This is a genomic window from Lentzea fradiae (genome assembly GCF_900100955.1).
Classification (GTDB): domain Bacteria; phylum Actinomycetota; class Actinomycetes; order Mycobacteriales; family Pseudonocardiaceae; genus Lentzea; species Lentzea fradiae.
This window is the reverse complement of the sequence record NZ_FNCC01000004.1, coordinates 1-221,917: the sequence shown is the minus strand read 5'-3', so window position 1 is coordinate 221,917 and position 221,917 is coordinate 1. Positions and strand designations below refer to the sequence as shown.

The 221,917-nt window shown below is 70.0% G+C and carries 240 protein-coding genes, 1 tRNA gene and 1 pseudogene (1 of these 242 cut by a window edge); 116 read left to right on the top strand and 126 right to left on the bottom strand.

The window, feature by feature from the left end; all coding sequences use genetic code 11:
- The 3 genes from BLT23_RS10870 to BLT23_RS10860 form a co-directional block, all read right to left on the bottom strand.
- Positions 1 to 58, bottom strand: the beginning of a protein-coding gene (locus BLT23_RS10870) for an SAM-dependent methyltransferase (RefSeq protein WP_245743888.1). The gene continues 767 nt to the left of window position 1, outside the view; 58 of the gene's 825 nt are visible here — the first part of the coding sequence; it begins with the start codon at positions 56 to 58; the stop codon falls past the left edge of the window.
- 155 nt (positions 59 to 213) lie between these two features.
- Positions 214 to 924, bottom strand: a complete 711-nt coding sequence (locus BLT23_RS10865; RefSeq protein ID WP_090048165.1) for a S1 family peptidase — start codon at positions 922 to 924, stop codon at positions 214 to 216.
- A gap of 95 nt (positions 925 to 1,019) precedes the next feature.
- Complete coding sequence (locus tag BLT23_RS10860) at positions 1,020 to 1,421, bottom strand: hypothetical protein (RefSeq protein ID WP_090048164.1); 402 nt, start codon at positions 1,419 to 1,421, stop codon at positions 1,020 to 1,022.
- A gap of 253 nt (positions 1,422 to 1,674) precedes the next feature.
- Here BLT23_RS10860 and BLT23_RS10855 point away from each other — a divergent pair, with 253 nt between their 5' ends.
- The gene (locus BLT23_RS10855; RefSeq protein WP_090048163.1) at positions 1,675 to 2,613 is read left to right on the top strand and encodes a diacylglycerol/lipid kinase family protein; all 939 of its coding nucleotides are present in this window, start codon (positions 1,675 to 1,677) and stop codon (positions 2,611 to 2,613) included.
- Positions 2,614 to 2,858: 245 nt separating this feature from the next.
- Positions 2,859 to 3,113 carry a WhiB family transcriptional regulator gene (locus BLT23_RS10850; protein WP_015104912.1) on the top strand — a complete coding sequence of 85 codons (255 nt, stop codon included), beginning with the start codon at positions 2,859 to 2,861 and terminating at the stop codon, positions 3,111 to 3,113.
- 142 nt (positions 3,114 to 3,255) lie between these two features.
- On the opposite strand, the gene BLT23_RS10845 is transcribed toward BLT23_RS10850, so the two are convergent.
- Positions 3,256 to 4,734 carry a PAS domain-containing sensor histidine kinase gene (locus BLT23_RS10845; RefSeq protein WP_090048573.1) on the bottom strand — a complete coding sequence of 493 codons (1,479 nt, stop codon included), beginning with the start codon at positions 4,732 to 4,734 and terminating at the stop codon, positions 3,256 to 3,258.
- A 54-nt stretch (positions 4,735 to 4,788) separates the two neighbouring features.
- Between BLT23_RS10845 and BLT23_RS42250 the strand changes: the two genes are divergently transcribed.
- On the top strand, positions 4,789 to 4,863 hold the full coding sequence (locus BLT23_RS42250; RefSeq protein WP_369809028.1) for a 50S ribosomal protein bL37: 75 nt from the start codon (positions 4,789 to 4,791) through the stop codon (positions 4,861 to 4,863).
- 64 nt (positions 4,864 to 4,927) lie between these two features.
- Here BLT23_RS42250 and rsrA read toward each other — a convergent pair whose 3' ends face one another.
- Together rsrA and BLT23_RS10835 are read right to left on the bottom strand one after the other, a co-directional pair.
- Positions 4,928 to 5,188: a mycothiol system anti-sigma-R factor gene (gene rsrA / locus BLT23_RS10840; RefSeq protein WP_090048162.1), complete on the bottom strand. Its 261-nt coding sequence runs from the start codon at positions 5,186 to 5,188 to the stop codon at positions 4,928 to 4,930.
- Positions 5,185 to 5,850, bottom strand: coding sequence for a sigma-70 family RNA polymerase sigma factor (locus tag BLT23_RS10835; protein ID WP_245743887.1), 666 nt, complete (start codon positions 5,848 to 5,850; stop codon positions 5,185 to 5,187). The genes rsrA and BLT23_RS10835 overlap by 4 nt, the downstream gene beginning before the upstream one ends.
- A gap of 49 nt (positions 5,851 to 5,899) precedes the next feature.
- Between BLT23_RS10835 and ybaK the strand changes: the two genes are divergently transcribed.
- On the top strand, positions 5,900 to 6,379 hold the full coding sequence (ybaK, locus tag BLT23_RS10830) for a Cys-tRNA(Pro) deacylase (protein WP_090048160.1): 480 nt from the start codon (positions 5,900 to 5,902) through the stop codon (positions 6,377 to 6,379).
- Here the strand turns inward: ybaK and BLT23_RS10825 are convergent.
- The 4 genes from BLT23_RS10825 to BLT23_RS10810 form a co-directional block, all read right to left on the bottom strand.
- Positions 6,372 to 6,872 (bottom strand): hypothetical protein, encoded by a 501-nt coding sequence (locus BLT23_RS10825; protein WP_143035891.1) that lies wholly within the window; start codon positions 6,870 to 6,872, stop codon positions 6,372 to 6,374. The genes ybaK and BLT23_RS10825 overlap by 8 nt on opposite strands.
- Before the next feature lie 136 nt (positions 6,873 to 7,008).
- Positions 7,009 to 7,551: a DinB family protein gene (locus BLT23_RS10820; protein ID WP_090048158.1), complete on the bottom strand. Its 543-nt coding sequence runs from the start codon at positions 7,549 to 7,551 to the stop codon at positions 7,009 to 7,011.
- A gap of 66 nt (positions 7,552 to 7,617) precedes the next feature.
- Entirely contained in the window at positions 7,618 to 8,229 is a 612-nt protein-coding gene (locus BLT23_RS10815) for an alpha/beta hydrolase family protein (protein WP_090048157.1), read from the bottom strand.
- Positions 8,226 to 8,954, bottom strand: coding sequence for an SOS response-associated peptidase (locus BLT23_RS10810; RefSeq protein ID WP_090048156.1), 729 nt, complete (start codon positions 8,952 to 8,954; stop codon positions 8,226 to 8,228). The genes BLT23_RS10815 and BLT23_RS10810 overlap by 4 nt, the downstream gene beginning before the upstream one ends.
- A gap of 86 nt (positions 8,955 to 9,040) precedes the next feature.
- On the opposite strand from BLT23_RS10810, the gene aroA reads away from it, so the two are divergent.
- Genes aroA through BLT23_RS10785 form a run of 5 tightly spaced genes read left to right on the top strand, consistent with a single transcriptional unit; the run spans position 9,041 to position 13,053 of the window.
- Complete coding sequence (gene aroA / locus BLT23_RS10805) at positions 9,041 to 10,309, top strand: 3-phosphoshikimate 1-carboxyvinyltransferase (protein ID WP_090048155.1); 1,269 nt, start codon at positions 9,041 to 9,043, stop codon at positions 10,307 to 10,309.
- Between the two features lies 1 nt (position 10,310).
- Positions 10,311 to 11,327 (top strand): ribosome small subunit-dependent GTPase A, encoded by a 1,017-nt coding sequence (rsgA, locus tag BLT23_RS10800; protein ID WP_090048154.1) that lies wholly within the window; start codon positions 10,311 to 10,313, stop codon positions 11,325 to 11,327.
- A 10-nt stretch (positions 11,328 to 11,337) separates the two neighbouring features.
- A complete protein-coding gene (locus BLT23_RS10795) occupies positions 11,338 to 11,835 on the top strand; it encodes a hypothetical protein (protein ID WP_090048153.1) in 498 nt (165 codons plus the stop codon).
- Complete coding sequence (locus tag BLT23_RS10790; protein ID WP_090048152.1) at positions 11,835 to 12,302, top strand: hypothetical protein; 468 nt, start codon at positions 11,835 to 11,837, stop codon at positions 12,300 to 12,302. Before BLT23_RS10795 ends, BLT23_RS10790 begins: the two co-directional genes overlap by 1 nt.
- A 22-nt stretch (positions 12,303 to 12,324) precedes the next feature.
- Positions 12,325 to 13,053 (top strand): NAD-dependent epimerase/dehydratase family protein, encoded by a 729-nt coding sequence (locus BLT23_RS10785; RefSeq protein WP_090048151.1) that lies wholly within the window; start codon positions 12,325 to 12,327, stop codon positions 13,051 to 13,053.
- Here BLT23_RS10785 and pruA read toward each other — a convergent pair.
- Positions 13,050 to 14,678, bottom strand: a complete 1,629-nt coding sequence (gene pruA, locus BLT23_RS10780; RefSeq protein WP_090048150.1) for an L-glutamate gamma-semialdehyde dehydrogenase — start codon at positions 14,676 to 14,678, stop codon at positions 13,050 to 13,052. The genes BLT23_RS10785 and pruA overlap by 4 nt on opposite strands.
- Positions 14,679 to 14,714: 36 nt before the next feature.
- On the opposite strand from pruA, the gene BLT23_RS10775 reads away from it, so the two are divergent.
- Positions 14,715 to 15,101: a VOC family protein gene (locus tag BLT23_RS10775; RefSeq protein ID WP_176946685.1), complete on the top strand. Its 387-nt coding sequence runs from the start codon at positions 14,715 to 14,717 to the stop codon at positions 15,099 to 15,101.
- 22 nt (positions 15,102 to 15,123) lie between these two features.
- On the opposite strand, the gene BLT23_RS10770 is transcribed toward BLT23_RS10775, so the two are convergent.
- From BLT23_RS10770 to BLT23_RS10760, 3 genes are read right to left on the bottom strand one after another with little or no spacing between them, the layout of a single operon-like run.
- The gene (locus BLT23_RS10770; RefSeq protein ID WP_090048149.1) at positions 15,124 to 15,615 is read right to left on the bottom strand and encodes a DUF6912 family protein; all 492 of its coding nucleotides are present in this window, start codon (positions 15,613 to 15,615) and stop codon (positions 15,124 to 15,126) included.
- Positions 15,612 to 17,003: a WS/DGAT/MGAT family O-acyltransferase gene (locus BLT23_RS10765; RefSeq protein WP_090048148.1), complete on the bottom strand. Its 1,392-nt coding sequence runs from the start codon at positions 17,001 to 17,003 to the stop codon at positions 15,612 to 15,614. The genes BLT23_RS10770 and BLT23_RS10765 overlap by 4 nt, the downstream gene beginning before the upstream one ends.
- A gap of 10 nt (positions 17,004 to 17,013) precedes the next feature.
- Positions 17,014 to 17,679, bottom strand: coding sequence for a phosphotransferase (locus tag BLT23_RS10760; protein WP_090048147.1), 666 nt, complete (start codon positions 17,677 to 17,679; stop codon positions 17,014 to 17,016).
- Positions 17,680 to 17,784: 105 nt separating this feature from the next.
- Between BLT23_RS10760 and BLT23_RS10755 the strand changes: the two genes are divergently transcribed.
- Positions 17,785 to 18,543, top strand: coding sequence for a TrmH family RNA methyltransferase (locus BLT23_RS10755; RefSeq protein ID WP_090048146.1), 759 nt, complete (start codon positions 17,785 to 17,787; stop codon positions 18,541 to 18,543).
- Here the strand turns inward: BLT23_RS10755 and BLT23_RS10750 are convergent.
- Entirely contained in the window at positions 18,525 to 18,821 is a 297-nt protein-coding gene (locus tag BLT23_RS10750; protein WP_143035890.1) for a hypothetical protein, read from the bottom strand. The two genes, BLT23_RS10755 and BLT23_RS10750, sit on opposite strands and share 19 nt — an antisense overlap.
- Positions 18,822 to 18,905: 84 nt before the next feature.
- The gene (locus BLT23_RS10745) at positions 18,906 to 19,316 is read right to left on the bottom strand and encodes an HAD-IA family hydrolase (RefSeq protein WP_090048144.1); all 411 of its coding nucleotides are present in this window, start codon (positions 19,314 to 19,316) and stop codon (positions 18,906 to 18,908) included.
- A gap of 66 nt (positions 19,317 to 19,382) precedes the next feature.
- On the opposite strand from BLT23_RS10745, the gene BLT23_RS10740 reads away from it, so the two are divergent.
- Positions 19,383 to 19,787, top strand: a complete 405-nt coding sequence (locus tag BLT23_RS10740; protein WP_143035889.1) for an Rv3235 family protein — start codon at positions 19,383 to 19,385, stop codon at positions 19,785 to 19,787.
- 58 nt (positions 19,788 to 19,845) lie between these two features.
- Here the strand turns inward: BLT23_RS10740 and secA are convergent, their stop codons facing one another.
- Together secA and hpf are read right to left on the bottom strand one after the other, a co-directional pair.
- Entirely contained in the window at positions 19,846 to 22,794 is a 2,949-nt protein-coding gene (gene secA / locus BLT23_RS10735; protein ID WP_090048142.1) for a preprotein translocase subunit SecA, read from the bottom strand.
- Positions 22,795 to 23,153: 359 nt separating this feature from the next.
- A complete protein-coding gene (gene hpf / locus BLT23_RS10730; RefSeq protein WP_090048141.1) occupies positions 23,154 to 23,834 on the bottom strand; it encodes a ribosome hibernation-promoting factor, HPF/YfiA family in 681 nt (226 codons plus the stop codon).
- A 980-nt stretch (positions 23,835 to 24,814) separates the two neighbouring features.
- Between hpf and BLT23_RS10725 the strand changes: the two genes are divergently transcribed.
- Complete coding sequence (locus BLT23_RS10725; protein WP_090048140.1) at positions 24,815 to 25,432, top strand: ComF family protein; 618 nt, start codon at positions 24,815 to 24,817, stop codon at positions 25,430 to 25,432.
- A 338-nt stretch (positions 25,433 to 25,770) separates the two neighbouring features.
- On the opposite strand, the gene BLT23_RS10720 is transcribed toward BLT23_RS10725, so the two are convergent.
- From BLT23_RS10720 to BLT23_RS10705, 4 genes are all read right to left on the bottom strand, one after another.
- Positions 25,771 to 27,513, bottom strand: coding sequence for an LpqB family beta-propeller domain-containing protein (locus BLT23_RS10720; protein ID WP_090048139.1), 1,743 nt, complete (start codon positions 27,511 to 27,513; stop codon positions 25,771 to 25,773).
- On the bottom strand, positions 27,510 to 29,315 hold the full coding sequence (mtrB, locus tag BLT23_RS10715) for an MtrAB system histidine kinase MtrB (RefSeq protein WP_090048138.1): 1,806 nt from the start codon (positions 29,313 to 29,315) through the stop codon (positions 27,510 to 27,512). Before mtrB ends, BLT23_RS10720 begins: the two co-directional genes overlap by 4 nt.
- Positions 29,316 to 29,325: 10 nt before the next feature.
- A complete protein-coding gene (gene mtrA / locus BLT23_RS10710) occupies positions 29,326 to 30,003 on the bottom strand; it encodes an MtrAB system response regulator MtrA (RefSeq protein WP_030471262.1) in 678 nt (225 codons plus the stop codon).
- Positions 30,004 to 30,189: 186 nt separating this feature from the next.
- Positions 30,190 to 30,834 (bottom strand): dTMP kinase, encoded by a 645-nt coding sequence (locus BLT23_RS10705; RefSeq protein ID WP_090048137.1) that lies wholly within the window; start codon positions 30,832 to 30,834, stop codon positions 30,190 to 30,192.
- Positions 30,835 to 30,979: 145 nt separating this feature from the next.
- On the opposite strand from BLT23_RS10705, the gene BLT23_RS10700 reads away from it, so the two are divergent.
- A complete protein-coding gene (locus BLT23_RS10700) occupies positions 30,980 to 31,951 on the top strand; it encodes a helix-turn-helix domain-containing protein (protein WP_090048136.1) in 972 nt (323 codons plus the stop codon).
- Positions 31,952 to 32,321: 370 nt separating this feature from the next.
- On the opposite strand, the gene BLT23_RS10695 is transcribed toward BLT23_RS10700, so the two are convergent.
- The gene (locus tag BLT23_RS10695) at positions 32,322 to 34,364 is read right to left on the bottom strand and encodes a TerD family protein (protein ID WP_090048135.1); all 2,043 of its coding nucleotides are present in this window, start codon (positions 34,362 to 34,364) and stop codon (positions 32,322 to 32,324) included.
- A 63-nt stretch (positions 34,365 to 34,427) separates the two neighbouring features.
- Between BLT23_RS10695 and BLT23_RS10690 the strand changes: the two genes are divergently transcribed.
- The 3 genes from BLT23_RS10690 to BLT23_RS10680 are packed head-to-tail and all read left to right on the top strand — an operon-like array spanning position 34,428 to position 36,310.
- Positions 34,428 to 35,249, top strand: a complete 822-nt coding sequence (locus tag BLT23_RS10690) for a class I SAM-dependent methyltransferase (RefSeq protein ID WP_090048134.1) — start codon at positions 34,428 to 34,430, stop codon at positions 35,247 to 35,249.
- A gap of 55 nt (positions 35,250 to 35,304) precedes the next feature.
- On the top strand, positions 35,305 to 36,159 hold the full coding sequence (locus tag BLT23_RS10685) for a DUF5753 domain-containing protein (RefSeq protein ID WP_090048133.1): 855 nt from the start codon (positions 35,305 to 35,307) through the stop codon (positions 36,157 to 36,159).
- Positions 36,134 to 36,310 carry a DUF397 domain-containing protein gene (locus BLT23_RS10680; protein WP_090048132.1) on the top strand — a complete coding sequence of 59 codons (177 nt, stop codon included), beginning with the start codon at positions 36,134 to 36,136 and terminating at the stop codon, positions 36,308 to 36,310. The genes BLT23_RS10685 and BLT23_RS10680 overlap by 26 nt, the downstream gene beginning before the upstream one ends.
- Here BLT23_RS10680 and BLT23_RS10675 read toward each other — a convergent pair.
- The 3 genes from BLT23_RS10675 to ahcY all read right to left on the bottom strand — a co-directional run bounded on the left by BLT23_RS10675 (position 36,304) and on the right by ahcY (position 38,729).
- Positions 36,304 to 36,726, bottom strand: coding sequence for an Imm1 family immunity protein (locus BLT23_RS10675; RefSeq protein ID WP_176946684.1), 423 nt, complete (start codon positions 36,724 to 36,726; stop codon positions 36,304 to 36,306). The two genes, BLT23_RS10680 and BLT23_RS10675, sit on opposite strands and share 7 nt — an antisense overlap.
- A 7-nt stretch (positions 36,727 to 36,733) precedes the next feature.
- Positions 36,734 to 37,198, bottom strand: a complete 465-nt coding sequence (locus tag BLT23_RS40650; RefSeq protein WP_176946683.1) for a hypothetical protein — start codon at positions 37,196 to 37,198, stop codon at positions 36,734 to 36,736.
- Between the two features lie 67 nt (positions 37,199 to 37,265).
- Positions 37,266 to 38,729 (bottom strand): adenosylhomocysteinase, encoded by a 1,464-nt coding sequence (gene ahcY / locus BLT23_RS10670; protein WP_090048130.1) that lies wholly within the window; start codon positions 38,727 to 38,729, stop codon positions 37,266 to 37,268.
- 99 nt (positions 38,730 to 38,828) lie between these two features.
- Between ahcY and BLT23_RS10665 the strand changes: the two genes are divergently transcribed.
- Together BLT23_RS10665 and BLT23_RS10660 are read left to right on the top strand one after the other, a co-directional pair.
- A complete protein-coding gene (locus tag BLT23_RS10665; RefSeq protein WP_090048129.1) occupies positions 38,829 to 41,234 on the top strand; it encodes a hypothetical protein in 2,406 nt (801 codons plus the stop codon).
- 9 nt (positions 41,235 to 41,243) lie between these two features.
- A complete protein-coding gene (locus BLT23_RS10660; RefSeq protein WP_090048128.1) occupies positions 41,244 to 41,765 on the top strand; it encodes a GNAT family N-acetyltransferase in 522 nt (173 codons plus the stop codon).
- Here BLT23_RS10660 and BLT23_RS10655 read toward each other — a convergent pair.
- A complete protein-coding gene (locus tag BLT23_RS10655; protein ID WP_090048127.1) occupies positions 41,758 to 42,336 on the bottom strand; it encodes a TetR/AcrR family transcriptional regulator in 579 nt (192 codons plus the stop codon). The two genes, BLT23_RS10660 and BLT23_RS10655, sit on opposite strands and share 8 nt — an antisense overlap.
- 76 nt (positions 42,337 to 42,412) lie before the next feature.
- Between BLT23_RS10655 and BLT23_RS10650 the strand changes: the two genes are divergently transcribed.
- Entirely contained in the window at positions 42,413 to 42,892 is a 480-nt protein-coding gene (locus tag BLT23_RS10650; protein ID WP_090048126.1) for a DUF2975 domain-containing protein, read from the top strand.
- Position 42,893: 1 nt separating this feature from the next.
- The gene (locus BLT23_RS10645; RefSeq protein ID WP_090048125.1) at positions 42,894 to 43,121 is read left to right on the top strand and encodes a helix-turn-helix domain-containing protein; all 228 of its coding nucleotides are present in this window, start codon (positions 42,894 to 42,896) and stop codon (positions 43,119 to 43,121) included.
- Between the two features lie 219 nt (positions 43,122 to 43,340).
- Here the strand turns inward: BLT23_RS10645 and BLT23_RS10640 are convergent, their stop codons facing one another.
- Positions 43,341 to 44,576 (bottom strand): glutamate mutase L, encoded by a 1,236-nt coding sequence (locus tag BLT23_RS10640; RefSeq protein ID WP_090048124.1) that lies wholly within the window; start codon positions 44,574 to 44,576, stop codon positions 43,341 to 43,343.
- 17 nt (positions 44,577 to 44,593) lie between these two features.
- On the opposite strand from BLT23_RS10640, the gene BLT23_RS10635 reads away from it, so the two are divergent.
- A complete protein-coding gene (locus tag BLT23_RS10635; protein ID WP_090048123.1) occupies positions 44,594 to 45,199 on the top strand; it encodes a hypothetical protein in 606 nt (201 codons plus the stop codon).
- Positions 45,200 to 45,334: 135 nt separating this feature from the next.
- Here the strand turns inward: BLT23_RS10635 and BLT23_RS10630 are convergent, their stop codons facing one another.
- The 8 genes from BLT23_RS10630 to BLT23_RS10595 all read right to left on the bottom strand — a co-directional run bounded on the left by BLT23_RS10630 (position 45,335) and on the right by BLT23_RS10595 (position 52,851).
- Positions 45,335 to 45,790, bottom strand: a complete 456-nt coding sequence (locus BLT23_RS10630) for a MarR family winged helix-turn-helix transcriptional regulator (protein ID WP_090048122.1) — start codon at positions 45,788 to 45,790, stop codon at positions 45,335 to 45,337.
- A gap of 23 nt (positions 45,791 to 45,813) precedes the next feature.
- A complete protein-coding gene (locus BLT23_RS10625; RefSeq protein ID WP_090048121.1) occupies positions 45,814 to 47,349 on the bottom strand; it encodes an amino acid permease in 1,536 nt (511 codons plus the stop codon).
- Positions 47,350 to 47,565: 216 nt separating this feature from the next.
- On the bottom strand, positions 47,566 to 48,489 hold the full coding sequence (locus BLT23_RS10620) for a cation diffusion facilitator family transporter (RefSeq protein ID WP_090048120.1): 924 nt from the start codon (positions 48,487 to 48,489) through the stop codon (positions 47,566 to 47,568).
- 44 nt (positions 48,490 to 48,533) lie between these two features.
- The gene (manA, locus tag BLT23_RS10615; RefSeq protein WP_090048119.1) at positions 48,534 to 49,748 is read right to left on the bottom strand and encodes a mannose-6-phosphate isomerase, class I; all 1,215 of its coding nucleotides are present in this window, start codon (positions 49,746 to 49,748) and stop codon (positions 48,534 to 48,536) included.
- Positions 49,749 to 49,768: 20 nt separating this feature from the next.
- Positions 49,769 to 50,833 (bottom strand): SIS domain-containing protein, encoded by a 1,065-nt coding sequence (locus BLT23_RS10610; RefSeq protein ID WP_090048570.1) that lies wholly within the window; start codon positions 50,831 to 50,833, stop codon positions 49,769 to 49,771.
- A gap of 5 nt (positions 50,834 to 50,838) precedes the next feature.
- A complete protein-coding gene (locus BLT23_RS10605) occupies positions 50,839 to 51,039 on the bottom strand; it encodes a Trm112 family protein (protein ID WP_090048118.1) in 201 nt (66 codons plus the stop codon).
- Between the two features lie 12 nt (positions 51,040 to 51,051).
- Positions 51,052 to 52,404, bottom strand: coding sequence for a phosphomannomutase/phosphoglucomutase (locus tag BLT23_RS10600; protein ID WP_090048569.1), 1,353 nt, complete (start codon positions 52,402 to 52,404; stop codon positions 51,052 to 51,054).
- An 87-nt stretch (positions 52,405 to 52,491) separates the two neighbouring features.
- On the bottom strand, positions 52,492 to 52,851 hold the full coding sequence (locus BLT23_RS10595; RefSeq protein ID WP_218133712.1) for a DUF3499 domain-containing protein: 360 nt from the start codon (positions 52,849 to 52,851) through the stop codon (positions 52,492 to 52,494).
- Between the two features lie 93 nt (positions 52,852 to 52,944).
- On the opposite strand from BLT23_RS10595, the gene BLT23_RS10590 reads away from it, so the two are divergent.
- Positions 52,945 to 53,388, top strand: coding sequence for a metallopeptidase family protein (locus BLT23_RS10590; RefSeq protein WP_090048565.1), 444 nt, complete (start codon positions 52,945 to 52,947; stop codon positions 53,386 to 53,388).
- An 85-nt stretch (positions 53,389 to 53,473) separates the two neighbouring features.
- Here the strand turns inward: BLT23_RS10590 and BLT23_RS10585 are convergent, their stop codons facing one another.
- The gene (locus BLT23_RS10585) at positions 53,474 to 56,650 is read right to left on the bottom strand and encodes a glycosyltransferase family 2 protein (RefSeq protein WP_090048117.1); all 3,177 of its coding nucleotides are present in this window, start codon (positions 56,648 to 56,650) and stop codon (positions 53,474 to 53,476) included.
- Between the two features lie 30 nt (positions 56,651 to 56,680).
- The gene (locus BLT23_RS10580) at positions 56,681 to 56,986 is read right to left on the bottom strand and encodes a WhiB family transcriptional regulator (RefSeq protein WP_245743886.1); all 306 of its coding nucleotides are present in this window, start codon (positions 56,984 to 56,986) and stop codon (positions 56,681 to 56,683) included.
- 245 nt (positions 56,987 to 57,231) lie between these two features.
- Between BLT23_RS10580 and BLT23_RS10575 the strand changes: the two genes are divergently transcribed.
- Genes BLT23_RS10575 through BLT23_RS10560 form a run of 4 tightly spaced genes read left to right on the top strand, consistent with a single transcriptional unit; the run spans position 57,232 to position 60,813 of the window.
- Positions 57,232 to 57,987: a site-2 protease family protein gene (locus tag BLT23_RS10575; RefSeq protein ID WP_090048115.1), complete on the top strand. Its 756-nt coding sequence runs from the start codon at positions 57,232 to 57,234 to the stop codon at positions 57,985 to 57,987.
- 33 nt (positions 57,988 to 58,020) lie between these two features.
- Positions 58,021 to 58,974 carry a 2-phospho-L-lactate transferase gene (gene cofD, locus BLT23_RS10570; RefSeq protein ID WP_090048114.1) on the top strand — a complete coding sequence of 318 codons (954 nt, stop codon included), beginning with the start codon at positions 58,021 to 58,023 and terminating at the stop codon, positions 58,972 to 58,974.
- On the top strand, positions 58,967 to 60,289 hold the full coding sequence (locus BLT23_RS10565; protein ID WP_090048563.1) for a coenzyme F420-0:L-glutamate ligase: 1,323 nt from the start codon (positions 58,967 to 58,969) through the stop codon (positions 60,287 to 60,289). Before cofD ends, BLT23_RS10565 begins: the two co-directional genes overlap by 8 nt.
- Positions 60,286 to 60,813 (top strand): NUDIX hydrolase, encoded by a 528-nt coding sequence (locus BLT23_RS10560; RefSeq protein WP_090048113.1) that lies wholly within the window; start codon positions 60,286 to 60,288, stop codon positions 60,811 to 60,813. The genes BLT23_RS10565 and BLT23_RS10560 overlap by 4 nt, the downstream gene beginning before the upstream one ends.
- 105 nt (positions 60,814 to 60,918) lie before the next feature.
- Here the strand turns inward: BLT23_RS10560 and BLT23_RS10555 are convergent, their stop codons facing one another.
- Positions 60,919 to 61,797, bottom strand: coding sequence for a DNA-3-methyladenine glycosylase family protein (locus tag BLT23_RS10555; RefSeq protein ID WP_090048112.1), 879 nt, complete (start codon positions 61,795 to 61,797; stop codon positions 60,919 to 60,921).
- Positions 61,790 to 62,857, bottom strand: coding sequence for a mannose-1-phosphate guanylyltransferase (manB, locus tag BLT23_RS10550; protein ID WP_245743885.1), 1,068 nt, complete (start codon positions 62,855 to 62,857; stop codon positions 61,790 to 61,792). Before manB ends, BLT23_RS10555 begins: the two co-directional genes overlap by 8 nt.
- Before the next feature lie 101 nt (positions 62,858 to 62,958).
- Here manB and BLT23_RS10545 point away from each other — a divergent pair, with 101 nt between their 5' ends.
- Positions 62,959 to 63,348 (top strand): hypothetical protein, encoded by a 390-nt coding sequence (locus BLT23_RS10545; protein ID WP_090048110.1) that lies wholly within the window; start codon positions 62,959 to 62,961, stop codon positions 63,346 to 63,348.
- A gap of 425 nt (positions 63,349 to 63,773) precedes the next feature.
- Here the strand turns inward: BLT23_RS10545 and BLT23_RS10540 are convergent, their stop codons facing one another.
- The 3 genes from BLT23_RS10540 to BLT23_RS10530 all read right to left on the bottom strand — a co-directional run bounded on the left by BLT23_RS10540 (position 63,774) and on the right by BLT23_RS10530 (position 66,827).
- Entirely contained in the window at positions 63,774 to 64,622 is an 849-nt protein-coding gene (locus tag BLT23_RS10540) for a glycosyltransferase family 2 protein (RefSeq protein ID WP_176946681.1), read from the bottom strand.
- Positions 64,623 to 64,647: 25 nt separating this feature from the next.
- Entirely contained in the window at positions 64,648 to 65,775 is a 1,128-nt protein-coding gene (locus BLT23_RS10535; protein ID WP_090048562.1) for a glycosyltransferase family 4 protein, read from the bottom strand.
- Positions 65,776 to 65,855: 80 nt separating this feature from the next.
- Positions 65,856 to 66,827, bottom strand: coding sequence for a glycosyltransferase family 4 protein (locus BLT23_RS10530; RefSeq protein WP_090048108.1), 972 nt, complete (start codon positions 66,825 to 66,827; stop codon positions 65,856 to 65,858).
- A 20-nt stretch (positions 66,828 to 66,847) separates the two neighbouring features.
- On the opposite strand from BLT23_RS10530, the gene BLT23_RS10525 reads away from it, so the two are divergent.
- The 5 genes from BLT23_RS10525 to BLT23_RS10505 are packed head-to-tail and all read left to right on the top strand — an operon-like array spanning position 66,848 to position 72,407.
- Positions 66,848 to 67,750 carry a glycosyltransferase family 2 protein gene (locus BLT23_RS10525; RefSeq protein WP_245743884.1) on the top strand — a complete coding sequence of 301 codons (903 nt, stop codon included), beginning with the start codon at positions 66,848 to 66,850 and terminating at the stop codon, positions 67,748 to 67,750.
- Positions 67,750 to 68,268: a hypothetical protein gene (locus BLT23_RS10520; protein ID WP_090048107.1), complete on the top strand. Its 519-nt coding sequence runs from the start codon at positions 67,750 to 67,752 to the stop codon at positions 68,266 to 68,268. Before BLT23_RS10525 ends, BLT23_RS10520 begins: the two co-directional genes overlap by 1 nt.
- Positions 68,265 to 68,816 carry a hypothetical protein gene (locus BLT23_RS10515; RefSeq protein ID WP_090048106.1) on the top strand — a complete coding sequence of 184 codons (552 nt, stop codon included), beginning with the start codon at positions 68,265 to 68,267 and terminating at the stop codon, positions 68,814 to 68,816. Before BLT23_RS10520 ends, BLT23_RS10515 begins: the two co-directional genes overlap by 4 nt.
- A gap of 3 nt (positions 68,817 to 68,819) precedes the next feature.
- Positions 68,820 to 71,315: a glycosyltransferase gene (locus tag BLT23_RS10510; RefSeq protein WP_090048105.1), complete on the top strand. Its 2,496-nt coding sequence runs from the start codon at positions 68,820 to 68,822 to the stop codon at positions 71,313 to 71,315.
- Complete coding sequence (locus tag BLT23_RS10505; protein WP_176946680.1) at positions 71,316 to 72,407, top strand: glycosyltransferase family 4 protein; 1,092 nt, start codon at positions 71,316 to 71,318, stop codon at positions 72,405 to 72,407.
- Between the two features lie 51 nt (positions 72,408 to 72,458).
- Here BLT23_RS10505 and BLT23_RS40645 read toward each other — a convergent pair whose 3' ends face one another.
- From BLT23_RS40645 to rfbB, 3 genes are read right to left on the bottom strand one after another with little or no spacing between them, the layout of a single operon-like run.
- Positions 72,459 to 72,608: a hypothetical protein gene (locus BLT23_RS40645; protein WP_176946679.1), complete on the bottom strand. Its 150-nt coding sequence runs from the start codon at positions 72,606 to 72,608 to the stop codon at positions 72,459 to 72,461.
- A gap of 42 nt (positions 72,609 to 72,650) precedes the next feature.
- Entirely contained in the window at positions 72,651 to 73,499 is an 849-nt protein-coding gene (gene rfbD / locus BLT23_RS10500; protein WP_090048104.1) for a dTDP-4-dehydrorhamnose reductase, read from the bottom strand.
- Between the two features lie 4 nt (positions 73,500 to 73,503).
- A complete protein-coding gene (gene rfbB, locus BLT23_RS10495) occupies positions 73,504 to 74,490 on the bottom strand; it encodes a dTDP-glucose 4,6-dehydratase (protein WP_090048103.1) in 987 nt (328 codons plus the stop codon).
- A 126-nt stretch (positions 74,491 to 74,616) separates the two neighbouring features.
- Between rfbB and BLT23_RS10490 the strand changes: the two genes are divergently transcribed.
- The 3 genes from BLT23_RS10490 to BLT23_RS10480 all read left to right on the top strand — a co-directional run bounded on the left by BLT23_RS10490 (position 74,617) and on the right by BLT23_RS10480 (position 78,107).
- A complete protein-coding gene (locus tag BLT23_RS10490) occupies positions 74,617 to 76,155 on the top strand; it encodes an LCP family protein (protein ID WP_245743883.1) in 1,539 nt (512 codons plus the stop codon).
- 66 nt (positions 76,156 to 76,221) lie between these two features.
- Entirely contained in the window at positions 76,222 to 77,409 is a 1,188-nt protein-coding gene (locus tag BLT23_RS10485) for an LCP family protein (protein ID WP_090048102.1), read from the top strand.
- An 11-nt stretch (positions 77,410 to 77,420) separates the two neighbouring features.
- Entirely contained in the window at positions 77,421 to 78,107 is a 687-nt protein-coding gene (locus BLT23_RS10480) for a TIGR03089 family protein (RefSeq protein ID WP_090048555.1), read from the top strand.
- Here BLT23_RS10480 and BLT23_RS10475 read toward each other — a convergent pair.
- Both BLT23_RS10475 and BLT23_RS10470 read right to left on the bottom strand, forming a co-directional pair.
- Positions 78,088 to 78,510, bottom strand: coding sequence for a DoxX family protein (locus BLT23_RS10475; RefSeq protein ID WP_090048101.1), 423 nt, complete (start codon positions 78,508 to 78,510; stop codon positions 78,088 to 78,090). The two genes, BLT23_RS10480 and BLT23_RS10475, sit on opposite strands and share 20 nt — an antisense overlap.
- Before the next feature lie 115 nt (positions 78,511 to 78,625).
- Positions 78,626 to 79,369, bottom strand: a complete 744-nt coding sequence (locus tag BLT23_RS10470; protein WP_090048100.1) for an META domain-containing protein — start codon at positions 79,367 to 79,369, stop codon at positions 78,626 to 78,628.
- Between the two features lie 89 nt (positions 79,370 to 79,458).
- Here BLT23_RS10470 and BLT23_RS10465 point away from each other — a divergent pair, with 89 nt between their 5' ends.
- From BLT23_RS10465 to BLT23_RS10435, 7 genes are all read left to right on the top strand, one after another.
- Positions 79,459 to 79,800, top strand: coding sequence for an ArsR/SmtB family transcription factor (locus BLT23_RS10465; RefSeq protein ID WP_218133711.1), 342 nt, complete (start codon positions 79,459 to 79,461; stop codon positions 79,798 to 79,800).
- A complete protein-coding gene (locus tag BLT23_RS10460; RefSeq protein WP_090048098.1) occupies positions 79,797 to 80,279 on the top strand; it encodes an SRPBCC family protein in 483 nt (160 codons plus the stop codon). Before BLT23_RS10465 ends, BLT23_RS10460 begins: the two co-directional genes overlap by 4 nt.
- A 73-nt stretch (positions 80,280 to 80,352) precedes the next feature.
- Positions 80,353 to 80,709 carry a hypothetical protein gene (locus BLT23_RS10455; RefSeq protein ID WP_143035888.1) on the top strand — a complete coding sequence of 119 codons (357 nt, stop codon included), beginning with the start codon at positions 80,353 to 80,355 and terminating at the stop codon, positions 80,707 to 80,709.
- Between the two features lie 58 nt (positions 80,710 to 80,767).
- Positions 80,768 to 81,532 (top strand): GntR family transcriptional regulator, encoded by a 765-nt coding sequence (locus BLT23_RS10450; protein ID WP_090048096.1) that lies wholly within the window; start codon positions 80,768 to 80,770, stop codon positions 81,530 to 81,532.
- A gap of 64 nt (positions 81,533 to 81,596) precedes the next feature.
- Complete coding sequence (locus BLT23_RS10445) at positions 81,597 to 82,208, top strand: hypothetical protein (protein ID WP_090048095.1); 612 nt, start codon at positions 81,597 to 81,599, stop codon at positions 82,206 to 82,208.
- A 49-nt stretch (positions 82,209 to 82,257) separates the two neighbouring features.
- Positions 82,258 to 82,686 carry a macro domain-containing protein gene (locus BLT23_RS10440; RefSeq protein ID WP_218133710.1) on the top strand — a complete coding sequence of 143 codons (429 nt, stop codon included), beginning with the start codon at positions 82,258 to 82,260 and terminating at the stop codon, positions 82,684 to 82,686.
- Positions 82,687 to 82,798: 112 nt separating this feature from the next.
- A complete protein-coding gene (locus tag BLT23_RS10435) occupies positions 82,799 to 83,932 on the top strand; it encodes a TIR domain-containing protein (RefSeq protein WP_090048093.1) in 1,134 nt (377 codons plus the stop codon).
- Positions 83,933 to 84,002: 70 nt separating this feature from the next.
- Here the strand turns inward: BLT23_RS10435 and BLT23_RS10430 are convergent, their stop codons facing one another.
- The 7 genes from BLT23_RS10430 to BLT23_RS10400 all read right to left on the bottom strand — a co-directional run bounded on the left by BLT23_RS10430 (position 84,003) and on the right by BLT23_RS10400 (position 90,119).
- On the bottom strand, positions 84,003 to 85,166 hold the full coding sequence (locus BLT23_RS10430; protein WP_090048092.1) for an acyl-CoA dehydrogenase: 1,164 nt from the start codon (positions 85,164 to 85,166) through the stop codon (positions 84,003 to 84,005).
- A gap of 88 nt (positions 85,167 to 85,254) precedes the next feature.
- The gene (gene purE, locus BLT23_RS10425; RefSeq protein WP_281248829.1) at positions 85,255 to 85,743 is read right to left on the bottom strand and encodes a 5-(carboxyamino)imidazole ribonucleotide mutase; all 489 of its coding nucleotides are present in this window, start codon (positions 85,741 to 85,743) and stop codon (positions 85,255 to 85,257) included.
- Entirely contained in the window at positions 85,740 to 86,927 is a 1,188-nt protein-coding gene (locus BLT23_RS10420; protein ID WP_090048091.1) for a 5-(carboxyamino)imidazole ribonucleotide synthase, read from the bottom strand. The genes purE and BLT23_RS10420 overlap by 4 nt, the downstream gene beginning before the upstream one ends.
- Before the next feature lie 132 nt (positions 86,928 to 87,059).
- On the bottom strand, positions 87,060 to 88,073 hold the full coding sequence (locus BLT23_RS10415; RefSeq protein WP_090048090.1) for a hypothetical protein: 1,014 nt from the start codon (positions 88,071 to 88,073) through the stop codon (positions 87,060 to 87,062).
- Positions 88,070 to 88,864 (bottom strand): ATP-binding cassette domain-containing protein, encoded by a 795-nt coding sequence (locus BLT23_RS10410; RefSeq protein ID WP_090048089.1) that lies wholly within the window; start codon positions 88,862 to 88,864, stop codon positions 88,070 to 88,072. Before BLT23_RS10410 ends, BLT23_RS10415 begins: the two co-directional genes overlap by 4 nt.
- A complete protein-coding gene (locus tag BLT23_RS10405) occupies positions 88,861 to 89,241 on the bottom strand; it encodes a GntR family transcriptional regulator (RefSeq protein ID WP_090048088.1) in 381 nt (126 codons plus the stop codon). Before BLT23_RS10405 ends, BLT23_RS10410 begins: the two co-directional genes overlap by 4 nt.
- A gap of 110 nt (positions 89,242 to 89,351) precedes the next feature.
- Positions 89,352 to 90,119: a GGDEF domain-containing protein gene (locus BLT23_RS10400; protein ID WP_245743882.1), complete on the bottom strand. Its 768-nt coding sequence runs from the start codon at positions 90,117 to 90,119 to the stop codon at positions 89,352 to 89,354.
- Between the two features lie 210 nt (positions 90,120 to 90,329).
- Between BLT23_RS10400 and BLT23_RS10395 the strand changes: the two genes are divergently transcribed.
- From BLT23_RS10395 to BLT23_RS10385, 3 genes are all read left to right on the top strand, one after another.
- On the top strand, positions 90,330 to 92,528 hold the full coding sequence (locus BLT23_RS10395; protein ID WP_245743881.1) for a sigma-70 family RNA polymerase sigma factor: 2,199 nt from the start codon (positions 90,330 to 90,332) through the stop codon (positions 92,526 to 92,528).
- A 117-nt stretch (positions 92,529 to 92,645) separates the two neighbouring features.
- Positions 92,646 to 93,245 (top strand): GtrA family protein, encoded by a 600-nt coding sequence (locus BLT23_RS10390; protein ID WP_245743907.1) that lies wholly within the window; start codon positions 92,646 to 92,648, stop codon positions 93,243 to 93,245.
- On the top strand, positions 93,175 to 93,711 hold the full coding sequence (locus BLT23_RS10385) for a GtrA family protein (protein ID WP_090048085.1): 537 nt from the start codon (positions 93,175 to 93,177) through the stop codon (positions 93,709 to 93,711). The genes BLT23_RS10390 and BLT23_RS10385 overlap by 71 nt, the downstream gene beginning before the upstream one ends.
- A 20-nt stretch (positions 93,712 to 93,731) precedes the next feature.
- Here the strand turns inward: BLT23_RS10385 and BLT23_RS10380 are convergent, their stop codons facing one another.
- Positions 93,732 to 95,006, bottom strand: coding sequence for an ATP-binding protein (locus BLT23_RS10380; RefSeq protein ID WP_090048084.1), 1,275 nt, complete (start codon positions 95,004 to 95,006; stop codon positions 93,732 to 93,734).
- Positions 95,006 to 95,680 (bottom strand): response regulator transcription factor, encoded by a 675-nt coding sequence (locus tag BLT23_RS10375; RefSeq protein WP_090048083.1) that lies wholly within the window; start codon positions 95,678 to 95,680, stop codon positions 95,006 to 95,008. The genes BLT23_RS10380 and BLT23_RS10375 overlap by 1 nt, the downstream gene beginning before the upstream one ends.
- Before the next feature lie 31 nt (positions 95,681 to 95,711).
- Between BLT23_RS10375 and hisN the strand changes: the two genes are divergently transcribed.
- Positions 95,712 to 96,491 carry a histidinol-phosphatase gene (gene hisN, locus BLT23_RS10370; RefSeq protein WP_245743880.1) on the top strand — a complete coding sequence of 260 codons (780 nt, stop codon included), beginning with the start codon at positions 95,712 to 95,714 and terminating at the stop codon, positions 96,489 to 96,491.
- On the opposite strand, the gene BLT23_RS10365 is transcribed toward hisN, so the two are convergent.
- From BLT23_RS10365 to BLT23_RS10350, 4 genes are read right to left on the bottom strand one after another with little or no spacing between them, the layout of a single operon-like run.
- Positions 96,472 to 96,726 (bottom strand): hypothetical protein, encoded by a 255-nt coding sequence (locus BLT23_RS10365; RefSeq protein WP_090048081.1) that lies wholly within the window; start codon positions 96,724 to 96,726, stop codon positions 96,472 to 96,474. The two genes, hisN and BLT23_RS10365, sit on opposite strands and share 20 nt — an antisense overlap.
- Positions 96,723 to 99,254, bottom strand: a complete 2,532-nt coding sequence (locus BLT23_RS10360; protein ID WP_090048080.1) for a TNT domain-containing protein — start codon at positions 99,252 to 99,254, stop codon at positions 96,723 to 96,725. Before BLT23_RS10360 ends, BLT23_RS10365 begins: the two co-directional genes overlap by 4 nt.
- Before the next feature lie 3 nt (positions 99,255 to 99,257).
- The gene (locus BLT23_RS10355) at positions 99,258 to 99,572 is read right to left on the bottom strand and encodes a WXG100 family type VII secretion target (protein WP_090048079.1); all 315 of its coding nucleotides are present in this window, start codon (positions 99,570 to 99,572) and stop codon (positions 99,258 to 99,260) included.
- Complete coding sequence (locus tag BLT23_RS10350; protein ID WP_245743879.1) at positions 99,569 to 100,036, bottom strand: YbaB/EbfC family nucleoid-associated protein; 468 nt, start codon at positions 100,034 to 100,036, stop codon at positions 99,569 to 99,571. The genes BLT23_RS10355 and BLT23_RS10350 overlap by 4 nt, the downstream gene beginning before the upstream one ends.
- A gap of 96 nt (positions 100,037 to 100,132) precedes the next feature.
- Between BLT23_RS10350 and BLT23_RS10345 the strand changes: the two genes are divergently transcribed.
- Positions 100,133 to 100,570 (top strand): MaoC family dehydratase, encoded by a 438-nt coding sequence (locus BLT23_RS10345; RefSeq protein WP_245743878.1) that lies wholly within the window; start codon positions 100,133 to 100,135, stop codon positions 100,568 to 100,570.
- An 81-nt stretch (positions 100,571 to 100,651) separates the two neighbouring features.
- Here BLT23_RS10345 and BLT23_RS10340 read toward each other — a convergent pair whose 3' ends face one another.
- The 3 genes from BLT23_RS10340 to BLT23_RS10330 are packed head-to-tail and all read right to left on the bottom strand — an operon-like array spanning position 100,652 to position 102,914.
- Positions 100,652 to 101,581 carry a hydroxymethylglutaryl-CoA lyase gene (locus BLT23_RS10340; protein WP_090048549.1) on the bottom strand — a complete coding sequence of 310 codons (930 nt, stop codon included), beginning with the start codon at positions 101,579 to 101,581 and terminating at the stop codon, positions 100,652 to 100,654.
- Complete coding sequence (locus BLT23_RS10335) at positions 101,581 to 102,093, bottom strand: PH domain-containing protein (RefSeq protein ID WP_090048077.1); 513 nt, start codon at positions 102,091 to 102,093, stop codon at positions 101,581 to 101,583. The genes BLT23_RS10340 and BLT23_RS10335 overlap by 1 nt, the downstream gene beginning before the upstream one ends.
- 14 nt (positions 102,094 to 102,107) lie before the next feature.
- Positions 102,108 to 102,914, bottom strand: coding sequence for a biotin--[acetyl-CoA-carboxylase] ligase (locus tag BLT23_RS10330; RefSeq protein ID WP_090048076.1), 807 nt, complete (start codon positions 102,912 to 102,914; stop codon positions 102,108 to 102,110).
- 116 nt (positions 102,915 to 103,030) lie between these two features.
- Between BLT23_RS10330 and BLT23_RS10325 the strand changes: the two genes are divergently transcribed.
- The 5 genes from BLT23_RS10325 to BLT23_RS10305 all read left to right on the top strand — a co-directional run bounded on the left by BLT23_RS10325 (position 103,031) and on the right by BLT23_RS10305 (position 108,384).
- Positions 103,031 to 104,680 (top strand): acyl-CoA carboxylase subunit beta, encoded by a 1,650-nt coding sequence (locus BLT23_RS10325; protein WP_090048075.1) that lies wholly within the window; start codon positions 103,031 to 103,033, stop codon positions 104,678 to 104,680.
- Positions 104,677 to 104,922: an acyl-CoA carboxylase subunit epsilon gene (locus tag BLT23_RS10320; RefSeq protein WP_090048074.1), complete on the top strand. Its 246-nt coding sequence runs from the start codon at positions 104,677 to 104,679 to the stop codon at positions 104,920 to 104,922. The genes BLT23_RS10325 and BLT23_RS10320 overlap by 4 nt, the downstream gene beginning before the upstream one ends.
- Positions 104,923 to 105,046: 124 nt before the next feature.
- A complete protein-coding gene (locus tag BLT23_RS10315) occupies positions 105,047 to 105,841 on the top strand; it encodes an SDR family NAD(P)-dependent oxidoreductase (RefSeq protein WP_090048073.1) in 795 nt (264 codons plus the stop codon).
- A gap of 90 nt (positions 105,842 to 105,931) precedes the next feature.
- Positions 105,932 to 106,528, top strand: a complete 597-nt coding sequence (locus tag BLT23_RS10310; protein WP_090048072.1) for a TetR/AcrR family transcriptional regulator — start codon at positions 105,932 to 105,934, stop codon at positions 106,526 to 106,528.
- A gap of 173 nt (positions 106,529 to 106,701) precedes the next feature.
- On the top strand, positions 106,702 to 108,384 hold the full coding sequence (locus BLT23_RS10305; protein WP_176946678.1) for a tannase/feruloyl esterase family alpha/beta hydrolase: 1,683 nt from the start codon (positions 106,702 to 106,704) through the stop codon (positions 108,382 to 108,384).
- A gap of 18 nt (positions 108,385 to 108,402) precedes the next feature.
- On the opposite strand, the gene BLT23_RS10300 is transcribed toward BLT23_RS10305, so the two are convergent.
- Positions 108,403 to 108,792: a hypothetical protein gene (locus tag BLT23_RS10300; protein ID WP_090048070.1), complete on the bottom strand. Its 390-nt coding sequence runs from the start codon at positions 108,790 to 108,792 to the stop codon at positions 108,403 to 108,405.
- A gap of 77 nt (positions 108,793 to 108,869) precedes the next feature.
- Between BLT23_RS10300 and BLT23_RS10295 the strand changes: the two genes are divergently transcribed.
- From BLT23_RS10295 to BLT23_RS10285, 3 genes are all read left to right on the top strand, one after another.
- Complete coding sequence (locus BLT23_RS10295; RefSeq protein ID WP_245743877.1) at positions 108,870 to 110,282, top strand: MFS transporter; 1,413 nt, start codon at positions 108,870 to 108,872, stop codon at positions 110,280 to 110,282.
- Positions 110,242 to 110,841 carry a Maf family protein gene (locus BLT23_RS10290; protein ID WP_090048069.1) on the top strand — a complete coding sequence of 200 codons (600 nt, stop codon included), beginning with the start codon at positions 110,242 to 110,244 and terminating at the stop codon, positions 110,839 to 110,841. The genes BLT23_RS10295 and BLT23_RS10290 overlap by 41 nt, the downstream gene beginning before the upstream one ends.
- Before the next feature lie 180 nt (positions 110,842 to 111,021).
- Positions 111,022 to 112,308: a dicarboxylate/amino acid:cation symporter gene (locus BLT23_RS10285; RefSeq protein WP_090048068.1), complete on the top strand. Its 1,287-nt coding sequence runs from the start codon at positions 111,022 to 111,024 to the stop codon at positions 112,306 to 112,308.
- 219 nt (positions 112,309 to 112,527) lie between these two features.
- Here BLT23_RS10285 and BLT23_RS10280 read toward each other — a convergent pair whose 3' ends face one another.
- Positions 112,528 to 113,049, bottom strand: coding sequence for a hypothetical protein (locus BLT23_RS10280; protein ID WP_143035887.1), 522 nt, complete (start codon positions 113,047 to 113,049; stop codon positions 112,528 to 112,530).
- 263 nt (positions 113,050 to 113,312) lie between these two features.
- On the opposite strand from BLT23_RS10280, the gene BLT23_RS10275 reads away from it, so the two are divergent.
- From BLT23_RS10275 to BLT23_RS10240, 8 genes are all read left to right on the top strand, one after another.
- A complete protein-coding gene (locus BLT23_RS10275) occupies positions 113,313 to 115,079 on the top strand; it encodes an acetyl/propionyl/methylcrotonyl-CoA carboxylase subunit alpha (protein ID WP_090048066.1) in 1,767 nt (588 codons plus the stop codon).
- A 79-nt stretch (positions 115,080 to 115,158) separates the two neighbouring features.
- Positions 115,159 to 115,545: a DUF1707 SHOCT-like domain-containing protein gene (locus tag BLT23_RS10270; protein WP_090048065.1), complete on the top strand. Its 387-nt coding sequence runs from the start codon at positions 115,159 to 115,161 to the stop codon at positions 115,543 to 115,545.
- Positions 115,546 to 115,550: 5 nt separating this feature from the next.
- Complete coding sequence (locus BLT23_RS41600; RefSeq protein WP_143035886.1) at positions 115,551 to 116,321, top strand: HAD-IA family hydrolase; 771 nt, start codon at positions 115,551 to 115,553, stop codon at positions 116,319 to 116,321.
- 10 nt (positions 116,322 to 116,331) lie between these two features.
- Positions 116,332 to 116,877 (top strand): GNAT family N-acetyltransferase, encoded by a 546-nt coding sequence (locus BLT23_RS10260; protein ID WP_090048063.1) that lies wholly within the window; start codon positions 116,332 to 116,334, stop codon positions 116,875 to 116,877.
- A 6-nt stretch (positions 116,878 to 116,883) separates the two neighbouring features.
- Positions 116,884 to 117,474 (top strand): DUF3558 domain-containing protein, encoded by a 591-nt coding sequence (locus tag BLT23_RS10255; protein WP_090048062.1) that lies wholly within the window; start codon positions 116,884 to 116,886, stop codon positions 117,472 to 117,474.
- Between the two features lie 97 nt (positions 117,475 to 117,571).
- A complete protein-coding gene (locus tag BLT23_RS10250) occupies positions 117,572 to 117,937 on the top strand; it encodes a transcriptional regulator (protein WP_090048061.1) in 366 nt (121 codons plus the stop codon).
- Between the two features lie 2 nt (positions 117,938 to 117,939).
- Positions 117,940 to 119,148 (top strand): PPE domain-containing protein, encoded by a 1,209-nt coding sequence (locus BLT23_RS10245; protein ID WP_090048545.1) that lies wholly within the window; start codon positions 117,940 to 117,942, stop codon positions 119,146 to 119,148.
- A 26-nt stretch (positions 119,149 to 119,174) separates the two neighbouring features.
- A complete protein-coding gene (locus BLT23_RS10240) occupies positions 119,175 to 119,954 on the top strand; it encodes an ESX secretion-associated protein EspG (protein ID WP_245743876.1) in 780 nt (259 codons plus the stop codon).
- A gap of 22 nt (positions 119,955 to 119,976) precedes the next feature.
- Here BLT23_RS10240 and BLT23_RS10235 read toward each other — a convergent pair whose 3' ends face one another.
- Positions 119,977 to 120,426: a gamma-glutamylcyclotransferase family protein gene (locus BLT23_RS10235; RefSeq protein ID WP_090048059.1), complete on the bottom strand. Its 450-nt coding sequence runs from the start codon at positions 120,424 to 120,426 to the stop codon at positions 119,977 to 119,979.
- Positions 120,427 to 120,535: 109 nt separating this feature from the next.
- Between BLT23_RS10235 and BLT23_RS10230 the strand changes: the two genes are divergently transcribed.
- From BLT23_RS10230 to BLT23_RS10225, 3 genes are all read left to right on the top strand, one after another.
- A complete protein-coding gene (locus BLT23_RS10230; RefSeq protein ID WP_090048058.1) occupies positions 120,536 to 121,939 on the top strand; it encodes an NAD(P)H-quinone dehydrogenase in 1,404 nt (467 codons plus the stop codon).
- Positions 121,940 to 122,205: 266 nt separating this feature from the next.
- Positions 122,206 to 122,358, top strand: a complete 153-nt coding sequence (locus tag BLT23_RS40640) for a hypothetical protein (RefSeq protein ID WP_176946672.1) — start codon at positions 122,206 to 122,208, stop codon at positions 122,356 to 122,358.
- A gap of 109 nt (positions 122,359 to 122,467) precedes the next feature.
- Positions 122,468 to 122,971, top strand: a complete 504-nt coding sequence (locus BLT23_RS10225; protein WP_143035885.1) for a sortase domain-containing protein — start codon at positions 122,468 to 122,470, stop codon at positions 122,969 to 122,971.
- Between the two features lie 253 nt (positions 122,972 to 123,224).
- Here BLT23_RS10225 and glpK read toward each other — a convergent pair whose 3' ends face one another.
- Both glpK and BLT23_RS10215 read right to left on the bottom strand, forming a co-directional pair.
- Entirely contained in the window at positions 123,225 to 124,736 is a 1,512-nt protein-coding gene (glpK, locus tag BLT23_RS10220; RefSeq protein ID WP_090048056.1) for a glycerol kinase GlpK, read from the bottom strand.
- Between the two features lie 13 nt (positions 124,737 to 124,749).
- Positions 124,750 to 125,493: an MIP/aquaporin family protein gene (locus BLT23_RS10215; protein WP_090048055.1), complete on the bottom strand. Its 744-nt coding sequence runs from the start codon at positions 125,491 to 125,493 to the stop codon at positions 124,750 to 124,752.
- Between the two features lie 310 nt (positions 125,494 to 125,803).
- Here BLT23_RS10215 and glpD point away from each other — a divergent pair, with 310 nt between their 5' ends.
- Positions 125,804 to 127,465 (top strand): glycerol-3-phosphate dehydrogenase, encoded by a 1,662-nt coding sequence (glpD, locus tag BLT23_RS10210; RefSeq protein ID WP_245743906.1) that lies wholly within the window; start codon positions 125,804 to 125,806, stop codon positions 127,463 to 127,465.
- Between the two features lie 59 nt (positions 127,466 to 127,524).
- Here glpD and BLT23_RS10205 read toward each other — a convergent pair whose 3' ends face one another.
- The 6 genes from BLT23_RS10205 to BLT23_RS10180 all read right to left on the bottom strand — a co-directional run bounded on the left by BLT23_RS10205 (position 127,525) and on the right by BLT23_RS10180 (position 135,556).
- Positions 127,525 to 128,802, bottom strand: a complete 1,278-nt coding sequence (locus BLT23_RS10205; protein ID WP_090048053.1) for a M20 family metallopeptidase — start codon at positions 128,800 to 128,802, stop codon at positions 127,525 to 127,527.
- On the bottom strand, positions 128,799 to 129,971 hold the full coding sequence (locus BLT23_RS10200) for a M20 family metallopeptidase (protein ID WP_090048052.1): 1,173 nt from the start codon (positions 129,969 to 129,971) through the stop codon (positions 128,799 to 128,801). The genes BLT23_RS10205 and BLT23_RS10200 overlap by 4 nt, the downstream gene beginning before the upstream one ends.
- Positions 129,972 to 130,154: 183 nt before the next feature.
- On the bottom strand, positions 130,155 to 130,448 hold the full coding sequence (locus BLT23_RS10195; protein WP_090048051.1) for a hypothetical protein: 294 nt from the start codon (positions 130,446 to 130,448) through the stop codon (positions 130,155 to 130,157).
- Between the two features lie 56 nt (positions 130,449 to 130,504).
- Positions 130,505 to 131,497: a methylmalonyl Co-A mutase-associated GTPase MeaB gene (gene meaB, locus BLT23_RS10190; RefSeq protein WP_090048050.1), complete on the bottom strand. Its 993-nt coding sequence runs from the start codon at positions 131,495 to 131,497 to the stop codon at positions 130,505 to 130,507.
- A complete protein-coding gene (gene scpA / locus BLT23_RS10185; RefSeq protein ID WP_090048049.1) occupies positions 131,490 to 133,625 on the bottom strand; it encodes a methylmalonyl-CoA mutase in 2,136 nt (711 codons plus the stop codon). The genes meaB and scpA overlap by 8 nt, the downstream gene beginning before the upstream one ends.
- The gene (locus BLT23_RS10180) at positions 133,622 to 135,556 is read right to left on the bottom strand and encodes a methylmalonyl-CoA mutase family protein (protein ID WP_090048048.1); all 1,935 of its coding nucleotides are present in this window, start codon (positions 135,554 to 135,556) and stop codon (positions 133,622 to 133,624) included. The genes scpA and BLT23_RS10180 overlap by 4 nt, the downstream gene beginning before the upstream one ends.
- A gap of 101 nt (positions 135,557 to 135,657) precedes the next feature.
- On the opposite strand from BLT23_RS10180, the gene BLT23_RS10175 reads away from it, so the two are divergent.
- The 3 genes from BLT23_RS10175 (at position 135,658) to BLT23_RS10165 (ending at position 139,775) form a co-directional block, all read left to right on the top strand.
- A complete protein-coding gene (locus tag BLT23_RS10175; RefSeq protein WP_245743875.1) occupies positions 135,658 to 137,292 on the top strand; it encodes a serine/threonine-protein kinase in 1,635 nt (544 codons plus the stop codon).
- A 75-nt stretch (positions 137,293 to 137,367) separates the two neighbouring features.
- Entirely contained in the window at positions 137,368 to 138,159 is a 792-nt protein-coding gene (locus tag BLT23_RS10170; RefSeq protein WP_090048047.1) for a purine-nucleoside phosphorylase, read from the top strand.
- A complete protein-coding gene (locus BLT23_RS10165) occupies positions 138,156 to 139,775 on the top strand; it encodes a phospho-sugar mutase (protein ID WP_090048046.1) in 1,620 nt (539 codons plus the stop codon). The genes BLT23_RS10170 and BLT23_RS10165 overlap by 4 nt, the downstream gene beginning before the upstream one ends.
- A gap of 72 nt (positions 139,776 to 139,847) precedes the next feature.
- On the opposite strand, the gene BLT23_RS10160 is transcribed toward BLT23_RS10165, so the two are convergent.
- Genes BLT23_RS10160 through BLT23_RS10150 form a run of 3 tightly spaced genes read right to left on the bottom strand, consistent with a single transcriptional unit; the run spans position 139,848 to position 141,057 of the window.
- Complete coding sequence (locus BLT23_RS10160) at positions 139,848 to 140,165, bottom strand: hypothetical protein (protein ID WP_090048045.1); 318 nt, start codon at positions 140,163 to 140,165, stop codon at positions 139,848 to 139,850.
- 51 nt (positions 140,166 to 140,216) lie between these two features.
- Complete coding sequence (locus tag BLT23_RS10155) at positions 140,217 to 140,831, bottom strand: class I SAM-dependent methyltransferase (RefSeq protein ID WP_245743874.1); 615 nt, start codon at positions 140,829 to 140,831, stop codon at positions 140,217 to 140,219.
- A 19-nt stretch (positions 140,832 to 140,850) separates the two neighbouring features.
- A complete protein-coding gene (locus tag BLT23_RS10150; protein ID WP_090048043.1) occupies positions 140,851 to 141,057 on the bottom strand; it encodes a hypothetical protein in 207 nt (68 codons plus the stop codon).
- A 260-nt stretch (positions 141,058 to 141,317) separates the two neighbouring features.
- On the opposite strand from BLT23_RS10150, the gene BLT23_RS10145 reads away from it, so the two are divergent.
- On the top strand, positions 141,318 to 141,770 hold the full coding sequence (locus BLT23_RS10145) for a flavodoxin family protein (protein ID WP_090048042.1): 453 nt from the start codon (positions 141,318 to 141,320) through the stop codon (positions 141,768 to 141,770).
- A gap of 71 nt (positions 141,771 to 141,841) precedes the next feature.
- Here BLT23_RS10145 and BLT23_RS10140 read toward each other — a convergent pair whose 3' ends face one another.
- The 4 genes from BLT23_RS10140 to BLT23_RS10125 all read right to left on the bottom strand — a co-directional run bounded on the left by BLT23_RS10140 (position 141,842) and on the right by BLT23_RS10125 (position 143,901).
- Positions 141,842 to 142,759 carry an aldo/keto reductase gene (locus tag BLT23_RS10140; RefSeq protein ID WP_090048542.1) on the bottom strand — a complete coding sequence of 306 codons (918 nt, stop codon included), beginning with the start codon at positions 142,757 to 142,759 and terminating at the stop codon, positions 141,842 to 141,844.
- Positions 142,760 to 142,864: 105 nt separating this feature from the next.
- On the bottom strand, positions 142,865 to 143,242 hold the full coding sequence (locus BLT23_RS10135) for a MerR family transcriptional regulator (protein WP_090048041.1): 378 nt from the start codon (positions 143,240 to 143,242) through the stop codon (positions 142,865 to 142,867).
- A gap of 33 nt (positions 143,243 to 143,275) precedes the next feature.
- Positions 143,276 to 143,662 carry a type II toxin-antitoxin system death-on-curing family toxin gene (locus BLT23_RS10130; protein WP_090048040.1) on the bottom strand — a complete coding sequence of 129 codons (387 nt, stop codon included), beginning with the start codon at positions 143,660 to 143,662 and terminating at the stop codon, positions 143,276 to 143,278.
- A gap of 32 nt (positions 143,663 to 143,694) precedes the next feature.
- On the bottom strand, positions 143,695 to 143,901 hold the full coding sequence (locus BLT23_RS10125; protein ID WP_090048039.1) for a type II toxin-antitoxin system VapB family antitoxin: 207 nt from the start codon (positions 143,899 to 143,901) through the stop codon (positions 143,695 to 143,697).
- 56 nt (positions 143,902 to 143,957) lie between these two features.
- Between BLT23_RS10125 and BLT23_RS10120 the strand changes: the two genes are divergently transcribed.
- A complete protein-coding gene (locus BLT23_RS10120; RefSeq protein WP_090048038.1) occupies positions 143,958 to 144,590 on the top strand; it encodes a TetR/AcrR family transcriptional regulator in 633 nt (210 codons plus the stop codon).
- A gap of 53 nt (positions 144,591 to 144,643) precedes the next feature.
- Here the strand turns inward: BLT23_RS10120 and BLT23_RS10115 are convergent, their stop codons facing one another.
- Together BLT23_RS10115 and upp are read right to left on the bottom strand one after the other, a co-directional pair.
- Positions 144,644 to 145,936: a glycoside hydrolase family 18 protein gene (locus BLT23_RS10115; protein ID WP_090048037.1), complete on the bottom strand. Its 1,293-nt coding sequence runs from the start codon at positions 145,934 to 145,936 to the stop codon at positions 144,644 to 144,646.
- A gap of 94 nt (positions 145,937 to 146,030) precedes the next feature.
- A complete protein-coding gene (upp, locus tag BLT23_RS10110) occupies positions 146,031 to 146,654 on the bottom strand; it encodes a uracil phosphoribosyltransferase (protein WP_090048036.1) in 624 nt (207 codons plus the stop codon).
- A 128-nt stretch (positions 146,655 to 146,782) separates the two neighbouring features.
- Here upp and BLT23_RS10105 point away from each other — a divergent pair, with 128 nt between their 5' ends.
- The 6 genes from BLT23_RS10105 (at position 146,783) to BLT23_RS10085 (ending at position 152,092) form a co-directional block, all read left to right on the top strand.
- Positions 146,783 to 147,775 (top strand): Gfo/Idh/MocA family protein, encoded by a 993-nt coding sequence (locus BLT23_RS10105; RefSeq protein ID WP_090048035.1) that lies wholly within the window; start codon positions 146,783 to 146,785, stop codon positions 147,773 to 147,775.
- Between the two features lie 149 nt (positions 147,776 to 147,924).
- Entirely contained in the window at positions 147,925 to 148,089 is a 165-nt protein-coding gene (locus tag BLT23_RS40635; RefSeq protein ID WP_176946677.1) for a hypothetical protein, read from the top strand.
- Positions 148,090 to 148,108: 19 nt separating this feature from the next.
- A complete protein-coding gene (locus BLT23_RS10100) occupies positions 148,109 to 148,762 on the top strand; it encodes a DUF1707 SHOCT-like domain-containing protein (protein ID WP_090048034.1) in 654 nt (217 codons plus the stop codon).
- An 85-nt stretch (positions 148,763 to 148,847) separates the two neighbouring features.
- Complete coding sequence (gene deoC, locus BLT23_RS10095; RefSeq protein WP_090048033.1) at positions 148,848 to 149,804, top strand: deoxyribose-phosphate aldolase; 957 nt, start codon at positions 148,848 to 148,850, stop codon at positions 149,802 to 149,804.
- A gap of 4 nt (positions 149,805 to 149,808) precedes the next feature.
- Positions 149,809 to 151,236 carry an aldehyde dehydrogenase family protein gene (locus BLT23_RS10090; RefSeq protein ID WP_090048032.1) on the top strand — a complete coding sequence of 476 codons (1,428 nt, stop codon included), beginning with the start codon at positions 149,809 to 149,811 and terminating at the stop codon, positions 151,234 to 151,236.
- Positions 151,229 to 152,092, top strand: a complete 864-nt coding sequence (locus BLT23_RS10085; RefSeq protein ID WP_090048031.1) for an aldehyde dehydrogenase family protein — start codon at positions 151,229 to 151,231, stop codon at positions 152,090 to 152,092. The genes BLT23_RS10090 and BLT23_RS10085 overlap by 8 nt, the downstream gene beginning before the upstream one ends.
- Before the next feature lie 6 nt (positions 152,093 to 152,098).
- Here BLT23_RS10085 and BLT23_RS10080 read toward each other — a convergent pair whose 3' ends face one another.
- Genes BLT23_RS10080 through BLT23_RS10070 form a run of 3 tightly spaced genes read right to left on the bottom strand, consistent with a single transcriptional unit; the run spans position 152,099 to position 154,043 of the window.
- Complete coding sequence (locus BLT23_RS10080) at positions 152,099 to 152,293, bottom strand: helix-hairpin-helix domain-containing protein (protein ID WP_090048030.1); 195 nt, start codon at positions 152,291 to 152,293, stop codon at positions 152,099 to 152,101.
- Entirely contained in the window at positions 152,290 to 152,916 is a 627-nt protein-coding gene (locus tag BLT23_RS10075) for a response regulator (RefSeq protein WP_090048029.1), read from the bottom strand. The genes BLT23_RS10080 and BLT23_RS10075 overlap by 4 nt, the downstream gene beginning before the upstream one ends.
- Complete coding sequence (locus BLT23_RS10070) at positions 152,913 to 154,043, bottom strand: sensor histidine kinase (RefSeq protein WP_176946676.1); 1,131 nt, start codon at positions 154,041 to 154,043, stop codon at positions 152,913 to 152,915. The genes BLT23_RS10075 and BLT23_RS10070 overlap by 4 nt, the downstream gene beginning before the upstream one ends.
- A 109-nt stretch (positions 154,044 to 154,152) precedes the next feature.
- Here BLT23_RS10070 and BLT23_RS10065 point away from each other — a divergent pair, with 109 nt between their 5' ends.
- From BLT23_RS10065 to BLT23_RS10055, 3 genes are all read left to right on the top strand, one after another.
- Complete coding sequence (locus tag BLT23_RS10065) at positions 154,153 to 154,827, top strand: ABC transporter ATP-binding protein (RefSeq protein ID WP_245743873.1); 675 nt, start codon at positions 154,153 to 154,155, stop codon at positions 154,825 to 154,827.
- Positions 154,824 to 156,989 (top strand): FtsX-like permease family protein, encoded by a 2,166-nt coding sequence (locus tag BLT23_RS10060; protein ID WP_143035884.1) that lies wholly within the window; start codon positions 154,824 to 154,826, stop codon positions 156,987 to 156,989. Before BLT23_RS10065 ends, BLT23_RS10060 begins: the two co-directional genes overlap by 4 nt.
- 78 nt (positions 156,990 to 157,067) lie before the next feature.
- Entirely contained in the window at positions 157,068 to 157,586 is a 519-nt protein-coding gene (locus BLT23_RS10055; RefSeq protein WP_090048026.1) for a VanZ family protein, read from the top strand.
- Between the two features lie 4 nt (positions 157,587 to 157,590).
- On the opposite strand, the gene BLT23_RS10050 is transcribed toward BLT23_RS10055, so the two are convergent.
- Positions 157,591 to 158,127 carry an SMI1/KNR4 family protein gene (locus BLT23_RS10050; RefSeq protein ID WP_090048025.1) on the bottom strand — a complete coding sequence of 179 codons (537 nt, stop codon included), beginning with the start codon at positions 158,125 to 158,127 and terminating at the stop codon, positions 157,591 to 157,593.
- 91 nt (positions 158,128 to 158,218) lie between these two features.
- Between BLT23_RS10050 and BLT23_RS10045 the strand changes: the two genes are divergently transcribed.
- Entirely contained in the window at positions 158,219 to 158,545 is a 327-nt protein-coding gene (locus BLT23_RS10045) for a hypothetical protein (protein WP_090048024.1), read from the top strand.
- Positions 158,542 to 159,726, top strand: a complete 1,185-nt coding sequence (locus BLT23_RS10040) for a C40 family peptidase (protein ID WP_090048023.1) — start codon at positions 158,542 to 158,544, stop codon at positions 159,724 to 159,726. Before BLT23_RS10045 ends, BLT23_RS10040 begins: the two co-directional genes overlap by 4 nt.
- On the opposite strand, the gene BLT23_RS10035 is transcribed toward BLT23_RS10040, so the two are convergent.
- Positions 159,708 to 160,139 carry a limonene-1,2-epoxide hydrolase family protein gene (locus BLT23_RS10035; protein ID WP_176946675.1) on the bottom strand — a complete coding sequence of 144 codons (432 nt, stop codon included), beginning with the start codon at positions 160,137 to 160,139 and terminating at the stop codon, positions 159,708 to 159,710. The genes BLT23_RS10040 and BLT23_RS10035 overlap by 19 nt on opposite strands.
- A gap of 71 nt (positions 160,140 to 160,210) precedes the next feature.
- On the opposite strand from BLT23_RS10035, the gene BLT23_RS10030 reads away from it, so the two are divergent.
- From BLT23_RS10030 to BLT23_RS10020, 3 genes are read left to right on the top strand one after another with little or no spacing between them, the layout of a single operon-like run.
- On the top strand, positions 160,211 to 160,564 hold the full coding sequence (locus tag BLT23_RS10030) for a hypothetical protein (RefSeq protein WP_245743872.1): 354 nt from the start codon (positions 160,211 to 160,213) through the stop codon (positions 160,562 to 160,564).
- On the top strand, positions 160,561 to 160,998 hold the full coding sequence (locus BLT23_RS10025) for a YbaB/EbfC family nucleoid-associated protein (RefSeq protein WP_143035883.1): 438 nt from the start codon (positions 160,561 to 160,563) through the stop codon (positions 160,996 to 160,998). Before BLT23_RS10030 ends, BLT23_RS10025 begins: the two co-directional genes overlap by 4 nt.
- A gap of 54 nt (positions 160,999 to 161,052) precedes the next feature.
- Entirely contained in the window at positions 161,053 to 162,276 is a 1,224-nt protein-coding gene (locus BLT23_RS10020) for a primosomal protein (protein ID WP_090048020.1), read from the top strand.
- A 78-nt stretch (positions 162,277 to 162,354) separates the two neighbouring features.
- On the opposite strand, the gene BLT23_RS10015 is transcribed toward BLT23_RS10020, so the two are convergent.
- Positions 162,355 to 162,687: a hypothetical protein gene (locus BLT23_RS10015; protein WP_090048019.1), complete on the bottom strand. Its 333-nt coding sequence runs from the start codon at positions 162,685 to 162,687 to the stop codon at positions 162,355 to 162,357.
- A 93-nt stretch (positions 162,688 to 162,780) separates the two neighbouring features.
- Positions 162,781 to 163,872 (bottom strand): adenosine deaminase, encoded by a 1,092-nt coding sequence (locus tag BLT23_RS10010; RefSeq protein ID WP_090048018.1) that lies wholly within the window; start codon positions 163,870 to 163,872, stop codon positions 162,781 to 162,783.
- Between the two features lie 359 nt (positions 163,873 to 164,231).
- Between BLT23_RS10010 and BLT23_RS10005 the strand changes: the two genes are divergently transcribed.
- Together BLT23_RS10005 and BLT23_RS10000 are read left to right on the top strand one after the other, a co-directional pair.
- On the top strand, positions 164,232 to 165,611 hold the full coding sequence (locus BLT23_RS10005; protein ID WP_342713652.1) for a hypothetical protein: 1,380 nt from the start codon (positions 164,232 to 164,234) through the stop codon (positions 165,609 to 165,611).
- Between the two features lie 252 nt (positions 165,612 to 165,863).
- Positions 165,864 to 167,351, top strand: a complete 1,488-nt coding sequence (locus tag BLT23_RS10000; protein ID WP_245743871.1) for a serine/threonine-protein kinase — start codon at positions 165,864 to 165,866, stop codon at positions 167,349 to 167,351.
- Between the two features lie 259 nt (positions 167,352 to 167,610).
- Here BLT23_RS10000 and BLT23_RS09995 read toward each other — a convergent pair whose 3' ends face one another.
- The 7 genes from BLT23_RS09995 to BLT23_RS39950 form a co-directional block, all read right to left on the bottom strand.
- Positions 167,611 to 168,897: a thymidine phosphorylase gene (locus BLT23_RS09995; RefSeq protein WP_090048016.1), complete on the bottom strand. Its 1,287-nt coding sequence runs from the start codon at positions 168,895 to 168,897 to the stop codon at positions 167,611 to 167,613.
- A complete protein-coding gene (locus BLT23_RS09990; RefSeq protein WP_090048015.1) occupies positions 168,894 to 169,283 on the bottom strand; it encodes a cytidine deaminase in 390 nt (129 codons plus the stop codon). Before BLT23_RS09990 ends, BLT23_RS09995 begins: the two co-directional genes overlap by 4 nt.
- A complete protein-coding gene (locus BLT23_RS09985) occupies positions 169,276 to 170,529 on the bottom strand; it encodes an ABC transporter permease (protein WP_245743870.1) in 1,254 nt (417 codons plus the stop codon). Before BLT23_RS09985 ends, BLT23_RS09990 begins: the two co-directional genes overlap by 8 nt.
- Positions 170,526 to 171,599 (bottom strand): ABC transporter permease, encoded by a 1,074-nt coding sequence (locus tag BLT23_RS09980; RefSeq protein WP_090048014.1) that lies wholly within the window; start codon positions 171,597 to 171,599, stop codon positions 170,526 to 170,528. Before BLT23_RS09980 ends, BLT23_RS09985 begins: the two co-directional genes overlap by 4 nt.
- Entirely contained in the window at positions 171,599 to 173,179 is a 1,581-nt protein-coding gene (locus tag BLT23_RS09975) for an ABC transporter ATP-binding protein (RefSeq protein ID WP_090048013.1), read from the bottom strand. The genes BLT23_RS09980 and BLT23_RS09975 overlap by 1 nt, the downstream gene beginning before the upstream one ends.
- Positions 173,180 to 173,260: 81 nt before the next feature.
- Positions 173,261 to 174,394: a BMP family lipoprotein gene (locus BLT23_RS09970; protein WP_090048012.1), complete on the bottom strand. Its 1,134-nt coding sequence runs from the start codon at positions 174,392 to 174,394 to the stop codon at positions 173,261 to 173,263.
- A 148-nt stretch (positions 174,395 to 174,542) separates the two neighbouring features.
- On the bottom strand, positions 174,543 to 174,776 hold the full coding sequence (locus BLT23_RS39950; protein ID WP_143035882.1) for a hypothetical protein: 234 nt from the start codon (positions 174,774 to 174,776) through the stop codon (positions 174,543 to 174,545).
- Between the two features lie 353 nt (positions 174,777 to 175,129).
- On the opposite strand from BLT23_RS39950, the gene sdhC reads away from it, so the two are divergent.
- Genes sdhC through BLT23_RS09950 form a run of 4 tightly spaced genes read left to right on the top strand, consistent with a single transcriptional unit; the run spans position 175,130 to position 178,524 of the window.
- On the top strand, positions 175,130 to 175,555 hold the full coding sequence (sdhC, locus tag BLT23_RS09965) for a succinate dehydrogenase, cytochrome b556 subunit (protein ID WP_090048011.1): 426 nt from the start codon (positions 175,130 to 175,132) through the stop codon (positions 175,553 to 175,555).
- Positions 175,556 to 175,557: 2 nt separating this feature from the next.
- Entirely contained in the window at positions 175,558 to 175,965 is a 408-nt protein-coding gene (locus tag BLT23_RS09960) for a succinate dehydrogenase hydrophobic membrane anchor subunit (protein ID WP_425434367.1), read from the top strand.
- Between the two features lie 22 nt (positions 175,966 to 175,987).
- Entirely contained in the window at positions 175,988 to 177,742 is a 1,755-nt protein-coding gene (sdhA, locus tag BLT23_RS09955; protein ID WP_090048009.1) for a succinate dehydrogenase flavoprotein subunit, read from the top strand.
- The gene (locus BLT23_RS09950) at positions 177,742 to 178,524 is read left to right on the top strand and encodes a succinate dehydrogenase iron-sulfur subunit (RefSeq protein WP_089949242.1); all 783 of its coding nucleotides are present in this window, start codon (positions 177,742 to 177,744) and stop codon (positions 178,522 to 178,524) included. The genes sdhA and BLT23_RS09950 overlap by 1 nt, the downstream gene beginning before the upstream one ends.
- Positions 178,525 to 178,725: 201 nt before the next feature.
- On the opposite strand, the gene BLT23_RS09945 is transcribed toward BLT23_RS09950, so the two are convergent.
- The gene (locus BLT23_RS09945) at positions 178,726 to 179,082 is read right to left on the bottom strand and encodes a hypothetical protein (protein ID WP_090048008.1); all 357 of its coding nucleotides are present in this window, start codon (positions 179,080 to 179,082) and stop codon (positions 178,726 to 178,728) included.
- A gap of 39 nt (positions 179,083 to 179,121) precedes the next feature.
- Entirely contained in the window at positions 179,122 to 179,307 is a 186-nt protein-coding gene (locus BLT23_RS09940; RefSeq protein WP_090048007.1) for a hypothetical protein, read from the bottom strand.
- On the opposite strand from BLT23_RS09940, the gene BLT23_RS40630 reads away from it, so the two are divergent.
- Positions 179,300 to 179,716, top strand: coding sequence for a hypothetical protein (locus BLT23_RS40630; protein WP_176946674.1), 417 nt, complete (start codon positions 179,300 to 179,302; stop codon positions 179,714 to 179,716). The two genes, BLT23_RS09940 and BLT23_RS40630, sit on opposite strands and share 8 nt — an antisense overlap.
- 96 nt (positions 179,717 to 179,812) lie before the next feature.
- On the opposite strand, the gene BLT23_RS09930 is transcribed toward BLT23_RS40630, so the two are convergent.
- Complete coding sequence (locus BLT23_RS09930) at positions 179,813 to 180,163, bottom strand: hypothetical protein (RefSeq protein ID WP_090048005.1); 351 nt, start codon at positions 180,161 to 180,163, stop codon at positions 179,813 to 179,815.
- Positions 180,164 to 180,171: 8 nt separating this feature from the next.
- The gene (locus tag BLT23_RS09925) at positions 180,172 to 180,399 is read right to left on the bottom strand and encodes an SCO4848 family membrane protein (RefSeq protein ID WP_090048004.1); all 228 of its coding nucleotides are present in this window, start codon (positions 180,397 to 180,399) and stop codon (positions 180,172 to 180,174) included.
- Between the two features lie 61 nt (positions 180,400 to 180,460).
- Between BLT23_RS09925 and BLT23_RS09920 the strand changes: the two genes are divergently transcribed.
- Positions 180,461 to 181,750, top strand: a complete 1,290-nt coding sequence (locus BLT23_RS09920; protein WP_245743869.1) for a D-alanyl-D-alanine carboxypeptidase family protein — start codon at positions 180,461 to 180,463, stop codon at positions 181,748 to 181,750.
- 268 nt (positions 181,751 to 182,018) lie between these two features.
- Here BLT23_RS09920 and yhjD read toward each other — a convergent pair whose 3' ends face one another.
- The 12 genes from yhjD to BLT23_RS09865 all read right to left on the bottom strand — a co-directional run bounded on the left by yhjD (position 182,019) and on the right by BLT23_RS09865 (position 193,134).
- Positions 182,019 to 183,005 (bottom strand): inner membrane protein YhjD, encoded by a 987-nt coding sequence (gene yhjD / locus BLT23_RS09915; RefSeq protein WP_342713651.1) that lies wholly within the window; start codon positions 183,003 to 183,005, stop codon positions 182,019 to 182,021.
- Between the two features lie 24 nt (positions 183,006 to 183,029).
- Positions 183,030 to 184,091: a tryptophan--tRNA ligase gene (trpS, locus tag BLT23_RS09910; RefSeq protein WP_090048003.1), complete on the bottom strand. Its 1,062-nt coding sequence runs from the start codon at positions 184,089 to 184,091 to the stop codon at positions 183,030 to 183,032.
- 26 nt (positions 184,092 to 184,117) lie between these two features.
- Entirely contained in the window at positions 184,118 to 184,309 is a 192-nt protein-coding gene (locus BLT23_RS39945) for a hypothetical protein (protein WP_143035881.1), read from the bottom strand.
- 110 nt (positions 184,310 to 184,419) lie between these two features.
- Positions 184,420 to 186,954 carry a bifunctional FO biosynthesis protein CofGH gene (locus tag BLT23_RS09905; RefSeq protein WP_090048001.1) on the bottom strand — a complete coding sequence of 845 codons (2,535 nt, stop codon included), beginning with the start codon at positions 186,952 to 186,954 and terminating at the stop codon, positions 184,420 to 184,422.
- Positions 186,955 to 187,015: 61 nt separating this feature from the next.
- A complete protein-coding gene (locus BLT23_RS09900) occupies positions 187,016 to 188,674 on the bottom strand; it encodes a TIGR03767 family metallophosphoesterase (RefSeq protein ID WP_090047999.1) in 1,659 nt (552 codons plus the stop codon).
- A 110-nt stretch (positions 188,675 to 188,784) separates the two neighbouring features.
- Entirely contained in the window at positions 188,785 to 189,129 is a 345-nt protein-coding gene (locus BLT23_RS09895) for a HepT-like ribonuclease domain-containing protein (protein WP_090047995.1), read from the bottom strand.
- Positions 189,119 to 189,433: a nucleotidyltransferase family protein gene (locus BLT23_RS09890; protein WP_245743868.1), complete on the bottom strand. Its 315-nt coding sequence runs from the start codon at positions 189,431 to 189,433 to the stop codon at positions 189,119 to 189,121. The genes BLT23_RS09895 and BLT23_RS09890 overlap by 11 nt, the downstream gene beginning before the upstream one ends.
- 38 nt (positions 189,434 to 189,471) lie before the next feature.
- A complete protein-coding gene (locus BLT23_RS09885) occupies positions 189,472 to 190,266 on the bottom strand; it encodes an exodeoxyribonuclease III (protein ID WP_090047992.1) in 795 nt (264 codons plus the stop codon).
- 11 nt (positions 190,267 to 190,277) lie between these two features.
- Positions 190,278 to 190,496 carry a hypothetical protein gene (locus BLT23_RS09880; protein ID WP_090047989.1) on the bottom strand — a complete coding sequence of 73 codons (219 nt, stop codon included), beginning with the start codon at positions 190,494 to 190,496 and terminating at the stop codon, positions 190,278 to 190,280.
- Between the two features lie 9 nt (positions 190,497 to 190,505).
- Positions 190,506 to 190,817, bottom strand: a complete 312-nt coding sequence (locus tag BLT23_RS09875) for an SH3 domain-containing protein (protein ID WP_090047986.1) — start codon at positions 190,815 to 190,817, stop codon at positions 190,506 to 190,508.
- Positions 190,818 to 190,988: 171 nt separating this feature from the next.
- A complete protein-coding gene (locus tag BLT23_RS09870) occupies positions 190,989 to 192,212 on the bottom strand; it encodes an NADP-dependent isocitrate dehydrogenase (protein WP_090047982.1) in 1,224 nt (407 codons plus the stop codon).
- Positions 192,213 to 192,291: 79 nt separating this feature from the next.
- Entirely contained in the window at positions 192,292 to 193,134 is an 843-nt protein-coding gene (locus BLT23_RS09865; RefSeq protein WP_090047979.1) for an SDR family NAD(P)-dependent oxidoreductase, read from the bottom strand.
- Between the two features lie 116 nt (positions 193,135 to 193,250).
- On the opposite strand from BLT23_RS09865, the gene BLT23_RS09860 reads away from it, so the two are divergent.
- The 4 genes from BLT23_RS09860 to BLT23_RS09845 all read left to right on the top strand — a co-directional run bounded on the left by BLT23_RS09860 (position 193,251) and on the right by BLT23_RS09845 (position 196,477).
- Entirely contained in the window at positions 193,251 to 194,057 is an 807-nt protein-coding gene (locus BLT23_RS09860) for a metal-dependent hydrolase (protein ID WP_090047976.1), read from the top strand.
- A gap of 254 nt (positions 194,058 to 194,311) precedes the next feature.
- On the top strand, positions 194,312 to 194,794 hold the full coding sequence (locus tag BLT23_RS09855) for a hypothetical protein (RefSeq protein ID WP_245743866.1): 483 nt from the start codon (positions 194,312 to 194,314) through the stop codon (positions 194,792 to 194,794).
- 10 nt (positions 194,795 to 194,804) lie between these two features.
- Positions 194,805 to 195,749 carry a ribose-phosphate diphosphokinase gene (locus BLT23_RS09850; RefSeq protein WP_090047973.1) on the top strand — a complete coding sequence of 315 codons (945 nt, stop codon included), beginning with the start codon at positions 194,805 to 194,807 and terminating at the stop codon, positions 195,747 to 195,749.
- Positions 195,750 to 195,886: 137 nt separating this feature from the next.
- Positions 195,887 to 196,477 carry a hypothetical protein gene (locus tag BLT23_RS09845; protein ID WP_090047971.1) on the top strand — a complete coding sequence of 197 codons (591 nt, stop codon included), beginning with the start codon at positions 195,887 to 195,889 and terminating at the stop codon, positions 196,475 to 196,477.
- Between the two features lie 7 nt (positions 196,478 to 196,484).
- Here the strand turns inward: BLT23_RS09845 and BLT23_RS09840 are convergent, their stop codons facing one another.
- Positions 196,485 to 197,111: a TetR/AcrR family transcriptional regulator gene (locus tag BLT23_RS09840; RefSeq protein WP_218133709.1), complete on the bottom strand. Its 627-nt coding sequence runs from the start codon at positions 197,109 to 197,111 to the stop codon at positions 196,485 to 196,487.
- A 109-nt stretch (positions 197,112 to 197,220) separates the two neighbouring features.
- On the opposite strand from BLT23_RS09840, the gene BLT23_RS09835 reads away from it, so the two are divergent.
- The gene (locus BLT23_RS09835; protein WP_090047965.1) at positions 197,221 to 198,252 is read left to right on the top strand and encodes a medium chain dehydrogenase/reductase family protein; all 1,032 of its coding nucleotides are present in this window, start codon (positions 197,221 to 197,223) and stop codon (positions 198,250 to 198,252) included.
- Position 198,253: 1 nt separating this feature from the next.
- Here BLT23_RS09835 and BLT23_RS09830 read toward each other — a convergent pair whose 3' ends face one another.
- From BLT23_RS09830 to BLT23_RS09820, 3 genes are all read right to left on the bottom strand, one after another.
- Positions 198,254 to 198,589, bottom strand: coding sequence for a nitroreductase/quinone reductase family protein (locus BLT23_RS09830; protein WP_090047962.1), 336 nt, complete (start codon positions 198,587 to 198,589; stop codon positions 198,254 to 198,256).
- A gap of 65 nt (positions 198,590 to 198,654) precedes the next feature.
- Complete coding sequence (locus BLT23_RS09825; RefSeq protein WP_090047959.1) at positions 198,655 to 198,915, bottom strand: Prokaryotic metallothionein; 261 nt, start codon at positions 198,913 to 198,915, stop codon at positions 198,655 to 198,657.
- A 117-nt stretch (positions 198,916 to 199,032) separates the two neighbouring features.
- A tRNA-Arg gene (locus BLT23_RS09820) sits at positions 199,033 to 199,106 on the bottom strand.
- 106 nt (positions 199,107 to 199,212) lie between these two features.
- On the opposite strand from BLT23_RS09820, the gene BLT23_RS09815 reads away from it, so the two are divergent.
- Positions 199,213 to 200,319 carry a J domain-containing protein gene (locus tag BLT23_RS09815; RefSeq protein ID WP_090047955.1) on the top strand — a complete coding sequence of 369 codons (1,107 nt, stop codon included), beginning with the start codon at positions 199,213 to 199,215 and terminating at the stop codon, positions 200,317 to 200,319.
- 115 nt (positions 200,320 to 200,434) lie between these two features.
- On the opposite strand, the pseudogene BLT23_RS09810 reads toward BLT23_RS09815, so the two are convergent.
- Positions 200,435 to 200,656 (bottom strand): annotated as a pseudogene (locus BLT23_RS09810) (sigma factor-like helix-turn-helix DNA-binding protein); the annotation flags it as partial.
- Positions 200,657 to 201,135: 479 nt separating this feature from the next.
- Between BLT23_RS09810 and BLT23_RS09805 the strand changes: the two are divergent.
- Complete coding sequence (locus BLT23_RS09805; protein WP_090047950.1) at positions 201,136 to 201,978, top strand: type IV toxin-antitoxin system AbiEi family antitoxin domain-containing protein; 843 nt, start codon at positions 201,136 to 201,138, stop codon at positions 201,976 to 201,978.
- Complete coding sequence (locus tag BLT23_RS09800) at positions 201,975 to 202,919, top strand: nucleotidyl transferase AbiEii/AbiGii toxin family protein (RefSeq protein ID WP_090047947.1); 945 nt, start codon at positions 201,975 to 201,977, stop codon at positions 202,917 to 202,919. Before BLT23_RS09805 ends, BLT23_RS09800 begins: the two co-directional genes overlap by 4 nt.
- Before the next feature lie 127 nt (positions 202,920 to 203,046).
- On the opposite strand, the gene BLT23_RS09795 is transcribed toward BLT23_RS09800, so the two are convergent.
- Together BLT23_RS09795 and BLT23_RS09790 are read right to left on the bottom strand one after the other, a co-directional pair.
- A complete protein-coding gene (locus BLT23_RS09795) occupies positions 203,047 to 203,805 on the bottom strand; it encodes a hypothetical protein (RefSeq protein WP_218133708.1) in 759 nt (252 codons plus the stop codon).
- Positions 203,805 to 204,068: a hypothetical protein gene (locus tag BLT23_RS09790; RefSeq protein ID WP_090047941.1), complete on the bottom strand. Its 264-nt coding sequence runs from the start codon at positions 204,066 to 204,068 to the stop codon at positions 203,805 to 203,807. Before BLT23_RS09790 ends, BLT23_RS09795 begins: the two co-directional genes overlap by 1 nt.
- 261 nt (positions 204,069 to 204,329) lie before the next feature.
- On the opposite strand from BLT23_RS09790, the gene BLT23_RS09785 reads away from it, so the two are divergent.
- Both BLT23_RS09785 and BLT23_RS09780 read left to right on the top strand, forming a co-directional pair.
- Positions 204,330 to 205,922 carry a recombinase family protein gene (locus BLT23_RS09785; RefSeq protein WP_245743865.1) on the top strand — a complete coding sequence of 531 codons (1,593 nt, stop codon included), beginning with the start codon at positions 204,330 to 204,332 and terminating at the stop codon, positions 205,920 to 205,922.
- A 352-nt stretch (positions 205,923 to 206,274) separates the two neighbouring features.
- Complete coding sequence (locus BLT23_RS09780) at positions 206,275 to 206,832, top strand: NUDIX hydrolase (protein WP_090047935.1); 558 nt, start codon at positions 206,275 to 206,277, stop codon at positions 206,830 to 206,832.
- On the opposite strand, the gene BLT23_RS09775 is transcribed toward BLT23_RS09780, so the two are convergent.
- The gene (locus tag BLT23_RS09775; RefSeq protein ID WP_245743864.1) at positions 206,806 to 208,044 is read right to left on the bottom strand and encodes a helix-turn-helix domain-containing protein; all 1,239 of its coding nucleotides are present in this window, start codon (positions 208,042 to 208,044) and stop codon (positions 206,806 to 206,808) included. The two genes, BLT23_RS09780 and BLT23_RS09775, sit on opposite strands and share 27 nt — an antisense overlap.
- Before the next feature lie 310 nt (positions 208,045 to 208,354).
- Between BLT23_RS09775 and BLT23_RS09770 the strand changes: the two genes are divergently transcribed.
- From BLT23_RS09770 to BLT23_RS09765, 3 genes are all read left to right on the top strand, one after another.
- Positions 208,355 to 208,663 (top strand): hypothetical protein, encoded by a 309-nt coding sequence (locus BLT23_RS09770; RefSeq protein ID WP_090047933.1) that lies wholly within the window; start codon positions 208,355 to 208,357, stop codon positions 208,661 to 208,663.
- 607 nt (positions 208,664 to 209,270) lie between these two features.
- On the top strand, positions 209,271 to 209,426 hold the full coding sequence (locus BLT23_RS40625) for a hypothetical protein (protein WP_176946673.1): 156 nt from the start codon (positions 209,271 to 209,273) through the stop codon (positions 209,424 to 209,426).
- Positions 209,426 to 210,811 (top strand): replication initiator, encoded by a 1,386-nt coding sequence (locus BLT23_RS09765; RefSeq protein ID WP_090048527.1) that lies wholly within the window; start codon positions 209,426 to 209,428, stop codon positions 210,809 to 210,811. The genes BLT23_RS40625 and BLT23_RS09765 overlap by 1 nt, the downstream gene beginning before the upstream one ends.
- A gap of 488 nt (positions 210,812 to 211,299) precedes the next feature.
- Here the strand turns inward: BLT23_RS09765 and BLT23_RS39930 are convergent, their stop codons facing one another.
- Complete coding sequence (locus BLT23_RS39930; protein WP_143035880.1) at positions 211,300 to 212,034, bottom strand: hypothetical protein; 735 nt, start codon at positions 212,032 to 212,034, stop codon at positions 211,300 to 211,302.
- Between the two features lie 529 nt (positions 212,035 to 212,563).
- Between BLT23_RS39930 and BLT23_RS09755 the strand changes: the two genes are divergently transcribed.
- From BLT23_RS09755 to BLT23_RS09725, 7 genes are all read left to right on the top strand, one after another.
- Entirely contained in the window at positions 212,564 to 213,094 is a 531-nt protein-coding gene (locus tag BLT23_RS09755; RefSeq protein WP_425434373.1) for an HhH-GPD-type base excision DNA repair protein, read from the top strand.
- A 42-nt stretch (positions 213,095 to 213,136) separates the two neighbouring features.
- Positions 213,137 to 214,522: a serine/threonine-protein kinase gene (locus tag BLT23_RS09750; protein ID WP_218133659.1), complete on the top strand. Its 1,386-nt coding sequence runs from the start codon at positions 213,137 to 213,139 to the stop codon at positions 214,520 to 214,522.
- 109 nt (positions 214,523 to 214,631) lie between these two features.
- Positions 214,632 to 215,342 carry an ABC transporter permease gene (locus BLT23_RS09745; protein WP_245743738.1) on the top strand — a complete coding sequence of 237 codons (711 nt, stop codon included), beginning with the start codon at positions 214,632 to 214,634 and terminating at the stop codon, positions 215,340 to 215,342.
- Positions 215,335 to 216,132 carry an ABC transporter permease gene (locus tag BLT23_RS09740; RefSeq protein WP_090046779.1) on the top strand — a complete coding sequence of 266 codons (798 nt, stop codon included), beginning with the start codon at positions 215,335 to 215,337 and terminating at the stop codon, positions 216,130 to 216,132. The genes BLT23_RS09745 and BLT23_RS09740 overlap by 8 nt, the downstream gene beginning before the upstream one ends.
- Positions 216,129 to 217,109, top strand: a complete 981-nt coding sequence (locus tag BLT23_RS09735; RefSeq protein ID WP_090046777.1) for an ABC transporter ATP-binding protein — start codon at positions 216,129 to 216,131, stop codon at positions 217,107 to 217,109. Before BLT23_RS09740 ends, BLT23_RS09735 begins: the two co-directional genes overlap by 4 nt.
- Before the next feature lie 41 nt (positions 217,110 to 217,150).
- Positions 217,151 to 217,498 (top strand): hypothetical protein, encoded by a 348-nt coding sequence (locus BLT23_RS09730; protein WP_090046776.1) that lies wholly within the window; start codon positions 217,151 to 217,153, stop codon positions 217,496 to 217,498.
- 98 nt (positions 217,499 to 217,596) lie between these two features.
- Positions 217,597 to 217,788: a DUF1918 domain-containing protein gene (locus BLT23_RS09725; protein ID WP_090046774.1), complete on the top strand. Its 192-nt coding sequence runs from the start codon at positions 217,597 to 217,599 to the stop codon at positions 217,786 to 217,788.
- On the opposite strand, the gene BLT23_RS09720 is transcribed toward BLT23_RS09725, so the two are convergent.
- Complete coding sequence (locus BLT23_RS09720; RefSeq protein ID WP_090046951.1) at positions 217,785 to 218,600, bottom strand: inositol monophosphatase family protein; 816 nt, start codon at positions 218,598 to 218,600, stop codon at positions 217,785 to 217,787. The genes BLT23_RS09725 and BLT23_RS09720 overlap by 4 nt on opposite strands.
- Before the next feature lie 44 nt (positions 218,601 to 218,644).
- Entirely contained in the window at positions 218,645 to 219,625 is a 981-nt protein-coding gene (locus tag BLT23_RS09715; protein ID WP_090046772.1) for a malate dehydrogenase, read from the bottom strand.
- Between the two features lie 92 nt (positions 219,626 to 219,717).
- Here BLT23_RS09715 and BLT23_RS09710 point away from each other — a divergent pair, with 92 nt between their 5' ends.
- Entirely contained in the window at positions 219,718 to 220,317 is a 600-nt protein-coding gene (locus tag BLT23_RS09710; protein ID WP_425434357.1) for a pentapeptide repeat-containing protein, read from the top strand.
- Positions 220,318 to 220,353: 36 nt separating this feature from the next.
- Here BLT23_RS09710 and BLT23_RS09705 read toward each other — a convergent pair.
- Positions 220,354 to 221,917: TNT domain-containing protein (locus tag BLT23_RS09705; protein ID WP_143035879.1), on the bottom strand; the 1,564-nt coding region annotated here is incomplete at its 5' end.

Sequence of the window (221,917 nt, the reverse complement as noted above, 5' to 3'; positions counted from 1 at the left end):
CCTGGTTGGGGCGTTCCGAGTCGCCGTGTGCCGTCACCCGCCGCAAGCCGTCCTGCACTGCGCACCTCACCCTGCTCCCGAGCGGCGCGAACGCTGGAGGCACGGTAGCTGGCTACTCCGTTCGTGTCCATCCACCATTCGTGAACACGCAGGGTGATGGCCCCCGGCCGGAGCCGAGGGCCATCGCAGGGTTACCGCTGACCTGACGGGGTGTCACACACCCGCGTACTGCTGGATCCAGCTGCGGTAGCTGGAGTTGTTGAGGCTCGTGTAGTTCGAGACGCTCGAACGGTCCGAGGTCGAGGCGACACCGATCTGGCGGCCGTTGGCGAACATCGGGCCGCCGGAGTCACCACCCGCGGCGATGCCGTTGATCCGGCGGACGCTGATGGCGACGCCACCGCGGTAGTCACGGCCGTTGGTGGTCGAGACCCGCGTGTCCGCGACCTTCAGGTAGCGGGACTGGCAGTTGATCTCCGGCTGGCCGGTGCAGGTGGCGCCCCAGCCGTAGATCTGCACGGTCTGACCGGCCGAGACGCTCTGGCCGAGCGGCGCGAACGGCGAGGACATCGTCGAGCCGACCCGCACGAGCGCCAGGTCCGCCGACGGGTGCTTGATGATCTGGGTGCCCGTGACGAGCTGGCCACCCGAGGTCTGGTCCAGGCTGCCCGCGCGGAACGTGTACGTGCCCGAGGAGGACACGCAGTGCTCCGCGGTCAGGATCCAGGTCGGGGCGATCTTCGTGGCGGAGCAGTTCTCCCGCCCGTTCACGAAGAGCCGCGCCGCGTACGGGAAGTTGGACGCGTAGCCGCCGCCGATGATCATCGGCGACATGTTCGGGTCGTCCGGAGCGGCCGAGGCCGTCACCGGTGCGAGGGAGAGCGCCGCCAGGAGGGCGCCCGCGATCGCGGTGATAACACGCATGGTTGGTCACCTCTTGAGTGCAGGGAGTGGTTAAGCAACCACGCACAGCTTCACCCGTAGGTATGAGGCTGACCACCCTCCGTTCGTCGGCTGTCTCAGTTCGCGGAATCGATCCCGAGCGCCCAGCGACGACCCTCGTTGGTGAACAGCAGCACGAGCACGATGACGCAGTAGAAGCCGCCCAGCGCGCCGAGGAGCTGCTGTTCGGAGGGGCCGTACGCGTACCAGGCGCAGCCCAGGAGCAGCAGCTGCGTGACGATGACGGGCGAGCGCGCGCCGTGCTTGCCCTGGAACAGCAGCACCGCCGCGAAGATCGCCGCACCGAACCAGAGCGTCAGGACACCGGCGGCGCCGAGCACCTGGCCGGCGGGCTGCGCGCCCTGGACGACCCGCACGACGAGGGCGACCGCGAGCGCGATGCCGCCCAGCCCCTCCAGGAAGGTGAGGGCGGCGGCGATGCGGACCGGGCGCGGCGGTGCCGGGGTGGCAGTGGTCACGGGGGCCTTTCCTCACGTTCTGTACCTGGTCACGGATCGTAGGCCACCCGGTTGGACGGCTCGCCCGGCACGTCCCGCGGGGGAAGATCAAGGGGCCTCCTCAGCGAGCCGGCGGTCGTCCGGGGTGCACTCGGCTGCGAGGTGAACGCGACACCGACAGAAGGGAGATTTGCGCCACTTTCGTGAGGCTGAGGCCACCCTGAGGGAGGACATGCGCGAGGCCGACGGTCACGCACTGTCTTACTCTCAAGTAGTGCGCGCTCTTCTCGTGGTGAACCCGCAGGCGACGACTACGACGCCGGCGGGCCGTGACGTGTTGGCGCACGCCCTCGCCAGCGACGTGAAGCTGGAGATCGTCCAGACCTCCTACCGGGGCCACGCCGCCGACGCCGCGAGCCAGGCCGCGGCGGACGGCTTCGACCTCGTCATCGCCCACGGCGGCGACGGCACGGTCAACGAGGTGGTCAACGGCGTGCTGCGCGGCGGCCCGCGCCCCGACGGCCCGATGGTGGGCGTCGTTCCCGGCGGTTCGGCCAACGTCTTCGCGGGCGCCCTGGGCATCCCGCGCGACCCGGTCGAGGCCACGCACGTCCTGCTCCAGTCGATCGAGCACGGCACCCGGCGGCGGATCGGGCTCGGCCAGGTCTTCGCCGACGTCCTCGACGGCGACGGCCGCTGGTTCACCTTCAACGCGGGCATGGGCCTCGACGCGGACGTGGTCGCGGGCGTCGAGCACAAGCGGGCCAAGGGCCACCACGCGAGCCCCGCGCTCTACCTGAGCGTCGCGCTCAAGGCGTATGCGCAGAACCTCCGCAAGCCGCAGCACTTCACCGTCGAGATCCCGGACGAACCGCCGTTCGACGACGTCGGCATGGTGTTCGTGTCGAACACCGACCCGTGGACGTACTTCGGCGACAAAGCGATCCGGCTCAACCCCAGCACGTCGTTCGACGGCGGCCTCGGCCTGAGCGCGCTCAAGACGCTGCGGGTGCCGACTGCGGGGCGTTTCGTGGCCCAGGTGCTGGCCACGGGCAACCCGAAGAGCGGGAAACTCGTTCGGCGCGACGACGTCGGTTATGTCAGAGTGAAGTGCGAGGAACCCGCCAACCTCCAGGTCGACGGTGACTTCCTCGGCACGACGACTGCGGTGGAGTTCCGAGCGGTCCCCGACGCGTTGACTGTTGCCGTATAAGCAACTTGACACTCCGTGATCGGTTCGTGACCGTCCTGGTACTCACCCGGGATGTACTGCAGTCGAGTGACAGCACAGCGTGAAACCCCAGGTGAACGCTGTCGATCTTTTGGGTGAGTTCACTCACCGGGTCAGTGCTTACCCCTTGACATCCCAGAAGTTCGTGAAAGCATTCACAAGCACCCCAAAAACGACCGCTGACAACCGGCGTGCCTTTGTGCGCGCCTAGCTGAGGAGTAGTTCCAATGGACTGGCGCCACCGCGCGATCTGCCGCGACGAGGACCCCGAGCTGTTCTTCCCCGTTGGGAACAGTGGTCCCGCGCTGCTTCAGATCGCCGAGGCGAAGACCGTCTGCCGTCGCTGCCCCGTCGTCTCCGACTGCCTCGCGTGGGCGCTGGAGAGCGGCCAGGACGCCGGCGTCTGGGGCGGGATGAGCGAAGACGAGCGCCGCGCCCTCAAGCGCCGCAACGCTCGCACGCGTGCCCGCAGCAACGCCTGAGCAGGCTGTTCGCCGCTAGTAGGCATTAGAGAAGAAGCCCGACACCGTGCCAGGTGTCGGGCTTCTTCCTTTGTTTGCACACCCTCCCGCATGACCACGTGAGACCGCTGAGGATGGCCGTCACGTGTGCACGGAGGTCAGTTTAGCGTCGCCCCCTGAGCGGTACGCGCAGGACCGCCTCTGTACCGCCTCGGGGCCTGCGCCGCAAGCTCAAAGAGCCCCTCAGCTCGGAGTCCACGAGGGTCCTCACGATCTGCAGACCGAGGCGGTCGGTGCGCTCCAGCGAGAAGCCCTGCGGCAGCCCCTTGCCGTCGTCGGTGATCGTCACGTCGAGGTACTTCGCGGACCGCTCGGAGTGCACGACGACCTCTCCGCGCTGGCCAGGGGCGTAGGCGTGCTCGAACGCGTTCTGCACGAGCTCGGTCAGCACCATCACCAGCGGGGTGGCGATCTCGGCGGGCACGATCCCGAACCCGCCCTCGCGGCGCACGCTCACCTGGGTCTCGGTGACGGCCACGTCGCTCATCATCGGGATCACCTTGTCGACGACGTCGTCGAGGTCGACCCGTTCGTCGACCGACATCGACAGGGTCTCGTGGACGAGCGCGATGGACGTGACCCGCCGGACCGACTCGGCGAGGGCCTCCTTGGCCTCCGGGTTGGTCAGCCGGCGGCTCTGCAGCCGCAGCAGCGCGGCCACTGTCTGCAGGTTGTTCTTCACCCGGTGGTGGATCTCGCGGATCGTCGCGTCCTTCGACATCAGCGCCCGGTCACGCCGGCGCACCTCCGTCACGTCGCGGCACAGCACGATCGCGCCCGCCGCCTGCCCGCGGGGACGCAGCGGCAGCGCCCGGAACAGCACGGCGGCGCCCCTGCGCGACTCGGCCTCCATGCGCATCGACGTCTGGCCGTCGAGGGCCTGCCGGATGCGCTGGGCCACCTCGGTCGCGTCGAACGGGTCGCCGATGAGGCTGCGGGTGAGCGGGGCGAGGTGCACGCCGACGAGGTCGGACGCGTGCCCCATGCGGTGGTAGGCCGACAGGGCGTTCGGCGAGGCGAACACGACCGCGCCGGACGGGTCGAGCCGGATCAGGCCGTCACCGACGCGCGGGCTGGTGTGCACGTCCGGCGACGGCTCCGGCGCCGGGAACGTGCCGTCCGCGACCATCTGGCACAGGTCGGCGGCGCTGCCGAGGTAGGAGATCTCCAGCGGCGACGGCACGCGCGGCACCGCCAGGTTCGTGCTGCGGCTCAGCACCGCGACGACCTCGTTGCCCAGCCGCACCGGGATGGTCTCCCTGCGCACCGGCACGCCCAGGTGCCAGCGCGGGTCCTCCTCGCGGCAGATCCTCGACTCGTCCCTGGCGCGGCGCAGCTGCGGGTGCTCCTCGGAGTCGACCTCACTGCCCACGACGTCCTCCGGGTGGGCGGTGGGCGCCGTCGTGGGACGGGCCTGGGCCACGCAGAGGAACCGGTTGTCGTCGAGCGGCACCCACATGAGGAAGTCCGCGAACGAGAGGTCGGAGAGGAGCTGCCACTCGGCGACGACCAGTTGCAGGTGGTCGACGGCGGCGCCGGAGAGCTTGGTGTGCTCGGCCAGCAGGTCCGTGAGCGTAGACAGAACTCCTCCATGAGAAACTGGTCGGTGAAGCAGTTCTGATCCTAGGAGACACCCATGTCGAAGCGTGCTCGCAAGCGCCGCGACCGCAAAAAGGGCGGCGCCAACCGAGGCAAGCGCCCCAACGCCTGAGTGCTGCGGAAGGGCCTGGCCACCGACACGGTGACCAGGCCCTTCTGTGTGTCTCGCGAGGTTCTCAGTCCTCCGCGCGGATCTCCACGATCGTCGCCCTGATGCGCGCCTTGAGGTCGGCGGGGGCGTAGTCACCGCCGCACTTGCGGGCGAGCAGGGCCTTGAGGTGCTCCTCCAGCCCGAACTGCTCCAGGCAGGGGTGGCACTCGTCGAGGTGCGTCTGCAGCGCCGCGCGCCGGTCCTTGTCGCACTCCCGGTCCAGGAACAGCCAGACCTCGCTCAGCACCTCTGAGCAGTCGGTGTCGTGGGGTTCGCCGCAGTTCATGACGCGTCTCCGTTGCTGCCTCGCAGGAAACCACGGTCTCGGGCGACGTCCGCGAGCATGTCGCGGAGCTGGCGACGGCCCCGGTGCAACCGGGACATCACCGTGCCGATCGGGGTGCCCATGATGTCAGCGATCTCCTTGTACGCGAAGCCCTCCACGTCGGCGAGGTAGACCGCGATCCGGAACTCCTCCGGCAGCCGCTGCAGGGCTTCCTTCACGTCGCTGTCCGGGAGGTTGTCGAGTGCCTCGACCTCGGCGCTGCGCAGCCCGGACGAGGTGTGGCTCTCCGCCTTGGCCAGCTGCCAGTCCGTGATCTCGTCGGTCGGCTGCTGGAGCGGCTGCCGCTGCTTCTTGCGGTAGCCGTTGATGTAGGTGTTCGTCAGGATCCGGTACAGCCACGCCTTCAGGTTCGTGCCCTCCGAGAAGGACGCGAACGCCGAATAGGCTTTGAGGTACGTCTCCTGGACCAGGTCCTCCGCGTCCGCGGGGTTGCGCGTCATGCGCAAGGCCGCCGAGTAGAGCTGGTCGAGCATGGGCATAGCGTCGCGCTCGAAACGCGCAGCGCGCTCCGCCGTCGTCTCTGTCGTGCCGGTGGCGGGCACCGCGCTCCCTTCCCACTGGTGCTGGGTCGGGACTGACTTTACGCGTGACCGCTCAAGCATGTCGGTTGCCACGTACGTCCCAACAAGGACGTGCTGGTAGTAATTCCGCATGGCCGGACGTGGGACCCCTGCCACAGCGCTGCTGGACAAGCAGCGGGTGGCGCACACCTTGCACTCGTACGAGCACGATCCCCGCCACGAGTCCTACGGGCTCGAGGCGGCCGAGGCGCTCGGCCTGGTGCCGGAGCGCGTGTTCAAGACGCTCGTCGCCGAGGTGGACGGCAAGCTCGCGGTCGGCGTCGTGCCGGTGACGGCGCAGCTCGACCTGAAGGGCCTCGCCGCCGCGCTGAAGGGCAAGAAGGCGAAGATGGCCGCGGTCGCCGACGCCGAGCGCGCCACGGGTTACGTGGCGGGCGGCATTTCTCCGCTCGGCCAGAAAAAGCGCCTCCCGGTCGTCCTGGACGAGTCCGCCGGGAATTTCGACACCATTTTCTGCAGCGCCGGCAGGCGTGGTCTCGAAGTCGAGATCACGCCTGCCGACCTGACCCGCCTCACCGGCGCGGTCGTCGCCCCGATCAGCGCTAGCTGACCGGCCACATGATGTTGGTCATCTGCACCGGCCCGCCGATCGACGACGGCCACGCGGTGGTGACCCGGTCACCGAGACTGCCCTGACCGGGCAGGTCGAACCGGACGAACGCGGGCGTCACCTGCGGGCCGGCCTTCGGCGAGCCCACGTACATGACGGCGCTGAAGATCCCGTGGACGGTCGCCTCGTGGTACTCGCCCTGGCCACCGGTCAGGGCGACGTTCATGTCCTGGCCGGTGGCGTCGAGGAACCGCACGTTGCTCACCGTGCCGCCGATCGTGCAGGTGACGCCCTCGGCGGCGGCGAACCTGATCACGTGCCCCTTGCTCGGGCTCGTCGTCGGGCGCATGTCGTGGGCGCTGATCACCAGGTCGCTGCCGGTGCACCACGGCGCACTGGACGACGTCCCGGCGGCCTGCGCCGTGGCCGTTCCCCCGAGAACGAGAGCGGCGGTGGCGGCGAGTGCGCCGATGTTCGCGGACTTGCGGAGCATGTTCAAGCGTTCTCCCGAATACGTTTCGAACAGCGTTGCCTTACACCTGAGTGACGCAGCCGATTCGAATTCGGTTGTCCGCGGAATGATTTGCCGTACTTCCGGCCGATGTCCGTCTCAATTGGATCGGGCGGTCTCACTCGCCCGTCTGACCGTCGATCGCTTCCCGCAGCAGGTCGGCGTGGCCGTTGTGCCGGGAGTACTCCTCGACCATGTGGGTCAGGATCCAGCGCAGGCTCACCGTGCGGCCGTCCCGCCACGGCGGGCGCTTCGCCTGCTGCCCCAGGTCGCCGTCGGCGAGCGCCTCCTCGACGGCCTTGCGGGCCCTGGCGACCTCGTCCTGCCACAGCGCGACGAGCTGTTCCGGCGTGTCCTGCGCCGCCGAGTGCCAGTCCCAGTCGTTGTCGGCCTTCCAGTCGACGCTCGCCCACGGCTCCAGCGGCTCGCGGGCGTGCAGGACGACGTGGAACCACTGCTGCTCGACGTAGGCGATGTGCTTGACCAGGCCACCGAGGGTCATCGACGACTTCGCGGTGGTCTGGCGGAGCTGGTCGGCGGTGAGACCGGCGATCTTCCACGCGAGGGTGGCCCGGTGGAACTCCAGGAACCCGGTCAGGGTGGCGAGCTCGTCCCCGTCGAGCGGTGGTTCGGGGCGGCCCTGCTCGTCGAAATCAGTCATGGCCGGGATCACACTGCACGGCGCAGAGTGCCACCATTTGGTTTAGACCATTCTGGACAGGGCCCGTCAGTCGAGCGGGCGCAGCACCCGGTCCAGCCACTCACCGACGTACCGGGCGACGTCCGCGACCGACGCCTTCAGCGAGTGGTCGCCCTCCAGCAGCACGACCTCGCGGTGCGGGCCCCTCGGCGGCAGGCCGAACGGGTCGTTCTCGCCCTGCACGACCAGCGTCGCGACCTCGACGCCGTCCAGCTCGGCCATCCGGGACTTCTCCGGCTTGCCCGGCGGGTGCACGGGGAACGCGAGGCACAGCACGGCGACGGCCTGGCCCTCGACCGAGGTCCGGCAGGCCACCCGCGCCCCGGACGACCGGCCCCCGAACACCAGGGGCAGGCCGTCGAACCAGCGTTCGCCCACGTCGTCGACCACCGCCAGCCAGGCGGTGTCGAGGTGCGTCGCGGGGGCCGGGGCACGGCGGCCCGCGACGCGGTAGGGCTGTTCGACCAGCGCCACGTGCACGCCCACCTTGTTGGCGGCGTGGCACGCGGCGACCAGGTCGGGGGCCTCGATGCCGCCACCGGCGCCGTGGCCCAGGATCAGCGCGGCACGCGGTTCGTGGGCACAGTGCAGCGAGGCCCTCGCGGGCCCGTGCGGCGTGTCCACCACCAGCGTGTTCACGACAGCTCGAACAGGGTGGGCGCGGGCTTCTCGTCCTCGGTCAGCGAGACGCGCTCCATCAGCGACGGGCCGTTGTTCTTGACGCTGTTGACCGCCGTCGACACGGGCCGCAGCTCCAGCGCCTCGACGATCGACGGGTCCGGACTGAGCAGCTCGCTCGGGTCGAGCGAGGCCGGGTCCAGCCACGCCGACCAGCGGTCGTGCGGCAGCAGCAACGGCATCCGGTGGTGCACCTCGGTCATCGCGCCGATCGCGTCCGTGGTGAGCACCGCGCACGTGACCGTCGGGACGTCGTCCTTCCACCACACGGACCAGATGCCCGCCATCGCGAGCGACGTGTCGTCCCCGAGCGTGATGAAGTACGGCTGCTTGCGGCCCTCGCCCGGCTGCCACTCGTACCAGCCCGCGGCCGGGATGATGCACCGGCGCTTGGTCGCGGACTGCTTGTACGCGGGCTTGCTCAGCACGCTCTCCGCGCGGGCGTTGATCATCTTCGCCGCGCCGGAGAGGTCCTTGGCCCAGTGCGGGACGAGGCCCCAGCGCATCACGCGGACGCTGCGCTCCAGCTCCTCGTCCTCTGGCTTGCGCTCGACCACCGCCATCACGTGCTTGGTCGGAGCGATGTTGTAGTCGGGGCCGGGCGCCTCGCCGCCGGTCCCGTCCACCGCGTCGAACTCGGCCGCCAGCAGCGCCGGGTCCTTGGTGGAGGCGTACCTACCGCACAAATCCGATCACCTCCGAAGTCGCCATGATCCCACGCCCGGAACACCTGTGCGAGCTGCCCCGATGCCCGTGCGAGAAGATTGCGGGCATGACTCAGCACTGGTCAGCCCCCAGCGCGTCCGGCCCAGTCCACTCGACCGTGCCGGTGCCCGGCTCGAAGTCGATCACCAACCGCGTCCTGGTGCTCGCGGCGCTCGCCGACGGGCCGTCCACCGTGCACGCGCCGCTGCGCAGCCGCGACACGGTGCTGATGGCCGCCGCGCTGTCCTCGCTCGGCGTCGGCGTGGCCGACCGCGAGGACGGCGGCTGGGACATCACCCCCGGCGTGCTGCGCGGTCCCGCCGACGTCGACTGCGGCCTCGCGGGCACGGTCATGCGGTTCCTGCCGCCCGCCGCGGCGCTGGCCGAGGGCGAGATCCGGTTCGACGGCGACCCGCACGCCCGCGTGCGGCCGATGACGACCGTGCTGGACGCGCTGCGCGGGCTGGGCGCCGACGTCGAGGGCGGCTCGCTGCCGTTCACGCTGCGCGGCACGGGGTCGCTGCCGGGCGGCGAGGTGACGATCGACGCGTCGGGCTCGTCGCAGTTCGTCTCCGGGCTGCTGCTGTCCGCCGCCCGGTACGAGAAGGGCGTGACGATCCGGCACGACGGCAAGCCCGTGCCGTCGTTGCCGCACATCGACATGACGGTCCAGACGCTGCGCTCGGTCGGCGTGGAGGTCGACACGGGCGTCGCCGACGTCTGGCGCGTCGAGCCCGGCCCGATCGCGGCGCGGACGTGGCACGTGGAGCCGGACCTGTCGAACGCGACGGTGTTCCTGGCGGCGGCCGCGGTGACCGGCGGCGAGGTGACGATCCCCGGCTGGCCCGCCACGACGACGCAGCCCGGTGACGCGGTGCGCGGCATCCTGGAGCGGATGGGCTGCACGGTCACGCTGACCGGCGAGGGCCTGACGGTGCGGGGCCCGGAGAAGCTGTCCGGGCTCGACATCGACCTGCGCGACGAGAGCGAGCTGACGCCCACGGTCGCCGCGCTGGCCGCGCTGGCGGAGGGCAGGACGGTCATCCGCGGCGTCGCGCACATCCGCGGCCACGAGACCGACCGGATCGCCGCACTGGTGAACGAGGTCAACGGGCTCGGCGGCAAGGCGTCCGAGACCGAGGACGGCCTGGTCATCGAACCCGTGCCGCTGCACGGCGGGACGTGGAAGGCGTACGCCGACCACCGGATGGCGACCGCGGGCGCGATCATCGGCCTGGTCGTGCCCGGTGTGTCGGTCGACGACATCGGTTCGACGACCAAGACGATCCCGGACTTCCCCGGCATGTGGGACGCGATGCTCGCGGGGGCTCGGTGACGTGAGCAAGCGGGACTGGCGCAAGCTCGACGAGTCCGACGTGCGCGTGCGCCCCGGCAAGGGGACGCGGCCGCGCAGCAAGAGACGTCCGGAGCACGCGGACGCCGAGACCGCGATGGTCATCGGCGTGGACCGCGGCCGGTGGACGTGCGCGATGGAGTCCGGCGCCGTCGTCACGGCGATGCGTGCGCGCGAACTGGGCCGCACGCCCGTGGTGGTCGGCGACCAGGTCGGCATCGTCGGTGACACGTCGGGCCAGCCGGACACGCTGGCCCGCATCGTGCGCGTCGAGGAGCGCACGTCGGTCCTGCGCCGCACCGCGGACGACACGGACCCGTTCGAACGCGTCGTCGTCGCGAACGCCTCCCAGCTCGTCATCGTGTGCGCGCTCGCCGATCCCCCGCCCCGCACGGGTTTCATCGACCGGTGCCTGGTCGCCGCGTACGCGGGCGGGCTGGAACCGGTGCTGTGCCTGACGAAGTCGGACCTCGGCTCGGCGGAGAAGCTGCTCGCGCTCTACACCGAGCTCGACGTGCCGGTGGTCGTGACGCGGTTCGACGAGGAGCCGGACGTGCTGCGCGCCCGGCTCGCGGACACCGTGTCGTGCCTGATCGGGCACTCGGGCGTCGGCAAGTCCACGCTGGTCAACAAGCTGGTGCCGGACGCGAACCGCGCGGTGGGCGTGGTGTCCGGCGTCGGCAAGGGCAGGCACACCTCGACGCAGGCGGTGGCGTTGCGCCTGCCCGAGGGCGGCTGGGTGGTCGACACGCCGGGCATCCGCTCGTTCGGCCTCGCGCACATCACGCCGGACGACATCGTGAAGGCGTTCCCGGACTTCGCGGAGGCGGCGGAGGAGTGCCCGCCCGGCTGCGGCCACCTCGGCGCGCCGGAGGACCCCGGCTGCCGGATCGACGAGCTGGTGCCCGACGCGCCGGGCAGGCTCGAGTCGCTGCGCAGGTTGCTCGCGTCACGTGCCGGGCTGGAGGAACACGCGGACAGGACGGACACCGATCGGTGAGACTGCCATCGTGATCAAGCGACTCGTGCCCCTCGCCGCGCTGGTGGCCCTGCTCGCCGGATGCGGCGGCAACTCCCTCACGTCCCCGCCGCCCGCGACCGCGGCCCCCGTGGGCGGTGACCTCGGCTCGATCGACGCCTGCTCGTTGCTGGAGGCCGCCGACCTCCCCGACGAGAAGCTCGTGGAGCCCGGCAAGCCGCTCTCCGAGCCGCGGTCGTGCGAGTGGAAGCTCGAGACCGCGACCGTGCGCGTGGTGGTCCTTCAGAGCGCGTTCGACGACGTCGAACGGTACGAGCGCAGGACTGAAGAATTGACGCTCGAAGGCCGCAGGGCGTGGCGTGGCGTCGAGACGCGCGGCAACACGTCCACGGCCATCTACGTCACCGAGCTGTCCCCGGACTACACGCTGGACGTCCGTGCCGAACGCACGCCGGCGGGGTACAGCATCGACAAGGTCGCCCGTCCGGCGGTCACCGCGGTGTTGAAACGGCTCGACCGGAGGTCTTGATGCGCTGTCGCCCGCTCGTCCCGCTCGCCCTGCTGGGCGCTCTCGCGGCGTGTTCGTCCCCGGAGCCCCCGCCTCCCCCCGCGTACCTCGACACCGACGTGTGCACCCTGTTGCAGGACGGTGACGCAGGCCGTCTCTCCGGCTCCCCCACCGCGGCGGAGCGGGCGTGCGAGTTCAAGTTCGAGTCCGTGACGGTCCGGCTGACGTTGCGGGAGGGGAAGTTCGCGGACGCCTCCGCCCCGCTGCTCGCCGACGGCGGCTACGGCGCGGTGATCGAGGAGCGCCCGATGACGCGTCGCTGCGAGAGCTCCTCGGGCGAGGTGACGTGCGAGGCCGTCGTCGAGGTGAGCGACGGGAAGCTCATCGAGCTGCGGGTCGTCCAGCGCGGCCAGGACCCGAACCACGTCGGGCAGGTCGCGCAGGGCCTCGCCGGCAAGGCCCTGGAACGGCTGCCTGTCACATCCTGAGGCGCCGTCCCGTCCACTGGTCATGAAGGTTTTCGTGATCGGTGCGACGGGTGTCATCGGACGGGAAGCGGTGCCGCGGCTCAGGGCCGCCGGGCACGAGGTCGGGGTGCTGGACAGGCACACCACCTCGATGTTCGACGTGCCGCGGCTGGCGGAGCAGCTGACGGGCCACGACGCGGTGGTCAACCTGGCCACCCGCATCCCGCTCAGCTCCAAGGCCGTGTTCGCGAGCGCGTGGGCGGAGAACAACCGCATCCGCACGGAAGGCAGTGCCGCCGTGGTGGAGGCGGCACGGCTGGCCGGTGTGGGGCGGATCGTGCAGGAGGGCATCTCGTTCGTCTACGCCGACGGCGGTGACCGCGAGCTGGACGAGAGCGCGCCCATCGCGCCCGTCGGCCACATCGCCAGTTCCGTGCAGGCCCAGGAGAACGTGCTCGCCCACCCCGGCGGTGTCTTCCTGCGCATCGGGATGCTGATCGGTGGCGAGGCCCAGTCGCCGCCGGTGCTCGTCGGCGGCGGCTGGATGTCGGTCGTGCACCCCGGTGACGCCGCGGCCGCCGCCGTCGCCGTGCTGGACGCGCCCTCCGGCGTCTACAACGTCGGCTCGCCGGTGCTGAAGCGGGACACGGGCATCACGCGGCTGCCCGCCTTCACGGGCAAGCTCGCGGCGTCCCTCGGGGTGTTCGCGCGGTCGCAACGGGTCGTGAGCACCAAGCTGACCGAGACGACCGGGTGGCGTCCGCGCCGCTAACCCATGTGCGGGTACCTGTGGTCCGTCGGCGGCACCAGGGTCTCCTTGACGGCACGCGGGCTCGTCCACCGTTGCAGGTTGTAGATCGAGCCCGCCTTGTCGTTCGTCCCGGACCCGCGCGACCCGCCGAACGGCTGCTGCCCGACGACCGCGCCGGTCGGCTTGTCGTTGACGTAGAAGTTGCCCGCCGCGAACCGCAACGCGCGATGCGCCTGTTCGACGGCCATCCGGTCGCGCGCGAAGATCGCGCCCGTCAGCGCGTACGGGGTCGAGGTGTCGATGATCTCCATCATCCGCGGGAAGTCCGCGTCCTCGTAGACGTGCACGGCGAGGATCGGCCCGAAGTACTCCGTGGTGAAGATGTCGTGGTGCGGGTCCGTGCCCAGCAGGACGGTCGGGTCGACGAAGTAGCCCACCGAGTCGTCGCACGTGCCGCCGGCCAGCACCTCGACCGACGTGGACGCCGACGCCATCAGCAGGGCTTCCTTCTGCTTCGTGAACGCCCGCCGGTCGATCACGGCCCCGCCGAACACCGACAGGTCCGTGACATCGCCGTACGACAACGACTTCGTGACGTCGAGCAACTGCTCGCGCACACCGCCTTCCCACAGCGACCGCGGCACGTACGCCCGTGACGCCGCGCTGCACTTCTGGCCCTGGTACTCGAAAGCACCCCGGACGAGCCCCGTGACGAGCGCCTTCGGGTCGGCGGAGGCGTGTGCCAGCACGAAGTCCTTGCCACCGGTCTCCCCGACCACCCGCGGGTAGGCGCGGTAGTTGTCCAGGTTGGCGGCCATCGTCCGCCACAACGCCTTGAACGTGCGGGTGGACCCGGTGAAGTGCAGCCCGGCGAAGAACCTGTCCCGCAACGCCACCTCGCTCACCGCCTGCCCGTCGCCGGTGACGAGGTTGACCACGCCCGGCGGCAGACCGGCCTCCTCCAGCAGCCGCATCGTGTAGTGCGCGGCCAGCTGCTGCGTCGGCGACGGCTTCCACACCACCGTGTTGCCCATCAGCGCGGGCGCCAGCGGCAGGTTGCCCGCGATGGCCGTGAAGTTGAACGGCGTGATCGCCACGACGAACCCGTCCAGCGGCCGGTGGTCCATCCTGTTCCACACGCCGGGGCTGCTCACCGGCTGCTCCTCCAGGACCCGGCGCCCGAAGTGGACGTTGAACCGCAGGAAGTCGACCAGCTCGCAGGCTGCGTCGATCTCGGCCTGCTGCACCGACTTCGACTGCCCGAGGATCGTGGCGGCGTTGAGCGTGTCGCGCCACGGCCCGGCGAGCAGGTCGGCCGCCCTGAGGAAGACGGCGGCGCGTTCGTCGAACGGCAGCTCCTGCCAGCCCGGTGCCGCGTGCTGCGCGGCCCGCATGGAATCCGCGACGTCGGAGTTCGTCGCCTGCGCCGTCACGCCGAGCACGTGCCTGTGGTCGTGCGGCTGAACGACGTCGATCCGGTCGCCACCCCCCATCCGCCGCTGACCGCCGATGGTCATCGTCAGCTCGTGGGTCTCGCTCTCCAGCTCCGCGATCCGAGCCTGCAAACTGCTGCGTTCGGGGCTGTCGGGCGCATAAGCGCGCACGGGCTCGTTGCCCGGTTCGGGTGCAGACGTGACTGCGTCCATTCCCCCATCGTGGCACGCGGTAGTAGGGTCCGTCGGGTGGCGCGGGTGACTGGCATCGGCGGGGTTTTCCTGCGTTCAAGAGATCCCGCGCGTTTAGCGGCCTGGTACCGCGACAACCTCGGCGTGCCGATGAGCGAGAAGGGCGCCGTCACCTTCCACTGGCTCGACACCGCCACGACCGACCATCCCGGCACGACGACGATGGCGCTGTTCGCCCAGGACACCGACTACATCGGCGAACCGCACCAGCGCACCATGCTGAACCTGCGCGTCGACGACCTGGTGACCCTGATGGCGAAGCTGCGGGCGCGCGGGGTCGAGGTGCTGCCCGAGACGGAGGACTCCGAGTTCGGGCGGTTCGGGTGGTGCGTGGACCCGGAGGGGAACCGGATCGAGCTGTGGGAGCCGGCCGAGGGCATGTGAGCCCCCGGCCTCGCCGCGGCGGCTACATGAGCTCCAGCACGAAAGGCAGCTCCTGGAGCGCGTACCAGGCCAGCTCGTGGTCCTCGGCGCTGCCGAGCGCGAACTCCGCGTCCGGGTCCCCGAGGTCCGCGGCGTCCACCACGTCGGCCGCGGCCCGCACGTCCGCCTCGGCCTCGGCCGTGTCCATGTGCACCGCCGCGACCATCTTCGCCGTCACGGCGCCGGACACCTTCACGACCGAGAAGTCGAGGTCCGGCCGCAGCGTCACGTCGTCGACGTCCACCGCGAGGACCGCGCGGCGCGGTTCGGCCTTCTCGTCGGCCGCCAGCAGGCGCAGCGAGGCGCGGGCCGCGTCCAGCATCGCGGCGTACTCCAGCTCCTCGGTGTCACCGGCCGCGTAGGACTCGCGCAGGGCCGGTGTCAGTGCGAACGCCGTACCGCCGAGCGGGGCCAGTTCGCCGCTGTCGACGAACGTGCGCAGCATCGGCACCGTGACCGGGATGTAGACCCTCATGCGCTCGCCGTCCCCATCAGTTCCTCCACCGACTCCTCGACCATTGTCGCGAGAACGTCCACATCGGACATGGCGTCGCGGTCGCCGTTCAGCCCGAAGTACACACCGCCGTCGTACGACGTCACCCCGATGGCCAGCGCCTGGCCCCTGGCGAGCGGGACGACCGGGAAGATCTCGGTCATTCTCGCGCCCGCCGCGTACAACGGCACCTGCGGGCCGGGGACGTTCGTGACGATCACGTTGAACAGTCTGCGCGAGAACGACGACGCGGCACGGGCGCCCAGGGCGTGCAGCGTCGGGGGCGCGAAACCGCCGACCTTCACCAACGCGTCGGCGGCGACGGACTGGCCGGACTCCTTGTGCGCGCGCATCGCGTGCGAGACGTGGTGCAGGCGCACGACCGGGTTCGGTTCGCCGACGGGCAGGTCGACCAGGTAGGCGCTGACGTTGTTGCCCGAGTCCGGATCGGCTTCGCGCACCGAGAGAGGCGCCATCGCACGGATCGTGGTGCTGCCCGTGACGTTCTCGCCACGGCTGAGCAGCCAGTTGCGCAACGCACCGGACAACGCCGCGAGCACCACGTCGTTGACCGTGCCGCCATGCGCCTTGCGGATCGCACGCAGGTCGTCGAGCTGGGCGCGCGCGACGGAGAAGCGGCGCTGCGGTGACGAGATGCGGACGTTCAGCGGAGAGCCGGGCGCCGGAGTGGCGGCGGTGCGGACAGCGGACGCGAGCACACCGAACGCGTGGAAGACCTTCTCGACCGTGTTGACCGTGTCGAGGGCGGCGCTGCGGACGTTCTCGGCGAGTTCGCCCGGCCGCTGCACGATGTCGGTGACCGCATCCGCCACCAGCTGCAACGAGCTGGGTTCCGGCTGCGGCATCCACAGGTTCTCGACGTTCGTCCGCGGCGACGGCGACACGTCCAGCATGACCTGGCCGATCTCCAGCGACGCGATGCCGTCGACCATGGCCTGGTGGGTCTTCGTGATGACCGCCGTCTGGTTCTTCGCGAGCCCCTCGACCAGGTAGATCTCCCACAACGGCCGCGAGTGGTCGAGCGGGCGCGACATCAGCCGCGCCACCAGGTCGTGCAGCTGCGCGTCGGTGCCCGGCTTGGGCAGCGCCGACCGCCGCACGTGGTAGGTGACGTCGAAGTCCGGGTCGTCGACCCAGACCGGGCGCGCGATGCGTCCGGGGACGTGCACGACCTTCTGCCGGTAGCGCGGCACGAGGCTCAGCCGCTGCTCGATGAGGTCGACGAGCTTGTCGTAGTCGAAACCCGCCTTGGGACGGCGGAACACGGCGACGCCGCCGACGTGCATCGGCGTCGTGGAACCCTCCATGTACAGGAACGAGGCGTCCAGCGCTGACAGTCGGTCGGGCATACCACCCAGCCTAGTGCGATTCGCGGTCCATCAACTTCTCCAGAGCCGCGCGTTCGGCCGGGTCGCGGTCGTGACGCTGCAACCGGATGCGCGCGGCCTCCGGGATCGCGTCGACCGCCTTCGGGTCGACGTTGGCCATGAACGACCGGAGGAACCGCCACCGGGTGAGCTTGCGGACCGGCGCGAGGCGGGCGACGGCGAGCGACACCCAGCTCAGCGCGACGTCGAGCCTGCGGTCGCCCTTCGTGGCGGACGCCCAGTCGAGCACCACGGGGCCCTCCGGGCCGAGCACGACGTTGCCGGGATGCAGGTCGAGGTGCAGCAGGTGGCCCTCGCCGCTCAGGAAGTCCGGCGCCGGGACCACGTCGAGGCGGTGGTGCAGATCGGCCAGCTCGCGGCCGAGGCAGCCGGCGAGCCACGGCTTGCGGCCGATCTCCTCCGACATCCGCGGGCCGGGCACGTACTGCATGACGAGCTCGTCCGCCGTCACCTCGTGCACCCGCGGGACGGGGATGCCGCACCCGCTGAGGTACGTCATCATCCGCGCCTCGCTCCGCATGTCACGACCTGTGCGCGTGCGTTTGACGAGCAGCCCGTCGGACCGGATGAACACGTCCGAGTCCTGACCGCTCGCGAGGTGCTGGCGTTGCGCGACGCTGCGCATACCTGCCGTCATGTGACGATCATCATCAATATGATCCGAAACACAAGGGCCGAACGGGTCTAGTCGGGCTCTTCACCCCTTCGAGCCCGGTGTGCGGGGCTCTGTCACCCTCTTGCTGTGGAAATCTCGCCCAAGGACCGCTTCGTCACCGTCTACGGCCGCAAGCCAGTGCTGGAGGCGCTGGACGACCCCGCGCTGTCGGTGGACAAGGTCGTTCTCGCCGACACCGCCAGGGGCCCCGCGGCGCGGGAGATCCTCGACGCGGCCCGGTCGCGGGGCGTGCAGGTGCAGCGGGCCACCGCCCAGCGCGTGAAGGTGCTCGCGGGCAACGGCAAGCAGGACCAGGGCGTGCTCGCCGACGTGGTGGCGCCCAGGATGAAGCCGCTGGCCCTGGCGCTGGAGGAGGGCTCGCCGCGGTCGGTGCTGGTGCTCGACGGCATCACGACGCCCGCGAACGTCGGCATGATCCTGCGGACGGCGACGGCCGCGGGCATCGACGGCATCGTGGTGCCGCGCCGTGGCGTCGCGTCGATCGACCCGCTCGTGGTCAAGGCGTCCGCCGGGGTGGCGTTCCGCGCGCCCGTGCTGCGGTGCGGGACGGCGGCGGAAGCGGCGGCGTTGCTGCGCGCCTCCGGCTATCCGCTCTTCGCGTTGGATTCGCACGCCTCCGACACGATTTATTCCGCCTCGTTCGGCAAACGCGCCGCTTTCGTGCTCGGCAGCGAGACCGCGGGAATCACCGACGACGTGCGTCCGCACATCACGTCGTGGCTTTCGATCCCGATGGCGGCCGGGGTGGAGTCGCTCAACGTGGCGTCGGCCGCGGCGGTGCTCTGCTTCGAGCTCGTCCGGCGCGCTCAGGCCCAGCTGACGTAGTGACCGTCGATGCGGGGCTGCCCGGTCGATGACGTGCACCTGGCGACGAACGTCTGCGACAGGACCCGGCCCAGGGTGCCTGGCTGCTGCCAGGTCCTCGTCCCGTCCGAGCAGTGCGCGACAGCCCGGAAGTACGGCGACTGGCCCGCGCTGCAGAAGACCTCGACGGTGCGTCCGTCGCCGTGGTAGCTCGCCCCGCACCGGTTCTCCGCCCGTGCGGGCGCGGCGGCCGCCACGACCGCGATGACGGCTGCGAGACAAGCACCGATTCCTCGCATCTTCACTCCCGCGCGTTCGGCCAACGAGTGAATCGAACGTAGCGACGAGAAGAATGCCGGGCAATTACGCTGCCGTGTGACACGTCAGTGGCGGAGCGCGATCTCCAGCAGAATCTCCAGCTCTTCGAGAGTGGATCGAACGGTCCGGTGGTGGACTCCGACCATCCCGGCCTCGACCGCGCCGCGGATGTTCACGGCGAGGTCGTCGACGAAGACGCACTCGCCCGGCTCCAGGTCCAGCTTCGCCGCCACCAGCCGGTAGATCGCGACGTCCGGCTTCGCGAGCCCGACCTCGCCGGACATCACGGCGGCGTCGAAGAGGCCCGCGAACGCGGCCGGCGGGTTCCACCACCCGTCGGCGTTGGACAGCAGCGCGGTCTTGAAGCCCTTCCGCTTCACCTCGCGCAGCGCGGTGAGCAGCGGCGGTTCCGGCGGGTTGTCCTCGCCGGGATCGGTCAGCACGCCGCCGTAGTCGAGCACCAGGGCCTTGAGCACGGGAGGAAGGTACCCACTTTCGGGTGCTCCTCGTCCTGATCCCGGCCCCGGCGCGCCTGGTTGAACATGCCGCCTGTCGTTCGCCGCCTCACCGCCTACGAGCCCCCAGCCGGGGGCGGGCTCATCCCACGTCCGCGCCCGCGGCCGGTGTGGGTGCCGGAGCCGGAGCCGCCGTCACCCGCTCTGGACGCTGAACGGCTGCTCGCGGTGATCCTGGAGATCCTGGACGGGCGCCGCACCGCGCGGCTGCTGCGCCAGGTCGCCGTCCCCGGCCTCGCCGGACGGCTGGCTTCACTGGTCCGGCCGCGCAGCACGCGGATGGTGCGGCCACCCCGGGTCTGCCACCCGTCCCCGCTGGTCGCGGAACTTTCGGTGACCGTGCGGCGGGAAGCGCGAGCGTTGGCCGTGGCGGCACGGGCGGAACACCGGGGCGGGCGGTGGTGGTTCACCGCGTTCGAGGTACTGGGGTGAACCCGGAAAGCCGCATGGGCCGCGTTCCCGGAGGAACGCGGCCCACGTGATGCCTTGGTCAGCGACCGCGGCGCTGGTTCTTCGCCGCCTGACGGGCCGCCTCACGACGCTCCCTGCGGGTGCCGCCCTGCTGCTGGCCGCCGCCACCGCCGGACTCGCCGTGCTGCTCCACGCCGCCGTCCTCGGCCGGGCCGCTGTAGCTCAGCGACTGCTGGCCGGGGCCACCGAGGCCCTTGCCGCGCAGGGCGGGCGGGATGGCGTTGCCGCTCGACAGCTGCGCCATGGCCGGACCCGACGGGGCCTGGGCCTGCTGCTGCGCCTGCTGCTGGGCCGCTGCCGCCGCACGGGCCCTGGCACGGGCGCCGCCCTGCTGGCCGTTGCCCACCTGCGGCAGGGCCTGCGGGGACGCGCCCACGGTCACCGGCACCTCCGGCTGGGCGGGGGGCTCCGGCTCGGCCGCCTCGACCTGCAGGTTGAACAGGAAGCCGACGATCTCCTCCTTCAACGCGTCGAGCATCGCGTTGAACATGTCGAAGCCCTCGCGCTGGTACTCGATGAGGGGGTCGCGCTGCGCCATGGCGCGCAGGCCGATGCCCTCCTTCAAGTAGTCCATCTCGTAGAGGTGCTCGCGCCACTTGCGGTCGAGGACCGACAGCAGCACGCGGCGCTCCAGCTCGCGGGTCGCGCCCTCGCCCACCCGGCCGTCGATGTCGGCCTCGCGCTCGCGGTACGCCTTCAGGGCGTCCTCGACGAGCAGCTCCCGCAGGTACTCGCGGGTGACGTCCTCGTCGGACTCGAGGATCTCCTTCGCGTCCAGCGAGATCGGGTAGAGGGTCTTGAGGGCCGTCCAGAGCTTGTCGAAGTCCCAGTCCTCGGCGTAGCCCTCGGCCGTGGCGCCGTTGACGTACTCCTCGACGACGCTGACGATCATGTGCTCGACCTGGTCCTTCAGGTCTTCGCCTTCGAGCACCCGGCGGCGCTCGGCGTAGATCACCGTGCGCTGGCGGTTCATGACCTCGTCGTACTTGAGGACGTTCTTGCGGATCTCGAAGTTCTGCTGCTCGACCTGGGTCTGCGCGCTGCGGATCGCACGGGTGACCATCTTGTGCTCGATCGGCACGTCGTCCGGCACGTTCAGGCGCGTCATGACCATCTCGACCATGGACGCGTTGAACCGGCGCATCAGCTCGTCCTGCAACGACAGGTAGAAGCGCGACTCACCGGGGTCGCCCTGACGGCCGGTGCGGCCGCGGAGCTGGTTGTCGATGCGGCGCGACTCGTGGCGCTCGGTGCCGAGGACGTAGAGACCACCGGCCTCGCGGACCTCGTCGGCCTCCGCCTTGCCCTGGATCGTGAGCTCCTCGATGAGCTTCGCCCACGCCGCCTCGTACTCCTCCGGCGTCGTCACCGGGTCGAGGCCGCGCTCGCGCAGCTCGTGGTCGGCGATGATGTCCGGGTTGCCGCCCAGCACGATGTCGGTACCGCGACCGGCCATGTTCGTGGCGACCGTGACGGCGCCCTTGCGGCCCGCCTTCGCGATGATCAGCGCCTCGCGGTCGTGGTGCTTCGCGTTCAGCACCTCGTGCGGGATGCCCCGGCGCAGCAGCAGCTTCGACAGGTACTCGGAGCGCTCGACGCTGGTGGTGCCGATCAGGACCGGCTGGCCCTTCTCGTGCTTCTCGGCGATGTCGTCGGCGACCGCGTTGAACTTCGCCTCCTCGGTCTTGTAGACGAGGTCGGGCATGTCCTTGCGCTGCGGCGTGCGGTTCGTCGGGATCGGGACGACGCCGAGCTTGTAGGTCTGGTGGAACTCGGCCGCCTCGGTCTCGGCGGTACCGGTCATGCCGCCGAGCTTCTCGTAGAGGCGGAAGTAGTTCTGCAGCGTGATCGTGGCGAGAGTCTGGTTCTCCGCCTTGATCTCGACGCCTTCCTTGGCCTCGATGGCCTGGTGCATGCCCTCGTTGTAGCGGCGGCCCGCGAGCACGCGGCCCGTGAACTCGTCGACGATCATGACTTCACCGTTGCGGACGATGTAGTCCTTGTCGCGGTGGTAGAGCTCCTTCGCCTTGAGGGCGTTGTTCAGGTAGCCCACCAGCGGGGTGTTCGCCGCCTCGTACAGGTTGTCGATGCCGAGCTGGTCCTCGATGAACTCCACACCGAGCTCGGTGACCGCGATCGTGCGCTTCTTCTCGTCGTACTGGTAGTGGAACGACTTCGACTTCTCCTCGACGACCTCGAGGCGCTCCTTCTGCGAGAGCGTGGTGACGTCGATGCCGCGCATCCGCGGGGCCAGCCGTGCGAACTCCGTGTACCAGCGCGCCGACTGCTCGGCGGGACCGGAGATGATCAGCGGCGTGCGGGCCTCGTCGATGAGGATCGAGTCGACCTCGTCGACGATCGCGTAGTAGTGGCCGCGCTGCACGCACTCGTCCAGGCTCCACGCCATGTTGTCGCGCAGGTAGTCGAAGCCGAACTCGTTGTTCGTGCCGTAGGTGATGTCCGAGTTGTACGAGACGCGACGCTGCTCGGGCGTCATCTCGGAGAGGATCGCGCCGACGGAGAGGCCGAGGAAGCGGTGGACGCGGCCCATCCAGTCCGAGTCGCGCTTGGCCAGGTAGTCGTTGGTGGTGATGACGTGGACGCCCTTGCCGGCGAGCGCGTTCAGGTAGACGGGCATGACCGAGGTCAGCGTCTTGCCCTCACCGGTGCGCATCTCGGAGATCTGGCCGAGGTGCAGCGCCGCGCCACCCATCATCTGGACGTCGTACGGGCGCTGACCCAGGGTCCGCTTCGCGGCCTCGCGGGCGACGGCGAACGCCTCCGGCAGCAGTTCGTCGAGCGACTCGCCGCCGGCGTGCCGCTTCTTGAACTCGTCGGTCTTCGCGCGCAGCTCGGCGTCGGAGAGGTCGACGACGTCATCTTCGAGCTCGTTGATGGCGTTCGCGATGTTGCGGAGGCGCTTGAGCATCTTGCCCTCGCCGGAGCGGAGCAGTCGGGACAGCACCATCTGGATAGACCTCATCACCTGTATCGCGGTGCGCCCTCGTCGGACGCCTTTCCCCTGCCCATCGTAGGCAAGTCGCCAAGATGTGTGCACGGACACAGGCGGATTCGTGCACCCGACCTGGTATGCGCAGGTCAGGTACCACTTCTGCGAAGTTTCCGCTTCTCGCCTGTCGCCGTGCCCTGCTCGGCCACTGCCCAGGTGAACGCACGGGCACCGCGAGAAGGTTCCTGACCGGCCCGAGTTCCCTTGACGGTGTGAACGTCCCGGCCGGGGATGGGTCCGGGTGGCGGTAGACGCGGGCCGCCGCCCCGCACGCGAGGGGTGCGGGGCGGCGGCTGTCGGAGGAACGGGGCAGCGGGTCAGGCCAGCCTGATCACGCCGTAGTCGAATCCCTTCCGGCGGTAGACGACGCTCGGGCGTCCGCTCTCGCTGTCGGCGAACAGGTAGAAGTCGTGTCCGACCAGTTCCATCTCGTAGAGGGCCTGGTCGACGGTCATGGGCTTGGCGGCGTGCTCCTTCTCGCGTACGACGCGTCCGGGCAACTTGTCTTCGAGGCCCTCTTCCCATCGCTGCGCGGGCACTTCCGCCATGCCCTCGTAGTCGTCGGCGTAGTCGGGCTCGGGTGCGTCGAGCACCGCGGTCTTCGCGCGGCGCGACGTCATGGTTTCGCCTGCGGACGAGCCATCGGCCAGTCCGCTTGTCGCTTCCGCCACCGAGATCGGGGCGCGGGCCCCGTGGTGGACGCGCCTGCGGTCGTGTGACCGGCGCAGGCGGTTCTCGAGCTTTGCGACCGCGGAATCGAGCGCGGCGTAGAAGTCACCCGCGCAGGCTTCGGAACGGACCACTGGTCCACGTCCCTTGCCGGTGATTTCGACCCGCTGGCAGTTCTTCGACTGACGGCGGTTCGGCTCGTGGAAAAGCTCCACGTCGAAGCGGATGACCTTGCGGTCGTAGCGCTCAAGCCGGGCCAGCTTTTCGGCGACGTGCACCCTGTAGTGATCGGGCACCTCGACGTTGCGGCCCTTAACGACGATGTCCATACACGACCTCCCTCGCTTTGCTGCGAGCTTTGGCTGGACTGATTCAGAGCGCCGTGGCGATCACGGATCGCGGATTGTGTCGCAGAGGGTCGTCCTCCGCAGCTCTCACGGCGCCAGGGTCATGGGCTGTTCGCCTCCTCCCCGCGTGCCGGGAACGCTGATAGCGGTGCACGTTAGCTTGGGATTCTCCGTCGCGTAAGCCCCCTTGCCGGGGGAACGACGAGAATTTTCGGTGACTACGCACTGCGACCGCAGCGCGTCGCCGACCATGTCCCGAGCGTGCCACGAACGCAGCGCACCGGCAGGCTGCTCACCCGAACGGCCCAGCCTGTTTCCGGCACTCGACCGCAGCTCCGCTGCGTCGAACGGGTCCAGGTTCGGCCTCATACCCAGCCAACGGACGACCCCCGCGTCATGTTCCCGAAACCTGGAAGAGATCGATTCCGATCCACTCCGCGGGATCCCGCGACACTTCTTGCAAGGGAAGTGATCGGTGCAGACGCCCGATCACGACCCTGTCACGCCCGTCCGAACGGCCGATTTCGACCATTGCCGGACAAGGCCGCCGATCACTCGCTGTACTCTGTTCGCCCGCATTTTCTTGAATAACCGCTGGTCAGCAAGAGATGTGAATAATCGTTAACTGATGCGGGGTGTGACGACCGCTCCGCGGGGTCATCCCAGGGGACAGTGCCGCGCGAGCACGGCTCCGCCCGGCGGCCGGACCGGGCGGACGCGGCGGTTCCGGAACCCGGCCTCGACACGCGTTGGGACGAACGGGTCGAAACGAGTTACACGGTTTCGCGACATCACCACCCTCCCGGCCCCCCGACAGCGCCTCCCACCAGCACTGAAGATCGCCAAAGCAACAGGAACTTCACTCGTGTGGGCGGGGCCGAAAGACCCCAACCGCGGCCGATCCCGCCCGGTTCCGGCCCCGACCGCGATTTTCTGTCGGACCCCGTCGCCATCCTGGCCACATGACAGCACTCGACCTGCTCCTGCCGTCCACATGCGCCGGTTGCGGCCGCCGCGGCACCGCCTGCTGCACCACCTGCCTGGCGGCCTTCGGCCCACCCGCACCGCTCCAGGTCCCCGGCGTCAGCCCGCCGGTGTGGACGCTGGCCCCCTACCAGGGCGCCGCACGCGAACTGGTGCTCGCCTTCAAGGAGCGAGGCGCACGGGCCCTCTCAGCCTGGTTCGGCGCTCTGGTGGCATGCGCACTCATCGCGGTCGGCCCACCCCCGTGGACCCTCATCCCCGCCCCCTCCCGCCGCGCAGCCGCCCGCGAACGAGGCGGCGACCACATGCACCGCATCGCCGAGGCCACCCAGATCGCCACCGTCGCCCCCGTCCTGCACCTGGCCCCCGGCGTCACCGACTCGGTGGGCCTGACCGCGGGCGCCCGCCGCCGCAACCTGGCAGGCCGCGTCCAGGTCCGCGGCAGCCCACCGCCAGGTACCACCGTCCTGCTGGACGACGTGATCACAACCGGCGCGACAGCCTCAGCCTGCGTCCGCGCCCTGCGCGCCGCCGGCGTGCGCACGCACGGCGTGGTGGCCCTGACGTCGGCCCGCCCCCACCAACCGGGCCAGTGAAAGCCAGCGGTCCGGGGCGATCCGCCACGGCTCTGTCCGACCCCGTGAGCTGAGGGCGACCCGCCGCACCCTCCCGCGGCCCGGCCGACCGCCAGCCGACCCGGTCCACCACCAGACCAGCCATGCCGAGCGTCAGCCGAGACCACCGCAGCCGCCCCCACACCGCAACCAGCCGACCCGTCAGCCAACCTCGACCCCATCGGCCAAACCCGGCCCGACGCCCAGCCCAGCCGGACGCCCAGCCCGACACAGCCCAACGCCCAGCCCGGCCCGACGCCCGGCCCTGACGCCACACCCCCGGCGTCAGCCGTCCCACGCCCCGACGACCCTGAGGAGGCTCAGCCCGGGTAGAAGACCAGCGCCCCCGACGACACCCGGATCCCGCTGGACCGCCACACGTCGGTGATGTCCGAAGCCGACCACAGCCCGGAGGGGTCGATCACCTGCACCTGACGTGCGGGCGCCGCCGCCACCGAGCCGACCGGCACGGTCAGGTTCGACTGGCTGTAGCGGTCGAGCTTGTAGCCGTCCGCGTAGACCTTGGTGACCGGCAGCGCCGGCAGGGAGGAGGAGACCACCAGCACGTCCTGCGAGAGCCAGTCGATCGACTGCACGGTCGCGCCCAGTGTCGAGGGCTGGACCTGGCGGGGTGAGCGCAGGGCCACGTCCTGGTTGTTGCGCACGACGGACGCGACGTAGAGCTTGCCCGCGATCACCAGGGCCGCTCGCGTGCCGTCGCGGGACAGGCGCAGCTCGCTGATCGGGCCGAACGGCGTGATGTCGGTGATGTTGACGCCCTTGGCGGTCCAGCCGCTGTCCGAGCGGGTCACGCGGGTGACCGAGCCGCCGTCGACGGCTGTCCACACCTCGGCGCCCGGTTCCTTCGGGCCGCTGGAGAGCAGCCACGTCGGGCGCGACAGGGTGTTGGCCTTCAGGTCCACTTCGGACAGGTCCTGTTCCAGCTCGCCGACGCGCAGGCGCAGGCCGCCGCCCTCCCTGGTCACCACGGCCAGGCGGGAGCCGTCGAGCGACTGGGCCGCGCTCACCACGTTGTACGTGCCGTTGCCCGCCGGTCCCTTGATCGGGTTGCCGTCGGCCAGGGAGCGGACGACGCCGTCCACCACGAGCATTCCCTGGAGGTTCGCGTTCAGCGCCAGCAAGGACTCACCCGCGGTCGCCGACACGTCGGACGGCCGGTAGTCGCGCTGGTCGGGCAGGATCTGCCGTCCTTCGACGAGGACCCGCACGCGCGACGAGGTCACGCCGGAGTACGACTTCACGACCTGCGCGACGATCTGCTTGCTCTTCTCGGGCGTCAGGTCCTTGCCGACCTTGGTGAGGTTGACCTCCAGCGCGCCGTCGTCGGACTCCTTGGTCTCCGAGAAGATGTCGGTGTCCGGGCCGAGGGCGCTCACCAGCGAGTCGCGCACCGCGTCGCCGGGGCCCTTGATCAGCAGCTCCGTCACGCGGGTCGGGATGCTCGTGGCGGGCGGGATCACGACGTAGCGCGGGTCCGGCACCAGCACGGTGAACTCGGGGTTGTAGAAGTAGAGCGTGACGCGGCGGTAGTTGTTGTTGAACTGGTTCTGCGGCATGTAGACGCCGGGCGGCGGCTCGGAGATGCGCCACTGGTTCTCGTTGTTGCGTTCCAGCTTCACGATCTGCGACATGTCGCCGAGCCGGGGCACCAGCGAGTTGTCGTTGCCCAGCCGGCCGACGTACTTGCCCTGCAGCAGCACGGTCTGCGTCTTGTCCTGGGGCGTCTGCGGGGCCTGCGAGGTCGGCACGGTGGCGAACGTCGTCTCGATGATCGTGGGGTTCTTGGTGTCCCACTTCTCGTTGGCTTCCGGCGTCAGGTAGGCGCGGGCGGCCGCGAAGTCGCTGTCCGGGTTCGAGGTCGCGTCGATGAAGTCGCGCACGAGCATGAACGGGTCGATGTTCTGCCGCGGCTCCGGCGCCTTGACGGTGTTCGTCGACTTGCCGTCCTTGGTGCCGATCGGCTTCGGCTGGGTGTTCGTCGGGATCGCGGCGCACCCCGCCAGGGTCACGAGGACGAGCACCGCCACAGCCAGCCGTTTCACCGCACTTCCTCCGAAACATCTCGCGACGCCGGCGAAGGCGCCTGCCGGGAGTCGCCCGAGTCGGCGGGGTCGCCCTCGGACGTGCCGTCCACCGGCTGGGCGGGCTGCCAGGTGATCTCCTCCGGCCTCAGCTCGACCTCCCCCGGTTCCTCCGCCTCCGGGGGCTCCTCCGCGGCGGGGGCGGCCGTGGGCACGCCCTCGATCGCGGGCGCGAGCGGCAGCGGGCTCTCGCGGAGCTCCTCGCCGTGGCGGCGGGGCAGGGTCAGGCGGAACACGGCGCCGTGGCCGGGTTCGCCCCACGCCTCCAGCCAGCCGCCGTGCAGGCGGGCGTCCTCCAGCGAGATCGACAGGCCGAGGCCGGTGCCGCCGGTGCGGCGGTTGCGGGACGGGTCGGCGCGCCAGAAGCGGCTGAACACCAGCTCCGCCTCGCCCTTGCGCAGGCCGACGCCGTGGTCCCGCACGGTGATGGCGACGGCGTTGTCGTTGCCGCGCATGGTCAGCTCGACGGGCTGGCCCTCGCCGTGGTCGATGGCGTTCGCGAGCAGGTTGCGCAGGATGCGTTCGACGCGGCGGGAGTCGAGCTCCGCGGTCAGCTCGGAGTCGGGCAGGTCGAGCACGACGGGCGAGTTCGCGCTCGTGGAGATCGCGCGCACCGAGTCGTGGGCGCGGCGGGCCAGCACGCGGATGTCGACCTGTTCGGCGGTCAGCTCCTCGACGCCCGCGTCCAGGCGGGAGATCTCCAGCAGGTCGCCGAGCAGCGACTCGAACCGGTCGAGCTCGTCGACGAGCAGCTCGGTGGAGCGGGCGAGCCCCGCCGGGAACTGCTCGCGGGAGGCGTGCAGGACGTCCGCGGCCATACGCACCGTCGTGAGCGGGGTGCGCAGCTCGTGCGAGACGTCGGAGGTGAACCGGCGTTGCAGCTGGCCGAACTCCTCCAGCTGCTTGAACTGGGCCTGGATCGACTCGGCCATCTCGTTGAACGACTCGGCCAGGCGTGCGACGTCGTCCTCGCCGACGACGTGCATGCGTTCGTGCAGGGTGCCGTCCGCGAACCGCTCCGCGACCTCGGCTGCCTGCCGCACCGGCCGCACGACCTGCCGCGTCACCAGGTTCGCGATCATCGCGAGCAGGACCAGCAGCACGATGCCGCCGACCGCGAGCGTCGACTGCACGACCTCGGCGGTGCGCTGCTCCGCGGTCAGCGGGAAGATCAGGTACAGCTGCATCGAACGCGCGGACGTGCTCATCGGCAGGCCCACGACGAACAGCGTGGTGGCCGTGCCCTCGCGCTGCACCGTGTGGATCTGGGTGCCCTCGTCGCCGTTCTCGACCATCTCGCGCAACGCGCGGGGGACGTCCTCCAGCGGCCCGACGGACGGCACGCGCCCGGCGCCGCTCGTCGCCAGGCCGTCGGCCAGCACCGGTTCGAACGCGCCGGCTCCCGCCGTGGTGGCGTCCGTGCCGGCGCCGCCCACGGCGAGCTTGTTGATCGCGCTGGTGAACCGCGTCTGCACGCTGTCCGGACCGGGGTTCAGGCCCACCAGGTCGGACTGGATGAGGTTGCGCGAGGCCATCGCCTGGCGCACCGCGGCCTCCTCCTTGGTGTTCAGCAGCTGGTTGGTGATCTGCATCTGCAGCACCATGCCCAGCACGAACACCACGGCGGACGACAGCGCGAGCGTCGAGACGACGACGCGCAACTGCAGCGAGCGACGCCACAGGTCACCGAACGCGGCCCACCGCTTCCGCGCCTCCTCGGCGAGGAGCTGCGCTTTCGCGGCGACCGGCCGTACGAACTTCATATGCCACCTGTCACGGAGGGCCGGCCTTGTACCCGACGCCGCGGACAGTCAACACCACCTCGGGGTGCTCGGGGTCCCGTTCGACCTTCGACCGCAGCCGCTGCACGTGGACGTTCACCAGGCGCGTGTCGGCGGCGTGGCGGTAACCCCACACCTGCTCGAGCAGCACCTCGCGGGTGAACACCTGGCGCGGCTTGCGGGCGAGCGCGACGAGGAGGTCGAACTCCAGCGGCGTGAGCTGGATCGGCCTGCCCTCGCGCAGCACCTCGTGGCCGGGGACGTCGATCGTCAGGTCGCCGATCTGCAGCACCTCGGAGGGCTCCGCCTCCGTGCGGCGCAGGCGCGCCCGGATGCGGGCCACCAGCTCCTTGGGCTTGAACGGCTTGACGACGTAGTCGTCCGCACCGGACTCGAGGCCCAGCACCACGTCGACCGTGTCGCTCTTCGCGGTGAGCATCACGATCGGCACGCCCGACTCGGACCTGATCGCCTTGCAGACGTCGATGCCGTTCATGCCGGGCAGCATCAGGTCGAGCAGCACGAGGTCGGGCTTGAGCTCGCGCAACGCGGGCAGGGCACGGGCACCGTCGGCGACCACCGCGGTGTCGAAGCCTTCCCCGCGCAACACGATCGTCAGCATCTCCGCCAGGGCGGGGTCGTCATCGACGACGAGCACGCGTGCCTTCATGCTCAACATCGTCGCACTCCCGGTCGCGCGTTCGCGCACCGCCCACGTTCCGTTGCCGCTGGTGGCGGTGTGCGCTCGTTCGGTAACCGGCCGGAACTGTCCATCCACGTGCCCCACCTCGCGCGAATCGGCCCTGTTCGTCGGGGGAGTAAACGCGCGGCGAACACGTTTCGTTACGCAGCCGGTTCAGGGCGTGAAGAGAGGCGCCAGAAGCTTCGAGAAGTCCACGTCCGTCCGGCCGTCCACGACCTGCCACGGCGCCAGCCAGCCGGTTCTCGCCAGGCCGTCGTAGACGATGCCGCACCGCGACTGCAGCGAGCCGTCGGACTCGTAGAGGTCGCGGGTGCGCGTGTCGTCGTCCTGCTCGCGCTTGGCCGCACGCTCCGCCGCGACCTCGACGGGCACGCGCAGCAGCAGGTGCAGGTCCGGGACGGGCAGCCCGAAGCGGTCGATCTCCAGGGCACGCACCCACTCGACGAACTCGCCGTTCTCGTCCTGGTGCAGCCGCGCGGCGTTGTAGGCGGCGTTGGACGCCACATAGCGGTCGAGCAGCACGACGTCGTGCTCCTCCAGGTCCTTGCGGATCTCGTCGGCCGCGCCACGCCGGTCGAGCGCGTAGAGCACGGCCATCCCGTAGACGGAGTCGCTGAGGTCGCCGACCTTGCCGTAAAGAGCGTCGCGGACCAGGTCGGCGTGCACACTGATGCCGTACCGCGGGAACGCGTGGGAGGCCACGGACCTGCCCTCGGCGTTGAGCGCCGCGGTCAACCCGGTGGCGAGGGTGCGCTTGCCGGCGCCGTCCAGACCTTCGATCACTACGAGCTTGCCCACGCGCGCACAGTAGACGTACCCGGTTCCGGCCACTCACACGGCCGCAGCGGGTCCCCCACACGGAGGAAATCCGATCTTTCGATCACTAGAACGAGTGACTACGGTGAACAGTCACACGGCGCGTGTGTGAAGGGTAGGTGCCGCGGTGGCCGCGGATTCCGGGCACGCCGAATCGGTCGACGAACCGGTCGGTGCCCCGATCGGGGGTTTACCGACCCCTCTCGCCGAGACGCTGCGCTACGGGCCGTTTCACCGGGCTTTGCGCGAGGCGATAGCCCACCGGGGCCTCTCGCTCGCCCGGCTGCGCGCTCATCTGGAGCAGCTCGGTGTCCAAGTTGGCCAGTCGACGCTGTCGTACTGGCAACGCGGCCTGCGCCACCCCGAGGTGCCGCGCGCGATCAGCACCGTGCGCGCGTTGGAGTCCGTGCTCCGCCTGCCGCCATCGTCCTTGTTGGACCTCATCGGCCCGCGCTCCGGCAACGCCTACGCAGCCCCTCGTCCCGTCGCGACCTGGCCGGACCCCGCGCCGCTGCTCGCGTCGTTCGACTCCGTACCAGAAGCGGCACGCGGCAACGCCGACCTCGAAGTGCTGTCCGTGCACGACAGCGTCCAGATCGGCATGCACCGCGAACAGCGCTCCATCACCACACGGATGGTCGTGCGCGCGGTGCGCCAGGGTCCGGACCGATACCTGGCCGTGCACCGCGGCGACGACGGCTCGTTGATCGACCACGCCCTGGTCCGGGCCGGTGAGGGTTGCCGGCAGGGGCGGCTGCGCAGGGAAAGCGCTTCCCGGAACCTGGCCGTGGAGATGCTGTTCGACCGGCGGCTCGCGGCGGGCGAGGAGCACGTCTTCAGCTTCACGATCATCGACGACTCCGGCGGCCCCACGGTCGGCAGCCACCGGACGTTCCGCGACGTCTGCGGCTCGTACCTGGTGCAGCTCTCGTTCCATCGGCGGGCGATGCCGGCGCGCTGCATGAAGCAGTTCCGCGCGTCGGCCGACGCCACGCCGGTCGACGTCGAGGAGCTGGTGTGCGGGCTCGGCGGCGTCGTCAGCGCCTACTTCGGCGACGTCGGCCCCGGCATAGCGGGCATCGCCGTCGAGTGGAACTGATCCTGCTTCCAGAAGTGCCCTCCGTGACGCCCCGCCCCGGTTTGCAACTCTCTTTCGTGTTTCCCGTGCCGCACGCGGGGCCCTTTCGTACTGTCACACAGTACGAAAGGGCCCCGCGTACTAAAGCCACGTCACGCTGGGGAGGCGGGGCGCGCTGGACGGAGTGACACACGGGCGAGTGTGTGACGAGTGCAGGCGGGACAGGACGTCTGGCACAGCGCTCGGCACCGGCACCGGCGCCCGTGCCGGGAAGTTGGGTGCGAGGAGAGCGAGAGGGCTGAAACCGGCGGTCCGAAGACCCGACCCGGGCCCGGAATTAGCAGGAAGCCCCCTCATGGCCTCGCGACGCCCACGGTAGCAGCGCGACGGCTCAGTCCGACAGCAGTTTCCCGAGCTGGCCGACCTGGGTGACGGTCCCGGTCTCGTCCTGCGCCAGCCCGATGCGGAGCACCGGAGCGTCCGCACGAGTTCCCTTGCGGGCGAACAGGTCCCGCAACCGCCGCACGGTGAAGTACCTGCGCCGCAACGCCGCCGAGGCGACGAGCTTGACGATGTCGCGGTTGGCCTCGACGCGGTTGCCCCACGCCGTGCCGCGCAGGTAGAGGTGCAGCCACGTGCCGTACCAGGTGTCACCCTCCCGTTCGAACATCACCGGCAACGCGACCTTCCCCTTGCCGCGCAACGAAGACCGGGCCCGGACCGTGCTCGGCTCGAAGGGCTTGCCCATCTGCTTTCGATCACGGCTCATGAACCCGAACATCGACTCGGCGACGTCGTCGAACCCCTCCCCCGCATAAACGTTCACCTGCGGCACCACGTACCTGGCCGTCATCGCCTTGCGGTGCAGGTCGATGAACTCCGTGGCGCCGTCCACCGCGTCCGTGACGTCACCCGAGTAGAACGCGCCCGCCTGCTTGAGCTGCGTCCACGAGACGTGCCCCTGGAACTCGAAGTCGTCGCCGAGCAGCACGGCCGACAGGTCGTAGTCGGTCCGCAGGACGTTCTGCCGCCAATGCACGAAGAACCGCAGCACGTCACCGTCGAGCGTCAGCTTCGACCCGCGTGGCAGCACGCCGAAGCCCTCCTCGGTGCCCGTGACCGGCACGACGACGTCCAGCACCTCGTCGTCGACCACGAGCTCCGAGCACTCCGGCAGCCTGCGGACCAGCTCGTCCTCGACGACCTCCACGATCGCCGCGACGGCCTCCCGGTCGAGCGGCGCGCGGTCGTCGTCCGCGATCCACACCTTTCGGCTCCGCGTGGCGAACACGCGCGCCACGTCCGGCGTCGTCCGGTTCTCCAGGTGCTCCAGCAACGACACGAGGACCCGGCTCGACACCTCGGGCACCGCGGCCTTGACGTGCCGCGCGAGGTCGACGGCCCCGTTGCGCAGCAACCGGTCGACCTGCCGCACCAGGATTCCCGGCGCGTCGGCCAGAATCCGCACGGCCCGCTCGACGTCGCCCTCCGCGAACGCCACCTCGACCCGCCCGGCGAACGTCCGCGCGGTCTTCTCCCCGCGCGCCACCGCGAACACGTCCCGCGCCTGCTCGAACGGGTGCTCGTGCGGGTGCAGCCGCTCCCCGAGCCGCTTCCACCTCTCCCGGTGCCGGTGCACGTCACCGAGCTTGCTCGCCGCCACCCCGTCCAGCGCCGCCAGCAGCACCCGCCGCTCGGCCCGCCGGAACGACCGGAACCGCGTCGGCTCGACGAGCGTGACATCGCCCCCGGACGCCTCCGCGGCGAGCCGCAGCACGTCCGTGACGGTGTCGACGTCCTCGATCGGCCGCTGCGCGACGAGCCGCGCGGCGTTGAGGATCGCGCGGTTCTCCCGGACCGGCACCTCGACCTTCACGTCCAGGCAGAGCACAGCCAGCTCACCGAGCAACGCCCTGTCGCTCTCCGCCAGTGGAATCGGGCTCGACGCGAGCTCTTCGAACAAACGCCGCACTTCTTCTTCGACCGTGCCACCGAGGTGCACGACCGTGATGCGGTCCTTGAGGGACGGAATCAGCTCTTCGTGCGCGCGCAGCATCTCCTCGTACGTGTGCTGCACACGGCCGTACTTCGGCAAGGCGAGCAAGTTGAGCGTCGGCTCCACACCCTGCTCGACCGCGTCCCGCAGACACTCACGCCAAAACTCCAACGTGTCCGGCACGTTGTGCGGAAAGTCCTTGAAGTAGGGGTTGTGCTGCGCCCGAGCCCCGACCAGGGCTTTGACGGCCCTGACGACCTCGGCCGCCAGCCCCTCGGCGTCCGCGAGGCCACCGACGTGCTCCAACAGCTCCCGCGACGCCTTGAACCCCGAGCTGAGCAGAGCGGCGTCCAACTGACGAGCGACCACCGCCCCGTCACCCGGCGCACCGTCCGAAGTGGGCACACGCAAGGTCTTCTTGATGATGGTCGTCCGCACTGTGCCAGTAAAACCGCCACGTCAACCGTGATTTCCCCTGGCCAGGCTCACTACTGTGAGGACATGATCGACGTAGCCGCAGTCGCGCGCGCCATGGCCACCGGTGTCACACACCCGGACGTCCAACTCGTGCAGACCCGCTTCCGCGCCGGGCTCGTCGAGACCTGGGACGTCCAGCCGGGCGACCGCGTGCTGGAGATCGGTTGCGGCCAAGGCGACATGACCGCGGTGCTGGCCGCCGCCGTCGGCGAACACGGCCACGTCACCGGCGTGGACATCGCCGACCCCTCCTACGGCGCCCCGGTCACCCTCGCCGACTCCGCCGAGTTCCTGCGCGCCACCCCGTTCGGCGAACGCATCGACATGCGCTTCGGCTTCGACGTGCTCACCGAGACGTTCCCGGACGACGCGTTCGACCACGTCGTGCTGTCGCAGTGCTCGTGGTACTTCGCCTCACTCGACCAACTCCGCACCACGCTGGCGCGAGTCCGCCCCTGGGCACACCGGCTGTGCTTCGCCGAGTGGGACCTGCGCCCCACGTCCCACGACCAGCTCGCGCACCTCCTCGCCGTCCAGATCCAGGGCATGATCGAGGCAACCGGCGAACGCGGCGACGGGAACGTCCGCACCCCGTTCTCCTCCCAACGCCTGCTCGCCGTCCTGGACGAGACCGGCTGGCACGCGTCCGCCCCGCGCACCATCGACACCACGGACATGCACGACGCGGCGTGGGAGATCGACGCCTGCCACTACGTGGTCGAAGAACGCCTCCACACCGTCCCGGCCCCGTTGCGCGACCTCATCCAGAGCCACGTCGACGTCCTGGACACGCTCACGTCGGACAACAAGGCACTACCGGTCTACTCGGTGACCGCCACCCGCTGATTCCACCCGTTCGAGCGGGATGTTGAAGCTCCTCCAACACCTACCGTCGAATCCCATGAACGGCGATCCGTCGACTCCCTACAGCCGCGACCTGGGCGACGAGCTGCGGCAGGTGCGGGAGCGCTTCACGACCTTCCGCGGGCGCAAGATCGCCCGGATGCTCGGCTGGGACCCCGGGAAGGTGTCGAACATCGAGAACGGGAAGGTGCGGGCCACCGAGATCGACCTGGTCCAGTACCTGGGGAGGTGCGGACGCAGCCAGGCGTTCATCGAGGACTTCCTCGACAGGTACCGCTCCGCGTTCGACCACTACTTCGTCCAGGTACCGGACAACCTGCGCACGATGGCGATGGCCGAGTCCGTTGCCGACACGATCACCAGTTACAACCTGACGTACATCCCCGGATTGGTGCAAACCGAGGACTACGCGAGGGCGCTGTACGAAGCACGCGCAGTTCTCGCACCGGAGCTGATCGACGCCGCCGTGCGCTTCCGGATGGAACGGCAGGCGATCATGCGTCGGCACGATCGTCCTGACTGCACCTTCTTCGTCCACGAGAACGCGCTGCGGTTGCAAGTCGGCGGAGCCGAGGTGATGGAAGCCCAGTTCAAGAGACTGCTCTTCCGGACACATTCCCTCCGGGTCGTACCAGCGGCGAGCGGTCCAGCTGGAGTCCTGCTCGCCAACTACGTTCTGTGGGAGTTCGAGAAGCGCGACAACGTCGCATACACACACTCCGACCTCGCGAAGGTGTTCGTACAGGACCAGGTAGGTGTTCAGCGCTGCAAATCGATTTTCACGCGCCTGGATGCCCTCGCCCTCAGTGAGGAACAATCGCGGCATACGGTGGCGGACCTCGCCAAGCGACCGCGGGAGGACCTCAATGGCCGGAGACTGCACCTGGCGTAAGAGCAGCTACAGCGGCGGCGACGACGTCGACGACAACTGCGTCGAGGTGGCGTTCGCGCAGGTTGTGCACGTCCGCGACTCCAAGAACACCACCGGCCCCCAACTGAGCTTCAGCGTTGAAGCCTGGCAGGGGTTCGTCACCGCTCAGTAGGCGGCCGGCTGCCACGACAGGCACGCGGGCCGCTTGCCTTCGCGCGCGAGCAACTCGATCAGGGCATGGCGGACCTGGTCGAGCGGCACCTCCGAGTCTGCCGGGAACCCGTGTGCCGTGCCGTAGTACAGGTAGCGCACACCATCGGGGTTGACCCGGTCGCCTTTGCTGAACCACTCGCCGTCGTCACCGGCATAGCGGACGGCGCCGAGCGCGGCGGCTTGGTCGACACCGACCACCACCTCGTGCGCCGGGTCCTCGTCAGCGGTCTCGTCCACCACGTAGATCGTCGCCGACTGGTAGTCCGGCCCAGCGTTGGCCAACTCGGTCAGGAAGTCCGCGATCTCGTCGTCAGTGCGCAGGAGGGCGGTGTCGACACCATGCTTGTACGACGCCTCCAGGACGAACCTGCCCACGGCTGCCTCAGCGCAGCTCGTTCGGCAGCGGCAGTCCCAGCGCCGCGAGGAACCGGGCCGTCTTGACCTCCACGAACACCTCGGCGTCGTCGATGTCGTCGATGTCCTCGGACTCGTCCCACTCGAAGGTGTCCGGGTCCTCGTCCTCCGCCAGGAACCCGAGGATCTCCGCCTGCTTCGCCACGACGTCACCCGCGCCGGGGTGCGTCAACGCCCACCACGCCGCGAGACCGGACGCCTCGCGGAGCACGTCGGTCGGGTCGGAGGCGTTCGGGTTCTCGAAGTACGTGCGCGGGGTCATGCCCAGGTAGGCGACGCCGCTGCCGGGGCCGGGAGGCGCGTAGACGACCGAGGTGATGTCGCTGTCGTGGACGTCGATCCACAGCGACGGCTCCGCGAGTGGCGGTAGCTCGCCCTCGGACAGCGTCTTCCACTCGCCGTGCTCGAACGCGAAGGTGCCGAAGAATCCCACGACGACATGAAACAGGGGCCTCCCGCGACGTGCGCGGGAGGCCCCTGAAAACAACCTGTGAAAGCACTCAGTAGCGGTAGTGGTCCGCCTTGAACGGGCCCTCGACGTCGACGTCGATGTACTCGGCCTGGTCCTTGGTCAGCTTGGTGAGCTTGCCGCCGAGCGCCTCCAGGTGGATGCGGGCGACCTTCTCGTCGAGGACCTTGGGCAGGCGGTAGACCTCGTTGTCGTACTCCTCGTGCTTGGTGAACAGCTCGATCTGGGCGATCACCTGGTTGGAGAACGAGTTCGACATGACGAACGACGGGTGGCCGGTCGCGTTGCCGAGGTTGAGCAGGCGACCCTCGGACAGCACGATGATCGAGCGGCCGTTGGGGAACACCCACTCGTCGACCTGCGGCTTGATGTTGTTGCGGCGGATGCCGGGGTAGCGGGCGAGGCCGGCCATGTCGATCTCGTTGTCGAAGTGGCCGATGTTGCCCACGATCGCCTGGTGCTTCATGTTCGCCATGTGCTCGGCCATCACGACGTCCTTGTTGCCCGTCGTGGTGATGATGATGTCCGCGCGGTCGAGCACGTCCTCCAGGCGCTGCACGTCGTAGCCGTCCATCGCGGCCTGCAGGGCGCAGATCGGGTCGATCTCCGTGACGATCACGCGGGCGCCCTGGCCGCGCAGCGACTCCGCCGCGCCCTTGCCGACGTCGCCGTAGCCGCAGACCACGGCGACCTTGCCGCCGATGAGGACGTCGGTGCCGCGGTTGATGCCGTCGATGAGCGAGTGGCGGATGCCGTAGCGGTTGTCGAACTTCGACTTCGTGACCGCGTCGTTGACGTTGATCGCCGGGAACAGCAGCTCACCGGCGGCGGCCAGCTGGTACAGCCGCATGACGCCGGTGGTGGTCTCCTCCGTCACGCCGCGGATGCCGGCGGCGATGTTCGTCCACTTCTTGCTGTCCGCGGCCAGCGACGCGCGCAGCGTCTCCAGGACGATCTTCCACTCTTCCGAGTCGTTCTCGTCGGTGTTCGGGACGACACCGGCCGCCTCGTACTGGACGCCCTTGTGGACGAGCAGGGTGGCGTCACCGCCGTCGTCGAGGATCATGTTCGGACCCTTGCCGTCCGGCCAGGTCAGCATCTGCTCGGCGGTCCACCAGTACTCCTCCAGCGTCTCGCCCTTCCAGGCGAAGCAGGAGATGCCCTTGGGCTCCTCCTCGGTGCCGTGGGGGCCGACGACGACCGCCGCGGCGGCGTGGTCCTGGGTGGAGAAGATGTTGCACGAGGCCCAGCGGACCTCGGCGCCCAGGTCGACGAGGGTCTCGATGAGCACGGCGGTCTGGATCGTCATGTGCAGCGACCCGGAGATGCGCGCGCCCTTGAGCGGGAACACCCCGGAGTACTCGCGGCGGAACGCCATCAAGCCGGGCATCTCGTGCTCGGCCAGACGGATCTCCTTGCGACCGAACTCGTGGAGCGACAGGTCGGCCACTGCGAAGTCGATGCCGTTGCGGGTCTGCAACCGGTCCGCGGTCATGTGCGAAGTCCTCCAAGGCACTTCAGAGCGGGTGTCGTCCGACCATACCGCCGATTCATGCAGCACTATGACCCCTACTCTGGGTGAGGGAGGTCTCGGGTGTTGATAGCCGGCCCGGACACACGTGTCGTCGAACTGCGAGTTCACGGCGTCCAGGGGACGACGCCGCAGACGCTGGTCGACGCCGTCGCCGCCGTGGACGTCGCAGGCGACGGACTCGGCCGCATCGTGCGACCGGCGGACAGGCTCCGCAGACCGGCTCCCGGCCCCGTCCTGCAGACCGACGGCCGCCCCATCCCCCGCACGGTCGAGGGGTACCTCTGGGGCGGGATGACCTCCGGTGGTGTGGCGAAGGCCACGTGGGCGCTGCTGTTCCCGTTCAGCATCGCGAACGTCGCGCACTGGATGCTGCCGCCCGTCCCCGACCGGAACCTGCCCGCCCACCTGCTCGGCATCGGGCTGCGGTCGCTGCTGCGGGTGTTCGCGCTGCTGCTGACGGCGTTGCTGGTCGCGCAGATCTCGGTGGTCAGCCTCGACCTGCTCGCCGCGCAGTGCCTGCGGCCCGGCACCGCCTGCCTGACCAGCGTCCCCGACGACGTGCGCACCCTGCCGTGGCTCCGCACGTTCCTGGGGCTGCTGCCGATCGTCGTGGTGGTCGCGGTGATGCGGCGGGTGTCGCACGTCGACTGGCGGATCGAACGCCGGGAGATCGCCGACGCCGAGAAGAAGGAGCAGCAGCCGCCGTCCGGACTGCCCGGCGCGCACGTCGCGACCGACCCGGACACCCCGGCGCTGCGGTCGCTGCACGTCGTCGCGGCGCTGGCGGTGGCCGCGCTGATCGCGCTCGGCGGGCCGTTGAAGCAGCTCACCGCGAGCGGCGGCATGGGCGTGGCGGTCACGGTGGCGTGGACCGTCGCGATGGCGCTCATCACCGCGTCGGTGCTCGGGGTGCTGCTGCTCGACGACCCGACGGGCGGCGCACCCCACCGCGGCGGGCGGTGGTTGCGGGCGGCGCTCGGGCGCAGGCCACGCCGGTTGTTGCTGGTGGTGTCGGTGCTGCTGGTGGTCGCGACGCTCGCGTTGCAGCGGCAGCTGCCCGTGCGGGTGCCCGGCGCCGACGTGACCGTGCAGGTCGTGGCGTTGCTGATGGCGTTCGTGCTGGTGCTCTTCGGACTGCTGCTCGTCCCCGCCGCACTGCTGGCGCGCGGGGGCTGGAAGTCGTTGCCGCGCGAGCTGCGGCCGTGGGCGGGCGGCTGGTTCGCCGCGCCGGTGCTGGCGATCGCGGGACTGCTCGGCGGCGGGTTCGGCGCCGGGGTCGCGCTGCCGGTGCGCAAGCTGCTGAGCGACGAGCTGCACCTGCCCATCGGGTACGACTACATCACCCTGCTGTGGGGTGTGGCGGGCGCGTTGGGGCTGGCCAGCACGCTGGTCGTGGCGTCGTTCACCAGCGCGGTGCGGTGGCGGGCGTTCCGCAAGGGCAAGGAGTGGGCGCGTGAGGCGTCACTGCTGCACTCCGGCCGGATGCGCGACCTCCGTGCCGCGCGGCGGGCGTGGTGGTGGGCCCGCTGGGAACGCAACCACGGCCACCACCTGATCCTCATCATCGCGTCGGTGCTGGTCGTCGGCGCTGTGGTGGCGACGGTCCTGCGGGTGCGCAACGTGCCGCCCGCGACGTGGATCGCGCCGTTCTCGGCCGTCGGCGTCGGCGTGCTGGGCCTGCTGGCGGTGGCGCTGCTGCGCGCCGTGTACCTCGCGGCCCGGCAGCCGGAGTCCGGGCGCAGGCTCGGGATCATCGCGGACATCGCCCAGTTCTGGCCGCGCGAGGCGCACCCGATCGTGCCGCCCTGCTACGCGCTGAAGGTGGTGCCGGAACTGGTCTCGCGCGTCCAGGACCACCTGCGCGACCACGGCACCAGGGTCGTCCTCTGCGGGCACTCGCAGGGCTCGCTGCTGGTCGCCGTCGCGGCGGCCAGGCTGCTGGAGGAGCTGCCGCCGCACGACCGCGAGCGGATCGGCCTGGTCACCGCCGGGTCGCAGCTGCAGTGGGCCTACCCGCGGGCGTTCCCGGCCGTGGTGCCGCACGCGTCACTGGCCAAGCTCGCCGGCGGCCTCGACGGACGGTGGCGGGCGCTGTGCCGCGGCACGGACCCGCTGGGCGGCGCGGTGACGACGTGGCGGCGGCAGGTGTTCGACGGGATGCTGCTCGGCGCGGGCTTCCGGGCGGACGGCACCGAAGGCGCGCTGGCACCGGCGTTGCGCGGGCCGACGGGGGCGCTGGTCCTCGGCGGCGACCACTGGCTGCCGGACCCGCAGCGCGGGCCGTTCCCCGGCCGGCGGTGGCGGTCCGGGGTGTCGGCGCACTCCGACTACACGTCGGACCCCGAGTGGGACCGGGCGGTGGCGATCGCGGCGGGCCTGATGGAGGTGGACGCGCCGGAGTCGACGCCGCTGCCGTTCGCCAGGAGGCCGGAAACGCGCTCGCGCGACGTGCTCGGCGGCTCCTAGTCTGCGGCCATGCTGACCGGGGATCTCGTCCGACTGCGTCCCGTCGAACCGGAGGACGCCGACACCTTCTACCGCTGGCACAACGACGAAGAGGTGATGCGCTGGTTGCAGGCGTACTTCCACACCTCGCTCGCCGCGGTGCGCAAGAGGTTCGCCGAGCGCCAGGAGAACTCGCACGAGCGGGTCACCTTCAGCATCGAGACGCTGGAGGGCAAGCTCATCGGCGTCGTCGCGTTGCGGGACGTGCACCCGGTCAACGCCCGCGCGGAGGTCGACATCTACATCGGCGAGAAGGACCACTGGGGCGGCGGTTACGGGACGGACGCGTTGCGCACGGTCTGCCGGTACGGGTTCGACACCATGCGGCTGGAGTCGATCCAGCTCGGTGTCGTCGAGGCGAACGAGCGGGCGGTCAGGTCCTACCAGAAGGTCGGGTTCCAGGTCGACGGCCGGTACCGGCGGTCGTTCTTCCGCGACGGCGTCTGGCACGACTCGCTGCTGATGTGCGTGCTGCGGGACGAGCTCACCTGAGAGCGGGCGCGAGGTGACCGATCGCCTCGCGCAGGTGCTCCTCGACAGAGGCGGCCGGCACGACGACGAGGCCGGACGGGCGGACGTCCACCCACCGCTGCACGGCGATCCGCGCGGCGGCGGACACCGCCGCGGCCAGGACGGACGCGCCCAGCTCGGAGACGCCGAGGCGGTCGGCGATCACCTCGGCGATCGGGGGTTCCATCGACGTCACCGAGTCGACGTAGACCTCGCGCAGCGCCGGGGTCGAGGTGATCAGGGCCAGCGCCTCCGACGGCGGTTCGCGGTACTGCTCGGCGAACGCGGCGACGATCGAGTCGGCCAGCGGCTCGCCGGGCGGGCGGGACCGCAGCTCGTCCGCCACGCGCTGGGCCCGGGAGGCCGTGATGCCCGCGACGATCGCGTGTTCGCGGCTCGGGAAGTAGTTGTTGTAGGTGCGCGGCGAGACGTTGGCCGCCTCGGCGATCTCGTCGACCCGCACGTCCTCGACGCCCTTCTCCAGGGCGAGGCGCAGTGCGGCGGCTGCCAGTGCCGCTCGGGTCTCGGCCTTCTTGCGTTCGCGCAGTCCCACGCGATCACTCTAGAGACCTGTTGCGACACGATCACTACCGATTGACTTTCGATAGATGACTACCGATACTCGATGCATGATTGCTGAGCGTTGGGCCGTGACGGCCCTGCGGGTCTTCCTGGTGGTCCTGTTCGGGATCCTCGTCGTGTTCGAGACCATGTCGCTGCCGGGGCAGTTCGCGCACATGGCGCAGGAGAACCCGAACGACGCGCCGCTGCGCTGGCCCGCGACGATCATCTCGGTGTTCTGGGTGGTCTGCGTGCAGGTCGTGGTCGTGGCCACCTGGAAGCTGCTCACGCTGGTGCGCAAGGACCTGATCTTCACCGAGGGCGCGCTGAAGTGGGTCGACGTGATGGTGTGGGCGATCGCGGCGGGATGGGTCGTGCTCGTCGGCGTGTTCCTGTGGGTCGGTTTCAACGCCGACGACCCCGGCCTGCCGATGCTGCTGTTCCTGCTCACCACCGGGGTCACCGTGGTGGGACTGGTGATGATCGTGATGCGGGCGCTGCTGCAGCGCGCGACTACGCTTCGCTCCGACATGGAAGCGGTGATCTGAGATGGCCATCGTCGTGCGCATCGACGTCGAGCTGGCCAAGCGCAAGATGAGCGTCGGCGAGTTCGCGGAGAAGGTCGGGCTGACACCGGCCAACGTCGCGGTGCTGAAGAACGGCCGGGCGAAGGCCGTGCGGTTCAGCACGCTGGAGGCCATGTGCCGGGTGCTGCGGTGCCAGCCCGGCGACCTGCTGGAGTTCGTCGACGAGGACGAGGAAGAAGCAGCCTCCTAGCCATGCTTCCAGCAGTGCTGTCCGTAAACGCCTCGCCCCGCTAACAACTCTCTTTCGTGTTTCCCGCCGGGAACGCGGGGGCCCTACGTTCCGTCCACGAGTACGCGGGGCCCCCGCGTACTAAAGCCACGTCACGCAGAGGAGGCGGCGACCGCTGGGTGGGTGACACACGGTGGGTGGGCAGGGAGCGGCGGGACAGGACCTCTGGCGGAGCAGTCCTCAGGCGAGCCGTTTCGCGAGCCGGTCGGCGGCCTCGACCCGTCCCGACTCGGCGAGCAGGCCCACCGGTGCCAGCACGTAGTCGCGGTCCACCGTGATCTCCGCGGTCCGCAGCACGGGACGCAGCACCGGGTCGGCGCGCAGTGCGTCCACGGCGGGGGTGATGTCGGGCGTGTGGCGGAAGACCCCGCCCGACAGCACGAGCAGCCCCGCGCCGTGCGGCCCGAGCTGGCCGTCGACCTGCCGCAGGTGCCTGCGCACGGCCAGGATCGCCGCGAACGACGCCAGCTTCACGTCCACGGCCGGGTCGTCCGGCAGCCAGCCGACGTTCTCGGCACGCAGCCTGGCCTCCTCCGTGAGGTCGTCGGTGGTCAGCCGTTCCGCCAGCGCCTCCTGGACGACGCCCGGCGCCGACCAGCGCATCCCGAGGTCGCCCTCGACGGTGCGGCGGTCCGGCGGCAGCGCGACCGTCCTCTCCAGACCTTCACTGTCCGCAGTGGACACGGCCGAGTAGACGTCCGTCGTGGCGCCGCCGACGTCCACCACGAGCACCGCGCCCTCACGGTCCTGCGCCGCCAGCCGCGACACCCCGGCCAGCACGGCGTCCGGCGTCACGGCCCGCACGAGGCGGCGGAACCGCGGGCCGCGCGACAGGCCCTTGCCCCCGATCACGTGCTGCAGGAACGCTTCCCGGATCGCCTTGCGCGCCGGTTCCGGCGCGAGCTCGCCGACGTCCGGCAGCACGTTCGGGCACGCCACCACGGTCCGTCCCGCCAGCAGCGCCAACGCTTCCGGCTGCGCCTCGGCGTTGCCCGCCAGCACGATCGGCACGGCCACACGGGCGAGCTTCGCGGCGTTGTGCAACAGCACGGACCGGTCGCCGCCGTCCGTTCCGCCGACCAGCAGCACGAGATCGGGCGCCGACGCGCGCAACGCCCGCACGTCGACCGGACCGGCCGACACGTGCACGACCTTCGCGCCGGCCGACAGCGCGACCCGATAACCGGCCTCCGCACTGACCACGCGTTCCTGCCCGACGACCGCGAGCCGCAGCCCGCCTCCGGCCGACGAGCACGCCAGCACCTCGCCGTCGCCCACCTCGGCACGCAGCGCGTCGATGCCGCGCAGCACCTCGGGAGGCGTGGTCGGGTGCTGCCCGGTGCGGACCAGCTCGCCCTCGGGGGTGACGAGAGCGGCCTTCGTCCAGGTGGAACCGACGTCGAGACACAGGATCACGAGGCAAGCTAACCACCATGAAGCTCACGCCCAAGGTGATCCTCGAAGGCACCCGCCTGACCGGCAAGACGGACCTCGCGTTCGCACTCAACGAGCACCCGCGCCTCGTCGGCCACCGCCGGTACCGCTACCACTCGCCGCTGGTCTCCGCCGAGTGGTGCGGGTTCACCAACGAGCCGTGGGGCCGCGGGCTGATCAACTTCGCGCCGGAGGAGACCGCGCAGGCGATCGAGACCTACGAGACGTGGGTGCGCATGTTCGAGCTCCAGCGCTACTACTCGTGGATCGTCGACCGGTTCCACCTGTCCACGATGGCCTACCAGGCCAGGCAGGGCCGCGACCTCGACTTCGGCTGGCTGGAGGAACGGCTCAAGCCGCTGAACTTCGCGATCGTGCTGTGCACGCGCCCCGAGGACACGTTCGAACAGGCGCGGGAGGAACGCCTGAAGATCAGCGCGAAGCCGGAGCAGTACGCCTCGCTGGAGCCGTTCATCGAGGAACAGCGCCAGCTCCGCGCCCTCGCGGCCCGGTCGATCCTGCCCGTCATGGAGCTGGACGTGTCCAGCCAGACCGCCGACGACGTGGCGGACTGGCTGGACGAACAAGACCTGCTGACCCTCTGAGCGCTCCCCCACAACCGCTGCCCACCCCTTCAGCACTCTCTCCAGAGGTAACGCGGGAGCCCTACGTTTCCCTGTGGGGAACGCCGGGGCCCCACGTTCCCCACAGGAAGCAGGGGTGGGGCTTGCGGTCAGCGTTCAGTCGTCGGCTTTCTCGTGCACGATCCGCATGAAGTCGCCGAGCTGCGCGAGCTGTTCCGGCGTGAAGAGGTCGATCAGGTACTCGCGGACGGTGAGGACGTGACCGGGCGCGGTGGTGCGCAACAACGTCCTGCCCACGTCCGTCAGCACGGCGAGGATGCCGCGCTCGTCGGACTCGTGCGGTTCACGCCGCACCAGCCCGGCTTTCTCCATCTTGCCGATCTGGTAGGTCAGAGAGCTCTTCGACACGACGACGCGCCGCGCCAGCTCCGTCATCCTCATGCGGTTGCCGGGCTGTTCCGACAGCACGACCAGCACGTTGTACTGCGCGTGCGACAGTCCCGCGTCACGCTGCAACTGCTGTTCGATCTGCCTCTCGAGGAGGTGGTACGCCTGCACGAAGTGGTGCCAGGCGTACCCCTCCTCCTCGGAGAGCCACCGCGCGTTTCCCATGCTCGGCAGGTTAGTTGCTGGAACTAGTGCCCTGGTTCCTCACCGCGTTTCACCACCGGATCGGACTCCACCGGCCTGTCCCCGGCCTTCGCCAGCACCGAGTTCCGGCGGCTGTAGACGAAGTAGACGACCACGCCGAGCGCCATCCAGATCAGGAAGCGGACCCAGGTGAGCGCCGTCAGGTTCAGCATCAGCCACAGGCAGGCGAGGATCGCGAGGATCGGCACCAGCGGTACGAGCGGCACGCGGAACCCGCGCGACAGGTCGGGCCGCGTCCTGCGCAGCACCAGCACACCCGCCGAGACGAGGATGAACGCGAACAACGTGCCGACGTTCACCATCTCCTCCAGCTTGCCCGCCGGGAAGAAGCCGGCCGCGACCGCGACCAGTACACCGATGATGATCGTGATCCGCGTGGGCGTGCCCCGATGTCCGGTCTTCGCGAGACCACGCGGCAGCAACCCGTCCCGCGACATCGCGAACAACACCCGGCTCTGCCCCAGCATCAGCACCATGACGACGGTCGTCAGACCGGCGAGCGCCCCGACCGAGATCACCGTGGCGGCCCAGTCGACCCCGTTGTCCGAGAACGCACTCGCGAGCGTCGCACGAGTGCCGTCCGGCTGGGTCGCGAGCTTCTGGTAGGGCACCATGCCGGTGATCACGAGCGTGACGGCCACGTACAGCACCGTGACGATCGCCAGCGACCCGAGGATGCCCCTCGGCACGGCCTTCTGCGGGTTCTTGGTCTCCTCGGCCGTGGTGGCCACGACGTCGAACCCGATGAACGCGAAGAACACGATGCTGGCCGCGGCCAACATCCCCAGCACGCCGTACGTGCTCCCCGAGTACCCGGTGATCAGCGAGAACAACGACTGCTCGATCCCGGTGTGCGCGGCAGGCCCGCCCTCGGCGGCGGGCGGGATGAACGGGCTGTAGTTCTCGGCCTTGATGTAGGAGATGCCGAGCACGATCACCAGCAGCACCACAGCGACCTTGACCGCCGTGATCACCGCACTGACCCGCGAACTCAACTTCGTCCCCAACGCCAGCAACACCGTGAGCACCGCGACGAGCAGCACCGCACCCCAGTCGAACTTGACCCCGTCGCCCACCTCGGTCTTGACGTCGAACCCGAGCAACCCGAGCGTCGTCTGCAGATAGGCGGACCACCCCTTGGCCACGGCGGCAGACCCGACCGCGAACTCCAGCACCAGGTCCCACCCGATGATCCACGCGGCGAACTCACCGAACGTGGCGTAGGAGAACGTGTACGCGCTACCAGCGACCGGCACCGTCGAGGCGAACTCGGCGTAGCACAACGCCGCCAGCGCACAAGCGACAGCGGCGAGCACGAAGCTCAACGAGACCGACGGCCCGGCGATGTTGCCCGCGGTGCTGGCGGTGAGCGTGAAGATGCCGGCCCCGATGACCACGGCGACACCGAAGACCGTGAGGTCCCACGCCGTGAGGTCCTTGCGGAGCTTCGTACCCGGCTCGTCGGTGTCCGCGATGGACTGCTCGATCGTCTTGGTGCGCCACAACCCATTCCCCGGCACGGTGCATACCTCCTTGATGGAACCCCGATCCGGCCCACCCTATGAGGTATCCAGCGCGACTACCGGTTATAGCGACTGGCCGGGTCTGTCCTGCGTTTTGTCTCGCAGAACGCCCCGCCCCCCGCCCCGCCCCGCCCCCGCCTCCGCCGAATCGCACGCGGGGCTCCTTCGTACTGTGTGACAGTACGAAGGAGCCCCGCGTGCGGAGAAAAGCCGTCAGCTGTGGGTGACCGTGGAGCGGTCGAGGTCCGGCTCCAGGTAGATCAGCCGGGCGTGCGGCACCTTCGCCCGCACCCGCGTCTCGGCGTCGTTGATCGCCTGGGCGACCTCGTCGAGCGGGAGGCGCGGCTCCAGGGCGATCTTCGCCGCCACCAGCAGCTCGTCCGGGCCGATGTACTGCGTCTTGATGTGGATGACCTTCTGGACCTTGCCCGTGGCCAGCTCGCCGCAGATGACGTCGAGGTCGGCGTCCGAAGCGCCCTCGCCGATCAGCAGCGACTTCATCTCGATGATCAGGATGATCGCGATGACGCCCAGCAGCAGACCGATGGCGACGGTGCCGAGCGCGTCGAAGACCGGGTTGCCGGTGACCGTCGACAGGCCGACGCCGAGCAGCGCCAGCACCAGGCCGATGAGCGCGCCCGCGTCCTCCAGCAGCACGACCGGGAGCTCCGGGGTGCGCGAGTTGCGGATGAACTCCCACCAGGTGGCGTTGCCCTTGATGAGCTTCGACTCCTTGATGGCCGTCAGGAAGCTGTAGGTCTCCAGGCCGATCGCGACGACGAGGATGCCGACCGCGACGAGCGGGCTGGAGAGGTCCTCCGGGTGCTGGAGCTTGTGGATGCCCTCGTACAGCGCGAAGACCGAGCCGAGGGTGAAGAGCATGAGCGCCACCACGAACGACCAGAAGTACCGGTCGCGGCCGTAGCCGAACGGGTGAAGCCTGGTCGCCTTGCGCTGGGCCGTCTTCTGGCCGAGCAGCAGCAGGCCCTGGTTCGACGTGTCGGCCACCGAGTGCACCGACTCGGCGAGCATCGACGACGAGCCGGTGATCAAGAATCCGACGAACTTGGCCACCGCGATACCGGCGTTCGCCACCAGTGCCGCGATGATCGCCTTGGTTCCGCCCCCTGCTGACACGCCTGTCTCCTCGCTGCGCCAGTCCGCTTTGTCCGGACGGGACCTTAGTCGGTTCCTGCCGTCGCGCGGAAAAGTTGAGCGGATTCAACACCATCCGGCCGGACGAGCACCGCCGGGTCCGACGCGGGCAGCCAGACGGCCTGGCCGCGGGCCAGCCGCAGCTCGTCGCCGCGGGCGTTGGTGAGCACCACCGCGCCCTCGGAGCACATCATGATCTGCGGTCCGTCGTCGTGGACGCGGGTCTCGCGGGTCAGGTCCAGGCGGGACAGCTCGAACTCGGGCGCGGGCGTGCGGTAGACGCGCACGCCGGGCTGGACCTCCTCGCCGAGCAGCACCTCCATGTCGCCGCAGGTGAAGTCGAGCACGCGCAGCAGCTCGGGCACGTCGACGTGCTTGGGGGTGAGGCCGCAGCGCAGGACGTTGTCCGAGTTGGCGAGGATCTCGATGCCTGTGCCGCGCAGGTAGGCGTGCAGGTTGCCGGCTGGCAGGTGGATCGCCTCGCCGGGCTGCAGCACGAGGCGGTTGAGCAGCAGCGCCGCGAGCACTCCCGCGTCGCCGGGGTAGGACTCGCCCAGCTCCAGGATCGTGCGGCATTCCAGGTCGAACTCGCCGTGCTCCTTCACGTGCAGCACGCACGCGTCGAGGACCTGCGGCAGCAGCACCGCGAGCGACGTCTGCGGCAGCGTGATCAGCATCGTGAACAGCGCGCGCAGGCCCGACGAGTCCGGCTGCGCGACCAGCATCTCGGTGTACGGGGCGAGCGCGGGCGCGTCGAGCGAACGCAGCAGGGAGATGGTGCGGTCGGGCGACCGGAAGCCCGCCAGGGCGTGGAACTCGGTGAGCGCGCAGACCAGCTCCGGCTTGGCCGCCGGGTCCTTGTAGTTGCGCACCGGCGAGTCGAGCGGGACGCCGCGGGCCTCCTCGGCGGCGAACCCCTCCGCCGCCTGGGCCGCCGACGGGTGCGCCTGCAGGCTGAGCGGCTCGTCGGCGGCGAGCACCTTGAGCAGGAACGGGAGCCTGCTGCCCCACCGCTTCGTCACGCGCGGGCCGAGCTGGCGGTCCGGGTCCTCGGTCAGCAGGTCGAGCAGCGAGCGCTGGACGCCGTCCACGCCGTCGACGCGGGACGGGTCGCCGGGGTGGGCGCCCATCCACAGCTCTGCCTCGGGATGGGGTGCGGGCACCTCCTTGCCGAGCAGCTCTGCGATGGCCGTGCGCGATCCCCACGCGTACGGCCTCACCGCGTTGTGAAGCAGGTCCACTTCTCTTCTCAGCTCCCAAGTCAGTACGGGTTGCCGCCGAGCGTCCCGGCGGCGAGCCCGAGGTACAGCGCGGCCAGTTCGAAGCGCAGCGCGAGCAGCGCGGCGCTCACCGCGTCGCCTCCCGCCACCTCGACGGCCGGCTCCAGCACGTCGGCGCCCGGCAGGGCGTCCTCGGCGGCGTGTCTCATCGCCTCGGCCACCGGGCCCTGCCGCACGGCCAGCAGCAGGACGCGCACGAGACCGCTGCCCGGCTCGTCGTCGGGGTCGGCGAAGAGGTCCGCACCGGAGGTGCCCTGCACCGCGCGGCGGTGCAGGACCGGGCGGGCGAGTGCCTGCGGGTACCCGGCGACGTCGCTGGCGACCCCGGCGAACGCGGCCAGCACGTTCGCGCCGTGCACCCCGACCGACGTGGCGACCTCGTCGAGGCCCCACAGCAGCGGCGTGCGGTCGGCGACGCGCAACGCGAGCGACTTGGCCGGGTTCACGAACGACTCGTGCACGGGGTGGTCGCGCTCGGCCTCGCGGTCGAGCTCGTCCGCGAGCACCTCCACGTCGGTCTTGAGCAGCCCCAGCGCGTTCAGCACGGTGATCCACGCGGTGAGCGCGCGGTGAAAGCTGAAGCCCGGCGGCACGTCGACGCGCGGCGGCAGCAGCACGGCGCGGCCCGCCGCGGCCGAGGCGATCGGACCGGAGTCCGGCGCCGTCAGCAACGTCCTGGCGCCCCTGCGCACCGCGCGGTCGATCGACTCCGCGAGCACCCGGTCACCGGGGTCCTCGGTGTGGGCGAGCACCACGTCGAGCGCACCCACCCACGGCGGCACCTCGTCGGCCACCACGACCGGCACCGGGCAGCCGGGTCCGAGCAACGCCACGACGACGCCCGCCACCGACACCGCGTGACCGGGCCGGGTGACCAGCACGACCGCGCGGGGGCGTTCGTTGAAGATCCGGTCCACCCCCGCCTCGGCGGCTGCCTCTGCGGTGGCGCGGACCTGGGCACCCGCCCGCGCGGCGGCGCGCAGCCAGGCACCCGTGTCCGCGTCGGCGAGGCGGTTCGCGTCGTCGAGCAGCGTGTCGTCGAGCACCGGTGTCACCCAGCCGCAGGCGGCTCGACCGCCTCGTCCAGCAGCAGCACCGGGATGCCGTCGCGCACCGGGAACGAACGCCCGCACGCGGTGCACGTGAGGAAGTCCGCCTCCGGGTCGGCGGCGGTCCCGACCTGCAACGGCGCGTGCTCGGGGCACGGGCAGGCGAGGATGTCGAGCAACTGCTGTTCGAGCTTGACGGCCACGGCGTTCTCTCCTCAGGCCCGGACGATCGCGAGGACCTCGTCGCTGAGCGCGGCGACGGCCTCGGGGGTGGCGGCTTCGACGTTCAGGCGCAGCAACGGCTCGGTGTTCGACGCGCGCAGGTTGAACCACGACCCGTCGGCGAGCTGCACGGTCAGGCCGTCGAGCTCGTCGATCGTGACGCCGTCCTTCGAGCCGTAGGCGTCCTTGATCGCGGCGATCCGGCCGACCTGGTCGGCGACCGTCGAGTTGATCTCACCGGACGCGGCGTAGCGGTTGTAGGCCGAGGTCAGCGCGGACAGCGGGCCGTCCTGCTCACCCAGCGCGGCCAGCACGTGCAGTGCGGCCAGCATGCCGGTGTCGGCCCGCCAGAAGTCGCGGAAGTAGTAGTGCGCGGAGTGCTCGCCACCGAAGATGGCGCCGGTCTTGGCCATCTCCTCCTTGATGAACGAGTGGCCGACGCGCGTGCGCACCGGCTTGCCGCCGTGCTCCCGCACGATCTCCGGCACCGCGTGCGACGTGATCAGGTTGTGGATGATCGTGCCGCCGGGGTCCTTGGCCAGCTCGCGCACGGCGACCAGCGCGGTGATCGCGGACGGGCTGACCGGGTCGCCGTTCTCGTCGACGACGAAGCAGCGGTCGGCGTCGCCGTCGAACGCGACACCGGCGTCCGCACCCTCGGCGCGGGTGCGTTCCTGCAGGTCGACGATGTTCTTCGGGTCGAGCGGGTTGGCCTCGTGGTTCGGGAAGCTGCCGTCGAGCTCGAAGTACATCGGGACGACCTCGATGGGCAGGCCCTCGAAGACCTGCGGCACGGTGTAGCCGCCCATGCCGTTGCCCGCGTCCACCACGATCTTGAGCGGGCGGATGTTCCTGAGGTCGACCAGCTCGTTCAGGTACGCCGCGTAGTCGACGAGCATGTTCCGCTCCTCGAAGGTGCCCGGCTCGACGCCCTCGACGTCCGGCACCTGGTTCTCGGCGTCCTGGCGGATCTGCGCGAGCCCGGAGTCCTGCCCGACCGGCGACGCGCCCGCGCGGCAGAGCTTGATGCCGTTGTACTTGGCGGGGTTGTGGCTCGCGGTGAACATGGCGCCCGGCAGGTCGAGCTTGCCGGAGGCGAAGTAGAGCATGTCCGTGCTGGCCAGGCCGATGCTGATCACGTTCACGCCCTGCGCCTGCGCCCCCTCGGCGAAGGCACGCGACAGCGCGGGCGACGAGTCGCGCATGTCGTGACCGATCACGATCGCGGGCCCGCCGACGAGCCGCGCGAAGGCCGCGCCGAAGTCCCGGACCACGGCGGCGTCCAGCTGCTCGCCGACCACCCCACGGATGTCGTACGCCTTGACGATGCCGGACAGGTCACGCACGCCGCACACTCCCAGGAACTCGCTCTTGACGGCCACTGGTCAGGCAGCCTACCGGCGAGCGGATCAGAGGTGCGTGTGGTGGTGCGGTCAGTCCTCGTGCGGATCGGGCAATACGCGCAGGTGACCGCGCCGATGAGTGCCCGCGGGCACGTCGGGCAGCTTCGGGCTCACATCGGCACGCCCGGCCTCCCTCACCGCCTCGGCCAACGCCGTCAGGTCGTCCACTGTCGGCTCGGGCGCCGCGAACTCACCCTGGTGCCTCACGACCTCCCAGCCACGCGGCGCCGTGAGCCGCAGGGCGTGCTCCTCGCACAGGTCGTAGCTGTGCGGTTCGGAGTACGTGGCGAGCGGTCCGACGACTGCGGTGGAGTCCGCATAGGCGTAGGTGAGCGTGGCGACAGCCGGGTTAGCACACCCGGTTCGCGAGCACCGTCTCACGCTCCGCACGATCGGGGACGATAGCGCGTCCACGCGAGGCTGTGTGTGAGGCACGCTGTGTTTGCTCTTCGGGGGGAGCAACTAGGCTGCTCTGTTGTGGTGATGGCACGAGGTTCACGGCGACAGGACTCGCCGCGTCGACGCAACCGCGACCGGCACGGCCGCGGCCTGCGCGGTCCCCTCTACCCGGCCACCCTCCCCGCCGCCCGCTCCAGGGCAGAACGCTTCGACGCCCTGGTGATCGAAGCCCTGGAACCCATCGAAGCCCGCTGGCGAACCGAGCTGACCCAGCTCGACGTGGCCGTGGACGACGTCCCGGAAGTACAGGTGGAAGGCGAGGACGGCGTGGTGGAGGACGGCAACGTCCCCCTGGCCCGCCTGCTCCCGGCAGGCAGCGAGAACAGAGCCAGGATCGTCCTCTACCGCCGCCCCCTGGAAGCCAGGGCGAAAGACGGCGCGGACCTGGCCGACCTGGTCCACGACGTCCTGGTGGAACAGGTCGCGAACTACCTCGGCCTCGACCCCGACGTGATCGACGAGGGCTAGCAGCCCTCGCTGAGACGCCTCTCACACCCCCGGCGCGCACCACGCGACGGCGAAGCCGGGGGGTTCCGGGGTGGAGTTCTTCGCCCTAAACAGCGCTCCTCCGCCTCCCGGGCACAGCGGTCAGCAGCGTGAACAAAACAGCCGCCCCCTGCCCCAGCACCAGGAAATCCCGCCAGACAGACGACATCGAAACCCGGACCTCAGCCCGGTCGGACGGCAACGGCACCCCCACCAAATGCCCCCAGACCCGGACCACAGGCACCTCGACGGAGTCCACGAACACCCGCCACCCCGGCTCGTCCTCGGCGGCGAGGACGAGCACCCGCCCCTCCCCACCAGGAGAAACCCGAACAGCCACCTCGGGCAACGAAACGTTGACCGGAGAAATCCCCTCAGCAGCCAAAACCTCAGGCGGGTCCCCACCGGTGCGAGCCCGCCGAGCCAACTCGGGCGCCAGCAGAACCCCGGTGTCCCCAGCCAACCGGACCCGCAGAACCGGTCGCCCGTCAGAAGCCGGAGGAGCGGTGGAAACCAGCTCCCCGGCGGCAGAAGCGACCCGAGCAGCAGCCTCCGAAGACGGCAACACCACGAACACCACCCCGGAAGCGGCGGCCTGAGCCAACGCGGTCTTCACCGCGTCAGGCGTCCCGTCCAGCAAAGCCGAGTTCCACCGCCGCAACCGAGCAGGCGACGACGACACCGGCACCAGGTCGTCGTCCCCGAAGGCAGGCATCCGCCCGGCGACCTGCCGCACCGGCGACCCGAGCACCAGCACAGACCGCCCGGTCCGCTCCAGCTCGGCGGTCAGGCTCGACGACAACGACACCCCGCCACCGCTGCGCAACGGCCCAGACCGGAGATCCAGGAACCCGGCCACGGTCAGACTGGCCAGTACCACGACCCCGACCAGGTACACAGCCCGCCGCACCCGGACAGACCCGGCGACCCCTGGCGCCACCCCACGCCGACAAGCGGCCAGCACGACCCAGACGAGCCCCCACGCCAGCACCACCAACGGCGCCCCGGGCCAGGCACCGACCGCGAGGACAGCGGCAAGAGCCCCCACGGCCAGCACGATCACCAGCACCCCGGGCAGCATCGCCGCGTTGGGCCGCAACACGGCAGCGGCAAACGCGCCGACGGCGAACACCGAGCACACGACCAGGTTCGGCGGCGGAGACGAGAACGCGGCCCCGAGCCCGTTCAACACCATCTCCGGGTTCTGCACCAGCACCGCAGGCCAAGGCAGCAGCAACGCCATCGGCAGCAGCACGATCGCGAACAGCGCCGCGATCCGGCGGGCCCCACCCGTCACCGCGACGAACCCGACCAACGCCCCCGCGATCACGAGCGTGTGGGTGAGCGGCGAGAACGCCCCGATCACCGCGACCCCGAGCGAGGTCCCGGAAGCCATCGGCAACCAGGCGTGGGTCGACGACGCCCGCAGCACCGCGTACACACCGGCGAAGACGACGGGCGTCACGACGTGCACGACGACGACGTCGAGCCGCCCTTCGGAAACCGCTGTCGTGGCAACGGGCAGCAGTCCGTAGAACGCCGCCACCACCGCCCGCACCGACCTGCGCACCCGCAACCCGCGCGAAGCGATGTAGGCGGACAACGCGGCGAACGGGATGTCGCCGAGCAACAACATCGCCACGGCGAACGACGGACCGCCGGGCATCAAGCCGAGCACGGCGAGCGCCGCCGGAGCCGGTGCCGAGGTGCCGCCGGACACCGGATGCCACGACTCCAGGTACGTCGACCACACCGAGCCCAGCGACCCGACAGGCAGCAGCCGGCCACCGGCGAGGTCCAGCCCGAGACGCGACCAGTTCGCGACGATCGCGACCACCGACAGCGAAAGCAACAGCAGCACCGGCGGTGACAGCAGCAGCGACCGCAGCACCCGCGTCCGGTCGACCTCGACGAAGACGACCTCGGCACCGGCGCGCGGTCCCGGTGACGGACGTGGCCGCGGTGCCGGCTTCGCCTCGTCCGGCGCCGCCTCCACGGACACGACGACGGCCGGACGGCGCAGCCCGGCCACGCGCGGACGGCCGCGGGAGGCGCCCGCGGGCAACGCGGCGGGGCCGACCGGCGGCGAGTCCACTTCGGACGGATCGAGCCAGGTCGCGCCGGAGTCGGTCACGGGCAGCCTGCCCAGTGCGGCGTCGGCCTGCACCCGGCGACGGACCAGGAACGCGGCGCCGGCGCGCAGCGCGTTGCGGAACCGGGTGAGCCTGCTGGTGAAGAGTCCGGGAACGACCCGTGAGCCGCGGCGGGTGCGGCGCCCCTCCCGCAGCCGGGCCCGTGTCAGCAGGTAGCGGGCCGCTCCGGCTTCGGCGTGGGCGTCGGCGAACCGCCGCAGGAGCAGGAAGCCGAGCGCGCGCAGCAGCGACAGGACCAGCAGCCGCGGCAGTCCGATCAGGAACGAGAAACCTGAACAATTGACCAAGAATGTGCGCATGCCGTGCGCGCGGTCGACCCCCCGAAATGAGGGACCGGGGCGTGCCATCGCCGCGTCCAAACGGCGGTCGCCTTTAGTCGCGGCCCGCGCATGTCTCATGCGTGCGACCGGTACGCACAGGACCAAATGACCTGAGCGATTAGCGCGCCACCCGAAGTCGAGATCATCGCGCAGCAGCGGCATCGCTTCGTCGTAACCGCCGAGCGCGTGCCAAACCTCACGTTTGATCAACGAACCGGCGGACGAGACGGCGAGCACCTCGGTGCTTTGCCGGAACGTCGCCGAGTGCTCCGCGGAGGAAAGCCCGAGCTGTCGATGTCCTGAAGAATCCGTCGACAGTCCCGCTTCGACGACGAGCCGGGAATCCACCCAATCGAGGCACAGCGGACCGAGCACGGCGGCCGACGGCGACACCTCGGCCGCGGTCAGCAGGGCCGTCAGGCAGTCCGGTTCGGGCGCGCAGTCGTCGTGCAGCAGCCACAGCCACTTGCCGGGATCGCCCCACCTGTCGACGGCGTGCTCCACGGCGACGCGCACGGCGGTGGCGAATCCCGTGCCACGAGGCAGGGTCAGCACACCGTCCAGCAGGTCACCCGCCTCCGCCAGCAGCGCCTTCTTCAGCAGCGCCGGAGTGCGGTCGCCCGATCCGGTGTCGACCGCGATGACGTGCCTCGGACGAATTTTCTGGCGCCGCAAAGCGGACAGCGCCGTGCTGAGCCACCGGTCTCCGTCGTGGCAGACCAGGACGCACAGCACCGGCGCTGTCCGGAGCCTCGGGTGAGGACTTGTCACATCCTCAAGTTAAGGCACGAAGATCACGCTTCAGACGGCCCGCTTCTTCAGCTTGCGGCGCTCCCTCTCCGAGAGACCGCCCCAGATGCCGAACCGTTCGTCGTGCTGGAGTGCGTACTCCAGGCACTCCGAACGGACCTCGCAGCCCAGGCAGATGCGCTTGGCCTCCCGCGTCGACCCTCCCTTTTCCGGGAAGAACGCCTCGGGATCGGTCTGCGCGCAAAGCGCACGCTCCTGCCAGTCCTGCTCGTCGGCAGGGTCGTACAGGTACGACAGCTCGCCCTGCACGACCGGCTGGCTGACGTGATCTTCTTCGAGCTCTTCGAATTCCTGCATTTCGTCCGCCTCCTCGCCTTCCGCTCTCCCCGGTTGGCGGACGCCAGACGCCGCTCCCACAACGACGAATGACACCGATGTGATTACACCTGCGTCACAGCAGGGGGTCAAGTGGAGTCCACACGTCGGGGGATATTCGCGCAGATGGCCGCAAAAACCTTGACGCGCTGCACAGACGGTGATCCACGTTTCGGAACCTGTCCCCGAACGGCCCACCACGCCTGCCGACACGCCACACTGGTGGGGTGAAGCGATCAGCGGTTCGCCCCAGCCCTCTGTTCCTCGGTCTGCTCGCGGTGACCGCCGCCGGAGCGGCTCTCACCCTCCTCGACGGTGACGTCGCCATCATCTCGGGCACCATCCTGTTCGTGCTCGCCGGGTGGGCGGTGACGCTGTGCCTGCACGAGTTCGGGCACGCCGCCGTGGCGTACAGGGGCGGCGACTTCTCGGTACGCGACAAGGGTTATCTCACCCTCGACATCCGCCGTTACACCCACCCCGTGCTGAGCATCGTGCTGCCGCTCGTGCTGCTGGTGTTCGGCGGCCTCCCGCTGCCGGGCGGCGCGGTGTGGATCAACCACTACGCCCTGCGGTCGAAGAAGGTCGAGTCGCTCGTCTCCCTCGCGGGGCCTGTCGCGAACCTCCTGATCGGCATCCTGCTCGCGTTGGTCGTGACGGTCTTCTCGCCCCCGCTCGCGCTGGCGGCGGCGATCTCCTTCCTCGCCATGCTCCAGGTGATCGCGTTCGTGCTGAACATCCTGCCGATCCCCGGACTCGACGGCTGGGGTGTGATCGAGCCCTACCTGTCGCCCAAGGCACAGCACGTCGGCGCGCAGGCCCGGCCGTGGGCGCCGCTGGTCCTGTTCGCCGTGCTGATCAGCTTCCGCGAGGTCAACTACCTGTTCTTCGAGGCCGCCGGCTTCGCGTTCGAGGCGGTCGGCGGTGACCCGCGCCTCGCGGACTTCGGCCGCGCCGCGTTCATGTTCTGGCTCTACCTGTAGGCCGTCCGGACCGCTGTGGAAGCATGGCACGGCGTGAAGGTCGTAGCACTGGTCGGCGGGGTCGGCGGCGCGAGGTTCCTGCAGGGACTCAAGGCTCTGGGAGCCGAGGTCACCGCGGTGGTCAATACCGGCGATGACGTCTGGATGCACGGGCTGCGCATCTGCCCCGACCTCGACACCTGCATGTACACGCTGGGCGGCGGGATCGACACCGAGCGCGGCTGGGGCCGCGAGGGCGAGTCGTGGACCGTCAAGGAGGAGCTGGCCGCCTACGGGGCCGAACCGACGTGGTTCGGGCTCGGCGACCGGGACATCGCCACCCACCTCATCCGCACCCGCATGTGGCGCGCCGGCTACCCGCTGTCGGCCATCACGGAGGCGTTGTGCGACAGGTGGCAGCCGGGCGTGCGGCTGCTGCCGATGACCGACGACCGGGTGGAGACCCACGTCGTCGTCGAGCTCGACGGTGAGACGAAGGCCATCCACTTCCAGGAGTGGTGGGTGAAGCACCGCGCCGGTGTGCCCGCGAAGTCGTTCGCGTTCGTGGGCGCCGAGAACGCCACCGCCGGGCCCGGCGTGCTGGAGGCCATCGCCGAGGCCGACGCCGTGGTGCTCGCCCCGTCCAACCCGGTTGTGAGCATCGGCACGATCCTGAACGTGCCCGGCGTGCGCGACGCGTTGCGCAAGACCGACGCCGGTGTCGTGGGCCTGTCGCCGATCATCGGCGGGAAACCGTTGCGCGGCATGGCCGACGCCTGCCTCGACGCGATCGGCGTGGAGACCACGGCCGAGGCGGTCGGGCAGCACTACGGCTCCCGCAAGTGCTCGGAGGACGGCATCCTCGACGCGTGGCTGGTGCACACCGGCGACCGCGCCGACGTCCCCGGTGTCGCGGTGCGCGCGGTTCCGCTGCTGATGTCCGATGTGGACGCGACGGCGCGGATGGCCCGTGCCGCGCTGGAGCTCGCCGGGGTCGACGTTGGCTGACCACGCCGCGCCCGCGCTGGAGCTGCTGCCGGTCACCGGGCTCCCGGAGTTCCGCCCCGGCGACGACCTGGCCGGCGCCATCGCCCGGGCCGCGCCCTGGCTGCGCGACGGCGACGTGCTCGTCGTCACGTCCAAGGTGCTGTCCAAAGTAGAGGGACGCCTCGTCGCCGTTCCCGCCGACCCGGAGGAACGCGACAGGATCCGGCGCGAGCACGTCGCCGCGGAGTCCGTCCGCGTGATCGCCCGCAAGATGCGCACGCTGATCACCGAGAACAAGCTCGGCATCGTGCAGGCGGCGTCCGGTGTGGACGCTTCGAACGTGGCGGGCGACGAGATCGCGCTGCTGCCGGTGGACCCGGACGGGTCGGCGGCGGCGTTGCGCGGTGCGCTGCGGGGCCTGCTCGGCGTCGAGGTCGCCGTCGTGGTGACGGACACGATGGGCCGCGCGTGGCGGGTCGGCCAGACCGACGCCGCGATCGGCTCGTCCGGCATCCGCGTGCTGCACGACTACGCGGGCACGGTCGACCGGCACGGCAACCAGCTCGCCGTGACGCTGGTCGCCGTCGCCGACGAGATCGCGGCGGCGGCGGACCTCGTGAAGGGCAAGCTCGGCTCGGTGCCGGTGGCGGTGCTGCGCGGGTTCGAGGTCGTCGACGACGGCTCCACGGCCCGCGACCTCGTCCGCCCGACCGAGTACGACCTGTTCCGGCTCGGCACCGAGGAGGCGCTCGCCCAGGGCCGCGCCGAAGCCGTGCTGATGCGCCGGTCCGTGCGGTTCTACTCGCCCGAGCCCGTAGACCTCGACGTGCTGAAGCGCGCCGTCGGTGCGGCACTGACCGCGCCCGCCCCGCACCACACGAAGCCGGTGCGGTTCGTCCTGGTGCGGGAGAAGCGCGCCGAGCTGCTGCGCGCGATGCGCGAGCAGTGGGAGAGCGACCTGCGCGGCGACGGGTTCACCGACGAGCAGGTCGCGCGCCGCGTGCGCCGCGGCGACCTGCTGGTGGAGGCCCCGGAGATCGTCGTGCCGTTCCTGGTGCGCGACGGTGCTCACACCTACCCCGACGACCGCAGGGCCGATGCCGAGAAGACGATGTTCACCATCGCCGGTGGCGCCGCCGTGCAGGGACTGCTGGTGGCGCTCGCCGCCGAGGGCCTCGGCTCGTGCTGGGTGTCGTCGACGATCTTCTGCGCGGACCTGGTGCGGTCCGTGCTGGGCGTCCCCGGCGACTGGGAACCGCTCGGCGCGGTCGCGGTCGGCCACCCGGCCGAACCACTCGTCCCGCGCGAGCCGCTGGAAGGGCTGATCGAGCTGTGACACTGCACGACGACGCGGTCTCCACGCTGAGCCGCTTCACCGGCCAGGACGCGCTGAGGGAGGCGTACCTCGGTTTCCTCGCCGCCCGCGAGGACGCCTGCCGGCGCTCCTGCGAACCCGGCCACCTCACCGCGTCCGCGCTCGTCCTCGACGCCACCGCGGAACACGCCCTGCTGACGCTGCACCCGCGCGTCGGCCGGTGGCTCCAGCTCGGCGGCCACTGCGAACCGGAGGACGCCACGCTGGCCGCGGCGGCGCTGCGCGAGGCGACCGAGGAGTCCGGCATCCCCGGCCTGCGCATCGAGCCCACGCCGATCCACCTGGACGTGCACCCGATCACGTGCTCGCTCGGCAAGCCGACCCGGCACTTCGACGTCCGCTTCCTGGTCCGCGCCCCGGTCGGCGCGCGCCCGGTCCGCTCGGCCGAGTCGGTCGACCTGCAGTGGTGGCCGCTGGACCAGCTGCCGGACAACGTGGACGACCTGCACCCGCTGATCGAGAGCGCTCTCGCCCGCCTGCGCTGACCCCCGCCTGCCACGGAAACGCGGGGGCCCCACGTGTCGCCGGAGGGAACGCGGGGGCCCTACGTTTCCTCCGGGAGAGCGCGAGGCGGCAGTCAGAAGCGGCAGTCAGAAGCGGCGGTAGTCGCGGGGTGAGAAGCGGGGAGCGCGGCGGGGGCGGTGCAGGCCCGCCGACTGCAGGTACGCGACCGCGCGGTGCCGCTGCGGCGTGTAGGGCTCCAGCAGCTCCATCATCCCGTCGTCGTCGCCCGGTGTGCCGGTCAACGCCCACGTGACGTTCTTCGCCACGTGGTAGTCGCCGACGCTCACGGCGTCCGGGTCACCCCACGACCGTTGCGCCACCTCGGCGGACGTCCACACGCCGATGCCGGGCACCTTCTCCAGCAGCTCGCGGCTGCGCATCTCCGCGGCTTTCTCCAGCCGGTGCGCGACCTGCGCGGCGTTGACCAGCGTCCGACGGCGCGCGCCGTCGAGCCCGCACTGGTGCCACTCCCAGTCGCGCAACGCCAGCAACCGTTGCGGCGTCGGCGGAACCTTCAACGGCATCGGCCCCGGCGCTGGCTCGCCGAACCGCCGCCCGAGCTCGCGCCACGTGCGGAACGCCTCGACGCCGGTGACCTTCTGCTCCAGGATCGAGGCGAACAGCAGGTCCCACACCCGGTTCGCCGACCCGAGCCGCAACCCGGGCCGCCGTCTCCTGGCCTCGGCGACGATCGGGTGGTGCGGCACGAACTCGTCCACCGGGTCGTCGGCGCCGAGCAGCGCGGGCACGCCGTCGAGCAGCCACAGCGCCCCGTCACCCCACGCCTGCGCCTCCACCACGTCCGTCCGCCGGATGTGGATCGTGCCGGGCCCGCACGGCGTGTTCGCCGCGAACCAGATGCCGCCCTCCGTGCTGAAGGACGGGTCACCCGGCCCGCGGCGCAACGGCAGGAGCACCGCTCCCAGGTCGAGCGGGAACGGTGGTGTCCAGGTCCTGCTAGGCATCCGTCGAGAAGCGCACGCCCGCCTCCGGCAGCACGACCCCCGGCCACACGCGCGCCCCGCCGATCAGCTCACACCGCGCGCCGATCACCGCCGAGTCGCCCACCACGGCGTCGCGCAGCACCGCACCGGCCTGCACCAGCGCACCCGCTCCCACGATCGACCGCTCCACCACGGCGTTCTCCCCGACGACGGCCCCGTCGAACAGGATCGCCCCGTCCAGCACAGCGCCCTCGGCGACCGTGCAGTTCGCCCCGACCGTGCTGCCGCCCCTGACCGTCGCACCCTCGTGCACGGCGGCCCCGTCGAGCACCAGGAAGTCACCGGCCTGCGCGACCGCCGCCGACGGCGCCACCCCGCGCACCAGGTCCGCGGACCCCTGCACGAACGCCTCCGGCTTGCCGAGGTCCAGCCAGTACGTGGCGTCCACGTGCCCCTGCAACCTCTTGCCGGCCTCCAGCAGCCCGGGGAACGTCTCCCGCTCCACCGACACCGGCCGCCCGGCGGGAATCGACTCGATCACCTCACGCCGGAACACATAGCACCCGGCGTTGATCTGGTCCGTCGGCGGGTTCTCGGTCTTCTCCAGGAACGCCTCGACCCGCCCCTCCGCGTCCGTCGGCACACACCCGAACGCCCGCGGGTCCGCCACCTTGACCAGGTGCAACGTCACGTCCGCCGAGTGCTTGCGGTGCGTCTCGACGATCCCGGTCAGGTCGACACCGGACAGGATGTCCCCGTTGAACACCATCACATCCGGCTCACGCAGCTTGTCCGCGACGTTCCGGATGGCACCCGCCGTGTCCAGCGGCACCTCCTCGACCACGTACTCGAGCTCCAGCCCGAGCCGCGACCCGTCCCCGAAGTACTCCTCGAACACCTCTGCCTTGTAGCTGGTGCCGAGCACCACGTGCGTGATCCCGGCCTCCTTGATCCGCGACAGGAGATGCGTCAGGAACGGCACCCCCGCGGTCGGCAACATGGGCTTGGGGGCGGACAGGGTGAGCGGGCGAAGACGAGTGCCCTTGCCCCCGACCAGCACCACAGCTTCGACGCCGTGCACCTTTTTCCTCCTCCGCGTTACTTCAAGCCGTTCGACGGAATACTCTGACACGAAGCAGATCGTCATACGGGATCTGGTCCCGGCAAGGAGCAAAATCCGACATGGACCCCCGCGACCGGGCCGACGCCATGCTCGCCCGCGCCCGCGCACGTGGGCGGAACATCGTGACGCCGGACAACATGACGTCCCCCATGGACGCCTCCGACACCCAGCAGATCCCGAGAACGCTGGTCAACGCCGTGGACCCCCGCCGGGACCCGGACAAGACCATGATCATGTCCCCGGCTCAGATGGGCCAGCAGACCCCCCAGCGCCAGGACCGGCAACGCCAGGGCCAGCACCCGATGCCGACCCAGCCGATGCCCCAACCGGCAACGGCACCGGACGACGCGGAGATCACCCAGGTGGTCCAGCCCGGCGTGATCCCCACGGTCCAGAACCTGAAGCAGAACCGCAGCTCGCTCTCGCAGCGCCTCAGCGGCGACATGTGACCCTCACCGCACCCTCTGCCGCGCGTCTTGCGCTGCCTGGTCGGGTGCCGGTCGAGACGGTGCCAGGTGGGCCTGGGCCGCGGCGCGAGCCACTGGACGAGATGACGTGAGCCGCGGTCAACCGCGCCGTGCGACGGCCGCTGGGCAGGCTCGCGCAGGGGTCCCCTCGGGTTTTGGCTCCCCCGCGGCCCAACGTACAGACGGGGTCTGACATTTCGGCGGCTCAAGATCCGCCCGCAGATCGCGGTCCGGCCCGCAGGGTCGAGCCACGCCTACGCGCCGACAAGGCCGAACCGCGACGGCGAAGCCGAGCCGCAAGACCGAAGCCGAGCCACGAAGCCGAAGGCAAGCTCCTGAACAAGGCTTTGGCCTTTCCGGCGAAGCCGGATGCGGTGGCGCCAGGCGGAGCCCCGCGCTCCGCAACCTCACCCCCGAGTCAGCAACCAGGCCCGAACCCCGAGCCCTGCCCGCAGAACCCCCCGAAAAGGAGCCCACAGCACCCCTCTATGCCGATCAGCCAGGTACCGGTAGGCACTGCGATGATGCTCCCGAAGCATCCGGGAAGAGGCACGAGCAGTCGAGTGCCCCCCAATGTGCACGACCTCAGCCTCAGGCACGTAGACGTTCAAGTACCCGGCCCGGCCAACCCGGTCCCCGAGGTCGACGTCCTCGAAGTACATGAAGTACCTCTCGTCGAACCCCCCGACAGCGTCAAAAGCCTCACGCCGCATCAGAAAGCAGGACCCGGACAGCCACTCGGCCACCCGCTCCACCGGCTCCTGCTCCTGCCGGTAAGCGCGGGTCCAGGGGTTCGACTTCCACACGACGGCGAACAACGCGTGCCCGACCCCCCGCCCGATGGACGGCAGCAACCGGGCGGACGGGTACACCTCCCCGGAAGGCTCCCGGATCAGCGGCCCGAACATCCCGCCGGTGGGCCACCGGGCGGCGGCGTCGAGCAGGACGTCGACGCTGCCCGGCAGGAACTCGATGTCGGGGTTGGCGATCAGCACCCACCCGACGTCGGGTCCGAGGGCGGCCACGCCGCGGTTGGCGCCGCCGCCGTAGCCGAGGTTGCCGCCGGTGGGCAGGAAGGTGACGCCTTCGCGGGACGCCGCGACGGCTTCCGGTACGCCGTCGGTCGAGCCGTTGTCGGCGAGGATGACCTGCACCGGGCGGGTTGTCGCCTTCGCGAGGGTGTCCACGAACGGTGCCAGCGTCTCGCCCGGCGAGTACGTGACCGTCACGACACCAAGTCCGTCGCCGTAGTTCACGGCCGACACACTAGTGGTGCCCGGTTCACCGCCTGCGACGCACCAGAGCCGCGCGGTCGTAGGCGAGGCGGTGGCGTTCGGCGCTGACGGCCCAGGAGAAGTCCTTGGCTCGTTGCTGGCCTGACGCGGCCAGTGCGGCGCGGCGGGCCGGGTCGTCCAGGAGGTCGGCGATCGCCGCTGCTATGTCGCCCGCTCCCACGCCGCAGTAGGCGACCGCCTCGCCGCCCACCTCGGGCAGGGAGAGTCTCCGGGTGGTGAGGACGCACGCGCCGCACGCCATCGCCTCCAGCACGGGCAGGCCGAAGCCCTCGCCGAGCGACGGGTAGGCGACGAGCCGGGCGCCGCCGAGGAAGCCCGCCAGCTGCTCGAACGGCAGGTAGCCGGCCCTGATCACGCGGATGCGGTGCGGCACCGAGTCGAGGGCGCGCTCCACCTGGCTGTCCCAGCCGGGCTGGCCCGCGAGGACGAGGGCGGGCGGGTTCTCGCGGCCCGCCACGGCCTGGGCGAAGCCGCGGATGAGCGCCGGCACGTTCTTGCGCGGTTCGAGGGCGCCGAGGAACGCCACGTACGGCATGTCCCCCAACGACAAGGAGCGCCGCACGGACATGATCTCGTCGGGTGACGGCGGGTGGAAGCGCTCGGTGTCGACGCCGTGCTGCGCGATGTGCAGGGAGCGGCGGTCGGCTCCGGCGACGCGCACGAGCTCGTCGGCGGTCGCTTGGGACGGTACGACGCAGAGTTGTGCGCGCTTGAGCGAGGTGCGGGTCCAGGCGCGGAAGAAGCGAGCCTTGACCGACGAGTGCAGCGCGGCGTCGGTGAAGAACGTGGCGTCGTGCAACGTCACGACGGAGGCGGCCTTGCTGGCGACCGGGAGCGTGTAGTGCGGGGAGTGGACCACGTCGACGTTGAGCGACCGGACGAGCCTGGGCAGCGTCGTCTGCTCCCACGCCAGGCGTGACGGCCTGGTGGCGACGGCCTCGGTGGCGCGCACGATCCTGGCGTTCGGGGCGATCTTGGTGAACAGCTCCTCGTCCCGCGGCTGGCACACGACCGACAGTCTCGACCCGTCGGCGTCCAGGGCCGCGACCAGCGAATCCACGTACCTGCCGACGCCGCCTCGGTCAGCGGGCACGGCTGTGGCGTCGATCAGCACGGTGGGTTCGTCGGTCGACACGATCAGCTAGCGTAATGTCCTTCGCGAAAGCGATACGAGGGAATGGGCTAAACAGCTCGTCAAGCGTGTGCTTCCCAGACACCCTGCGCAGTCTTTTCCCAGGTGAACTCGCTCGCTCGGGCGATGCCGGCCTCGACCGTGTGATGTGGGTCGGCCAGCACGGCCCTCAGCCCTTCCGTCAAGGACCCCAGGTCGCCCCTGCGCACGACGGTGCCCGCACCGCCCGCGACCTCGACCAACGCGGGGTCGTCGGAGTGCACGACGGGCACGCCTGCGGCCATCGCCTCCAGCACCGGCAGCCCGAACCCCTCGGCGAGGCTCGGCGCGGCCAGCGCGGTGGCTCCCGCCAGCACCGATGCCAGCCGTTCGTCGGAGGTCCGGCCGAGCAGCGTCACGTGCGGAGCGGTCAGGTCGACCCCGCCCCACCCCTGCGGCCCGACGACGACGAGCGGCACGCGCAGCCGTTCGGTGGCCCGCACCAGCAGCCCGAAGCCCTTGCGCGGCTCGATCGTGCCGATCGCGAGCACGTATCGAGACGGAAGATCCGTAGCGGGTGGACCGGTCAGCTTCGTCACGCCGTTCGGCACCACGTGCACGGGCACCTCGACGCGGACGCACTCCTCCAGCTGAGACGCGACGGCCTTCGTCGGCACCACCAACGCCCGCGCCTCCCGCGCCGCACGGGAGATCACCTTGCGGTGCCACGCGACACCTCGCGGCGTCAACGTCTCCGGGTGCGTCCACGGCACGACGTCGTGCACCGTCACGACGGCACCGGGCAGCGGCGCGAGCGGTGTCGGCGCGTGGACGTGCGGTCCGAGGCGCGGCGGCAGGCCGCGCTCCCACAACGCGACGAGCGCCCGGCGGGGCAGCCTGATCACGCGGTCGGCGTTCGCCGTGGCGGCGGAGGTCACCGACCAGCCAGGCGGCGTCGTCCTCGCCAGCGCGTCGACCAGCTCGGCGGTGTAGCGGCCGGTACCGCCGGGGACCGGTGCGTTGAGTTGCTCGGTCAGCACTACTAGCTCGGGCACGTCGCGTACCGTCTCACGCCGTGTCGGCACTCAGCACCGTGGTGGTCGTGACGTGGCGGGGCCGTGAGCACATCACGGCGTGCCTGGACGCGTTGAGAGCCCAGAAGAGTCCACACAGGATGATCGTCGTGGACAACGCGTCCGACGACGGCACAGCCGCGCTGATCAGCGGGCACGAGGTCGTGCGGCTGCCGCGCAACCGCGGGTACGCGGGCGGGCTCGCGGCCGTGCTGGACCGGGTCGAGACCCCTTACGTGGCGTGGCTGAACGATGACGCGGTGCCGGACCCGTCGTGGCTGGCCGAGCTGGAGAGCGCTCTCGAAGCGGACACCGGCGCGGCGGCCGCGACGTCGTCGATCCTGCTGACGGACGGCTCCACGCAGTCGGTCGGCGTGGCGCTCACCGCGGACGGGCACGGCAAGGACGTCGTGCTGTCGGGCCGTGAGGTGTTCGGGTTCTGCGGCGGCGCGGCGTTGCTCAGGACGGCCGAGCTGAAGGCCGCGGGCGGTGTCCCGGCGAGCTTCTTCTGCTACTACGAGGACACCGACACGGCCTGGCGGCTGCGGCTGGCCGGGCACCGGGTGATCTCGGTCGGGCCGGCGCGGGTGCGGCACCGGCACGGCGCGAGCACGCGGCCCGGCTCCCGGCTCTTCCACCGCTGGAACGAGCGCAACCGGTTGCTGATGCTGCTGCGCTGCGCCCCCGCGTCCGTCGCGCTGACGCAGCTCGCCCGCTTCGCCGCGCTCACCGCCGTGCTGCCGTTGCGCAAGGACGTCCCGGACGCCGCCAACTTCCGGATCGGCCTGCGCGCCCAGGTGCTCGCGGAAGTGTTGCTGCGGTTACCCAGCACGCTCGTGCAGCGGCTCTCCGTCACCACCAGGACCTCGCGCGCACAGGTCTGGCGGGACTGGGCGGGCCGCTGATGTACCCGGTCTGGCAGCTGATCCTGGGTGGCTTCGCCATGCTGGCGGGCGGTGTCGGGCTGGGTGTCACGCTGACCTACGGACTGGTGTTCGTCGCCATGCTCGGCGGTCTCGCGTACGCGGTGGGCGTCACCGCGCTGGCGGAACGCAAGTGGATCGCGCTGCCCGCGTTCGTGCTCGGCATCGCGGCGCCGTTCCTGCTCACGTCCGGGACGCACAGCGTGGTCATGCAGCGGGTCGGCCACGTCGAGACGTGCGCGGTCGTCAGCGCGGACGAGAACCCGTTCGTCAAGCACCCGTCGGTCGAGTACGTGCTGGCCTGCCCCAGCGGCGAGGTCGAGCTGGAACGGGACTGGAACACCCGGCTGCGGGGCCGGGAGGCCGAGGTGCTCATCGGCCCGGCGGTGCGGCCGATGTTCGCGGACAGCACCCGGTGGAACCTCCTGGCCGTCACGAGCGTCCTCGGAGCGATGATTCTTCTGGTTCCCGTCGCCCGGCTCGTCAGGAAGCGACAGTGAGACGCCCGTCGGTGCTGGTCGTGACAGGTCTGGTCGCCATCGTCGCCGCGGTCCTGCTGGGCGCCGTCGTGCCCCTGCGGTACCAGCTCGCGGTCCTGCTCCCCTGCGGCCTCGGCTCGATCGCGTTCGCGTGGGGCATCGGCAAGATCGGCCCGGCGTGGCTGGTGCTGCCCGCGTTCATGGTCGTGATCCCCGGCACCGCCGTGCTGGTGAGCGACGGTCACCGCGCGTTGATGGACGTGCTCGCGACCCGCGAGACGTGCGTCGTCACCAGCGTCGAGAACATCCCGGGACCGGACAACCCGGCGTTCGCGCACCACCTCGTCTGCGCCGACGGCGCGCGGCTGCGGATCGTCGTGCCGGGCGAGCAGGAGAAGCGGATGGCGCCTGGTCCGGCGACCGTGCTGCGGCACCCGGTGATGCGCCCGCTGCTCGCCGACCGCAACGACTGGTCGGCGGAGTGGGTCTTCGGCGTGCCGATCGCCGTCGTGTCGCTGTTGGTGTGTGCGACCGCACTGCGGGCGCGCAGAGTGATGAGGCAGGCTTAGCGCGTGGAACGAGCATCCCTGCCCGCCGTCTCCGTCATCGTCGTCAACTACCGCGGCGCCGAGGACACCGTCACCTGCGTGCGCGGACTGGCCGAGGTCGACTACCCGGCGGAGCTGCTCCAGGTCGTCGTCGTCGACAACGAGGCCCACGACACCGCCCGGCTGAAGCAAGAGCTCGCGGGGCAGCCCGGGGTCAAGATCGTCAGCGACGACCGGAACCTGGGCTTCGCGGGCGGCTGCAACCTCGGCGTCGAGCACGCCACGGGCGACGTGCTCGCGTTCCTCAACAACGACGCGCGCGCGGACCGCGACTGGATCAAGGCCGCCATCCGGGTCTTCCACGCCGAGCCGTCCGTCGGCGCCGTCGCGAGCAAGGTCCTGGACTGGGACGGCAAGAAGATCGACTTCGTCGACGGCGGCCTGACCTGGTTCGGCATGGGCTACAAGCGCCACGTCGGCCAGACCGACGACGGCAGCCACGACGCCCCGCGCGACGTGCTGTTCGGCACCGGCTCCGCGCTGTTCGTGCGCGCCGCGCTGTACCGGGAGCTCGGCGGGTTCGACGAGCGGTTCTTCATGTTCTACGAGGACGTCGACCTCGGCTGGCGGCTCAACCTGCGCGGCTGGCGGGTCCGCTACGAGCCGAAGTCGCTCACGTTCCACCGCCACCACGCGTCGATGAGCACGATCGACCACAGCCGCGAGCTGTACCTGCTGGAGCGCAACGCGCTGGCGACGCTCTACAAGAACTTCTCCGACGAGACGCTGGCGCGCGTGCTGCCCGCCGCGCTGGGCCTGGTCGTGCGCAGGGCGACCGCGCGCGGCGACATCGACGCCAAGCAGCTGGAGATCACCCGCAGGCCCGCCGACCCCGCCGACGACCGCAAGCCCGCCGAGATCCCGCGCGGCTCGCTCGCCGGGTTCCTCGCGATCGACCAGTTCGTCGAGATGATGCCGAAGCTCGCCGAGTCGCGGCGGGTCGAGCAGGCGTCGCGGCGGATGTCGGACACCGACCTGGTCCCGTTGATGCGCAAGGCGCTGGAGCCCGCGTACGACCTGCCGCGCTACCTGGTGGCGCACGACATCCTCGTCGAGGCGCTCGGCATCGACGAGGTGTTCGGCAAGCCCCGCAAGATCCTCGTCATCACCGGCGACGCGATCTCGGAGCGCATGGCGGGCCCGGCGATCCGCGCCTGGCACATGGCGGACGTGCTGTCCGGCGAGCACGAGGTCCGGCTGATCACGACGAACCCGTTGTGCGACCCGCCGGACGCGCCGTTCACCATCGAGGGCGTCAAGCTCAAGCAGCTGCCGGAGAACGTCCGGTGGGCCGACGTGATCGTGTTGCAGGGCCACGGCCTGGAGATGGCGGCCGAGCTGAAGCAGCCGGGCTCCACCAAGATCGTGGTCTGCGACATCTACGACCCGATGCACCTGGAGCTGCTGGAGCAGGGCAAGGACGACAGCGACGAGAAGCGCGCCGCCGACCTCAAGAGCGTCACGCGGGTGCTGACGAACCAGCTGGAGCGCGGCGACTTCTTCCTGTGCGCGTCCGAACGCCAGCGGCACTTCTGGCTGGGCCACCTGGCCGCGCTGGGCCGCCTGACGCCCGCGCTGTACGACAACGACCCGACGACCCAGTCGCTGCTCGGGATCGTCCCCTTCGGACTGTCGGGCAAGCCGCCGCAGCGCACCGGTCCGGCCATCAAGGGCGTGGTGCCCGGCGTCGGCGACTCCGACAAGGTCGTGATCTGGGCGGGCGGCGTCTACTCGTGGTTCGACCCGCTGTCGCTGATCAAGGCGATGGACCACCTGCGGCGGCGGCAGCCGACCGCGAAGCTGTACTTCCTCGGCATGAAGCACCCGAACCCCGAGGTCCCGGACATGGACATCGCCGGCCAGACGCGGTCGCTCGCCGCGTCGTTGGGGCTGACCGGTGAGAACGTGTTCTTCAACGACGGGTGGGTGCCCTACACCGAGCGGCAGAACTGGCTGCTCGACGCGAGCTGCGGCGTCACCACGCACTACGAGCACGTGGAGACGACGTTCGCGTTCCGCACGCGGGTGCTCGACTACCTGTGGGCCGGGCTGCCGATCGTCACCACGTCCGGCGACTCGTTCGCGGACCTGGTGGAGAGGGAAGGACTGGGCGTCGTCGTGCCGCCGGAGGACCCGCAGGCACTCGCCGACGCCCTGGAGAAGGTGCTCTACGACGAGGAGTTCGCGGAGTCGTGCCGCGAACGCATCGCCGTCGTCCGCGAGCGGTTCACCTGGGAGACGGCGCTCGCGCCGCTGGTGGAGTTCTGCCGGAACCCCAGGCCCGCCGCGGACCGGCTGTCCGGCTCCGCCCCCATGGTGCGCACACCGGGGCTGAGCACGACGGACAAGGTGAAGCGGGACCTGCGGCTGGTGCGCGAGTACCTCGACGCGGGCGGCCCGACCGAGTTGGCCAAGCGGGCGTCGGGGCGCCTGCGCAAGATCGCGCGTGGTGGCAGGTAGATGGCGAGATCCCCGAAACCCCTCAAGGTGCTGCTCGACGGCACCCCCCTCCTCGGACACCGGACCGGAATCGGCCGCTACACAGCGGCGCTGGCGGAAGAGCTGGCCTCCATGCCGGAGGAGGTCGACGTGCGGGCGGTGGCGTTCACGCTGCGTGGCTGGCGCGCGTTGCGGACGGTGCTGCCGCACGACGTGACGGCACGCGGTCTGCCCGTCTCCGCACGGGCACTGCGCGAGTTGTGGCTGCGCGCCCCGTTCCCGCCCGTCGAGCTCCTGACGGGCTTCTCCAACGTCATGCACGGCACGAACTTCGTGCTGCCGCCGACGTTGCGGGCCGGCAAGGTCGTCACGATCCACGACCTGGCGTTCCTCGACTCCCCCGGCGACCTGCCGCCGTCCGACCGCAGGCTCCCCGAGCTCGTGAAGCTGTCGGCGCAGCGGGCGGACGTGATCTGCACGCCGACCGCGGCCGTCGCGACCGTGGTGGCGGACCGGTTCTCGGTGCCGCTGGAGAAGATCGTCGTGACGCCGCTGGGCGTCGACCCCGCGTGGTTCGCGTCACGACCGCCGTCGCCGACGTTGCGCGGCCGGCTGGGCCTGCCCTCGGAGTACCTGCTGTTCGTCGGAGCGGACGGGCCGCGCAAGGGACTCGAGTACCTGATCAAGGCGCACGCCTCCGACCCGTCGCTGCCCCCGCTGGTGCTCGTGGGGCCCGGACGGTCCGGTGTGGACGGACGGGTGATGCGGACCGGGTACCTGCCGGACGTGCACCTGAAGTCGGTCGTCGCCGGCGCCACGGCGCTGGTGCTGCCCTCGCGGGACGAGGGTTTCGGGCTGCCCGTGCTGGAAGCGTTGGCGTGCAACGTCCCCGTGGTGTGCTCGGACGTGCCCGCGCTGCGCGAGGTCGCCGGTGGGCACGCGTTGCACGTGCCCGTCGGGGACGTCGAGGCGCTGGCCGCCGGGCTCGCTCAGGCCGCCGCCGCGCCCGGCACCCCCGAGGCCCAGTCCGAACGCCGTGCCCACGCCGCCGGGTTCACGTGGCGGCGGTGCGCGGAGAAGACGGTCGAGGCGTACCGGAGGAGCAGGGCCTGACGGCGCGGTCGTCGTGGCAGGGCGTCGGGGAGACCTGACGCCCCGGCTTCCTCACCGGGCGCGGGGCCTCGGCGAGCGCTGGTCGAGCTGGCTCAGCGACACCTGCCGCGAGCCCGTGACAACGGCGACGGACCTCAGGAAGCGGTGCCGGTCGGAAGTCGTTGCCGCGGGTCGCTGGTCGTCGCGCCCGGAGTCAGACATGACGAAGAGGTTCTCGCACCGGAGACGACCGTGCCAGACCGGTCACTCAGATGGCCCAGCACTCGTATGGGGCGCAACGATTCCCGCCTTGAACGCCGCAGACAGGGCGTCGCGCCACGGAGGCAGCGGACGCAGTCCCGCCGCCGCCCACGCCGCACCCGACAGCACGGAGTAGGCGGGCCGCGGTGCGGGGCGCGGGAAGTCGGCCGTGGCGCAGGGCCGCACCCGGTCCGGGTCCGCGCCCAGCTCCTCGAAGATCGCCCTGGCGAAGCCGAACCACGTCGTCTCACCGGCGCCCGACGCGTGCAGCAACCGCTGCCGCGGCAGCACCTCGACCAGTTCGAGCAGACCGGCGGCCAGGTCGCGCGCCCACGTGGGCGAACCCGTCTGGTCGTCCACAACGGACAGAGTCGGACGCGAGGACTCCAGTGCCGCCATGGTCTTCACGAAGTTCGAGCCGTGCTCGCCGTACACCCACGAGGTGCGCACGACGTAGCCACCCGCCTCCAGGACGCGGCGTTCGCCTTCGAGCTTCGTGCGGCCGTACGCGGTCTTCGGGCCCACCGGGTCGGACGGCTCGTACGGCCGCGTCCCGTCGCCGGAGAACACGTAGTCCGTCGAGATGTGGACCAACGGGATTCCGGCGGAGGCGCAGGCTTCGGCGAGCAGTCCGGGACCGACGGCGTTGACCGCGAACGCGCGGTCCTCGTCGGTCTCGGCGGCGTCCACCGCGGTGTAGGCGGCGCAGTTGACCACCGCGGTCGCCCCGGCGAGGTCCGCCGGGGTCACGGCCGTCACGTCCAGCTCGGCGGACGACACCGCGCGGACGTCGGACGACAGGTGAGCGAGGTCGTGGCCCAGCTGGCCGCGACCTCCCGGGACGAGGATCACCCGCTCAGCCCTTCGCCAGCTGGGCGCGCTCCTTGAGCGGCTCCCACCAGTCCCGGTTGTCGCGGTACCACTTGACGGTGGCGGCCAGCCCGGACTCGAAGTCCACCTGCGGCTGGTAGCCCAGCTCCCCGGCGATCTTGGAGATGTCGACCGAGTACCGGCGGTCGTGTCCCTTGCGGTCCTGCACCGGCTCGACGTACGACCAGTCACGGTCCGTGGCGGCCAGCAGGCGTTCGGTCAGCTCGCGGTTGGTGAGCTCGGTCCCGCCGCCGATGTTGTAGATCTCGCCGGGCTTGCCGCCCTCGGCGACGAGCTGGATGCCGCGGCAGTGGTCGTCGACGTGCAGCCAGTCGCGCACGTTGAGGCCGTCGCCGTACAGCGGCACCTTCTTGCCGTCGATGAGGTTCGTGACGAACAGCGGGATGACCTTCTCCGGGAACTGGTACGGCCCGTAGTTGTTCGAACACCGTGTGATGCTGACGGGAAGTCCGTGGGTGCGGTGGAACGCGCGCGCCAGCAGGTCGGACGACGCCTTCGACGCCGAGTACGGCGAGTTCGGCTCCAGAACGTGGTCCTCCGACCACGATCCGTCCTCGATCGAGCCGTAGACCTCGTCCGTCGAGACGTGGACGAACCGGCCGACACCGGCGTTCAGCGCGCCCTGCAACAGGGTCTGGGTGCCGAGGACGTTCGTCAGCACGAAGTCGGCCGAGCCCGTGATGGAGCGGTCGACGTGCGACTCGGCGGCGAAGTGCACGACGACGTCGGTGCCGCGCATCTGCTCCGCGACGACCGCGGGGTCGCAGATGTCGCCGCGCACGAACTCAAACCTCCCGGCGACCGGTGCGAGGTTCGTCTCACTGCCCGCGTACGTGAGCTTGTCCAGCACCACCACGTCGGCACCGGCGAACGCCGGGTACGACCCGCTCACCAGCTCTCGCACGTAGTGCGAGCCGATGAAACCGGCCCCACCCGTCACCAGTACACGCATGCCTTTTCCTCCCGCGCAGTTCCCCACCGAAGTCTGTCACGTAAGTCATCGCTGCAACCCACAGCAACGTCACGTCGTCTGCCTTATAAACGAACTACACTCGAAAAGGTGGGGGAGGAAACGGCTGTGGAAGGCAGAAGCCTGCCGGTCGGAGTGGTCGTCACCCGGCCGAACGGGGCTTTCCGCGCGTTCCTGGTGACCGGCAAGGTCTTAGTCTCGCTCGTCTCCGCCGCTGTGCTCCTCGTCACCTCGTACGGGTGGAGCAAACTGCGGTCGGCCGACGAGGGCATCGTGAAGACCGAGGTCATCTCGGAGGAGCTCACCAAGCAGGGCCCGAAGCCGCTCGACGGCGCCGTCGACATCCTCCTGGTCGGCATCGACAGCAGGACCGACGCGCAGGGCAACCCGCTGTCGGAGGAAGCGCTCGCACTGCTGAACGGCGGCTACTCCGACGGCGAGCAGAACACCGACACGATGATCCTCGTGCACATCCCGGTGGACGGCACGCGCGCGGTCGCCATCTCGTTCCCCCGCGACTCCTACGTCGAGATCGCCGACGGGTTCGGCAAGCACAAGCTCAACTCGGCGTTCGCCCGCCAGCGCAACACCGTCGACCAGGAGCTGCGCGCACAGGGCGTGACCGACGAGCAGCAGCTCCGCACCGAGTCGATGGCCGCCGGCCGCAAGACGCTGATCAAGACCATCGAGAACCTGTCCGGCGGCAAGGTGCGCATCGACCGCTACGCCGAGGTCAACCTGGCGAGCTTCTACGAGGTCACGAAGGCCGTCGGCGGCGTCGAGGTGTGCGTGAAGGAGGCCACCTCCGACTGGGCCTCCGGCGCGAACTTCCAGGCCGGCCCGCAGACCATCGAGGGCGCGGCGGCGCTGTCGTTCGTGCGCCAGCGCAACAACCTCCCCGGCGGCGACCTCGACCGCATCGTGCGGCAGCAGGTGTTCATCGGGGCGCTGGCGAAGAAGGTCCTCTCGACCGGCACCCTGACCGACCCGGCCAAGCTCAACGACCTCGTCGGGGCCGTGCAGAAGTCCGTGATCCTCAGCTCCGGCTGGGACATCACGACGTTCGCCGAGCAGATGCAGGGCCTGGTGGGCGGCAACATCGAGTTCAAGACGATTCCGGTAGGTCCCCCGACGGACACCTACGGCGACGGCAACGTGCTGCCGGTGAACCCCGCCGAGGTCAAGAAGTTCCTCACCACCCTCGCCGCGGACACCCCGACGTCGAGCAGCGTGACGACCACCACCACGACACTGCCCGCTCCCCCGGCCTCGGCGATCACCGTGCAGGTCTACAACGCGGCGAACAAGCAGGGTCTCGCGGCCACCCTGATGAACGAGCTGTCCGCCAAGGGTTTCCAGCGCGGCCTCGTGGGCTCCGCTCAGCAGACCAGTGACGTCACGGTCATCCGCCACGCCCCCGGCGAGGAGGGCTCCGCGCGCAAGGTCGCGGCGGAGCTCGGGCTGGAGGCGGAGGTCGAGGAGAGCGCGTCCGTCCAAAAGGGACAGGTGCAGGTGTTCGCCGGAACGGACTACGCCGCGCTGGACGACTCGGAGGACGTGAACGCGCAGAACGCGCCCGGCTCGTCTTCAACCGTGACGAGCAGCACCCCGCCCATCACCGCTGGTGGGCTGGTCTGCGTGAACTGAATCTCCGGCGTAACGGCCCGCCGATAGTTAGGCTGAGGAAGCAGATCAGCCACTGGAGGACCGACGTTGAGCGCCGCCGCACGCGCGAAGAAGACCGCACTGGTCGCCGGCCGCACGGCCGTCGCGCTCGTCGCCGTGGCAACGTTGGCGATCTCCGGTTACTTCTGGACGGCGCTGCGGCTGGTGAAGCAGAACACCAACACCACGCAGATCCTCCAGGTGCTGGAGGACGTCCCGAACTCGCCGCCCGCGGAGGACGGCGCGATCGACATCCTGCTGGTGGGCAGCGACAGCCGCACGGACGCGCAGGGCAGGCCACTTCCCCCGGACGTGCTGCGCAAGCTGCGCACCGAGGGCACGGACACCGTGAACACGGACACCATCATCGTGATGCGGGTGCCGCGCAACGGCGGCACGGCGAGCGCCATCTCCATCCCGCGCGACACGTACGTCCCGATCGCCGGCTACCGCGAAGACAAGATCAACTCGGCCTACGGCGCCGTGAAGTACCTCACGGCGGAACGGCTGCAGGCGGAAGGCGTGCGCGACCAGGCCGAGCGGGAGCGCAAGTCCGACGAGGCGGGCCGCAAGGCACTCGTGCAGGCCGTGCAGGACCTCACGGGCATGCGCGTCGACCACTACGCGGAGATCAACCTCTACGGCTTCTACCTGCTGACCCAGGTGATCGGCGGCGTGAAGGTGTGCCTCAAGGCGGGCACGTCCGACCCCAACTCCGGGGCGAACTTCCGCGCGGGCGAACAGGTGATCTCGGGCGGCGACGCGCTGTCGTTCGTGCGGCAGCGGAACATGGAGGGCGGTGACCTGGCCCGCATCACCCGTCAGCAGGTGTTCATGTCGCAGGCCATGAAGCAGCTGCTGTCCGCCGGCACGTTCACCGACCCCGGGAAGATGAACGGCCTGCTGGACGCGGTGTCGAAGTCCGTCGTCGTGGACGAGAACCTCGACCTCACGACCCTGGCGGCGCAGGCGCAGGGACTCGCGTCGGGCAACGTGGAGTTCGCCACGATCCCGGTCACGAGCATCGACACCCTCAACGAACGCGGCCAGAGCGTCGTCACGGTCGACCGCGACGCCGTGCGGGCCTGGGTGGCCCAGCTGATCGGCGAGACGCCCGCTCCCGTCACTCCCGAGACCCCCGCGTCGCCGTCGCGGTTCGGTCCTGGGAAGCTGCTCTCACTGGACGGCTTCCCCGCCGCCCAGGTGGCCCAGCCGGAAGTGCCCTGCGTCGACTAGGAGTGACCCGCGTGAGCGTGACCGAGATCCTCTTCACGCCCCTGCTGAAGGCCGACTCCGGCCGTCCGCTGATCACGCACTACGACGACGCGACGGGCTCGCGGATCGAGCTGTCCCGCGCGACGGTGAAGAACTGGGCGGCGAAGACGGCCAACTGGCTGCGTGACGAACACGACGTCGAGCCGGGCGACACCGTGGCCGTGCTGCTGCCCTCGCACTGGCAGACCGTCGGCGTGCTGCTGGGCGCCTGGTGGTGCGGCGCCCGCGTGGTCATCGGCCCTGCCGAGGACGCGAAGGTGGCGGTCGTGGCACCGGGCGGCACGGCGGACGCGGACGTCGTGGCCGTGGCCTCGCTGCACCCGTTCGGCGTCGGCTCCGGCGCCCCCGTCGACTACACCGACGACGCGCGGGCCCACGGCGACGACTTCTTCCCGTGGGAACCGCTTGCCGGCTCCGCCCCCGCCCTCGGCGACTCCACTGTGGACGAGGTGGTCGCGGCGGCCCGCGAGCTCGGCGCGAAGCTGGGCGACGAGCCGCGCGTGCTGTCCATTGTGGAGTGGGACTCGTCCTCCGCCGTCCTGGAAGGCTTCCTCGCCGTGCTCGCCGCCGGCGGCTCACTGGTCCAGGTCAGCAATCCCGACGCGGGTCAGCTGACCGCGCGCCGGGAGACCGAGAAGGTCACGCTGCAACTGGGTTGAGCACCTTGTTGTTCTTGAACAGCACGCGGTCCAGCGAGTAGGCGCCGCCGTTGAACCCGAGCGCGAGCGCGGCCGCACCGAGCGCGATCACCAGCTCGGAACCGCCCTCCCCGGTCAGGCCGTTCGACAGGTGCACGAGCAGCCAGGCCCCGGCCATGTTGAAGGCCAGCAGCACACCGACGACCGGCAGCGCCACCCCGGCGATCAGCGCGACACCACCGGCCAACTCGACGGAGGCGGCGAACCACGCGGACAGCGTCGGCAGCGGAATTCCCATCTTCTCGAACGACCCGGCCGTGCCGTCCATGCCGAACTCGGCGAACTTCTGCCAGCCGTGCGCGATGAAGATGACGCCGAGCGCGATCCGTCCGATGAGCGCCGTTACGTCCTTGAGCGTGTTCACAGTTCCCCGATCCTGTCGTTCGTTCTGCTCCGAACCGAAGCTAGTGCAGGTTCGGGCGTCCTCATGATTTCGACAGGAATCGCACAGCAAGACCACATGTTCGCAGGTCGGCCCCCTACTTCCGCAGCCCCACCCCCGACCCGGACGCCGCGGTCAGCCTCAGCCGCTGTCCGTCCACTTTGAACTCCGAACGACCCTGAAGTGCTTCCGTGACAGCCTTTTCGACCGCCATCTCGTCCGGCCCGCACGCCTTGTCCGTCAAAACCAGCTCCTCGAACGTGATCGCGGACCCGTCCGTCCGATAACGCGCGGACCCGGAGTTGCACCCAGCCGACACCTCAACGCCACCGTCCCGGAACTCCAGCGTCGCAACGACTCCACCCGGCACCGACCCTGCGGTGTCACCGGAGATCAGCGTGTCGGCGGTCCACTTCCCGCCTTCGAGCGAGGCCGGAACCTCCGGCGCGAGCACGATCTCCGTGCTGTCGTCAGCGACGACGAGGTTCGCCCCGTCCTTGCGCCACGACGGCGAGGCCCCCAAGAACTTCGACAACCACTCGTCCTGCTCGTGCAACCGCGGGTCCGGACACCCGATCATGGTCATGCTCAGCTCACCGGCCTCGATCTTGCCGCCTCCCAACGAAACCGGCGCCTGCATCTGGTTGCACCCTGCCCGAGCGATCACCCTGCCGTCGTCGGTGAACGACAGCTCCACCCTGGTCCCGTCGACCAACGCCCGCGGCGCACCCCTCTCGGTGACGGACGTGGAGTGGAACACCCCGCCGACCACACCGGCACCCGCCCCGCCCCCACACCCGGCGACCAGCAGCGCGACGACCACGAGAACCCGATAGCCCATGCCGTGATGACGGAACCCGACCCCCACCAGGTTGCCCTTGACATCGAAGCCCAGAAGGCGCTTACTTAACCCACAGGTTATTTAACCCGATGGTTAGGCACAAGATGGACCAGCTGAGCGCCACCTTCGCCGCCCTGGCCGACCCGACCCGCCGAGCGATCCTCGCGCGGCTGACGGAAGGTCCGGCGACGGTCAAGGAGCTCTCCGAGCCGTTCGACATCAGCGGCCCGGCGATCTCCAAGCACCTGCGCGTGCTGGAGAAAGCCGGCCTGATCACCAGGGGCAGGGAAGCCCAGTGGCGCCCCTGCCAGCTCGACGCGACACCCCTGAAGGAGGTCGCCGTGTGGGCCGAGAACTACCGCCGCTTCTGGGACGCGAGCTACACGCGCCTCGACGCACTGCTGACCGAGTTGAAGGAGACAGAACAATGAGCACCACCACCAAGTTCGGCACGACCGTGACCCTCCCGTCCGACACCGAGATCGCCATGACCCGCACCTTCGACGCCCCCGCGGCCCTGGTCTGGAAGGCGTTCACCGACCCGGCCCTGCTGCGCCGCTGGCTGCTCGGCCCGGACGGCTGGGAGATGCCGATCTGCGAAGTCGACCTGCGCGTGGGCGGCAAGTGGCGCTACGGCTGGGCGCAACCGGACGGCTCAGGCGCGTTCGAGATGCACGGCGAATACACCGAGGTCACGCCGTACACGCGGATCTGCAACACCGAACACTTCGAGGACAACCCACCTGCTCTGACGACCGTGGAGTTCGTCGAGACCGACGGCCGCACCACGATGACGTCGACGATGAAGCTCGTGTCGCAGGAGGCCCGCGACGCCGTGCTGGCGACGGGCATGGCGGATGGCGCGGGCCGCAGCTACGAGCGCTTGGGCGAGATCCTCGCCGACCTGTAACCAGAACGTAGTCCCCGGCCGTGGGACTCGTTTCCCCCGGTCGGGGCATTGTGACGGGGCTACGTTCGAACGCATGGGACGTTTCCTCGTGGCTCTGGCCCTGACAGTCGGTTTCGCCGTCTACGCCCCCGCCCTCGCGCAGGCGGCGGAGGACACGCGTTGGCAGATCGAGCCGTGTGCCGAGGGCACGAGGGCGTTGTGGTTGCCGCGCGTCGACAGAGCGGGCACGGACATCAGCTGCACCACCGAGGACGCGCGTGCGGTGGCGGTGGCGGAGGCGATCGGCAGTGGCAGCCTGATGCGGATGGCGAACGTGGCGGTCGCCGGGGCGCAGCAGGTGTCGGACCAGTCGTTGACGCCGGAGTCGCCCTGTGTGCTGGGGGCGAAGGGGGCCATCGGGAACGACATCGGGACCTGCGTGGCCGCGTGAGCCGGGCCCGGTAGCTTGGTCGCTCTACAGAACCGCGACCTGGCTGAGGAGATGGCTCATGACCGACAACGCCCACCAGGGGCGCGTTGGCTATCGGGACATCGCGAACGACCTCCGGCGGCAGATCGAGTCCGGCGAGCTGCCGCCGGGCGGCAAAGTTCCCGGCGAGAACGTCCTCACCAGCCGGTATGGCGTGGAGCAGCCCACTGCCCGGCGGGCGCTGGACGTGCTGAAGAACGAAGGGCTCATCGTCGCCAAGCGCGGGTCCGGGACGTTCGTCCGCGAGTTCCGACCGATCAGGCGCGTGTCTCCGGACCGTCTGCTGGCCGGCACGTCCTGGGGTGCCGGGCGGCCCATCTGGTCCACCGACGTCGGCACGCGTCCGCGGACCGAAGGTGTGACGGTCGGCGTGGAGGTGCCGCCTGCGGCGATCGCGACCGTGCTGGGTCTCGGTGAAGACGCTCAAGTGGTCGTGCGGCGGCGTCGGTATGTGGTCGACGACAAGCCCGTCCAGCTCTCCACCTCGTACTACCCGGAGGCGCTCGTCGCCGGGTCTGCGATCGCCGAGGTCGACACGGGTGAGGGCGGTGCGTACGCGCGGCTCAAGGAGTTGGGCTACGAACCCGTTCGGTTCCGCGAGGAGCTGCGGAGCCGCATGCCCGGAGAGAGTGAAAGTGCGGCGCTCGACCTGGCCCAGGGCACACCGGTCGTCCTGATCGTGCGGACGGCTTACACCGCTGATGACCTGCCGGTTGAGGTCAACGAGATGGTTCTCGACGCGGCGGCGTACGTGCTCGAGTACAAGTTCGGCTCCCTGAACTGAAGTTGCAGATCTGTACCGAACAGCGCTTTACTCCGCGAAAAGTTCTGTACAGGGAATGGTGTCAATGGTTGTTGCGCCGTATGTCACAGCGTGGAGTGCTGAGCAGGATCTGCAGTGCACGCTCGTTGAGCGGCCTGACGGCAGCATCGGGTATGCCAAGGAGTTGCTGAGCGACCGCGACTCGCACGGCGTGCTGTGGCGGCAGACCGGATTGCGTCACCAGGTCGGGCGGCCGGAGTTCGCCAGGGTGCATCCGCTGCGGCAGCGCCGGGCCATGGAACTGTCGCTGTGTCAGGTTTGTGGCGGGCCGGCTGATATCAACGACGACGGCGTTCTGTGGCTGCTGCGGGACTTTCGTGGTGACTGGCCGGGTTGGCCGGAGGGGATGGCCTCGACGGAACCGCCAGTGTGCTTGGCATGTGTTCCGGTGGCGCTGCGGTCGTGTCCGGCGTTGCAACGCGGCGCGGTCACGGTTCGCGTGCGGCACTGCCCGATCGTGGGTGTGCGCGGCGTGATCTACCGGCGAGGCACGCTCACGCCAACAGCCGTGACCGCGGACAACTTCGGCTATGACGACCCACTGGTCGGCCGGGTGCTCGCGTCCGCCCTGGTGCGCGAGCTGCGTGGCTGCCGTGACGCGGTTTTGTCGGGGGTGCCGGGCATCATGAGGGCCTGACGCCACTTCCGGGGGGATTGCTGTGATCGTGCAGGGTGCCGGTGACCTGTTGGACGCCGAGACCGACGCGTTGGTGAACGCGGTGAACTGCGTCGGTGTGATGGGGAAAGGATTGGCGTTGCAGTTCAAGCAGCGCTTCCCCGCGTACTTCGATGCCTACGCTTCCGCTTGCGCCGCAGGGGAAGTACGGCTGGGACGCGTGCACGTGACCAGGCTAGACCGGTGGTTCGTCAGCTTTCCGACCAAGCGGCACTTCCGGTCGCGGTCGAAGCTGTCCGACATCGCGTCCGGACTGGACGACCTGGCGCGCGTGGTCGGAGAGCTGGGCTTGCGGTCGGTGGCGGTGCCACCGCTCGGGGCCGGGCTCGGCGGTCTCGCGTGGGCCGAGGTGGAGCCTCTGATCGAGGAGAAGCTGGGGCGGCTCGACGCCGCGGTGGCGGTGTTCAGCCCTGGCAATGCCGCGCGGCTCGGCTTGTGACACACGGAAGTGTCCGATCGGCCGTCGGTTTCGGCTGATCGTGAGGACACGACGTGCGTACTGTCGACGCGAAACGATATGCAGCCACTGAAGGGTGAGGCACGATCACCCAATGACGGAGAGGATTCCCGAACTGCTCATCGCCCTCGCGCAACGCCTGTCGACCCTGTCGGACGACATAGAGGCTGACAGACGAAGACTCGGCCGTTTGAGAGATACCGCGAACTCGTTCGCGGAGAGCTGGTCCGGCTCCAACTCAGGGTTTCGGTCGACAACCTACTACCGCGACTTCAGCAAACCGACGTTCGGCGAACGCTTCGGCAAAGGACGCACGCTCCTCCGAGTGATGGTCGACAGCATGGGCCCGTGGACGGCACATAGTCGTGATTACGTCCATTCCAGGATCAGGTCAGAAGCCGGCGATCCGGACCTGACCACGGTGGTCTCCTTGTCCGACGAGGCCCGCGGCCAGCTCGCGGCAGCGAAGGACGAAGCCGAGAGTCTGCTGACTGCGTATCTCTCCTTCAACCACAACGACTACCTCCTCAGCCTGAAGACGCGGATCTCCCAGGTCGACGCGATCACCTATGAGAACGCGCTCGCCGCACTTCTCGAAGCCAGTGCGGCGCAGGAGAAGACCGCGAAGCAGAAGCTCTCTCCGGCTCCGCACCAAGAGGTGCTCGCTCGGGTGAGCGCGATCATCGATCCGTTCGAGAAGTGCAAGGAGCTCGCGCGACTCGTGCAGGTGGCCGCCGAACACATCGACTCGCTGACCACCCGGTCCGGCCAGGTGGAGTCACCCGGCACCACCCCACCGGCCCGGCGTGGCACGCACGTCTTCATCGGCCATGGACGATCCCCGCAGTGGCGGGAGCTGAAGGACTTCCTCCAGGACCGTCTCGGGCTCTCCTGGGACGAGTTCAACAGGGTTCCGGTGGCGGGCGTGTCCAACGTCGAGCGCCTTGCCTCGATGCTGGACGAAGCGGCGATGGCGTTTCTCGTGCTCACAGCGGAAGACGAACGTGCCGACGGCGCGGTGACCGCACGGCAGAACGTCGTTCACGAGGTCGGCCTCTTCCAAGGCCGTCTCGGGTTCTCCCGCGCGATCGTCATGCTGGAGGAAGGATGCGCGGACTTCTCGAACATCCACGGGCTCGGCCAGATCCACTACCCGGCAGGCCGGATCGCCGCGAGCTTCGAAGACGTTCGCCGCGTGCTGGAACGCGAAGGGCTTCTGGGCTCGTAAAGCGCACGGCCTGGAGGCGGCCTGATCATGGAATCAGGAGCCTCCAGGCCGTGACCCGAAGTGGTGAAACTCAGCCGTTCAGGACGGCGCGCGACATCACGACGCGCTGGATCTGGTTGGTGCCCTCGTAGATCTGCGTGATCTTCGCGTCGCGCATCATGCGCTCCACCGGGAAGTCGCGGGTGTACCCGGCACCACCGAAGAGCTGGACGGCGTCGGTCGTGACCTCCATCGCCACGTCCGAGGCGAAGCACTTGGCGGCGGCGGTGATGAAGCCGATGTTCGGCTCACCACGCTCGGCCTTGGCGGCTGCCACGTAGACCATGTGCCGCGCGGCCTCGATCTTCATGGCCATGTCGGCGAGCATGAACTGGACGCCCTGGAAGTCCGAAATGGACTTGCCGAACTGCTTGCGGTCCTTGACGTACGCGACCGCGGCTTCCAGTGCGCCCTGCGCGATGCCGACTGCCTGGGCGCCGATCGTCGGACGGGTGTGGTCCAGCGTCTTCAAAGCCGTCTTCAGGCCGGTGCCGGGCTCGCCGATGATGCGGTTGGCCGGGATGGTGCAGTTCTCGAAGTAGATCTCGCGGGTCGGCGAGCCCTTGATGCCGAGCTTGCGCTCCTTGGGGCCCACCGAGAAGCCGGGGTCGTCCTTGTGCACGACGAACGCCGAGATGCCCTGCGACTTCTTGGCGGCGTTGGGGTCCGTCACGGCCATGACGGTGTACCAGGTCGACTCGCCGGCGTTGGTGATCCAGCACTTCGTGCCGTTCAGCACCCAGTTGTCGCCATCGAGCTGAGCGCGGGTGCGCATGGACGCCGTGTCGGAGCCCGCCTCGCGCTCGGAGAGGGCGTAGGAGGCCATCGCCTCGCCGGAGGCGATGGACGGCATGACGAGCTGCTTCAGCTCCTCGGACGCCGAGAGCAGGATCGGCATGGTGCCGAGCTTGTTCACGGCGGGGATGAGCGAGGAGGAGGCGCAGACGCGGGCCACCTCCTCGATGACGATGCAGGTGGCGACGGAGTCGGCGCCCTGGCCGTCGTAGGTCTCGGGGACGTGGACCGCCGCGAAGCCCGCCTTCACGAGGGCGTCGTGGGCCTCGACCGGGAAGCGCTCGTTCTCGTCGACCTCGGCCGCGTGCGGCTTGATCTCCTTCTCGGCGAGCGAGCGGACGGCCTCTCGCAGCGCCTCGTGCTCCTCGGCGAGCTGGTAGGTGCCGAAGCTCGGGTTCACCGTGTTACCTCCCGGTAGCGAGTACTCGACACGATGTTAGCGCCCGTTCACCGGGCGCGCCGCTGTGCTGTTGAGCACTTGAAACGACTCAGAGCGACTTCTGCAGAGCCGCGTCCTTGTCTAGTACGAGCTGCTCGAGCTCCGCCTGGAAACGTGCCATGCGCTCCTGCAGCGCCGGGTCGCCGGAGGCGAGCATCCGGACGGCCAGCAGGCCCGCGTTGCGGGCTCCTCCCACCGACACCGTGGCGACCGGGACGCCCGCCGGCATCTGCACGATCGAGAGCAGCGAGTCCATGCCGTCGAGGTACTTCAGCGGCACGGGGACGCCGATCACCGGGAGCACGGTGGCCGAGGCGACCATGCCGGGCAGGTGGGCGGCTCCGCCGGCGCCCGCGATGATCACGCGCAGGCCGCGGGAGGCGGCCGTGGTGGCGTAGTCGAGCATGCGCTGCGGGGTGCGGTGGGCGGAGACGACGCTCACCTCGAACGGGACGTCGAACTCGGCGAGCGCCTCGGTGGCGGCCTTCATCACCGGCCAGTCCGAGTCGCTGCCCATGATCACGCCGACCTGTGTCACTCCGAGCTCCCGTGGATGTCGTAGCCGTCTGTCCAGACGCCGGTGGACAGGAAGTCCGCCGCGAGGCGGGCGCGCTCGCGGACCGTCGTCATGTCGTTGCCGAGGAACGTCACGTGCCCGACCTTGCGGCCCGGCCGTTCCTCCTTGCCGTACAGGTGCACGTGCGCGTCCGGGAACCGGGCGAACAGGTGGTGCACGCGCTCGTCGGGACCCATCGCCGGGGTGTCGGCGGCGCCCAGGACGTTCGCCATCACCACGGCCGGTGCCATCAGGTCCGTGCGGCCGAGCGGGTAGTCGAGGACGGCGCGCAGGTGCTGCTCGAACTGGGACGTGCGGGCGCCCTCGATCGACCAGTGGCCGGAGTTGTGGGGGCGCATCGCGAGCTCGTTCACCACGACGCCGTCCGCGGTCTCGAACAGCTCCACGGCCAGCACGCCGACCACGCCCAGCGCCTCGGCGACCTTCAGGGCCAGCTCCTGGGCGGCGTCGCCGTCCAGGGACGGGGCCGGGGCGAGCACCTCGACGCAGATGCCCTCGGACTGCACGGTCTCGACGACGGGCCACGCCGCGCCCTGCCCGAACGGGGACCGCGCCACGACGGCGGCCAGCTCGCGGCGCATCGGCACGCACTGCTCGACCATCAGCGGCGTCCCGGACTCCAGCAGCTCGGGGACGGCGCGCTCGGCGCTCTGCGGGGTGTTCAGCATCCACACGCCGCGGCCGTCGTAGCCGCCGCGGACCGCCTTCAGCACGGTCGGCCAGCCGTGCTCGGCGCCGAACCTCAGCACGTCGGCGACGGAGTGGACCTCGGCGAACGGCGGCACGGGCAGGCCCAGCTCGGCGAGTTTCACCCGCATCTTCAGCTTGTCCTGCGCGTACTGGAGGGCGTCCGGACCGGGGTGCACCTTCACACCCTCGGCGACCAGCGCGCGCAGGTGCTCCTGCGGCACGTGCTCGTGGTCGAACGTGACGACCTCGCAGCCCTTCGCGAACGCGCGCAACGCGTCCAGGTCGGTGTGCGTGCCGAGCACGACGTCGCGCGCCACCAGTGCGGCGGGGTCGTTGTCGGAGACGGCGAGCACGCGCAGGGACTGGCCGAGCGGGATGGCGGCCTGGTGCGTCATGCGGGCGAGCTGCCCGCCGCCGATCATGCCGACGACTGGGAGACGGGTACGGGAGTCCACGGTTCAGGCAGCCTACCTGCAGCTTCTGCGGACCTCACCAGCAGAGCCAGCCGCCGCCGGAGACGGCCCGGTCACGGCCCCGGAGCCGCACCGGTGAACGGCCCCACCCCCAGTGAGGCCGTTCACCCGGACTCAGGACCGCGACACGGGATCGTCGGCACCGTCCACGCCTGGCGCGGGCTGCGCCTCCCCCGCGCCCCCCGCCTCGACAGCGGACTCGGCGGCGGGCTCGGCGGCGGCCGTCTCCGCGACGGCCGGGACCGGGAGGCGGCGGTGGGACCGCGTCGGCTTCCACCCGCCGCCGCGGCTCAGCGCCCGGAACGTCAGCACGACCAGGGCCACCGTGAGCAGCGCGTAGAGGCTGAACTCGACGAACTGGAACGCCCCGACCCGGCTCGGCGGCTGGTAGTCGACGTACGTGCCGGACGCGGCACGCGCGCTGCGCATGCAGCTGGCCACGTTGGACTGCGCGGCGCACACGTCCGGCACCCCGACTGGTTTCAGGTCCTCGCCGACGAACCCGCTGCCCATCTCGAGCGAGCCCGGTGCCACCTTCGGCGACTCCTCCCAGCGGGCGATGTCCCGCTCCGCCGGCCAGTAGTAGTCGCGCAGGAACGAGATCACGGTCCTGACCAGCGTGTAGGCGATCACCGTCGCCGCCATCGCGGTGGCCACGTGCCGGGTCAGCAGGCCGATCGCCACGCCGAGCGCGAACCCGAACGCCGCGTACCCGGCTTGCACGAACGAGTTCGCCTCGAACGCGCGCCACGTGGACGACTGGCCACCGGTGAAGCCGCTGCCCGCTCCCACGGCGGCGCCGAGCAGCACGACCAGCAGGCCGAGGGCGATCATCTTGCCGCGCAACCACTCCAGGGCGGTGACGTCCTGGCCCCACGCCACGAAGTACGTGCGCTCCTCCAGCTCGCGGGCCACCAGCGGGGCTCCGAGGACCACACCGGCGACGCCACCGAACGCGAGCTGCACCGCGACCGCGTAGAAGCCCGCCATCTGCAGCGAGCCGGCGGGCCCGTCCCCCGCCTCGCCGGCGAACAGGGCGTAGACGGTGCCCAGGGCGAGGACGGCGAGGCCGATGACCGGCCCCCGGTGCTGGCGCCAGGTCAGCCAGACGATCGACTCCAGGTTCACGCCGCACGCTCCAGGTGTGCCACGACCAGCTCCTCCAGCGTCACGAACCGGGCGGTCCACGGTTCGCCGGCCGCGGCGCCACCGGACCGCACCAGGTACGACGAGTGCGACACACCGTGCTTCGCCTGCACCACAGGTCCTTTCACAGGTGACTTCGAGGCGTGCGGCCCCGTGTAGAGAACGTGCTCTTCCAGCAGGTCGTCGGTCTCGCCGTCGAGCAGCAGCCGCCCGGCGGACAGCAGCAGCAACCGGTCCGCCACACCACCGACCTCCGCGACGACGTGGGTCGAGTAGACGAGCGTCATGCCGCGGTCGGCGACCTCGGTCAGCAGTTCGCTCATGACCTTCCTGCGCGCCAACGGGTCCAGTTCGGACAGTGGCTCGTCGAGCAGCAGCACGTCCGGGCGCGCGCCCAGTGCCAGCGCGAGGGTCAGGTGCGTGCGCTGGCCTCCTGACAGGTCCTCTGCCTGCAGCTTGCGCGGCACCTTGAACCTCTTGAGCCACTCGTCGGCCCGTTCGCCGTCCCAGGTCTTGTTCATGTGCTTGCCGAACGCGAGCACGTCGGCCACGCGGAAGCTCTTGTACATCGGCTTGTGCTGCGGGACGTACGCGACGCGGCCCGCGATCGCGCCATGTCCCGACTCCGGTGGCAGGTGTCCCGCCAGCACGTTCAGCAGCGTGGACTTCCCGGAGCCGTTGGCTCCCACCACCGCCGTCACGCTGCCCGGTGGCAGTTCGAAGGAGACGTCCCGCACCGCCCACTTCGACACTCCGGCCGCAACCACGCTCATCGCTCTCCCCCACTCAGCACCTCGCGCAGCAGCGCGTACACGTCCTCGTCCTCCAGCCCGGCGGAGCGCGCCTCCGCGACCCACGCGGCGAGCTTGGCGCGCAACGGGTCCAGGTCCTCGGGGGTGGCGGACCCCAAGGAGCTCTTGACGAAGGTGCCGGAGCCCTGGCGGGCCTCGACGAGGCCCGCCAGCTCCAGCTCGCGGTAGGCCTTGAGCACCGTGTTCGCGTTGACGCCGCTCGTGGCGACGACGTCGCGGACCGTCGGCAGGCGGTCGCCCGGCCGCAACCAGCCGAGTCTCAGCGCCTCCCGGACCTGCTGCCCCAGCTGCAGGTACGCCGGCAGGCCGCTGCCGCGGTCGACGTGGAACTCGACCACACGCACTCCCCAGATTGTTCTAGTTAACTAAGACAATAGAACACTTCTGGAGGCGCGCGGAAGAGGCCCGGTGGGGACGCGGGGACCCACGGGCGCGGGACAGGGGGAGATCAGCGCCCGAGCGAGTTCAGCAGCGCGCGGGCCTCGACGGCGGTGTCCGGCAGCTCCTCGACCCAGACCTTCGCGGGTCCGGCGGGGCGGACGTTCGGGTCGTCGGCGAGCCGGTCCGCCGTGAGCACCCTCAGGTTCGAAACTCGGCGCGAGAGCTGCTCGTCGCGCCTCACCAGCACGGCGGCCACGCACGGACCGAGGGTCGCCAGCGTCTCTCCGCCGTCGAAGACCGTGCGCAACGCGTCCGCGGCGAGGGTCATGGCCACGACCCGAGACCAGCCCTTCGCGCGGTGGATCTCCAGACGCAGCAGCACGAGCGCGTAGTCGAGCGACACGACGGGCGACTCCCGGTACACCTCGCCCAGCCGCGTGCGCAGGTAGGCGGCGGTCGCCAGCCCGGTCAGCGGGTCCTCCGCCGTGCGGTCACCCGCCTGCTTGGTGACCACGTCCGCCCACCCCAGCGAGGTCAGGCGCAGCATCCACGACGGGAGCGCGTCCACGCACGGCGACACGATCCGGGACCCGTCGGCCAGCACCGCGTGCAGCGCGGCGAGGTCCATCAACGTCTCGGCGAGGCCGGCACCGGCCTCCGCTCTGGCGCGGCCCAGCCGGACCAGGGCCTCGGCGGGGTCGGCGTCCTCCAGCATCGCCGCGCACACGTCGTCGACCTCGGCGAGCGGCCAATCCGCGGGGAACGCCCAGCCGGCGGCCAGGGAGGCGGTCCGCCACCTCGACTTCAGCAGGCGTTCCGCTTGTGCGACACCCACCCGGTCTCCTTCCACTCGCCAACGTCACCCGATCGATTCCAGCTGGGAGACGTTCACGTCGCCGGATCGTGACGCAACCCGCGCGGGGGATTGAGGTGACTCCCGGTGAGGCCGTAAGTCACACTGAGCGCCGCGAGGAGGGAAACGAAGACTGTGGCGACCGTTCCTGCAGATGTACAGGGGCCTGGCGACGCGGAACTGATCCAGTCCGTGCGCGGTGGAACCATCGACGCCTACGGCCAGCTGTACGAACGCCACGTCTCGGCGGCCTACAACCTCGCCCGCCAACTGGCCCGTTCTCCCGCCGAAGCCGACGACCTCGTCTCCGAGGCGTTCGCGAAGGTGCTCGACACGCTGCGCGCCGGCCGCGGTCCCGACTCGGCGTTCCGCGCCTACCTACTCACCGCGCTGCGCCACACCGCCTACGACAAGACCCGCCGCGAGAAGAGGGTCGACCTCACCGAGGACATGAACGAGGTCGCGCCGCCCGTGGCGTTCAGCGACACCGCCGTGGCCGGGCTCGAACGGTCGCTCGCCGCCCGCGCGTTCGCCGCGCTGCCGGAGCGCTGGCAGATGGTCCTCTGGCACACCGAGATCGAGGGCCAGTCGCCCGCCGAGGTCGCCCCGCTGCTCGGGCTGACGGCCAACGGCGTGTCCGCGCTCGCCTACCGCGCCCGCGAGGGCCTCAAGCAGCAGTACCTGCAGATGCACCTGGCCGAGACCGCGGCGGAGCGCTGCAAGGCGACCGTCGACCGGCTGGGCGCCTGGACCCGCGGCGGCCTGTCGCGGCGCGAGTCGACGCAGGTCGAGACGCACCTCGACGAGTGCGGCCGGTGCCGTGCGCTCGCCGCCGAGCTGGCGGACGTCAACGGGTCGCTGCGGCTCTTCGTCGCCCCGCTGGTCCTCGGCGTCGGCGCCACGTCCTACCTGCTCACGGCCGGTGCGGCGACGACCGTCGCCGGTGCGGGCGCGGCGGCGGGCGGCGCGGGCGCGATCGGTGCCTCGATCCCCCGCCAGCTCGTCACGGTCGGCGGGTCCGCCGCGGCCGTGGCCGCCGCCGTGGTGATCGCGCTGGCCAGCGGCGGCGGCGAGCAGCAGCAGCCGCAGGTGCAGGCCGAGCCGCCGCCCCCCGCCGTGACGCGGGTGCAGCCGCCCGCACCGCAGCCCCCCGTCCCCTCTCCCGAGACGCCGTCACCGGAGCCACCGGCCCCGACCCAGGCGCCGGCACCCGAGCCGGAACCGGAACCGGAACCGCCCGCACCCGAGCCCCCCGCGGCCGAAGAACCGGCGCCCGAACCGCAGCCCGAACCGGAACCGGAGCCGCCCGCACCGCCGTCGTTCACGCCGACCACGCCGAGCGGGTACACGCTGACGCCCGGCGAGGAGGCGAAGGACTTCCCGATCACCGTCCGCAACACCGGTGGCACCGCGGCACCGCCCGCGAGCATGGTGCTGACGCTGCCACCGGGCGTGCTGTCGACCGGCGGCCCGTCGTCGTTCGCGGCACGGGCGTTGCAGCTCGACGGCGCGCAAGAGCAGTCCGTCGACTGCCCGGCGGGCAGCGGCACGATCACCTGCGTCACGCCCCAGGGCATCGCGCCCGGCGGCGAGGCGACGTTCCTGTTCCGGCTGAAGGCGACGCACGAGGCCCTGCCCGGCCGCATCACCGGCACGATCAGCGCGGGCGCGGCGGTCTCGGTGAACGTCGACATCGCGGTCAACGTCCCGCCGGTGCACGACGACCTGGAGCTCACCGTGTCGACGTGGCACGAGATCTTCTGGGACCCGCGGGTGGACGTGAAGGTCCGCAACACCGGCCCGCGCGCGGGCACGCTGAAGCTGGAGGTGTCGTCGTCGGACAACATCGCCATCTTCACGCCGTACCGGGAGTGCACGCCGACAGGTCCGCGCTCGTTCCGGTGCGTCGCCGACCTGGAGAAGGACGGCACCTACCGGATGTCGCTGTGGGCTCTCGGGCTGCCGTACCGGGGCGGGTCGATCACCGTCAAGGCGTCCCTCGGCAACGCGGCGAAGTCCGTGACCGTGCCGGTGCGGACGCACCCGGACCTCCCGCCGGTCGAGGAGCCGAAGCCGCCGACGACGACGCCCGTGCCACCGACGACCACCACCCCCAGGCCGACCACGACGTCCGTCCCGGCCAAGCCGACGGAGCCGACCCGCACCGAGAACCCGCTGCCGACGACGACGGTGCCGAGCTCGCCGGTGGAGTCCCCGGCGACGACGACCACCACGCCGCCGTCCTCGGTGCCAACCACCACCGCGCCGCCGTCCTCGACGCAGTCCACCGCGCCGCCGCGGGCGTCGGAGCCGTGCGAGCGGTGGCCGGGCCTGCTGGGGTCGCTGCTGCCGGACCTGCTCGGTTCGTCCTGCCCGCCGGAGACGTTCTGAGCCCGTTCAGGACTTGACCATCGGTCGTGACGGAACGTGCAGGTCACACCGCGCTGCGTGGTTTCGGCGGCACCCGCGGACGGGTGCCGCCGCCATGATCCGTAAGCTGTCGCGGTGCTGCCAGTCGTCCGCCGGGCCCTGAGCCGGTTGCCAGAACCACTCCAGTTCCTGCTGCACAAGCACCGCGAGATGATCCGGTTCGCCGTGGTCGGCGGCACGACGTTCCTCATCGACAACGGCGTCTGGTACGCGCTCAAGCTCACCGTCCTGACCGACAAGGTCGTCACGGCCAAGGTCATCGGCGTCCTGGTGGCGATCATCGCCTCGTACGTCCTGTCCCGCGAGTGGTCCTTCCACACCCGCGGCGGCCGCGAGCGCCACCACGAGGCGGCGCTGTTCTTCCTGGTCAGCGGCCTCGGCGTGGGCATCAACATCGTGCCGCTGTGGCTGTCGCGGCACCTGTTCGGCCTGCAGGCCCCGTTCGTGACGAAGATGACCGAGGAGATCGCGGACTTCGTGTCCGGCTCCGTGATCGGCATGCTGCTCGCGACGGGCTTCAAGTTCTGGGCCATGCGGCACTGGGTGTTCCCGGACGCGGGCGCGCGACCTGACCGGCACGTTCACCCGATCTCCGTAGACTCTTCTCGTGTCCCTAGCCGAAACAATGGTCTCCCGGTTTCCGGAGCCGATCCGGTCGATCGCGCTGAAGCATCGTGAACTGGTGAAGTTCGCCCTGGTCGGGGGCACGTGCTTCATCATCGACACCGCGCTGTTCTTCGGGATCAAGATCCTCGTCCTGCCGAACAACCCGGTGACGGCGAAGATCATCGCAACGCTGGTCGCCACGATCGTGTCGTACATCCTCAACAGGGAGTGGTCGTTCCGCACCCGCGGCGGCCGGGAACGCCACCACGAGGCACTGCTGTTCTTCCTGGTGAACGGCATCGGCATCGTGCTGAACTCGGCACCGCTCTACCTCGCGCGGTACGCGTTCCACCTCCAGGAGCCGCACGTCTCGCGGCTGACCGAGGAGGTCTCCGACTTCGTCAGCGCGCAGATCATCGGCACGCTCGTCGGCATGGCCTTCCGCTGGTACGGCTACAAGAAGTGGGTCTTCCCCGAGGAGAACGCGCGCGGCTCCAAGCGGCCGATCGAGGAGGAGAAGGAGCTCGGCCACTCCTGAAGCGCCGGCCTCTCGGGGCGCTACCGGGGAGTGCTCGGCTTCCTCCACGAGATCCCCACCACGTCCTGAGCCTTGGGCACCGGCAGGAACACCGCGAACGTCGCCGGTCGCGCCGTCGACAGCTCCAGCCGCCCGCCGTCCGCGTCGACCAGCGCCCGTGCGAGCGCGAGCCCCACACCCGTCGAGCCGCCACCGGACACACCGCGCTCGAAGATGTGCGCCGCCAGCTCGTCCGGCACGCCGGAGCCGGCGTCGCTGACCTCGACGACCACCGTGCCGTCCTCGCCGCGCGCCGACACGACGACGTTGCCCTCGCCGTGCCGCAGCGCGTTGTCGAGCAGCACGCCGATGGCCTCGCGGAGCCGGGCGGGCGTGGCGCGGGCCAGCAGCCCGTCCGGGACGCGGACCCGCAACGACCGGCCCTGGCTCTTGACCTGCTCGCGCCACTCCTCGGCGATGGCGTTCAGCGCGGGACGCAGCTCCAGCGGCTCCGCGCCCACCGCCCGTGCCGCGCGGGCCGCCGCCAGCAGCTCGTCCAGCACGGCGGCCAGGCGTTCGGCCTGTTCCAGCGCGGCGCGTGCCTCGGACGCCGTGTCCGGTTCCGGGTGCTCCGCCAGCGCTTCGAGGCGCAGCTGCAACGCGGTCAGCCGGCTGCGCAGCTGGTGCGAGACGTCGCCGACCAGGTCGCGTTCGCGCTGGACCAGCCGGGCCAGCGCGGTGGCCGAGGCGTCGAGGGCGGAGGAGACGGCGTCCAGCTCCTCGATCTGGTGGCGCTGCTCGTCGGCGCGGAAGTCACCGGCGCCCAGCCGGGACGCGCGGGCCGCCACGTACCCCAACGGCCGGGCAAGCGTTTGCGCCGTCACCAGCGCGACGACGGTCCCGGTGCCCACCGACAGCGCGAGCAGGAGCAGCACCAGGCCCGCGACCTGCGCCTGGCTCGTGTGCATGGGCCCGGACGGGATCTCCAGCCGGACGGTGCCCTGCTGGGCGATCGGCAGCTCGGCGGTCAGCGGGTCGGCCCCCGGCGAGGGACCGACGACGCTCGTGGCGCCGCCGGAGAAGACGGTGAGCCTGCCGTCGGCGGGAACGGCGATCCGGACGGCCTCGATGTCGATCTCGCGGCGGGTCGCCAGCTGGTCGTCGAGCGTCGTCGCGATCCGCTGCGCGCGTTCGGTGAGGGCACCGCGGGCGGTGTCCTCGACCAGCTGCAACGCCGTGTAGCCCAGCGGGATGCCGAGCACGAAGCCCGTCACGGCGACGGCGAGCAGGATCGCCCGCAGGATGCGGCGACGCATCAGTCGGCGTTGAAGCGGAACCCGCGGCCGCGGACGGTCGCGATGCGGCGCTCCGCGGAGTTGGGCGTGCCGTCACCGAGCTTCCGGCGCAGCCACGACATGTGCATGTCGAGCGTCTTGCTGCCCTTCAGGTCCGGGTCGTTCCACACCTCGGAGAGGATCTCGTCGCGGCTCACCACCTGGCCCGCGCGCTGGATCAGCACCTTGAGCAGCTCGAACTCCTTGTTCGCCAGCTGGATCTCGCCGCCGTCGACCGTGACGCGCCGGGCGGCCAGGTCGACGCGCACGCCGTTGACCTCCAGCGTGCCCGGTGCCCGGCGGCGCAGCAGCGCCCGGATGCGCGCCATCAGCTCGGCGAGCCGGAACGGCTTGGCGACGTAGTCGTCCGCGCCCGCGTCGAGCCCGACGACGAAGTCCACCTCGTCGGCACGGGCCGTGAGCATCAGCACGGGGATGCCCCTGCCGCTCTGGCGGAGCCTGCGGCAGACCTCCAGCCCGTCCATGCCCGGCAGCCCCAGGTCCAGCACCAGCAGGTCGACCCCGCCGGTGACGGCGACGTCGAAGGCGCTCGGACCGTCCCCCACGACCTGCACCGAATAGCCCTCCCGCGTCAACGCGCGGGAGAGCGGTTCCGCGATGGCCGGGTCGTCCTCGGCCAGCAACACCACGCTCACGGGCCCAGCGTATTCGTGCGACGATCGCCGCGTGTCACGCCACGATGCTGATCTCGAACTGGCCCTCCGCCTGGCCGACGCCGCCGACGCCATCACCGCGACCCGGTTCCGCGCCCACGACCTCGCGGTGGACCGCAAGCCGGACCGCACGCCCGTCACCGACGCCGACATCGCGGTGGAGGACGCCATCCGCTCGGTGCTGTCCGCCGAACGCCCCGATGACGTGATCATGGGCGAGGAACGCGGCGGCACCCTGGACGCGGCGCGCGTGTGGGTGCTCGACCCGATCGACGGCACCAAGAACTTCCTGCGCGGCGTGCCGGTCTGGGCGACCCTGATCGCCCTGGTCGCCGACGGCGAGCCGGTCGTCGGCGTCGTGTCGGCCCCCGCGCTGGGCCGCCGCTGGTGGGCGGCGTCCGGTGGGGGCGCCTTCTCGTCCGACGCCTCCGGCGAACGCGCGATCTCCGTGTCCGGTGTCCGCGAGCTCGAAGACGCCTACGTGTCCACGACCGACATCAAGACGTGGGTCGAGTACCACTCCCGCGAGGCGTACCTGCGGCTCGTGGACGCGACCTGGGAGAGCCGCGCGTTCGGCGACTTCTACCAGCACTGCCTCGTCGCGGAAGGCGCGATCGACCTCGCGCCCGAGTGCATCGCGAACCCGTGGGACATCGCCCCGTTCCAGGTGCTCGTCACCGAGGCCGGTGGCCGGTTCACCTCGCTGGACGGCGAGGAGCGCTACGACGGCGGCAGCGTGCTGACGTCGAACGGCCACCTGCACGAGGCGGCGCTCACGCTGTTGGCACGCTGAGGCTTCCGCGCGCGACCTGGGCCCAGGCCAGCCGGCCGAAGAGGTAGTGGCACGCCACGCCCTCGTCGTCGAACCGGGCCCAGTCGTAACGGTTGCCCTGCTCCTGCCAGAACACCTCGTAGCCCTTGTCGTCGGCGAGGAGGCACCAGCGTCCCTCCGCCTCCTCGCCGAGGCTGACGACGTCGTCCGGCACGCCGATCCTGGTCAGCCACTCGGGCAGCGACTCGACGTTCATGCGGTGACCTCCGTGAGGTAGCCGAGCGCGACGAGGTCCGCGACCGGATGGGTGGTGCGGTACCGGCTGCCGCCACCGGGCTGGCCGAACCACGGCGCGCTGATCGTGCGGTGGACGGGCAGGTCCTTCTCGACCCGGTAGCGCCGGTAGCCCTCGTCGAGCGCCCGCGGCGGCAACGACCGCTGCGCGAACGGCGTGCCCGCCGTGCTCAGCACCCGCCCCTCCGGCGTGCCGAACCGGTCGAGCTCGGCACCGGCCGGGAGCACCTCCGGCAGGCTGTCCTCGTAGCCGCCCTCCCGTTCGACGGGCCAGCGCGGCGTGCCGTCCCCGGCGAGGAACAGGCTCTCCCAGTCGTGCTCGTGCATGCCGCCGAGCGGGTCGTACCCGTCGAGCAGCTCCCGCACGACCGGGTGATCTTTGCCGAGCCCGTCCGCCGGCACCGACGCCCGCGACTCCACGACCGAGACCAGACCGGCCCGCGGGTGGTCACCCGGCGCGAACCGCGGCGTGACCCGCTCCTGCTCCTGTGGAGGCGGCGGCAGCTGCCGCGCGGGCTTGGGCGCGAGCCGCGGAGCCTGCCCGGCGGACAGGAACACCGCCATGAACCAGCTCCCGGCCGCCAGCGCCGTGTAGGTGTGCCGCAGCACGTCCCCGGCGACACCGGGATCGACCAGCGCCAGGTTCTCCCGGCCGTGGTTGTCGAGGCGGTCGGTCAGCGACCCGGAAACCTGACGTTCCCCGAGGTCCACCGCCGCACCGGGCGCCGAGGGCGCCGTCACGGTGTCACCGGCCTGCGCGGCGGGCCGGTCGTCCTCGGCCGAGTCGTCCAGCCCGGCCGCCGCCGAGACGTCCTTGGCCAGGTCCTTGGCGGCACCGTCCTTGAGCCCGGAACCCGGCTGCCCGGACGCCTGCCCACCAGCCGACGCCTGCCCGGAGGCACCACCGCTCTGTCCGGTCGCGGACGACTGCCCGACAGCGGTCGCCTGCCCGCCGGACACCGCCCCGCCGCCCGCACCGCTCTTGCCAGCAGCACCGGAACCGGACCCGGACGCACCGCTCTTGCCCTCACCACCGGTCTTGGTATCGGCGGCCTTGGCGTCGGCGGCCTTGGCGTCGACACCCTTCGCCTCGGCACCCTTCGCGGCCTGCTGAGCAGCCTGCGCTTGCTGCCCGGCGGCCTGCGAAGCGGCCTGGGCGGCACCCGGCTGCCCCGCGACGGCGCCACCCTGCGCGGGCACCGCCGCGGCCGGAGCCCCACCGGGCCCACCGGCGACGGGCCCGCCACCCACGGCGGGCCCGGCAGGCCCGGCAGGCGCGGCGGACGCCGCCTGCCCCGCCGCGGGAGCAGCAGCGGCAGGAGCCTGACCAGGCACTTCACCACCACGAACCAACGGCTGCTCCAGCACGGCGGCACCAGCCGTCTGCGTAGCGCCGTCGGCGATCGGCCCGATCTGCCCGTGCACGCTCGGGATGACGTCCGCGACCTGCGCCGCGACCGGCGCGACGACCTGGTTGACGACGTGCGGCAGCCCCTGCGGCCGTCCCTCGCCCTGCCCCGGCCCGTGTCCCTGCCCGGGGTTCGGCCCGTGCCCTGGCCCGTCCCCACGTCCGTGCTCGCCGGGCCCGTCCAGCACCGGCCCGACCGTCTCCCGCGCACCGGGCACGGCGTCGACCACCGGCCGCACCGCCGCGGCCGCGGGCTCGGTCACCGGCGCGGCGGCCTCCAGCACCGGCTCGACGGCCTCGGTCACCGTCTCCACCACCGGCGCGAGCGGCGCGGCGACAGCCCCCACGACCGGCGCGACGGGCGCGGTCACCGCACCGACAACAGGCGCCACCGCCTCCGTCACCGGCGCGACCACAGCGGCAACCGGCTCCACGACAGGCGCGACGGCCTCGGCCACAGGCGCCACAACCCCGCCGACCACGTCGACAACGGGCCCGAGCAGCCCCAGCCCGGCACCGGGCGTGCCGGGCCCGTGGGCTCCGGGCGCGGTGTTGACGGGCTGCGACCCGTGCGTCATGTCCACACCGCTGTCCAGCCGGATCGCCGAGGACAACGTGTTCTGGAGGTTCGCGACGTTGGCCGCGACCCCCTTCGTCAGCGTGTCGAGGCCCAGCAACGCGTTGGGGTTGCCGGCGTTCGCGGACGTGTGCGCGGCGTCGGTGTTCTTCGCGAGCGTCACCAGCTCGCGCACGATCTCGACCTTCGCGGCCCCGACCTGCTTCGCGGCGTGGTCCAGCCGGTCAGCGGCGGCATGACAGCCGCGGGCCGCGCGTTGCAGCTCCCCGTCCGGCGCCACGACCTTGGACCACCGGCCCCGGGCCGCGTCCCCAGCGGCACCCCGCACACCGCCGAGCGCCCGGTTGGCGGCACCGTCGCACGACGTGCCCAGCCCCTTGATCTTGTCTCCGGCGTCACGCCACGCGGCGGCACTGGCCCGCATGGCGTCCTCGTCGGCCTTGGGCCACACGACACCGGCCTTGGCCGCGACGTCGGCGAGTTCGGCGGGGAGCTCGATGCCCATGTGTCAGCCTTCCAGCCTTCTCATCGCCGAAGCGTTGCTCTGCTCGACGTGCCGGTACGTCTCGGCGGTGGCGGCGAGCTTCTCGCCGACATCCCCCAACGTGGCGGCGAGCGCCCCCACGGCCCCAGCCGCATCGCCGGCGGGCTTCACGTGCGAGTCGGCGAAACTCCGCCCGATCGCGTCATCCCCCCAGCACGCCCCGAACGAGGCGAGCGCGGTCTCCAGCGCCCCCTTGATCTCCACGGCCTGCCCGGCGAAGCCCTGCAACTCGCGCGCCCCGGCGTCCAGCCGCTCCAGGTCGGCCTCGTACCCGGTCACCGCACCCTCCTGTCGATGAGCTCGGAGTCGAGCCAGCTCTCCCGCTGCTCGTTGTCCTCGTCGTCGTCCACCAGCCCGCGAGCGGGCCGCCGGGCCGGTTCGGGCTCGTACTCGGCAGGCGCGAGGTCAGCGGTCCCCGCCACCAGCGCGGCAGGATCGGTGGCAGCGGGCAACACCGCGCTCAACGTCCGATAGCTGTCCTCGGCGGCGGCACCGGCCGCCTCACCGACCGTCCGCACGATCAACTCGGCCAGCTGCTCAGGCCGATGCCGCCGGTAAGCGAGCTCGGACAGCTCCAGCCCCACCAGCTTCCCCCCTGGCCCGACCACGGCCGAGACAGACCCGTCAGGACTGGAAGCCTCCCCCGACACGGCGGCGAGCTCCCGCTGAACAGCGGCAAGCTGCTCACGGCTGCGCCGGTAGTCGGCAAGCAACTCCTCGACCTGCGCACGGTGGTCGTCCACCGAGTCCCCTCTCACACGCATAGCCCGGGCTCGGGCTCTAGGACGCCTTTGCCCTTGGATCGGTTCCCAGCGGTTTCGGTTACGTAGGATCGACCCGTGATCGCCTTCGAGGACCTGCCCGCAGGCAAAATCATCCCGCTGGGCGACCTGGTCGTCGACCGGGAGGACATGCTGGACTTCGCCAGGAAGTTCGACCCCCAGCCCTTCCACCTCGACGACGAGGCAGCGAAGAACTCGATCTTCGGCAGCGTCGCGGCCTCCGGCTGGTACACGGCAAGCCTGTGGATGCGCCGCTGGGTCGACACAGTCCTCTCCGACTCGACCTCCCAAGGCTCACCGGGAGGTCGCGAACTCTCCTGGCTGGCCCCGGTCTACCCCGGCGACAAGCTGACCTTCGAAGCAGAGGTCCTCAACGCCCGCCGCTCGAAGAGCCGCCCCACCCTCGGCCTGGTCGAGTTCGAAGGCAGGGCAAAACGAGACGACCAGGTCGTCTACCGCTTCATCGCCACCGGAATGTTCAGCACGAGAAGCTGACTCGGCAACGGCGAGCCACGACGCCGAAGGCGAGCACCCCCAGTCCTGGCCTTTCCTGCGAAGCCGGGTGGGGTGGTCCCGTCACCCACCCAACGCCCGGACAACCCGGGAAGGGCTGGGCCGACCCAACCGCTCAGCCATCCACACGGAGGTGGCGACCAGCTTGTCCAGGTCCACCCCGGTCTCCACCCCCAGCCCGTCCAGCATCCACACCAGGTCCTCGGTGGCCAGGTTCCCGGTGGCCGACTCGGCGTAGGGACATCCTCCGAGCCCTCCGGCCGAAGAATCCACAGTGGTCACCCCGCACCGCAGGGCCGCCAACGTGTTCGCCAGCGCCTGCCCGTAGGTGTCGTGAAAATGAACGGCCAGCGAGGAGACGTCCCCGAACCGGGCCAGGAGCCCTTCGACCTGCCCTGGCGTGGCGACTCCGATCGTGTCCCCCAGGGACAGCTGCGAACAGCCCATCTCCAGCAGCCGCTCCCCGACCTCGACCACCTGGGAAGCGGCAACGGGCCCCTCCCAAGGGTCGCCGAAACACATCGAGACATATCCCCGCACGCTGAGCCCGGCGTCCAACGCCCGAGCCACGGTGGGCGCGAACATCTCGAACTGCCCGGCCAGCGTCCGGTTCAGATTCTTACCGGCGAACGTCTCGGTGGCGGAAGCAAAGATCGCGATGTGCGAAACCCCTGCCTCCAACGCCCGGTCCAACCCCCGCTCGTTGGGCACGAGAACGGGATAGACGACCCCGTCCCGCCGCTCCAGCCCACCCAGCAGCTCAGCGGCATCAGCCAGCTGAGGAACCCACTTGGGGTGAACGAACGAGGTGGCCTCCAGCACCGTCAACCCGGCGTCGGCCAGCCGATCGAGGAACTCCAGCTTCACCGAGACCGGAACCACCGCGGACTCGTTCTGCAACCCGTCCCGGGCCCCGACCTCCCAGATGGTCACCCTGGACGGCAACCCGGACGCACCCACGACGTCCGGCAGCCCGGCCTCGCGAGCCCCCATCACACGCCCCGCGGCTGGAAGTCGTCGGAGGGGTTGTCGTTGACCTCGCGGTACAGCATGGTGTGCACCTTCTCCACGGACGGGATGTCGTCGAACTCGAGCGGCTCGTCGGAGGCCGACTCGATCACCAGGGTGCCGCAGCCCAGCATCCTGTCGAGCAGGGAGTGCTCGAACCGCACGCTGTTGACCCGGCCCAGGGGGATGTCGAGCCCGGTGCGCTTGAACACGCCCTCCCGGTACATCACCCGGTCCGACGTGAGGATGAAGTGGGTGGTGCGCCAGCGCAGGACCGGCGCCACCGTGAGCCACACGACCAGCACCAGCGCGACGACCGCGAGCACGATCAGCGCGACGGGGGCCCACGACAGGCTCGCGACGAGCCCTGCCAGGTAGATGCCGAGCACGACCACCACCACCAGCCAGAACACCGGGAAGATCAGCATCTTCCAGTGGGGGTGCTTGTGGATCACGACGTGCTCGCCTGAGCTCAGCAGGTCGTCGGGGTAGGCCATGAGCGCAACCCTAACTACGCGGATCGCAGGTGCACCACGTCACCTGCGGACACGCCGTGCTCGACGCCGTCTGTGCCGCGCACGACGAGGGTGCCGTCCGCCTCGACGCGCTGGGCCACCCCGATGACCTCCAGGCCGCCCGCGAGCTCGACGCGCACCTGCGCGCCGACTGTCGCCGAGTGCTCCAGGTACTCCTCCAGCAGACCGGACTCGACGGCGTCGCCGCCGTTCTTGCGCCACACGCCTTCCAGGCCCGCCAGCTCGACGAGCAGCCGGAACGCGAGCTCCTCGCGGTCCAGCCCGTCGGCGCCCGCGTCCTCCAGCGACGTCGGCACGAGGCCGCCCGGCGCGGGCTGGACGTCGGCGGGCAGCTTGGCCACGTTCAGGCCCATGCCCACCACGACCGACCCGTCGGCGGTGATCTCGGACAGGATTCCGGCGCCCTTGCCGCTTTCGGCGCCCAGCAGCAGGTCGTTGGGCCACTTCAGCGACGCCTCGACCCCCACCGACTGCGCGACGCGCACCAGTGCCAGCCCGGCGATCAGGTTGAGCCACGGCAACCGGTCGGGCCGCACGCCGGCCGGCTTGAACAGCACGCTCACGTAGAGGCCGCCGACCGGCGACGACCAGCCACGACCGCGCCTGCCCTGGCCCGCGGTCTGCTCCAGCGCGATCAGCACGGTGCGGTCGGCGGCGTCGGTGGCCGCGGCGAGGTCCGCGTTCGTGGACGGCGTGGACTCCACGACGTCGAGGGCGGCGTACGGGCCGTTGGGGGCGACGAGCCGGGCGCGCAGCGCCTCTGCGTCGAGTGCGGTTGCCATCGCGCCAGGTTATTGGACGGCGTGCGAGCGTGCGGGCCCTGAACCGGTCAACAGCCAGCGTGACCTGGACAACTGCACGGAGCGGTTCAGCAATGGTCTCGTTAGGCTGCGGCCTCATGAGCAGTGCGACCGAGCCGATCGGGCACGTCCCGGCAGACGCCTCTTCCGGCGCCCCGGACGTCCACACCACCGCGGGCAAGCTCGTTGACCTCTACCGGCGCGACGACGAGGCGGTCCACGCCGGGTCCGCACGCGCGGTCGAGAAGCAGCACGCGAAGGGCAAGAAGACCGCCCGCGAGCGCATCGAGCTGCTGCTCGACCCCGGTTCGTTCGTCGAGCTGGACGAGCTGGCGCGGCACCGCTCCACGAACTTCGGGCAGGAGCGCAACCGCCCGTACGGCGACGGCGTGGTGACCGGCTACGGCACCGTCGACGGCCGTCCGGTGTGCGTGTTCTCCCAGGACGTCACGGTGTTCGGCGGCTCGCTCGGCGAGGTCTACGGCGAGAAGATCGTCAAGGTCATGGACCTGGCGATCAAGACCGGCCGCCCGATCATCGGCATCAACGAGGGCGGCGGCGCGCGCATCCAGGAGGGTGTCGTCTCGCTCGGCCTGTACGGCGAGATCTTCTCCCGCAACGTGAAGGCGTCCGGCGTGATCCCGCAGATCTCGCTGATCATGGGCTCCAACGCGGGCGGGCACGTCTACTCCCCCGCGCTGACCGACTTCGTGGTGATGGTCGACCAGACCTCGCACATGTTCATCACCGGCCCGGACGTCATCAAGACGGTCACCGGCGAGGACGTCACGATGGAGGAGCTGGGCGGCGGTCGCACGCACAACACCAAGTCCGGCAACGCGCACTACCTCGGCAGCGACGAGGAGGACGCGATCGCGTACGTCAAGGAGCTGCTGAGCTACCTGCCGTCGAACAACCTCTCCGACGCGCCCGCGTTCGAGGGCACGCTCGCCGAGGGGTCGATCGCGGACTCGATCACCGACTCCGACCGCGAGCTCGACACCCTGATCCCGGACTCCGCGAACCAGCCGTACGACATGCACGAGGTCGTCAACCGCGTGCTCGACGACGGCGACTTCCTGGAGGTCCAGCCGCTGTTCGCGCCGAACATCCTGGTCGGCTTCGGCCGGGTGGACGGCCACAGCGTCGGCGTCGTCGCGAACCAGCCCACCCAGTTCGCCGGCTGCCTCGACATCGACGCCTCGGAGAAGGCGGCGCGGTTCGTGCGGACCTGCGACGCGTTCAACATCCCGGTGCTGACGTTCGTGGACGTGCCCGGCTTCCTGCCCGGCACCGACCAGGAGTGGAACGGCATCATCCGGCGCGGCGCGAAGCTGATCTACGCCTACGCCGAGGCGACCGTCCCGCTCGTCACCGTGATCACGCGCAAGGCGTACGGCGGCGCGTACGACGTCATGGGGTCCAAGCACCTCGGCGCGGACATCAACCTGGCGTGGCCGACCGCGCAGATCGCCGTCATGGGCGCGTCGGGTGCGGCGAACATCGTGCACCGCAAGACCCTCGCGGCCGCGGCGCAGAACGGCGAGGACGTCGACGCTCTGCGCGCGAAGCTTCAGCAGGAGTACGAGGACACCCTGTGCAACCCGTACGTGGCCGCCGAACGCGGGTACGTCGACTCGGTGATCCCGCCGTCCTACACCCGCGGGCACGTGGCGCGGGCGCTGTCGATGCTGCGGGACAAGCGCGAGACGCTGCCGCCCAAGAAGCACGGGAACATCCCGCTGTGACCGCCCCCGACGAGAAGCCCCAAGAAAAGCCACAGGAAAAGCCGCTGCTGCGGGTCGTCAAGGGCACGCCCGACGACCACGAGCTGGCGGCGCTGACGGCCGTCATCGCCGGTCTGGCCTCGGCCGCGCCGGTCGAGGAGGCGCCGAAGCGGCGTTCGGAGTGGGCCAACCCGGCCCGCCGCGTCCGCCGCCCGCTCCGGCACGGCCCCGGTGCCTGGCGCGCGTCCGGTTTCCCCGGCTAGCCCCGGCACCCGTCCCAGGACCGAAGACCCGGCTCGCTCCCGCGAGCCGGGTTTTTTCGTCGCCACCAACCTGACACAAGACGACCGGTAGACAGTCACTGCCAGGTTGTCCTACTGTGTCGTCATGGACTACAGCAGGCAGACAGTGCTGGTCACCGGCGCGAGCGCGGGCATCGGCGCCGAGTTCGCCCGGCGGCTGGCCCAGCGCGGAGCCGATCTGGTGCTGGTCGCCCGTCGCGAAGACCGCTTGGAAGAGCTGGCGGCACAGCTGCGCACGGCACACGGCGTGCGGGTGCACGTGATCGCCGCCGACCTCAGCCAGCCGGGCATCGGGGCACGGCTGGTCGACGAGGCAGGCCGGCTCGGCGCCACGGTCACCAGCGTCATCAACAACGCGGGCTTCGCCACGTACGGCCCGTTCCACGAGGAGGACGCCGAGCGCCTCCAGCAGGAGATCGCGGTCGACGTCGCCGCGGTCGTGGACATCAGCCGCGCGTTCATCGGGCAGCTGCGCGCCCGCGGGGACGGCTTCCTGATCAACGTCGCGAGCATGGCCGGGTTCTCGCCCACGCCCGTGATGTCGGTCTACGGCGCGACCAAGGCGTTCGTGCTGAGCTTCACCGAGGCGCTGTGGGTGGAGTCGCTCGGCACCGGGCTGCGCGTGATGACCTTGTCGCCGGGTGCGACCCGCACCGAGTTCTTCGACGTCACCGGCACCGAGAAGGCCGCGGGCGGCACCCGCATGGGGACCCCGGAGGAGGTCGTGACGACCGCGTTGAAGGCGCTCGAGCGCAAGACCACCCCGGCGAGCGTGATCGTGGGCAGGGGCAACAGGGTGACGGCCTTCGTGAGCCGCCGCCTCCTGCCCCGCACCCTCGTGGCGAAGATGATCTCGCGCATGGTGGCACCCGCCACCTGACCACGCGTTCGACTTCACCGGTCGATCGGGACATCATGTACCTGATCCAGGTGAGCCAGACGGGGCTGCCGCCGACCGCGATTGAGGGTCATGGACACATCGCGCCAGCCGGCCACGCTGTGGGACAGGTCGCGACAGGCCGTCGTCGCGGAGATCGTCGAGGTCGCGCTGGCGCTGTTCGCCGAGCACGGCTACGAGAACGTGACCGTCGGGCAGATCGCCAAGCAGGCCGGGGTGTCGCAGCGGTCGCTCTTCCGCTACTTCGGCACCAAGGAGGACCTGGTCTGCGGCGACCAGGACGGCTTCGGCCGGCTGCTGGTCAGCACCGTCGAGGCCCAGCCGCCGGACGTCTCGCCGTGGGACGCGCTGCTCGCCGGGTTCGCCGCCATCTCCTCGGCGAAGCACACACCGGCCCAGATACTGGAGATCAACACGCTGATCTTCGACAACCCGCCGCTGCGGTCGCGGTACTACGAGAAGCGGCTGAGGTGGCAGGCCGCGCTGGTGCCCGTCATCGAGGCCCGGATGGGCATCGAGCCGGGCCCGACCCCCGATCCGCGCGCGGTGGCCGTCATCGCCACGGTGTTCGCGTGCGTCGACGCCGCGTCGGAGCTGTGGGTGCGCCAGGGCGGTAAGACGGACCCGTTCGCGCTGTACGCGGAAATGCTCGCCACCGTCCGAGGCTGAGGCCACTCGGGGCTGGCACCGCTCAGCCCCACCACCGTTCGAACCTGACACCGGCACGGACCCGCGGAGGTCGTGCCGCACACCCATGCCCTGCCTGTCATCAACTGCCAACCAGACAGCAAATGCCAACCGCGTCCGCGGACCGGCACAAACCGAGCTTGAAGAGGAAGAACATGTCTTCAACGCGCAAGAAATCGCAGATCGCCCTGACCGCGGCGTTAATGGTCACGGCCCTCGCGATCCCCCTGGCCGGGTCCTTCGGCGGCGAGGTGAACGCCGCCCCCGGGAAGAGGTGCTCCGACCTGGCCAGGGTCAAGATCCCGGCCCACGCCATCGGCCTGCCCACGGGCGGTGCCACCGTCGCCTCGGCGATCTCCGCGGACGCCGGTGGCACCGGGAACCAGGCGTACGGCCGCCATTGCCTGGTGTCCGGCACCATCAAGCCGGTCGACCCGGCCGCGCCGGACATCAGGTTCCAGCTGGCTCTCCCGGAGAAGTGGAACGGCAAGGCCGCGATGCTCGGCGGCGCCGGTCTGAACGGGACCATCCCTCCGCTCACGAACGCGTCGAACCTCTGGGGCTCCCAGAAGCAGCCGCTCCCGCTCAGCCGGGGCTACGCGGTGTTCTCCAGCGACTCGGGCCACCAGAACGCGGAAGGGGAACACCCCGCCGCCTTCGGCGCCAACCAGGAGGCGCTCAGGAACTACGCCGGTGACGCGTTGAAGAAGACCCGCGACGTCGCGATGAAGCTGATCGACTCCCACTACGGCCGCACGCCTCACAAGTCGTACTTCATCGGCTACTCGAAGGGCGGCGGCGAGGCGCTGGCCGTCGCGCAGCGCTGGCCGTCCGACTGGAACGGCGTGGTCGCGGGCGCACCGGGCTGGAACGTGACAGCGGTGGCCCTCGAAGGTCTCAAGGCCGCCCAGGCGACGGCCGTGCCGGGAGCCTGGCTGAACGAGGCGGAACGCCACACCCTCTACCAGGGCGTGCTGGGAGCGTGTGACGCGCTCGACGGCGTGCGGGACGGCGTGATCAGCGACGGCCGCGGCTGCGAGGCCCGGTTCGACCCCGCCACCCTGAGGTGCCCGGGAGGAGCGGACACGGGCGACTCCTGCCTGTCCGACGTGCAGCTCACCGCCCTGAAGAAGATCAACGACCCGCTGTCCCTGTCGTACGCGGTCGGCACCGGCGAGTCGAGCATCCCCGGCCAGCCGGTCTACCTCGCCGACCACGGCGGTGGCGTGCCCGGCTCCGTCCACAAGGACATGTTGTTCCAGCTCAGCGCGTACGGCGCGACGCCACCCGCCTTCCCGCCGACCCCGCGGATGGGCATGTTCCTGGCCGACGGCGTCCTGCGCCACATGATCGCGGGAGACCCCGGCTTCAACACCCTCACGATGGACCTCGCGAGCGGCAGCGGGCTCGCGTCCCGCATCGAAGCTCATTCGAGCCTCTTCTCCAACATCACCGACCTGTCGCCGTTCCGGAAGAACGGCGGGAAGCTCCTGCTCTGGACGGGCGGTGCCGAACCGGCGGCCAGGACGACCGCGCAGTACCACTCGCGCGTGCAGGCGACGATGGGACCGGCGCGGGTCAGCTCGTTCCTCCGCTACTACGAGGTCCCCGGCGCCCAGCACGGCTTCTCGTCGGCCTTCCACCCCGAGTGGGACCAGCTGGCGACGATCGAGAACTGGGTGGAGAAGGGCATCGACCCGAAGAACGACGTCGTGGTGACCGACGACGCCGGGGTCCCCGGCCGCACCAGGCCGCTGTGCCTGTACCCCAGCTGGCCGAAGTACACCGGATCGGGTGACATCGGCAGCGCGAGGTCCTTCACCTGCGCCTCGCGGTGACGGAGGTCGTGCGGCCGGTCAGGAGCACTGGACCCGGCGGCTGGTGACGCGGAGACCGACGGCGACCTCGCGGCAGCGGGTCTCGCCGTCGACCTCCAGCTTCAGGGTCCAGAACGCGCTGCCGTAGGCGGTCGTCCTGCGCAGCACCTGCACGTCGGCCCGCTCGATCGGCAGGTTGCCGCGCACGGCGGGCACGACCTCGGTGAGGAGCGCGTTCTCCGCCCGGTCGGCGGTGTCGGCGAACGGCCAGATGGGCACTCCATAGCCGATCGGGTCGCTCGCGAGCACGGTTCCAACGCCCCACGATCCAATGAGACCGCCGAGCACGACGAGCAGGGCCGCGATCCGTCTGCGCTTGCCTTCGCGACCGGAACCGCGTTCGGAGAGGACAAGCACCCAGCGCTTCACTTGAACGAGAGTGCCGACCGGAGAGGTGATCGCGCATCAGTAGTACTACTCGGACGGACCGGGTGCGGTGGCGGGCGGTGTACGCGCTGTGCGTCGGCTTCTTCATGACGTTGCTCGACACGACCATCGTCAACGTCGCCCTGCCGTCGATGATCACCGACCTGGGCGCGTCGCTGAACGACGTGATCTGGGTGGTCAGCGCGTACCTGCTGGCGTTCGCCGTGCCGTTGCTGCTGACCGGGCGGCTGGGCGACCGGTTCGGGCCGAAGCGGCTCTACGGCTTCGGCCTCGTGCTGTTCCTGCTCGCCTCCCTCGCGTGCGGCCTGTCGACCACCGCGGAGGCGCTGATCGCGTCCCGCGTCTTCCAGGGGCTGGGCGCCGCGGCCATGACGCCGCAGACGATGGCGTTCATCACCCAGCTGTTCCCGCCGGACAAGCGCGGCGCGGCGCTCGGGCTGTGGGGGTCGGTGGCCGGGCTCGCGACGGTCTCCGGGCCGCTGCTCGGCGGGGTGCTGGTCACGCACCTGGGCTGGGAGTGGATCTTCTTCGTGAACCTCCCGATCGGTGTGCTCGCGGTGACGCTGCTGGTCGTGTGGGTGCCCGACCTGCGGCCGAACCGGGTGCCGAGGTTCGACGTCCTCGGCGTGGTGCTGTGCTGCGCGGGCCTCGCGCTGGTGGTGTTCGGCGTCCAGAACGGCGAGCACTACCGGTGGGGACAGGTCGCGGGGCCCATCACCGTCAGCGAGGTCATCGCGGCCGGGGTGCTCGTGCTCGCGGGGTTCGTGCTGTGGCAGGCGTCCCCGCGCAACCCGGAGCCGCTGATGCCGTTGCGGATCTTCCGCAACCGCAACTTCTCGCTCGGCAACGTCGCCAACATCTCCATCGGCATCGCGGTGACCGGCGTGTTCGTGCCGCTGGCGCTGTTCCTGCAGACCGTGCCGAAGCTGTCACCGCTGATGACGGGCCTGGTCACGGCACCGGCGTCGCTGATGTCCGGCGTGGTGGCGGTCTTCGCGGGGCGGTGGTCGAACCGGGCGGACGCCAAGTACCTGCCGATCACCGGGTTCGCGCTGATGGCGCTCGGCATCGCGGCGATGGCGTTCCTGCTCGGCGACGGCTCCCAGTGGCCGCTGCTGCCGTCGATGATCGCGCTCGGCGTCGGCATGGGGCTCGTGTTCTCACCGCTGACGAACATCGCGACGCGCACGCTCGACCGGTCGCTGCTGGGCGCGGGCGCCGGCATCTACAACACGTCCCGCCAGTTCGGGAACGTGCTGGGCAGCGCGGGCACCGGCGCGGTGCTGCAGATCGTGCTGGCCTCGACCGGCGACTTCACCACGGCCGTGCGGGCGACGTTCCTCCTGCTGATCGCGGTGCTGCTGGTCGGCATCGCCGCGGCGGTCGCGTTCAGGCGGGTGGCCGCTCCCGGCGGCGTGACAGACTCCGGGCGTGCGTCTGATCCTGGCCTCCCAGTCTCCCGCCCGTCTTAGCGTCCTGCGTGCCGCCGGCGTCGAGCCCGTCGTCCGCGTCTCCGGCGTCGACGAGGACGCACTCGTCGCGTCGCTCGGCGACCCGACGCCCGAACAGACCGTCGTCGCGCTGTCCGAGGCGAAGGCCGAGGCCGTCGAGCACGACGACGAGTGCGTCGTCGTCGGCTGCGACTCGATGCTGCTGTTCGAGGGCGAGCTGCTGGGCAAGCCCGGCACGACCGAGGTCGCGCGGGAGCGGTGGCGGCGGATCGCGGGCAAGAGCGGCGAGCTGATCACCGGCCACACCGTGCTGAAGGTGTCCGGCGGGGTCGTCGTGGACCGCGCGTCGGCCGCCGAGTCGACCACCGTGCGGTTCGGCACGCCGTCGGACGAGGAGCTGGAGGCGTACCTCGCGACCGGGGAGCCGCTGCACGTCGCGGGCGCCTTCACCATCGACGGGCTGGGCGGCTGGTTCATCGACGGCATCGACGGCGACCACACGTCCGTGATCGGCATCAGCCTGCCGCTCACCCGGAAGCTGCTCGGCCGACTGGGTGTTCCGGTGTCCACACTCTGGTAGCCCTGGTCACACTTCACCTGATCAGGGAAGACTGCCCTCACCGCGAGCGTTGGGGGCGAGTGGTGAACGAGTACTTGACGAAGCGCAGGCACATCGACCTGGCGCGCAGGACCAGCGCGAGCTGTCGGAGCTGACTGCTCCGACGGCCCTTTTCGCTCACCCCTGTTGCAGGAGATCCCTGTGTCCTTCGTCCAGACGTACCGCAAACCCAAGGTGTTCGGCTTCACCGTGCTCGGCGCCCTAGTGCTCGGAGCCCTCGCCGGCTGGCTCGGCAAGGGCACGTGGCTCGCGCCCGTGCTCGCCAAGATCGGCTCCACCTTCACGGCGCTGCTGCAGCTCACCGTCATCCCGCTGGTGTTCACGGCGATCGTCGTCGGCATCGCGTCGCTGCGGAACCTCGGCGGCGGGCGGACCGCGGCCAGGCTCGGCGGCAAGACGTTCCTGTGGTTCGCCATCACGTCGTTCATCGCGGTCCTGATCGGGCTCGCGGTCGCGACGGTCCTCAAGCCCGGCACCGGCCTGCAGATCGAGCCCGCCGCCGGAGCCGTCGACAAGCTCGCCAAACGCGCGTCCGGCTCGTGGCAGGCGCTGCTCGACAACCTGGTGCCCACGAACATCTTCAGCGCCTTCACCGAGGGCGAGGTGCTCCAGGTCGTCTTCATCGCCGTCCTGGTCGGCTTCGCCGCGTACGCGCTGGGCGACAAGGCCGCGCCGTTCACCAACCTCGTCCGGTCGTTCTTCGACATCGTGCAGAAGGTCGTCGGCTGGATCATCCTGCTCGCGCCCATCGGCATCTTCGGCCTGATCGGCAACGCGGTCGCGTCCTACGGCAACTCGTTCGTACGACCGCTGTTCTCGCTGATCCTCGCCGTCTACCTGGGCACGGCGCTGGTGCTGTTCGTCGTCTACCCGGTGCTGCTGAAGTTCGTCGGCAAGACCTCGCCGGTCGAGTTCTTCCGCAAGGCAGGCACCGCGCTGCAGTTCGCGTTCGTGTCCCGCTCGTCGGGCGCCACGCTTCCGTTGTCCCGCAAGGCCGCGACGGACCTCGGCGTCTCGCAGGAGTACGCGAACTTCGCCGTGCCGCTCGGCACCACGACCAAGATGGACGGGTGCGCCGCGGTCTACCCGGCCGTCGCGACGATCTTCATCGCCAACATGTTCGGCATCCAGCTCTCGGTCTGGCAGTACGCCGGCATCGTCCTCGTCGCCGTGTTCGGCGCGCTGGCCACCGCCGGAACCACCGGCTGGTACACGATGCTCACGCTGACCCTGAGCGTCGTCGGCCTGCCGCCGCAGGTGATCGCGACCGGTGTGGCCGTGGTCTACGCGATCGACCCGATCCTCGACATGATGCGCACCGCGACCAACGTGGCGGGCCAGATCACCGTCCCGGTGCTGGTGGCCCGCAGCGAGAACCTCATCTCCGAGCCGGAGACCCCGGCCGAGAAGGACCTAGTGACCGCCTGAGCACGCTCCCAGGGAGCACTGTTCGTAACCCCCCACCCCATCCGCACCTCATCTTCCGTGTTTCCCCTTCCGCACGCGGGGACCTTCCGTCCGCGTGGTTGGTACGCGGGGTCCCCGCGTACTAAAGCCACGTCACGCAGCGGAGGCGGGGGAAGCTGGGTGGGTGACACACGGGCGGGGTGTGTGGCGGGAGAAGGGGCAGAACGTCTCGCGCAGCGTTCAGTCAGCGCACGGGCGCAGCTGCGACAACGACGGCACCGGTGCGGGCCAGCCAGGGAGCTGGTCCCGCGCCGGTGCCGCCGCCGTACAGCCCAGATCCGGTCCCAGCACCGAAAAAACCTGCACGAACGCGTTGGCGCACTGGCCGTCGCACGCGAGCTGCACGGCGACGACGTCCGCCGTGCCGTCCTCGTCCACGTCGTGCAGCCCGAGGTACCCGCCCGTGGCGAGGTACGCCTGCGCACGCGACCACGTGCCGTCCTTGCGCACCAGCACCTCGCCCAGCAGCTCACTGCCGCGGGCGCCGTGCACGAGGCAGACGCTGACCTCCGCCTCCACGCACTGCAACGACTTGTCGGTCACCGCGGCACCGGACTCGGCGATGATCATCTCGAAGGCGAACGGGCCCGACTCGCCGGTGACCCTGATGCGCCCGCCGCCCGTCCCGGCGAGCAGCTCGACGAGGTCCCGCCCCACCGACTTGCCGATCACGACCTGACACGCGGTGGTTCCGCAGCGCATTCCCGAGTCGGCTCCGTATTGACCTGAATCGGTGTTGTCGGGCCTCTGAAAATAGGCGTACACCAGCCCCGCGATGACGATCACGGCAGCGGCGACGGCGGTCACCTGCACAGACCTGGTTCCACCCACATCGCGCATTGTCGCCGATCGCGCCACCATGGTGGCGGAGTGAGCCGTCTCTCCCTCTCCGGGTTCGCTGATTTCCGTAGACTGCGGCACCAGCCAGAGCCGTAATTATCGGTCCCAGCAGGAGGTACGACGCCGTGTCGCTGCGCAAGGTCCTCATCGCCAACCGCGGTGAGATCGCCGTCCGGGTCATCCGCGCCTGCCGTGACGCCGGTCTCACGAGCGTCGCCGTCTACGCCGACCCCGACCGCGACGCGCCGTTCGTCCGGCTCGCCGACGAGGCGTTCGCCCTCGGCGGCAGCACCCCCGGCGAGAGCTACCTGTCGATCGAGAAGGTCCTCGGCGCCGCCGCGCAGTCCGGAGCGGACGCCGTGCACCCCGGCTACGGCTTCCTGTCCGAGAACGCCGACTTCGCGCAGGCCGTGCTCGACGCGGGCCTGGTGTGGATCGGCCCGACCCCGCAGGCGATCCGCGACCTCGGCGACAAGGTGACCGCACGGCACATCGCCACCCGCGCCGGCGCACCGCTGGTGCCCGGCACCAAGGACCCCGTGTCCGGCCCGGACGAGGTCGTCGCGTTCGCGCGGGAGCACGGTCTCCCCGTCGCGATCAAGGCGGCGTTCGGCGGTGGCGGTCGCGGCCTGAAGGTCGCGCGGACGATCGAGGAGATCCCCGAGCTGTTCGACTCGGCCGTGCGCGAGGCCGTCACGGCGTTCGGCCGCGGCGAGTGCTTCGTCGAGCGCTACCTCGACAAGCCGCGCCACGTCGAGGCCCAGGTCCTCGCCGACACCCACGGCAACGTCATCGTCGTCGGCACCCGCGACTGCTCCCTCCAGCGCCGCCACCAGAAGCTCGTCGAGGAGGCCCCCGCGCCGTTCCTGACCGACGAGCAGCGCGCCACGATCCACTCCTCCGCCCGCGCCATCTGCCTGGAGGCCGGCTACCACGGCGCCGGCACCGTCGAGTACCTCGTGGGCCTCGACGGGTCGATCTCGTTCCTGGAGGTCAACACCCGCCTGCAGGTCGAACACCCGGTCTCGGAGGAGACGACGGGCATCGACCTGGTGCGCGAGCAGTTCCGCATCGCGGCCGGCGAGAAGCTGCGCTTCACCGAGGACCCGGCCCCGCGCGCGCACTCGATCGAGTTCCGCATCAACGGCGAGGACGCGGGCCGCGGCTTCCTGCCCGCGCCCGGCACGGTCACGTCGTTCGTGGCGCCGTCCGGCCCCGGTGTCCGCGTGGACGCGGGCGTCGAGTCCGGCTCGGTCATCGGCGGCCAGTTCGACTCGCTGCTCGCCAAGCTGATCGTCACCGGCGAGACCCGCGACGAGGCCCTGGCCCGCGCCCGCCGCGCCCTGGACGAGATGGTCGTCGACGGCATGGCGACGGTGCTGCCGTTCCACCGCGCGATCGTGCGCGACGCGGCCTTCACCGCCGAGAAGCCCGAGGGCTTCACCGTCCACACGCGCTGGATCGAGACGGAGTTCGACAACCGGATCCCGCCCTTCACCGGTTCCGGCGAGGTCGCGGAGGACGCGCCGCGCCAGACCGTCGTCGTCGAGGTCGGTGGACGGCGGCTGGAGGTGTCGCTGCCCGGTGACCTGGCCGTCGGCACCCGTCCGGCCGCCGGTGCCGCCGCGAAGAAGCCGAAGGCCAAGCGCGCCGGTGGCGGTGGCGCCGCCGTGTCCGGTGACGCGGTGGCCGCGCCGATGCAGGGCACGATCGTGAAGGTGGCCGTCGAGGACGGGCAGACCGTCGAGGCGGGTGACCTGATCGTGGTGCTGGAGGCCATGAAGATGGAGAACCCGGTGACCGCGCACAAGGCGGGCACCGTGACGGGGCTGGCCGCCGCGGCCGGGGACCCGATCACGCAGGGCACCGTGATCTGCGAGCTGAAGGACTGAGCCGCGCGGGCCGGGGTGAACGCTGTGATCCGCCGCCGCGCACCCCGGCCTCCCCGGCCGCTCGCCTACGATTGACGACGTGAGCGACCCGTCGAGGGACATCCGCGTCGGCGACGCCGAACGGCAGCAGGCGTTGCAGGTGCTCGGTGAGCACATGAGCGCGGGCCGCATCGACGTCGAGGAGTACGGCGAGCGGTCCGCGAAGATCACCACCGCCAAGACGCGGGGCGAGCTGATGGCGTTGTTCCACGACCTGCCCGACCCGCGGCCTCAGTTCGCCGCGCCGATGGCGATGTTCCCCGAGCCGCCGCGGGCACCTGCTCGCCGCTGGGAGAGCACGTTCGTGCCCGTCGTCGGGGTGCTGGTGATCGTCGCGTTCTTCACGCTGGTGAAGAACCCGCTGATCCTGTTGCTGATCCCCGCCGTGGCGATCCTGTGGGGGCAGTGGAACGGGCGGCGGCGGTGAAACCGTTGCTGTTGCTCGATCTCGACGGTGTGCTGCGCGCGTACCCGCCCACACCGGCGCGGATCGCGGAGGTCGCGTTCGAGGCTTCGTTGCTGCATCGTGCGGTCACTGGTGAGATCAGCGACGAGCAGTGGCGGGCCGAGATCGCCGAGGTCGTGCCGCGGGACGAGGTCGACGCGTGGGCGGTTGTCGGGTCGGTGGTTCCCGAGGCGCTGGCGTTGGTGCGGACGGCGCGGCGGCAGTGTTTCGTGGCGTTGCTGTCCAACGCGACGACGCGGCTCGAAGACGACCTGAAGGTGCTCGGGCTGGACGGCGAGTTCGACGCGGTCTTCAACTCGGCGCGGCTGGGGCTCGCCAAGCCTGATCCGGCGATCTACCGGCGCGTGCTCGACGAGCTCGGGTACGAGACCGGGGTGTTCTGCGACGACTCCGCGGAGAACGCCGCCGCCGCGCGCGAGGCGGGCTTGGACGGGGTGCACGTGCCGGACACGGCGGCGTTGCGCGAGGCGCTGGCGTTGCGCGGGCTGATCCCGCCGACGGTGCTGGTGATCCTGCCGGACCGCGGTGACGCGGAGGGGCTCGCCGAGGAGCTGCTGCGGGACGGCTGGGGGCCGTGCGCGGTGCACCGGGACATGCTCGCGGGTGAGGACGACGCCGAGGACGTCGACTGGGTGGTCGAGCTGACGACCGCACCGGACGGCACGCCCGCGTCCGCGCACCGGGCCGAGCTCGACGGGCTGGCCGAACGGTACGACGGGTTCACCGGCGAGAGCTAACCTCTGCCGCGTGGAGCCAGTCGAGATCAACGCGGGTGAGCACTACCTGCGCGCTTTCCGCACCGACGACCGGATCGACGACGTGCCGGTGCTCGCCGCCGTCTTCGCGGACCCGGTGACCGCGCGGTACGCCCGCATCGACGGCGTGACCGGCGCCGAGGGGTTCGTCGAGATGACGACCACCGGCTGGGAGGAAGACCGCAGCTGGTCGTGGGCGGTGTGCGACGCGGTGAGCGCGGAGGTCGTCGCCGGGATCGTCCTCCACGACATCGACGCACAGGCGGGGTCGGCACGGGTGACGTGCTGGACCCATCCCGCCCGTCCGGACGAGGACGCGCTGCCGACGTCGCTCGACGCGGTGCTGGGCTGGGCGTTCGGCGCCGCGGACCTGCGGCGGGTCGTCTTCCGGCACCCGGCGTCCGACGAGGCCGCGCGGCGGCTCGCGCAGCGGTGCGGCTTCACCCCTCAGGGTCGTCTTCCCGGCGGCGAGACCGCCGATGACCAGGGCGTCGACGAACTGGTGTGGTCACGAACCGCCGAAGACCGGCTACCGTGACCCGCCATGCGGACCACGGCGCTCCTGATCGTCGTCGCGGCGGTGCTGGCCGGATGCACGGCCGCGCCGCGGCAGAGCTCGCTGACCTCGTCGCCGCCCGAGCCTCCGGCGCCGGTCACCACGACGGTCTCGCAGCTGGACTTCCCGCCGCGGCCGCGTGAGGTGCCGCTCGACGGGGTGGAGCCGTGCGAGCTGCTGACGCCGGACCAGCGCGTGTCGCTGAGCCTGGACAACCCGCCGAGCGCGTACGTCGAGACGAGCTTCGGCGGCGCCAAGGCGTGCACGATCCGGAGCACGACGAGCGGGAACGTGGCGAGGATCGCACTCGTGCTCGTGTCGGGGGCGGACGTCTGGCTCTCGGAGAACGCACAGGTCGATCACACCGTCGGAGTGATCGAGGGGTTCACGGCGATTACCGTCCGCACACCCGACGTGCACGACGTCTGCACTGTGGAGATAGACGTGGCGGATGGGCAGTTCGTGGACGTGATGTTCCGCGACGGCGGCAATTCCACTGCCGTACAACAAGATCATCTTTGTCTCGGCGCCCAGCGGGTGGCAGAGGCCGTGATGGCCAGTTTGCTCCAGAAGCGCTGACCCACACGGGGGGATGTCACTGAACGCACTCCACAGCGTTACCTTCGGTGGATAGAGTGACGGCGCGCTTGTACGCACGATCGCCGGAGGTTGCGCGATGCCGCCAGGAGGACGCAGCGGGGCTGACGCCTCGCCACCCGTCCAGCACCACCTGAACGTGGAACCGGAGGCCATCCCGGCGTTGCGGAACACGTTCTCGGCGGCGCTCACGAAGCTCGACAAGCAGATCGAGATGGCGATCACCGAGTTCCGCGTGCGGCCATGGGCGGGCGACCCGGTGAGCCAGGAGGCCGCCGAGAAGTTCAACGACAGGTCGATCTCCGACGGTGACTCGGCGCTGCAGGCGCTGCTCAACTACCAGCGGCAGCTCAAGACCGCGATGGACAACCTCAACCAGATCGAGCGCCAGTACGCCGTGGTCGAGGGCGACAACACCGGCATGATGAACAAGAGCGGGTGCTGACCATGGCAGAACACCGCTGGCAGGGGTACAGCCACAAGGAGCTGTACGAGCGCATCCACTCGGGCCCCGGCCCCGCGGCGTCGTTCGCGTCGATGGAGCGCTGGCAGGGCGTGTCGGCCGCGCTCACCGAGATCAACGACGACCTGCACAAGGGCATCACGCTGTCGGGCGCCAAGTGGTCGGGCAAGGCCGCCGAGATGGCGCAGTCCGGCCTGAACCCGATCGCCGCGTGGGCGGACGGCGCGCGCACCGGCGCCGACGTCATGCGCTACTCGGCGGAGCTGCAGGCCGGGTACGTCTCGAAGGCCCGTGCGGACATGCCGGCGCCGGTCACCGTGACCGCGGAGCAGCCGGGTGCGCTGGTCACCGGCCTCACCCACCTCTTCGGCGGCCAGACCGACTTCGAGAAGCAGGAGGCGGCCCAGGACTCCGCCGAGCGCCGCGCCCGCGAGGTCATGAGCACCTACGCGTCGTCCACGACGGCGAACACCGCGACGCTCGGCCAGTTCAGCCAGCCGCCGCAGCTGCAGATCAGCAGCAGCGGTGTCGCGCACGGCGGTGGCGTGAACATCGGCACGGCCGCGGTCTGGGGCGGCGGCCCGCACGGCACGGGGCCCGGCGGCACCCGCGGCCGCACGACCACGACGCGCGGAGGCAGCACGGTTCCCCCGCCGCGCACCACGGCCTCGCCCGGTTCGACGACGAGCACCTCCAGCACGACGGCGGCGCCCGCCGCCGCGAAGCACACCTCCACCACCGTCAACCCGAACGGCACCGGTCCGGGTGGCACGGGTCCCGGCGGTACCGGCACCGCGGGCGCGGGCGTGCCCGGCCAGCGCTCCGGCCGGTCCGGCTCCGGCTCGTCCGGCGGCGTGGACGGGCCGAAGGAGATGCAGGAGGGCGCGACCATGGCGTCCGGTGCCGCGATGGGCACCGTGATGAACCAGGGCCACCACGTGGCGGGTGTCGCGAACTCCGGTTCCGCGATGGGTCCGATGGGCACGGTCGGCGCGCAGGGCCAGGACCAGGTGCACCGCAGGGCCGTGCCGATGCCGCAGGCGTTCGACCCCTTCGGCGGCATGGGGCCGCGCAAGGGTGAGGACGAGGACGACCTGGAGCACAAGGCCGCCGACTACCTGCGCGAACACGACGACATCTACGGCGTGGGCGGGTACTCGCCGCCCGTGATCGGGGAGAGCACGACCGACTGATGACCCTGTTCGGCTTGGACGTCGGGATGAACGACACACGGGATCCGGTGGTCATCTCGGCGCTGGAGTTCGACGTTCTCTGGGAGCACCTGGGGCTGGAGACCATGCCCCTGGTGCTGAAGGTGCCGTCGCCGGGAAAGACGCGCGAGGAGCGCCGAGAGATCGAGGACCGCGTCTGGGGCCAGCTCGGCGCGCGCGGCCTCGGCGGCCCGCGTTCGCTGGACCCGACCCTCGAAGACCTGCTGCACGTGCTGAACCGCCCGCAGCAGGAGGTGGACGGCCGCCTGTGGCTCGACGAGCGCAGCGTCCGCGTCCTCGCGGCGGGCAAGGGCCAGGCGGGCGTGCTCGCCGTGCTCGACGGCGGGCAGCTGACGCTGCGTCCCGCGGAGGCCGGTGGGCTGCCGCGCGAGGCCCTGACGGCCTTACCGTCCGCTCCGGCGGGCGAGGGCCATTCGATCACCCTGCCCTCGGCGGACCTCGACGCGGCGGCCGCCTCGGCGTCCACTCCGGAGCAGCTCGAAGAGGCGCTGCGCGGTCACCTGCGCGCCGACGACGCCCACACGCTCGCCGAGATGGTCCGCGACGCCACGAACCGCGGCCAGTTCGGCGCCGCCGCGCGCGACAAGTGGGGCAAGCGGATCAGGCCCGAGCGGGTCGTCGCGTTCTACGACACGCCGAAGGGCCGCTACCTGCAGATGAGGCGCGCGGCCGAGGGACAGCCGCCGTGGTCGACCATCACGCCGGTCGACTACCGCCGCCTGCACCACCACCTGGTGGAGCTGCTCGCGGAGGCGGCCGGTTCCTGACCGCCTCCCGCGCTTCAGCCGCTCACGGCCCGATGCCCTGGCACGGACGTGTCCGCAGGTCGTTCACGTAGTCGTCCGGCGCACCGGCCGCCTCCGCCGCGTCGGCGACCACGCCGATGTAGCGCGCGGACGGCAGGCCGCCCTCGTAGGCGTCCAGCACGTAGAGCCACGCGACCACAGACCCCTCCAGGGTCTGCACGCGCAGCCGGATCTTCTTGTAGAGCCCGAGCGCACCCTCCCAGCGGTCCAGCCGCGACTCGTCGCGGGGTGAGACGTCGTAGAGGACGCAGAACGTCTGGTGGTCGGGCTCCTCGACGATCGTCGCGAGGGCGCCTTCCCAGCCGAGGTCCTCGCCACCGAACGTCAGACGCCAACCGACGAGCCAGCCGGTCCCCGCGAGCGGGGAGTACGGGGCTCGCTCCATCATCTGGTTCGGATCCATGTTCGACCCGTACGCGGCATAGAGCGGCACGTCCGACAGCGTAGCGACCTATCGATCAGCTTTAGGTACTGACGACACGCGCGATTCGGGCAACGCGTACGGTTGTGCCGGCCAGCAAGCACGCAGAAGGGAACTGATCGTGACCCGCATCGTCATCATGGGCGGCGGACCCGCAGGTTACGAGGCAGCCCTGGTCGCGGCCCAGCACGGCGCCGACGTGACCGTGGTGGAGAACGACGGGGCAGGTGGCGCGTGCGTGTTGTACGACTGCGTGCCGTCGAAGACCTTCATCGCGTCGGCGGGTGCCCGCAGCGCCTTCCGCAACGCCGGTGAGCTGGGCATTCAGACCAACAACCAGCACGCTGCCGTGGACCTCCCGGTCGTGCACGGCCGGGTGAAGGGCCTCGCGCTGGCGCAGTCCGCCGACGTGCGGGCGCGGTTGCAGCGCGAGGGCGTGCGGCTGATCAACGGCCGCGCGAAGTTCGCCGACGACTCGCGCGGGCTCGCCCAGCACGAGGTCGTCGCCATCGCCGCGGACGGCAGCGAAGAGGTCCTCGAAGCCGATGTGGTGCTGATCGCAACGGGCGCGACCCCGCGCGTGTTGCAGGGCGCCGAGCCGGACGGCAAGCGCGTCCTCACCTGGCGGCAGATCTACGACCTGCCCGAGCTGCCGGAGCACCTCGCCGTCATCGGCTCCGGTGTCACCGGTGTCGAGTTCGCCAGCGCCTACACCGAGATGGGCGTGAAGGTCACCATGGTCTCCAGCCGGGACCGGGTGCTCCCCCACGAGGACGCCGACGCGGCCGCGGTGCTGGAGGACGTGTTCGCCGAGCGCGGCACGGCCGTCGTGAAGCACGCCCGCGCCGACAAGGTCGAGAACACCGGCGACGGCGTCCTGATCCACCTGGAAGACGGTCGCACGATCGAGGCGTCGCACGCCCTGATGACCGTCGGCTCGGTGCCCAACACGACCGACATCGGCCTGGAGAAGATCGGCATCGAGCTCGGCCGCGGCGGCTACATCCCCGTGGACAGGGTGAGCCGGACGAACGTCAGCGGCGTCTACGCGGCGGGCGACTGCACCGGCGTGCTGCTGCTCGCGTCCGTCGCCGCCATGCAGGGCCGCATCGCGATGTGGCACGCGCTGGGCGAGGGCGTCAGCCCGATCAAGCTCAAGACCGTCGCCGCGAACGTCTTCACCAACCCGGAGATCGCGAGCGTCGGCATCAGCCAGCAGGCGATCGACTCCGGCGAGGTCCCGGCCCGCACGATCATGCTCCCGCTCGCCACGAACCCCCGCTCCAAGATGGAGGGGCTGCGCCGCGGTTTCGTGAAGCTGTTCTGCCGCCCGGCCACCGGTGTGGTCATCGGCGGCGTGGTCGTGGCCCCGAACGCGAGCGAGCTGATCCTGCCGATCGCGCTGGCCGTGCAGAACCAGCTCACCGTGGAGCACCTCGCGACGACGTTCTCGGTGTACCCGTCGCTGTCGGGCTCCATCACCGAGGCCGGCCGCCAGCTGATGCGGCACGACGATCTCGACTAGGTAACAACGGCAACCATGCCCCGGACACCCACGTGTCCGGGGCATGCGTTCGTTCTGGGGACTTCTCGCCGCACTGGCCGTGCTGGCCGGGTGCGCGGTCGCGCCTGACGTCTCGCCGCCACCGTCTTCAGCCACGACGTCCACGACGTCCACGGTGTCCGAAGTGGACAGCGGATGCCGCCCTCCGAACCTGGTCGAGGTCCCGCCGGTCGGGCAGCCGATGCAGGCCGGGTGGTACCGGCACGCCCGGCGAGCCGGGTCCTGCGGTGCTGCTGGGCCACGCCTACAGCGGCCGCACGTCGTTCGAGATCCGCACCGGCCCCGCGACGAGCCCGTGGGTGACGCACGCGCCGCGCCCCAAGGCACCCGTCGTGGTGCCGGTGGGGGCTCCGGAGACCGGAGGCGGCGGCACCGCCTGACCGGGACGGGGACCGGGAAGTTGATCAGTCGGGAGTGGATGCGCAACCGGGCCACCGGATGTGCGTCAATAGGTCCGTGGGGACTCGTGTCTTGATAGCGGTGCTGAGCGTGGCACTGGTGAGCGCCTGTGCGCAGAGCCCGGCACCGAAGCCGTCGGCGGCGACGAGCGAGGCCGCTCCGCCGCCGGTGGTCTCGCCGCTCGGCGACTCCGATCCGATGGAGCTGCGGATCGATCGGATCGGTGTGCGGTCGTCGCTGGTGGCGCTGGGGCTCGACCCGCAGGGCGTCGTGGAGATGCCGCCCGCCAGCGAGGGCATGCAGGCGGGCTGGCACCAGCTGCACGACGAGCAGTGGATCCTCGTGGGCCGGATCGAGAGCAACAACACCAGAGGCGTGTTCTACCGGCTGAACGACCTGGTGCAGGGCGACGTCGTCGAAGTGTCCAAGAAGGACGGTTCGGTCGCGCTGTTCACCGTGACCCGCACCGAGAGGATCATCCGCGACGACTTCTTCGCGGAGGCCGTCGAGCGCGGGCGGCAGGAGAAGGGGCTGCGGCTGATCACCTGCGGCACCCGCGACAACGTGATCGTGCACGCCACCCCGTCCACCTGAACGCCAGAGACCCTGCCCCACCGTTTACCCCTCACACCCGCCCGCGTGTCACCCGCCCAACGGACACCGCCTCCCCCGCGTGACGTGCCTTTAGTACGCGGGGACCCCGCGTACTAGTGGGCCGCACGCGGGGTCCCCGCGTGCGGCAGGCGAAACACGGAAGAGAAGTGTTAGCGGGGCGGGTCGTCACGGACAGTGCTTCGGGGAGCAAGCCGTTGGCGGGGACGCACCGGCGGCGCGTCCCCGCGCGGCCTCACTCGTCCTCGACCCAGTCGAAGGTCTTCGAGACGGCCTTCTTCCAGTTCTTGTACTCGGACTCGCGGCGGGCGTCGTCCATCTGCGGCTCCCACTTCTTGTCCTCGGCCCAGTTCTGGCGGATGTCGTCCTCGGACTTCCAGAACCCGACCGCGAGACCGGCGGCGTAGGCGGCGCCCAGCGCGGTGGTCTCGTTGACGACCGGCCTGATCACCGGCACGCCGAGGATGTCGGCCTGGAACTGCATCAGCAGCTCGTTCACGACCATGCCGCCGTCGACCTTCAACGCCTTCAGGTCGACGCCCGAGTCGGCGTTCATCGCGTCGAGGACCTCGCGGGTCTGGAACGCCGTCGCCTCCAGCACGGCGCGCGCGAGGTGGCCCTTGTTGACGAACCGGGTGAGGCCGACGATCGCGCCGCGGGCGTCGGAACGCCAGTACGGAGCGAAGAGGCCGGAGAACGCGGGCACGAAGTACGCGCCGCCGTTGTCCTCGACGGAACGGGCGTGCCGCTCGATCTCCGCGGCCGAGGAGATCATGCCGAGGTTGTCGCGCAGCCACTGCACCAGCGAGCCGGTGACGGCGATCGACCCCTCCAGCGCGTAGACGGGCGCCGACTCGCCGATCTTGTAGCAGATCGTGGTGAGCAGGCCGTTCTCGCTCATCACCTTCTCGGTGCCGGTGTTGAGCAGCATGAAGTTGCCGGTGCCGTAGGTGTTCTTGGCCTCGCCCGGCGACAGGCACGCCTGGCCGAACGTGGCCGCCTGCTGGTCGCCGAGGATGCCGGCGATCGGCACCCCGGCCAGCGCGCCGCGTTCGCGCACCTGGCCGTACACCTCGGACGACGACCGGATCTCGGGCAGCATCGACATCGGGATGCCCATGTCCGCCGCGATCTCCTCGTCCCACTGCAGGGTGTCGAGGTCCATCAGCATGGTGCGGGAGGCGTTGGTCGGGTCGGTGACGTGGACGCCGCCGTTCACGCCGCCGGTCATGTTCCACAGCACCCAGGTGTCCATGTTGCCGAACATCAGGTCGCCCGCCTCGGCCTTCTCCCGCGCGCCCTCGACGTTGTCGAGGATCCAGCGGACCTTGGGGCCGGAGAAGTAGGTGGCGAGCGGCAGGCCGACCTTGTCGCGGTAGCGCTCCTGGCCGCCGCCCCTGTTGCCGAGCTCGGTGACGATCCGGTCGGTGCGGGTGTCCTGCCAGACGATGGCGTTGTAGACGGGCTCACCGGTGGTGCGGTCCCACACCAGCGCGGTCTCGCGCTGGTTGGTGATGCCGACGGCGACGATGTCCGAGTTGGACAGGTCGGCCCTGGCGAGCGCTCCGGCGGCGACCTGGCGGGCGTTCTGCCAGATCTCCTTCGCGTCGTGCTCGACCCACCCGGCCTTCGGGAAGATCTGCTCGTGCTCCTTCTGGTCGACCGCCACCACCCGGCCGGAGTGGTCGAAGATCATGCAACGCGTCGACGTGGTGCCCTGGTCGATCGCGGCCACGTACTGGGTCATGCGGGAAGTCCTTTCAGACCGGGAGAACCAGGAAGAGCAGCGCGGCGAGCGCGCCACCGATGAGCGGGCCCGCGACGGGGACCCACGAGTAGCTCCAGTTGGCGTTGCCCTTGTTGCGGATGGGCATGAGGAAGGCGTAGGCGAGGCGAGGACCGAGGTCGCGCGCCGGGTTGATGGCGTAGCCCGTCGGGCCGCCGAGCGAGGTGCCGATCACCAGGACGACGAACGCGACACCGGCGTAACCGAGCGCCGAGTTGCCGAACTGCGGCACACCGTCGAGCGACTCCTTCGCGCCCGGCGAGAGCAGGATCCAGAAGACCAGCACGAACGTGCCGATGATCTCGGACACCAGGTTCCACGGGGCGTTCGGCACCGTCGGCCCGGTGGCGAAGATGCCGAGGGTGTTCTGCGGTTCGTCGTGCGTGTCGAACTGGAGCTTGTAGGTCGCCCAGCAGAGCATCGCGCCGATGACCGCGCCGACCATCTGGGCGAGGAGGTAGACGGGCACGTCGCCCCACGGCGTCTTGTCCGCGATGGCGAGTCCGAGGGTGACGGCGGGGTTGAGGTGCGCCCCGGTCGGGTGGGCGATGCTCGCGCCGGTGAAGACGGCGAAGGCCCAGCCGAAGTTGACGAACAGGAATCCGGTGCTGTTGCCGAGCGTGTTCTTGAGCACCTGGTTCGCCACGACACCGGTGCCCAGGAGGATGAGGACGGCGGTCCCCAGCATCTCCCATACGAAGATCGAGCCTGCACTCATTGCCGGCCTCCCGTGCTTGCGGCCTGTGGAGGGCGCGCAAGCCTGAGGTCGGGGCCGCGCCGCCCGCCTACAACGTCGTCGGACGCTATTACCCCTCGGAGGGCTTGTCCATGCGACGGCGACGGCCCCCGCCGCAGCTCGCCCGGCGGCGGACCGCCGTTGCTGCAGGTAACGTGATCCGCGAGTCGTCACCAGGGAGGCGTCTGTCGTGGCCACGGGCAACAACGCAGCTGCAGCACCGCACACCCCGGCCGCTCCGCCGGTCACCGGGAAGCTCGGTCCCGCCGAACGCGAGGAGTCGTGGCGGCGGCTGGGCGAGGAGACGTTCGACCTCGTCGTGATCGGCGGTGGTGTCGTCGGCGTCGGCGCGGCGCTGGACGCCGCCACCCGCGGCCTGCGGGTCGCGCTGGTCGAGGCGCGCGACCTGGCGTCCGGCACGTCGAGCCGGTCCTCCAAGCTCTTCCACGGCGGCCTGCGCTACCTGGAGCAGCTGGAGTTCGGCCTGGTCCGCGAGGCACTGCGCGAACGCGAGCTGATGCTGACGCGCATCGCGCCGCACCTGGTGAAGCCGGTCGCGTTCCTCTACCCGCTCTCGAACCGGGTCTGGGAACGCCCGTACACGGCGGCGGGCCTGTTCCTCTACGACACGATGGGCGGCGCGCGGTCCGTGCCCGGCCAGAAGCACCTGACCCGCGCGGGCGCGCTGCGGCTGGTGCCCGCGCTGAAGCGGGACGCGCTGATCGGCGGCATCCGCTACTACGACGCCCAGGCTGACGACGCCAGGCACACGATGATGGTCGGCCGCACGGCCGCGCACTACGGCGCCGTCGTGCGCACGTCGACGCAGGTGATCAGCTTCCTGCGGGAGGCGGACCGGGTGTCGGGCGTGCGGGTGCGCGACGTCGAGGACGGCCGCGAGGTCGACGTGCGGGCGCACGCGGTGATCAACGCGACGGGCGTCTGGACCGACGAGCTGCAACGGCTCTCCGGCTCGCGCGGCCGGTTCCGGGTGCGGGCGTCGAAGGGCGTGCACATCGTCGTCCCGCGCGACCGGATCGTCGCCGAGGCCGGGATGATCCTGCGCACCGAGAAGTCGGTGCTGTTCGTGATCCCGTGGCGCAACCACTGGATCGTCGGCACCACCGACACCGACTGGAACCTCGACCTGGCGCACCCCGCCGCGACCAAGCACGACATCGACTACATCCTCGAACACGTCAACTCCGTGCTCGCGACACCGTTGACGCACGACGACATCGAGGGCGTCTACGCGGGTCTGCGGCCGTTGCTGGCGGGCGAGTCCGACTCGACGTCGAAGCTGTCGCGCGAGCACGCCGTGGCGCGCGTGGCGCCGGGTCTGGTGGCGATCGCGGGCGGCAAGTACACGACGTACCGGGTGATGGGCGCGGACGCGGTCAACGCGGCGCACGTCGACCTGCCCGGCCGCATCCAGCCGTCGATCACCGACAAGGTGCCGCTGGTCGGCGCCGACGGCTACCACGCGCTGGTCAACCAGGCCGACCAGCTGGCGGCCAGGCACGGCCTGCACCCGTACCGGGTGCGGCACCTGCTCGACCGCTACGGCTCGCTGGTGCACGAGGTCCTCGCGCTCGCGGCCGACGACCACGAGCTGCTCAAGCCCATCCCGGCCTCCCCCGACTACCTTCAGGTCGAGGCCGTCTACGCGGCGTCGCACGAGGGCGCGATGCACCTGGAGGACGTGCTGACCAGGCGCACCCGCATCTCCATCGAGTACGCCCACCGCGGCGTCGACTCGGCGGACGCGGTCGCCCGGCTCATCGCGCCCGTGCTGGGCTGGGACGAGGACACCATCAAGCGCGAGGTCGAGGTCTACAACGCCCGCGTGGAGGCCGAACGGGACTCGCAGACCCACCCGGACGACCAGGCGGCGGACGCCGTGCGCGCGTCGGCACCGGAGGCGCGTCCGCAGCTGACCGAGCCGGTGAGCTGACGTTCTTCACGACGAAGGGGCTTCTCCGCCGCGGAGGAGCCCCTTCGTCGTACTGCGGGTCAGGCCAGTGCGGCCAGAGCCGTGTGGACCATCACGCGGACGCCGACGAGCAGTGCGCGCTCGTCCAGGTCGAACGTGGGCTGGTGCAGGTCGCGCTGCTTCTCCTGGCCGTTCCACACGCCGAGGCGCGCGAACGAGCCGGGCACGTGCTCCAGGTACCAGCCGAAGTCCTCGCCGCCGGAGGACTGCTCGGTGCCCGCCAGCGCGTCGTCGCCCAGTGCGGCCTCGATGCCGGCGCGCAGGATCTGGGTGGACTCCCGCTCGTTGACCACCGGCGGCACGCCGCGGCGGTGGTGCAGGTCGAAGCCGACGCCGGTGGGCGCGAGCAGGCCGGTGACCAGGTCCTTGACCAGCGGCTCCAGGCCCGCCCAGATGTCGCGGTCGCCGGTGCGCAGCGTGCCGCGCAGCAGGCCCTCCTGCGGGACGGCGTTGGGCGCCTCGCCCGCGTGGACCGCGCCCCACACCAGGACGGTGCCGGAGCGGGGGTCGACGCGCCGGGACAGCATCGTCGGCAGGCCGGTGATGACCGTGCCGAGCGCGTGCACCAGGTCCGCGGTCAGGTGCGGGCGGGAGGTGTGGCCGCCCGGCGAGGACAGCCGCAGCTCCAGCAGGTCGGAGGCCGACGTGATGGCGCCGATGCGGGTGCCGACGCGGCCGACCTGCAGGCGCGGGTCGCAGTGCAGGCCGAAGATCCGCTCCACACCGTCGAGACCGCCCGCCGCCAGCACGTCGAGCGCGCCACCGGGCATGACCTCCTCGGCCGGCTGGAACACCAGCCGGACGCGGCCGGGCAGCTCGGTGGCCGAGGCCAGTGCCAGCGCCGCGCCGATCAGGACCGTCGTGTGGGCGTCGTGGCCGCACGCGTGCGACACGCCGTCCACACCGGAGCCGAACGGCAGGCCGGTGTTCTCGTGCAGCGGCAGCGCGTCCATGTCGGCGCGCAGCGCCACGCAGCGGGGGCCGCTGCCGACGTCGCAGATCAGGCCGGTGCCGCCGGGCAAGATGCGCGGCTTGAGGCCGACCTCGCGCAGCAGCTTCGCCACCAGCTCGGTGGTGTTGTACTCGCGGCGGGACAGCTCGGGGTTGGCGTGGATGTGGCGACGCCAGGCGACGACGTCGCCCGCGTGCACCTTCAGCCAGTCGTCGAGCCACGCGGGGCCGCGGCCGTCTCCGAGATCATCCACACCTGACATGCTCACCCCGGTGGGGTCCACGAGCATCTCAGGGGACGTCTTCACAGTTGAGGAGCCCGAAGGCCGGGAGTCCAGGACCGTCATGCCGCTCCTCCGCGGGCCAGCAGGCGTGCGCGCTGCTGGGAATCGGTGGCTGTCGCGATCGTCGTCCAAGCCATGGCAAGTGCTCCGTCGAGGAGCGCACGGTCGGCCGACGCCGAGGCACAGGCGGTCGCGAACTCTTGTTGGTGGTTCACCGCGTCTCCGCAGTCGATGGCGATGGTCGGGTGGATTGCGGGCAACACTCGTGTCACGTTGCCCATGTCGGTGCTTCCGATCTTCTCCCGCTGCTCGAGCTCCGGCGGGAGAGGGCGTCGTCCCAGCTCGGTGGCCGCGCGCCGGTAGGCGTCCGCCAGCCACGGATCGGGGGTCAGCTCCGCGTAGACCGGGGAGACCTGCTCGACCTCATGGGTGCAGCCGGTCGCGAGCGCGCCGGCTCTGAAACAGTCCCGGATCCGGTTCTCCAGGCGCTGCAACGATTCCAGGTTCTCCGCCCGCACGTCGAACATCGCGGAGGCTCGGGCGGGGATCACGTTCGGCACGGTGCCGCCGTGGGTGACGATGCCGCTCACCATCTGGCCGGGCTCCAGGTGCTGGCGCAGCAGGCCGATCGCGACCTGCGCGACGGTCACCGCGTCCCCTGCGTTGACGCCCAGGTGGGGAGCCGCGGCCGCGTGCGACCGCTTGCCCGTGTAGTGCACCTTCAGGTCGGTGATGGCCAGCGACCTCGCGGCGCACGACTCGTACGGCGCGGGGTGCACCATCATCGAGAACGAGACGTCGTCGAACACGCCCCGCTCCAGCATGAGCACCTTGCCGCCGCCGACCTCCTCCGCCGGAGTCCCGATCACCCGCACGGTGACACCCAGCTGATCGGCGACGTCACGCAGTGCGAGGGCCGCACCGACCGAGGCGGCGGCGATGACGTTGTGCCCGCACGCGTGCCCCACCTCGGGCAGGGCGTCGTACTCGGCACACAGCCCCAGCACCAGCTCCCCGTCGCCGTAGCTCGCGACGAAGGCCGTGTCGAGGTCCGCGACCCCGCTGTCGACCTTGAAACCCTCGCGGGCCAGCAACGACGTGATCTTCTCCGCGCTGCGGTGCTCCTCGAAGGCCAGCTCGGGTTCGGCGTGGATCGAGTGCGAGAGGTCCAGCAGCGCGTCGGAGTACCGCTCGAGGGACGAGCGTGTGCTGATCTTCAAGTCGGTACCCATTTGCCACCATCCTGCATCACCACGTGCGGGACGCGTCGCGCTGGTGATGATCAACCGGTCGGCCGGTCGCAGCGCTGCGCCGAGCGGCGAGCGAGTTTCGGTCTCACCGATCAACGATGACGCACACGGCGGGGAGGCACGTTCGACTTTGACTATTGCGTCCCACCTGATGGGACGCCGCGCTCAGCCCTTCTTGGCCTTGCGCTCCTTGCGCCACACCGCCCACCGCTTCTTGTTGCGGTAGTAGACCAGCACGAACAGCACCACCGCGATGCCGCCCATCCACAGCTTCTTCTTCGTCTCGGCCCGTTCCTCGGGAGACAGCTCCTGCGGCGCGTTCACGCTCGGACCCGGCTCCACGGCCGTCGTCTGCTGCGCGGCCACCGGCGTGTCCGCGATCTCCCGCGCGGACGCCACACCGGCGATCCCGACAACGCTCATCAGCGCGAACACGCAGGCCAGCAGCAACCTCGACATGGCCTGAACTCTACCTCGAATACCACGGTCGATGGTCACCCAAACTAGTTAAGCGCCTACTGAGCGTCCGATTGGAACGCCTGCAGAATCCGCTCGGCGGCGAGGGTCGCGGTGAGCTCGCCCGAGCGCACCTGAGCCTCCAGCGAGGGCGTCAGGGACCGCACCGCGGCGTTGTCGCGCACCTGCCGCCACAGTTCGTCGTGGACCATCGACCAGGTCCACTCGACCTGCTGACGGCGCCGCCGTTCGTCCAGCTCCCCCGCCTCCCGCAGGGTGGACCGGTGTTCCAGCACGCGGGACCACAGGTCTTCCAGCCCCGCCCCGGTGAGACCGGAGCAGGTGAGCACGGGCGGGTGCCACAACGCGTCCGGCGGGCGCAGCAGCTTGAGCGCCCCGGCCAGCTCGCGGGCGGCCTTGCGGGCGTCCAGCTCGTGGTCGCCGTCGGCCTTGTTGACCGCGATGACGTCGGCCAGCTCCAGCACGCCCTTCTTGATGCCCTGCAGCTGGTCACCGGTGCGCGCGAGGGTCAGGAACAGCGAGCAGTCGGTCATGTTCGCGACGGCGACCTCGGACTGCCCGACCCCGACGGTCTCGACCAGCACGACGTCGAACCCGGCCGCCTCGACCAGCACGATCGTCTCGCGGGTGGCCCTCGCGACGCCGCCGAGCGTCCCGGAGGTCGGCGACGGCCGGATGAACGCGTTCTGGTCCACCGACAGCCGCTGCATCCGCGTCTTGTCGCCCAGGATGCTGCCGCCGCTGCGGGTCGAGGACGGGTCGACGGCCAGCACCGCGACCCGGTGGCCCTGCTCCGTCAGCGAGGTGCCGAGCGCGTCGATGAACGTGGACTTGCCCACGCCCGGCACGCCGGTGATGCCGACCCTGATCGCACCGCCGGAGCGGGGCAGCAGCTCGACCAGCAGCTCCTGCGCCTTCGCCCGGTGGTCGGCGCGCGTCGACTCGACCAGCGTGATGGCCCGCGCGAGCATCCCCCGGTTGCCGCCGAGCACGCCCTTGGCGTACTCGGCGACGTCGATCTGCCTAGGCATCGTGCCCGAGCTGCTCGGCCAGCTTGACCAGCAGGTCCTTCGCGGCGTCCGCGATGACCGTGCCGGGCGGGAAGATCGCCGAGGCGCCCGCCGCGTACAGCTCGTCGAAGTCCTGCGGCGGGATGACACCGCCGACGACGATCATGACGTCCTCGCGGCCGAGCTTGGTCAGCTCCTCCTTGAGCGCGGGCACCAGCGTGAGGTGCCCCGCGGCCAGGGAGGAGACGCCGACGATGTGCACGTCGGCCTCGGTGGCCTGGCGGGCCACCTCCTCCGGCGTCTGGAACAGCGGGCCGACGTCGACGTCGAAGCCGAGGTCGGCGAACGCCGTCGCGATGACCTTCTGGCCGCGGTCGTGGCCGTCCTGGCCCATCTTCGCGACGAGGATGCGCGGACGGCGCCCCTCCTCCTCGGCGAACTTCTCGACGACCTCGCGGCAGGCGTCCACGTTGGACACTTCGCCGACCTCCTGCCGGTAGACACCGGTGATGGTGCGGATCTGCGCGGAGTGGCGGCCCCAGACCTTGCCGAGCGCCTCGGAGATCTCCCCGACCGTCGCCTTGGCGCGGGCCGCGTCGATCGCCAGCTCCAGCAGGTTGCCGCCACCGCCCGCCGCGTTCGTGAGCGCGGTGAGCGCACCGTCCACAGCGGACTGGTCGCGTTCCTCCCTGAGGCGGCGCAGCTTCTCCAGCTGCTGGGCGCGCACTCCGGCGTTGTCGACCTTGAGGACCTCGATCTGCTCGTCGGCGTCCACCAGGTACTTGTTGACGCCGATGACGGGCTGGCGACCGGAGTCGATGCGCGCCTGCGTGCGGGCGGCGGCCTCCTCGATGCGCAGCTTCGGGATGCCCTCGTCGATCGCACGGGCCATGCCGCCCGCCTTCTCGACCTCGGTGATGTGCTCCCACGCCTTGGCGGCGAGCTCGGCGGTCAGCCGTTCGACGTAGGCGCTGCCGCCCCACGGGTCGATCACCCGCGTCGTGCCGGACTCCTGTTGCAGCAACAGCTGCGTGTTCCTGGCGATGCGCGCGGAGAAGTCCGTCGGCAGGGCGAGTGCCTCGTCGAGTGCGTTGGTGTGCAACGACTGCGTGTGCCCCTGCGTCGCCGCCATCGCCTCGACACAGGTGCGCGCGACGTTGTTGAACACGTCCTGCGCCGTCAGCGACCAGCCCGAGGTCTGGCAGTGCGTGCGCAGCGACAACGACTTGGGCGACTTCGGGTCGAAACCCTTCACCAGCTTCGCCCACAGCAGCCGCGCGGCCCGCATCTTCGCGATCTCCATGAAGAAGTTCATGCCGATCGCCCAGAAGAAGCTCAGCCGCGGCGCGAACGCGTCCACGTCCAGCCCCGCCGCCTGCCCGGCGCGCAGGTACTCGACGCCGTCGGCCAGCGTGTACGCCAGCTCCAGGTCGGCGGTCGCTCCGGCTTCCTGCATGTGGTAGCCGGAGATGGAGATCGAGTTGAACTTCGGCATGTGCCGGCTGGTGTAGCTGAAGATGTCGGAGATGATCCGCATCGACGGCTGCGGCGGGTAGATGTAGGTGTTGCGGACCATGAACTCCTTGAGGATGTCGTTCTGGATCGTCCCCATGAGCTGCTCCGGCTTCACCCCCTGCTCCTCCGCCGCCACCACGAACAGCGCCAGGATCGGCAGCACCGCGCCGTTCATCGTCATCGACACCGACATCTTGTCCAGCGGGATGCCGTCGAACAGCGTGCGCATGTCGTAGATCGAGTCGATCGCGACACCGGCCATGCCGACGTCACCGGCCACCCGCGGGTGGTCGGAGTCGTAACCGCGGTGCGTGGCCAGGTCGAACGCGACGCTCAGCCCCTTCTGCCCGGCCGCGAGGTTGCGCCGGTAGAAGGCGTTGGACTCCTCCGCCGTCGAGAACCCCGCGTACTGCCGGATCGTCCACGGCTGGTTGACGTACATCGTCGGGTACGGGCCGCGCAGGAACGGCGCGATGCCGGGATAGGTCTCCAGGAAGTCCAGACCCTCCACATCGGACTGACCGTAGACCGGCCTGACCGCGATGCCCTCCGGCGTCTCCCACGACGGGAGGTCGGCCTCGTACTTCGCCGACGGGAGCGGCCCGAGGTCGATGTCCGCGAAGCTGGGGATCATCGCTGCACTCCCGTCTCGATGGCGAGGAACTCGTAGGTGCCGTTCAGGATCTCCAGCGCGGGACAGCCCTGGTGGACGTGACCGTCCACGTCCACCTCGTTGAACCGCCCTGCCAGCAGCACCCGCTCGGCCCCGGCCCCACGCAGGGCCTCCACGGTGGACGCGGCAAGCTCGGCGTAACTCTTGTCGCTGCCGCACAGGACCGCGACCTTCGCGCCGCTGGCCTGGAACTTCGCCACCACGTCCTCCGGCGAGCGCGTCGGGCCCGCGTCGGGGGTGGCGAACCCACCGGCGTTGAACAGGTTGGCGGCGAAGGTGGCACGGGCGGTGTGGGCCGCGACCGGGCCGAGAGTGGCCAGGAAGACCTTCGGGCGCTCGGGCTGCGCGTCGGCGAGGTCGCGCAGCTCCTCGAACGCCTGGGCGTAGCGGACGCGCGGGAGCCCGAAACTGTCAGACCCGCTTGGGACACTGGGAGTGGGGGCTTCGCTCCCCCTGGGGGCCGGTGAGTCGGAATCGATTCCGGAGGCGGTGGCGGGGTCAGCGGTGGCGGGGTCAGCGGTGCCGGTGGCGGCGGTTCCGGCAGCGGCGGTTCCGGCGGAACCGGACGTGGCGGCGTCGGCGTCGGCCGCCGGGCCGGTGCCGGACGCCAGGTCCGCGCCGGACGCGGTGCCGGACGCCGCGCCGGGGGCCGGGTCGCGGACCACGGGCTTCTCGCCCAGGTTCGGGAACTCGCTCACCCCGGTGATCGGGTCGCTGCGGTCGGCGAGCCGTGCCGAGCGCTTCGCCCACGTCGCCGCGATCCGCTCGCGGACCAGCGGGAACGCGCCGGGCAGGCCGCCCGCCCGTTCGATCTCCCGAAACCACGCCCACGCCTCGACGGCGAGTGCCTCGGTGAGCTGCTCGACGTACCAGGAGCCGGCCGCCGGGTCGATGACCTCGCCGAGGTGCGACTCCTCCAGCAGCAGGTTCTGCGTGTTGCGGGCGATGCGGCGGGCGAACTCGTCGGGCAGGCCGATCGCCGCGTCGAACGGCTGCACGGTGACGGCGTCGGCGCCGCCGAGGCCCGCGGCCAGGGTCGCGACGGTCGTGCGCAGCATGTTCACCCACGGGTCGCGGCGGGTCATCATCGCCGACGACGTCACGGCGTGCTGGACCTGCACGGCCTGCACGCCGGAGACCTCGGCGACGCGCGCCCACAGGCGGCGGGCCGCGCGGAGCTTGGCGATGGTCATGAACTGGTCGGCGGTCGCGGCGTAGCGGAACTCCAGCTGCGCGAACGCCTGTTCGGCGGACAACCCGGCCGCCGTCAGCGCGCGGAGGTGCGACACGGCCAAGGCAAGGGAGGCGCCGAGCTCTTCGGTGTCCGAGCCGCCCGCGTCGTGGAACGGCAGTGCGTTCACCACGACGGTCCGCAGGCCGGGGAACTGCTCGGCGGCCTGCCGGATCACAGCCACATTCTCACTCGATGGGGTGAGAGCGAGATTCCCGCGCACGTCTGCGGCGAGCACTGGCGCCTGGTCGTAGATGCGCAGCAACGTGCGCGCGGCGTCGGTGTCCCCGTCCAGCACGATCGGCGCCAGGTCGAGGTAGACGTCCTCCAGCAGGCGCTCCAGCGAGGAGGCGGGCACCGCGAGCCACAGCGACGTGACGCCGCCCTCCAGGTCGTTCATCAGGGCGACCGGGTCGGGCACGGCGTGGCGTTGCCGCACGTCCCAGCCCTGCTTGGCGGGCACCAGGGCGTACGGGGGCAGCGCGTCGTCGAGCGTGTAGAGCGGTTGCAGCTCTATGCCGTCGTAGGTCTTCGTGACCAGCGAGTCGTAGCTCGCGCCGGTCTTGTTCAGGACGGCGTCGACCAGCTCGCGCCATTGTTCCCTCGACGCCGGGGGGAACTCGTTCGAGCGGAATTCGGCGGGCAAGGCCAACTCCATCATGCGTTGCAGTGTTGTCGAACGGTACGGACACGGCTATGTGAGGTTCACCGCCGTTAACGATGCAGTGAAACCCGTCCGAGTGTCTCAGGAATGATGAACCGGTGGAGAACGGCGACCAGGAGCGCTTGATCGCGGCCAGATACCGGCTGCTGGACCAGCTCGGTCAGGGCTCTATGGGCACGGTGTGGGCCGCCCACGACGAGGTGCTGCGCCGCCAGGTCGCGGTGAAGGAGATCCTGCGGCCTCCCGGCATGCCCGACGCCGCCGCCGACGAGCTGCGGGAACGGACGATGCGCGAGGCCCGTGCCGTCGCCGCGCTCTCCCACCCGAACCTGGTGACGCTCTACGACGTCGTCCAGCACGAGGGCGACCCGTACGTGGTGATGGAGCTGGTGCCGTCGCGCAGTCTCGGCGAGGTGCTGCAGGAGCAGGGCTGTCTCACCGAGAAGCAGGGCGCGGCGGTGCTCGACGCGGTCGCGGCGGCGCTGGCGGCCGCGCACCGGGCGGGGATCACGCACCGCGACGTGAAGCCCGGCAACGTGCTGATCGCGGACGACGGCCGGGTGAAGCTCACCGACTTCGGCATCGCGCGCAACGTCGCCGAGGCCACCATGACCGCGCGCGGCATCACGCTCGGCACCCCCGCCTACATCGCGCCCGAGGTGGCGCAGGGCGGCGACGTGTCCGAGGCGGCCGACCGGTGGTCGCTCGGCGCGACGCTGTGGGCGGCGATGGCGGGCGAGCCGCCGTACGTGGGCAAGAACGTCATGCAGACGATCAACGCGGTGATCAACGGCGACGTGCCGGTGCCGGCGGGCGCGGGCAGGCTCGCGCCGGTGATCAGCGGGCTGATGCGCAAGGACCCGGCGGAGCGGATGTCGCTGGTCGACGTGCGCAAGCGGGTCTACGCGCTGCTGCCGGAGCCGGGCACGGACGCGTTCGAGGTGCGCGAGACGGTGCCGCTGCCGGTGGTCGTGCGCCCCAAGCCGAGGATCGAGCCGGACGCGCCGCTGGCCGACGACCCCGGCCCGCTGCCGTTCCTGGTCACCGAGCCGCCGCCGCGGCGGTCGCGCGGGCGGGTGGCGTCCGCGTTGGTGCTGGTCGCGGCGGTCCTGCTGTTCGCGGTGGGCTCCGGTGGCGGGTTCGCGCTGACCAGGCTCGCGGCGGGCGCTCCGCTGCTGCCGCCGACGCGGCAGTCCCAGCAGACGCTGCCGACCCTGCCGACGTCCGCGCCGCTCGCACCGCGGACCGCCTCGGCTGTGACCGCGATCGGCGACCAGGGCGGCAAGTTCACCCTGAACGTCGACCCGAACTGGGCGATGTACACCGAGCAGCGTGCCGCCGGCACGCAGTTGCCCGCGTCGGCGGTGGTGCACTTCGTGTCGGACAGCGGCGCGTACGAGGTGGCCGTGCAGCGGTTCCCCGACTACTACCCCAGGCGCGACGTGAACGCCTACTTCCGGGCTGTGCAGGCGCGGTGGCCCGGCCGGTTCTTCGGCGGCGAGAAGGCGTCGACACCGGACCTGCCGGGGCCGCGGTTCGAGGAGAGCGTCCAGTTCATCTACCGCACGGTCGAGGGTGACGAGCCCAACACGCTGCGGCGGACGCACTTCTCCCGCGTGCTGCCCCTCGGCAACGACCTGTGGGTGGTCGAGGTGGTCGTGCCCACCGAGCAGGAGGACGAGGCGCGCGTGCGCTTGTTCGACGCCATCGCCTCGACCTTCACCCCGGTGTGAGCGGGGTCGCCCGCGGCCGGAGGTGAACACGAGTCTCAGCGAACAGAGGCCCGCGACACGGCTTAAGCTCCTGCGGTGACTCCAGAAGAGCTGGCCGGCAAGGCCGCGGAAGAGATCCAGGGCCGCACCGGCATCGACAAGCACGACATCGCCATCGTGCTCGGCTCCGGCTGGCGCCCCGCCGCCGACGTGATCGGCGACCCGGTGAGCGAGATCCCGGTCGGCGAGCTGACGGGCTTCGAGGCGCCGACCGCGCTCGGCCACGGCGGCACCATCCGTTCCGTCGAGGTGGGCGGCAAGAAGGTCCTCGTCGTCCTCGGCCGCACCCACGGCTACGAGGGCAAGGGCGTGCAGAAGGTCGTGCACGGCGTGCGCACCGCCGCCGCCGCGGGCGTGTCGACGGTCGTGCTGACCAACGCGGCCGGTGGCCTGCGCCAGGGCATGTCCGTCGGGCAGCCGGTGCTGATCTCCGACCACCTCAACCTGACCTCGCTGTCGCCGCTGGTCGGCGCCAGGTTCGTCGACCTGACCGACCTGTACTCGCCGCGGCTGCGCGAGCTCGCGCGGCAGATCGACCCGTCGCTCGAGGAGGGCGTGTACGCGGGTCTGCCCGGCCCGCACTTCGAGACGCCCGCCGAGATCCGGATGCTGCGCACGCTGGGCGCCGACCTGGTCGGCATGTCGACGGTGCACGAGGCCATCGCCGCCCGCGCCGAGGGGGTCGAGGTGTTCGGGTTGTCGCTGGTGACGAACCTGGCGGCGGGCATCACCGGTGAGCCGCTGAACCACCAGGAGGTGCTCGACGCCGGTGCCGCCGCTGCGGAGCGGATGGGAACGCTGCTGCGCGAGCTGGTGGACCGCGCATGAGCCTCACACCGGCACTGCGCGACGCGACGTTCCGGTGGATCGCCGACGACCCCAGCGCGGTCACGCGTGAGGAGCTGCAGGGGGTGCTGGCCCGCGCGATGGGCGGCGACCCGGCCGCCTTGGAGGACCTCCAAGACCGCATGGCCGGGCCGCTGACGTTCGGCACCGCCGGGCTGCGCGGACCGGTGCGGGCGGGCACGAACGGCATGAACGTCGCGACCGTCGTCCGCGCGACCGCCGGGCTGGCGGCGTGGCTGGGCGGCTCCGGCGCGGGCGGCTCCGGGGTGGTGTTCGTCGGTCGCGACGCGCGGCACGGCTCGGAGGAGTTCGCGGTCGCCGCCGCCGAGGTGATGGCGGCGGCCGGGTTCGACGTGCGGATGCTGCCGGGGCCGTTGCCGACGCCCGTGCTGGCGTTCCTGGTCCGCGCGCACGACGCCGTGGCGGGCATCCAGATCACCGCGTCGCACAACCCGCCGGCGGACAACGGCTACAAGCTCTACCTGGCCGGTGGTTCGCAGATCATGCCGCCTTCGGACCGCGAGATCGAGAAGGCGATCGAGTCGGTGCCCGCGGCGGTGTCGGTGCCGCGGAGCTCCTCGTACACCACGGTTTCGGACGCCGACGTCGACGCGTACCTGGAGCGGATGGCACAGCTGCCGACGGGCCAGGCGCGGGAGCTGCGGATCGCGTTGACGCCGATGCACGGCGTCGGTGGCGCGTTCGCCGTGGAAGCGTTGCGGCGCGCGGGTTTCACCGACGTGCACGTGGTGCGGTCGCAGGCGGTGCCGGACCCGGACTTCCCGACCGTGGTGTTCCCGAACCCGGAGGAGCCCGGCGCGTCCGACGCGCTGCTGGAGCTGGCGGCGTCGGTGGACGCGGACCTGGCAATCGCGCTGGACCCGGACGCGGACCGGTGCGCGCTGGGCGTGAAGGACGGTGAGAGCTGGCGGATGCTGCGCGGTGACGAGACGGGCGTGCTGCTCGGCTCGCTCGTGCTGTCCACCACGGAGTCGGCGGACCCGCTGGTGGCCACGACGATCGTGTCGTCGTCACTGCTGAAGTCGATCGCCGCCGCGCACGGCGCCCGGTACACGGAGACGCTGACGGGCTTCAAGTGGCTGGCACGGGCCGGTGAAGGTCTCGTGTTCGCCTACGAGGAGGCGCTCGGCAACTGCGTCGACCCTGCCCACGTGGCGGACAAGGACGGCATCTCGGCCGCCGTCGTCGCCGCGGACCTGGCCGCGGGCCTCAAGGCGTCCGGACGGACGCTGCTGGACGCGCTGGACCAGCTCGCGGTCGACCACGGCCTGCACCTGACGGACCAGATCTCGTTGCGCTACACCGATCTGAGCCTGATCGGCGCGACGATGGGGCGGCTGCGCGCGAACCCGCCGGCCGGCTTCACGTCCGAGGACCTGCTCCCCGACGCCGACGTGCTGCGGTGGACGGCCGACGGCGGGGTGCGCGTGATCGTGCGCCCGTCCGGCACCGAGCCGAAGCTCAAGGCGTACCTGGAGGTCGTCGAGCCGGTCGCGGACGGACTGGAGTCCGCCCGCGCCGCCGGCCGGGCGCGGTTGGCGGAACTGCGTGAACGGGTGACGGCTCTGGTCAGCTGACCGCCGCGCACGCGGGGCGCTTTCGCACGAAGGCGCCCTGTGTGCGGCGGCCGTGCCAGGTCCGGGGCCGGGTCAGCCGGACAGCGCGATCAGCAGGCACAGCACCGCGACGGCGAAGCCGCCACCGGCCACGAAGTAGGCCCTGGTGGTCGGCGGGGCCACCGCGTTGCGGCGCCCCTCGGTGACCGCCGCGACGGCGATCCGGCCGAAGATGTACGCGATCGTGCAAAGCCCCACGCCGAGTCCGAGCAACATCGTGTTGACGTCCCACGGGCTGTGGTCGAACCCCGGCCACAGCGACGCGAAGAGGGGCCCGAACCCGATCATCCCGATGCCGATCGCGAGGCCGAAGCCCCAGGTGATCCGGCGCTGACGGGAACTGGTGGTCATAAGGGCGGTGGTCTTCATGGTCCCTCCTGTGTACACCCGTAAAGACGTCCTTCAGGCGCCGGGGTTCCGTTTGCGGAGCAACAAGAACGCCTGCGGTCCCGCTTCGTCCACACCCTTCTGACGCTCCGGGCGTGCCACCTCGTTGAACCCGGCCTCCGTCGCGCCGGTCACGACCACATCCATGTCGTGCCAATACACGTCGAGGTCGACGTCGTGGCCGTACGCGTGCGAGAGGTGCCTCACCCGGTTACCCAGCTTGAACGCGTGCAACAAGTATCCGCCCGGTTTCACCACCCGGTGGAACTCCCGCCACGGCACCTCCTCCGCGGGCATGTGGACCGTCGAGTACCAGACGACGGCACTGCCGAGGCTGTCGTCGGCGAGGTCGAGCCCGGTGATGTCGCCCTGCGCGAACTCCAGGTGCGGGTGCAGCCGCCGCGCCTCGGCGACCATGCCGTCTGAGAGGTCGACGCCGACCGCCTCCAGGCCCAGGTCGTGCAGGTACCGGGTGATGCGCCCGGCGCCGCAGCCGAGGTCGCCCACCGGGCTCTCGGCGAGTTCGGCGAACGCCCGCATGATCGCGGCGTCGAGCGGGCGGCCGTCGTGCGCGCCGGGGAGGAGACGCGCGTAGTCGGCGGCGACGAGGTCGTAGGAGGCGCGGGTCATGGACGTCATGTTGCAGCGTTCACTGCTCGCCTTTGTCATTGGCGGGCCCAAGGGCTTTCCGTCCGGACCGCAGCTTCTCCGCCAGGGTCCGCGACCGCGTCGTCCGGAGCGCTTCGGCCGCCACCTTGAGGTCTTTCGCCCCTCCACGTTCGTAGACACGATGGAGGAAGCGCAGCTCGAACCAGCGCCAGGCCAACCCGGACAGGCTCGGCACCACGAGGGCCACTGCAGCCCACCACGGCGACATGATGACTCCACAACGAATAGGCCCACCGGTGAGCGCAGCGGGCGTCCGTTGTACAGCCATATTCAGTTCTCGCGCATCGCGAGCAAGTGTGTGGTGCCCCCAAGTCGCACCGCCGGCTCACTCCTGTCCCCGGGTCACCAGACAGGCAGCGGTGCAACAAGGTGACCGTTGCCGGCCACTTGCCACAGCCACTTTACCGGCCGTTGCGCCATTCGCCGTGGTCCACGACGCTGTGTCGCGTGTCCAGGTTGTTGATTGTGCACCACACGCCGTCGCCCGCCCTCCAGGCGATGTTCGAGGCCGTCGTCGCGGGCGCCACGACGCCCGAGATCGAGGGCGTCGAGGTGGTGCGGAGAGCCGCGTTGTCCACAACCGCTGTGGACACCCTCCAAGCCGACGGATTCCTGCTCGGGACGCCCGCGAACCTCGGGTACATGAGCGGCGCGCTGAAGCATTTCTTCGACACCGTGTACTACCCGTGTCTCGACTCGACGCGTGGCCGTCCGTTCGGTTTGTACGTGCACGGCAACAATGACACGACTGGTGCGGTGCGCAGCGTGGAGACCGCCACGACCGGGTTGGGCTGGGAGAAGGCGGCCCCTCACGTGGTCGTCACGGGTGAGCCTGCGAAGGCGGACCTGGAGGCGTGCTGGGAGCTCGGCGCCACCGTCGCGGCCCAGTTGTCCACATGATCTTCGGAGTTGTCCACAGCTCTCTGTCCCCACCCTGTGGACAACCCTGGGGATGAATTCGAACAGGTGTTCTAGCGGGCCACCGCGCTCATGTCCGGGTAGCGGTCTCCGGCCACCGCGGACGCCGGGACGGCGGCCTCGATCGCGGCCAGGTCGTCGGCGGACAGCGTGAGCGAGGCCGCCGCCACGTTCTCCTCCAGGTACTTCATCCGCTTCGTGCCCGGGATCGGCACGACGTCGTCGCCGCGGTGCTGTACCCACGCCAGGGCGAGCTGCCCGGCCGTGACGCCGCGGGCCTCGGCCAGGGCGCGCAGCTCGGCGACCATCTTCAGGTTCGCGTCGAGGTTGGGCCCGAAGAACCGCGGGTTGGCGGCGCGGAAGTCGCCGTCGGCGAAGTCGGCGGAGGAGGCGAAGCGGCCGGTCAGCACGCCGCGGCCGAGCGGCGAGTACGGCACGATCCCGATGCCCAGCTCGCGGGCCGCCGGCACGATCTCGGCCTCCAGCTCGCGCGTCCACAGCGACCACTCGCTCTGCAACGCCGTGATCGGGTGGACGGCGTGCGCCCTGCGCAGCGTCGCCGCGCCCGCCTCGGACAGGCCGAGGTGCCGCACCTTGCCCTCGGCGACCAGCTCGGCCATCGCGCCCACGGTCTCCTCGATCGGCGTGTCGGCCGGGACGCGGTGCAGGTAGTACAGGTCGATCACGTCGGTTCCCAGCCTGCGCAGCGACGCCTCGACCGACGACCGCACGTAGGCGCGGTCGCCGCGGATCGCGCGGCTGCCGTCCTCGTGGCGCACGATGCCGAACTTCGTCGCCAGCACCACGGAGTCACGGCGGTCCGCGATGGCGCGGCCCACCAGTTCCTCGTTGACGTGCGGGCCGTAGATGTCGGCCGTGTCGATCAGGGTGACGCCGAGCTCCAGCGCGCGGTGGATGACCGCGACCGACTCGGCGTCGTCGCCGGCGCCGTAGAACTCCGACATCCCCATGCAGCCGAGGCCCTGTGCCCCGACCTCCAGCTCACCGATCTTCTTCCGTTCCACGTCGACGTCCCCAATGCTGGATTCCGGCAGAGTGCAGAACAGCGTCCGGTCCTAGGCGGTCGCTTCGAGGTCCCGCTCGACCACCTCGTAGTAGTCGATCTTGTAGTCGAGCACCTCGAGGCACTGCTGCAGCTCCGCGATGCGGGCGCGGACGTCGGCGCGGTGCTCGACGAGGATCTGCCTGCGGCGGCCCGCCGACACGTCACCGCGGTGTCTGAGCTGCGCGAACTCGCGCATCATGCGGATCGGCATGCCGGTCGTGCGCAGGCGCGTCACGAAGGCCAGCCAGCCGAGGTCCTCCTCGGAGTAGGTCCGGCGGCCACCCGAGTCCCGTGCGGGCGGGTCGACGAGCCCGATTCGTTCGTAGTAGCGCAAGGTGTCGATGGACAACCCACTGCGCTGCGCGGCTTGGGCTATCGAGTAACTCACGACTCGACGCTATGACCTGGAGTGCACTCCAGGTCAAGCGGAATCCTTCGGCAGCCCCCACGCCTCCAGGTGGCCGGCCATCTCGGCCACGTCGATCTTGTCGCGGCCGAGCGAGCGGACGAGGTCGAGCGCGTCGTCCTCCTCGGCGTCGATCCAGTAGCCGTTGATGTCGCACATCGTGACCGCGGCGACCCAGCCGAGACGCCAGTTTCCCTCCACCAACGGGCGCGTCCGGACGATGGAGTCGAGCAGCGCGGAGGACTTCAGCCACAGCGTGTTGTACGCCTCCACGCCGAGGACGGTGGCGCGCGGGCGGTACGCCGCGGTGTCGAGCAGGCCGATGTCCCGGACGACGAGGTCGCCGCCGGTCACGGCCGTGGCCAGCACCAACAGGTCCCCGGCGTCGAGGTAGGAGATCACAGCACCCAGTTGATCAGAGAGGTACGACAGTTTCAGGAGGATCCGAGCCTATCCAAAAGACCTCGGTACTTGGGCAGCACTCTCCCCAAGACCTCTCCGAGCTGCTCTTCCTGCTGCATCCGCCGGTAACGCTCCGCGATCGCCAGGCGCACGACCTCCTGCTTGGACCGGCCTTCGGCCTGCGCCAGTTCAGCGAGGCGCTGGTTCTCCTCTTCGGTCAACCGCAACGTCATCGCCATTCGCACCACGGTACCAATGTGATACCACGGAGGCCAGTGCCCGTTAGGATTGCCCGATGCCCAGGCCCAGGACGCACGACGACGCGCTGCGGCGGCGTCTGCTCGAACGGGCGGGCGAGCTCCTCAGCACCGAGGGTCCCGCCGCAGTCAGCCTGCGCAGGATCGCGACGGACGTCAACACCTCGACCACAGCCGTCTACTCGCTCTTCGGCGGGAAACCGGCACTTCTCGAGGCTCTCTACGACGAGGCGTTCACGAGGTTCGGCACCTACCTGGCCGCTGTTCCGGCCACCGGCGACCCGGCGGAGGACCTCGTCCAGATCGGGCTCGCGTACCGGCGCAGCGCGCTCGCGGACCCGCAGTTCTACTCGGTGCTCTACGCGAAGGTCGTCGCGCCGACGAAGGAGATGAGCCGCGCCGCCGGGCGGACGTTCGCGCCGGTGCGGGACGCGGTGCGGCGGGCGATCGAGACCGGCGTGTTCCGCGGCGAGGACCCGGAGCTGATCGCGATGTCGATGTGGGGCATCGCGCACGGCCTGGTGAGCCTGGAGCTCAACGGGAACCTGCCTCGCGGCGTGGACGCGGCCACCACGTACGAGCTGGCGCTGCGCGCGCACGGCCGCGGATGGCTCGCGAGGACAACGGAATCCGGGGAGGCGGCCGCCGCGAAACCTCCCCGGACCCGCTGAACTGTCCTGTTAGGACAGTTCGTCTACCTGTGCGGCCTCACTTGCAGGATCGTTCACTTGAGGGCTTTGGCGAGCGCCTTGACCAGCTCGCCGTCGGCGGTGTCACCGTCGAGCGACCAGATCATGGCGCCACCCAGCCGGTTGTCGTTGATGAAGCGCGCCTTGCGCTTCATCTCGGTGGCGTCGTCGTAGGTCCACCACGTCGTGCCGTCGTAGATCCACGCGAAGCCCGCGCGTTCGTCGCGATGAATCTTGAACTTCTTGTCGGCGAGCTTGGTCTTGATGACCTTGAAGTCCTCGTAGCCCGCTTCGTAGGTGGCGGGCGCGGGCGTGCCGGTGCCGAACAGGCCGTGGCGCTTGCCCGGTGCGACGCCGGTCCAGCCACGGCCGTAGAACGGGACGCCGAGCACGGCCTTCGAGCGCGGGGCGCCGCGGCGCAGCCACGCGTTGACGGTCACCTCGGAGCTGAACTCGAACTGTGCCGGGTCGCCCTTGGGCACGCGCAGCGCGGACTGCTGGTTGGCCTCCGGGTCCCACGCGCCGTGGTAGTCGTAGCCCTGCAGGGTGCCGAAGGTGAGGTAGGTGAACACCTTCGCGACCTCGAAGCCCGCGTCGACCTGCTTGGGGTCGGCCGGCAGGAACGCGGTCAGGTCGCGGTTCCAGCCCATCTGCCGCCGGTACTCGGCGAGCAGCTTGGTGAAGTTCCGCTTGTCCTCGGGGCGCACCACGTTGGGCGGTTCCATGTTGCCGTTGCTGCCGGGCCATTCCCAGTCGAGGTCGATACCGTCGAAGACGCCCTTCGCGGCGCCCTCCGGCAGACCGGGCAGGTTGCCCTTGATCCACATGTCGGTGCACGACTTGACGTGCGCTGCGCGCGACTCGGGCGTCAGCGCGGCGTTGGAGAAGTACCGCGAACCGGTCCAGCCGCCCAGCGAGATGTTGACCTTCAGCTTGGGGTAGCGGGCCTTCAGCTGCTTGAGCTGGTTCAGGTTGCCCATCAGCACCTGGCCCGGCTCGTCGGCCTTGCCGCTCACGGACTGCTCGGCCGTGTAGGGCATCTGCCAGTCGGCCCACGGGTCGGCGCTGACGCACTTGCCGGACTCGTCGAGGAAACCGAAGGCGTAGTTGAGGTGCGTGAGCCGCGCGGCGGCCCCGCTGTCCACGAGGTTCTTGACCCGGAAGTCCCGGCCGTACACGCCCCACTGGATGAAGTACCCGACGGTGCGGGTCTTCGAGAAACCGTGGTGGCCCTTGGTCTCGGCGTCGGCGTTCGCGGGCACGACGGCCAGCGACGCTGACAGGGCGCCGACCGCCAGGGCGGCGACACCCCATCTCCGTCCGGACATGGTTCTCCTAAGTCGGTCGCGGCAGCGGTGGTCTGGTCCACAGCACGATAGAGCTGAGGTCTAGACCATTGCTACGGCCGATCGGAGGTATGTCCTAAACCGCCCCGTACAGACGGTCACCGGCGTCACCCAGTCCGGGGACGATGAAGCCGGAGTCGTTGAGCCGCTCGTCGACCGACGCCGTGACGAGGCGGACCGGGAGCTTCGAGTCCTCCAGGTGGTTGATGCCCTCCGGCGCCGCGAGCACGCACACCGCCGTCACGTCGGTCGCGCCGCGCTGGGTCAGCAGCCGGATCGTGTAGGCCATCGACCCGCCCGTCGCGAGCATCGGGTCGAGCACCAGCACCGGCCGTCCGGCGAGGTCCTCCGGCAGCGACTCCATGTACGGCGTCGGCTGCAACGTCTCCTCGTCGCGCGCGAGCCCCACGAACCCCATCTGGGCGTCCGGGATCAGCTTGTGCGCCTGGTCGGCCATGCCCAGACCGGCGCGCAGCACCGGCACGAGCAGCGGCGGGTTCGCCAGCCGGTGGCCGGTGGTGCGGGCGACCGGCGTGTGCGTGCGGTCCTCCCGCAGCGGGGCCTCGCGCATGGCCTCGTAGACCAGCATCACGGTGAGTTCCTGCAACGCCGCGCGGAAGGCGGCGTTGTCCGTGCGCGCGTCGCGCATGGTGGTGAGTCTCGCCTTGGCGAGCGGGTGATCGACGACCAGGACGTCCATGCCGGACACGGTAACGGCTGGGAGAACCGGTGGGCGCCGCGACGGAGCGCGCCGTCCTGAGTGGACGCGGCCGGGATGACCGTTCTGGCGGAGTGAACGGCGTTAACCACGCGTGTAGGGTCAGCCGGATGGCAGACCACGTGCGCATCGGGGTGCTCGGCGCCGCCAAGATCACACCGGCCGCCGTCATCAGGCCCGCCCGGTCGTCGACCGTCGCCGAGGTCGTGGCCGTCGCCGCGCGGTCCGCGTCCCGCGCCCAGGAGTTCGCGGACAAGCACGGCATCGCCCGCGTGCACGGCTCGTACGAGGACCTGCTCGCCGACCCGGCCGTGGACGCCGTCTACAACCCGCTGCCCAACGGCCTGCACGGCAGGTGGACGCTCGCCGCGCTGGCGGCGGGCAAGCACGTGCTGTGCGAGAAACCCTTCACCGCCAACGCGACCGAGGCCGCCGAGGTCGCCGCGGCCGCGAACGCGTCGGGCCTCGTCGTCATGGAGGCGTTCCACTACCGCTACCACCCGCTGGCGGTGCGCGTGGACGAGATCGTCCGGTCCGGCGTGCTGGGCCCGCTGCGGCACGTGGAGGCGTCTGTCTGCTTCCCGCTGCCGGTGTTCTCCGACATCCGCTACGACTACGGGCTCGCCGGCGGCGCGATGATGGACGCGGGCTGCTACGCCGTGCACATGGTCCGCCTGCTCGGTGGCGAGGAACCCGAAGTGCGCTCGGCACGGGCGTTGCTGCGCGGTCCGTCGATCGACCGGGCGATGCGCGCGTCGCTGCGCTTCCCCTCGGGCCACACGGGTTCCGTGCACGCGTCGCTGTGGTCGTCGGCGGTGCTCAAGCTGTCCCTGAAGGCCATCGGCGAGAACGGCAGGCTCAGCGTGTTCAACCCGCTCGGCCCGCAGTTGCTGCACCGCTTGTCGTTGCGGCTCAAGGACAGGAGCACGACCGAGACGTTCGGCCGCCGCTCGACCTACGCCTACCAGCTCGACGCGTTCACCGCCGCGGTCCTGCACGGCAAGCCGTTCCCGACCACCGCCGACGACGCCGTGCGCACCATGACGGTGGTGGACGCGGCCTACCGGGCGGCGGGTCTGCCGCCGCGGCAACCGGCCGCCTGAGCCGGGAACGGTCCGTCACCACCCGATCCAGGACCTCCGCAACCCGTTCCGGGAATGCGGAACGGGCGTTCCGGCACCGAAGTGTCTCGTAGCAGGTGCGGACGCGGAGGTGTGCGGTGACGATCAAGCAGAAACACGCTACTCAGTGGGTGGAGTCACCCCTGGTCATCCTGGCGGTGTCGGCGCCACTCGCCGTGGTCATCGGCGTGCTGCCGCTCACGTGGACCTACAGCCCGGCCCTCGCCTGCGCGATAGCGCTCGTCCTGCTCGCGGCCCTCGCGATCACGGTCAAGTACGCACCGAACAGGAAATAGCCCTACTAGACTCGTTCGGGTGAGCGACGAGCTGGTACCGGCTGACCAGAGCAACCTGCGCGCCTCCGACGCCGATCGGGAACGGATCGCGCAGGTGCTGCACCAGGCGACGGCGGAGGGCCGCCTGGACATCCACGAGCTGGACGAACGCCTCGCCGCCGTCTACGCCGCCAAGACCTACGGCGAGCTGGCCCCGATCACCGCCGACCTGGTGCTGAGCGGCGTGCAGCAGCCCCAGATGACGGCCATGACGGCGCAGCAGCACCCGGTGGCGAGCCCGCGCGTCGGCGGCACGCCCGGCAGTGCCGTCTCCGTCGCCTTCTGGTCCGGCGTCAACCGCAAGGGCCAGTGGGTCGTCCCCCGCACGCACAACGCCGTCGCGGTCATGGGCGGCGTCGAGATCGACCTCACGCACGCCCGGTTCGCCGAGCAGGAGGTCACCATCAGCTGCTTCGCGTTCTGGGGCGGCGTGGAGATCCGGGTGCCCGAGGACATCAACGTGAGCGTCGACGGGTTCGGGTTCATGGGCGCCTTCGAGGACCGGGTGCCCAGCCGCCCGCACATCCCCGGCGCGCCGACCGTGCGGATCACCGGGCTCGCCATCATGGGCGGGGTCGAGGTGAAGGGGCCGAAGAAGAAAAAGAAGGGCCTGCTGCGCGAGCTGCTGGAGTGACCGGCGCAGCGTGCGCGCACAAGGTCTGAGCTGCGGAAACCGTCTCACTTAGGACGGCCGTCCCATTCCGCTTAGACTCGCACGCATGGCTGCTCCAACGACACTGCCGTCGGCCCTGGCTGACGCCGTGCGCGACGAATCGTCGCTGCGGCGTTTCCTGCACGGGCTCCCCGGCGTCGACCAGGTCGGCGTCGAGCAACGAGCCGCGGGCCTCGGCACGCGGAGCATCAAGAAGGCCGCCAAGCTGCACGCCATCGACCTGGCGATCAGCATGGTGGACCTCACCACCCTCGAAGGCGCCGACACCCCCGGCAAGGTGCGCGGCCTCGCCGCCAAGGCGCGCAGGCCCGACCCCGAGCGGCCGGACGTGCCGAAGGTCGCCGCGGTGTGCGTCTACCCCGACATGGTGAAGACGGCCGCGGACGAGCTGGTGGGCACGGGCATCAACGTCGCCAGCGTCGCGACGGCGTTCCCCAGCGGGCGCAGCACGCTCGACATCAAGCTCGCCGACACCCGGTTCGCCGTGGAGCAGGGCGCTTCCGAGGTCGACATGGTGATCGACCGCGGCGCGTTCCTGTCCGGGCGGTACGGGCAGGTCTTCGAGGAGATCGCGCAGGTCAAACAAGCCTGCGGGGACGCGCACCTCAAGGTCATCCTGGAGACCGGCGAGCTGGTGACCTACGACAACGTGCGCCGCGCGTCGTGGCTCGCGCTGCTGGCCGGTGGCGACTTCATCAAGACCTCGACCGGCAAGGTGCAGCCCGCCGCGACGCTGCCGGTGACGCACGTGATGCTGCAGGCGGTGCGGGACTGGAAGTCCCAGACCGGCGAGCTGCGCGGGGTGAAGCCCGCCGGCGGCATCCGCACGACCAAGGACGCGATCAAGTTCCTGGTGGCCGTGAACGAGGTGGCCGGGCCCGAGTGGCTCGACCCGCACCTCTTCCGGTTCGGCGCGTCGACGTTGCTGAACGACCTGCTCATGCAGCGGCGGACCCAGTTGGACGGCCACTACAGCGGCCCGGACTACGTGACGGTGGACTGAAGACATGTGGGAATACGCCCCCGCGCCCGAGTCGCGGGACATCGCGAACCTCAGGCCGAACTACCGGATGTTCGTCGACGGCCAGTTCGTCGAGGGCTCCGGCGAGCCGCTCAAGACCGTCAACCCCGCCACCGAAGAGGTGCTCGCGGAGGTCTCCACGGCTTCGCAGTCCGATGTGGACACCGCCGTGAAGGCGGCCCGCAGGGCCTACGACCGCGTGTGGTCGAAGATGCCGGGCAGCGAGCGCGCCAAGTACATCTACCGGATCGCGCGGCAGATCCAGGAACGCGGCCGTGAGCTCGCGGTGCTGGAGACGCTCGACAACGGCAAGCCCATCAAGGAGTCGCGCGACGTCGACGTGCCGACGGCCGCCTCGCACTTCTTCTACCACGCGGGCTGGGCGGACAAGCTCGACCACGCGGGCTACGGGCCCGACCCGAAGCCGCTGGGCGTCGCCGGCCAGGTGATCCCGTGGAACTTCCCGCTGCTGATGGCCGCGTGGAAGATCGCGCCCGCCCTCGCGTGCGGCAACACGGTGGTGCTCAAGCCCGCCGAGACGACGCCGCTCACGGCGCTGGTGCTGGCCGACATCATCGCGCAGTGCGACCTGCCGCCGGGTGTCGTGAACATCATCCCCGGCGCCGGTGACGTCGGCGCGGCGCTGGTCGGGCACGAGGACGTGAACAAGGTCGCCTTCACCGGCTCGACCGACGTCGGCAAGATCATCCAGGGACAGCTCGCGGGCACGGACAAGAAGCTCACGCTGGAGCTGGGCGGCAAGGCCGCGAACATCGTGTTCGACGACGCCCCGCTCGACCAGGCCGTCGAGGGCATCGTCAACGGCATCTTCTTCAACCAGGGCCACGTCTGCTGCGCGGGCTCGCGGCTGCTGGTGCAGGAGTCGATCGCCGACGAGCTGCTGGAGAAGCTGCACGCCCGCGTGTCGACGCTGCGCGTCGGCGACCCGCTGGACAAGAACACCGACGTCGGCGCGATCAACTCGCGCGAGCAGCTCGCCAAGATCAAGGAGCTGACCGAGTCGGGCGAGGCCGAGGGCGCACAGCGCTGGACGTCGTCGTGCCCGTTGCCGGACAAGGGTTTCTTCTTCGCGCCCACGGTGTTCTCCAACGTGTCGCAGGCGATGCGCATCGCCCGTGAGGAGATCTTCGGCCCGGTGCTGTCCGTGCTGACGTTCCGCACGCCGGAGGAGGCCGTGGCCAAGGCGAACAACACGCCGTACGGCCTGTCCGCGGGCATCTGGACCGAGAAGGGCTCGCGCATCCTCTGGATGGCGCAGCGGATGCGCGCCGGCGTGGTGTGGTCCAACACGTTCAACCGCTTCGACCCGACCGCGCCGTTCGGCGGGTACCAGGAGTCGGGCTTCGGCCGTGAAGGCGGCCGCACCGGTCTGGAGGCTTACCTCGATGTCTGATCGCGTCACGGTCGCGAAGACCTACAAGCTCTACATCGGTGGCAAGTTCCCGCGGTCGGAGTCCGGCCGCAGCTACCCGGTGACCGACTCGAAGGGCGCCTTCCTCGCCAACGCGGCGCAGGGCTCGCGCAAGGACGCCCGTGACGCGGTCGCCGCCGCGCGCAAGGCGTTCCCCGGCTGGTCCGGCGCCACGGCCTACAACCGCGGCCAGGTCCTGTACCGGGTGGCCGAGGTGCTGGAGGGCCGCCGCGAGCAGTTCGCGACCGAGGTCGCGGCGTCGGAGGGCGTGGCGCTGAAGAAGGCGCAGTCCCTCGTGGACACCGCGATCGACCGGTGGGTCTGGTACGCGGGCTGGACGGACAAGATCGCGGCCGTGCTGGGGTCGTCGAACCCCGTCGCCGGGCCGTACTTCTCGTTCTCCACGCCGGAACCGACGGGGGTCGTCGCGGTGCTCGCGCCGCAGCAGTCGTCGTTGCTGGGCCTGGTGTCGGTGATCGCGCCGGTGATCGCGAGCGGCAACACGGCCGTGGTCATCACCTCGCAGGACAGGCCGCTGCCCGCGATCACGCTGTCCGAGGTGCTCGCCACGAGCGACGTGCCCGGCGGCGTCGTCAACATCATCACCGGCCGCACCGCGGAGATCGCGCCGTGGCTCGCGTCGCACGCCGACGTGAACGCGCTCGACCTCACCGGTGCGCCGGAGTCGATCCGCGCCGACCTTCAGCGGTCCGCGGCGGGCACGGTGAAGCGCGTGCTGCGGAACAAGGCGAGCGAGGACTTCTCCGTCACGCCCGACCTGTCGCGCATCCGCGCCTACCTGGAGACGAAGACGGTCTGGCACCCGATGGGCGTCTGACGGAGGTCACTCGGCGGCGTAGGACTTCCCCTGCGCCGCCAGCTCCTCGCCGAGGATCCTGACGGCCTTCGGGCCCACGCCGTGGATCTTCAGCAGCTCCTTCGCGGATACCTTCGTCAGCGAGTCGAACGTCGTGTGGCCGTGCTCGGCCAGGGCGCGGGTCGCGACCTTGCCGATCGAGCCGGGGAACTCCCCGCTCACGAGTTGACCAGGCCCGCGCGCCACGCCCACGAGGCGATGCCGACGCGGTTGCGCACGTTGAGCTTCGCCTGCACGGACGCGATGTGCGTCTTCACCGTCGACAGCGACAGGAACAGCGCCGACGCGATCTCCTGGTTGGTGAGCCCGCGCGCCACCTCCCGCACGACGTCCTGCTCCCGCGCCGTGAGCAGCCCCAGGTCGGGGCGTTGCGCGGGCCGGGAGAAGTGCTCCAGCATCCGCACGGTCACCTGCGGCGAGATCAGCGCGTTGCCCTGCGCCGCCGCCCGCACGGCCTCGACGAGCAGCGCCGGACCGGCGTCCTTGGTGAGGAACCCGGACGCGCCGTTCTCCAGCGCCGTGTGCACGTACTCGTCCAGGTCGAACGTGGTCACCACGACGACCTTGGTCGAGCCGGAGAGCTTCTTTGTGACCTCCAGCCCGTCGAGGCCCGGCATGCGGATGTCGAGCAGCGCCACGTCCGGCTTGTGCTCGCGGGCCGCGGTCACGGCCGAGACGCCGTCCGGCACGTCCGCCACGACGGTGATGTCGGGCTGCTTCTCCAGGATCATCCGGAAGCCGATGCGGACCATCTCCTGGTCGTCGGCGATGAGGACCGAGATCACTTCTTCCCTTCCAGCGGTAGCTCGGCGAGCACCTGCCACCCGTGCTCACGGGGACCCGCCGAGAAGAGGCCGCCGAGCAGGTCCACCCGCTCGCGCATTCCCACCAGACCGTAGCCGCCCTGGTTCAGCTCGTGCGGGCGGCCGTTGTCGGCGACGAGCACGCGCACCGCGTTGTTCTCCGTCCGGGAGATGTCCACGTCGATCAACGTGGGGTTCTCGGCGTGCTTGTGCACGTTGGTCAGCGACTCCTGGACCAGGCGCAGCACCGAGCGGCCGAGCTCCGGCGGCACGTCGTCGGGCAGGTCGATGCGCAGCCTGGTCTCGATGCCGAGCTCGCGCGTGCGTTCGACGGCCGAGATGACGTCGGCGGCGAGGTCGGTCGTGGCGACGTCGTGCTCGCCCTGCCGGAGCGTGCCGACGAGGCGCCGCATCGCGCCCAGCGCCTCCGTGCCCGACCGGACGATGCCGGGCAGCAGCCGGTGCGCCGCCCGCGGGTCGTCGTCGGAGACCTCCAGTGCCGCCTGGGCCTGCACGAGCATTCCGGTCACGTGGTGGGCGACGACGTCGTGCAGCTCGCGGGCCAGCGCGATGCGCTCCTCCTTCTGCGCGTCGGTGACCGCGGCGGCGAGCAGACGGCCGCTCTCGGTGTCACGGGCGCGCAGGTACAGGCCGGTGCCGACGGCCGAGAAGCCCAGCACCAGCGAGCCGAACATCGAATTGATGTTGTAGACGGCGATGAACTGATCGCGCACGATCGCCGCGAACAGGCTGGCCCCCGCGAGGCAGGCCACCGACCACGTGGCGGTGCGGCGTGGCTCCTCGCGCACCACGACGGCCGTGAGCACGAGGCACGCGGCGGTCTCCGCGATCGACAGCGGGCTCAGGACCGCGGGCAGGTAGGCGCCGTGCCGGCCGTCCACGAACGACGTCAAGAGGATCGACACCACGGCGACCGGCACGGCGAAGGCGCGCGACTTGAACGCCATGACGGCCGCGATGCTCACCGGCACGGTGAGCAACCAGGCGAGCGCGTCGCCCCTGCTCAGCGGGTCCATGATGATGAGCTCGGCTGCCATCATCAGCGCCAGCACACCCGCGATCGGCCATTGGCCCCGATGACTGTCCACGAGAGACAACGGTATGACCCCGGAGCCGGTCCGGCCTCGGTCATCCGGCTGATCCGGTGTGTCGTCAAGGATGAGGTTTTCGCCGCGCCGCCACGGCACCGTCATCGGCATGCATCCGGTTCTGGCCGCTCGTGGCCTGCTCAAGACCTACGGGGACGTGCACGCGCTCGCCGGCGTGGACATCGACATCTTCCCGGGGGACGTGCTCGCGGTCGTGGGTCCGTCCGGCTCCGGCAAGACCACCCTGCTGCACGTGCTCTCGGGCATCCTGCGCGCCGACGGCGGCGACGTCTTCCTCGACGGCAGCTCCATCGGCGAGCTGACCGAGACCGGCCGCAGCGCGTTGCGGCGCACGGCGTTCGGGTTCGTCTTCCAGTCGGGCATGCTCGTCGCCGAGCTGACGGCCGAGGAGAACGCGGCGCTGCCGATGCTGCTCGGCGGCGGTTCGCGCGAGCAGGCGCTCGGCGCGGCGCGGCAGTGGCTCGCCCGCCTCGGGCTGCAGGGCATGGAGAAGCGGCGGCCCGGTGAGCTGTCCGGCGGTCAGGCGCAACGCGTCGCCATCGCGCGGGCCCTCGCGCACCGGCCGCGAGTGATCTTCGCCGACGAGCCGACCGGCGCCCTCGACACCCGCACCGGCCAGGACATGATGACGGTCCTGCTGCAGGCGGCGAGGGAGACCGGTGCGGCCGTCGTGATCGTCACGCACGACAAGGCCATCGCGGACCGGGCGCCCCGCGTCGTCGAGATCCGGGACGGGCGCGTCGCGGCCGGGGTGCGGGCGTGAGGATCGCACTCGCGGTGCTGCGCAGGGACCGGCGCAGCCAGGTCGCCACCGTCCTCGTCACGCTCGGCGTGATGATCGCCGTGTCACTGGTGCTGTGGCTGGTCGCCGCGCCCAACGGCCTGCAGGCCCGGTCCGAGCGGACGCTGTGGCGCGACGTGTACGGCGGGCAGGGCACCGCCGCCATCTCCGTCGCCGCGACCCTGGACTCCTACCAGGGCGAGCTCATCCAGCGGTTCGACGTGGCCCGCACCCGGCCCGGCGACGTGGCGGTGGCCGACGGCATCGCCCGGTTCCCCGGCCCCGGCGAGGTGCTGCTGTCCCCCGCTCTCGCGGAGCTGGTGCGGGACAACCCGCCGGAGAAGCTCGGCGACCGGTTCCCCGGCACGCGGCTCGCCGAGCTCGGGCAGCAGGCGCTGAAGTTCCCCGGCGAGCTCGTCGCGATCGTCGGCCGCGAGGAGGTCCCCGACGGCTATCCCGCGTCCGACCTGCGGGGCGGCACCGGCGCCTACTACAACGACTACGACGCGATGCTCACGCTGCTCACCCGCGTGGGGCTGGTGGTGCTGGTCGTACCGTGCCTGGTGCTCGTCGCCTCGGCCGCCCGGCTGACGGCGGCGAAGCGGGAACGACGTCTCGCCGCGTTGCGGCTGGCGGGTGCCAGCCCGCGCCAGGTCGTCGTGATGACCGCCGTGGAGACCGCGATCGGCGCCGTGGCGGGCAGCGTCCTGGGCGTGCTGCTGGCCCGGCCGTTCAGCCATCTCACCGCCACCGTCCCGTGGGACGGCGGGACCTGGTTCCCCGGTGACTTCGTGCCCTCCCCCGCGGTCGTGGCGACGGTGGCGGTGCTCGCGCCCGTGCTGGTCGTCGGCGCCGCGGTCCTGGGCCTGCGGCGCGTGGTGGACCGGCCGCTCGCGGCCGAGCAGAGCCGCCGCGTGCGGCCGTGGCGGCTGCTCACGATCGCCGGTGGGCTCGGCGTGTTCTTCCTCGGCGTCACGACGGCGGGGCAGATGCGCGGCGACAACCAGTTCACCGTCGTGCTGCTCGGGCTCGGCGCGGTGGCGCTCGCCCTGGTCGTCGCCGGGCCGGTGGTCACGTCGTGGGTCGGCAGGTTCTTCGTCGGCCGGTGGCGCGGCCCGTCGACGCTGCTCGCGGGACGGCGGCTGGCCGGCAACCCGGCGGCGGCGTTCCGCGGCTCGGCGGGCGTGGTGATCGCGGTCTTCACCGGGTCGATGGCGCTCACCATGCTGCCCGGGCTGGAGAGCCAGATCCCGTTCCGCGACTCGACGTGGCGGGAGGACGCGATCGTGGCGGAACGGGTCGGGCACGACCTCACCCGGCTGCGGCTCGTGACCTCCGCACCGATCGTCGCCATGCTCGAAGGCCAGGTCGGGGACGGGAACGGGGGCGCGTCCGTCGTCGTGGGCAAGTGCGAGGAGGTGGCGAAGGTGATGAACGGCCTGACCTGCCTGCCGGGTCCCGCCGTGTACTCGCGGGGCCCGCTGCCGGGCACCACGTTCGAGTCGATGGACGTCGAGACCGCGCTTCCCGGGCAGTACGAGACGCGGCCCTTCCACGGCGACGGCAGGGTGTCCGCGGTCATCGACCGGGAGCTGCTGCCCGCGGCCGCCGGCGCGGTGTCGATGGTCGGGGTGCCGACGACGCCCGAGAACCGCGAGGTCGTGCACACCGCGCTGATCGGTTCCCTGCCCGGCGTGACCCTCGTCGACGGCGAACAGCTCGACCTCTACGGCGACACCCTGCTGGCCGACCTGGAACGCGCCACGGTCATCGGGCTTTCGATCGCGGCGGTGCTGGGCGGAATCGGTGCGGCGGTCGCGGCGGCGGGATCGGTGATCGACCGCAGGCGCACTTTCGCGGCACTGATCGCGGCCGGAACGCCCATTCGCGTGCTCACCCGCGCATTGCGCCGGGAAGTGATGATCCCGGTGTTCGCCGTCACGGTGGCGGCGTGCGGTGCGGGCGTCGCCGTGGGTCTCGGACTGCTCGCGGTCGCACGCGGACTGCTGGGCCACGGCGAGTCGCCGATCACCCCGTGGGTGGTGGCCCCGGTGGGCGTCGGCGTCGTGGTCGCGCTCGTGGCGGCCCTGGCGTGCGGGCCGGTACTACGTGGCATCAGCCCGCGGGACTACGCGGCGGAGTAGCCCTCGGCCGTAAGAACGAGAACGGGACTGGCCCTCAGCGCGATGTGCGCGGAGGGCCATTTCCATAGTTTGTGAATCATGACGAACGCACAGCTCGCGAGCATTCAGTGGGGCATTCTCATCTCGGTCGTTCTCCTGCTCCCGCAACTGATGTTCGGCCGGCTGACGTTTCGCGGCGCCGCCGTCACCGGGTACGCGAGCATGTTGTTCGCGGCGACTTTCCTGCCGATTCAGACGATTGCGCCGCGCCAGTCCGTGCAGCTCGTCCCGTTCCAGTGGGTCGCCGACACCTTCCGCGACGGCCGGATCGCGTTCGACCAGATGACGCTGAACGTGCTGCTGTTCGTGCCGCTCGGCGTGATGCTGCTGTGCTGGGGCCGCCGGACGGCCGGTCAGGCCGCGCTGGCCGGGTTCGGCGTCTCGCTGGCGATCGAGGGCGCGCAGCTGCTGTGGGCCAACCGGATCTTCGACGTCGACGACCTGGTCGCCAACACCACCGGCACCGCGCTCGGCTGGCTCACCGCGCTGGCCGCGGTGAAGGCGTACGACCGCGTGACGACGGTGGCCGTGCCGCAGCCGCTGACCGGAGTCCGCTGACCCCTCAGCTGGTGCGCCAGTGCAGCTCCTCCGCCGAGTTCACCTCGGGGTAGCAGTGGCCGACCGCGCCGCGAGTCTCCAGCGCCGTCGCCACCTTGTCGAACATCTCGGTGAGCGACGCGAACTCCGGCTTCACCATCTTGGCGCGCTCCTGGTCCCACTCGACGACGCAGCCGCGCAGCTCGCCGGGCCGCAGGTCGACCGCGAGCACGTCGCCCGTGCCGTCGAACGCGATCGGCAGCCAGGCCGGGTGGAACCAGCTCGTCGGCGAGCCCGCCTCCGAGGAGTCGGCCGCCCTGCTCGTGTGGGTGTCCCTCAGGATGAACGCCCGGTCGGCGCCCAGCGGCGTGTAGAACGGCGGCAGGATCTCGGCGTACAGCCCCTCCTCCGTGCCGCCGTAGACGCTCCACCACGCCTGCAGCTCGGCCGGAACCCTGAGCTCCGGCAGCGCGTCGAACCTCGGACGCAGCACGGCACGGGTGGCGGGAGCGTGCTCCGCCAGCCAGGCCAGGATCCGGTTCCAGTGCTCGATCACACCCACGGTCCCATGATCTTGGCCGAACGGCGGGCGAGGTACCGCTCATCGGGGCAGGATCGGGGAGAAGACGTCACAACTGGGGGAAGAGCTTCGAATGGCGGAACAAGGTCTCAGAGTCGACCTCGACGCACTGACCGGGTACGCGTCCGCGGCGAGCGGCCTGGCGGGCGAGGTGGGCGCGGTCGGCACCGGCGCGTTGAACGGCACCACCTCCCTTCCCGCCGACTGCTTCGGCAAGATCGGTGAGGAGGCCGGTCTCGGCGCCGCGTTCCAGGCCGCCGCACAGGCTCAGCTCGACGCGCTGAAGGCCGCGGCCACCGGGCTCTCCGGGCTCGGCACGGCCGTGGTGAAGGCGCGGGAGGCGTACACCGCCCAGGAGGACGCGCACCGGGCCTCGCTGCGGAAGGCGGCCGACGCATGAGCGTGGAGGGCATGCTCGGCCAGTTCCTGGCTCCCATGAAGGAGAACCTCGCCAAGCTCGACGGCGACACCGGCAGCGCCACGCGGGCAGGTGACGCGTTCGGGCGGGCCCAGACCGCGCTGACGGACCTCGCCTCCCGGCACGGTTCGGCGTCGACCGCCGTGCTGAACACGTGGTCCGGCGACAAGGCCAACGCCTTCACCGGCCGCGTCTCCGCGTTCGCCTCGGCCGCGAACCTGTTGTCCGCCAACGCCTCCACCCTCAAGTCCGTGGCGGCGTCCGGCGTGTCCGCCGTGACGGGCGGGCGCACCGCGATCCAGGGGCTGATCGACGAGTTCGTCGCGAAGGCCACGCCGAAGCTGCAGGCCGCGGTCGCCGCGTCGAAGTTCGCCGGTCCCGGCGCGGTGCTGGACGCGATGGCCGAGCTCGCCGGGATGGCCTCCGGCTACCAGAGCAGGACGTCCGCGGAGCTGCAGAAGGTGCGCGACCAGCTGACCCAGCTCGCCGGGCAGCTCTCCGGGATGCGCACGCCGGACACCGGCGCGCTGGAGAAGCTCGGCGAGCCGCTCGGCGGTGACGAGGGCACCACCATGACGTCGAGCGCCGTCGACACCCCGGCCACCAAGCAGGACCCCGGCCCCAGCACCGGCAGTGGCGGCGGTTCGGGCGGTGGAGGCGGCGGCTCCGGTGGTGGCGGAGGCGGCGGTGGAGGTGGGGGCGGCGGCGGTGGAGGCGGCGGCGGTTCAGGCCCCCGGCTGCCCGTCGCGATTCCACCCCAGCCCGGCGACGGCGTCGGCGTGAACCTGCCCGACGGCAGCAGCGCCGAGGCACCGAACGAGATCGCGGCGATGGCCGTGCGCAACGCGTTGTCCGCGCTGGGCACCCCGTACGTCTGGGGTGGCGCGAACCCGCCCCAGGGCACCGACTGCTCCGGCCTCACGCAGTGGGCGTACGCGGGCGCGGGCTTCGACATCCCGCGCCCCGCCTCCTCGCAGGCGATGGGCGCGTCGGTGCCGGCGGACCAGCTGCTGCCCGGCGACCTGGTGGTGTGGGACGGGCACGTGGCGATGGTCATCGGCAACGGGCAGATGGTCGAGGCGGGCGACCCGGTGCAGGTGCAGCCGATCCGCACCAGCAACTCCGGGATGTCCTTCTACGGCTTCTACCGGCCGACGGGCTGAGCGAGCTTGGCGCGCAGCGCCCGGAACCCGACCTTGACCAACCCCTTCAGGAAGGCGAAGGCGACGTACGCGTGGTCGTAGTGGTCCCGCCACAGCACGACCTCGCCGTCGCGGACGACGAACGTGCCGCACACCCAGAACGACGCCTCGAACCCGCCGCGCCGGACGGTGTCCGTGCGCTGGGTCAGCACGACGTTCCCGTTCGCCGCGATGTGGTGGACGCGGACCTCGACCCCGGTGACCGCCCTGTTCATCAGCGCCAGGTGCCGGGTCGCGGTCTTGCGCCCGCGCGCGGCGGGGAAGGGCACGTTCTGCCACACCACGTCGTTCGCCAGGTGCCGGGCGGTCTCGGTCGCGTCCAGGGTCTCGGTGGCGCGCAGCAGCGCCAGCACGACATCGCTCGGGTTCGTCACCCGGCCAGCTTCCACCAACCCGGTCCCCGCCGGGAACTTGCGGCACACTGTTCGGACCAGGGGGTGATCGGGTGGACGACGAGGTCGAGCGCGCCGCTCGGAAGGTGCGCGAAGTCGAGCAGGCCGTGTCGGAGCACGTGACGCGCAGCGGTCCCGTGACGGGACGGGCGTCCTCGCCGGACGGAGCCGTGACGGTCGTCGCCACGCCCGGCGGCGCGCCCAGTCAGATCACCGTGAGCCCTTCCTCGTTGCGGATGGGCCCGCACGGGCTGGCCGCCGAGATCATGCGCGTCGCGGAGAAGGCCCGGCGCGACGCGAACAGCAGGCTGCACCAGACGCTGTCCCGCGTGGTCGACGCGCGGGAGCTGACGGCGCTGGGCTTCGAGCTCAGCCGCGACGACGACGAGCAGGGGTGGCGGCCGTGAACGAGGACCGCCTGCGGGCCACCGAGCAGCTGCGGCGCGAGCTGAAGACCATCGCCGAGACCGTCGAGCACCCGAACGGGCTGTGCACCGTCACGGCGTCGCCGCGGGGCGAGATCAGGGCACTGCACCTGCACCCCGCCCTGCTCACCCAGGGTGCGCAAGCCGTGGGGCAGGTCGTCACCGAGACCGTGCGGCTCGCGACGGACGCGGCCGTGCAGAGGAGCTTCAACCGGATGGCGCTGGCTCTCGGCGACGGCTTGGCGATCGATGTCGAATCGATCGCGGGCGACTCGCCGTTCCGCGCGACGTGGAACCCCGTCGTGACCGGGGAACCCCCTGCTGAGCAGGCACCGCCGGGGCGCGAGCGGCGGGCGCCGCTGCCGGACGACCTCGACGAGGACGCCTTCTTCGAGAACCGCCTGTGGCTGCGGTGATCAGCACCGTTAGGCTCGCCCACGGCATCAGGCAGGCGTGACCGGGAGGTCGGGATGGCACAGGACATCGTCCCCATCGAGCTGGGGCTGACGCAGGGTGACGTGGTCACGCTGTGGGCACCCCGCTGGCGCGAGAAGGGCGAGGAGTGGGAGGCGTTCCTCGGGGACGAGGAGGACCTGTTCGTCTTCCCCGATGCCGCGCATCTCGCCGCGTTCGTGCGCACCGCCGAAGAGCACGACCTGACCGACCACCCCGCGTGGCCGCTCGTGCCGACGCTGGGCGTCGCGGACCTCTCCCCCGACGACAACCACCAGTTCGACCTCGTCGGCGTGCCCGAGCTGATCGCCGAGGACCCGGACACCTGGACGATCGGCGAGCTCGCCGACGTCATCGCGATCGTGCGCGCCCTCGCGGACGTCTGCGACCTGGAGAAGGTCCACGAGGTGCTCGACGCGGCGGAGGGCTTCTCGCTGCTGCCGCAGGGCACGCTGCCGTTCAGCGGCCGTGACGGCGCCAAGCTGTGGGACGCGATGTCCGAGGTCGTCTCCGAGAAGTGGGACGAGGTGCTCGACGCGATCGACAGCGTCGTGAACACCCCGGAGGTGCCGGAGAAGCAGCTCGCCGTCGCGCAGGAGGAGCTGGCCGCGCTGGAGGCGGAGACCGCCGCCGCGGCCACGGTCGACGACGCCGGCTCCGACGACGAGACCGATGAGGAGAAGGCCGCGCCCACCGGCTTCTGGGCCGAGGCGGGCATCGACCCCATCAAGATCATCACGTCGGCCGGCGAGTTCTACACGCTGCGCTGCTACCTCGGCGACGACCCGGTGTTCCTGGGCCGCCGCGGCAAGATCGAGGCGTTCTCCTCGCCGCGCGCGCTCAGCCGCTTCGTCGCCGAGAACGACGAGCACGACCTGGCCGAGGTCGAGACGTGGAACGACGTCAAGGTCAAGGCCACCGCGGGTGAGCTGGACGTCGACGTGGACGACGAGAACGTCTACGTGCTGACCGGCATCGCCGAGGACATGGCGGACGGCCCCGACGCCCTCGACCCGCAGCAGCTCGACCTCGCCGTCGAGCTGTTCGAGGACGCGGCCGAGTGGGCGGGCGACGAGTCGGTGAAGGAGGCGCTCGCCACCTCCGAGTCGCTGGGCTGGCTCGTGTCGTTCGTCGTCGCGCCGGACCCGACGCGTCTCGCGCCGTCCGCGCCGTACGACGCCGAGGTGGCCGCGTTCCGCACGCTGCAGGCGGCGTTCGAGGACCGGCTCCACAGCAACTGACCGCCCGCCCGCTTGCGGGAAGTAACGCGGGGGCCCCACGTTTCCTCCAGGGAAACGTAGGGCCCCCGCGTTACGCGGCTAACGCAACCGGTAGCTCACCGCGGGGAACGGGAAGTCGGCCTGGTGCAGGCTGCCGAGCACGTAGTGGATGTCGCTCGGACGGCCGGGCAGCCCCTTCACGCAGTCGGCGTTGAAGAAGACCTCCAGGTCGGCGGCCGCGATGTTGACCCCCGACAGCGCGGGTGCCTCCAGGTTCACGCACTCGCCGTGCGCGAGGTCGACCAGGACCTTCTCGCCGGACAGGTTCGCACCGCTGTAGAGCGCGATGCCCTCACCCGCGGCGTTCGCGGGCAGGGCGAACGCCAGCGCGGCGAGGACGGCGAGCCCACCCGCGGTCAGCTCAGAACGCATGTGATCCCTCTTTCAGGCCGTGGCGACGGCACCGCCCACCCTTCCAGGGGAAGCTGTCGGCGAGCTGTCGCGCAGGACCGGAACGAGAACCGGTCACGCGGAGAGCGCCGCGTACCCCGGCTTGATCACCTCGTCGATGATCGCCAGCCGCTCGTCGAACCCGAGGAACGCCGACTTCATCGCGTTGATCGTGAACCACCGCAGGTCCGCCCAGCCGTAGCCGAACGTCTCCGCCAGCGCGGCGAACTCGCTCGACAGCGAGCAGTCGCTCATCAGCCGGTTGTCCGTGTTGACCGTGACGCGGAACCGCAGCTTCGCGAGCAGCCCGATCGGGTGGTCGGCGAGGGTCGGCGCGGCACCCGTCTGCAGGTTCGACGTCGGGCACATCTCCAGCGGGATGCGGCGGTCGCGGACGTACGCGGCCAGGCGGCCCAGCTCGGCCGTGCCGTCGGCCTCGGACACCTTGATGTCGTCGGCGATCCGCACGCCGTGGCCGAGGCGCTCGGCGCCGCAGTGCTGGATGGCCTCCCAGATCGACGGCAGGCCGAACGCCTCACCGGCGTGGATGGTGAAGTGCGCGTTCTGCTGCCGCAGGTACTCGAACGTGTCACGGCCCTTGCTGGGCGGGAAGCCCGCTTCCGGACCGGCGATGTCGAACCCGGCGACACCGAGGTCGCGGTAGCGGACGGCGAGCTCCGCGATGCGCAGCCAGCCCTCGTTCTGGCGCATGGCGCACAGCAGGGTGCCGACGCGGATCCGGTGCCCGGCCGCGGCGGCCCGCCGCTCGCCGAGCCGGAAGCCCTCCTGGACGGCCTCGACGACCTGCTCCAGCGCGAGGCCCTTGGCGGTGTTCAGCTCGGGCGCGTAGCGGATCTCGGCGTAGACGACGCCGTCCGCGGCGAGGTCCTCGACGGCCTCCGCGGCGACGCGCACCAGCGCGGCCTCGTCCTGCATGACCCCGCAGGTGTGCGCGAAACCCTCCAGGTAGCGCACGAGCGAGCCGGAGTTGGCGTTGTCGCGGAACCAGCCGCCGAGGACGCCCGCGTCGGTGGTGGGCAGGCCCTGGTAGCCGGAGGCATCGGCGAGTTCGATCACCGTCTGCGGGCGGAGGCCACCGTCGAGGTGGTCGTGCAGCAGCACCTTCGGCGCGCTGCGGATGGTCTCCAAGGTAAGCGGCGTGGACATTGCTACACGTTACTCCAGCCGACACGCCGCCCCTTGCCACGACGAAACGATCTTGTCAACGCTATGATCAGGAGCGGTCGCACCGTCGTTGCCGATCCGTGATGGGCAACTTTCTGCAACCGCGAGGCGGCTTGAGTCACCCCAAGGTAGGAACATCATCAGTCGCCGCGGGACACTCCCGGCCGACAGCTCGGCGTTCAGCCCAGCGATCTAGCCTGAACGGGTCAGTCCGCCGTCCACGCACGCCTGAAATCTCTCGGGGGCGTTACAGAGCCGCCCCGCGACGCGGATAGGCTCCCGGGGTCTCCCCCTCCCCTGGACGAAGGCGCTCAGCCGTGACAGAGAACAACAACTCCACGATGTCCTTCGATCGGATGCGCAACATGCTCACGCGCGCCGCGGAGATCCGTGAGAGCGAGCAGCAGCAGATCTTCGACGCGCTGGACGAGATCCACGCCCGGATGTCGCCTCTGGAGTCGCTGGGTTCGGTCCGCAAGCGCCTGTCGGAGCTGCCGGACCGCACTGAGGTCAGCGTCCTCGCGGAGCGCCTGGACGAGGCCCTCGCCAAGCTGGAGGCCCAGGACAACGCCGTCGCCGGCATCGGCCGCGCGGTCGACGCGCTGGTCGACAAGCTCGCCAAGCCGTTCGCGCAGCTCGACGGCCGTCTCGACGGCGTCGCCGGCCGCTTCGAGGGTGTCGCGGGCCGCATGGACGGTCTCGAGGACAAGCTCGCGAGCATCCACAAGCGCATCGACGACCTCGACGGCCACCTGGACAAGCAGGACGGCAAGGTCGACGCGATCCCGGGCGCGGTGACCTCCCCGCTGCGCGAGCGCATCGAGGCGCTGGAGGCCGCGCTGCGCGGCCGTCTCGACGAGGTCGACGAGGGCGTGCACGAGCACCTCGACGGCACCCGCGAGGCGCTGCAGAAGATCCTCGCCGACTCGTTCTCCGGCGTCCACGGCCGTGCCGACGAGCAGCGCGACGCCCTCGCCGCCGCCCGTGCCGAGCTGGCCGCCGCCGTCGCCGACAGCCGCGCCGAGCTGGTCTCCGCGGTCACCGACCGGCACAACGAGCTGGCGTCCTCGCTCGCCGAGACCCGCACCGAGCTGTCCGGCGCCGTGGCGGAGACCCGCGGCGTCCTGTCCGGTTCGGTCACCGAGACCCGCGAGGCGCTCACGTCGTCGCTGGCCGAGACCCGCGCCGAGCTGGCGGCGGCCGTCGCGGACAGCCGCGAGACGGTCAACGGCAAGCTGGACGAGGCCCGCACCGCCCTGTACGCGGCGATCGAGCAGACCCGCGACCAGGTCGACGCCGCCGACCGCCTGGAGGCCCTGGCGGGCCGCCTGGAGCACGTCACCTCGAAGCTCGACACGATGACCGACCGCCTCGACAAGGTCGAGGACGACTTCGCGGCCCGCATCTCCGAGCTGGGCGGCACCGTCGACGCGAGCATCTCCAAGGTCGCGGAGACGGTCGGCGCCCGCCCGGACGCCGACGCGCTGCAGTCGTTGGTGCGCAAGTCGAACCAGGAGTCGGAGCTGCGCATCGGCGGTCAGCTGGACGAGGCGATGGCCACGTTCGCGGAGCTGATCCTCGGCGGCGGCTCGCCCACGCCTCCCCCGCCGCCCACCGCGCTGCCGCGCCCGCAGCGCCGCACCCGCAAGAACGGTGGCCCGAAGCCGGCCAACGGCGGCAAGGACATGGACGACGACGACCTGGCGGCCGAGGGCGCCTGATCGCCCTCGTCCGACGGTTCGCACGGCCCCGGAGCTCACCGCTCCGGGGCCGTCGTCGTACCGGGCACTCCAAATGAGACGGACCTCGTGCCCCGTCAGGGCGTTCCCCCACCGCCCCTGTCACCTCGGCCGACGCGCGGATCACCGCTTCCTCGTTGAACCCGCGGCGCTCTCCGCACGTGACCAAAAGGAGAGCGCTCACAGGTCCGTGGGTAGGCTCGGTCACCCTGGGGTGTCCGGAAGGGATGGTCCGTGCAGCAACAGCGAGTCGTCGCCAACCGCTACACACTGCTCGCCGAGCTCGGCCGCGGTGCGATGGGCGTCGTGTGGCGTGCCCAGGACCAGCTGCTCGGCCGCGCGGTGGCGCTGAAGGAGCTGCACCCGCCCCAGGGCGTCGCGCCCGGCGAGGTCGCCGTGATGGAGGAGCGGATGCTCCGCGAGGCGCGCACGGCGGGCAGGCTGAACCACCCCGCCGTCGTGACCGTGCACGACGTCATCCGCGAGAACGGGCGCACCTACCTGGCGATGGAGCTGGTCGACGCGGCCGACCTCGCCACCGTCGTGCAACGGCACGGACCACGCGACTCGGTGTGGATGGCGGGCGTGGCGCTGCAGGTGCTCGGCGCGCTGGACGCGGCGCACTCCGCCGGGATCGTGCACCGGGACGTCAAGCCCAGCAACATCATGGTGCGCCCGGACGGCGCCGTGAAGCTCACCGACTTCGGCATCGCGCAGGCGATGGACGACCCCCGGCTGACCACGAACGGCGGCATCGTCGGCTCGCCCGCGTACATGTCGCCGGACCGGCTGCACGGCTTCGAGGCGTCGCCCGCGTCGGATTTGTGGGCGCTCGGCGTCACGATCGCGCACGCCGTCGAGGGCATCAGCCCGTTCGAGCGCACGTCGACCGCCTCGACGCTGCACGCGATCATGAACGAGCCGCCGCAGCTGCGCCTGGCCTCGCCCGCGCTGGCGCAGGTGATCCACGGCCTGCTGACCGTCGACCCCTCCCGGCGCATGACGGCCGCCCAGGCGCGCAGCCTGCTCGTGCCGATCGTGCAGGGCAGCACCGCGCAGCTGCCGCCCATGCCGCAGCAGTTCGTGCCGCAGCAGCCCAAGAAGAAGAGCCCGGCCCTCAAGGTCGCCGCCGTCGCGCTGGGTGCCGTGCTGCTCGCCGGTGCGGCGTTCGGCGGCTACCTGGCTCTCAACCCCGAGAACACCAGCGCCGCGCCCACGGGTGACGGCACGAAGCAGGGCGACCAGGCCCAGGGCAGCTCGGGTGAGTGGAGCGAGCCCGCGGCGTTGCCGATCGGCGCACCGCTGCCGTCCCGGCGGATCGCGACGTTCGGCCGCGGCGGTGACGTGCCGGAGTGGAACCTGTCCGGAACGCAGTGCGCCAAGGACTTCCTGATCCAGGGCTCCGGGGTGCGGGCCAACGTGCCGTGCGAGGGACCGCACGGCATCCAGCTGTTCTCCGCGGCGACCCCGTTGTGGGACAAGCCGAAGGAGACCCCGTACCCCGGCCTGGTGTGGCTCGCCGACTTCACCAAGAGCTACTGCACGGAGCAGTTCAAGGTCATCGAGCCGAACGCGAAGGACGCCCTCGGCTTCACCGGCCTCATCCCCACCCAGCAGGAGTGGGACGCGTGGAACGACGCCGCCGCACCCGGTCGCCAGGAGATCCTGTGCGTGCTGTGGAAGGCGGACCGCTCCCCGCTCGCGGGTTCGCTGGTCGGCTGAGCCCGCGGCGCGGCCTTCACGGCCGAGCCGCCGTCCCCCAGCACGCCTCCCCAACTACTGCCCGCAACCTCCCACCCCACCCACCACTCTCGTCCGTGTTTCCCGTCGGGTACGCGGGGGCCCTACGTTCCCTCCACGAGTACGCGGGGCCCCCGCGTACTAAAGCCACGTGACGCTGGGGAGGCGGGGAGCGCTGGAGGGGTGACACACGGGTGGGTGTGTGGCGGGAGAAGGCGGGGCAGGACCTACGGCGCGGTGTTCAGCCGCGGATCGTGTCGATCACCAGCGGCGACCGTTCCGGGGCGGTGTCGGTGACCGAGTAGGCACCGTCCAGCGCCTGCAAAGCGCCGTCGACCGCGTCCGGGGTGTCGGTGTAGAGCTCCAGCAACGGCTGCCCGGCCTCCACCGCGTCACCCGGCTTGGCCAGGCACAGCACGCCGGCCCCCGCCTGCACCGGGTCCTCCTTGCGGGCCCTGCCCGCACCGAGCCGCCACGCCGCCACACCGACGCCGTAGGCGTCCAAAGTGGACAGAATGCCGGAGGCGGGTGCCTCGACCACGTGCCGGTGCTTCCCCACGGGGAGCGGGGCTTCCGGGTCGCCGCCCTGGGCGCTGATCATCCGCGCCCACACCTCGTACGCCTCACCGGAGGCCAGCACGGCGGCCGGGTCGGCGTCGATCCCGGCCAGCGCCAGCATCTCCGACGCCAGCGCCACGGTCAGCTCCACGACGTCGGCAGGACCGCCGCCGCGCAGCACGTCGACGGACTCGGCCACTTCGACCGCGTTGCCGACCGCACGGCCCAGCGGCACCGACATGTCCGTCAGCAGCGCCGAGATCCGCACGCCGTGCTCGACCCCGATGCCCACCAGCGCCTCGGCGAGAGCACGTGCCGAGGACAGGTCCTTCATGAACGCGCCGGAGCCGACCTTCACGTCGAGCACCAGTGACTCGGCGCCCTCCGCGATCTTCTTCGACATGATCGACGACGCGATCAGCGGGATGGCCTCGACCGTCCCCGTCACGTCGCGCAACGCGTAGAGCTTGCGGTCGGCGGGAGCGAGTCCTTCCGTGGCGGCACACACCACGGCACCGACGCCGGACAGCTGCGCCATGATCTCCGAAGTGGACAGTGCGGCCCGCCACCCCGGGATCGACTCCAGCTTGTCGAGCGTTCCGCCGGTGTGGCCGAGGCCGCGGCCGGACAGCTGCGGCACGGCGGCACCGCACGCGGCGACCAGGGGCGCCAGCGGCAAGGTGATCTTGTCGCCGACGCCGCCGGTCGAGTGCTTGTCCACGGTCGGGCGGTCGACGTGCAGCGACAGCCGCTCGCCCGAGGAGATCATCGCCTGCGTCCACCGCGCGGTCTCGGCGGAGGACATGCCGTTGAAGAAGATCGCCATCGCCAGCGCGGACATCTGCTCGTCCGCGACGGCACCGCGCGTGTACGCGTCGACGACCCAGTCGATCTGCTCGTCGGACAGCGTCAGCCCGTCGCGCTTGGCGCGGATGACGTCCACCGCCGAAAAACTCGCGGAAAAGCTCATGGCAGGTCCTCCGGTCCGAACGCGTCCGGCAGCACCGCCGTCATCGGCAGCACGCCGGACGGCGTGTCCACCAGGCAGTCCCGCCCGCCCAGCTCGTAGAGGACCTGGCGGCACCGCCCGCACGGCATCAGCAGCTCACCGGCACCGGACCGGCACGCCACCGCGACGAACCGGCCGCCACCCGTGAGCTGCAACTGGCCCGCCATCGCGCACTCCGCGCACAGGCCGACGCCGTACGAGGCGTTCTCGATGTTGCACCCGGTCACGATGCGGCCGTCGTCGCACAACGCCGCTGCTCCGACCTGCAACCCCGAGTACGGGCAGTAGGCGAACGACGCCGCCTCCACCGCCCGCGCCCGGAGCAGGTCCCAGTCGACCTCAGCCACGGCGGTACACCACACCGTCGGCGGCGGGCATCCGCAACCGTTGCGATGCGACGGCCAGCACGGCCAGCGTCACCATGTGCGGCGCGTACGAGACGAACTCGCCGGGGATCTCGTCGAGGGTGATGTACAGCAGGTACATCAGCACGGCGACGACGATCGCGGCCGCGGCGGAGAACCACTTGCGGCGGTACAGCTGCCACACCACGATCACGCCGAGCAGGATCACCACGCCGTAGACGAGACCCAGCACGACCTCGCCGCCCGACCGCAGCTGCAGGCCGTCTGCGTAGCCGAACAGCGCCGCGCCACCGAGCAGGCCACCGGGCCGCCAGTTGCCGAAGATCATCGCCGCGAGGCCGATGTAGCCGCGGCCACCGGTCTGACCCTCCAGGTAGGACAGCTGGCCGGGGTTCAGCACCAGCGCGGCGCCACCCAGACCGGCGAGGCCACCGGAGACGATCACGGCGACGTACTTGTGGAGGTACACCTTGACGCCCAGCGAGTCCGCCGCGTGCGGGTTCTCGCCGACCGACCGCAGGCGCAGGCCGAACCGCGTGCGCCACAACAGGAAGTACGACAGCGGCAGCAGCAGGATCGCGATCATCGTCAGCGGCGAGACGCCCGTGACGAGACCGCCCAGGATGCCCGCGACGTCGGAGATGATGACGCGCTGCTCGTTCTCCAGCTCGCGCAGCCAGTCGCTGAGACCCGCCGCCGAGAACGTGTCGAACGGCTGCACCGGCGGCGACTGCCGCGGGTTGTTCGACAGCGGCTGGAAGAGCAGCGTCGACAGGTACTTCGTGAGACCGGCGCCGAGCAGGTTGATCGCCACACCGGAGACGATGTGGTTGACGCCGAACGTGACGGTGGCGATGGCGTGCAGCAGACCGCCGAGCGAGCCGAACACGACGGCGGCGACGAGCGCCGCCCACGGGCCCCACTGGTACCCGGCCCACGCCGCGCCCCAGGTGCCCATGATCATCATGCCTTCGAGGCCGATGTTGACCACGCCCGCGCGTTCCGCCCACAGACCGCCGAGACCGGCGAGCAGGATCGGCAGCGCGAGCCGCACCGCCGTCTGCGTCGTGCCCGACGACGTCATCTGCGGGAAGCCGGTGAGGTACGAGGTCGTCGACAGCAGCAGGACCGCGCCGGCGACGCTGATCATGCCGACGGCCCAGCCCGGCACCCTGCGCTTGCGGGGCGCCGCCGGGACGTGGGGCTTCTCCTCCAACGTCGAGATCACGCGGCACCTCCGACGGTTCCGAGCTCACGGCCGACGCGGCGCTGTTCGGCGGCGAGCTCGAAGCGGCGCACCACCTCGTACGCGACGACGACCGACAGGACGATCGAGCCCTGCATGATGGTGACGATCTCCCTGGGCACACCGACGTTGTCGAGCGCGAGGCCCGACTTGTCGAGGAACGCCCACAGCAGCGCGCCGAACGCGATGCCGCCGGGGTGGTTGCGGCCGAGCAGCGCGATGGCGATGCCCGAGAAGCCGATGCCCGCGGTGAAGTTCAGGCTGAACGTGTGGTCGCGGCCGAGCAGCTCCGGCAGCGAGATGAGACCCGCGATGGCGCCCGAGATCAGCATCGAGAACAGCACCATCTTCTTGGCGTTGACGCCACCGGCGGAGGCCGCGGTGGACGACTCGCCGGACGCGCGCAGCTCGAAGCCGAACCGGGTGCGGTTCATCATGACCCAGTAGCCGACGCCGAGGGCGACCGCCACGAAGATGAAGCCGAACATCGTGCCGCCGCCACCGAAGGAGATGCCGGGCATCCAGCCGCTCTCCGGGATCTCCGGCGTGCGGATGTTGTTGCCCCGCAGCTCACCGAAGACGTCGCGGCGGATCAGGTAGGCGGACAGGCCGATGGCCAGGCCGTTCATCATGATCGTCGAGATGACCTCGTTGACGCCGCGCGTCACCTTGAGGATGGCGGGGATCGCGGCCCAGGCGGCACCGGCGAGCGCCGCCACGATGATGATCACCAGCGTGTGGATGCCGGTGGGCAGCGCGATCGAGCCGCCGACGACCGCGGCGATGACGGCCGCGACCCGGTACTGGCCCTCGACACCGATGTTGAACAGGTTCATCTGGAACCCGATCGCCACCGCGAGCGCCGCGATGTAGTAGATGCCCGTCGAGTTGATGATGTCGACGAACGTCGAGCCCTTGCCGACGTGCGTGACCATCGCGGCGAACGCGCTGAACGGGTTCGCACCGGAGATGACGAGCGCCACGCCGCACAACAGCATCGAGAAGACGATCGCCAACGCGGGCGGCAGGAGTTTGCCGCGCAGGTGTCCCATCAGTTCTCGCCTTCCTCAACCGTCGCGGTCTCGTGCACCGCGGCGCTCGTGCTGCCCGCACCCGTCATCGCGCTGCCGAGGTCCTCGGGCGTGACGGTGCTCGGGTCGGCGTCGGCCACCAGGCGGCCGCGCAGCATGACCTTGATCGTGTCCGACAGGCCGATCAGCTCGTCCAGGTCGGCGGAGATCAGCAGGACGGCGAGACCGGCGGCGCGGGCGCGCTTGATCTCGTCCCAGATCAGCGCCTGCGCGCCCACGTCCACACCGCGGGTGGGGTGCGAGGCGATCAGCAGCACCGGGTCGCCGGACAGCTCGCGGCCGACGACCAGCTTCTGCTGGTTGCCGCCGGACAGCGCGGCGGCGGGCACGTCGATGCCGGGCGTGCGGACGTCGAAGTCCGCGACGATCCGCTCGGTGTCCTTCTTCGCGCCGTCGATGTCGAGCCAGACGCCCTTGGACGTCGGCTTGCGGGTCTGGTAGCCGAGGATCCGGTTGTACCAGAGGGGTTGCGTGAGGAGCAGACCGTGGCGGTGGCGGTCCTCGGGCACGTAGCCGATGCCGGCCTCGCGCCGGGCGAGCGTGCCCAGCTTGCTGAGGTCCTTGTCCAGCAACGTGATCGTGCCGCCGCCCGCCTTGCGCATGCCCATGACGGCCTCGACCAGCTCGGTCTGGCCGTTGCCCTCGACACCGGCGATGCCGACGACCTCGCCGGAGCGGACCACGAGGTCGATGTCGTCGAGGATCGGCCGGGTGCCGTCGGGGGCGAGCAGCCGCAGGCCCTTGACGTCGAGCACCACCTTGTCGGTGACGGTGGACTCGCGCGTCTCCGGGCTGGGCAGCTCGCTGCCGACCATCATCTCGGCGAGCTGCCGGGAGCTGACGGTCTTCGGGTCGGCGCTGCCCACGGTCGTGCCGCGGCGGATCACCGTGACGGAGTCCGCGATGGCGCGGACCTCGTCGAGCTTGTGCGAGATGAACAGGAACGTGTAGCCCTGCGCCTGCATGCCGCGGACTGTCTCGAAGAGCTCGTCGACCTCCTGCGGCACGAGCACGGCGGTGGGCTCGTCCAGGATGATCACCTTGGCGCCGCGGTAGAGCACCTTGAGGATCTCCACGCGCTGGCGGTCGGCGACGCCGAGCTGCTCGACCAGCACGCCGGGGTCGACGTTGAGGCCGGTCCTGCCGGACAGCTCGATGATGCGCGCTCGGGCCTTCTTCCCGATGCCGTGCAGAGCCTCCGCGCCCAGGACCACGTTCTCCTGGACGGTCAGGTTGTCGGCGAGCATGAAGTGCTGGTGCACCATGCCGATCCCGGCCTTGATGGCGTCGGACGGCGTGCGGAACCGCACCTGCTCGCCGTCCACCTCGATGGTGCCCTCGTCCGGCGGCTGCATGCCGTAGAGGATCTTCATCAGGGTGGACTTGCCCGCGCCGTTCTCGCCGCAGAGGGCGTGGACCTCGCCGCGGCGCACGGTCAGGTGGACGTCGCTGTTGGCGACCACACCGGGGAATCGCTTGGTGATGCCTGTGAGCACCACCGCGGGGTGTTCGTCCGTCCCGACGGACGTGGAACTGCTCATCGTCGAGTTGCTCCTCCTACCACGCACCAGGCCCTGTGAGGGCGAAAACCTCACAGGGCCCGGTGGGGTTGTGGCTCCGGACTACGGGGTGTCCTTGACCGAGATCTTGCCCTCGATGATCTGGGCCTTGTAGCCCTCGAGGATCTCCTGCAGCTTGGCGTCGATCTTGCCACCCGACGTGGCGTAGCCGACGCCGTCCGACTTCAGGTCGAAGACCTTCGGCAGCGACGAGAGGTCGTTCTTCGCGACCGCGGCCACGAAGTCGTAGACCGCGACGTCGACGCGCTTGAGCATGGACGACACGATGACGTCCTTGGTGTCGGCGACGGTCGCCTGGTTGTACTGGTCGGCGTCGACGCCGATGGCGAGCACGTTGCCCTGCTTCGCGGCGGAGAAGACGCCCTTGCCGGACGCGCCGGCGGCCTGGTAGATCACGTCGGCACCGGCGTCGATCTGGCCCTTCGCGGCCTCCTGGCCCTTCGGGGCGTCCTGGAAGCCGGAGAAGTCACCCGCGGGCGTGATGTACTTCGACTCGACCTTGATGTTCGGCGCGGCGGCCTTGGCGCCCTGCGCGTAGCCCGCCTCGAACTTCTGGATCAGCGGGATCTCGACGCCGCCGACGAAGCCCACGTGGCACTTCTTGCTCTGGTACGCGGCGATGACGCCCGCCAGGAAGGAACCCTCGTGCTCGGCGAAGAGCAGCGGCGTGACGTTGGTCGCGCCCTCGACGGTGCCGTCGACCAGGGCGAACTTCACGTCCGGGAACTCCGGCGCGACGACCTTCAGCGACTCGGCGTAGGCGAAGCCGACACCGATGATCGGGTTGAAGCCCTCACCGGCCAGCTGGCGCAGACGGGTCTGCTTGGCCGACTCGTCCTCGTTCGGGGCGGCGGAGAGCTCGCGCGTGTTCTCCTTCTTCACGCCCATGTCCGCGATGGCCTTGTCCAGACCGGCGGCGGCGGAGTCGTTGAACGACGCGTCGCCACGGCCACCGATGTCGTAGGCCAGACCGATCTTCAGCGCGCTCGCGTCGACCTTGTCGCCGTTGGCGGCGCTGGTGCTCGAGGTGGCGGACGCGGTGGGAGGCGTGGCGTACTCGCACGCGGCACCTGAGCCGGTGTTCGAGTTGTTGCCACTGCCACCCGTGTCCTTCGCGCAGGCGGCCATAGTCATCACGCTGGTCAACGCGATCGCGGCGACCGCGACACCACGCATACGACGACGCACGGCTCGTCTCCTCCCTGAGTTCCTCCCCAACGGTCAAGTTGGGTTCTAGACGGCGCACCGTACCTCTTGGTAACCAACCTCGTTGCGGCCAGCACCTACATAGACCCCTATCGGTTACGCATTCGACGCATAGTCCTCACCTGAGGTGATCACTCGTGTTCGGCGCGTGGCGAAACGTCCCCGGTGGCCGCTTCTCCGGGCCGATCGTCGTCCATTCGGCCCAGTTCCGCGCGCCAAACTGCCGCTCCGGCGCCGACGACGACAGCAGCCCCCTTCCCTCCGGGCCCGCGATCACGACCGGCACCACCACCGGAATGTCGTTGTCCCGCCTGCGGTTCGCACATCGGCGAAACATCACCGAAACCGGCACGGAAGATTTTCTCGGAACGGCTGAACCGGCGGCGGAGCCGGAGTCGTGTGAGGGGCGGCAAGTGCCCTTGCCGAAGACGGCGGCCCGGACCCTGGCGGAGGTTCCGGGCCGCCGTCCTTTTCCGATACTTCACAGATCCGTATTTCGCCGCGATATCGGACGATTCGGAATTGTGTCCCACGACGCATTTCCGAATCGATCAAGGCCAGTTGGTGGATCGACACCGTGTCTCATCGATCACAGAGCGGGTGCGCCTGCTGGGTCGCGTCCGACGTGCGGGACTAGCATTTCCCGGTCATGGTCGGAACGACACGTCCACCGACCACCACCACTGACGTTGGAGGCCGCGGCGCATGACCAGCGCAGGCGCACCCGAGCGGTCGGGCACCACCACCCGAGGGGGTGGGACGCTCTACCGCGGAGATCTGGGCATGTGGTCCTGGGTCGCCCACCGGATCACCGGTGTCCTCACGTTCTTCTTCCTCTTCACCCACGTGCTCGACACCGCGCTCGTGCGGGTGTCCCCGAACGCGTACGACGCGGTGATCGAGACCTACAAGAACCCGATCGTGAACCTCTTCGAGGTCGGCCTGGTCGGCGCGGTGCTCTACCACGCGCTGAACGGCATCCGGGTCATGCTCGTCGACTTCTGGGAGAAGGGCGCGAAGTACCAGCGGCCCATGCTCTGGACCGTGCTCGCGGTGTGGGTCCTCGTGATGATCCCCGGCTTCTACTTCATGATGGAGCGGACGATCTCCGACCTGGTTGGGGGTCAGTGACCATGTCTCTCGCACTCGACAAGCCCCGCTCGCCCCGCCGCCCCGCGGCCCGGCGCGGCAACGGCGAGCTGTACAGCTGGCTCTTCATGCGCCTGTCCGGCCTGCTGCTCGTGGTCCTCGTCCTGGGCCACCTGTTCATCATGAACATCCTCGACGGCGGCGTCCACAAGATCAACTTCGCCTTCGTCGCCGGTCGCTGGTCGTCTCCGTTCTGGCAGTTCTGGGACCTCGCGATGCTGTGGCTCGCGCAGCTGCACGGCGGCAACGGCGTGCGGACGGTCATCAACGACTACGCCCGCAAGGACTCCACCCGGTTCTGGTTGAAGATGCTGCTCTACGTGTCGATCGTGCTGATCGTGTCGCTCGGCACGTTCGTGATCTTCACCTTCGACCCGAACATCTCGAACTGACCCGCGCGGGGAGCCCACCACAATGCAGTTCCACAAGTACGACGTAGTCATCATCGGCGCTGGTGGTGCCGGAATGCGCGCGGCGATCGAGTCAGGCCAGCGCGCCCGCACCGCGGTGCTCACCAAGCTCTACCCCACGCGTTCGCACACCGGCGCGGCCCAGGGCGGCATGTGCGCCGCGCTGGCCAACGTCGAGGAGGACAACTGGGAGTGGCACACCTTCGACACGATCAAGGGCGGCGACTACCTGGTCGACCAGGACGCCGCCGAGATCATGGCGAAGGAGGCCATCGACGCGGTCCTCGACCTCGAGAAGATGGGCCTGCCGTTCAACCGCACGCCCGAGGGCAAGATCGACCAGCGCCGGTTCGGCGGCCACACGCGCAACCACGGTGAAGCCGCCGTGCGCCGCGCCTGCTACGCCGCGGACCGCACCGGTCACATGATCCTGCAGACGCTGTACCAGAACTGCGTCAAGCACGGCATCGAGTTCTTCAACGAGTTCTACGTGCTCGACATCTGCCTGACCGAGACGGAGAACGGCCCGGTCTGCACCGGCGCCGTCGCCTACGAGCTCGCCACCGGCGAGATCCACGTCTTCCAGGCCAAGTCCGTCGTGTTCGCCACCGGTGGTTTCGGCAAGGTCTTCAAGACCACGTCGAACGCCCACACGCTGACCGGCGACGGCATGGGCATCGTCTTCCGCAAGGGCCTGCCCCTGGAGGACATGGAGTTCTACCAGTTCCACCCGACCGGTCTGGCCGGTCTCGGCATCCTGCTGACCGAGGGTGCGCGAGGCGAGGGCGCGATCCTGCGCAACGCCTCGGGCGAGCGGTTCATGGAGCGCTACGCCCCCACCATCAAGGACCTCGCGCCGCGCGACATCGTCGCCCGCTCGATGGCACTGGAGGTGCTGGAGGGCCGCGGCGCCGGGCCGAACAAGGACTACGTGCTGCTCGACTGCACCCACCTCGGCGCCGAGGTGCTGGAGTCGAAGCTGCCGGACATCACCGAGTTCGCCCGCACCTACCTCGCGGTCGACCCGGTGCACGAGCCCGTCCCGGTCTACCCGACCGCGCACTACGCGATGGGCGGCATCCCGACCAACGTCCACGGCGAGGTGCTGCGGGACAACGACAACGTCGTCCCCGGCCTCTACGCCGCCGGCGAGTGCGCCTGCGTCTCCGTGCACGGCGCGAACCGCCTGGGCACGAACTCGCTGCTGGACATCAACGTCTTCGGCCGCCGCGCCGGCATCGCCGCCGCGGAGTACGCGCTCTCGCGCGACGAGCACGTCGAGCTGCCGGAGAACCCGGCCGCCGCCGTCGAGGCCCAGGTCGCGCTGGCGCTGTCCGAGCACGGCCAGGAGCGCGTCGCGGACATCCGCACCGAGCTGCAGGCCACGATGGACGCCAACGCGTCCGTCTACCGCACCGAGGACACGCTCAAGCAGGCCCTGCACGACGTGCAGGCGCTCAAGGAGCGCTACGCCCACATCTCCGTGCAGGACAAGGGCAAGCGCTTCAACACCGATCTGCTGGAGGCCGTCGAGCTCGGCTTCCTGCTGGAGCTCGCCGAGGTCCTCGTCGTCGGCGCCCTCGCGCGCAAGGAGTCCCGCGGCGGTCACGCCCGCGAGGACTACCCGAACCGCGACGACACGAACTTCATGCGGCACAGCATGTTCTACAAGCAGGGCGAGGGTCTGGCGGCGGACATCCGCCTCGACTACAAGCCCGTCACCTTTACCCGGTACAAGCCGATGGAGCGCAAGTACTGATGACCGCCACCGCTGAAACCACTGCTGGCTCGCGCGGCTCCCAGCCGCCGGTTCCGGACGGCGCTGTCACGGTCACCGTCAAGATCCGCCGGTTCAACCCGGAGTTCGACGACGAGCCGCGCTGGGACTCGTTCGACATCCCGGCCCTGCCGTCCGACCGCGTGCTGAACCTCCTCCACTACATCAAGTGGTACGTGGACGGCACGCTGACGTTCCGCCGCTCCTGCGCCCACGGCATCTGCGGGTCCGACGCCATGCGCATCAACGGCGTCAACCGCCTCGCCTGCAAGGTCCTGCTGAAGGACCTGCTGCAGAAGGGCGACAAGCAGACCACGATCACCATCGAGCCCATCAAGGGCCTGCCGGTGAACAAGGACCTGCTCGTCGACATGGAGCCCTTCTTCGAGGCGTTCCGCGCCGTCAAGCCGTACCTCGTGACCTACGGCAACGAGCCGACGCGCGAGCGCATCCAGTCCGTCGCCGACCGCGAGCGGTTCGACGACACGACGAAGTGCATCCTGTGCGCCTGCTGCACCACCTCCTGCCCGGTCTACTGGACCGAGGGCTCGTACTTCGGCCCGGCGGCGATCGTGAACGCGCACCGGTTCATCTTCGACTCGCGCGACGAGGGCGCCGAGGAGCGGCTCGACATCCTCAACGACATCGACGGCGTGTGGCGCTGCCGCACGACGTTCAACTGCACGGACGCCTGCCCGCGTGGCATCCAGGTCACCAAGGCGATCCAGGAAGTGAAGCGCGCGCTGCTGTTCAAGCGCGTCTGAGGTTTCCGCACGGCCGAGGCGCCGCGTTCCCTCCGGGGGCGCGGCGCTTCGCCGTTCCCGGGCGGGGACAGCGGTTCACCGACACTCCGGTGTGGACGCCCCCGACCAGGCTGAGCACCACCAGACGGCTCCCGCCGGTACCTCAGCCCACCAGCACCCCGGCCGCGGTCCTCACCGCCGCAGAAGGCCGTTGAGCGCCCGTCACCCCACGATCCGCACCGGCGGCCGGATGCGGCGGGAGAGCCGGCGCGCGCCGCGTTCCGCCACGGGCTCCGCGCGGCCCAGCTCCTTCGGGACATCGCGGACCAGCTTGGTGCCGTAGCGGCACGCCTCGGCACCGGTGACCGCGGCGCCCGGTCCCGCGCGCAGCAGGGCCGCCGTGAGGTGCTGGTCATGCGCGGGCGGGCCGTTGTGCAGCAGCACGACACCTGCGTGCATGCGCTGCCACGGCCCGCCCGGACAACACTTCCGCCAGGGGTCCGGCACCCCGAGCGCGCGGAGGGTGGTGGCGCTGATGACACCTGGCTCGCTGCGTTCGCGCAGCTGGTCGATTCGCATGTCACCAGTGTGACGAGCACCACCGACAGTTTTCGGCGGTCAGCCCCGGATGCGGCGCCTGCCCCGCTCGATCAGCAGCATCAGGGTGCCGCCGGCGACGGACAGCGCACCGAGCAGCAGCATCCAGCCGGTCGTCGCGCCCGTGCTCGCGAGGTGGTTGTCGTCGTAGTGGGGCGGTGCGGCGACGGGCTTGGTCGTCGTCAGCACGGGAGTGGTGGTGGTCACGACGGGCGTGGTCGTCGTGGTGACCGGCAGCGTCGTGGTCGTCGTCGAAGTCGACGGCGTGGTCGACGTGGTGGACGACGTCGTGGTGTCAGTCGTGGACGTCGTGTCGGTGGTGGACGTCGTCGTGTCGGTCGTGGACGTGGTGGTGTCGGTCGTGGACGTCCACGTGGTGGTGGTCGTGTGCGGGGTGGTCGTGTGGGTCGTGGTGGTCGTTTCCGTGCACGGGGTCGTGGTGGTGGTCGGGTGTTCGCCTCTTCCCTCGGGAGGGAGGAAGAGCCATCCGGGACGACCGTCGAGGCACCACGCGGCTGTGCACACCCGGCCGTCCCCCGAAGCCTCGGCCTCGGGGGCGGCACCGTGCAGCGAGACGAGCATCAACACCGCGCCGGCGGTGAGCACACCGATGTAGGCGATACGTGACATGCCCACGATCGTTGGCCCACATAAGACACGTCGCCCGCGCTCCGGGTGGACGTCACCCGCGAGTGATCAAGAGATCGCCCGATCAGGTCCAGAAGACCGCGACACCGATGTTCAGCACGACGAGCGACGCGGCCGTGGGCACCAGCCACGACGGGGCCTTGGGCTTGTTGACGTTGATCGCCACGACGACCGCGATGGCCACGACGACCAGCAGCTTCACGCTGATCTTGATGTGGTCGTACTTCACCGTGTCGACCAGCGGGTCGATGCCGACGAGCGCGAGGCCCGTCAGCAGCTGCAGGGCGGCGCCGTGCAGCCAGCCCTTGTTGACCGGCGCGTCCTTCCCCGCCTTGGCCTGCAGCATGATCATCGCGACGAGCATGCCCATGCCCAGCAGGTGCAGGAAGACCAGCAAGAGGCGTACGAAGTCCACGGCGTTTCCTATCGACGTCGAGTGGCGAGGAAGCCCCGCACGCCCAGCACGCCGATGACGGTGCCGAACACGAGCGGGGCGATCACGAGCAGCAGGTGCACGGTGAAGAACGGCGTCGGTCCGTCGTCGAACGAACGGGCGTCGCTCCAGATGTTCCGCAGGAACGTGGGCCAGATCACCCACGACCACACGCCGAAAGCCACCAGGAAGAGTGACATCGGGCGCGAGAGCTTCACGGCGACCAGTATCAGACGTGGTGCGTGCAAGGCACCAAACGGGGGTGGATAGCCTGAAGGGGTGCCCTTCACCCATCGGCTCATCGTCGCCCTGGTCCTAGCTACGGCCACCGCCGCGTTCGCCGCACCGACCGGCACCGCACAGCAAGCCGACGCCGGCTCGGCACGACAGGCCGTCGGCTCGGCGCAGTGCGCCAACCGCGAGACCCCGCCCCCGCCGGTGGACACGTCGGAGCAGCCGGCTCCCGGCCAGAAGGCGCCGACGCCGCTCGAGGTGCCGGAGAAGCCGATCGGCGGTGACCGGCTCGGCGAGTGCGGGCTGATCCTGCCGCCGAACTCGGCGCAGCCGCCGAGCGGCATCACCGCGGCCACCTGGATGATCGCGGACATGGACAGCGGCGCCGTGCTGGCCGCCTACGACCCGCACGGGCGGCAGCGCCCGGCGAGCATCATGAAGGTGCTGCTCGCGATGGTCGTGGCCAAGGAGCTGCGCGGCGACCTCGTCGTCACGGCCTCGGCCGAGGACACCCAGCAGGAGTGCACCTGCGTCGGTCTGCGCGACGGCGGCCAGTACACGGTCCGCGAGCTGCTGCACGGCCTGCTGCTCACCTCCGGCAACGACGTGGCGCACACCCTCGCCCGTCAGCTCGGCGGCGTGCCGAACGCGTTGCGCAAGATGAACGCGATGGCGAGGGAGCTCGGCGCCCTTGACACCCGCGCCGTCACCCCGTCCGGCCTGGACGGCCCCGGCACCAGCACCTCCGCCTACGACGTCGCCCTGATCTTCCGCGGCGCGATGAAGTACGAGGAGTTCGCGAACGCCATCAAGCTCAAGCAGGCGCAGTTCCCCGGCCGCAACGGCGGCACGATCATGCTGACGAACGACAACCGCCTGCTCAACAGCTACGAGGGCGCGATCGGCGGCAAGACCGGCTTCACCGACGACTCGCTGCACACCTACGTGGGCGCCGCCGAGCGCAACGGCCGCCGCCTCGTCGTGGTCCTGCTGCGCGGCCAGCAGACGCCCACGCGCCTGGACGCCCAGGCCGCGAAGCTGCTCGACTACGGCTTCGCGATGGGCCCCGGCGGCGTCGGCAAGCTCGTGGACGGCGCACCGCAGCCGAAGCCGAACGTCGTCCCCACGCAGAGCGCGGACGACAACGACTCGGACGCGGTGGCCGTGGACGAGCGCGGCCGTCAGGAACCGACCGCGTTCGGCACCGTCGGCCTCCCCATCACGGCCGCGGCGGGCGTGGGCCTGGTGGCCGCCCTGCTGCTCTTCATCCGCAACAAGCGGGCCAAGGCGGCACGGGCACGCCGCCAGGCCGCACAGGCGGCTCAGGGCTTCTGAGAGCTCTGGAAACGGAACGGCCCGGCACCTCGTCGTGCCGGGCCGTTCGTCTTCCGAGCGCCGCACCAACGGCTCCCCTTCTCCCGCCACACACCCGTCCGTGAGTCATCCATCGGTGTCCACCGATGCCTCCGCGTGACGTCGCTATAGGACGCGGGGTCCCCGCGTTCGGTTGGAGGGAACGTGGGGACCCCGCGTACCCGGCGGGAAACACGAAAGAGAGTCGCGAACGGGGCGGGGGTTGCGGACAGTGCGTCTGGAAGCGGGCTTAGCGCTTGCGCCAGCGGAGGGCGAGCAGCGCCCCGGCCAGTGCGCCCGCACCGACCATGAGCGACGGCGCCGGTCCCGGCCGCACGGTCACGACGGGCTGGATCACCGCGGGCGGCGGCGCCCGCACGACCTCCGGCTCCAGGTTCTCCCGCGCCGTCGCCGTCCAGGCCGTGATGAACAGCAGGAACTGGGCCACCAGGTTCGCGAACACGAGCACACCGATCACCGAGCCGAACGCGGCCGAGGTGGGCGACTTCGTGGTGAACGACAGGAAGACCGTGGCGGCCTGCTTGAGGACCTCGAACCCGATCGCGCCCGCGAACGCCCCTCGCACGGCGCTGCGCCAGCCAACGGGCTTGCGCGGCAGCCGGGAGAGCACCCACAGGAACACGAGCCAGTTCGCGAGCAGCGACAGCAGGATCGAGCCGATCCGCAGCAGCACCAGCGCCCAGCCCTGGTCGGCGAGGCCCATCCACTCGAGGACGGTCTCGGCGAGCCCCGACCCGGCCGCCGTGATGGCGAACGACAGCACGATCGCGAGCCCCAGCCCGACCAGTGACAGCAGGTCACGCCACAGCGTGCCGAGGAACGGCAGGTTCTCCTTGGCGTGCCCCCACTGCGCCGTGAGGGCGTCGCGGAGGTTGCCCATCCAGCCGAGGCCGGAGTAGGCGGCGCCGAGCAGGCCGATGACGCCGACGGTGCCCTTGGACTCGAGGGCGGTGTTCACGGCCTCGTTGACCTGGTCGCGCAGCTGCGCGTCCGGCACGGCCTCCGCGATGCTCTGGCGCAGCGAGGCGAGCAGGTCCGGCTGCGACTGCAGCACGAAACCGGCGACGGCGAACCCGATCATCAGGATCGGCACGAGCGAGAGCACGCTGAAGTACGTCACCGCGGCGGCGTAGTGCGTGCCGTACCTCTCGGTGAAGCGCTCATACGCACGCATGATGTGGTCGAACCACGCGTACTTCCGACGCCACTTGTCCACGCCTGGAACGCTAGTGCAACGGCATTACTCCGGCAGGACAAAGCCGATCTTCTCGTAGGTGCGGCGCAGCGTCTTGGAGGCCGCGTCGCGGGCGCGCTCGGCACCGGCGGCGAGGATCTTGTCCAGCGACGCCACGTCGTCGAGGTAGGTCTTCACGCGGTCCTGGATCGGCGTGACCCACTCGGTGAAGACCTCGCCGAGGTCCTTCTTGAGGTCGCCGTAGCCCTTGCCGTCGTAGTCGGCGGCGAGCGAGTCGACGGTCCGGCCGGTGAGCGCGGAGTAGATCGTGAGCAGGTTCGAGACGCCCGGCTTGTTCTCGGCGTCGAAGATGATCTCGCGGCCCGTGTCGGTGACGGCGGAGCGGATCTTCTTGGCCGACCGCTTCGGGTCCTCCAGCAGCTCGACGACACCGCCGGGCACGGACTTGCTCATCTTCGACGTCGGGTCCTGCAGGTCGAAGATCTTCGCCGTGTCCTTGACGATGTACGGCTCCGGCAGGCGGAACGTCTTGCCGTAGCGCGAGTTGAACCGGGTCGCGAGGTCGCGGGTCAGCTCCAGGTGCTGGCGCTGGTCCTCACCGACCGGCACGTAGTGCGCCTGGTACAGCAGGATGTCCGCGGCCTGCAGGATCGGGTAGGTGAACAGACCCACGCCGACCGACTGCTCCTGACGTGCGGACTTGTCCTTGAACTGCGTCATCCGCGACGCCTCGCCGAAGCCCGTCAGGCACTGCAGCACCCAGCCGAGCTGGGCGTGCTCCGGGACGTGCGACTGCACGAACAGCGTGGCGCGGTCCGGGTCGATGCCCAGCGCGAGCAGCTGCGCCGCGGAGACGCGGGTGTTCTGCCGCAGGACCTTCGGGTCCTGCTCCACGGTGATCGCGTGCAGGTCGACGACGCAGTAGAACGCGTCGTGGGCGTCCTGAAGAGCCACCCACTGCCGCAGCGCGCCCAGGTAGTTGCCGAGGTGGAAGGACCCGGCCGTCGGCTGGATGCCGGACAGGACGCGGGGGCGCTTGACGGGCGCCGTGGTGCCTTCCGAGGCGGTAACCGGGGTGCTTTCTGCGGGCGCGTTCTCCGTGGACACGGAGCGATCCTCTCAGACCGCCGGGATCAGCTCTGCGAGACGTCCTGCTGGACCAGGTCGATGCGCTGGTTCGCCGCCACGACGGGAGCCGGCTTGCGCCGCCTCACCAGGCCGTACACCAGACCGCCCACGCCCGCCGTGACCGCGATCACGCCCACGGGACCAGCTGCGGTACCGGTCATGCTGCTCTCGACCGCAGCGCTCAGTACCAGACTCATGCCGTGCACTTGCCGAGCCTCCCCAAGGCACAGACCCACCCCGGAAGGGTGAACCTTGCTGACTGATTGGCCGCCAAGCTACCGATGGCCGGTAGCGTCTTTGCGCCGAATCAGACTATCGGCCACTGATCATCGGTTCGCACTCGCCCATATGTCGTAGTCCGCTGACGGGCGTTACGCCCTGCGAGCGAAGCCAGGGTCTGGAGCTCACTCTCCGTGCGCGCCGAGCCGTGCTCGGAGCCAGCCATGCGGCTGATGGTCTCCTCCATCAGCGTGCCGCCGATGTCGTTCGCACCCCCGTTGAGGATCTCCGCGGTGCCCTCGTCGCCGAGCTTGACCCACGAGCACTGGATGTTGTCGATGCGCCCGTGCAGCGCCAGCCGGGCGAACGCGTGCACGGCGCGGTTGTCGCGGCGGGTGGGGCCGGGACGGGCGACGCCCGCCAGGTAGATCGGGGCGTTGCGGTGCACGAACGGCAGCGCGACGAACTCGGTGAGCCCGCCCGTGCGGTCCTGCAGCTCCGCGAGGACCCGCAGGTGGGTGAGCCAGTGGCCGGGGTGGTCGACGTGGCCGTACATCATCGTGCTGGACGAGCGGATGCCCAGCTCGTGGGCGGTGCCGACGACGTCGAGCCAGGTCGCGGTGGGCAGCTTGCCCTTGGTGAGGACCCACCGCACGTCGTCGTCGAGGATCTCGGCCGCCGTGCCGGGGATCGTGTCGAGCCCGGCCTCCTTGAGCTCGGTCAGCCATTCGCGCACGCTCACGCCCGCCTTGGCGGCGGCGGAGACGATCTCCATCGGGCTGAACGCGTGGACGTGCATCCCCGGCACGCGCTTCTTGATCGCGCGCACGATGTCGGCGTAGTACGTCACCGGCAGCTTGGGGTCGATGCCGCCCTGCATGCAGACCTCGGTGGCGCCGGAGTCCCACGCCTCCTGCGCGCGGTCGGCGACCTCCTCCGCGGAGAGCCGGAACGCGTCCGCGTCCCGCTCGCGCTGGGCGAAGGCGCAGAAGCGGCAGCCGACGTAGCAGACGTTCGAGAAGTTGATGTTCCGGTTGACCACGTACGTGACGTCGTCGCCGACCACCTCGCGGCGCAGGTCGTCGGCGAGGCGCGTCATCTCCTCCAGCGCGTCGCCGTCCGCGGTGAGCAGCGCCATCGCGGCCTCGGTGTCGCCGAGCAACGCGGCCGGGTCGTTCGCCGCGATCTTCAGTCCACGTTGGACGTCCGGCGAAAGCCGTTGCGGCGCAACGGGAATCTTCAGCTCGTCCCAGTCGCCGTAGACCTCGTCGAAGTCGCCGCGCCGGTCGCTCGTGCGGCCCTCGGTGTCGATCGCGGTGTTGAGGTCAGCCCTGCCGAAGGTGTCGAGCCCGCCATCGGGCTCCTGCCACTCGCGGCCGACGACCTTCGCGTCCGGGTTCGCGAGCCCGTTCTCCAGCGCCAGCGCGGAAACGTGCGCGGTGAGCCGCGTGTCGATCCACTGCCCCGCCGCCGCGCGGACGTAGCGCGGGTAGACGTTCAGCCTCTCCCGCAAGGAGAAACCGGCCTCACGGGTGACGTCCGCGAGCGCGTCGACCTGGGGCCACGGCTTCTCCGGGTTCACGTGGTCGGGCGTGATCGGCGAGACGCCGCCCCAGTCGTCGACACCCGCGCGCAGCATGAGGCCGAACTCCTCGCCGACCAGGTTCGGCGGTGCCTGCACGCTCACGGTCGACGGCATCACCAGGCGTGCCACGGCGATCGTCGCCGCGAGCTCGGTCAGGTCCGCGTCGGGCATGCCGCGCATCGCCGTGTCCGGCTTCGCGCGGAAGTTCTGGATGATCACTTCCTGGATGTGCCCGTACTGCTTGGCGACCTGGCGCAGCGCGAGCAGCGACTCGGCGCGCTCGGTCAGGTTCTCGCCGATGCCGATCAGGATCCCGCTGGTGAACGGGACGTTCACCCGTCCGGCGTCGGTCAGCACCCGCAGCCGGACGGCCGGCTCCTTGTCGGGGCTGCCGTAGTGCGGGCCGCCCTTCTCGCTCCACAGCCGCTCCGCCGTGGTCTCCAGCATCATGCCCATGCTGGACGCCACCGGCCGCAGCCGCGTCAGCTCCTCCCAGCTCAGCACGCCGGGGTTGAGGTGGGGCAGCAGCCCCGTCTCCTCCAGCACCGCGATGGCACTGGCCCTCACGTAGTCCAAAGTGGACTCGTACCCGCGCGCCTCCAGCCACTCCTTCGCGGCGGGCCAGCGCTCCTCCGGCCGGTCGCCGAGCGTGAAGAGCGCCTCCTTGCACCCCGCCGCCGCGCCCTGCCGGGCGATCTCCAGCACCTCGTCGCGTTCGAGGAACGCCGCCGGCAGCTTGTGCGGCACCGTCGCGAACGTGCAGTAGTGGCAACGGTCCCGGCACAACCTCGTCAGCGGGATGAACACCGACCGGCTGTACGTGACGACCCCGGGACGCCCCTCGGCGAGCAGGTGCGCGTCCCGCACCCGCCCCGCCGCGCCCAGCAGGGCGTCCAGGTCCTCCCCGCGCGCGTGCAGCAGCACGGCGGCCTCGGTCGCGTCGAGCACGGCCCCGTCGGCAGCCCGGCGCAACGCGCGCCGCATCGCCGCCGCGCTCGGCCGGGGCTGCGGTGGGTTCAGAGAGATGTCCACTGCCACGTCAACGACCTTAGGCCGCCGCTATTCCTGATCAGGTTCGACCAGTTGTGGGACATCCCACTCAGCGAACCGTGACCAGCAGCTCCGTGTTCCGGTCGAGCGGCGTGCCCAACGGGTTGGTCCGCGAGTGGATGTCGTTGTAGGTGAACTCGCGGCACAGGCTCGCCAATGCCGCGTCATCGCGGTCGTCGTAGTCGACCTGGTACGGCGAATCGGCTTCGAGCAACGTCGTGAACAGCGACAACGTGCCATCCCCGTTGTCAGCAACCTCGATCACACGGGCGTGCTGCGGGTAGTCGACGTGCGCGGCGGTGTTGATCTCCCAGAAACCCCGCGACGGCGTGCTGTGCCGATGCGGCGTGATGACGTTGCGGTGCGTGTGCCCGTTGACCCACGCCACCACGTTCGGGAACCGGTGCAGCAGGTTCACCAGCGCGTCCCCGGTCATCCGCGGGTCGAGGGGGCGGCGCTTGTCGGGCACGATGTTGATCATCGTCTTGGACGTGTGGTGGCTGAACAGCACGAACAGCTCGTCCGTGACGTTCTGCCGCTGCGGAAGGCCGAGCCAGTCGTAGTAGAGGGAGCTGTTGCGCTTGAGCGTCCGCTCGACCCAGTTCAGCTGGTGCAGCCCGATGGACCCCTCGGAGAACCCGGTGACGTTCGTCGTGTCCATGCTGATGCCCGTGACGCCAGGGGCTATCCGGAACGTGTAGAAGACGTCCACCCCGTCCGCGTTGGCGTCCGTGTACCCGTGCCCGCCCGTCTCCAGGTGCTTGCGCACGAACTCACCGGTCGTGAACAGCCTGCGCCGGTCGTCAGGCGTAACGGTCCTCACGACGCCTTGGCTGGCGATGATCGAAAGCGCCTCAGGAGCGGCCGTCGGGTCGGTGAACGCCCGCGCCACCTTGGCGTCGCGCACGGGGTCACCGAAGCCCATGATCTTCTTGCTCCCGGTGTACCACCCGTCGAGCAGCCCGTCCGCCCACGCCCCGCCCACGTTGTCGTCGTGGTTGCCCATCGTCGAGAACCACGGGATGTCCAGACCGGGACTCGTGAAGGGCCGGAGGGCGGCGTCGAACAGCCCTTCGAGGTGCGGGAAGCCTTTCGCCTTGTAGTCGTCGGCGCCGCTGAGCTCCGGCTGCCAGTAGGAACTGATGCCCGCGTTCTGCACGCCCTCGTACCGGCTGTCGCCCGTGTTCGGGGTGATCCGGCCGCCGTTGAGGACCGAGAAGAACCAGTCGAGCTCGATCATCTCGTGGTTGTCGGTGTTGTCGCCGGTCGTCACGAGGCAGTCGAACGGCCTGCCGGTGATCGGACCGTTCCGCACGGCGTTGACGCGCTTGACCAGCGCCGTGGAACCCTGAGCGGTGAGGGTCTCCTGCGGCCGGTGCGCGCTGGAACCGAGGATCGGGTGCAGGTACTCGAACCGGAGCGGGCTCTGCGCGTCGCAGATGTGCATGTCGCTGAACTGCACGAAGCTGGCGAGGGCCCGGCGGCGGGCCTCCCGGTTCGGCATGGCGGCGATCAGGTCGTCGCGGACGACCGTGGGCCAGCCCGGCCCCGCCGTCAACCTGCGGTAGCCCGCTGTCCCGATGGGCGTGGCCGTGGTCTCCAGGGTCGTGCCCGCTGTCGACGCGACCGCTTGGCGGTCGAGGAGCGGAACGCCTGCCGCGCCCGCGCCCATCGCCAGGAGGAACGACCGCCTGCTGAAGCCCGTCATGTGTGCGCCCTCGATTCCTGGGTGGTGAATCGAGATCATGTTTAGAGGCGCGGGTCTTGGGGGTCGAGGGAACGGAATCGATCAAGACCTCTCGGACTGGACCGGTCAGGTCAGCCGAGCGCGGCGAGCAGTTGGCGCAGCTGCTCCTCCAACTGCGGGCGCTTCTCGGTGAGGACCTGCCAGACCAGTGCGTCGTCCACGCTGGCGTAGCCGTGGACGAGGATGTTGCGGAAGGCCACGATGCGGCGCAGATCCGGAACAGCTGCTGCGAGTTCCGGGGACACCTTCGAGAGGTTGTTCAGCGCCTCACCAACGATTTCGAACTGCCGCTCGACCGCCGAACGCAGCATCGCGTCGCCCTGGTAGTCCTCGAAGGTCTTCCCATCGCTGAACTCGGCGAGCAACTCCGCCGCGCGCACCGCGTCCCACAGGTAGGTTCGGGGATCACGCCGCATACAGAACTTCCTTGCTCTCCATGACCTGCTGCCGGAAGTACGGGTTGCGGATGCTGTCGTCGACCACGAGGTCGACCGGCCGCCCCAGAATCCGCTCCAGTCCTTCCTTCAGGGCGAAGTAGGTGCCGAAGTGGTCGAACCCGTCCCCTGCCGCGAAATCGACGAGGATGTCCACGTCGCTCGTCACGACGTCGAAGGAGTCACCGGTCGCGGAGCCGAACACGTCGAGCCGCCGGACGCTCAGCGTCCGGCAGAGCTCCTCGATCTCGGCCAGCTTCGAAGCCACGGCCTCGTGCACCCTCATCACCTCCGCAGGCACGATTGTGCCCGATCCGGAGCAGGTCAGTCCGCGTACACGACCGTCACGGGAGCGTGATCCGACCACCGCTCCGCATAAGTGGCCGCCCGCTCCACCACGGCAGACCGAGCCCGCCCGGCCAGCCCGTCGGTGGCGACCTGGTAGTCGATCCTCCACCCGGAGTCGTTGTCGAACGCCTTCCCGCGATACGACCACCACGAGTAGGGCCCGGCCACGTCAGGATGCAGCGACCGCACAACATCGTTGTAGCCCGAAGAGAACACCGAGCTCATCCACTCCCGCTCGTAAGGCAGGAACCCGGCTTCCTTCTGGTTGGTCTTCCAGTTCTTCAAGTCAGCCTGCTGATGCGCGATGTTCCAGTCCCCGCAGACCAGCACCTCGCGGCCGGACACCGCCGCCTTCTCCCGCAACGACACCAGGTACGGCAGGAACGAGGCCATGAACCGGTCCTTCTCGTCCTGCCGCGGGGTGCCGACGTCCCCGGACGGCAGGTACAGCGACGCCACCACCACTCCGGGCAGCTCGATCTCCACGTACCGGCCGCTGGCCTCGAACTCGGCGACGCCGAAGCCCACGCGGACCGACGTCGGCTCGACGCGCGAGAGGATGCCGACGCCCGCGCGGCCCTTCAAGGACGAAGGCGCGTACACGCCGTGCCAGCCGGGCGGCGAGTGCAGTTCCGGGGCCAGCTCAGCGGGTTCGGCTCGGACTTCCTGCAGGCACACCACGTCCGCGGAGGACGAGGCGAGCCACGACAGGTAGCCCTTCTTCGCGGCGGCGCGGAGGCCGTTGACGTTGACCGTGGAGACCGTGAGCACGAACGGGGAGCCTACTTGGAGGCCAGACCCCAGGGCTTCGGGTACTCGGCGCCGCAGCCCGCGCAGTGCGCGGTCAGGTCCAGGTAGCCGACGATGGTGGCCATCTCGTCACGGGGCAGGGCGAGCTGCCGCTGACCGTCGATCTCCGTGTAGAGACCCTGCCACTCCGGCTCGCAGGTGCACTGGGTGATGCCCTTGTTCCTGCCCCACCGGAACATGTTCCGCAACATGCCCCGAGTCTACGTGCAGGTCGAGTCGCTGGTCAGCGCCACGAACTGCTGGCTGACCCACCGGCGGTCGCTCAGCATGCGGTAGCCGTTCTCGACGCGGGGCTGGGCCGCGGTGACGGCGTCGCGCGGCATCGTCGAGACGATCGGCTGCATGTCGCCGGGGCCGGAGCGGACGTTGAGGATGTCCGCTGTCACGGTGACCTTGCAGATCTCCTCCGCCTTGTCGCCGCTCATCGGGTTGCCGCCGTTGGCGGCGTACAGCACGCCGGCCACGCCCAGCACCCCGAGCACGATCAATCCCCTGACCGGAACACCGAACATGACGCCTCCCCGAACCCGCGAACCGCTTGCCAGCAGATATAGCGGCTCCCCCGCGCCGTGACGGGGCTCGGCGCGGCAACCACCCGCAAGAGGAACCGACCGGGTGACCGGGTACGCGAAAAGGCCACCCCGGTGTGACCGGGATGGCCTTTCGAGCGAGTCAGACGGACGTCAGAACGACGCCATCTTCTTCTTGAGGTTCTCGTCGAGCGCGGCGAGGAAGTCCTCGGTGGTCAGCCACTCCTGGTCCTTGCTGATCAGCAGGGCCAGGTCCTTGGTCATCTGACCGGCCTCGACCGTCTCGATGACGACGGACTCGAGCGCCTCGGCGAAGCGGATCACCTCGGGGGTGTTGTCCAGCTTGCCGCGGTGCATCAGGCCGCGGGTCCACGCGAAGATCGACGCGATCGGGTTCGTGGAGGTGGGCTTGCCGGCCTGGTGCTGGCGGTAGTGGCGCGTGACGGTGCCGTGCGCGGCCTCCGCCTCGACCGTCTTGCCGTCCGGCGTCATCAGGACCGACGTCATGAGGCCCAGCGAGCCGAAGCCCTGCGCGACCGTGTCGGACTGGACGTCACCGTCGTAGTTCTTGCACGCCCAGACGTAGCCGCCCTCCCACTTCATCGCGGCGGCGACCATGTCGTCGATCAGGCGGTGCTCGTAGGTGAGGCCGGCGGCGTCGAAGTCCGCCTTGAACTCCTCGTCGAACACCCGCTGGAAGATGTCCTTGAACTGGCCGTCGTACGCCTTGAGGATCGTGTTCTTCGTCGACATGTAGACGGGGTAGCCCCGCTGCAGGCCGTAGGAGAACGAGGCACGGGCGAAGTCCTCGATGGACTTGTTGTAGTTGTACATGCCCATCGCCACACCGCCCTCCGCCGGGAAGTCGGTGACGACGTGCTCGATCGGGTCCGAGCCGTCCTCCGGCTGGAACGTGATCGTGAGCTTGCCGGCGCCGGGCACCTTGAAGTTGGTGGCCTTGTACTGGTCGCCGTGGGCGTGACGGCCGATGATGATCGGCTTCGTCCAGCCCGGGACCAGGCGCGGCACGTTCGAGATGATGATCGGCTCGCGGAAGACGACACCGCCGAGGATGTTGCGGATCGTGCCGTTCGGCGAGACCCACATCTTCTTGAGGCCGAACTCCTCGACGCGCGCCTCGTCCGGCGTGATCGTGGCGCACTTGACGCCGACGCCGTGCTTCTTGATGGCGTTGGCGGCGTCGATCGTGACCTGGTCGTCCGTGGCGTCCCGGTGCTCGATGCCCAGGTCGTAGTACTCCAGAGTGACGTCCAGGTACGGGTGGATCAGCTTGTCCTTGATGAACTGCCAGATGATCCGGGTCATCTCGTCGCCGTCGAGCTCGACGACGGTGCCCTGAACCTTGATCTTGCCCATAACTCCGGGCGCTCCTCTCGCGACGATGCAAGCAAGACAAGCGTACTGGTAAACCGTCCTCCCGTGCCTGCGACCCTGGTTACACCGATTCAGGCTCGCGGTCGGTCGACCGGCTCACGTGCTCCCACTTGTCGATTTCCGCGTTCCGCGCCTGGTCGGCCAGGCGCACCATGTCCACCGCGTCGCTGCCGAGCAGCAACGACAGCGGCGGTTCGTCCATCGCCGCCACGTCCAGCAGGACGCGGGCGGCCAGGGCCGGGTCACCGGGCATGTTGCCGTGCGATCCGCGCATCACGCCGAGCAGTGCCCCGACAGAGGCAACGTAGTCCGGCCCCGGCTCCGTCACCACCAGGGAGGGTCCCGTCCAGTCCGTCTGGAAGCCGCCGAGCTCGACGATCGTGGCCTTCACGCCGAACGGCGCGCACTCCGCGGCCAGCGACTCGGTGAAGCCGCGCAGCGCGAACTTCGCCATCACGTACGGCGCGAGCCCGCCGCCGAACGCCATGTGCCCCGCGCTCGACCCGATCTGGATGAAGTGCCCTGACCGCTGCTTGTGCAGGACCGGCAGCGCGGCCTTCGTGACGGTCACGGGGCCCATGAGGTTGATCTCCAGCTGGTCGCGGAAGTCGGCCTCCGAGCACTCCTCGATTGACGTGACGCGGCCCGCGCCCGCGTTGTTCACGACGACGTCGAGCCTCCCGAACTCGCGCACCGCGGTCGCCACGGCCGCCTTCGCGTGCTCCGAGTCGCGCACGTCGAGCGCGACGGATCTGACCCGGTCGCCGTACCGGGAGACGAGGTCGTCGAGATCGCGGGGGTTGCGGGCGGTCGCGACGAGCCGGTGCCCCGCGTCGAGCACCGCCTCCGCGATCGCCCGCCCGAGGCCGCGGGAACTGCCGGTGATGAGCCAGACCTGAGTCATGCCGCCACTCCATCCATCGCGAATCCGTTGTCCGCGGATATGGAGTTGCCGCCGTGACGCTTGATACGAAACGACTACTCTTCCCACCTATCGGGTGATCACCGGAGAGGACGTCAGTGTCGACTGGGCCAACACATGCGATGAGCGGGCTGCTCGCCTGGAGCGCCGTCACCGCCCTCGCGTCGAATCACCCGATCGGGCAACTCACGCCGCAGAGCTGGGCCGTCGGCGCCGTGCTCGCGACCGGGGCGGCACTGCTGCCCGACCTGGACCACCCCGGCTCGACCATCTCGCGCACGTTCGGGTCGATCAGCGGTGGCCTGTCGGCGGGCATCAACGCGCTGAGCAGCTTCGTCTACAAGTCGACACGGCTGAAACGGGACTCCAAGCGCGACGGCGGGCACCGCGGGCTCACCCACACGCTCGTCTTCGCGGCGTTCGCGGCCGTGTTCACCACCGCGGTCGTGCAGAACAGCCAGAAGTGGGCGCTGCCCGTGCTGATGTTCGTGTTCGCCGGTCTCGCGGTGCGCGGCATCATGAACGACTGGTGCCCCAAGCAGGACGCGTTGCTGATCACCGCGGTGTCGGCGGGCATCACCTGGGCGATGATCGCGTGGACGTCGCAGACCAGCGCCTCCGCCGCCGCGTGCGGGATCGCGGTCGGTGTCGGGTGCGTCGCGCACTACGTCGGTGACGCGATCACGGAACAGGGCTGCCCGATCCTGTGGCCGATCCCGATCATGGGCAAGACCTGGTTCCCGGTGGCCCCGCCGAAGATCATGCGGATGAAGACAGGCGGCGTCGTCGAGATGGCGATCGTCGGGCCGATCGTGACGGGGCTGTCGATCTGGCTGGGGCTCGCGGCGCTGCAGGGCACCGGCGCGCTGCCGTTCCTGGACTGGATCGACCTGCTGCCGATCTGAACCGTTCCACTTCCAGCCATTCAGCGGCTATCTACCTCTCACCCGATCGGTCTAGTCTCCACGAACCCGGACTGCCCGTGTGGAGGGTCGAACGTGCCCGAAGTGGACATCGTCGCCGACGCGACCTGTCCTGTTTCGGCCCGAACGTTGCATACACCACATGCGGAGGTCGAGCGATTCTGCGAGCCGCGCTGGCACCATGCGGGGTTCGAACCGCAGGCGGACCTACCAGGAGCCGTGCAAGTGGAGGCCAGGTGACCAGCACCTACGTCGGCATCGACGCCGGCCACGAAAACCGCTGGGAAGCGGAGAAAATCGCGTTGGAGCTGCACGACACCGTGCTGACCACGGCCCGAACGGTCGCGGTGCACGAGGTCGACGGCCACTACGCCATGTCGTTCCTCGTGCCCGTGGCACCGTCCGACGCGGTGGTGACCTCGTTGGTCGAGCAAGGGTTCGGAGTCTCAGTACGAGGTGCGTCCTCAGGACGCTTGGCAGGACCGGAGGCGCTTCGAGTAGGCGCCTCCACTGCCGCCGAGGCCCATCAGTACCGGCGCGAGGGGCGCGCTCTGCGTTTCCAGGGCCAACGGTCGTTGCGCGGCCGTCACGGCGTTTCGGACATCCTCGCGTTCACGGCCATCGAGGCCGTTCTGCCGCGTGGCACGCACTCGGTCGACACGCGTGGCAACCTGACTCCGCTCTTCCAGGACGGCAAGCTCGTGCTGGTGGTCGACTAAGTTCGTCGTTGTGCGTGACATCGCTGTCTTCAGTGGTTCTGCCCATCGCGACCTCGCCGCCGAGATCTGCGGGCACCTCGGCGTCGAACTCTCCCCCAGCCGGGTGACCCGGTTCGCCAACGACTGCCTCGAGGTGCAGCTGGAGGCGAACTGCCGGGAACGGGACGTCTTCCTGATCCAGCCGCTCGTGCCACCGGTGCAGGAGCACCTGGTCGAACTGCTGCTGATGCTCGACGCCGCCCGCGGCGCCTCGGCGGCGCGCACGACGGTCGTGCTGCCGCACTACGCCTACGCCCGGTCGGACAAGAAGGACGCGCCGCGGATCTCGATCGGCGGACGGCTGGTCGCGGACCTGATGGTGGCCGCCGGCGCGTCCCGCGTGCTGGCGATGACGTTGCACTCGCCGCAGGTGCACGGGTTCTTCTCGGTGCCCGTCGACCACCTGCACGCGTTGCGCGAGCTGGCCGCGCACTTCTCGCGGTACGACCTGTCGAACGCCGTCGTGGTGTCGCCGGACCTCGGCAACGCCAAGGAGGCCGCGCACTTCGCGCGCATCCTCGGTGTGCCGGTCGCGGCGGGCGCCAAGCAGCGGTTCGCCGACGACAAGGTCAAGATCTCGACCGTCATCGGTGACGTGGCCGGGCGGGACGTGATCGTGCTCGACGACGAGATCGCCAAGGGCTCAACGGTGGTCGAGCTGCTGGACAAGCTGCGCGAACGCGGTGTCGCGTCGATCAGGGTGGCCTGCACGCACGGGCTGTTCTCGTCCGGTGCGCTGGACCGGCTGCAGGCGTTCGACGACGTGCTGGAGATCGTCGCGACGAACACCGTGCCGATCCCGGCCGAGAAGTCCGTGCCGAAGCTGAAGGTCCTGTCGATCGCGCCCGCGATGGCGGAGGCCATGCGGCGCATCAACGTGGGCGAGTCGGTGTCAGCGCTCTTCGAGGCCCCCTAGCCACCCCTGCCACCAGCACCCTCAGCGTTCTCTCAGCGCTTCCTTGACGGGTGCTGCCGCGCGTCCATAGTCTAACACCGTTAGAAAATCTAACAGCGTTAGAAACGCGACGACCGCAGCTCCGGAAGGGTCCCACCATGAACGCCACCGCGATGAACACCGCGACCGTGCGCACCACCGCCGTCGTCCCCACCGAGGTCGACAACCGCGTCGCCTACCTGGGCTTCGGCTTCGGCTACGTCTTCGGCCACGGTGCCGCGTGGCTGTCCAAGGCGGGCATCGCCGCGCTGCCCTCGTGGCTGCCGATCACGTTGCTCGCCACCGGCATCCTCGTCGGCACCGGCTTCGCCATGACGGCGTCGCTGCGCGCCCAGAAGACCGCCTCACCGGCGCGCCGCCGTGCCGAGAAGCTCGTCGGCACGGCCTGGGTCACCGGCTTCGTCGCGCTCGGGCTCGCGATCACCGGTCTGAGCAACGCGTTCGACGCACCGGACCTGCAGACCGTGCTGTGGCCGGCGGGGTCGGCCATCGTCGTCGGCATGATCTACATCGCCGAGGGCGCCGTCCGCGGCATCTCACTGCACTACAACCTGGGCACCTGGCTCGCACTCGTCGGCGCGGCGACGCTGCTCCTCCCGCAGACGACCTTCTTCGGCGCGCTCGCCCTGCTCGGCGGTGGCGCATACCTCGTCGCCTCCGCGCTGGAAGGCCGCCGCGTCGCCGCGTGAGCCGGGGTCACTTCAGATGTGCGAGTGCCCTGATCAACCGATCTCCGACATCAGCAGGTCCGGGCATTGTGCGCACCACGGCACGTTGGTGAGCGAGACCATGCAGACCCAGCCACAACGCCACAGCGTCGCCGTAGAGGTCGTCGCTCGGATACGCGGTCCCCTGCTCCACACACGCGCCGAGCACGTCGGCCAGCAGCGTGAACGCGCTGTCCCCCAGCGAGAGCAGGTCGGCGTCGGTGATGGAGGTGTCCTCGGCGGTCGCGGTCCACACGCCGCCGAACATGATCCGGTAGCGCTGCGGATGAGCCCGCGCGAAGTCCAGATAGGCGTTGCACACCGCGAAAAGCCGTTCGCGCGCGTCCGATCCGGCAGCCTCGTCGGCCTCGCGCAGAACGACCGCGAGGGCGTCCAGCTCCCGCCGCACGACGGCCAGCATGATCGACGGCTGGTCCGCGAAGTGCGCGTAGATCGACGGCGCCGCGATCCCCGCCTTGCGAGCCACGGCGCGCAACGTCACCGAACTGGCGTCACCACCTTCGTCCAGCAGGGCCACCGCCGCGGCGATGATCTCCTCCCGCAGCTTGCCGCCTTCACCCCTGCGGTTGCGCCTGCGCGGCTCCGAGTTCGTCACGGCCGTAACCATACATCTGAAAGCTTATGGCTGTTAGCTCTTGCATCCCTAAACTTACGCGCGTTAACTTAAGGACGTAAGCACACATTTCACCGCGAGGAGAACGGCGATGAACGCCACCACCGAGATCGTCCTGCCGGGCCTGGTCGAACCCGCCGGCCTGCAGGTGCGGACCCGCGACCTGCCCGCACCGGGCGAAGGCCAGGTCGTCCTGCGCATGGAGGCCACCGGGGTCTCGTTCGCCGAGCAGCAGATGCGCCGCGGCAAGTACTACGACCAACCGCCGTTCCCGTTCGTGCCCGGCTACGACCTGGTCGGCACGGTCGTCGCCGTCGGCCCCGGCACGGACCCCGCGCTGAGGTCGCACCGGTTCGCCGCCGTCACCAAGACCGGCGCGTGGGCGAGCCACCTGATCGTCGACGCCGCGGACCTGGTGCCCGTGCCCGACGGCATCGAGCCGGCCGCCGCCGAGACGGTCCTGCTCAACGGCGTCACGGCGTGGCAGATGCTGCACCGCATGGCAGCCGTGAAGCGCGGCGGCACGATCGTGGTGCTGGGCGCGAACAGCGGCGTCGGCTCGCTCCTGGTGCAGCTGGCCCGGCACGCCGGGATCGAGGTGATCGGCACGGCCTCGGCCCGCAACCACGACGCCGTGCGGGCACTCGGCGCGACCCCGGTCGACTACCGCGACCCGCACATGCACGCCAAGATCCGCGAGCTCGCGCCCGGCGGCGTCGACGCGGTGTTCGACCACGTCGGCGGGCCCGGCTACCGCGAGTCGTGGAAGCTCCTGCGCCGCGGCGGCACGCTGGTCAGCTACGGCTCGGCGGCGACGAAGGACGAACCCGGCAACGGGATGCTGCCCGTGCTGAAGCTGTTCAGCCGCCTGATGCTGCTGAACGTCCTGCCCAACGGCCGCAGCGCCAAGTTCTACAACGTCTGGACGGGCAAGCGCTTCCGCGCCACGACGTTCCGTGCCCGGCTGCGCGACGACCTCACGCAGGTGTTCCGCCTGGTCGGCAGCGGCGCGCTGAAGCCGCAGATCGCCGCGCGCATCGCACTGCCGGAGGCGGCCACCGCCCTCGAACTGGCCGAGTCTCGCACCGTCGTCGGCAAGGTCGTGATCGTCCCGCAGCCGTGAACTACAACTTCACCCGCACCGTGACGCGGCCTTTCTCATCACGGTGCGAGGTCGCGTGACCGGTGCGTTCGGCGCCGTCGAGCTCCAGCGTCAGAGGGGCGCCGTCACCACGGAAGTTGCGCCACCAGTTCTTGGACTCCGGCGCCACCACCTTGATGACGACGACGTCCCCCTTGCGGCGGTAGCCGACGGGCGTCGAGAACGTCCGGCCCGACTTGCGCCCGGTGTAGGACACGACGGTGATCCCCCGGCGCACCAACTGTCCGACGAGCGGGGCGTCGCGCAGTCCGACGACCAGCCTGTTGACGCGGTGGACGAGCGGACTCTGGAAGTTCATGGCTTCGACCGTAGCTCGACGGGCCCGCTCCGCGATCCGAAGCGGGAGAGGAACTCCACCTCACGTCAGCTCGGATGCGCGCCGACCGTGTCGCGGATCTGGGCGCCCAGGCCGGACGAGCCCATCCGCGCGCAGTGGGCGCAGCAGTAGAACTGCCCCTCCACCTCCACCCCGTGCCCGATCACCCGGCAGTCGCAATGCTCGCAACGCGGCGCGAGCCGCTGGATCGCGCACTCGAAGCTGTCGAAGGTGTGCACGTCACCGCTGACCGTGCGCACCTCGAAGGCCATCCAGTACTCGTTTCCGCAAACGTCACAGGTCGCCATGCGCCGACAGTGCGGCAGACCAGCCGGGTCGGCAACTCGAACTTCCGTCCACAGTGGACCAGGTCGAACCGCGCACGCCCCGTCCGCACGAGGGAAGGAGGAACCCGGGAAGCAGAGCGGGACCGGCCGGATTCGAACCGGCGTTCTCCCTCCACGCAGGAGGGCGCGTCGACCACTGCGCTACAGGCCCCTTCGTGACCGCGTGCTCCACACTAGTCGGCGAAACGCGGGCCGTATGCCCGGCGAAAGTGTTGGACCCAATAAGGTTCGTGCATCAACCTCGGACTGGACGGTGTCGTGCCAGGGATCGACTACTACGAGTTGCTCGGCGTCAGCCGGGGCGCCAGCGCCGCGGAGATCAAGTCGGCCTACCGCTCCCTCGTCAAGGTCATGCACCCCGACGCGGGTGGGACGTCCGGCGGCTTCCGCCTGCTCCAGGAGGCGTACGAGACGCTGAAGGACCCGGTCCGCCGAGCCGACTACGACCGCCCGGCACCGACCGTCGTCCGCCCCGCGACCCGCCCCCGACCTCGCCGAACGGGCCAGACGGGTCGCCTGCGCGACTTCGGCGACGACCCCAACTACCGAGCGCCACGCCCCCGCGTCGACCTCGGCTCGATGGAGTGGTGGAACCGCATCGACCTGGGCGCCCGCGTCCGCTACGTCCCCGTCACTGGCCTGGGCCACGCCCCCGCGGCAGCCGCGATCGGCGGCTGGTTCGTCCTCCTGCTGCCCCTCACGATGCCCCTGTCCCCCCTCCTGCTGGCCGTCTGGCTACCACTGGTGGCGGCCGCCGGTTACGGAGCGTTCCGACTCGTCCGCCGCTACACCACCCTGGCCCGAGCCGAACGGGCGTTCGCGGGCGAGTACGACGGGAACACCATCTTCGGCCGTCCGGGTGAAAACAGACGCGAACGGCTGACCGCCGGTCTCCTCACCGAGTACCTCACGCAGTTACCCGGAGTGCGCGTCTTCCACGGCCTCGCCTGGCCGGGCTCCGTCTTCACCGACATCGACCACGCCGTCCTCTGCGGCCGCCGCCTGGTCCTCATCGAGTCCAAGTCCTGGCTGCCAGGCCACTACTACTGCGACGAGGACGGCGAACTCTGGCGCAACGGCCACCCGTTCCGCGGCGGCGGCACCCAACTCCTCGACGGCGTCGAACGCTTCGCCGAGATCCTCCCGTGGCTCGAAGTCCGCGGCGCCCTGATCGTCTACCCGTCCCGAGCCGGCGAGATCACCTGCGACGACGACCTCGACTTCGACGTGCCGCCGATGACGCCCGAGCAGTTCGTGCGGGAGATCGGCGACTGGCTGGCGGAGGACCCGGCGACGGTGGACCGGGAGGCGCTGCGGGTGCTGGTGCGGCAGGTCGTGTCGGAGGTCCGGGTGGCAGGCGCCTGACCAGCCACCCCAGTCACCTTGACGCGCGTCGTGTCACGACAGCCGCGTACCCGCTCGGCGACCTTCCCCGCCCAAGCCGGAGCAGACTGAAACGCATCGTTCCCAGGCACTACCGCTACACCGGCCGTCCCGAGACCTTCAGCAGGTCGCGAAGCTTCTGCAGGGCACGATGCTGGGCGACGCGAACCGCTCCCGGCGTCATCGACAGCAGTTCCGCCGTCTCGACGGCGGACAGGCCGACCACCAGTCTGCACACCAGGATCTCGCGCTGAGTCTCACCGAGGTTTCCCAACAGCTCGTGCAGGTTCCGCAGCGACTCCGCCCGTAGCGCACTCTGCTCGGGTCCTCCTCCTTCGTCGCGGCCTCGTCAGCAGCTCTTCGGTCGCCTGGCGGTTCCCGCGCACGGCGTCCGCGGCAAGGGCGTCGAGCATGAAGTCGTAGATTGCAGGCATCAGCGGGAGACGCGCAGGGCGCCGCAGCACGGGTTCACGCGCTCCTCGCCGATTTCGGTCCTTCACATCCGCGGAGAAGCGAGCTTCGCGCGATGCTGAGCCGGTTCACGGGTTGACGCGTGCTCTGGCCGGGTCAGCCCTTCCACCGGTCAACCTCCACCGTTCTCACGCGCCGTGTTCCAGCTCAGCCGCACCCACGTGGAACCAGACATCTCTGCTTGAAAGCGCGAGCGGGTACAGCATCGTCCTGCATTGGTCGAGCAGAACGACACGGCGGGCTTGGGCCACACCACAGGATGATCCTATGCAGCGTTTGCTACACCTATGATGTAACAAACGCTGATTCAGGTGTAGCGTTCGTGACATGAAACGGGTCGAGGCTCTTCAAGTCGTGGGCGAGATCGCCGCCGACCAGTGGGGCCTGTTCACCACCCAGCAGGCGGACGCGGCAGGGGTGAACCGCACAACTCTGACCAGACTCGTTTCGGCAGGCATCGTCGACCACGTGGCACGCGGCGTCCATCTCGTGGTCGCGGCGGGAACGCCGAACCACCTCGAAGAGAAGTCGGCCTGGCTTCGCCTTGCCCCATCACGCCGCGCCTGGGAGCGAGACGCCGCCGACCAGGACAACGGGGTCCTCTCCCATCGCACCGCTTGCGTTCTGCACGAGCTCGGCGACATACCCGCACCCCAGGTCGAGATGACCGTGCCACGGAGACGAACCACCCGGGTCCCCGGGATTCGGCTGCATCGCGGCGATCTGGCACGTCACGAGATCACAACGACCCACGACGGTCTGCCGGTGACCACGGTCGAACGCACCATCAAAGACCTTCTCGTCGCTCGAGTGGACGGGGGTCACCTGGGCGGAGTCCTCAACGACGCACTGCTTCGCCGACTGGTGGACGTACGACGTCTTCTGGCAGTCCTGGCCGACTGCGCTCCCGCATACGGCATCGACAGGAACGACGGGCTCCGCCTGCTCCAGCACCTGCTGCACCAAGCGGGAGCGGACTCCGCGTTCGACGGCCGTTCAGCGGTGGCGATGACCGGTGAACCCGGCCTTGAGGCAACAGCGACAGTCCAAGCGATCGCTACCCAACTGGCCGGCTTGGACACGGCACAACTCCGGAAGGTACGAGCGGCCGTGAACGCGGCGATCGGCGAACCGGACGAGAACAACCCGACGCCGGAGACCGAACGATGAGCTACGCGTCGCCTCAGGCACTGAGCCGCGCGCTCCGGGATCGCGCCAAACGCGAGGCCGCGAACGCAGGCGCACGTCCCGGTGATCTGCTCAGCAGGTTCTACTTCGAGCGACTCCTGACCAGGGTCTTCCGCCACGATCCCGACGGCTGGCTCCTCAAGGGCGGCCAGGCGATGCTGGTGCGCTACCGCGATGTCCGCCACAGCCGGGACATCGATCTGTGCCGCTCGCACGCGACCGATCTGAAGGAAGCGGTGGCGGCGATCCGCGCTGCCGCAGCCGTCGACCTGGGCGACTTCGTCAGGTACGACTACCGAGGACGCACCGAGATGACGGAGAACCGTCCCACCGTACGCGTCTCGTTCAACATCCTGGTAGGACCGCGGACGGAGGGCACCGTCAGCATGGACCTGGTTGTTCACTCGCTCCTGCACGGGACGCCTGAACTGCGAAGGCTTCAGCCATCGGTCCCCGTCGACTGGCCTGACGACTGGCCACTGGTCAGGCTCTACCCGCTGATCGCCCACGTGGCGGACAAGGTGTGCGCACTGTATGAGAAGCACAACGGAAGGTGCTCCACGAGGTATCGCGATCTCGTGGACCTCGTGCTCATCGCTCTGCGCGAGTCCGTTCCTGGCCGAGAACTACAGGTCGCGATCAGGCACGAGTGCCAGAGACGACGTGATGCAGGCACTGATCTCGAACTGCCCGATGTGTTCGTCGTTCCGGAACCGGCGTCCTGGAGCGTCGGCTACGAACGTGAAGCCGTCACGCTCGACGCATTGACGGCGTATCGGACGCTGGCGCACGCCTCCGAACTCATGACGCTGTTCCTCAGCCCGGTCCTGTCGGTATCGGACCCAGGTCGGTGGAATGCCTCCGAGCTGCGATGGAACCCTGCCCCAGGAGGGCTCGCCGGACGACACCCGGCTGGTCCGTGACACCATTCCCACATGGCCCGCACGGTGTGCCTCGCACAGAACCCCGAAGCCGACGCGCTCCTGGCAGAAGACCGGTTCGCCCTGCTCTTGGGAATGTTGCTGGATCAGCACACTGCTTGATGTATGACTAGCTGTTCTCTCCAAGCAACTGAGCGGCAGCCTGTGGGTCCATCATGTTCGAGTAGATCTGCTCACCGGGACGAAGCGCCCGGTCCGGCATCGCGAACTCCGGATACCAGCCGTCCCTGTCACAGCCAGGAACCAGGTCCAGGGCGATGGCCACGAAGTTGTCAGGCACCGAGCCAGTGATCCAGACAGCCACATAGGTGCCCGTGTCCTCGACGCCTCGCACGAGCACCCCGATTTCCGCACCGGCGATCTCGTCGGAGTGCTCGTGTCCGTCGAGCAGCGACGCACACACCAGGCGTCGCACCGTTTCCCGCATGGCCCGCAACAGCCGAACAGCCGCCTCGGCGCGATACCGGTCCTGGTCGTCCTCGCACACCAACCATTGGCCGCAGTACGTCGACGATTTCAGAGGCGGACTGTTCTCCGCGTTGTACCTCGCACGAGCGGCGACGGCGGCAGTCGCAAGAGCTTCGTAGAAGTCGTCTCGACTCCCCGCTTCCCTGACTCCGGCCATCACCATCCAACTGGGATCGCCCCCCCCCTCGACAACCGCCCCTCGCCACCGCTGGACCTTGACCTTGAACGCGACCACGTCATCGATCGAACGGATTCGTTCCCGCGGACCCGTTGGCTGGGCGAACTGCTCGTTCGCCTTCCTGACCAACGGATGATCGATCTCGTCGAGCGGCACGTCGAGCGACGGCAGGTCAAGGCCCAGGTCTTCTCGAAGGCAGCGAATGGTGGGACGAACGGCCATCAGGACTCTCGGACCCCGCCCAGTTCGTCGAGGCGTTCCTTCGACATGCCGGTCAACGCGGCCACCTGACCGGCCTGCGTTCCATCGAGCGCCGCCATTGTGCGCTGCAGTGCGGCACTGATCTCTTCGCGCCTCGCGCTCAGGTACTCGCGAACAGCCGCGGCCAACAGGTCTTTCTGGGACATGTGCAGCGCGGTAGCGCCATGCGCGATCAAAGCGTGTGTTTCTTGATCAACCTTGACAGGGGAAGACTGAACGGTCACGACACACCTCCGGTACCCAAGGCTACTCCGGTACCAAAGCAAGTCAAACCGCACTCATGAGGCGAACGGCGGCGGTCCCACGGAAGCGGCATCGACCATCTCGCCATGCGATGCTCTCGCCATGACCCGCACGGTGTGCCTCGCGCAGAACCCCGAAGCCGACGCGCTCCTGACAGAAGACCGGTTTGCCCTGCTCCTGGGAATGTTGCTGGATCAGCACACTGCCTAGTGTATGACTAGCATATGGGTCCATCTGACCGAGTGCGACGCGCCCATTGGGGCGACTTCGAAGGGCTGAACCTGGCGGGTCTCGTCCGCCTGTCGTTCGAGCTGGGGCGGGACGATCCTTCCGCCAACGTCCGCCGCCTTCCCTTGACCGGCAAGGACATCAAGGGTCGCGAGGAGCAGGAGAAGGACTGCCGCGCGTACGTGGAGTCCCGCCGCGGAACGTACATCCACACCTACATGGAGCCGGACACCTCCGCCTGGAAACGCAAGCGCGTGCAGCTTCCGGACGGCTCCTACGCCTATCGAGTCGTGCGTCCGATCTTCGAAGGCGCTCTGGAGGACCTGAAGCGCGGCACGACCCCGAACGGCGACCGCCTTGACGGACTGATCGTCTACGACATCGACCGACTCACCCGCGACAACCGGCACCTCGAAGACGCCATCGAAGTCGTCGAGCACTTCGGCCGTCCGATCATGGACATCACCGGCACCCTCGATCTCCTCACGGACAACGGCCGGACAGTGGCACGGATCGTCGTCGCCACCAACAACAAGCAGTCCGCCGACACCGCACGTCGCGTGCGTCGCAAGCACCGGGCGTTGGAACTGGCCGGCATTCCCACCGGAGGTCGACGCCCGTTCGGCTGGCACGCGGACAAGCGGACCCTGAACCCGGCAGAGGCCGAAGTGATCAGGGAGACCGCGCAGCGAATCCTTCAAGGCGCTCCCCTGTCCGCGATCGTCAACGACTGGAACGACCGGGGCATTCTGACCCCGTTGGGCAACAAGTGGACGAACCAGACGGTCAAGACGGTCTTCCGGAACCCTCGGATCTGCGGATACCGGTCACGCAATGTTCGCGAGATCAACCCACAGACCGGCACGGAGTCGTTCCGCGTCGAGATCGTTCGTGACGACGCCGGAGAGCCTGTCATCGGCCAGTTCGAGGCGATCCTCAGCGTCGACGAGTGGGATGCGGTCACGGCCGTCATCGGCAACCACGCGATCGCAGGACGTGGCAAGAACACCCGCACCTATCTGCTCACCGGCACCCTTCGATGCGGCAAGGACGACTGTGGCTGCAAACTTCGCGCCTTGAAGGCTCACGCGTCCCGCGTGAAGGACCCCAACCGGTTCTATTACACCTGCGAGGCCAAGAACAAAGGCGGTTGCGGCGGAGGCGTCAGCATCCCTGGCCAGGAGACCGACGCGTGGGTGACGGCCGCCGTGATCCGTAAGTACGAGATGGAAGCTCAGCGGCGCGAGGCCCAGACGACGCCGGAGCCTTGGCCGCAGGAAGGCGAGCTTGCCGAGGTTCGCGAGGACCTACGGGAGCTGAGCGCGGCTCGTAAGGAGCGGCGGATCTCAGCCAACCGCTACTTCGCGATGCTGCCCGAGCTTGAGCAGCAGGAACGGGAACTACTCGCCGACCGCGAACGCTGGCTGGCCAAGACCGCCACGGCGGGCACGAGCTTGGCGACGATTCGCGACGACTGGGACGGCTATCCCCTGGCGCAAAAGCGTGCATACATCGAAGAGGCACTGGCGGCCGTCATAGTGCACCCATCAAACGGCCGGAGAGGATTTCACCCCGAACGCATCGAACTTGTCTGGCGCGAGGCATAGCTGGAAGCTCATCTCGCCTGGTCCAGATCAACCACTTGATACTGCGCATCGCCTTGATGCCGCGCTTGATCTTCTTGCGCATACGCTTCACACCTTTCTTGATACTCTTCACTTGCTTCTTCAGGTTCCTGAATCCGAAAAAGTGAAAGAACAGCGAGAGTCCAAGAAACGCCGTCAGAGACGGAAGACTGGTGACGCAGCCGCCAAAATCGGAGTCGAACCAAGCGCTGGACCCAGACCACACGAGATGAGCCGACTATGGAGTTGATCAGGCGATTTTAGCGCTCCTAGCTTCCAGTGCGGAAGACCGAGTGCGCACCCTCTTGCATTGAGTGGGGTAGCGTTCGATGGCGTGGCAGCGGGAGAAGGTTCAGTCGAGTCGACGCGTTGGACGATCCACGAAGAACGGCTTGTGGACGACACCCGCAAGCTCAACGTCAGCATCGCGCACGTGGAACTGCCGGACGGCGTGCAGTTCGAGCAGTGGGTCCTCCGGATGCCCAAGGCCGTCATGACTCTGGTCTTGGACGACGCCCGCGAGAACGTGCTGATGATCTACCGGCACCGGTGGATCATGGACCGCTGGACCTGGGAACTTCCTGGCGGCTACCTGGACCCCGACGAGGACCCAGCCGCCTGCGCCGAGCGCGAAGCGATCGAGGAGACAGGCTGGAAGCCACGCAGCGTCCGTCTGCTGACCAAGTTCCAGCCTCTCACCGGCACTGCGGACTTCGAGAACCTGATCTACGTCGCCGAAGGCGCAGAAGACACCGGCCAACAGGCTGACATCAACGAAGCCGAGCGCGTGGCCTGGATTCCGCTGTCCTCGATCAAAGACATGATCGCCAACGGTGAGATCATCGGGGCAGCCGCCCAGGTCGGACTACTGCACGTCCTGGCGTTCGGATAGCTCGATCCCAACGGCAGCCATCTCCGCGTAGAGCGCCTGAACCGCAGGCTCAGCGTGGAATGGCTGGAGCCGCCGAGCCACGTCCTTCAGGTACGCCAGAGTGCGGACGGAGTGCATGTTCCCCGCCATGCGCAGAGCGCTGGTGCCCGCTGCGCAGGCTTCCTCAACGCGCCGTTGGTCAGCCAGGATCGAAGCGAGCAAGGCCGTGTTGAACAGCCGTCCTCGGTCGTACCCCTCGGTCATCTCCAACGAGCGCCGTGCGAACCGCTCAGCTTCGTCGGACCGTCCAAGGTCCCGGAAGCAGTGCGCGAACTTCGCTGCCATGTACGCGGCGTCGAAGTACCGCAGCCATTCCGGAACGTCGGAGCCTGCCGACGAGAACGAAGCCTCCGCATCCCTAAGCGCCGCAAGGCATCCCTTGGCATCACGGCGAAGCGCGAGGCCGTGAGCCTCCATCACCGCGGACTCAGCCATGAGCGCGGAGATCCCCGTCCGGCCGGCGTTGTCACGAGCGGCTCGGGCCAGGTCGACGGCCACAAGAGGTGACCGGACGAAGGCCGCGTGATGGCTCATGCCAGCCAGCATCTCAGCGGCGAGGGCATCGTCACCGACGTCTTGGCATAGCTGGAGAGCCTGCCGCAGATGCTTACGTCCGGCGCTGGCGTCGCCGACGTCGTACGCCATCCAACCGGCGAGCTGGTTGAGTTCCGCGACCGCTCCGAACAGCTCCCGCCGTACACCCTCTCTGAACCGGCCCGCCCGCAACAGCGGCACGGCTTCGCCGACGAGGTAGTGACTGACCGTGGCACGGGCGTGTCCACCGCCGAAGCGGTTGTCGAGCTGCCGGAACGTCCGGGTCATCGCTCGCAGAGTCTCGACGTCAGCTGTGCAAACGATCCGCTCAACGATCTCCGGTGACGGCGCGCTGAACCAGCCGAAGCCGTTTCCAGTGGACATCTCCGAAGCAGGCTGCACGTCGTGTTCGGTGAACCGAAACCACAGCAGCGCTTCCGGAATACGGAGTGCCTGCGCCCACTGCTCAAGCTTGCTCAGGTCTTGAAGAGGTTCAACGGACCGTTCCAGGCGGCTGATCTGCCCCTGCGTGAGCCCGAACCAGCGTCCGATCTTCGCCTGGGTCAGAACAGGGTCGTGCTCTTTCCGATACGCCTCGATCACGTGGCCGAAGTGCCTGGACCGCAGAGCTTTGCGCAATCGCGGACGATCCCAGAACTCGGCAGGCTTGGCAGGCGCGCGGAAGGCGTGGACATCCCGACGGACGCAGGGCGCACACAGATTCTCGCGGTTGTCACTCGCCAACCGCGCTCCGCATCCCTGGCACTGCCGAGGCGCGTTCCGTCCGCTCATCACCACCCCTGACCTGCGACTGAACCCGAGTGTAACCACACGAGCACCCGCTGACGTGCGGATATGAGCGAACTGGATATCTCAGTCACCTGTGTCGTTGGTTCGTCGCCTCAGTGCGCCGATTGTCGTCTCAGGACGACTCGACAGGAGGCACGAGATGGGGTTCTACGTACTGGCTCGCCCCGAGGAGGGGGCATTTTCAGCGCTGGTCGAGCACATGCCCGGTTCGCCGTCGCTCATCGCCGCAATTGGCGATTCTCAACTTGCCGTGCAGACCCCGGACGGGCCGGATGGCCCGAAGCTCGCCGCCCAGTTCGCCTGGGGTCTGGCCAAGGCGGCTACCGAGTTCGCGGCCAGGTGCGAGGAACTGCACCAGGAGGCCACCAACACGGCGACCGGAACATTCGCACCGGTGAGCGAAGGCGAGATGGCCCGCTGGAGTGCTGCCGTCGGACGTGCCGAGTGAACCGATGGACGTCGGAGCTGGTGGCGCTCTTCTGTTGCTTGGCGGTCTTGCTGCTGGCTCGGGTGGCGTGTTCGCGCGCGAACAGATCAGCGCAGCGCCGAGTGCCCTCGCTGAAGCAATCCAAGTCGTCGTCGTGTGCATCGTGTGGTTTTGCGTCGCTCTGTACGCGATTGCCTGCGGGCTCGCAGCGGCGTGGCGACGTCGGGGAGCCCGTCAACGAGCCCGCCGAGTCGCGGCCGAGCTCGCCAACTCAGTCGCCGCGATTCAACGCCGCCTTGCGGACGAGTACGACGACTGACCGAACACCGGCCGCCGCCTGACGGCCGTCTGATCAAACTCAGCGGAGCCGCGACGCAGTTCGCGAGCACGTGCGACAACTCAACACAGCGCAGAACCTATACATACAAACAAAACTTGAGGCTACGGCCTGCGGAGTGGCACATCATCCCCTGACGAGAGCAGCACGAGGGCCGAGCCCTCTGGGGTGTCACAGAAGACCGCAACCACCACACAAACACTCCCTTTCACCAACACAAGTAGGGGTAGATCCCCGCGCTTCCTGTGTTGACGCGTCGTGGTTCCACGACCGTGAAAGGGAGTGTTTCTTGTGGGGCCATCGCCCGACGAGATGTGGGAGTGGGCCGAGCAGCAAGCAGCAGCCGTGCCCGCCTGGAGCGACGAACGCTGGCAGCGAGTCAACGCGATCTTCGGCATCCGGATCGCCGACGAACGACACAGCCAGCCTCAGCAGGAGGCCGCGTGATGAGCGGCCACGAGATCAACCTGCCACCCGAGTTCGTGTCGCTGGCGAAGGGTGCCGCCAACAAGCAGGACTTCCACCGCTGGAAAGAGATGGTCGCCAGCACGCGCGGTTGCTCCGCGCCGATCCGTCTGGTCGGCTCGTCCACCACGGTCGACGCTGCGACCGGCGAAATACTCAGCACCTACACGACGTGGGACGAGCCGAACGAGTACCTGCTGACCGCGTGCGGCAACCGACGCGCAAGCCGGTGCGAGGCATGTTCCCAGGTCTACGCCGATGACACGTTCCACCTGATCAGGTCAGGGCTTGCCGGAGGTCGAGACGTTCCGGCCTCCGTCGCATCGCACCCACGGGTGTTCGCCACGTTCACCGCGCCGTCATTCGGGCCTGTACACGCTCGGGTCGTGGACGCGACCGGTGCCGTTCGTCCATGTCACCCACGCCGTGAAGGCCCCTCGTGTCGCAGTAAGCATCAGGAGGATGATCCCGTACTCGGACAGGCCGTTGATCCAGACAGCTACGACTATGTCGGAGCGGTGCTGTGGAACAACCGTGCTGGCGAGCTGTGGCACACGTTCGCCGTGTACCTACGCCGGCACTTGGCCGAGGCACTCGGAGTTTCGCGCTCGAAACTCTCGAAGGTCGTGCGGGTTGAGTACGCCAAGGTCGCCGAGTACCAGGCGCGCGGCCTGGTGCACTTCCATGCCGTGATTCGGCTTGACGGTACGTCCGGACCGGGTGAGCCACCACCGTTCGGTGTGGACGCTGAGATGTTGTGCGACGCGATCAACAGTGCCGCCCGATCTGCGCGAGTCAGCGTGCCGGGGTTCGCACAGACGATCCGTTGGGGCAAGCAACTCGACATCAGGCCGATCGAACACGACGGCGACGGCTGGACCGACGCGAAGGTGGCGAGGTACATCGCCAAGTACGCCACCAAGGGAGCCGAAGCCGCGGGGACCGTTGATCGACAGATCAGGAGCGTTGGTCACCTGCGCCGCGTTCGCGGGTTGTCGATGCACGCGCGCCGGATGATCGAGACGTGTTGGGAGCTGGGCGGACACGAGGACCATGCGTATCTGAAGCTGCGGGAGTGGGCGCACATGCTCGGGTATGGCGGGCACTTCTCGACCAAGAGCCGCCGCTACTCCACGACGCTCGGGACCATGCGGAGTGATCGGGTGCGATTCCGCGCTGATCTTGCTCGCGAGCTTGCTGGGCTCGATCCGCTTCCGGCTGATCAGCAGATCGTTCGCGTCGGTGACTGGGCTGTTGCTGGTGTCGGCTACACCAACTCGGGCGAGGAGTCGTGGGCCGAGCTGATTCGTGAGCAGCATCGGTACAAGCCTGTCGCGCGGCCAGCCGACCCGGACTCGGCTGCTTGACGGTGGTTCAAAGTTTCTTCTCCCTGTTCAAGGCGCTGGCTTCGCCAGCGCAGGCGCCCTCCTGTTCTGTCCACATCCCCGCCCGCTGCGCGCGGCCTCCGGCCGTGCTCGGGACGGGGCGCGGACAGGGAGGGCGCCCATTGGCGGCAGCACATTGAGAAGAAGCTGACCAACGATGTGCACCAGGCCGTGACGATCGCCGACGTGGCTGATCGGTCGAGCTGGGCACGGCGATCGACGCCACGCCACCGCTCCGCGCCGTCGCGCCAACGGGTCAGACAGCCCGCGAATATCGGGACATATTTCCCACCACAAGCCCAAACCAAACATTGCACTATGTCCGCAAACGCGCGCAGCTCTAGCAGCACCCATGCCTGCCGACGAATCTCCAATTGGATCACAGATGCAACTAGGTCAGATTAACCGCGAGAGTCTACGACTTCAAAGTGGCAACAGATCACAGCAAGGCCGAACGAAGGAAACACTCATCACAAACCTGCCTTATCCTCTAGCCGCGAAACCAGGTCCGCAGCTCGAAGTCGAGCAGCCAGAAGATCGGTGACCGAGAAGTTAGGAATGGCATCATGAACGATAGCGTTGCGCACGGCAAGCGTCTCCGCAAAGCGCCGCACGTCATCATCACTCCATACTCCCTCATCCACCAAATGATCCAAAAGACGACGCAGGGGAATCTGTCGTCCGGACATCTCCTTATCTGGCTGCACAATCCTACGAGCCAGCGACTCCACGAGCGCTACCTGCTGGACCAACATCGCAGATTCGAAATGAGCTCGACGAGCATCGTCCTCTGCCTTGCCCCGCTGCCTCGCGGCGAGTAGCGCACTAAAGAGCATGGCAACAGCAGCGAGAACTGCCCCAGCAATGGCCGCATAGGCCGCCAGCGCATCGGGAGAAGTAATCAAACTCGGCAAGAAATTGACAATTACTCCGAGACCCAATCCTCCAACCACGGAGGCAACCAGGAACACAATATCCCGACGCGACCTAGTCAACTTAGAACTATTTCGCTGCTGCTCAGAGCGTCGGATAGCTCGAACAATTTCTTCGCGACCCACACGATACTCCGTGACTCCACGCGGAGAATCGACATGCGCAAGAACACCGGCACGAACATCCTCCACATATCGAGACAGTTCGCCTTTCGCGGCATCCGTGAGCACGATTTCTGTCGCTCTACCCTGCCTCGCCCGGGCCTTTTTCACAGTCGCCTCCAAAGCACGAAAGCATTACTAGCAAGCGCGACCACGAAAAGTGCGATAAACGCCACCCACTGAAGCCCGCTATTCAAATAGCTTCCCATAGCGCCAGTACCGAGGGCGGCAGAAAAAGCAAATGTCAGCGCCGCAATAGACCCTTTTGACCTGGGCGCCTGTTCCAGCAATACCCTACTGGACCGCAGGACTTCATAGGCTTGCACTACATGAGAAGTGGTTACCTCTCGCGAGCCGAGACTTCGCGCCCTGGAACCAAACTCGGCGCGATAAGTCTCCTCAGCCAACTCTTCCACATATGTCAGTATGTATTTCCTAAATTGACCGTTGGCAGAATCAGTTGCGTCGTCAAGGCTGAACCGAGCGACATCATTCGGCAACACCGAAGTAGATTCATCCGTAGCACCCAGCGCTCTAGATCGAGCTACAGGGCCACCACCTGTCGACTCAGCCCGCAACACTCACCGCCATCACCTATGAACTATCACCTGAGAGTCAGATCTTTGCGCTAAGTACACAGATACTGATCCCCGCGACTGTCGACAATGTTACAAACATACATTCAACGATGTGTTGCGATCAACAAATCCCGATGGAGAAGGCGTTCTCCGGCCCGAAGGTGATCGCCGACCGCATGGACGGCCTCGACGTGCACCGCATCGCCGAGACCGACCCGGAAGCCTTCGCAGCGATCATGGCCACCCCACCGGCGGTGCACCGCTTCCCCGGCTCGATGGCCAAGCGCGTCCAAGCGCTCGCCCAGTACGTCGCAGAGCACTACGACGGCGACGTCACGAAGATCTGGAGCAGCGGTGACAGTGCCGTGGTCCTCAAGCGGCTCAAGGCGCTGCCCGGGTTCGGCGACCAGAAAGCGAGGATCTTCCTGGCGTTGCTCGGCAAGCAGTTCGGCATCCAGCCCGACGGATGGCGGGAGGCCGCCGGGAGCTACGGCGACGAAGGCAGCCGGCGCAGTGTCGCGGACGTGACGGACCAGAAGTCGCTGCTGGAGGTGCGCGACTTCAAGAAGGCCGCCAAAGCGGCGAAGAAGTAGCGCGAGACGGGATTGTCGGGGTGCGCGACTAGGCTGCCGCGCGTGACCGCACCTCACATCCCCGGCCTGTCGGACCTGAGACCCTTGGGCGCGGGTGGGTTCGCCACCGTCTACCGCGCCCATCAGGCACAGTTGCACCGCGACGTCGCGGTGAAGATCGACAACCGGGTGCTCGTCGACGAGCGGGACCGGCACCGGTTCCTGCGGGAGGCTCGGGCCGCGGCCAAGTTGTCGGGGCATCCTCACGTGGTCGGGGTGCACGACGCGAACATCACGCCGTGGGGCACGCCCTACATCGTCATGGAGCTGTGCACGGGCGGGTCGCTCGCCGACCAGCTCGACCGGCAGGGGCCGTTGCACCCGGAACGGGTGCGGGAGCTGGGGATCCGGCTCGCGGACGCGCTCGCTACCGCTCATTCGGAGGGGGTTCTGCACCGGGACATCAAGCCCGGCAACATCCTCGTCGACCGGTACGGCACGCCCAAGCTCGCCGACTTCGGGCTCGCGGCGCTGCTGGACGCTCAGGGTGGCAGCACGGTCACGCGGGACGCCCTGAGCCCCAGTTACGCACCGCCGGAGGCATTCGCGATGGCGGAGCCGACGCCGCAGGCGGACGTGTACTCGCTCGCCGCGACGCTCTACACGTTGCTCGCCGGCAAGCCGCCGCGGCCGGTGCCGTGGCCCGTCAGCAGTTTCGACCAGCTCGGCGAGATCCTGCGCCGTCCCGTGACGGCCGTCGACGGGGTGCCGCCGGCTCTGCACGAGGCGCTGGCCAGGGCGCTGCACCCGGACGCGAACCTGCGGACGGCCAGTGCGGCGCAGCTGCGGGACGAGCTGAGCGACCCGATGCGGCAGCCGACGGTGCCGGTCGGCGCGCAGGTCAAGCGCACGCGGTGGCCGGTGCTCGCCGCGGCGGCGGGGGTGGTCGTCGCGCTCGCCGCAGGCGTGGTCGCGTGGAACTCCTTCGGTGACGAGAAGGCGGCCGCGCAGGGGCCGGGGGCCGCCACGACCACGACCGCGCAGCCGGGTGGCGCGGAGGACGTGCCGCCGTTCCTCAAGAAGTGCGACGGCGGGTTCTGCATCGACAAGTCGACGTGCTTCCGCGGGATCAACAGCATCGGTGGCGAGGCAGCCACGGCGCGGAAGGTCGGCAGCTGTGCGGACGAGCACTACTGGGAGGCGTTCGGAGGGGGCTGGCTCTCGGGGGAGATCCCGGCGGTCGACTCGGACGAGCTGGCGGCGTCGGCCGAGGTGAAGGGCGTCTGCACGACCGAGGCGATGAAGGCGAACACGCGGGCGTCGGTCGACACGACCGGGTGGGAGATCACCGCGGTCGGGTTCAAGGACGGCACCCGCAGCTACTTCCTCTGCCTGGCCTCGGAGCCCGGTGTGGGTGAAGTGGTGACCAGCGCGTTCGGCAGCTCGTGAAATCCACTTGCGACGGTCACTAACGTAGGTCGGCGTGCGTGTTCACGCCGATCTGATCATTGCCGGGTTCCGGAGATATTCGACCTACCGACAAGCGATGCTCGCCGGGATGACCACGAACGTGGTCTTCGGCCTGCTGCGGGTCGCCGTTCTCGCCGCCGCTCTGCGGGCGGCGAACGGCGAGATCGCGGACTACGACATCGCTGCCACCAACACGTTCGTCTGGATCGGGCAGGGGCTGCTCGGGTTCGTCCTGTTGTGGGGGACCAACGAGCTCGCCGAGCGCGTGCGATCCGGTGACGTCGTCGTGGACCTGTACCGGCCGTGGCACCTGCAGAGCGCGTTGCTCGCGCAGGACGCCGGCAGGGCCGGGTTCGCGTTCTTGACCAGGCTGGCGCCGCCGATGGTGTTCGGCATGGCGCTGTTCCCGTTCCAGTTCCCCGCCACGGCGTTGCAGTGGCCGTTGTTCCTGCTGAGTGCGGTGCTCGCGCTGGTCGTCAGCTTCGCGTTCCGGTTCCTCATCGACGTCAGCGCGTTCTGGCTGCTCGACAACCGGGGCCTGTACGGGTTCTGGAACATCACCTCCGGGGTGCTGTGCGGCCTCACGGTGCCTGTCGCGTTCTTCCCGGACTGGGCGAGGGACGTGCTGTGGCTGACGCCGTTCCCGGCGTTGCTGCAGGCGCCGATCGACGTGTTCCTCGGGCACGGCAGCGCGCCGGGAATCCTGCTGTACCAGGTGTTCTGGGCCGCGGCCATGCTCGGGCTCGGCCACCTGGCGTTGCAGCGGGCCGTGCGCAGGGTGGTGGTGCAGGGTGGCTGACCTCGTCTACGCCAGGCTGGTCGGCGCACGTCTGCGCAGCCAGCTGGTCTACCGCGCGTCGTTCACGATCGACTTCCTCACGCAGATCATCGCCCAGTGCACCGAACTGGTGGTCATCCTCGTCCTGTTCGACCGGATCGACGCGCTCGGCGGCTTCACCCGCGACGAGGTGGTGCTGATGTACGCGTTCGCGGGTGCGGCGTTCGGGGTCGCGGACCTCTTCGCGGGGCAGCTCGACAACCTGCCGACCTACATCCGCACCGGGAGTTTCGACGTGCTGCTGATGCGCCCGCTCGGGACGTTGCCGCAGATCATGTGCACCGACATCCGGTTGCGCCGGATCGGCAGGATCGCGGGGGCGCTGGGCGCGATGGGGTACGCGCTGGCGCACGTCACCGTCGAGTGGACTCCGGCGAAGGTGGTGCTGGCCGTGCTGACACCGGTCGCGGGCGCGGTCATCTTCAGCGCGGTGTGGGTGGTGGCCTGCTCGGTCTGCTTCTGGATCGTCGAGGGCCGCGAGTTCGCCAACGCCGTCACCTACGGCGGCAACTCCTTCACGTCGTACCCGATCAACGTCTACTCACGGCCGCTGCGCTGGCTGATGGCGTTCGTCGTGCCGGGTGCGTTCGTGGCGTACTACCCGAGCCTCACGTTGCTCGGGAAGCAGGACCCGCTCGGCTTTCCCGGCTGGACGGGGTGGACGTCGCCGCTCGTCGCGGTCCTCGCGGCGGGTGTCGCGGGGCTCGTCTGGCGGTTCGCGGTCAGGCACTACCGGGGTACGGGATCATGATCGAGGTCAGGGAGCTCCGCAGGGAGTTCAAGGTCGCCACGTCGAAGGGCCTGCGGCGCAGGTACAAGACCGTCACCGCGGTCGACGACGTCACGTTCGGCGTCGAGGCGGGTGAGGCCGTCGGGTACGTCGGGCCGAACGGCGCCGGCAAGTCCACGACGATCAAGATGCTGACCGGCATCCTCGTGCCCACCAGCGGCCACGTCCGGGTGAACGGCGTGGATCCGTCACGGCAGCGGCGCGACCTGGCGCGGCGCATCGGCGTCGTGTTCGGCCAGCGCAGCCAGCTCTGGTGGGACCTGCCGCTGCGGGACAGCTTCGACCTGCTGCGGTCCATCTACCGGGTGCCCGCCGCGGACCACCGGGACCGGCTCGACGAGTGCGTCGAGCTGCTGGGGCTGCGGGGGTTCCTCGCCACGCCGGTGCGGCAGCTGTCGCTGGGGCAGCGGATGCGCGGCGAGATCACGGCGGCCCTGCTGCACGCTCCGGAGCTGCTGGTCCTCGACGAGCCGACGATCGGACTGGACCTGGAGTCGAAGGAACGGCTCAGGGAGTTCCTCGCGGACATCAACGCCCGCCGCGGCACGACGTTGCTGCTGACCACGCACGACCTCGACGACATCGAACGGCTCTGCCCGCGGCTGATGGTGATCGACCACGGCCGGGTGCTCGCGGACGGCCCGCTCGACGAGCTGCGCGCCGAGGTCACGCCGGAGCGGGAGCTGGTCATCGACCTCAGGGAACCCGGACCGCCGCCGGACGTCCCAGGAGTGACGGCGGTGCGCAGCGAGGCGAACGGGCTGCGCCACCACCTCACGTTCCGGAGGGTGGAGACGACGGCGGCGCAGCTGATCACCCGCGTGGTGAGCCGGGTGGAGGTGCACGACCTCGCCGTGGTGGAGCCCCAGATCGACGACGTCATCCGGAAGCTCTACCAACGCCAGGCCGGACAGGCTCGTGCGTCGGTAGAGTCGTGAACAACGAGAACAACCGGACACTTCGGGCAGAGGGAGAGCGAATGCGCCTACTGGGACCGCTGGCGGCGGCCGTCATCGCGTTGGGCAGCCTGACGGCCTGCGACACGATCCAGGACGTCAGCAACACCGCGGACAAGGTCAAGCTGTGCGCCGACGCGATCCAGCTGGTGGGCTTCTCGCCGGACCTCAGCGACCCGCAGAAGGCCCTGGAGGACACCCAGGCGAAGGCGAAGGAGCTCGAGAACCTCGCGAACTCCTCGCCGGACGAGCAGGTGAAGCAGGCACTCGAGGAAGCGGCCAACGGCATGCAGAACGTCGGCTCCGCCGCGGACTGGGTGGCGCAGAAGGCCGACCTCGTCGCGAAGGTGTCCTCGGCTTGCGGCGGATGAGCCCTTGAGCCCTGTTGCGCTCCTCCGGTGGAGGCTTAGGCTTTGTCGCATCTCGATGCACCCTGCCTCACGCCGCACACCGGAGGTGTCGCAGCACCATGCAAGCAACAGTGGGTGACAGGCTCCACGTCCACAGCCGCTCCATCGGGCTCGAGGAGCGGCTGGGCGAAATCCTCGAAGTGCGCGGGTCCGACGGGCACCCGCCGTACCTGGTGCGGTTCAACGACGGTCACGAGGGCCTGGTGTTCCCCGGTCCCGACTGCATCGTCGAGCCGCGCGGTTCCGTCTAGGCGTCCAGCACGGTCGCGATGAGCTCCTCGGCCAGCTGAGGAGTCGCTGCCGCCACGCCCGACCACCGGTGGGTCAGGTCGGGGCCGAAGGTGAACGGCCGCCCGTGCAGGTCGACCAACACCCCGCCCGCGGCGGGGACGGTGACGAGCGCCGTCGCCAGGTCCATGATCCGGTGCGTGTCGCTGCCCGGATCGATGAAGGCGTCCACCGCGCCCTCCGCGACCAGCATGGTCTCCAGGCAGGTCGTGCACAGCACGCGGATGCGGCCGGCGCGGTTCGCGATGCGCAGCCACGCGTCCTGAGTGCCTCGCTTGGGGCGCATCATGCACACGGCCGCGCCGTCGAGCGACGTGCGTCCGGTGGTGCGGAACGCCGTGGGCACCCCTGCGCGCGCATGCCACGCGCGGCCCGTGTCGAACCACGTCGTGAGGGCTTCCTTCGCCGTGCCGTCCTCGACGAGCGCACCGGCGAAACACGAAAGAGGGACCCCGAAAGCGGCGTTCGCTGACCCGTCGACCGGGTCGATGACGAGGGTGACCGAGGAGCCGTTGTCGACGAACCCGGCTTCCTCGGACAACAGGTTCACGCGACTGCGGTGGATGGACTCCAGAATCGCGTCCTCGACGATGCGGTCCACGCGCATCGTCGGTGTTCCGTCCGCGCCGTCCGCGACTTCCTCGCGGAGCTCCAGGCGCGTGTGCAGAGCGCGAGCCCGCCCGTACGCCGCCGACGCCGCACGGGCGGCGTCGGCGAGCGCGGGGTGCACGTCGTCGGAGAGCTGTGGCTGGGGAACGTCCCAAGGAATCAGCACGTTCCCCACACTCTCACGATTCGCGGACCGGGCCACGGGCGAACTCAGATGAGGCCGAGCTCCTTGACCGCGTCGCGCTCCTCGACCAGCTCGGCCACGGAGGCGTCGATGCGGGCGCGGGAGAACTCGTCGATCTCCAGGCCCTGGATGATCTCGTACGAGCCGTTGGAGGTGCGCACGGGGAACGAGGAGATGATGCCCTCGGGCACGCCGTACGAACCGTCGGACGGGACGGCCATCGAGGTCCACTCGGTGCCGTTGACCCAGTCGTAGACGTGGTCGATGGCGGCGTTGGCGGCCGACGCGGCGGACGACGCGCCACGGGCCTCGATGATGGCCGCACCGCGCTTCGCGACGGTCGGGATGAAGTCGTTCTCCAGCCACGCCTGGTCGTTCACGGCCTCGGCGGCGGTCTTGCCACCCACCTTGGCGCGGAACAGGTCCGGGTACTGGGTGGCCGAGTGGTTGCCCCAGATCGTCATGTTCTCGATGTCGGTGACCGCGACGCCCAGCTTCTTCGCGAGCTGCGAGAGGGCGCGGTTGTGGTCCAGGCGCGTCATCGCGGTGAAGCGCTCGCGCGGGACGTCCGGCGCGTGCTGCTGGGCGATGAGGGCGTTGGTGTTGGCCGGGTTGCCGACCACGAGCACCTTCACGTCGTCCGCGGCGCCGGCGTTGATCGCCTCGCCCTGCGGCTTGAAGATGCCGCCGTTGGCCTCGAGCAGGTCGCCGCGCTCCATGCCCTTGGTGCGGGGGCGGGCGCCGACGAGCAGGGCCACGTTCACGCCGTCGAACGCGGTCTTCGCGTCGTCGGTGATCGTGATGCCCTTGAGCAGCGGGAAGGCGCAGTCGTCGAGCTCCATCGCGGTGCCCTCTGCGGCCTTCAGCGCCGGCGTGATCTCCAGCAGGCGCAGGTTGACCGGGGTGTCCGGGCCGAGCAGGTGGCCGGAAGCGATGCGGAAGAGCAGTGCGTAGCCGATCTGGCCGGCCGCACCGGTGACAGTGACGTTCACGGGCGTGCGGGTCATGAGCCTTCCCGAATGACGGTCCTCGTTGACGTCGGGCGGGTCGCCCGGCGTCCCGCACGTTACCAACACCGGCACTCTGCGAGAGTGTGAGAGTGGACAACCTGCTCGAAGAGGTCGGGGAGGACTACTCCGACGCCAACCTGCCTTCTCAACACTGGGAAAAACGCTCTTTCACCGACTGCGACTTCACCGAGGCCGATCTTCGCGAACTCGTCACGACGGGGTGCACGTTCACCCGGTGCGACTTCACCCGGACGGATCTCGGCGAGTCGGCGCACCACGCGACGGCGTTCCGGCAGTGCACCTTCGACCGCACCGTGCTGACCCGGTCGTCGTTCACGTCGTGCAGCCTGCTGGGGTCGAACTTCGTCGACTGCGTGCTGCGGCCCGTCACGTTCACCGAGGTGGACTTCACCCTGGCGTCGTTCGTGAAGGCGCCGCTGCACGGGCTGAAGCTCGGCGGGCAGCGGTTCCGCGAGACGAACCTGTCCGAGGCCGACCTGCGCAAGACCGACCTGAGCGGCGCGGACCTGACGGGCGCGCGGCTGCTCGACGCCAAGCTCGACGGGGCGGACCTGCGCGGGGCGCGGATCGACGCGAACGGGCTCCGGCAGGCCAAGCTCGCCGGAGCCCTGATCGACATCGACACGGCGATCGCGTTCGCCGCCGCCCACGGGCTGGTGGTGTCGTGAGACCGGCTCCGCCCGCGCACGGGCGGAGCCGCACGACTAGTTGTCGGACGAGCCCGTGATCTCCACGAGCACGCCGTCCGCGACCATCTCCTCGATCGCCTTCGGCAGCAGGTAGGCGGTGCCGCCGCCCGGCTGCTCGAACCACGGCACGGCCACTCCGGTCAGCACCTCGAGCGGGCGGCGCAACCGGTACACGCGGTACGGGCGGTTGATCCACGACGGCACGAGGCTGCGTTCCGGGAACGGCGTGCCCGCCACGTAGACGAGGTTGCCGCTCTGGTCGCCGTAGCGGTCGATCTCGGTGCCCGCCGGCAGCTCGAACATCTGCTTGTGGCGGAACAACGTCAGCGGCGGCTCACCCGGCAGCGGCGAGATCGGGAACTTCCGCTTCGAGGGCTCCTCCTGCGCCACGGCCGCGGGGGCCGACGGGACCTGCTGCACCTGAGTCGGTGCCGCCGCCGGCTGACCCTGCGGGGGCAGCGGCGGGCGCTGCGGCGGAGCGGGACGGCGCGGTTCCTCGCGGAAGCCGTTGCTCATCGGCCGCGCCGGCACCGGGTGCTGCCCGGGAGGCGGCGGCGGAGTCTGGGGCAACGGGGTCTGCGGCAACGGCGTCTGCGGCAACGGGGTCTGCGGCAGCTGGGCCTGCGGCACCGGCGCCTGCAGCTGCGCGGGCAGCGGGTTCTGCGGCTTCAGGGCCTGGGGCGGCAGCGGCTGGCGCTGAATCGTGCGGAAGTTGCCCAGCACGAGCCTGCCGATCAGGTACGCCGACGCGTCCTCGACCTTGTCGAACCGCACCGGGTTCTTCGGGGTCTGGTCGAACCAGCACACCTCCCAGCTGTCGCCGTCGAGGCGCAGCGTCCAGGTGCGGTCGGCGGGCTCGCCGATGCGGTACACGCCGTGCGGCACGCTCAGGTCGTCCAGCGCGCGGCGGGTGCCCGCCAGCTCGCGGTCCTCCTCCGGCGTGACCTGCCGCGGCGGCTTCACCGGTTCGGGCTCGGGCTCGGGTTCCGGCTCCGGCTCGGGTTCGGGCTCCGGTTCCGGCTCGTCCTGGAAGAGCGCGGCGTCGAACTGGGTCGTCTCCTCGACGGGGGCGGGCGCGGGCACGGCGGCCGGCGCCGCCTCGCGGGCGGGCTCCCGCTCGGGCTCGTCCGCGAAGTGCGAGTCGAGCTGCGCGTCGAACCGGGACTCCTGCTCGGCGTCGGGCTCCGCCTCCTGCTCGTCCTCGAACCGCGGCTCGAACGACGTCGTCGACTCGATCTCGTCCTCGGGCGCCAGGTCGGGCTCGTCGTCGGAGACGGAGACGACCGGGTGCTCCTCGGTGACCTCGGCGGGGCTCTGCGGCGGCTCGTCGAGGACGGGGCTCCAGGCCATCGTGTCCTGCAGGGCGTCGCGCGGACGGTCCTCGGTGTCGGCGGCGAGGTGGTCCGTGCGCTCCTCCTGGCGCTGGTGCGTGAGGAGGATCGGCTCGTCGGGGCCCGCGGTGGGGATGTCCCGCTCCTCGGGGACCTCCACGACCGGGCGGTCGTCCTCGGCGACCGGCTCCTCCCGCGTCTGCGCGACCGGTTCCGGCTCCTCGAAGTCCTCCGGGTGCGGGGCGAAG

Bases quoted from the DNA above. Each gene is read 5' to 3' on its own strand.
- BLT23_RS10865 (WP_090048165.1), bottom strand. From the start codon at position 924: ATGCGTGTTATCACCGCGATCGCGGGCGCCCTCCTGGCGGCGCTCTCC.
- BLT23_RS10850 (WP_015104912.1), top strand. From the start codon at position 2,859: ATGGACTGGCGCCACCGCGCGATCTGCCGCGACGAGGACCCCGAGCTG.
- rsrA (WP_090048162.1), bottom strand. From the start codon at position 5,188: ATGAACTGCGGCGAACCCCACGACACCGACTGCTCAGAGGTGCTGAGC.
- BLT23_RS10835 (WP_245743887.1), bottom strand. From the start codon at position 5,850: ATGCTTGAGCGGTCACGCGTAAAGTCAGTCCCGACCCAGCACCAGTGG.
- ybaK (WP_090048160.1), top strand. From the start codon at position 5,900: ATGGCCGGACGTGGGACCCCTGCCACAGCGCTGCTGGACAAGCAGCGG.
- BLT23_RS10825 (WP_143035891.1), bottom strand. From the start codon at position 6,872: ATGCTCCGCAAGTCCGCGAACATCGGCGCACTCGCCGCCACCGCCGCT.
- BLT23_RS10820 (WP_090048158.1), bottom strand. From the start codon at position 7,551: ATGACTGATTTCGACGAGCAGGGCCGCCCCGAACCACCGCTCGACGGG.
- aroA (WP_090048155.1), top strand. From the start codon at position 9,041: ATGACTCAGCACTGGTCAGCCCCCAGCGCGTCCGGCCCAGTCCACTCG.
- BLT23_RS10790 (WP_090048152.1), top strand. From the start codon at position 11,835: ATGCGCTGTCGCCCGCTCGTCCCGCTCGCCCTGCTGGGCGCTCTCGCG.
- BLT23_RS10785 (WP_090048151.1), top strand. From the start codon at position 12,325: ATGAAGGTTTTCGTGATCGGTGCGACGGGTGTCATCGGACGGGAAGCG.
- pruA (WP_090048150.1), bottom strand. From the start codon at position 14,678: ATGGACGCAGTCACGTCTGCACCCGAACCGGGCAACGAGCCCGTGCGC.
- BLT23_RS10770 (WP_090048149.1), bottom strand. From the start codon at position 15,615: ATGAGGGTCTACATCCCGGTCACGGTGCCGATGCTGCGCACGTTCGTC.
- BLT23_RS10765 (WP_090048148.1), bottom strand. From the start codon at position 17,003: ATGCCCGACCGACTGTCAGCGCTGGACGCCTCGTTCCTGTACATGGAG.
- BLT23_RS10760 (WP_090048147.1), bottom strand. From the start codon at position 17,679: ATGACGGCAGGTATGCGCAGCGTCGCGCAACGCCAGCACCTCGCGAGC.
- BLT23_RS10750 (WP_143035890.1), bottom strand. From the start codon at position 18,821: ATGCGAGGAATCGGTGCTTGTCTCGCAGCCGTCATCGCGGTCGTGGCG.
- BLT23_RS10740 (WP_143035889.1), top strand. From the start codon at position 19,383: ATGCCGCCTGTCGTTCGCCGCCTCACCGCCTACGAGCCCCCAGCCGGG.
- secA (WP_090048142.1), bottom strand. From the start codon at position 22,794: ATGGTGCTGTCCCGACTGCTCCGCTCCGGCGAGGGCAAGATGCTCAAG.
- hpf (WP_090048141.1), bottom strand. From the start codon at position 23,834: ATGGACATCGTCGTTAAGGGCCGCAACGTCGAGGTGCCCGATCACTAC.
- BLT23_RS10725 (WP_090048140.1), top strand. From the start codon at position 24,815: ATGACAGCACTCGACCTGCTCCTGCCGTCCACATGCGCCGGTTGCGGC.
- mtrB (WP_090048138.1), bottom strand. From the start codon at position 29,315: ATGAAGTTCGTACGGCCGGTCGCCGCGAAAGCGCAGCTCCTCGCCGAG.
- mtrA (WP_030471262.1), bottom strand. From the start codon at position 30,003: ATGAAGGCACGCGTGCTCGTCGTCGATGACGACCCCGCCCTGGCGGAG.
- BLT23_RS10690 (WP_090048134.1), top strand. From the start codon at position 34,428: ATGATCGACGTAGCCGCAGTCGCGCGCGCCATGGCCACCGGTGTCACA.
- BLT23_RS10685 (WP_090048133.1), top strand. From the start codon at position 35,305: ATGAACGGCGATCCGTCGACTCCCTACAGCCGCGACCTGGGCGACGAG.
- BLT23_RS10680 (WP_090048132.1), top strand. From the start codon at position 36,134: ATGGCCGGAGACTGCACCTGGCGTAAGAGCAGCTACAGCGGCGGCGAC.
- ahcY (WP_090048130.1), bottom strand. From the start codon at position 38,729: ATGACCGCGGACCGGTTGCAGACCCGCAACGGCATCGACTTCGCAGTG.
- BLT23_RS10660 (WP_090048128.1), top strand. From the start codon at position 41,244: ATGCTGACCGGGGATCTCGTCCGACTGCGTCCCGTCGAACCGGAGGAC.
- BLT23_RS10650 (WP_090048126.1), top strand. From the start codon at position 42,413: ATGATTGCTGAGCGTTGGGCCGTGACGGCCCTGCGGGTCTTCCTGGTG.
- BLT23_RS10645 (WP_090048125.1), top strand. From the start codon at position 42,894: ATGGCCATCGTCGTGCGCATCGACGTCGAGCTGGCCAAGCGCAAGATG.
- BLT23_RS10635 (WP_090048123.1), top strand. From the start codon at position 44,594: ATGAAGCTCACGCCCAAGGTGATCCTCGAAGGCACCCGCCTGACCGGC.
- BLT23_RS10630 (WP_090048122.1), bottom strand. From the start codon at position 45,790: ATGGGAAACGCGCGGTGGCTCTCCGAGGAGGAGGGGTACGCCTGGCAC.
- BLT23_RS10590 (WP_090048565.1), top strand. From the start codon at position 52,945: ATGGCACGAGGTTCACGGCGACAGGACTCGCCGCGTCGACGCAACCGC.
- BLT23_RS10580 (WP_245743886.1), bottom strand. From the start codon at position 56,986: ATGCAGGAATTCGAAGAGCTCGAAGAAGATCACGTCAGCCAGCCGGTC.
- BLT23_RS10555 (WP_090048112.1), bottom strand. From the start codon at position 61,797: ATGCCTAGCAGGACCTGGACACCACCGTTCCCGCTCGACCTGGGAGCG.
- BLT23_RS10545 (WP_090048110.1), top strand. From the start codon at position 62,959: ATGGACCCCCGCGACCGGGCCGACGCCATGCTCGCCCGCGCCCGCGCA.
- BLT23_RS10520 (WP_090048107.1), top strand. From the start codon at position 67,750: ATGTACCCGGTCTGGCAGCTGATCCTGGGTGGCTTCGCCATGCTGGCG.
- BLT23_RS10505 (WP_176946680.1), top strand. From the start codon at position 71,316: ATGGCGAGATCCCCGAAACCCCTCAAGGTGCTGCTCGACGGCACCCCC.
- BLT23_RS40645 (WP_176946679.1), bottom strand. From the start codon at position 72,608: ATGTCTGACTCCGGGCGCGACGACCAGCGACCCGCGGCAACGACTTCC.
- rfbB (WP_090048103.1), bottom strand. From the start codon at position 74,490: ATGCGTGTACTGGTGACGGGTGGGGCCGGTTTCATCGGCTCGCACTAC.
- BLT23_RS10470 (WP_090048100.1), bottom strand. From the start codon at position 79,369: ATGGGCTATCGGGTTCTCGTGGTCGTCGCGCTGCTGGTCGCCGGGTGT.
- BLT23_RS10465 (WP_218133711.1), top strand. From the start codon at position 79,459: ATGGTTAGGCACAAGATGGACCAGCTGAGCGCCACCTTCGCCGCCCTG.
- BLT23_RS10460 (WP_090048098.1), top strand. From the start codon at position 79,797: ATGAGCACCACCACCAAGTTCGGCACGACCGTGACCCTCCCGTCCGAC.
- BLT23_RS10455 (WP_143035888.1), top strand. From the start codon at position 80,353: ATGGGACGTTTCCTCGTGGCTCTGGCCCTGACAGTCGGTTTCGCCGTC.
- BLT23_RS10450 (WP_090048096.1), top strand. From the start codon at position 80,768: ATGACCGACAACGCCCACCAGGGGCGCGTTGGCTATCGGGACATCGCG.
- BLT23_RS10445 (WP_090048095.1), top strand. From the start codon at position 81,597: ATGGTTGTTGCGCCGTATGTCACAGCGTGGAGTGCTGAGCAGGATCTG.
- BLT23_RS10435 (WP_090048093.1), top strand. From the start codon at position 82,799: ATGACGGAGAGGATTCCCGAACTGCTCATCGCCCTCGCGCAACGCCTG.
- BLT23_RS10410 (WP_090048089.1), bottom strand. From the start codon at position 88,864: ATGAGCGTGGTTGCGGCCGGAGTGTCGAAGTGGGCGGTGCGGGACGTC.
- BLT23_RS10380 (WP_090048084.1), bottom strand. From the start codon at position 95,006: ATGCGTCGCCGCATCCTGCGGGCGATCCTGCTCGCCGTCGCCGTGACG.
- BLT23_RS10365 (WP_090048081.1), bottom strand. From the start codon at position 96,726: ATGAACGTCGAGTCGCTGCCCGAGTGGCTGACCAGGATCGGCGTGCCG.
- BLT23_RS10360 (WP_090048080.1), bottom strand. From the start codon at position 99,254: ATGGGCATCGAGCTCCCCGCCGAACTCGCCGACGTCGCGGCCAAGGCC.
- BLT23_RS10340 (WP_090048549.1), bottom strand. From the start codon at position 101,581: ATGGGGGCTCGCGAGGCCGGGCTGCCGGACGTCGTGGGTGCGTCCGGG.
- BLT23_RS10335 (WP_090048077.1), bottom strand. From the start codon at position 102,093: ATGGCCTACCCCGACGACCTGCTGAGCTCAGGCGAGCACGTCGTGATC.
- BLT23_RS10330 (WP_090048076.1), bottom strand. From the start codon at position 102,914: ATGGCAACCGCACTCGACGCAGAGGCGCTGCGCGCCCGGCTCGTCGCC.
- BLT23_RS10325 (WP_090048075.1), top strand. From the start codon at position 103,031: ATGAGCAGTGCGACCGAGCCGATCGGGCACGTCCCGGCAGACGCCTCT.
- BLT23_RS10315 (WP_090048073.1), top strand. From the start codon at position 105,047: ATGGACTACAGCAGGCAGACAGTGCTGGTCACCGGCGCGAGCGCGGGC.
- BLT23_RS10310 (WP_090048072.1), top strand. From the start codon at position 105,932: ATGGACACATCGCGCCAGCCGGCCACGCTGTGGGACAGGTCGCGACAG.
- BLT23_RS10305 (WP_176946678.1), top strand. From the start codon at position 106,702: ATGTCTTCAACGCGCAAGAAATCGCAGATCGCCCTGACCGCGGCGTTA.
- BLT23_RS10280 (WP_143035887.1), bottom strand. From the start codon at position 113,049: ATGCGCTGCGGAACCACCGCGTGTCAGGTCGTGATCGGCAAGTCGGTG.
- BLT23_RS10255 (WP_090048062.1), top strand. From the start codon at position 116,884: ATGCGGACCACGGCGCTCCTGATCGTCGTCGCGGCGGTGCTGGCCGGA.
- BLT23_RS10250 (WP_090048061.1), top strand. From the start codon at position 117,572: ATGCCGCCAGGAGGACGCAGCGGGGCTGACGCCTCGCCACCCGTCCAG.
- BLT23_RS10245 (WP_090048545.1), top strand. From the start codon at position 117,940: ATGGCAGAACACCGCTGGCAGGGGTACAGCCACAAGGAGCTGTACGAG.
- BLT23_RS10240 (WP_245743876.1), top strand. From the start codon at position 119,175: ATGAACGACACACGGGATCCGGTGGTCATCTCGGCGCTGGAGTTCGAC.
- glpK (WP_090048056.1), bottom strand. From the start codon at position 124,736: ATGACCCAGTACGTGGCCGCGATCGACCAGGGCACCACGTCGACGCGT.
- BLT23_RS10215 (WP_090048055.1), bottom strand. From the start codon at position 125,493: ATGAGTGCAGGCTCGATCTTCGTATGGGAGATGCTGGGGACCGCCGTC.
- BLT23_RS10205 (WP_090048053.1), bottom strand. From the start codon at position 128,802: ATGACGGTCCTGGACTCCCGGCCTTCGGGCTCCTCAACTGTGAAGACG.
- BLT23_RS10200 (WP_090048052.1), bottom strand. From the start codon at position 129,971: ATGGGTACCGACTTGAAGATCAGCACACGCTCGTCCCTCGAGCGGTAC.
- BLT23_RS10195 (WP_090048051.1), bottom strand. From the start codon at position 130,448: ATGTCGAGGTTGCTGCTGGCCTGCGTGTTCGCGCTGATGAGCGTTGTC.
- meaB (WP_090048050.1), bottom strand. From the start codon at position 131,497: ATGCCTAGGCAGATCGACGTCGCCGAGTACGCCAAGGGCGTGCTCGGC.
- scpA (WP_090048049.1), bottom strand. From the start codon at position 133,625: ATGATCCCCAGCTTCGCGGACATCGACCTCGGGCCGCTCCCGTCGGCG.
- BLT23_RS10180 (WP_090048048.1), bottom strand. From the start codon at position 135,556: ATGATGGAGTTGGCCTTGCCCGCCGAATTCCGCTCGAACGAGTTCCCC.
- BLT23_RS10165 (WP_090048046.1), top strand. From the start codon at position 138,156: ATGAGCCTCACACCGGCACTGCGCGACGCGACGTTCCGGTGGATCGCC.
- BLT23_RS10160 (WP_090048045.1), bottom strand. From the start codon at position 140,165: ATGACCACCAGTTCCCGTCAGCGCCGGATCACCTGGGGCTTCGGCCTC.
- BLT23_RS10155 (WP_245743874.1), bottom strand. From the start codon at position 140,831: ATGACCCGCGCCTCCTACGACCTCGTCGCCGCCGACTACGCGCGTCTC.
- BLT23_RS10140 (WP_090048542.1), bottom strand. From the start codon at position 142,759: ATGGGGATGTCGGAGTTCTACGGCGCCGGCGACGACGCCGAGTCGGTC.
- BLT23_RS10125 (WP_090048039.1), bottom strand. From the start codon at position 143,901: ATGGCGATGACGTTGCGGTTGACCGAAGAGGAGAACCAGCGCCTCGCT.
- BLT23_RS10120 (WP_090048038.1), top strand. From the start codon at position 143,958: ATGCCCAGGCCCAGGACGCACGACGACGCGCTGCGGCGGCGTCTGCTC.
- BLT23_RS10115 (WP_090048037.1), bottom strand. From the start codon at position 145,936: ATGTCCGGACGGAGATGGGGTGTCGCCGCCCTGGCGGTCGGCGCCCTG.
- upp (WP_090048036.1), bottom strand. From the start codon at position 146,654: ATGGACGTCCTGGTCGTCGATCACCCGCTCGCCAAGGCGAGACTCACC.
- BLT23_RS10105 (WP_090048035.1), top strand. From the start codon at position 146,783: ATGGCAGACCACGTGCGCATCGGGGTGCTCGGCGCCGCCAAGATCACA.
- deoC (WP_090048033.1), top strand. From the start codon at position 148,848: ATGGCTGCTCCAACGACACTGCCGTCGGCCCTGGCTGACGCCGTGCGC.
- BLT23_RS10090 (WP_090048032.1), top strand. From the start codon at position 149,809: ATGTGGGAATACGCCCCCGCGCCCGAGTCGCGGGACATCGCGAACCTC.
- BLT23_RS10085 (WP_090048031.1), top strand. From the start codon at position 151,229: ATGTCTGATCGCGTCACGGTCGCGAAGACCTACAAGCTCTACATCGGT.
- BLT23_RS10065 (WP_245743873.1), top strand. From the start codon at position 154,153: ATGCATCCGGTTCTGGCCGCTCGTGGCCTGCTCAAGACCTACGGGGAC.
- BLT23_RS10055 (WP_090048026.1), top strand. From the start codon at position 157,068: ATGACGAACGCACAGCTCGCGAGCATTCAGTGGGGCATTCTCATCTCG.
- BLT23_RS10045 (WP_090048024.1), top strand. From the start codon at position 158,219: ATGGCGGAACAAGGTCTCAGAGTCGACCTCGACGCACTGACCGGGTAC.
- BLT23_RS10040 (WP_090048023.1), top strand. From the start codon at position 158,542: ATGAGCGTGGAGGGCATGCTCGGCCAGTTCCTGGCTCCCATGAAGGAG.
- BLT23_RS10020 (WP_090048020.1), top strand. From the start codon at position 161,053: ATGGCACAGGACATCGTCCCCATCGAGCTGGGGCTGACGCAGGGTGAC.
- BLT23_RS10015 (WP_090048019.1), bottom strand. From the start codon at position 162,687: ATGCGTTCTGAGCTGACCGCGGGTGGGCTCGCCGTCCTCGCCGCGCTG.
- BLT23_RS10010 (WP_090048018.1), bottom strand. From the start codon at position 163,872: ATGTCCACGCCGCTTACCTTGGAGACCATCCGCAGCGCGCCGAAGGTG.
- BLT23_RS10005 (WP_342713652.1), top strand. From the start codon at position 164,232: ATGTCCTTCGATCGGATGCGCAACATGCTCACGCGCGCCGCGGAGATC.
- BLT23_RS09995 (WP_090048016.1), bottom strand. From the start codon at position 168,897: ATGAGCTTTTCCGCGAGTTTTTCGGCGGTGGACGTCATCCGCGCCAAG.
- BLT23_RS09980 (WP_090048014.1), bottom strand. From the start codon at position 171,599: ATGGGACACCTGCGCGGCAAACTCCTGCCGCCCGCGTTGGCGATCGTC.
- BLT23_RS09975 (WP_090048013.1), bottom strand. From the start codon at position 173,179: ATGAGCAGTTCCACGTCCGTCGGGACGGACGAACACCCCGCGGTGGTG.
- BLT23_RS09970 (WP_090048012.1), bottom strand. From the start codon at position 174,394: ATGCGTGGTGTCGCGGTCGCCGCGATCGCGTTGACCAGCGTGATGACT.
- sdhC (WP_090048011.1), top strand. From the start codon at position 175,130: ATGACCAGCGCAGGCGCACCCGAGCGGTCGGGCACCACCACCCGAGGG.
- BLT23_RS09960 (WP_425434367.1), top strand. From the start codon at position 175,558: ATGTCTCTCGCACTCGACAAGCCCCGCTCGCCCCGCCGCCCCGCGGCC.
- sdhA (WP_090048009.1), top strand. From the start codon at position 175,988: ATGCAGTTCCACAAGTACGACGTAGTCATCATCGGCGCTGGTGGTGCC.
- BLT23_RS09950 (WP_089949242.1), top strand. From the start codon at position 177,742: ATGACCGCCACCGCTGAAACCACTGCTGGCTCGCGCGGCTCCCAGCCG.
- BLT23_RS09945 (WP_090048008.1), bottom strand. From the start codon at position 179,082: ATGCGAATCGACCAGCTGCGCGAACGCAGCGAGCCAGGTGTCATCAGC.
- BLT23_RS39945 (WP_143035881.1), bottom strand. From the start codon at position 184,309: ATGAGTCTGGTACTGAGCGCTGCGGTCGAGAGCAGCATGACCGGTACC.
- BLT23_RS09900 (WP_090047999.1), bottom strand. From the start codon at position 188,674: ATGACGGGCTTCAGCAGGCGGTCGTTCCTCCTGGCGATGGGCGCGGGC.
- BLT23_RS09895 (WP_090047995.1), bottom strand. From the start codon at position 189,129: ATGCGGCGTGATCCCCGAACCTACCTGTGGGACGCGGTGCGCGCGGCG.
- BLT23_RS09890 (WP_245743868.1), bottom strand. From the start codon at position 189,433: ATGAGGGTGCACGAGGCCGTGGCTTCGAAGCTGGCCGAGATCGAGGAG.
- BLT23_RS09880 (WP_090047989.1), bottom strand. From the start codon at position 190,496: ATGTTGCGGAACATGTTCCGGTGGGGCAGGAACAAGGGCATCACCCAG.
- BLT23_RS09875 (WP_090047986.1), bottom strand. From the start codon at position 190,817: ATGTTCGGTGTTCCGGTCAGGGGATTGATCGTGCTCGGGGTGCTGGGC.
- BLT23_RS09870 (WP_090047982.1), bottom strand. From the start codon at position 192,212: ATGGGCAAGATCAAGGTTCAGGGCACCGTCGTCGAGCTCGACGGCGAC.
- BLT23_RS09865 (WP_090047979.1), bottom strand. From the start codon at position 193,134: ATGACTCAGGTCTGGCTCATCACCGGCAGTTCCCGCGGCCTCGGGCGG.
- BLT23_RS09845 (WP_090047971.1), top strand. From the start codon at position 195,887: ATGAACGCCACCGCGATGAACACCGCGACCGTGCGCACCACCGCCGTC.
- BLT23_RS09835 (WP_090047965.1), top strand. From the start codon at position 197,221: ATGAACGCCACCACCGAGATCGTCCTGCCGGGCCTGGTCGAACCCGCC.
- BLT23_RS09830 (WP_090047962.1), bottom strand. From the start codon at position 198,589: ATGAACTTCCAGAGTCCGCTCGTCCACCGCGTCAACAGGCTGGTCGTC.
- BLT23_RS09825 (WP_090047959.1), bottom strand. From the start codon at position 198,915: ATGGCGACCTGTGACGTTTGCGGAAACGAGTACTGGATGGCCTTCGAG.
- BLT23_RS09805 (WP_090047950.1), top strand. From the start codon at position 201,136: ATGAAACGGGTCGAGGCTCTTCAAGTCGTGGGCGAGATCGCCGCCGAC.
- BLT23_RS09800 (WP_090047947.1), top strand. From the start codon at position 201,975: ATGAGCTACGCGTCGCCTCAGGCACTGAGCCGCGCGCTCCGGGATCGC.
- BLT23_RS09795 (WP_218133708.1), bottom strand. From the start codon at position 203,805: ATGGCCGTTCGTCCCACCATTCGCTGCCTTCGAGAAGACCTGGGCCTT.
- BLT23_RS09770 (WP_090047933.1), top strand. From the start codon at position 208,355: ATGGGGTTCTACGTACTGGCTCGCCCCGAGGAGGGGGCATTTTCAGCG.
- BLT23_RS09765 (WP_090048527.1), top strand. From the start codon at position 209,426: ATGAGCGGCCACGAGATCAACCTGCCACCCGAGTTCGTGTCGCTGGCG.
- BLT23_RS09745 (WP_245743738.1), top strand. From the start codon at position 214,632: ATGACCACGAACGTGGTCTTCGGCCTGCTGCGGGTCGCCGTTCTCGCC.
- BLT23_RS09735 (WP_090046777.1), top strand. From the start codon at position 216,129: ATGATCGAGGTCAGGGAGCTCCGCAGGGAGTTCAAGGTCGCCACGTCG.
- BLT23_RS09730 (WP_090046776.1), top strand. From the start codon at position 217,151: ATGCGCCTACTGGGACCGCTGGCGGCGGCCGTCATCGCGTTGGGCAGC.
- BLT23_RS09725 (WP_090046774.1), top strand. From the start codon at position 217,597: ATGCAAGCAACAGTGGGTGACAGGCTCCACGTCCACAGCCGCTCCATC.
- BLT23_RS09715 (WP_090046772.1), bottom strand. From the start codon at position 219,625: ATGACCCGCACGCCCGTGAACGTCACTGTCACCGGTGCGGCCGGCCAG.